Source organism: Alteromonas sp. KC3, assembly GCF_016756315.1.
Classification (GTDB): Bacteria; Pseudomonadota; Gammaproteobacteria; order Enterobacterales; family Alteromonadaceae; genus Alteromonas.
In genome coordinates this window covers 1787817-2018502 of sequence record NZ_AP024235.1, presented here as the reverse complement: position 1 = coordinate 2018502, position 230686 = coordinate 1787817, and the positions used below count along the sequence as shown (strand labels likewise).

The window sequence follows — 230686 nt, the reverse complement described above, 5'->3', positions numbered from 1 at the left end:
CGTTATCAACAATGAGGCTAAATAACCCTTTATCGACAATTTCAACCTTCATGATATGCGTAAAACTCTTCTTCTGATATGGCAGTAAATTTCACTGTATCGCCAGCTTTAAGCAACGCCGTACTTTCATTTTCGCGATGGTTCACCATACTTAGTGGCGTCAGTCCCAATAGGTTCCAACCACCTGGTGAGTCACTGGGATACACCGCTGTTTGTCTATCTGCGATTGCAACTGCACCTTTTGGCACGCGTTTTCTTGGCGTACTTAAACGCGAACATGCCATAACCTCGGGCAATTCTCCCATGTAGGCGAAACCAGGTGCAAAACCAACGGCGTAAACAGTAAATGTGCAGCCTGTGTGCAGCGCGATAATCTCATCAATACTTAATGATGTTTTCTTACTCACCACACTTAAATCACTAGCACTCGGAGCGCCATACCACACAGGTATTGTTTTAGTGGCACTGTGTGGTAACGCTGAAACATTTTGATTTGCCACGCCTTCATTTTCTGCCTGACGAGTTGAAAGCGCCCTCAACCACGCATAAACACCATGGGTGTCGATGTCTTCAATATTAAAAACAAGCAACAGGCTGTCGTAAGATGGCACACATTCTTTTAACCAAAGTGGTGAGTCGATTGAGCTTTGAACAGCGCTATCAATCATTGCCAGCCACCTTTGACATGCGGCATTCGCTTTATCTAATGTATCGCCTTTAAAGTAGAGTATGACGGCGTCAACACCCACCGGCGTTAGCCGCTTTATGTCGCCAAACAATTGCATGTACTTTCCTTGATAAATGTGTTCTTAATGAGGCAATGATATTAATTTGTAGAGTTATTTTAGCCAATTGCTTTAATTTGGCGCGCTATTTCTACCGCCCCGGGGGTATCACCGTGGACACAAAGGCTATCAGCTTCAATTTCCAAGGTTTTTCCTGATACGGTAGTCACGGTATTGTGTTTTATCATTTGCTCTGCCTGGGCCAGTGCGTCTTGCTCTTTTAACACCGCCCCGTCCATAGTCCGCGGTGTCAGTAACCCCTCATCGGTATATCGTCTATCCGAAAACGCCTCGAACAATAACGGTAAATCAAAAGCACTGGCTTCATGACGAAGCACATCATTGTGACGAGTAGCTTGAACCATTAGCGCTAATTCGCCTTTACCCATTTCAGCCACACTCTTCATTACTGCGTGGCGAATAGTGGTATCTTTCATCATATCGTTGTAAAGCGCACCGTGGGGTTTGACGTAAGCCACATTGGTGCCGCAAAGTGCCGCCATGCCGCTTAGCGCGCTTACTTGGTATTGAATCATGGCAATTAATTCGTCGCTTGGAATTATCATGCTCCGTCGACCAAAGCCTTGCAAATCTGGGTATGATGGATGTGCACCAACAGTCACATCATGTGAGGCAGCCAAGCTTAACGATGATTTCATCACTTGTGGGTCTCCTGCATGAAAACCACACGCAATGTTTGCTTGGTCAATAAGAGCCATAATGTCACTTTCAACAGGCATTGACCATGCACCGAAACTTTCACCTAGATCGCAATTTAACTTCATAATGGTTTAGCTCTTACCCTCAATCCAGTATCATGTTACCTGTTCTTTTTAAAAAGTCAGTTCTAATGATAAATATTGGAAAAATTAATACATTGCAGGTCGTGGGCCAATACCCTTTTGGCTACGCTTTAGCACCTATTGTCACCAACGTTGGTGCACAAGACAACGTTTATAATGCTGAGCAAGACGAGCAGCAAACGGTGACGCTCAGTCTTGATGAAGTTGAAGGGGAACTAGCAGAGGGTCATGAATTATCGGTGTTCGTCGCTACCGATCAACGTGGCGAACTGTATGCAACGCTTAAAACACCTAAAATTCAGGTAGGCGAAACAAAAATATTAAAAGCGGTTTCTGCCACCAACTTCGGTGCGTTTTTCGACTGGGGGCTTGATAACGACCTTCTCGTGCCCAACGATTATCAAGCGCAACCAATAAGTGCGGGCATGTATTACGTCGTACACACCTTTTTTGATGATAAAACCCAACGTATATTGGGTGCAACTAAGCTGCACTACTTCTTAAAAGAAAGTAGTGCGTACCTCAATGAGGGCGACGTCGTATCTTGTTTGGTCTACGCCAAAACGGAATTAGGCTTTAAAGTAGTTATTAACGAGCAAAGCCTTGGACTAATTTTCCATAGCGATGCATTTAAACCACTAAAGGTTGGGCAAGCAACCGAGGGTGTTATTAAGACTATTCGTGAAGATGGAAAAGTGGACGTGGCCTTACAGCGCGTAGACAAAAGTGGCCGTGACGCACTTCAGCAAGCCATTCTAGAGGACTTAGAGGCTCATGGTGGTATTTCAACCCTAACGGATAAAAGTGCCCCTGAGGCTATTTACTCTCATTTTAATGTAAGTAAAGCGGCCTATAAAAAAGCGCTTGGTGCTTTATATAAGCAGAAAAAAATTACTCTTAGCCCTGATGCTATTCGATTAAACAATACAAACGATTAGGACATACAATGAAAGCGCATGTTTCTTGGGATAAAGACCTTACTTTCACTGGCACCACTGACAGTGGTTATAAAACAGTTATGGACGGCAGCGGCAAGGCGATTTCCCCTATGGAGTCGGTATTGGTTGCTGTAGGTGCATGTTCAAGCGTTGACGTGGTAGATATAATCAAAAAAGGACGTTTTGATATTACCTCATGCGAGTGTGAATTAGAGGCTGTTCGCGCTGACGAGCCACCGCGTGTATTTACAAAAATTCATGCGCATTACACCGTTTCGGGTGAAGGCATAAGCGAAAAAGCCCTTGCACGCGCAGTGCAGCTCTCAGCGGAAAAATATTGTTCTGTAATGCTAATGCTAACCGGTAACGTGGATATAACCACCAGCTATACTTTAGTGTAATGAACTTAAACATAGTCAATCTCGCTATCGCTTAGTGAAAAAAGCCAACCTTTTGGGTTGGCTTTTTTATTGAAACCCTTTGTTACACATGTATCCTATTGATTATTAAGCTTTTTAACATTAGTTAACATCTTTGGCATGTTAGCTGCTGTAAACGGTCATTATTATATAACGACTACAACGTTAGGGCTTTTGACCATGGATACTACACAACGTACAACACCTGTTTTCGCTACTCACACTTTCCGCACTCTTGTTTTAGGCACAACTTTAGCTGCCCTGTCACTGTCGATGACAGCGTGTTCAGACGCTGATGCAGTAGACAGTAGCGCGACTCCTGAAGTGGTAGAAGAAACCGTTTTTGCTATTCCTGTTGAAACACAAAGCATTCGCACTGGCGATATTACGTCGACCTATGACACGACGGCGATTTTAGAAGCACGTGAAGAAGCTTTTGTGGTTGCAAGGGCTTCTGGGATCATCGAAGACATTTTCGTGGAAGAAGGCGACTATGTAGAAAAAGGTCAAGTGTTAGCACAACTTGATAAACGTCGTTATGAGTTAAACTTAGCCAAAGCGAACGCTGACTTGACGGGTATTGAAAGCGAACTTGATAAAGTAAACAAAGTTTACTCTAAAAAGCTTATCAGTGACGATACTTACGACAAGCTTAAGGCTCAGTACGAATCGGCAAAAGCCTCTGTTCGCTTAGCAGAACTTGATTTAAAAGAAACGACGATAACCGCGCCTATCAGTGGTTATGTTGCTTCGCGCAATGCCAAAGTAGGCAACCTAACCGAATCGTTCCAACGTGAACGCATGTTTCATATCGTGCAACTGCGCAACTTACAAGGCGTGGTTTACCTACCTGAAAACGAACTACCAAATGTCACGGTAGGACAAGGTGCCACGCTTACTGTTGCGGCATTGGGTAATCACGCTATTCACGCAAACATTGAACGCATTAGCCCAGTTATCGACGCGGCAACTGGCACATTTAAGGTGACACTTAAAGTACCAAATGAAGACAATCGCTTAAAAGCAGGTATGTTTACTGACGTATCGCTTGAGTATGCAACACACGCAAATGCCACTTTGCTACCACGCCGAGCACTTGTCACTATAGACAACAGCCATAGTGTATTTGTTGTTGATAACGGCAAAGTAAAAAAAGTGAACGTTTCGACTGGTTTTGAAAATAACGAAGTGGTTGAAGTTATCAGTGGCCTAGAAGGCAACGAAGAAGTGGTAACAGCCGGTCACCAGAACTTGAAAGACAGTGCTCCTGTTGAAGTAGTTAACAGCTAAACTGGCGAATCGAGGAGTTACTATCATGCGTATTGTTGATATCGCCGTAAAACGTCCCGTAGCAGTCAGTATGTTTACTTTTGCTGTACTGCTATTTGGAATGGTCTCGCTAGGCAGATTGTCGGTTAACTTACTTCCAGATTTGTCATACCCAACCCTTACTATACGCACCGACTACGACGGTGCCGCACCAGGTGAAGTAGAACAGTTAGTTTCAAAACCTATTGAAGAAGCAATCGGTGTGGTTAAAGGTGTAAGAAAAGTCACCTCTACCTCCCGCGCAGGACAATCTGATGTCGTACTTTCTTTTGCTTGGGGCACAGACATGGACTTTGCCAGCCTTGAAGTACGAGAGAAGCTTGATGTACTGCAGTTGCCTTTGGACATTGAAAAGCCTCGGTTACTGCGTTTTAACCCGAGCCTTGACCCGGTTATTAAATTGGGGCTAACCGCTCAAACAGACAATGCCAGTTTAACAGTTGAGCAAATGAAGCGGCTTCGCTTATACGCAGAGCAACAAGTAAAACGCTCGCTAGAATCAGTAGAAGGCGTTGCTGCCGTGCGTGTAGGTGGTGGCTTAGAGAATGAGATCCACATTCTTATCGATCAACAAAAAGCCAGTCAGCTTTCGATTCCTATCACGACTATTATTGACCGCGTAAGCACTGAAAACATTAATGCTGCGGGCGGTCGCATCGATAATGCAGCGCAGGCATTCTTAGTGCGTACCCTCAATCAATTCGAAAACCTAGATGATATTAAGAATCTCTATATTGGCCGTTTTGAAGGCAAAAATATTCAGTTAAAAGATGTAGCTACTGTGGAAAGTGCCTACAAAGACCGCGACGTTGTTACTCGCTTTAACGGGAGCGAGGGTGTTGAGATTGCGATCTACAAAGAAGGTGATGCGAATGCAGTTAATGTGGCTCAAAAAGTAGCAAATCGTTTAAATGAGGTTAACCAAAACCTTCCCACAGACTATACATTGGCACAAATATACGACCAAAGTGTGTTTATCAAACAAGCGATAGACAACGTAAAGTCGGCAGCCATTATTGGTGGCGTGCTGGCTATGTTAGTCCTTTATCTGTTCCTTAAAGACTTTTGGGCTACAGTAATTATCTCTGTGTCTATTCCAGTATCCGTAATTGCCACGTTTAACCTGATGTATGCCAACGACATAAGCTTAAATATGATGAGTCTTGGTGGTATCGCCTTAGCTGTTGGCTTACTTGTTGATAACAGTATCGTGGTACTTGAAAATATCGATCGTCACAAAAAGCACAAAAATGCGTTGGGCGATAATAACGCTGAAGCGCTCGCCGCCAGTGAAGGTACAAAAGAAGTATCTGGCGCCATTGTGGCCTCAACACTAACCACCATGGCAGTGTTTGTGCCACTCATTTTTGTTGAGGGTATTGCTGGTCAATTGTTTAGAGACCAAGCATTAACCGTATCGTTTGCACTTGCTGCTTCACTTGTCGTTGCCCTTACGCTTATTCCTGCAATGGCGCATAAGAAGAAAAAGCAACAGCTAGATCATGAAGACACCTTTACAAGTGCACCAGCCCCCTTTCCCACATCACTACTTGGGAAAATAGGGTACTACATTACGCTTCCTGTGCGCTTAGTATTAAAGCTAGTTTCATTGCTGCTAGCGGCAATAGTCACAGTCGCGATAGGCACTTGGCAAATCATTAGCAAGCTGCTTGGTTTTGCGTTTACGCCGCTTATCTTTATTTTCAACAAGAGCTTCGATGTCCTTGCCTCAGGTTACGAAAAACTACTGAAGATTAGTTTGCGTGCAAGAGTATTTGTCCTTTTCACTGCCTTCGCACTTGCTGCAGGCGCGGTTACCTTAGTGCCGAAACTAGGCATGGAGCTTATCCCTACGCTTTCCCAAGGTGAATTTTCGGTTGAAGTAACGCTACCCGCGGGTTCACCACTTACTCGTACCGACGAAGTAATGAACGAGTTGGCTCAAGTGGCTGTTCAACCTGTTTCGGGTGCATCTTCTGACCAGAGCATGGTGCTGCGCACTTATGCCATGTCAGGTACAGGTAGCTTGATAAATGCGGCGCCAAACCAAGGCGGTGATCATTGGGGTCGTCTTAACATTGTGATGAAACCTAACGCGACAGAGCAAGACATGCTTGCTGTTAAACAACAACTTCGCGACCACCTTGGACTTATGCCTCAGGTCCAAGCCACGTTTTCTGAGCCTGAACTCTTTAGCTTTGCCTCGCCTATCCAAATTGAAGTTGCCGGTTATGATTTAAACCAACTTCAACAGTATGGCGATGCAATTGCGACAAAGTTAGCCAGCTATCCAAATTTTGCTGATGTAACCACCAGTATCCGCGATGGCAACCCTGAACTAAAAATTGCATTTCACCACGCTAAACTTGCACGTTTGGAACTTGATGCTGCAACTGTTTCCGAGCTAATTGCAGCGAAAGTGGGCGGTCGTGTTGCCACACAATACAGTGTTGAAGACAGAAAAGTAGATGTGCTAGTACGTACGTTTGAAAACCAACGTAATGACATCGCTAGTGTGCGCGCTATTGTAGTAAATCCTGGCGCATCCCAGCCTATTCCACTCAGTGCCGTCGCTGACGTATTCATGAGTGTGGGACCCAGTGAAATCACTCGTGTAGGTCAACAACGTGTTGCGCTTGTGTCTGCAAACCTTGCGCAAGGTAAGTTAGATGAAGCGGTAGCAATTGCCAATAAGGTGTTAGATGAAACACAACTGCCTTTATCACTAAGTGCACAGGTTACGGGTCAAAGTGAAGATATGCAAAACAGCTTCCGTTCGCTGCAATTCGCGCTAGCGCTGGCAGTATTTATGGTATATCTGGTGATGGCATCACAGTTCGAGTCGCTGTTACACCCTTTGCTGATATTGTTTGCTGTACCACTGGCGGGCGCCGGTTCAGTATATGGACTGTGGCTAACGGGTACGCCGCTTAACGTTGTTGTGTTTATAGGACTTATCATGTTGTGCGGTATTGTGGTGAATAACGCTATTGTTCTTGTCGATCGCATTAACCAACTACGCCGTCAAGGTATGGAAAAGCAATCGGCTATTATCGATGCTGCTAAAACACGTTTGCGCCCTATTGTAATGACCACGCTGACCACCATTTTAGGTTTACTGCCCATGGCCTTTGGATTGGGCGAAGGCGCTGAAATTCGCACGCCAATGGCCATCACCGTCATTTACGGCCTGTTGTTTGCCAGTTTGCTAACCTTAATCCTTCTACCGGTGCTATACAGCTTGTTCGATACCAAAAAGGTGCTGGCTCCGGTGAGCAGCGACGAACCTAACGCACAACACGATGCTGTACAAAAAGGAGGGGTGTTATGAGCACACCATCTCAAAACCAGCGTGACGCTAACACGCCACCGCTAGGCAAAATAGCGGGAATTGGTGCAGCATTAGCACGATTTGCACTGAATAAGCCCGTTACTATTGGCATGTTGTTCTTGTCGATGTTGTTGTTTGGTTTGGTATCGGGTCGACTGTTGCCGTTAGAGAAGTTTCCCGGTATCGATATTCCAGAAATGGTCGTTCAAATTCCCTACCCTGATGCAACACCGGTAGAAATTGAAACTATGATCACACGCCCCGTCGAGGAAGCCATAGCCACAATGTCAGGGATAAAGCGGCTTCGAGCGCGCTCATATGACAATATGGCCGAAGTTATTGTTGAATTTGATTGGGATGAAAACTTAAAAGCAAAAAGTATTGAAGCGCGAGAAAAGGTCGACGCTATTCGCCATGAGTTGCCCGACGATATTGAGCGCATTATGGTGTACAAGTTCAACACTAATGATATGCCCATCTTCCAGTTGCGCGTATCAAGTGACAGAGACCTATCAAACGCGTACGACTTACTCGATCGCAACTTAAAGCGCCCATTAGAACGTGTCCCTGGCGTGTCGAAAGTAGAATTATACGGCACTATGAAGCGACAAATTACTATTCGCCTCGATCCAAAGAAAATGACGACCTATCAGATTGATAGTGCGCGTTTGCAGCAACTTTTACAGGGCGCAAACTTCTCATTAACTGCAGGCTATATGTATAACAACGGTGAAAAAATTCTGGTTAACCCAACCGGTGAATTTACCGACGTGAACGATTTTAAAAACATGTGGGTTACACGCAATGTGCGCTTATCGGATATAGCGACTGTGACTTACGAGTTACCAGAACGCAACGAAGGTCGACACCTTGATCGTACGTTTGCTGTAGGCTTTAACGTATTTCGTGAGTCGGGCAGCAATTTAGTTGAGGTCTCTGACGCAGTGATGAAAGTTATCGAAGCGGCTAAAGAAGATCCTGAATTCAACGGTATTAGCTTGTTTGTAATGGATGACACTGCCAAAAGTGTTACGTCTTCACTTAGCGACTTGCTTAACGCGGGACTACTTGGCGCTTTGCTTTCAGTGATTGTGCTTTACTTATTCTTGCGACAGCTTACCACCACGCTAATTGTTGTGCTTTCGGTACCTTTCTCTATCTGCATCACGTTAGGTGTAATGTATTTGTTAGGTTATACCCTAAACATATTGTCGTTAATGGGACTCATGCTGGCCGTAGGGATGCTGGTCGATAACGCAGTGGTAATTACCGAAAGCGTATTTCAAGAGCGTCAACAAGATAACAATATTGCCCGTGCCACGCAGATTGGCGTGAATAAAGTCAGCCTTGCGGTTATTGCAGGCACCGCCACCACGGCTATTGTGTTTTTGCCCAACATTATTGGTGTCAAAATTGATGTCACCATATTTCTTGAGCACGTTGCCGTTGCTATTTGCCTTTCACTTTTTGCATCGCTATTTATTGCTAAAACGCTAATACCTCTGCTCACCACTAAAGTTGCTATTCCTGTGGTGAAAACACCTACAACGCCAAAATACATCAGTGGTTATGGTAAAGCGTTAAGCTGGATGTTAAAAAATCAGGGTAAAACCTGTCTTATCGCCTTACTTATTCTAGGCTCCACAGTAATTCCTATGGGTGCAGTAACAGGTGACGATGAAGGTAATAATAACCAAGAGCGTGTTTGGCTTAACTACCATATAACGCAGAATTTCACCTTGGATGAAGTGGAAAAAACCGTTGATAAGATGGAAGCCTATTTATATGAAAACCAAGAGCGCTTTCACATCAAACAGGTCTACACCTATTTTACAGCGGGACACGCGGTAAGTGGTATTACACTGAACGACGAATTGCCTGTACCAGTGAGTAAAATAAAAGAAGATATACGCGAAAATATGCCGTCATTTGTACGCGCCCGCCCTTCTTTTCAGTGGGACAGCGGTAATGGCGGTGGCGTTCGCGTAACATTACTTGGCGAATCCTCAGAAACCCTACTATCAATATCAGAGCAAATTATTCCTATCCTTGCCAATATTGATGGGTTGGAAGATGTAAAAGCAGATACGGGCTCTACCCGCGATGAAGTGCAAATTCGCGTTGATAGAGAAAAAGCCAATCGCTTTGGTATTCAGGTCGACACTGTCGCGAATTTGGTTGCTACCGCCCTACGCGGTAATAACCTTAGAACATTTCGCTACGGTGATGCCGGTGAGGTGGATGTGCAATTAAAGTTTGGTAGCGATGTTCAAGCTTCCCTCAGCGAACTTAAAAACATCAATATTGGCTTTGCTCAGGGACAGTCTATCAACCTGAATATGATTGCTGACTTTACGGTTAAACCTCAGTTATCACAAATAAACCGCAATTACCGCCAAACCGCGTTGGCTATTGGGGCAAATTTAGAGGGTGAAACCACCACTGAACAGGCCCGCGCACGTATTGAACAAGTTCTGTCTAACATCGAATTGCCTACAGGTTATAAGTGGACCCTAGATGGAAGCTTCTCGCGTCAAGACGAAGCGTTTGCAGTAATGCAAATGAACATGTTGTTGGCGCTTTGCATGATATACGTGGTAATGGCCGCGCTGTTTGAATCGCTTGTTTTACCCACATCAGTGATTACATCGTTACTGTTCTCATTTACGGGCGTATTTTGGGCGTTTATGGTAACCGGTACTCCCATGTCCGTAATGGGGCTAATTGGTATGCTGATACTAATGGGCATAGTCGTCAACAATGGTATCGTGCTTGTAGATCGTATTAATCAACTGGTCAATGAGGGCTTGTCGCTCTATGACGCAGTACTAGAAGGTTGTATGACACGTATTCGACCTATCTTGATGACAGTTGCCACTACGGTTCTTGGACTCATTCCACTGGCAATGGGTAGCACGCGCATTGGTGGTGATGGCCCACCCTATTCCCCAATGGCTATCGCTATTATTGGTGGCTTAGTATTTTCCACAGTAACGAGTTTATTCTTAGTTCCATTGGCTTATGTTCTGCTGCTAAAACTGCGCTTTAAAACACAGCGTCTCTTTAACGCTAGCAAAGCGCGCGTTGAACGCTTGGTAAAGGTGTGAATCAATAGAGCTTACTAATAGAAGCGGGTTGGCATGACATACACACTAGGTGTTTGTTCTGCTAACCCGCTTTTTTATGGCTGGTGGGGTTTAACACTACCACCCGCTTAACTGCGCGACGTTAGATATTCATAAACCGCATTGGCATCGCGTTCAACTGAAAACTCAATTAGACTGCTGCCATTACAGGTTAATCCTTCTTCTGATGTTACCATGCGCAACACCTCGCGTTGACTTGCACCAATGCGACCTACGTTACGTGATAAACTGGAGCGAAGTACTTTAATATCGTCATTAACGATTGCTTTGCAGAACCCTGCAAATTGTGTCTCCCCCACAAAACGTACATCTTTTTGCGGTGCTGCTGCGCTGACACTGAATGTAATTGCTGAACTCACCAATAACGCTGAAAGGGTTATGAGTGTTTTCGACCGTTTTTCGATTTTGTGTTTCATAGTGCTGTCCTATTTCATTAATAAAGCTGAATATCGAGGCTGAATATCAAATTAGTACCGTAATCGTGAATAGCAGTGCGCTAAACACACTTACTTTATGCACCAATAACTCGAATTTTGCTGTTGAAAGAATGTGGCAGGACAGTAAAAATTCAGTAAAACAGTATGTTACAAACATTTTAAAAGCATAACCCATTGAAATAGCTAACTATAATTTAAACTTATATACCTATTTGCTATTTCACTGAGAGGGGTAATTCGAAACTAATATAATGAAACCAATAAAAAAGGCCTCTTATGAGACCTTTTTTTGTAATTTTAACAAAATTATTAAGGATAATTGTTAATAGGCACCGTAATCGCCACACAAACTCTGTAATTAAATTACTTTATTACTCGTATTTTCGCTCGCGTTTGGTTTCAATTGCATCAATGTATGCGTGCCAAGATGCATAACCAATCAATGGCATTAGAATAATAAACCCAACAAAGCCGGTCACGAATCCAATAGCAACGGCGCTGAATATAATGGCACCCCATATTAGCATTGGTACTTTATTTAACCATACCGCATTGACACTGGTTAACACTGCTGTGCCTAAATCCACTTTTCGCTCCATCAAAATTGGCTGAGTGAACGCGGTTATAAATAGCATTGCAAGCGTAAAGACCGCACCCACAATTGTGCCCAACATCAAAAACGGCAACAAACTCTCGAGGTCATTCTCAATGTATGGTGGATAAAGTGCATGAATAAGCGATGCAACGCGCAACCAAAAGATCATCATTACCATAAGTAAAATGGCAAATCCCCATTCGTTGAAAGCGTTTCGACGCATAGCGCGAAGTGAATGACGAAGTGTAGGTTTATGCCCTTTCTCCATTTCCCAACTCACATCATAGAGGCCTGCAGCTAAGAATGGTCCAATCAGCATAAAACATACAATGGCGGGCAGAATAACTAAATGCCACCCTGTCATTTGCACAAGGTACATAATACTCCATGGAATTACGGCGAAAAGCACGCCATAAAAAAAGGTTAATCCTGGCGCGCGCATGGCATCCCGCAATCCAAGAGATAACCACTTAATTGGATCGCCAACGTCTAATTCCTTACAAGGAATAACGCGAGCAATACCACTTTGTGTAATGGCGTTCTCTGGGGTCTCTTTAAAATGATGCGACATATATTTATCACCTCTAGTTGTGAACCTAGTACTGGCGTATTTTTACACGCCTTATTACTACGATAGGCTCAGATTAAAAAGTTCACAAGCTATTAACAATAAATTTATTAATAAATTACAAAAGAGATATTTATCCTACTATCTGTGCAATAAATAGCCTCTCAATCAATAAACACTCTACTTATAGTAACTATAGGTGAGAATACCGTCGCATAGTTGGTAAGTTTGCGATAATCTCAGGGTATGTAAATCAACCAGATAGACCATGAAAACTGTATCTCGCTCACATAAATTAGATAACGTTTGTTACGACATCAGAGGCCCTATTGCTGCACAAGCAAGAAAAATGGAAGATGAAGGCCACCGCATTCTTAAACTTAATATCGGCAACCCTGCCCCATTTGGTTTCGAAGCCCCTGACGATATCGTAAAAGACGTGATCCACAACCTGCCTACGTCTCAAGGATATTCAGACTCAACAGGAATTTATGCTGCCCGCGTGGCCGTAATGCAGTACTACCAACAGCGCAATATCAAAGACATTCGTGTTGATGATGTTTATATCGGTAATGGTGTGTCAGAGCTAATTATGATGGCAATGCAAGCATTGCTTAACCATGGCGATGAAGTACTTATTCCAAGTCCCGACTATCCTTTGTGGACCGCTGCGGTAAGCTTATCGTCTGGCTCACCTGTGCATTATCGTTGTGACGAGCAAGCAGGTTGGTTTCCAGACTTAGATGATATTAAAAGCAAGATCACAAGCAAAACTCGCGCTATCGTGCTAATCAACCCTAATAACCCCACTGGCGCAGTTTATGATGAAGCACTTCTGCAAGAAGTAGTGGAAATTGCAAGACAGCATGGACTTGTCGTTTTCAGCGACGAGATTTACGACAAAATTCTTTATGACGACGCAAAGCATACCAGCATTGCCTCGCTTGCTGATGATGTGTTCTTTGTAACTTTTGGCGGGCTAAGTAAGAACTATCGCGTGGCTGGCTTTCGTTCGGGATGGCTAGTGGTGAGCGGAAACAAACGTCTTGCGACTGACTATATTGAGGGGCTCAATATTTTGTCTTCTATGCGAATGTGTGCCAATGTGCCCTGCCAAAGTGCGATACAAACGGCGCTAGGTGGATACCAGAGCATTGATGATTTAGTAAAAGAGAATGGCCGTTTACGTATTCAACGAGATGTAACTACAGACATGCTAAATGGCATTGACGGCATTCATTGCATTAAACCTAAAGGCGCCATGTACTGTTTTGCTCGCGTTGATGAAAAGAAATTCAACATCAAAAACGACGAACAAATGGTACTGGACTTATTGAGTTCAGAAAAAATACTTTTAGTACACGGCCGTGCTTTCAATCTAAATGAAGGCGTGTATTTCAGACTCGTGTTTTTACCGCATAGCGATGTTCTAGTGCCAGCGCTGCATCGTATTGGCAACTTCTTTAGAACTTACAAACAAGGGGCCTGATGTGTCTGATAAAAGCCACTTTTTTGCTCATCTGGCGCGTTTAAAACTGATTAATCGCTGGCCGTTAATGCACAATGTGCGAACAGAAAATGTTCAAGAGCATAGTTTGCAAGTTGCTATGGTGGCGCATGCGCTAGCCCTCATAAAAAACAAGTTCTTTGGTGGCACCCTAAACCCTGACCGCATTGCCACTGTTGCAATGTTTCATGATGTTTCCGAGGTATTAACCGGCGATTTACCCACGCCGGTAAAGTACTTTAATCCAGCAATTAAAGAAGAATATAAAAAGATAGAAAAAATTGCTGAAAATAAGCTAATCGAAATGGCCCCCGAAGCGTTTCGTGAAGATTATGCTGCACTTATCGATCACCACCATCACAGTGAAGAAGAAGCCTTTATCGTAAAAGCAGCCGATGTGTTGTGCGCCTACCTCAAAACGCTGGAAGAACTTGCTGCGGGCAACCAAGAGTTTAAACTCGCCAAGAAGCGATTAGATAAGATACTCAAAGAGTATCACTCTGAAGAAGTGGACTACTTTTTAACGCGATATGTACCAAGCTTCTCATTGAGTTTAGATGAGATCACGCAAGACGAAATGTAGCTACCGAGGGACAGTGTTGTGACAGGAGTATATTGGGAGCAAGCATTACACGAACGACGCCTACCCAGAAGTGTGAGTCGCGATGGCGATCATCGCAATCCGTATCAACGCGACAAAGCCCGTGTGCTTCACAGTGCAGCATTTAGGCGTTTGCAAGCCAAAACCCAAGTACTTGGAGTTGGCTTAAGTGACTTCTATCGCACTCGTCTTACCCATTCACTTGAAGCGGCACAAATTGGAACCGGTATAACAGCGCAACTATGTGGAAAATTTCCTGATATCGCTGACACGCTCGCTCTTGATGCAACGCTTATTGAAACCTTGTGTTTAGCGCACGACATTGGCCACCCGCCCTTTGGACACGGTGGCGAAATAGCGCTTAATTACATGATGCACGAGCACGGCGGCTTTGAAGGAAATGGCCAGACATTTCGTATTATCTCCAAACTCGAACCTTATACCGCTGAGCACGGTATGAATTTATGCCGCCGAAGCGTTTTAGGGTTAGTGAAATACCCTAATTTTATTGACACGCTTCACAGTCAAAGCACCTTGCCTGAACGTCCCACATCGTTGCGCAGGGTTAAAGCTGAAGACTGGCATCCACCTAAAGGGCTCTTTCGCTGTGATGAACCATTATTTGATTGGCTGATTGACCCTTTTAGCAAAACTGACAAAGACCACTTGATGCAGTTTTCAACAAGAGAAAGCGGTCACAGCAAAACGCAATTTAAGTCATTTGACTGCTCGATAATGGAATTATCTGATGATATTGCTTATGGCATTCATGACCTTGAAGATGCCATTGTGATGGATATGGTGCACAAGCACCACTTTATTGAGGATGTAACCCTTCCCTTAATAGCCTTAGACGTACCTTGGCTTTCGAACAACATTGAGACACTAACCCACAAGCTTTTTAGCGCACAGCACCACGAAAGAAAGAATGCCATTGGTGCCTTGGTTAACAGTTTCATTACTGCAATTGAAATACAAGGCGTTGAGGGCTTCACACATCCCTTATTGGCGTTTAACGCCACTATGCCTCACGTCTTTGCCGAGGCGCTAGAACTGTTTAAGCGCTTTGTGTTTAGAAAAGTAATACGTCGCCCAGATGTACAACTGCTCGAGTACAAGGGGCAATTGGTCGTTATGGAGCTCTTTGAAGCATTTGCGTCTGACCCCACGCGCCTTCTCCCAGAGAACACGCAAGTTCGCTGGCGCAAAGAGCAAGAAGCAGGCAATGGCATGCGCGTACTTTCAGATTATATTTCTGGCATGACAGATGAATTTGCTTCGCGCCTTTATGGCAGTATATTTTCTCCCAAGCAAGGCGGTATTCAAGACAGTTTTCATATGTAATGCTTAGTCATTTCGGATGAAAAACTAGCTCAGGCTCCCTCAAGAGCACTTTCTAGCCAAGGAATGTATTCTACTTCAATGTAGCTATACACCCGGTCTTTAAGTGATGCCGCTGGAATAATGCCGTCTTTCTCTAACTGTTTCATTACTTTTTTCGTAGCGCGTTCACGTGTATAAGCACTCGTCTGATTATACGCCACGGCTAGGTTGCGAAGAAGTAACTCGATATCGATTCGCTCATCCAGTACGCCCTCTGGTGAACGCTTATGAAAGTCGGCAATCGAGCGATATATCTGCGTCATCAACACTGTTTCTCGTGACACAAGGCCATACATTTTGGCAGAGAGAGACAATGTAGCCTTATCCGTTTTGCTAAATCGCGTTTCATGGATTTGCTTAAAAAAGTTGTTTTCAGCACCTATTAAGGAATCAATGGCTTTTAATGTCACCTCAAGTTTTTGCTTACCGAATAACGTACAACTTAAAAATTCACGTCGCTTTATTTTGTCTTGGGAGTAGCGATTTTTAGTTTTATCGTAAAGTCTCGTTATTGCATCTAGCGTCTTACCAGATGCACGGCGGTGTGAGTTTTCAGTCAAATATTGTAAAGCCAGAGTAGCAACTACCATATCGGCTAATTGTACCTGGGGTGCAGATAAAACGTCTTCAACAGTGGCTAGTGTTACGTCTTCATCATCGTTGGCGCTACCCGAAATTAAAGAATGATACAAAGAAAAACTTGTAGCAGAAGCGCGATCAATAAACACAAATGCATAGCGACTTGTTATATCGTCACTGCGGGCCACTGACACTTCAAGAGTCAAGGCTAAGCAAAGCAAAATAAATATTCTCACCGCGTAGTTCATCCTTAAAACGCGCGACACATCCTATGAAACGTAGATTTACACTACTGCTTGGCGTCTACTAAGTCAAAAGTGTTAATTAATTTTTGAAATAAAACGGGCATGACTTGGGTCTTAGTTAACGTATGTTTGAAACCAAATCGTATCGTTCTCGTACTAATGGATAAATAAAAAACCAACTATTCCATACGCAAAAACGGTATTTAAGCAGTCAGATTCGTAAGAAGCCGACTCTGTTAACAAAATAAAGGTGAAGTAATGCCCAAACCATTTAAACCATCAGTACAACTTAAAGAAAATGACGTTACCGATGAAAGGGTTTATATGAATCGACGTTCATTACTTAAATCCATGGGGTTCATTGGTGCATCAACACTGTTGGCAAAGTCAGCAGGTGCTGCTGGGTGGTTTTGGGAAGATGATGAAGAAAAGGTCCCTTTTAAAGCAGAACCCTTAGAGTTTAGCCAACCACCTAAATTTCAGATATCAGAAACCAGAACGCCTGAAAACAAGGTCACTTCATACAACAATTTTTATGAGTTTGGTACAGCAAAAGACGCGCCTGCGAAAAATGCAACCGAGTTTCAAACAAACCCTTGGACACTGACAATTGACGGACTGGTAAAGAAACCGATTACGTTAGACTACAGTGCATTAACTACTCGATTTCCGCTTGAAGAGCGGATATATCGCTTACGCTGTGTAGAAGCTTGGTCGATGGTCATACCTTGGGTTGGCTTTGAGTTAGCCGCACTTATAAAACAGGCTGACCCATTAATGTCAGCAAAATATGTGGCATTCGAAACACTTTATGACCCAGACCAAATGCCCGGGCAACGTAGTCGTTTTATGGGGGGCGGTATCGACTATCCGTATATTGAAGGCCTACGTCTAGACGAGGCCATGCACCCTCTCACCATGATGGCGGTTGGTTTGTACGGTAAAACGCTGCCACCGCAAAATGGTGCGCCAATACGACTAGTAGTGCCATGGAAATACGGTTTTAAAAGTATTAAGTCTATCGTTCGGATCCGATTAACTGATAAAGAGCCACCAACAACCTGGAACAGGCTTGCTGCAAATGAGTACGGATTCTATGCAAACGTAAATCCTAATGTGGCTCACCCGCGTTGGAGTCAGGCCAGCGAAAGACGCATTACAACAGGCGGTCTACTGACAAGAAACCGAATAGATACGCAACTATTCAACGGTTATACAGAGGTCGCACCTATGTACAAAGATATGAACCTATCTCGTTATTACTAGGCGTTGCTGGATATTATGCCATTGAGAAAAAAGCCGCTACGCCTCAGCCTACTTCAGCGCCGTTTAATAAAAGCGTCATTGCATTTAACGTTACTTGGTTATTTGTTTTGGCTTTTTTATGCAGGAGTAAATGATAATTTAGGCCCAGATCCCGTTAATACACTTATTAACGAAACGGGTATTTGGGCTATACATCTGCTCTTAACAACCTTGTTATTAAGCCCGTTAGCGCAGTGGCTACCGAGCCCTGAACCATTGCAATTTAGGCGTATGATCGGTGTTTACAGCTTCGTTTATGCATTTGCTCACCTGTTTACCTATGTGTTTTTTGAAATCCAATTAGATATGGCGTTAGTCGCAAGTGAAATAGTGAGCAGACCTTACATCGTCGTTGGTATGACTGCATTACTTTTACTTTTGGCCCTAACCGCAACGTCTTTTAAACGCGTTCAGCGCAAAATGGGAAAGCGCTGGCAGAAGCTTCATAACACGATTTATCTCATTTTGCCGCTGACACTACTTCACTTTAGTTGGTCTCAAAAGACCTTTTGGCAAGAGCCAGTTTGGTATTGGCTAATAGGTATTGGCGTGTTAACGCCGCGTTTTAAGAAATGGATTAATCAGTACAAGCAGAAGCAAGTTAGGAAAAAGCGAACAACGTTAGCTTAAAATATATAGCAGTACGGCATAACGCGCGGTCTTACAAAAGGCAACGCAAAAAAGAAAAAATACAAAATGCGTTCGTAGTGTGCCTGCAACCAAAGTGATTGGGTCTCCGATAACTGGGACCCACGCTAATAACAGGCTCCATTTCCCCCACTTCATATAGATATCGCTCGCGCGCTCAAAAGTACTTTCTTTTATCCGTAACCATTTAATGGCTATTACCTTTCCGTATTTTAGCCCCAACACATAATTAACCAAAGAGCCAAGCACATTACCCAGCGACGCAACTATAAGTAAATTAAGCGCCGATAGCCCGGAAGAATAAAGCGTACCAAGTACCACTTCTGAGCTTAACGGTAATATTGTTGCCGCTAAAAACGCTGACAAAAATAGTCCCACATACCCTAAGCTTGATAAACCAGCCACCAGTCCTCCCCAGTACCTAGCACTAACATTATTGTGCGAGTTATACCAAACATACCGTTTCTAGTCACAGTAAATATCCATAAATTATAAACACTTATGATCAAACGTTCGGTTTGAGCAAAAAAAATACAACTTAACACTTGCAAACCATACTAATTAAAACTACTGTATACACATACACACTGTACATAAAAACAGCTAACTAGATTTTATTAGGAAGAGTTATGAATATTTCATCAGTTTCTCGTTTCAACATGTTGCGTACTTCTGTTTCAAATGTTGTACAACTTCCTCTTCCCTTCGAAGGTTTTCCTGGAGAAGGCAGAAGTAACAATCCAAAGGGCTGGAATTATTTGCTTGCTAGTTCAGTCTCATTTTCAAAGGATGTTGATCATGCAATTCGCATTCAAAAACCAGATAGAGAAAAAATGCCTGAATGGATAAGCAAGCTAATAACAGGTGGCCAATGTAAAACACTGTATGTAGAAAACATCGATCTTGATTTACAACCCACCGACAGTGAAATGATTAGGAAACTGTGTGAGCTTTACTCTGTGAGTTTGGTTAACGTGCGTGTAGACAGTTCTAACGAGCAACAAAACCTGGCCGTAGGACCTTGGTAGTCTCATCATTTACTAAGCAACTCGTTCATTGTAGATATGGTGGTGCTTTTGTGCCTATTTAATCTTGTTGCTAAGGAAAATTACTGAAACGGCTACGTATCGGATATATAATGGCTCGCTAATTTAAGATTTTAACGGCCTTTCCTATGCGCTGCTTTTGCTGCTCTTCTAATTCTTTTAAGAATTGTTGCGAACCTTTTTTATCAGGCTCTGTAACGCCTGCTTTTGCAGAACAACTAATGCGCTCACGTTTCACCGCTTACGCGCTTAATAAGTTCGACTATGTATTAAATACCTACACCGAAGAAAAACGAAACAACCTTAGCGTTAATGAACTGGCGGATAGCGCAACGGGTGCTACATGGTTTGCCCTTGTAATCAATAAATCATCACAATTACAGTTAGAGTCTGAACGTTTGACGCTGACGCAAGACACGGTGGAATTCACTGCCTATTATTTTGAGAATAAACATGTATATCAGCTGCATGAAACATCCAACTTTGTCAAAGAAGACGGACTGTGGCGCTATCATGATGGCCTATTGCATGATGACTGTGGCAAAGTAAAGTTGGGGCGTAACTTACCTTGCCCATGCGGCAGCAACAGAAAATTCAAGCAGTGTTGTGCATCTAAAGCTCGATAAGCAATATTTTGATGACATTGTATTGCGTTATTACTAAATTCAAATTCATCCTAATTGCTAATAACGCAAGCCATGCCAGCTAAGTCATTTTAAAGTACACTGTTGAGCTAATATCAGGAGATATGATAAATGTGTTGTACTCTGGCTCATTTCTTCGCCATTTGAGGTAGTGGCTTTGTCACTCTTTAAAATAAGGTGAAGTACTGCTAGTAGAGGTTTTAAGTATGATTCGCTTCTTGTTAATCATCGCAGTTTATTTAGCGAGCGTTAAAGCATACGCTACCCCCATCAAACTTACACTTGCCATTAATTCGCCAGGTACTCCCCCACATTTGTACTTCGACGCTGCCCAAAAGCACTACGTAGGAGTGATTCCCGACATTTTGACCACCGCAGAAAATGACAATGCGATAGAAGTGGCTTATGTTGACTCTCATAGAAGCAGAAGTGAAACGTTTGTTGCTGAAGGTCAGCTAGATATGTTTTATTCAAGCCTTGAATGGTTAGATGAACCCGAGCGTTTTATTGCGACTGACCCCATTTTTTTACATAAAAGCTACCTTTATTCCCACAAACCTTTGCCAACAGGTTTTGGGGCAAACGCTCACACCCACGCTCGAATATGCACAAGACGAGGGTTTCACTACCCCGGCCTTCAACCTTGGTTTGATGAAGGAAACCTTGTTCGAATCGATTCGTCTAACCATGAGACCATGCTTAAAATGGTGTTACTTGGAAGATGTGACGCTGCCGAGCTAAATGTGAAAAATATGAGGGCATTGCAGCTACAAGATATGTTTAAAGGGATACCGTTTCACCGCTCTGAGACTCCAACAAGTGTTGTGGCGGCAAGATTAATAATGCATCCGTCTCAGGTTGAAGCGAGAAATGTGCTCAATAACTACATAAGGGAGTTTTTAGCGCAGGACTTGTACGAGGAATCTCTTAAACGGCATATCAATAATACACGTTACTCACCTAAGTAATGCCAATCATATTCCATTTGTCGAGCCACGGCCCTAGCAGCATCAAGACCACTCAACGTTGAGACCACATAAAGACTCATATCTATCCCTGCCGAAATGCCACCTGAAGAAATATATTTACCGTGATGTACCCAGCGCTTGTCTCTTACAACATCAAGCTGTGGGAACATTGTCTGTAGCGACTCTTGATCTTCCCAATGTGTGGTGACCGGCATAGCTTTATAAACATCGGCAGCGGCGAGTATAAACGCGCCGGTACAGACACTGCAGGTGATTGAGGTTGTATCGTTGCAATGCCTAAGCCACCTCAGAACACGTTCATTATCTAACATCGCAAAATGTTCACCTCCCACTACGCACAAGATGTCGAGTGGTGGGTGATTGGATATAGAATAATGTGGCACTATCGGCAGGTTTCCACGCGCATAAATCGTATGTTTAGCATCAGATATGGTAAAGATATTCCACGTTTCTTCAACCAACCGCTTAGCAACGCTGAATACTTCAAACGGTCCACCAATATCTAGCACTTCAGCCTTATCATAGATAAAAATACCGATATTCACGTTATCCCCAAACCGTTTCCAAGTACATAGACCGATGCCTGATTTAACACCTCAGGCATCTTACTGTTGTTATTTCTATCAGCCCTTGAAAAACTGAATGCTTAAAGGGTATGGCCACAATTCACCGTTGTTCGCTTTCATCGCTGCAACAATAGCAAAAATAAGGTTGAGTAAACCTAAAATAGCAAAGCCGATAAAGCCGATAAGAATAAAAGCAAGTACCGTACAAATCACAGAGTAAACAAGTAAACTCAAAAGCCAATTTGCGGTAACTCTGCCGTGTTGATTTATTGCCTCATCCTGATCTTTATTCGCAATCCACAGGACAATAGGTAAGATGAGCCCAAGCCCTGGAATAATAAAGCTCGTTAGCTGGCTAAGGTGAATTACCGTGCAGTAAGTACGACTCGTCATTCCCCAATACATTTTTTCTTCCATTGATATCGCTTCCTTTTTTATGAATTTTATAAATCTGACGCTTCTACATGATCTTGTTTTGTGCGTATTATTTATACTTTAATCGACTTCGGAACTAATCACCACATCGATATTTGTATTTGTCTTATCATCACCTCAAAGATCTGTAGCGCGTTTAAGTTGATAAACATGCACCGTTAGTGGCCGAAATCCATTGCACTTGTTATGACCTGCTTTAACGCGTCAATCGGCAAATCATCCTTATCTTTGAAGTTGATGCAACCTGTACCTGTTTTGATCATAGGGTAACATTGCTTAAATTGTTCTAGGTGCTGCGCAGAGCAAGTATATAGCGATACGTAATTTTTTTGATTGGCAATCGCCACCCAGCCAGCGTCTATAGAGAACGTAGGCATTTTATACTTCATTGAAACTTCTGCATTGGGATAGAGCGAGAGAATAAGGTCAGACAGCAACTGAACCTTTTGACGACGGCGTTCCACAAGGCCCTGCATATACTCATTCACTGTCATATATCACCCCACATTGTGAAATTGGGAAAGGTACTTTGCTATGAACTCGTTTTGTTTCGCTTAAGTGGAAATATTCCCAACCAAAACCCAGCTTCGCACAAGAAACCAAGCAAAATGAACAGAAACGCACCCGACTTCATCCCCATGCTGTAGAAGAATAATGCAGCAAACAACAAAACCAATATAAGTGCAAGACGACCAAGCGCTTTCATACGACTTCCTTATTTATCATCACGCGCAAACCTATAGCGCGTTAAACAACGTTATTATAGTCACAACTATGGCGTTTAGGTCTAAAACCAAGGCACTGATACCGCTTAATTTTGTAAGTTTTTGTACAGCAATACACCAAATACACGGTGCGTCTGCTAATTTTGTTTTACAAATCATCGGTGGCGTTTCACAGTGGTTTCGCATGTCTTTGTAAATAAGAACATTTGTACCTTACCGGCACTCTGCGGGCGGAAGCTTTGTACATACTTGTATGCTCAATCGTTCCAACGCACCTATTTCTCCAGTGGTTGTAGCAAACCCTGCATTTTTAACCATACCCGATCAAAGACCATCGCTTATCTCCTGTATTAAATAGTAGTAAACGATGGACCGCTGGATTTTAGTCGAAACAGTAATTTACAAAGGTGGTGTTTTTATTTTCCTAAGCTTCCCGGCTTACTATTGAAAGGTGCTATTGACCGTTTTGCACTGGCATTTTTCCTGAATCACGGTTTTCCCACCCGTGCCCGTTGAACGGATCTACACCTAGCTGCTGCATAATGTAGGGAAAGTCAACGTTAACCCAGTTATCTACAATTTTACCGTCTACCACTTTCCAAAAATCCATATAGCGAATTTCGACTTTTTTACCAGTAGGCTCTATTCCCATAAAGGTCCCAGTGTGAACCGCTTCTTGGCGACCAAACGCAGCGCACCACTCACCTTGTGTGACGCGAGCTTCATCTATACAAACTTTATCAGAAAACGCAGCCTGAAACGGTCGCTGCCAGTTGTCTTGAAACTCTTTTAACCCTTGTTTGAAACCGCAACCTGCATTGCCCATCCAGCGAAAGTTCTCGCTGAAGAAACGGCCCATATTGTCGATATCATGATCATTTAATCCATCGACCATAGCGTCAATGGTATCAATGGTTTCCTGCGTTTTTGACAAGTCGTTGTCTTTTGTAAGAATACCTTGTTCTGGACGTGAACCTTTCATCTCATATCTCCCAAAAAAGTGTTGAGTACTGCATATTAAAAGCTCTGTTAAAAGAATGCGTAATTAGGGTTTTGAAACAGAGCGTAAAGTAGATATTCAGCGCTAAGAACCAAAACTGGGCTCATCACCCTAGTGATTGCCCAGTTTGTTCAGCGTTTAAAATAGCGCACTGCGCTACACGTGTTAGTCGAACTTGTACTGTAAGCTTACGCCATATGTACGCGGGTTATTCCAGTTTGCCTGAATGGAGTTAATAGGCAGCCCATTAAGCACTTGAGACTGAACCACTGCACGAGTAAGCACTTCTTCATCCGTCAGGTTATTTGCAAAGAAATCGACGTTTAAGTTTTCATTTACTTCCCAAGAGATGCGAGCCGTTACCATGGCGTGAGCATCTACTTTTGTTTCAGGAATATTGATATCAAACGCGTAGTGATCATCAACAAAGTTCACATGAAGATAAGGCGTTAAGTAACCGCCATTTGGCAATGAGTACTCATACCTTGCGCTTAGACCCAGCGTATAATCTGGTGACATAGCTGGAGAGTAACCCGCAAAGCTAAACTGGCTATTTGGATCGTTTATATCCTGACGACCATCAACATTGCCTAACCCAAGTAATGGCTGAAGTTGAGAATTACCTACCGCAAAGTCGTCAGCGAACTCGGCGTTAAGAAGCGCCAAGGTTGCATTTAACGTTAACTCGCTTAGTGGGCGCCATTCCAAATCAGCTTCTAACCCGTAGGTATCAACCTGACCACCGTTTTCATAGTATTCAAAGGTTGTACTAACGCCAGTAGAAACGCACTGTGCCACGGTTAAGTCAGTTGTTGTGTCGTTACACGATACTGCAAACAGCTGCGCTTTCACGTCATCGTATTGGTTTGCAAAAGCAGAAACGTTAAACCGAACGGTGTTATCGAATAAAAAGCTCTTCAGGCCAATTTCGTAAGAAATAACTTCTTCATTGTCGTATAGCGGATCGGCACCACGCGCTACCACCCTCGCGTCGTTAGCACCACCAGTACGATAACCTGTTGCTGCACTGGCATAGACCATCATGTCTTTTGCAACATCTAGCTCATAAGCTAACTTCCACAATACCGCTGAGTCGTCCCAATCGGGAATTGAATCGCCTGTAAATGTCTTCTCGTCTTTGTTGTAGCGAAGGCCAACCAATAAGCGGTTGCTGTCGTTAAGTTGATAACGAGCTTGGCCAAATACGGCTACAGAGTCGACTTCATGCGGGTCGTGATTTGGATTTCCCCACGAAGGAACCGTAATAGAATCTGGCTCACCGTTTCCGGTTGTATCCTCACGCCACAGCCATTCCCAATCCGCTTCTTGCGAGAACAAATAAACGCCTGCTATCCAAGAAAACGGGCTATCGCTTTCAACAGATGACAACTGTAGTTCGGTAGAAAACGCTTTTTGATCGTCCTGACGTCCAAAGCCACCAACAAAGTCTAAGCCACCATCGCTATAGTCGTTATCGTAGAATTGCTCGCCTGACAGTTCAGAATAATTGGTGGTCCACTTTGCGTTTGCCCAGTCCATCGCCCAGTCAAGTGTCAAGGTTGCCGACCATGCTTCTTGGTTATCGAAAGACACCGCATTTCTGTATACATCGTATGGGCCTTCATCATCTCGCTCAGCATCAGCAGGCTGATAAATGTGGCCAGGTGTTACCGTAGCAATAGGGTTGTAAACGCCCGACCCCGGTGAGGTTTCAGAAATTTGATAACCCGCAATTTGTTGGTAACCCCAAATCGCTTCTGAGTTTGCGTCTTTCTTACTGTAATCAAGGCGAAGCAATGCAGTAACATCGTCTGAGAATTCGTATTTAGTCGTGTTACGTAAGTAGAATTGGTTCTTTTCGCGTAAATCGTCTGACGAGCCCGGCAAGAAATGGTTTTCGATCATGCCGTCATGACGGTCGTGACTCATGACAAAGCGCGTAGCAGCTTTATCACTTAGCGGCAAGTTTAAAATAGCTTCATAGGCCGAACGGTCATAGCTACCATGAGTAAGTTTCACAGAACCACTGGTATAGCCAAGTTCAGGCTGCTTTGAGATAACGTTGATACTACCTGCAAATGTATTTCTTCCATACAGCGTTCCCTGCGGCCCGCGCAGTACTTCAATGCGCTCAATATCAACGTAAGCCCCTAAGCCACCTGTGGTCGTTGGCACATAAATACCATCTTGGAAAATACCAACAACTTGTTCAGCAATACCTGTACCGGCCACGCCAACTTCGTTGGTACGAGCACCACGCATAGCGGGACGAACTTCACCACCTGAGCTGCCTATTCTTAATCCGGGAACAACGTTTTCAAGACCACTAATATTTTCAATGCCGTTACGCAAAATATCATCTGCACCTAACGCGCTCACAGAAGACGATACTTCCTGCAAATCTTGAGATTGTCGGTTTGCTGTTACTTCAATACGTTCAACGCCCGCTGTTTTAGCTTCGCTGTCAGGGGTTTCTTGTTGGGCGCTAGCGCAAAAACTAACGCTGATAAGAAGTGCACTTTGAATAGCGCGGGAGAGGTATGTTGTATGGTACTTTCGTTGGTCTTGCTTCATCGTGATAGTTCCCGGATTAATAAAACCTTATCTGCAGTAACCTGTTAGTGCCCTGCGTTTATCAAGCCTTTGATGACCCTGCCTGTGACAACATCATACTAGGTTGTTTAATTCTTGGTCTAAACAAACATACAACTCAATTTACTTCGAAGTCAATAAAAATGTTCAAATATTGTTAATTCATGAATTTTAATTTTTTGTTTAAATATACTTTAAACAAATAAACACATGTTATAAAAGGATTTATCTTCAAATAACGAGCGTTAGCAATGATAATAAAAATAAGATTCCGAAGTATAAAGAAAGACTTCAAGTCAAAAATGAATGGTAGGATCTGAATAGAAAAATGGCACTCGAAAGGATAGAAAACGAATGCCGATGCATAAGCTAAGCATTAGTGGAAATAGATAAGAAAGTGCACTTAAGATAGCTTGGGTTATCAGAAAGCCCACCTAGCAAAAACGAGAATTTTGCTAGGTAGCTTCGAGGGAAAATGACGTCAGTCAGTACACCAATTTCAGGTATAAAGCCTTTAGTATTGTTAGCTTAACTGTAGGTGGTAGTGCGCGTTAAGATATCTAATCCTTGCTGTTTTAACCAATAAGGCACATCCATCAACACCCAGTTTTCCAGTAATTTATCCCCTTCGCGATAGTACACATCGACCACTCGCATGTCGGCACGTATACCCGAAGCAGGCATGCCGAACAATCCGCCACCAGCCGTATTCGATAGGTTAGGCCAGCCAAAGAAACAGGCAAAACTGCCTTCACTAAATCGCGCCACATGACCATTAAAAACTTTATCTTTCAGTCCTTTACGAAAAGGAAATTGATGTTGCTGCTGGTAGCGCTCGATAGTAAATGTAGCCCCTATTCCCGCTGGCCCGTACCACACCATATCTTCACTCCAGCATTTGGCGAGAAGCTCTGGAGGACAGTTGTCGTTACCCGATTTGTTCAAAGAATCTAGGTCTCTTACCATTTCTTCAACCAGCTCAATGGTTTTTTTAGACTCCTGAGGATCTTGCTCTTCAAACAGTAAACCGTTGTGATCACATGGCCCTGGATAAACAAACGTATGGCCTGTTTCTACGGGCAAAGGATTAAGCCCAACTTGCTGCATTAGTGCAATTAAGTCGAAGAAAATAGCGTGGCTAACTATCTTATTTTCACATACTTCAAAAAACTCGGCATACCGTAAAAAAGCCAGTTTCCCCGTACTTCTAATACCAAGAAACGGCTTGTCGAACAGTCCAGCAAAGTGACCCATCGACATAACCCACTTGCCTTCGCCGGCGCTGTTATCTCCCGCCATGAATACGTCCTCACGGCGCTTCATACGCGTAAAACTCTGTTTTAACGGCTCCCACAACTCTTTCACTAATTCTGCTGGAGTCGAACATTTATCAAACGGATAGCAGGCATAAATCTTCGCATTTTCATCAACATACGATTTCACTACGCCTTTAACATCACTTGCCTCACCTTTGTCAAAAGCGGCTTGATAGGATCTGACAACGGCTTTTTCACTATTAAAACTCATGACTTACGCCTCTTTGTTTAAAAAATTGTTAATACTGGCCTGAAATAATTAATGACTTCGAAGTCATTATGTATTAGGTTGAATATTATTGTAAATAGAAAGCGCGCTTATTAAGCAGGCAGAGTAAAGAATATGACTGAAAATTTTGGCGTTTTAAACTGGTCTATCTTAGGCGGGTACATCATTGCGAACCTGTTGCTGGGTTTGGTGATTGGTAAAAATATAAAAAATTCCGACGATTTTTATCTCGGTCAAAAACAAACTCCGTGGTGGGCAATCGGTATTTCGGTCATTGCCACATACGTTAGCGCCATGACGTTTCTTGGGGCACCAGCCTGGGCTTATTCAGAGGGGCTATCTGTTATAGCACTTCATTTGAACTACCCTCTCGTCATCATGGCTGTAATCATATTCTTTTTCCCATTCTTCTATAACGCGGGTGTCGCGTCCATTTACGATTACCAAGAACGGCGTTTCGGCAAGCGTGCCCGCGCCATGGTATCTAGCATTTTCATGCTAAGCCAAATCATGAGTTCAGCAGCTATTCTTTATGCTACCTCTCTTGTGTTGTCGTTCATTACTGGCGTACCTGTAGTGTGGTCTATAGTTATAGTTACTGCTATAGCACTTATCTACACCATGATGGGCGGCATTACTGCCGTAATTTGGACTGACGTTATACAGTCAGTGATCTTATTTGTGGGCGCGGGCATTATTATGTACGCCCTGCTTGAAAGCGGCGACACTACGCTATCTTCATCAATGAGCGAGCTTAAAGCTCAGGGTAAATTAAACCCACTTAATTGGGACTTCGACTTTACTGAAGAAACTACAGTGTGGAGCGGCATTATTGCTATGACGCTGTACCACATCACCGTTTACGGCACCAACCAAATGATGGTACAGCGAACGTTGGCTGCCAAGAATATTGGTGACGCCAAAAAGTCTTATTTATTAATGGGTTTCTGCGCGTTCTTCATCTACTTCTTTTTCATTGTACTTGGCGTGTTGTTCTACGACTTTTATCAAGGCAAAACCTTCGAAAACAGCAACACAATCATTTTGCAGTTCGCAACCGATTACGGCTTGCCGGGTTTAATGGGCATTATTGCAGCCGCGGTTATGGCCGCTTCCATGTCTAGCCTAGACTCCTCATTTAACTCGCTATCGACAGTGGCAACTATCGATTTCTACATCAAATACTTCAAGAAAGACGCGTCGGACGCTCATTACCTTAGGGCTTCACGTATTTTCACCTTGTTCTTCGCCGTAGTTATTATTTTTCCAGCAATTGGCTACCACCTATTCAGTGAAGGCTCAATTTTAGAAATTTTGTCTAAAGTAGGCTCCTATTTTGTAGGTGCACAAATGGGCATGTTCTTCTTAGGGTTCTTCTCTAAACAAACAACCGAAAATGGCCTAATCATTGGCACCTTAAGCGGCTTTATTGTTGTGACCTTAGTGGCCTTAAATACAGATATCGCGTGGCCTTGGTACTGCATCATAGGTGCAAGTGCCAACATTGTGGTGTCTATGATTGCTAGTCGCCTTATCGATGGCGTTCAAACCGAATACAACGCTTATACCATTAAAGGGCAGCAGCAACACTTCGCGCGCGAAGGTCTCGATGAGAAAGAGCAAGGATGGTATCGCGTACCCGGCCGCGTAGACCCAATCAACTACATATTGTTTGGGTTCTTCTTACTCACACTCGTGTTCTTATTTTCAATTCAATTTATGTTTTAAAAGCCAAACTCAGCGCTTTTGAGGGAGATTCTATGAGCGAAACATCCATAGCAAAAACGGTGTATTGGCAGCCGCTGCATGACATGCTGGACCCTGCACGAAGTAAAACGCAAACCTTAGCAGGTTTCGATGAAGAGTTTGTCGACTTAGCAGACTATATTTTGCGCATAACCCATCGTATTTGGGAGCAAAAAAACATTGGTGCTTGCTACGATTATTATGCTGACTACTGCCCGGTACATACGCTTGGCGGTTATGCTGACAGTGTTGATGTGGTGGTTCAAAATACGTTAAAAACCATTGCCGCCTTCCCTGACAGGTCGCTTATAGGTGAAGACGTTATTTACCGTGAAGAAGCCAACGATGTGTATTATTCGTCGCACCGTATCACCAGTATTATGACCAATAAAGGCCCCTCTGAATTTGGCGCGCCAACAGGCAAAACCGGGCGTGTTACCACCATTGCAGACTGCATGTGCAGAGACAATAAGATTTTTTACGAATGGCTAATGCGAGACAATAGCTTTCTTATCGCTCAGCTTGGTATTGAGCTAGACGATGCAGCAGCGTTTCAAGCCAAGTTTCCTGTTTCGAGCACGTTTACCCAATGGCTAAATGAAGAGTACGCGCGAACATGTGCTAACGAGGCATCGCGCTGGGAAGCATTGCCAGAGCAAGACAAGCCGTGGGGCGACTTTGCCAAATCATGGGCCGACCAAATCTTCAATAAGCGCATGTTCAATAAGCTCTCTGACTTTTATAAACCTAATGCGTCAGTGCAGTGGCCGGGCGGACGCCAAGCCACTGGCAATGCAGCTATTGGCGGCATGTTCATTAATTACTTGGCCAGTTGCCCAGACGCCAACATGGTAGTAGATCACATTTGCGTTACCCATTACGACGACAATCGCGTGAACATTGCGCTTAGGTGGGGACTGGCAGGTCATTACAATGCTACACAAAGCAAATATGCGCAGTTTAATCAGCAACCCCATTACATTTTAGGTGCAACTCATTTTGAGATTGAAGACGGTGTAATAGCCAAGGAGTTTACGGTGTTTGACGAAGTAGCAGCGTTGGCAAACCTTATTCGCAAACTACCACAAGCGACGGAGGCATACGCATGTTAAGCACAATTCAGCAGTTGCTAGAAAAACAAGACACACAAACACTTACCGCTGCCTTGCTTCATTCAAGCCGCTGGCTTTTAGGAGAAAGACTGCACTACGGGCCAATTCAGCAACGGGGTTTAATGGCTAATTGGCTTGATATTACAACGCATTTTGAGACCGTTGAATTATGCGCAAAGGTGCAAAGTGGTGATGTTGAAGCAGGCGTATTTTGTCTTTCATCAGCATCGACCACCACATACTTTATTGTAGAATGCGAACATCGCAATGGCGCTATCAAGCAATTGCTTCAATGGGTAGACAGTGCTTCACTTGCGGCACACTACAATACAAGAGAAGCCCCTGGCTATGACAACTCGATGTCGCTACCTTTTTGGCCCGAGCCAGACCCATTACAGCTTAGCGAATTTGACCCTCAACTTCATCTTAAGACAACCCATGCGGGCATTAACGATGTGGTTGCAAGTAACACTAGCGATAAGAGCAAGGCGCTACTGTCGCAATGGTGGCAAGTGTGGCAAGGCTTCGACACGGCTGGCATCAAAGTACTATACAGTGACGCTCCCCATATTAGCGTAAATAGCCAAGTGTTAAACAAAGAAGGTTCCCCTTCAGTCTCGTCTTGGCTGACTCAACTTGAGGGAAAATTACACCGCCGTTATTGCCAGCTTGAGCAAGTAATAGCTGATGAAAGTAACGCGCTAGTTAAATGGAGAATAGATGCAGACCTGAAGACTGATAACGGTCTAATACGCGTGCGCCTGCCCATCGCAACTATGCTTACGTTTAAAGAGAATAAGATTACTACTGAGTACTGGGTAGTTGATTCTATCGCGTTTGAAAAACGCTTTGGTGCTCCCCTTCCATTCTAATCACCCTTTTTAAGCTAACGTATCAGCTTCCAGTCACTAAAATTTGATACGTTAGAATTTTGCGCCTCTCCGTGTGTAGAGTCGTTTTTTTTGGCTTTCTATTAGTGGTGATTAGAGGTTGAGGGGTTAGTTTTTTTGTGGGTTCTTTTGTTTTAAGGGGCGGCTGTTGGCAAGGAGCGGAAGTTCAAAGCAGTGAAAAGCAGCGCATTTACTTTAACAGTTTTCGATTGTGGCTAAATATAATGAAGTGAAGGTTTAAGCAGATTCCGGTACATTCAATACAAACTTCATTTTCTATATATGAGTACGCGGAGCGTTATTTTGACACTAGTGGTTGCTAAAAAAAGCGGCAATGATCTTTTCATTGTGGCTGACTCAAAATTAAATGACCCTAAAGCCATTGAACGAAACCCAATGAATTCTATTCTTAAGGTCGCAATTCTGCATCCCTTAATAACAATAGCTTATGCTGGTGTAGTTCATTATGCCGAAAAGGTGGTTAGCGATTTCTACAGCAAAAATATATGCGATCTCAAAGAACTGTTTCCGCTACTGATGAATGCTCATGTGGAGTCCAATCAACAAACTGATTTTATTTTAGCAACAGCATTAGGTGGCCACCCTCAGCTTTTCCTGATTAAAAATGGGAATTTGGAGCACAATATTGAGAATGCATGGATTGGAGAAGCAAAAGCTTTTAGTGTTTATCAGGAAAGTTTTCATTATTTAGATGATGGAGTCGAACTAAAAGAAAGAATGAAGAGTGCCTTAGATTCCGTTTGCACATCTGACTTCGTGGATTCGGTAGGTTGGTATACAACATGCGCACTATTGGATTTTAAAGAGCACACACATCCCATTTTTCTTTACGATATGGAAACAGTAGCTGTAAGCGGAGATAAGTTAACAGTTAAGGCAGGTGAAACAATTGCTTTGTCATATGGTCAAGCAGAAACAGGCTCATATTCCATCTCAACTCTGTTTTCGAGAAGCTTAGCGCGTCCAGCCATAGGTAGATACTTTGAACAAGTACAACTGGGGATCTTGCACTGTCCTAGAATATCCCTGTATCCCATACTATTTCGTAATTGTAGTGGCGAGGAGTTTATTATCCGTGCTTTTAAGGAAAATAGTGTGCCCTTAAAAGGCGTAATATTTGAACAAGGGACAATGTTTAGATTTGTAGATGCCCTAGTTTTAACTTCAAAAAATTAGTGATAATTGCTTCTCCGACAGTCTTGTTCTTAAAGCTCTCTCTAAAATACTGAACGTCGGCTTTACGTACTCTTCTGCCGTTTGATTGCAAATATTTGAACGGCAGCTTTTGGCACACACCTGCCATTCAAATACGCGTAAATAGAAAACGAGACTAGAGTGTTCACTCCATCAAATCATAGGCACTTTAAAAACGGCCAAGTATCTATCACTGCACCTCTACCGAGAAAATTGATACAAGAGCCACACAAAAACTCACAACTTTCAATAAAAAAGGCAGCCAAAAGACTGCCCAATCAAAACAAAAAAGTATAACCCCGTATTTTTACGCCTTATCAAACGTCTCGCGCAGTGCGTTGGCGCCACTTAGCATAAAGCCGTGGTCAGAACCCAATAAGAACAAAGAAACACCTTTTTCTTTCCAGTAGGCCAGCTCTTCTAAATTACCCACGAACATGCCCGTAGCTTTTCCTGCCTTGTGACTTACTTCAACTAAGTGTTCAACCGCTTGTTTAACTTTTGGGGCGTCTGCACTGGTTTCGCCTAGCGCTACGGTTAAATCCATTCGTCCTATAAACAAGCAATCGACACCGTCAACGTGTGCAATGGCTTCTATGTTGTCAATTGCGTCTAAATCTTCAAGCTGTGCAACAATACTAACGTTTTTGCCCGCTTCTAAATTTTCACTCAATGGCTTTGTTGTGTAGCCTGCAAATCGGCTTGAACCTGCATAGCCTCTTCCACCAGCACCGTAGTGACAATGCCTTACGATGGCACTTAGCTGTTCCGCCGTTTTCACATGTGGCACAACTACACCGTCTGCGCCCATATCTAGCACATTTAGCAGTGTTTCTGGGGCATCGTTTGGTGTTCTTACTAGAACAGGCATGTTCCCTGCTCTAGCCGCAAGAATACAGGTGTCTAAATCCTGTCTTGAAAATGGTGCATGCTCAGCATCTAAACACAATACATCCATGCTAGCGTGCGCCAATACTTCAATTACATTGTAATGGGGCGTTTTTATGAACGTACCCAAAAGGCTTTGCTTGTTTTTAAGCGCTTGTTTAAGCATGTGCTGCGCCTCCGAAAAAGTTATACAAATGCAAGTTCACTTGTGCGCTTTGCTCAAGCATTGCGAAATGCCCCGCGTCTTCAATCAGCACCAATTCGCTATTTGCCGCCAGGCTATGCATTCTTTGCTGTTCTGAAGGAGGGCAAAGTACATCGTTGCAACCGCCAATTATCAGCATTGGATGTGCGCAATTAGCTAACAGTTCGCTTGCATCCGGGCGCGTTGCAAGAATTTCGAGCTGGGCTTTATAACTCTCAATTCCTGTATCCTGCGCCATCTGAGCAATTAATTTCATTAATGCTTCATTGGGTTTATGTAGATATACATTGCTAAACTGATCGTGAATAAGCGTTTCTAAACCATGCGAAACGGCATAGTTTAAATGCTCGCTTCTGGCTAATCGCCCTTGAGGTTTGTCTGCATGCGCATTGCTGTCTAGCAATGCTATTTTTTCAATTCGCTCGGGAACGCGCGCTAAAAGTTCAAACGCCACCATACCGCCCATTGAAAAGGCGCAAATGCTGAATGGCTCGCCTTCATCAAAAAGACGTAACGCGTGACTGGCAACATCGCTCAGGTTGTTATGCTGGTCATACTCTAAGGTAATGCACTGATGACCAGCATTGGTTAAGGTCGTTATTTGGTTGGTAAAAACGTTTCCGTTACAAAGGGTTCCGGGTATAAATAATAGTTTACTCATTATCTCTTGGCGCAGCGGCCACTGAGTTTCCTTCAATGAGCTTGCCCGGCCAGTAACGTGTCTCTGGAGGTATATCAGGGCTCTCAATTAAGTTAACCAGGGTTTCTACTGCTGCTTTTGTCATAAAATAGGTTGGCTGACTTACGGTCGTCAGCTGGTAGCTGTGCCATGAAGAAGCACTGATACCATCAAACCCAACAACTGAAATATCTTCAGGTACCCGTAAATTCAGGTTTTCCCGTATTTCGTCAATGGCACCAATTGCCATTGTGTCGTTGGCACAAATAATTGCAGTAGGAAGCGCATTTTTTTCGGCATAAGCACTTAAGCACTCTCTCGCCGAGTCATAGCTGTAGTCGCCATAAACCACGTTAGTGTCGGTAAATCCATGAGATAGTAAGGCATTCCTTGCACCACTTAACCTTGCGCGGGCCACATCAGAATCTTTTGGGCCAGCCATAATTAAGAAGTGCTGATGATGATGGCTAACTAGAATATCCACCAACATGCGAAGGCCTTGGTCATGGTTACAACATACCGAGCTTACACTGTGATCAGGAAGCTCACGGTTATACAACACCACTGGAATATTGTGTTTAGCAAACTGCGTGACACTGTCGGGTTCAAAGTGCGCGGTAAGCGCAACTACACCGTCGACCTGGTACGCTAATATTTGCTCAATAACCGTTTCTAGCTGCTCTGCGTCATCAAGTGTAAATAACAGCACCCGCTTGTTTTTCTCAGCGATGTGTTTATTTAGCTGTGCCAACACTTCGGGGAAGTTCACATTAGCTCGCGATGAAATAATTACCGCAATCATGCCCGTGCTTTGGTTTATCAACATGCGTGCAATGGCGTTAGGTTTGTAGCCTAACTCCTCTGCGGCTTTTAGCACTTTTTCACGGGTTTTCTTAGATACGCTAACGCCCGGGCGATATACCCGAGACACTGCCGACTGAGAGACTCCTGCTGCGTGGGCAACGTCATATGACGTCACCCTATTTTTTTTATTCAATTATTTTTTTTCCGTAACGACGTAATCGAATGTCAGCTTGTTCTTTGTGACCTGCAAAACCTTCAATTGCACATAAACGTGAACAATACTCGCCAACCATCACTGAGGCTTCTTCCGTAACACGCTGGTATGTACAGGTTTTTAAGAATTTACCAACCCATAGACCTCCAGTATAACGACCTGCGCCCTTCGTGGGTAGGGTGTGGTTTGTACCAATACATTTGTCGCCGTAAGACACATTGGTTTCAGGGCCTAAAAACAGTGCACCGAAGTTACGCATGTTCTTTTGAAAGTACGGCACGTCTTTCGTCATAATTTGAACGTGCTCAAATGCCAGGTCGTTAGCGACCTCTAACATTTCATCATAGGTGTCGCATACAATGACTTCACCGTAATCTCGCCATGCGACAGAGGCCACATCTGCAGTAGGTAAAATAGTTAACTGGCGCTCTACTTCGGCCATAGTATCTTTACCCAGTTGCTCGCTGTTGGTAAGCAACACGGCTGGAGAATTAAGCCCATGCTCAGCCTGCCCTAGCAAATCCGCCGCACATAATTCGCCATCAACACTGTCGTCAGCAATAACTAACGTTTCTGTTGGACCCGCAAAAAGATCAATACCGATGCGCCCGAATAATTGGCGTTTTGCTTCGGCCACAAAGGCATTGCCCGGCCCAACAATCATACTTACCGGTTCAATAGTATCAGTGCCCACAGCCATAGCAGCAATCGCCTGTACACCGCCAAAGGTATATATTTCATCCGCACCGGCTAAGTCCATGGCTACAATTACCGCTGGTGCGGGTTTACCCTGAAACGGAGGAGTAGCAGCAATAACCCGTTTCACACCAGCCACCTTTGCCGTAACAATGCTCATGTGTGCTGAAGCCACCAGCGGATACTTACCACCAGGTACATAACAACCCACACTATCTACCGGAATATTTTTGTGGCCAAGCACTACACCGGGCAGTGTTTCAACTTCAACGTCTTTCATTGACTCACGCTGAATGGTCGCAAAGTTTCGAACTTGTTCCTGGGCCCATTTGATATCGCTAATCTCTTGTTCGGTTAACTGCTCATAACATGCGTCAATTTCTTCACGACTCAACCCAAAAGACTCCGGAGTCCATTTATCAAACTGACCAGAATATTGCGAAACAGCTTCGTCTCCGCGTTTTTCAATATCGCTAATTATATTTTCAACTATTCCTTTAACCTTTTGATTATCAATTGCTTTTTCTTCAGCTTGCTTGCCTTGCTTCAAGTACTTGATCACGGTCTATTCCTCTACAAAGGTGAATGAGATGTTACATTGATCGAACAAATATTTATCTTGATCTTCACCAAAAATTACATAAGAATGACTTCGAATGCAATTATTATTTTTGAGGTGACATGTGGCTTTCTCTCATGACCTATTAAAAGGCAAGACAATTTTGGTTACAGGTGCGGGTAAAGGCATTGGTAAAGCGTGTGCTTTATTGGCTGACGCATGTGGTGCAAATGTTATTGCTGTGGCGCGTACCGAAAGTGACCTTGTGGCGCTTAAGAACGAGAGTTCAGAAAGGCTAAGCTTTTGGGTGGGAGATGTTCAAGATAAGGCGCTTTATGAGAAGATCCAAGCACTTCCCCTCCTCCATGGGTTAATCAATAACGCCGGAACGAACCGCGTTGCGCCGATGCAAGAACAGAGCGATGAGAATATTGACGATATTTTGAGTTTGAATATTCGCTCAGCATACAAAGTTGCGCAGGCCGCTATTACGCCAATGATTAAAAGTCAGGCTCCATCCATTGTTCACATGTCATCACAAATGGGCTTTGTGGGCTCTCCTGGCCGCACGCTTTATTGCTTAAGCAAACACGCAATTGAAGGCTTAACGAAAGCCATGGCTGTGGAACTGGCGCCGAATAATATTCGCGTCAATAGCGTAGCGCCAACATTTATTAAAACACCAATGACTGAGCCGATGCTTCAAGAACCAGCGTTTGCTGAAATGGTGATGAACAACATTCCCTTACAACGTTTAGGCGGCGTCGAAGACGTTGCTAACGCGTGCATATTTCTACTTAGTGAATTGTCTATGACCACCACGGGTAGTTGTCTTAAAGTCGATGGCGGTTGGACCGCCCATTAAATACGAGGTATCACTGTGTCAGTATTATCCGAGCGTTTAGTCCGCTATGAAGAATTAATCCCATGCCGCAACGCGTTTATCGATACGCGCTCGCCAGGCAGTGATCAAAAAGAGAACTTCACCATAATTGGCCCAGGTGTCGCCGAAAACCCTGACCAGCATGTTCACATTGCTATTCCGCACGGCTTTAATATTGGCGGAGCTCGTCAGCCTCCCGGCTGCCTTAACTCGCAGCATAGCCACCTAACCGAAGAGGTATTTGTTGTGTCTCAAGGTAGCTGGCACTTTACTACTGGCGTTGAAGGCAACGATGCCGTAGTGCGTATGGAAGAAGGCGACATTATTTCTATTCCTATGGATTTGTTTCGCGGTTTTGAAAATGTAGGCGACGGCACGGGATACCTTTACGCAGTATTGGGACAAGACGATCCAGGTCGTGTACTTTGGGCTCCTCAAGTTTTTGATATGGCCAGCGACTACGGGCTTGTCTTGCTCGAAAACGGTGGTTTAATTGATACTACTCTGGGACAAAAAATTCCTGAAGGCGTTGCGCCTATGCCAAAAACATCGGCAGAACAAATAGCGCAACACCGCGTAATTGATGATGAAGCGTTAGAGCAGTGCGTGGTGCGTTTAGCTGATTTTCCGTTTAGCAACAATACGGCATTAACCCAAGGAACAGAAGTTCTAGAAGCGCCGCTTATCGGCCCTACAAGTGCCGATGAAAAGCTTGGTGAAACAAAGCTAAACTGGTCTCATGGATTCTGCGTTCGCGCCCTTAAATTCAAGCCGGGTGCTCTTATTACTACGCACAAACGCTTCGAGGAAGAAGTAGTATATGTGCAAGACGGCTGCATCAAAATGCTTGTCGACGGCGAAGCGCTCACTCTTAATAAAGGCGATACATTTACCACACCTATTGGCGCAGCCCGCAGTTTTGTCCAGCAAGGTGATGAGGAAGCATTAATTTATGTGACCCGACGTGGTGACACAGCCAAAGCACCAGAATTTATTGATTAGAGGCAAATGCGATGTCTACTTTTTCAAATATAGCACTGAAAAAAGCGTTTCTTCCTTTTCGAGAAGCACAGTACGACTTTGACCTCGAAAAGCTAAAAACGCTGGGCGATACCCTTTTTTCACAGGATGCCGCCATTAAGTTTTGTGTGCCTTTTGATGACATGACAGGCCACCGCGAAATGCTAGATAAGGTGTATGCGCCACTGCTGGAGTCTGTCCCCGATCTTGAGCGCCGCGATACCATAATTATGGTTGGCGAGGACGACAAACAATTGCGCTGGTTAGGTTGCTGTGGTTACTACACTGGGCGCCTTGAAAAGCCTTGGTTAGACATCCCTGCGACTGGCGATCAAATTCATATGCGCTTTCATGAGTTCTATCGTTTTGAAGGCGACACCATAGTGGAAGTTCAAGCCATTTGGGACTTGCCTGAAGTCATGATGCAGGCAAAGTGCTGGCCGTTTAGTCCAAGCTTAGGTACCGAGTGGCATGTGCCGGGGCCAACAACCCAAGACGGAATACACTTGTTTGAAGAAGACAAGTCGCTTACCGCACAGAGCCATCAGCTTGTAGTTGATATGCTAAATAGTTTAGGAAAATTCGCCGAAGGCGGTGTTGCTGCCATGAATCTAGGCAAATACTGGCATCCTAAATCAAACTGGTATGGCCCATCTGGTATTGGTACCGGACGCGGTATTCAAGGCTTTCGCAATACCCATCAGGAAGCGTTTTTAAACGGAATGCCTAACCGCGTGGGGGACCCCGCAAACGGCCATTTGTTCTCCGAAAACAATTATGTGGGGTTCACTGGCTGGCCTGGCATGAGCATGACCATTTCAGGCGATGGCTGGCTTGGTATCGTGCCAAACGATAAGTCTATCACCATGCGCAGCTTAGATTTTTGGCGCAATGAGAACGGCACGATACGCGAGAACTGGGTGCTAATAGACTTACTTCACGTTTACCGCCAACTTGGTGTTGATGTATTCGCCCGAGTTAAACAGTTGACCCGTAACAAGTATCGATAACTCCCGTTAGAGATATATTTCCCCACAGAGATATGTCATCTGTGGGGCTTTTATCTTGGTGCAGAAATAAAGAAAGCCTGTTTAACAAGGCGTCAGCCAGTAAAAAGTTTACTCTATTCTTCTGTGTAAGCATTGCCTCATAACAAGAATATTTCCACCAATATCTCGCGCTTTTACTCATTTATAGCCATGGAGTTTATAGGTATGCGAGTGGGTTGCTAGCAATGGCGTCATTGTCATGAATTGGCATCATAGTGTGTCAATGAGTTTCGTGTAAACCTATAGCGCGTTAAACAACGTTATTGTAGTCACAACTATGGCGTTTAGGTCTAAAACCAAGGCACTGATACCGCTTAATTTTGTAAGTTTTTGTACAGCAATACACCAAATACACGGTGCGTATGCTAATTTTGTTTTACAAATCATCGGTGGCGTTTCACAATGGTTTCGCATGTCTTTGTAAATCACAGCAAAATCACAATAATTAAGGACAGACAATGATCAAGCACAAACGCACGTTGCTGGCCGCTTTAGTTAGCGTGTCATTGTTTGGTTGTGGCGAAAGCACAACACAAACAACCACAACGCCAAGCTTAAGCGCCGCAGACGCAAAAGCATTTCTAGCTCAAGCACAAAGCGATATCGAAAAAATGCAGGTTCCCGCTGCACACGCAGAGTGGAGTTATGCGACCAACATTAACTATGATACCGCTGCTGTTAGCGCCTATTTCAACGAAGTTCTTTCAACAAAAGTGGCCACATTAGCTAAAGAAGCTGCAAAGTTTAATGACGTCGACGTTGATGCTGACACCCGCCGTCAGTTGGACCTGCTAAAAAATGGTCTAACCATGCCACCGCCTTCAGATCCACAAAAAGCTGAGCGCTTGGCGAAAATTGGGTCAGAGCTTAGTGCCATGTATGGCTCTGGCGAATATTGCAACGAAGAAGGTGTTTGCAAAAGTCTCGTGGAAATGAGCGGTGAAATGGCTAGCGTTCGCGATGCAGATCTGCTGTTAGAATATTGGAAAGGCTGGCGCGATGTGTCTAAGCCCATGGCGCCGCTTTATGCAGAGCAAGTTAAAATTGCCAACGAAGGGGCTGCTGAACTGGGGTTTGCTAATGTCAGTGAACTGTGGCGTGGTAAATACGACATGCCAGCGGATGATTTTCCAAAGGAACTTGATCGCCTTTGGTCTCAGGTTGAACCATTCTACGAGTCGCTTCACTGTCACGTACGTGCAAAACTTGGCGAGCATTATGGTGAAGACGTTGTACCTCAAGATAAACCTATACCTGCGCACTTACTCGGCAACATGTGGGCGCAAACATGGGGTAACGTATACGATATCGTTAAACCGCAGCAGGAAATGACGGTACCAGACGTCACTGCGGCACTAAATGCACAAGGTTACGATGAGCTTAGCATGGTCAAGCAAGCAGAGTCGTTTTTCTCGTCGTTAGGCTTTGAAGAGTTACCAGAAACCTTCTGGGAACGCTCAATGTTCCAGAAGCCAGAAGGTAGAGACGTTCAATGTCACGCTTCTGCATGGGATTTGGATGACAAAGATGATCTGCGTATCAAAATGTGCATCCAAAAAACAGGCGAAGAGTTTAACGTCATTCATCACGAATTGGGTCACAACTATTATCAACGTGCCTATAAAAACCAGCCGCTTTTATATCGCGGTTCAGCAAATGACGGCTTCCATGAAGCGATTGGTGACACTATTGCCCTTTCAATTACGCCGAAGTACCTAAAGCAAATTGGCTTAATTGATGAAATTCCTGATGCATCTAATGATATCGGCATGTTGATGCAAGTTGCGTTAGACAAGATTGCCTTCATTCCATTTGGTCTAATGGTAGATCAGTGGCGTTGGAAAGTAATGTCTGGCGAAGTAGCGCCCGAGCAATACAATGACTTGTGGTGGGAACTTCGTGAAAAATACCAGGGTGTAATGGCGCCAGTCGCACGCGGCGAAGATGCGTTCGACCCTGGTGCAAAGTACCACGTTCCGGCGAACGTCCCCTACACACGTTATTTCTTAGCGCACATTCTACAGTTCCAATTCCATAAAGCGTTATGTGATATTGCTGGCGATGAAGGCCCGCTTAACCGCTGTTCAATTTACGGTAGCGAAGAAGCAGGGCAAGCGTTGAATAAGATGCTTGAAATGGGTATGAGTCAGCCTTGGCAGAATGCCCTAGAGACATTGACGGGCTCGCCAGAGATGGATGCGAGCACTATTGCAGCATACTTCGCCCCATTGAAAACGTGGCTAGATGAGCAAAACGCTACGCGCCAATGTGGTTGGTAAGCGTTATTTGCTAAATTGTTGATAACTTATGTCAAAGCCTCGCACCTGCGAGGCTTTTTTATTGGTGCTGTCTTTACACTATTTTCGTAAATTGCTTTCTAACGACCCACTATGTATTTCAGCGCAACAAGTGATCGCATATCTCTGAGCTGACTATAAATCATTGAGTTTATTAAACGCGACATGCAAGGAGGTTTATTTTATGGCTACCGTTCTCGTGATTGGCGCATCAGGCCAAATTGGTAAACAAGCAACCGGAAAGTTGCTTGAAGCAGGACATCGCGTTTTTGCGCCAGTGCGCAGTCCTGACAAACTATCGGACATTCAAAGCGATAGCTTAACCGTTGTTGAACAAGATTTAGAGAAAGACTTTTCAGCGCATTTTGAGGGCGTCGACGTTGTTGTATTTACAGCAGGCTCTGGAGGAAACACTGGCGCTGACAAGACCTTGATGATTGACCTATGGGCTGCTCGTAATGCAGTAAACTATGCCAAAGCAGCTAACGTATCGAAATTTGTCATGGTGAGCTCCATTGGTGCAGGTGATCCCGATGCTGTTGATTCTGCTATCAAGCCCTATCTCGTGGCTAAGCATATGGCTGATGAACATCTTATCAATAGTGGTTTGTCGCATGTTATTCTGCGTCCGGGAACCTTGCTCAATGAGCCGGGTACACACTTAGTTCGCACAGACATGCCAACGAATAAAAGTGATGCTGTAATAGCAAGAGAAGACGTAGCGACAGCTATTGTTGAAAGTGTTTCTCGTGCGAGCAACGAAAATCTTATCACACACCTATTTAAAGGCGATACGCCGATTGCACAAGTACTAGAGTGATGGATTGTTGCTTGTAATCAAAATCTTGCAATTAGAATTACGAAAGCCCCCATATAGGGGCTTTTTTAAGGGATAAGCGACTGGCTCGACCAATTACCGTTTTCATCAAGGTGATGTCGTTCACGATACTGAGGGTTGCCCCTTAAATTTAAATAGTCCACCTCGTAAATAGCCAATAAAATTACGCAAAAGTGCGTTGGTACATCTTCAAAGTGACCGTTTATCGTAAGTGCACGCTCATCATTGCGAACACTACCCGGCTCGCCCCATAGGAATTGTTTCTTTCCAGCATCAGACAGTTTATGCCACTGCGCAGTGACAAGCGTTGTGTCATCTTCAAGCGTGATCACTTTTGATAGCGTTGAGAACCTGTATTGCTCACGTGTCTTAGAAAAATACCAGCACACTTGGGCTTTAGGGTTATCACTGAGTTGCTGATATTTTTCTGAGCGGGTATCCGAAATTACCATCAATTGGTTGTTATCAGTTAATCCACGATACACAACTGTGCGGCAAAATGGCATTCCCGCTTCATCTACAGAAGCAAGCTGAAAATAACGACTTTCAGGCATGCTGCGCGATTGATGCAGACTCTTTGTCAGTCCCTGTCGCCATCGTGGCATACGCTTCTCTCCTTACCTTCAAACGTTAAGCTGATTGCTTACGTGCCAAAGAGAACAATTCATAAAAATTTTGCGTCGTAATCGTTGCTAACTCTTTGACCGTTACTCCTTTTAGATCAGCAATAAATTCTGCAACTTCAACCACATAACCTGGTTGATTTTGCTTACCTCTATGAGGTACCGGTGCAAGCCAAGGTGAATCAGTTTCAATCAGTAAGCGATCAAGTGGAATAGCCTTTACAACGTCACGTAATTCATCAGCAGAATTAAACGTCACAATGCCTGATATCGAAATATAAAACCCAAGCTCCATTGCAGCTTGTGCCATTTCTAGTGATTCAGTAAAGCAATGCAAAACCCCTTTGGTGTGCGGTGCTTTATGTTCGCGAAGCAAATTAATCGTGTCTTCTCGCGCATCTCGGGTATGGATAATCAGCGGCTTATTCGTTTCATTCGCCACTTTGATATGATCAACAAAAGACGTAAGCTGGACCGATTTGCTTTCGGGGCTATAAAAATAGTCTAAGCCCGTCTCGCCTATCGCTACCACCTCATCGCGCTGCGCCTTTTCAAGTAGAACTTCGTAACTACAGGCATCATCCTGATGCAGTGGGTGAACGCCACAAGACACCGATACATCGTCAAACGCTTTTACGGTATCAAGCATGGTTTCATAATCATTAACCGATACACAAACGCATAAAAAGTGCTCCACACCTCTGGTTCGTGCAAAGTTGAGGGTTTCAGCTAACGCTTCTGGACCTTGCTTCAATCTGTCTAAGTGACAGTGAGAATCTACAAACAAACTACACCTTTATAAATTATTAAGTAACGCTACATAATTTTTGCACAGGCAAAGTATGAGCATTACCGTTGAAATTGTTTTAATAAACCAAATAACACCATCGACTTGTTCACCCCTGGATGCTGAAGCGTTTTTACCGCTTCTACACACGCGCTATAGCGCGCATAGTTTTGGGGATGCTGATGTTTCACGTATGACTGATGCGCCTGCAATTGACACCAGTGTGCAACCTGAATTGCATGATCTTGCCATTTATTGGCAAGTATTTGTGGCTGCATTTTGGGGTCGCCAGCTAACAATGCCTGCATGCCATCGGTGTATACGCGATAATTAAAATCATCCTCTGTGCCCAAAGCCGCTTCTAGACGCAAAGGTGCATTTCCGTATGCCGCAAGCAGCGCTTCATCCACATTTTGTACGCCCTGCTCGTTTAAGTAGTTCAAACTTTGCTGCACCGTAGGCAATGGCAATACGTGCTTTTCACAACGACTTAAAATCGTAGGCATAAGCTTATTCACACTGTGCGTTATCAGCACCAAGTATGTGTTATTTGTGGGCTCTTCGAGCGTTTTCAACAATGCATTAGCCGCTGCTTCAGTCATGGTATCGGCTTGCGGTATAAGGAGTACTTTATTCCCGCCCATTTGCGCCGTTCCCGATAACTTTGCGATCCCTTCTCTTATCTTATCAACACCAAGCTGTTTTTCGCTCTCAAGAATATGGAAATCAGGGTGATTGCCGGCTGAGCGCAAGTGACAGCTTTGACATGTTCCACAAGGGCCAGATATTGAGGGCTGCTTACATAACAGTGTAAAACTCAATTGTTCGGCCAAGTGGTATTTTCCAATACCTTTTGCACCAGTAAACAGTAATCCATGATGGAGCTTTCTCGCATGATAACGCGAGATAAGGGATGTGTATAAATCAGAAAACCAGTTGAGCATTAGTTGTTACACGGCGTTGAAGATTTACTGTGAGATTGCTCTTGGATATAGTGCTCAACCACATCTAAAACATCTCTATGAACGTCATTCATAGGCTGCATAGCGCTAACGACATGTATTGCATTATCTTGTTCTGCCAATGCTAGGTAGCGTTCACGGGTGCGCTCGAAAAATGCAAGGCCAGCCTGCTCGATACGATCTAGTTCGCCACGTCCACGAGCACGAGCTAAACCTTCACTAGGTTCTACATCCAGATAAATGGTCAAGTCGGGTTTGAATCCGTTCAGTGCAATAGCACTTATCGCACTCATCGTATTCTCACTTACGCACCTACCTCCGCCTTGATAAGCTTGAGAAGATAAGTCGTGGCGATCGCCCACTACCCAACTGCCTTTCTCTAAAGCAGGTAAAATTTTATTTTTTAAAAGTTGTACACGTGCCGCATACATTAATAGTAGTTCAGTTTCCTCGGCAACATTTTCTTCCCAATCATGCTTTACACACTCTCTAATGGCTTCAGCCATTGGTGTACCGCCAGGCTCTCTGGTTTGCTCAACAACTACACCATGATCGTTAAGCGCGTTTACTATAAGGCCAATAACCGAACTTTTACCCGCACCTTCAAGGCCTTCTACTACTATAAATTTTCCGCGCATATCGTCTTTCTTTATCTCTTGTTACGGGACATGAGGTGGCTATTGCCCTACATGCTATTGCCCGAATTGCTTAAAAGGGCATCACCTATTAGCGTTTAAGCTGGTATTTTCGCACAGCAGCGTTATGTGCTTCCAGTGTTGTCGAAAATTGATGGCTGCCATCGCCTTTTGCGACAAAATATAGCGCATCAGTCGGTTTAGGCTGAAGTGCTGCGTGTATCGCCGCTTTGCCTGCCATTGCTATAGGAGTGGGTGGTAGGCCCTTGATTACGTAAGTGTTATAAGGTGTTGGTGTGCGCAAATGTTTGCGTGTAATGTTACCATCGAAAGTAGGGCCGATTCCGTAGATAACCGTCGGATCAGTTTGTAAACGCATATTGCTATTAAGCCGATTGACAAAAACGCCTGCTATAAGATCACGCTCTTCGGGCACTGCGGTTTCCTTTTCAATAATACTGGCCAAAATAAGCGCTTGATAAGGATCTTCCAACGGTAAATCTAGGGCTCTCGTTTGCCAGGCCTTATCGATATAATCAATAAGGGCGCGATGTGCTCGGCTAAGAATTTCACTCGCTTTTGTGCCTTGTGTAAAAAAATAAGTATCTGCAAGATATAACCCTTCGTTATGTTCAACGTCATTACAACACCATTGGGTCTTGGTTTGGTTTACTGTAGCTGCCAAGGTGGTGTCATCAATATCGAAAATTAATTCTGCGTGCCCACTTAATGTTTCTACCCATTGAGACAGCGTGAGTCCTTCTACTAAGCTTACTGCAAACAGGAATTCATCACCCCGCGTGAAAATATTGAATACATCAACTAAAGACTGCCCTGGACTTATCATATAGGTTCCAGACTTTACCGACGTGTCGCTAGCAAAAAACTTAAGCCACACTTTACCTACCAGTGGCGTTACGTCTGTTGCACCCTGATTTCTAAGTTGCTTCAAAGTGCGATAGGCATTGCTCCCCTTTTCAAGGGTGAACAACGTATCTTGACCAATTGTCAGTGGCGCATTTACCTTACCCGAAATATAAAGCACGCTTGCAGACAAGCAAACAGCGGCCAACAAGACTATTGAAAGACAGATAATTACCACTCGCTTCATGCTTTAACATTCCTAGTGTTAGATAGTAAAAGTGCTGACACGGGTTTCACCTATAAATGTTTACGTAGGTGTCGAGCAAGCTCCTGTTGAGGCTGGCTATCAACCTGATACCGCACAATGCTCGCGTCGGGAAAGGTAATAGCATTAACGGGCATAACCCCCATTAATGCGTTTGTCACTACGACACACTCGGCTTTCCCTAGATCGCTCAGGGCATATTCACCCACATTTAACGCTTGATTGTCGTTGAGTAATGCCTGAATTAAGCACTGCCTTACTACACCATTTACACCACTTCCTTTGAGCGATGGCGTATACCAAGTACTGTTCGCGTAAAAGAAAACGTTACCGATACTGCTTTCAACAACGTGATCTTGTGTATCACACACAATGGCATCATCGGCACCCGATGCTTTAATTTCTCGCTTTATTAAGACTTGTTCTAGTCTATTCATATGCTTCACACCGGCCAATATGGGTTGTATGGCTAGCGCGGTCTCTGCACAAATAAGAGCCATTCCTTGTTCGGCTAACGCTGCATAATGGACAGGGTATGGATGGATAGAAAAGCGCACTTGCGGCACACTTTCATCATCTCTCGCGTAGCCTCGCCCACCGATACCGGCTGAAACATGCACTTTGAGCACTAGCTTGGTGCGCTTAGATTGTGTCGATACATTGTTGGGGACTTGCTTTGTTGCAAAATCAACTATCGCCTGTTCAAGCACTGTTTCATCGAGTGTTATACCAATAGCACTCGCATCGTAGATAAGCCGATTGATATGAAAAGAGAGTAATTGCGGCTTGCTGTTTTCAATACATAAGGTAGTAAATACCCCATCGCCATAATTAAAAGCCCTGTCGCTAGGCTGTATGGGTGTATCGTCGGTGATAATTTGCACTGCGTACTCAGTATGACTCATGGGCATATAATATATGATGAGTATACCAAGTTGTTGTAGTCAAACAAGAAAGGCAGCTATATTGCTGCCTTTCTAATCGATTTTTAACTAAATCACATGTTTGTTAGTTAAATTCGTTTGAATATCAGTGAGCCGTTTGTCCCGCCAAATCCAAATGAATTACACAGCGCGTAGTCCGACGTAAACGCTTTTGCCTTATTGGCAACAAAGTCTAAGTCACAACCTTCACCCGGCTCATCTAAATTGATGGTCGGCGGTGCCATTTTGTCACGCAGTGCCAAAATAGTGAAAATAGCTTCAACTGAACCTGCAGCACCAAGCAAGTGACCTGTCATCGATTTAGTAGAGCTGACTAACAGATTATAGGCGTGGTCGTTAAACACGCGCTTCACCGCTGCTACTTCAGCAATATCACCGGCAGGTGTTGAAGTACCATGGGCATTAACGTAACCAATTTCATTGGCGTTTACGTTAGCATCGTTAATCGCGTTTTGCATGGAAGCCGCCGCGCCTTCACCATCTTCTGGCGGAGACGTCATGTGGTATGCATCACCACTCATCCCGAAACCAACAAGTTCAGCGTAAATGGTAGCACCACGCGCTTTCGCTGATTCGTACTCTTCAAGCATTACGACACCAGCGCCCTCGCCCATCACAAAACCGTCACGGTCTTTGTCCCACGGACGGCTTGCTGCTTGCGGGTTGTCATTACGTGACGACAATGCGCGTGCTGCGGCAAAGCCAGCCATACCAAGCGGCGTAATTGACGCTTCTGCACCGCCTGCCAGCATGGCGTCTGCATCGCCGTAAGCAATTGTTCTTGCGGCAATACCAATATTATGAACACCTGTTGTACAGGCAGTCACAACGTTTATATTCGGTCCTTTCAACCCTTCCATGATAGACAAGAACCCTGAAATCATGTTCGTGATAGTTGAAGGTACAAAGAAAGGAGAAACACGCTTAGGGCCGCTATTTAGCAACTTGATGTGGTTTTGTTCGATTTGTTCTAAACCACCGATTCCTGAACCGATCGCCACACCTACGCGATGCGCATTGTCTGCTGAAATAGATAAGCCAGAATCGACAAGAGCCTGTTTACCCGCGGCAATGCCAAGCTGGATAAAACGGTCCATCTTTTTCGTTTCTTTCTTTTCAATATATTCCTGCGGGTCAAAATCGTTGATCTGACCTGCAAAACGGGTTGAATAATTACTGCAATCAAAATGGGTGATTTCACCGATGCCGCTCTCGCCTGCTAGCAATTTGCGCCATGTGTCTTCGCTATTCAGACCTAATGGTGAAAGCATTCCAAGACCAGTAACCACTACGCGACGTTTTGTCACAAAAAGTCCTCGCTTTGGAACTAAAAAAGGTAGGAGATACAAAAACGGCTCTAGAGTAGAGCCGCTTTTTCGCTACTTAAGACTTAAGCGTCTTTGTTCGCGTTGATGTAATCAATAGCTGATTGAACGGTAGTGATTTTCTCAGCTTCTTCATCAGGAATTTCTGTATCGAATTCTTCTTCTAAAGCCATTACCAGTTCAACTGTGTCAAGTGAATCAGCGCCTAAATCGTCAACGAATGAAGCTTCTGCTTTTACTTCTTCTTCTTTCACGCCAAGTTGTTCAACGATGATTTTCTTAACGCGTTCTTCAATGTTACTCATAATTCTAGGTTTCCCTTAAACGTCACTAGATAATAAAGTTGCCGCTAGTTTATTTTGCAAGGTCAGCCCTTGCAAGCACCAGATTAAACTAATTTTCTGGTCAAACCAGCGACATTCCAAATTCGTAAAATACTATTTTTACATCCAAGTTCGGGTAAATACCACCCCAAACTAAGGAAAATTCGCAATTTTTGCGAATTTACCCCATATACATTCCACCATTTACATGGATAGTTTCGCCTGTAATATAGGCAGCACCGTCGCTCACTAAAAAAGCAACAGTGGCGGCAATTTCATCAGGTTCACCTAAACGGTTCGCCGGAATATCTTTAAAAATGGCTTCTTTTTGGTCGTCACTCAATGCTTTTGTCATGTCTGTGTCGATAAAACCAGGTGCTACTACATTGATAGTAATACCACGAGAAGCCACCTCACGCGCCATAGATTTTGAAAAACCAATAACGCCAGCTTTCGCTGCAGCATAGTTAGCTTGACCCGCATTACCTGCACTACCTACTACCGAACCGATGTTAACAATTCGCCCAAAGCGCTTTTTCATCATACCGCGTAGCACTGCTTTTAACAGGGTAAATATTGAGGTCAAATTGGTATCAATAATGTCTTGCCACTCTGCATCTTTCATGCGCATTAACAGATTATCGCGCGTGATACCGGCATTATTGACTAAAATGTCGATACCACCGTGAGCTTCACTTATCGCTTTGATAGCCGCATCAACACTGTCTTTATCAGTCACGTTGAGTGCAAGCCCCTTACCGCCGAATTCACCAAGGTAGCCAGAAATAGCGTCAGCACCACTGTCGCTAGTTGCCGTTCCAATCACTGTTGCACCTTGCTGCGCAAGTTGCGTCGCAATCGCTTTACCGATACCACGGCTAGCACCTGTGACAAGAGCAATTTTTCCGTCTAATTGACTCATTGCAATTCCTTATTGTTTTAATGCTTCCACACCCTCAGGTGTATTAACTGAAAGAGAATCAAGGCTCTTATTGATGCGTTTATTGAGGCCTGTTAGTACTTTACCCGGACCGACTTCAATAATGCGCTCTACCCCTGCTGCTGCCAGATATTCTACTGTGCGTGTCCATTGAACTGGGCAGTACAATTGACGAACAAGTGCATTTTTAATTGCATCGCCTTGCGTTTCAATCGTTACATCAACATTATTCACGATGTTGATTGCAGGTTCGTGAATGTTTAAAGAAGATAGCGCATCTTCTAACTTATCGGCAGCAGGGCGCATAAGTTCACAATGCGAAGGTACGCTCACCGCTAGTGGCAATGCGCGCTTCGCACCGGCTTCTTTACATGCGTTGGCCGCTTGCTCTGCCGCGTTTTTCTCACCCGCTATAACCACTTGGCCAGGAGAGTTAAAATTCACTGGCGCAACAACGTCGCCTGTTGCGATAGCCGTTTGCTGACAAATATCCGCAATGGCAGCGTCTTCAAGGCCAATGATGGCGTACATAGCTCCCGCGCCTGCTGGCACCGCTTCCTGCATATACTTACCGCGCGCTTCTACTAGTTTAACAGCGTCAGCAAAATCCATCGCGCCGCCACAAACTAATGCTGAGTACTCGCCCAAACTATGTCCAGCAAGATAATCTACAGCCAAGCCTTGTTCGCGTATAACACGCCAAATCGCAACACTGGCTGTTAACAATGCCGGTTGTGTAACGTGCGTTTCATTCAACTTGCCATCTGCGTCGTTTTGAACCAAATCCCACAGGTCATAGCCCAATGCGTCTGACGCTTCTTTGAACGTCGCTTCTACAATTGGAGAGGTTTCTGCCAGTTCTTTTAGCATGCCCACACTTTGCGAGCCCTGCCCGGGAAATACACAGGCTGTTTTTGTCATGTCGATTCCTTATTATTTTTTTACTAGAAACGAGAAAACACTAAAAAAGTGCGATATTAGCAGGACTTAATAGCGAACAAGCGCTGAAGCCCATGCAAAACCACCACCAAATGCTTCTAGTAATAAATGCTGCCCGCGCTGGATGCGTCCATCGCGAATAGCCGTATCTAATGCAGTAGGCACGGTGGCCGCTGACGTATTACCGTATTGCTCTAAGGTAAGCACTACTTGGTCAAGCGACATATTCAGCTTTTTCGCTGTAGCTTTAATAATTCTAAAGTTTGCTTGGTGTGGTACCAACCAGTCAAGATCAGATTTTTCCATACCGTTTGCGGCCAGTGTCTGTTCCACCACTTCTGAAAGCTTAGTCACGGCAACTTTGAATACTTCATTGCCACGCATAACTCCCCAGTTTTCGTGCACAGATTGCTCATCACCACGCGTTGGATTACCCACATACAGCAAATCGCCATGAGATCCCGATGCGTTAATGTGGGTAGATAAGATACCTGGCTCGTCACTGGCTTCAATAATGGTTGCCCCTGCCGCGTCACCAAATAAAATAACCATGGTTCTGTCTTCAGGATTTATAAGGCGACTCAAGCAATCAGTGCCCACTACAAGAATGCGTTTAGCCATTCCCGATTTAATATACTGGTCGGCAACGCTCAATGCATAGCAATATCCCGCACACGCAGCTGCTACGTCGAAGGCGGGAATGCCGTCTATATCGAGAATTCGTTGAATCTCACATGCTGTGCTGGGAAGCGCATATCGACCGCTAGTGGTCGCGCACACAATCATGTCGATAGATTTAGGGTCGATGCCAGCCATTTCAATGGCTTTTTTACTGGCCTCTGCTCCCATGGTAGCAGCGGTTTCATCTGCTCCAATAATACGTCGCTCTTTTATGCCCGTGCGATCAGTGATCCATTCGTCACTGGTGTCTACCATTAATTCTAAATCTGCGTTTGTACGCACTTCGCTGGGATAATAGCTACCTGTTCCTATAAAGCGTGAATATTTGCTCAAAGCTGCTCCAACAATACCGTTTCTATCTTTGTTTTTATCTTTTCAGGTAAATGCATCTTGGCCTCTTTCATTGCTTGTACAATGGCATAATAAAAGGCGTCTTTTTGTGCATTTCCATGACTCTTGATAACAATGCCGCGCAATCCTATCAGACTCGCACCGTTATACTGGTCGGGGTTCACACTGTTATAGATAGATTTCAGTAATGGGAAAGCAATTTTTGCAAGCAAACGCGTATAGAAATTCTTCTGTGATTGGCGTTTTACTTCATTTATCACAAGCTTAGCTAAGCCTTCACTCGACTTAAGCGCTACGTTGCCCGTGAAGCCATCAGTCACCACTACATCAGCGTGATCGGTGAAAATGTCGTCACCTTCAACATAGCCAATGTAGTTAATTCCTGGGGCATCTTTAAATAGTTGGTCGGCGGATTTTACTTGTGCGTTACCTTTTATATCCTCTTCGCCGACGTTGAGTAATGCTACGCGGGGAGATGCTATTCCAGCCACTTCTTGCGCCAACACAGAACCCATAACGCCATACTGAAACAAAATTTCGGGCGTACAGTTAACGTTGGCACCAAGGTCGAGTAAAAAAACATTATGGTGCCCAGTCGTTGGCATCATATTGATAAGCGCTGGCCTATCTATACCCGATAAGGTCTTGAGCAAATAAAAGGAAAGGGTTAATAACGCACCTGTATTTCCTGCGCTTACACATGCATCAGCTTCGCCGCTTTCGACAAGCTCGATAACACGACGCATGGAGGAATCTTTTTTGTGTCTTAATGCTGAGGTTGGCGCCTCGCCCATTTCAACAACTTGAGAACAATGCTTGACAGTAACGCGACTACGCTCAGCGTCGGTTAAACTTTGAATGCCTGCATGAATAATGTTTTCATCGCCACATAACGTAAAATTCACGTTGGGATGAAGTTGGATAGCCTTTACGGCTGCGGGAAGGATAACAGGGGGACCATGATCGCCCCCCATGATATCTAACGCGATGGTTAGTGTAGACAAAATGTAGTCGCCGTATTACGCGCCGATTACTTTCTTGCCTTTGTAATAACCGTCAGCGGTCACGTGGTGACGACGGTGAGTTTCGCCCGACGTTGAATCGACAGACAAAGTCGCGCCTGTCAATGCATCGTGTGAGCGACGCATACCGCGCTTAGAACGCGTTTTACGATTTTGTTGTACTGCCATAACTTACTCCTGGTCTCGCTTAAGTTCTTTCAAAACCGCGAAAGGGTTTTGTCGCTCTTGTTCCGGTTCAATCTTTCCAAACGACATATCGTCTTGCTTCACTGTACACTCCGACTCTGCATGAAGGGGCACAATTGGCAATGATAATAGTAGCTCGTCTTCAAAAATTTGAAGCAGATTAACTTCTCCATGGTCGTTGACCTCTACCGGCTCGTAAGCCTCGGGAATGATGTCATCGTCTTCCTGTTCGTCTCCCTGCACTGGAGTAAAACAGAATTCCGCTTCCACGGGATAATCGAGTTCACCATTACACCTTTGACAGATAAGTGTTACCTGCGTAGCTAAGTGACCGTGAAAGACAGTAAGACCCTGCGCGTCTTTTTCGAACTGTACTTCTGCGTCCACATAGTCATTGCATCGGACAACTGCCTCGCTCAATCGTTCCATATCTTTAGACGCAATCACGCCCCGATAATCGGAACGTTTCATGGCACTTTTAATCGGTTCAACCGAATGAGGGAGTTTCACTTTCTGCATAGGGCGCGCATGATATAGGGTCAACCCCTTTGTGTCAAAGCAAAATTGTGAATTAACGAGGAATAAACCACTATAAATCAACTACCGTTATAAAGTAACATTATAACTTCGTAAACCATGTACAAGATTCCGCTACATCAAGATGTTACCACATAAAGGAAATTCAGTGACTCACCTTGTTCTCGCTTCATCGTCACAGTATCGCAAAATGCTACTCGCCAATATCGGTATACAGGTAGACACCTGCTCTCCTGAAATCGATGAATCACCGCTTCCTAACGAGACAGCCACAGCACTAAGCTTACGTTTAGCACAACAGAAAGCAGAAAAAGTGGCGCAACTGCATAGTGGCACATTTAATGAGAGCATTATTATCGGTAGTGACCAAGTTGCCTTAGTTGAATCACCCTCGGGCCCTAGGTTACTTGGTAAACCCCTCTCTATCGAAAACGCTGTAGACCAGCTTCTTCTTTGCAGAGGTAAACCGTAATTTTTCACACCGCTATTTGTTTACACCGTGCAGCGACCAATACAACCGTTACCGAGGTTGAAAAAACAAAAGTTGTGTTCAGACACAACACTGAAGATGCGCTGCGAGCCTATGTAGAAAAAGAAAGACCGCTAGATTGTGCAGGAAGCTTTAAAAGCGAAGGTATGGGCGTTTTACTCTTTGAGCAGATTGAAAGCCGTGATCCCAACAGTCTTATAGGTTTACCAGTCATGTTGCTTAATGATTTATTAGCGACTCATTTTGACGTAGACCTATTGGCAATGGCAGCGCGTTAACCTAGCAGCGCGTGTTCCAACTCTTTTACCGAATGCACTAACGCAACCGGCGCAAGGGCTTCTAAGTGAACTTGCGCGTGAACCCCGTAAGACACCCCTATTCTGTCCATACCAATGGCTTTAGCCATTTGCATGTCGTAGGTAGTGTCTCCAATCATCACCGCTTCATCAGACGAAAAACCCAACTCATCTAATAACTGTAACAGCATATCGGGGACGGCTTAGATGTGGCATCATCTGCAGTGCGAGAGCCGCTGAAAAACACCGGTTTCAGTTTGAGCCCATGCCCTATCAAGCCCTCGTCTTGCTTTACCTGTCGCAACAGCAAGCGTGCAGCCTGCGGCTTTAAGGCGCTCAAGCATGTGAACTACACCTTCAAACAAAGGGCAAGGATTAGTGTCTTGTGCAACAAACGCATCTTTGTACGCCTGAACCAATCGCTCGGCTAAGGCTTCGTCACTAATAGCAAAAAGCTGCATAATTGCAGGTTTTAAACTAATTCCGATGATATGCCCTACCTCTTCATACGTTGGAATGGGCATGTCACACTGCTTAGCTGCAAACTGCATGCAGTTGACAATTTTATCTGCCGAGTCCATCAAGGTGCCATCCCAATCAAAGATAACCAACTTATAACGCGGGATACGCTGCTCGGCCCTTGTTTTATTTATTTTGTCTGTCTTCATGCTTCTAGCGTTTTTAATGTAGCGCTAAGGACGTCATCAAGGGGTGCAGAAAACGTTACTCGCTCCTCAGTTGCAGGATGAAGTAGTGAAATACTGCGTGCGTGTAGGAAAAGTCTGTTGAGCCTTTTTGTCGCATAGCCGCATCGAACTCGTTATCACCGTATTTTGAATCACACGCAATAGGATGTCCGGCGTGTAAACAGTGGACGCGTATTTGGTGAGTGCGCCCGGTAATAGGCGACGCTTCAACAAGCGTTGCTCCAGCATATTCTTCCAATATGCGATAGCGGGTTTCAGACGGTTTACCATCGTCACTCACGCTAACCATACGTTCGCCCGACTGTAATATATTTTTGCGAAGCGGTGCTTTAACTTTAAATCGATTGCTAGGCCACTGCCCTGCAACTAAAGCATTGTAGCGTTTATCCATTTTACCTGTGCGCAATTGCTCGTGCATATGACGAAGTGCAGATCGTTTTTAGCAATTAAAATGCAACCTGATGTATCGCGGTCAAGTCGATGGACTAACTCCATGAATTTGGCATCTGGACGCAGTGCACGCAATCCTTCAATTAGACCAAAGCTTAATCCGCTGCCACCATGAACTGCCATGCCAGAAGGCTTATTGATAACCAAAATACGGTCATCTTCAAACAGTATGTGCGACTCAAGAGAGGCTATTTTATCTAGCTTTGGAGACGGTGCGGGCGCACCTTCCGATACCCTAACTGGCGGAATTCTGATTACATCGTCAGCCTGCAACTTATATTCTGGCTTTACTCGCCCTTTATTCACGCGCTTCTCCCTTACGCAAGATTCTGTAAATCATGCTCTTTGGGACGCCTTTTAGTTGCGTGCGCAAGAAGTTGTCGATACGTTGACCGGCGAGGTCGGCTTCTATCGTTACAAAACGAACTTTTGAGGTGCTTCATCTTTCATGGCGACATTATACCCCAATGCGCAACCGTCGACATACTGGAAAGTTTGATTTTGCTTAAATTTGTTCTTATCGCCTCTTTTTTAAGCAAGCGATGTATTTTGTTGTATATAAAACCAAATAACCTTGATTTTTCACATGCTATCCTTGCTAAAAACGGCATTTTGGTGCGATAATCACCGACGTTTTTACATGGATAACTTCGCATAATGACAACGGCTGAGAAAAGGTACAAAACCAAATAGCCCACTGTGTGAAACCCTACGTTAAAAACACTAACAAGACCGAAGCAACAACACTCGAAAATACTGTGTGTTGTTTTAACTTGTAAACGAAAAAGCATGGTTTGCGTGTCGGTGGCATCAGCAATGAAAAATAATTTTCATACCGACCCAGCTAGAGAGGCAACGACTACACTGCCGTAGATAAAGCGGAGCCATTGCTTGCGAACATAAAATAAGTTTGCCGTTTAGCTAACAGAATTAAATGACAAACAAGCGAATGCATTAACTTCGCTTGTAACAAAGAATTGAGTAATAAGGGCCAGTCGCTCCCGACATCCTTAAAGCAGTGTGACTACACCTCGGTTACGTGCATGCATTAGGCTTGCACCTCTTTGCGAAGGTTTTGAAAAAGCGTTATTAGACAACGTTAAGTCACCCACCGGGGATAATGCGACGTTACAACAAGGTCCCCGTCCAGCCGTGAGGTTGCGCGGTGAGGGTTTGCACATGTCACTTTAATTTTGTGTCTTAACGGCTGTACTAAAAACAGAGTTAGATACAATGAAAAGAATGTTGATCAATGCAACTCAGCAAGAAGAGTTGCGTGTTGCCCTCGTAGATGGGCAGCGGTTGTACGATTTAGATATTGAAAGTCCGGGACACGAACAAAAGAAAGCAAACATCTATAAAGGTAAAATTACCCGCGTAGAGCCCAGCCTAGAAGCTGCTTTCGTTGACTACGGCGCTGAGCGTCACGGTTTTCCTACCCCTTAAAGAAATTGCCCGCACTTACTTCCCTAAAGGTTATAAATTCGAAGGCCGTCCAAACATCAAAGATGTGATTAAAGAAGGCCGGAAGTTATCATTCAGATCGACAAAGAAGAGCGCGGTCAAAAAGGCGCAGCGCTAACAACGTTTCTATCGCTAGCAGGCAGCTACCTTGTATTGATGCCAAACAATCCTCGTGCTGGCGGTATTTCACGTCGAATTGAAGGTGATGAGCGTACTGAACTTAAGGAATCACTAAGCAAACTTGACCTGCCTGACGGAATGGGACTCATTGTTCGAACTGCAGGTGTAGGTAAGTCTTACGAAGAATTAGAGTGGGATTTAAAAGTACTATTAAAGCACTGGGAAGCCATCTCAGAAGTTGCCCAAGAACGCGAAGCGCCGTTTCTAATTCACCGGGAAAGTAATGTTATTGTTCGTGCTATCCGTGATTATCTGCGTCGCGATATCGGCGAGATCCTTATCGATAAAACGAGCATTTATGAACAGGCTCTTCAGCACATTCAATTGGTCCGCCCTGATTTTGCCAACCGCGTAAAATTGTACCGTGGCGAAGTACCTCTGTTTAGTCATTATCAAATTGAAAGCCAAATTGAGTCAGCGTTCCAACGCGAAGTTCGCTTGCCTTCAGGTGGCTCAATTGTTATCGACCCGACAGAAGCATTAACGTCTATCGATATCAACTCTGCACGAGCAACAAAAGGCGGCGATATTGAAGAAACGGCGCTTAATACCAACTTAGAAGCAGCAGACGAAATTGCGCGTCAATTGCGTTTACGCGACTTAGGCGGCCTCGTCGTTATTGATTTCATCGACATGACCCCTGTTCGCCACCAGCGCGAAGTAGAAAATCGCATGAAAGACGCTGTGCGCAGCGACCGAGCACGAGTGCAATTAGGCCGAATTTCTCGCTTTGGTCTTCTTGAGATGTCACGTCAGCGTTTGCGTCCGTCGCTTGGTGAATCAGCACATCACGTATGTCCACGCTGTTCTGGCCACGGCACTATTCGCGGTACAGAGTCATTGGCACTGTCAATATTGCGTATTCTTGAAGAAGAAAGCATTAAAGAAAATACAGGACAGATTGAAGCACAGTTGCCTGTACCTGTTGCGACTTACCTACTTAATGAAAAGCGTAAATCGATACAGCTACTAGAAAAACGCCACGGTGTTAATCTGTTGCTTATCCCTAATGCAAACCTAGAGACCCCACATTATCAAGTGTTGCGCCGTCGCCCAGATGACGTTGTATCTGATGCCAGCTATGAAGTGGAATTAATGCCTGCAGTTGAAGCAGAAACAGAAACCACGACATCGGCACCTGTAAAACGCGAAGAACCAGCACTTAAAGGTTTGGTTGCGCCAACAGCAGCGCCAGTAGTTGCACCTAAAGACACTCCTGTTGCCGCTAAGTCAGACGACGTGCCATCACTATTTGCACGCATTGGCAAATGGATCAGCGATCTGTTTGGCAGCGAAGAAGAGCAAGAATCGAACAAAGATAAAAAGCAACAGTCTGGAAACAAAGGTAAGCAATCGCGAAACCGCAACAATGACGACCGCCGCCGTAAACCGCGCAATAAGAACAATCGTCGCAACAACCAATCTCAACAAAGTAAAGATGGTGAGCAACAAGACAATCGCAAGTCGCGCAATGAACAGCGTTCAGATCAAGACGACAAGCGCAACAACAAAGGCCGTAAGCAGCAACGTAAACCTCAGCAACAAAGAGACGACCAGCAGAAGCCTAAACAGGACAAGCCAGACGGTGAGCAGCAAGAAAACCAAGCGCAGAAGAAGCGTGAGGTGGCCGAGCGAAGAAAACGTCGTGACAAACGCCGCAGCGTTCGTGTGAAAAAAAGATGAGAATGGCCAAACTGCCAACGAAAATCTAGCCACGCAACAAGCAGTAGCAGAAGAATCGACACAACAAGTTGCACCAGCTGAAAGCAAACCAAAGCAGTCTAAGCCAAAGCAAGACAGACCAGCTAAAGCTGAAAAGCCTGCAGATACGCACAGTCAGCAAAATAACCAGCAAAGTAACGAAGACGTTACTGAAAAACCGGTTGAAGCAGCACAAAAATCTGATGTTGCTAATGCACCAGTTGACACTGTTGAAGAAAAGCAAGCTGTAGATAATGCCGAGTCGAAAGACGCAGCGGGTGAAGACACAGCGCAAAAGCGTGAAGGACGTGGACGTTCAAGACGCTCTCCTCGTCATGTTCGTGCAGCTGGCCAACGCCGCAAAAAGAAGCACAGCAGACTGACGAAGGTTCAGTTGATAGCGCGCCTTCGGTTGATGAAGCTGAAACGCAAGCAAAGCAGCCCGGAAAGCTTGAATCGCAAGCACCTGCCCCTGTTGAACCAACGAGCGTAGCTGACGAGCAGAAGGAAGCTCAAGCGGTGACAGTTGAAGAAACTCAAGCACAAGAGCCTGGTAAGCTTGAACCTGCAGATGCACAACCTGTCACTGAAGACGCGAAACGCGAAGAGGCCAAAACAAAGGTTGAAGCTGTTCAAGACGAACTTCAATTTGAAGCGCCATTAGCCGATGAGCCATCAGTTACAGAGCCTTCAGCGGGTACAGAGCCCTCAGCGGGTGAAGAGCCTTCAGCGGATGCAGAGCCTTCAGCGCCTAAACAGCCGTCAGCGTCTGAACAGCCATCTTCAGATAAAGAAGATACGCACGCGTCTGACACAGCTACTGACAACGCAGAGGAAGCGCCTGCAAAAGACACGGCTGCCACTGCGCCAGTGATTGAAGAAGCACAAACGCCTAAGCAAGTTGAGATTAACCTTGCCGAAGCGTCGACTTCTGAAGTGAGTACTGAGCAAGCGCCAGTCGCTGAAACAGCGCCAGTTAGAGCGGTTAACAATAGTTTAGCCGCAAGTGGTAAAGGCAAGCGCGGTGCTTCGCATCCTATGGCGCTGCCAACTGCAGTTAACGACGTATTTACTGACGTTGCATTAACAGCAAAAGCAGACGACTCACGCCCTGCCCTTGCCGTTTCGGGCAAGGCAGCAGCAATGACACATGTTTCAGCAAGAGCGTCTGCGCCTACAACACTCCCACAGAGCGTTGATGACGCAGCATCGGCCTCTGCCGTTGTTGAAAGTGAAGCTGATGCAGTTGATGATAGTCAGGCACAAGGCGTTTAATATCTTGTGCGATTGACTCCGCAGTTGAAAAAGCCGCTTTTTAGCGGCTTTTTTGTTCTTAATGTAAGCTATGTACTAGTAATTTTAGCGGCAAACTTCACTCGAATTTATGACAGCATCAATAGACAACGCGTTCATTCAGTTTATCGAATCAACCTGCAATGCTCGCTTAAGCGACGTAAAGCTTATCCAGTCGCTATGGAGCGGTTATGGCGCATGTTTTCGTGCTAATCTTCACTATCGTCATGCCTACACGGATAGTCAAAGCAAAACGGCTCCCATTGTTGCCAAGTGTACAGCGCCACCCGCTACGTTAAACCATCCTAGAGGATGGAACGGTAAACCTAGCCACGATAGGAAGTTGGCGTCGTTTGCTGTGGAAAATAGCTTCTATCAACACCTTCAACCCTATACCAACGCACAGTGTAAGGTTCCGTCGTGCATTGCAACTAACCAGACAGGTAACCGAACATTTCTGGTTATGGAAGATTTACGCGCTTTGGGGTTCACTGAAACCGCAGATACCCTAAGCGTATCCCAAGCAGAAACAGTTTTGTCTTGGCTAGGCGCTTTTCACGCTCAATTCCTCGGTGTAAGAGACACCATCAAAAACAAAGGAATTTTGGTTTGGGATGAAGGTAGCTATTGGCATCTTGGCACACGAAAAGATGAATACGATGCAATGGCAGCGGGACCACTGAAAACCCATGCCCATGCTATCGCAGATGCACTTTCAAATGCATCCTACCAAACACTTATTCACGGTGACGCCAAAGTAGCAAACTTTTGCTTTACCAAACAATTTGATAAGTGCGCAGCAGTAGATTTTCAGTACACCGGTTTCGGTGTGGGAGTGAAAGATGTGGCTTATTTTCTCGGCAGTGCGCTCTCAACGCGTGTTCAGCACCAGTCCCACACCCGTTGCCTTGATGCTTATTTTGATGCATTAAGACATGCGTATATTAACCGTTGTAATATGAAATCAGCAGAGAGTCGCCTGTTACCATTATCACACGCTATCGATATTGACGACGTGATTGAACAGTGGCGCGCTTTATATTGCGTCGCGTGCGCCGATTTTCATCGCTTTCTTGCAGGGTGGAGCCCAAGTCATTGGAAGATAGATGATGAATTAGCCTCTCAGACGGAAAAAGCGTTGCACATGTTTAGGACCTGTTGACGTTTTATTGTAGCGGAACGTGTTCCATCTTGAGCTTGTAAACGTATAAAACGATGAAGTCACATAAACAATAATGACAAGTCGTTACCATGTACAAACGCAAGCTATATTTATTTGGGCTGCTCTCTACCTTTATTCTTCTTATTGCGCTAGCAAGTGCCGCTGTTTCAGCACATCTAACGCGTACAAACTTAGCTCAAAGTCAGCTCGCTCAGGCGTTGTTGTCTGAACATCAGCAACTTTCAAGCATCTCTTACCGATTATTTAAACAACTTACCGATGAACTTATTTTTGGTAAAGATGCCAACCAAGCCAAAGTTCGCAATAAACAACAACTTATTAATCAGTCAATATTACGCATAAAGCAGCTGGAACTAGAGCAACGTGAAGCACTAGGCGAAGCTATTACCCAAGGCAGCGTTGAAGACACAGATGCACTGGAACAACTCATTCAAAGCATTGTCGATGAATTTAGGGCAATTTCACTAAGTAACGACAGTGCACCATTATATCAACAGCAACGTTTGCAAAACCTGCTTGAGATAACCATTGATAATCAATTTCGCGAGGCGATTAACTCTGCGGTAATACGTCAAACACGTGTAGTTTCAGACATAAATGCACGCATTGAAACGCTTAATTCAAGCATTGTATGGTTCACTATTAGTTTGGGGCTTATTACCTGCCCTTTCATACTTCTGGGGTGCTATTGGCTCTTCAACGCGCTATACCAACCGCTCACTATCATACGCACGGGCACTGACGCTATCGCGTCGGGAAATTACCAGTATCGACTACCAGAGACTCTCGACGATGAGTTTACCGATTTAGTGAAAGCATTAAACTCTATGATTGCCAGATTATCGGAACATGAAGATAAAGCCGCAGCGTATCGCAAGCAATTGGAGTTTGAAGTAGAAACTCGCACCCGCGCCTTGAAAGAAGCGAACAGTAAACTTACACAAATCGATGCTAAACGTCGTCAGTTTATGGCCGATGTAAGCCACGAACTACGAACACCACTCACGATTATTCGAGGCGAAGCACAAGTCACTCTGCGCCAGCACAGTGCTGACAATGATGTTTACAAGGAAACTCTGCAAACCATACTAGAGCAAGCGGTTAACTTAAGTAAACTTGTAGATGATCTCTTGCTACTTGCCCGTGCTGAAATGCATGAGTTTACACTCGACTTTTCGAAACACGATTTGCACGCCTTGCTTGAACAACAAGTTAGACTTTGGCAGAAAGTCACCAAGTCCCGTGAATTTATCTTAAACTGGACACTGTCTCAGCCCGTTGATGTCTTTATTGACGAGGGACGAATAATTCAAGCTCTCACCATATTGGTTGAAAACGCCCATAAATATTCTCGAGAACAAGAACCTATTGCGATAAACGTCAGCGCTTGTGAAAGCATGGTTTGTATCCATGTTGTTGATATTGGTGACGGAATATCGTCGAGCGATCTAGACCATATTTTTGAGCGCTTTGTTCGCCTAAAGAGAAAAGGTGACGGTATGGGCTTAGGACTTTCTATTGCAAAAGCAATTGCTGAAGCACATGGCGGGAAGCTAGAAGCCAAATCAACATTGGGTGAAGGCTCGACGTTTACTTTAATGTTACCGGCCGATTACAGTGGTGATGCGTGAGCATTGTATTTAGCTACAAGGAATTGGGACGAACGAGAGAGTAATGTGAAATGAAAATTTTAATTGCGGATGATGAAGCACCGTTGTTACGCTTTTTATCTCGCGGCCTAACGGCCGAGGGATACGAATGTGTAGAGGAAAGCACGTTACACAATCTTGTTACTCGCATTCGACAAGAATCGCCTGCTATCGCTGTTTTAGACCGAATGTTTGGCGATGAAGACAGCGTGGAGTTACTCAGTACCATTAAAGCAATGCCCAATGCGCCTATGGTGTTACTACTCACAGCCGTTGATGATGTAAAAGAGCGGGTAAACGGGCTAAAACTTGGTGCAGACGACTATCTATGTAAACCATTTGATTTTGATGAACTGTTAGCCAGAATAACTGCACTTAGCCGCAGAGCGTCAGCCCCGCAAGACAGAAAACATCGCGGGGTCGGCCCGCTCATTATTGATGAAGAGTCCAGAATTGCCACGTTAGAGGGTCAAGAATTATCCCTTACTAAGTTAGAATACGACACGCTCTATTACTTTGTTGAAAATGCCGGCAAGGTCCTTTCCAGAGAACGTATTTTAAGCCGCGTGTGGCGAAGCCATAGCGACCCGCTTACCAACGTTGTAGATGTCTACATAAGTCGCCTACGCCAAAAGCTTGCCCAATGTGAATCCCTTCACATTGAAACATTAAGAGGCAACGGATACCGACTATCGCAAAAACAATAGCCTACCTTTTTGTACTAACAAAGTAGTTAAAAAGCGGCACACTTGTGTGTAAAGTGGAGGTTTCGAAGATCAACACGGATGTATTATGCCAGAACGCCTTCACCAACTAAGTACACCATCCTCGGCTACTGACGACACCTTAGAAAGTGAACCAAAGCAACATGTAGAAACAAAAGATATTGTTACGCCATATGCCTTTGGCGTGTCTGATTCACTACTTGGTACTCGATTAGCTACCCCTTTTCAACGTGGTGTAGCACAAGGTATCGACTTGTTTTTAGTTGTGGTACTGAGCTCTCTTAATGCATTTTTTCTAGCGGTTATCGCTACAGCCACATTTTATAAGGCTAGTAATAATTTGGCGCATAATCCAAAGCGCGCAACCACGCGAGCGTTACTAAGAGTTGGTGGCGCTATCATGTTGTTATGGACAGTGCTACTTGCACTTGATTTCGCATTTGAGGAGCCTGCTTATCAAGTAGATAATGAGTATTCACACTACGACGATAACACTGCAGATTCAATGGAAATTGAAAATGAGGAAGCCATTGTTGGAAGTACACCCTCTGCGACTTCAACCTACAGTATCATTGAATGGATAAAGGGGTTCATATCAGACCTCGGACTGGGTTTCGGCTGGGCAGCACTGTATTACAGTGTGTTTACTGCATGGTTTAATGGAAAAACGCCCGGCAAACGCATGATGAACATTCGTGTGCTTAAGCTTGATGGTAGCGGGCTCTCATTATGGGAAAGCTTCGGACGCTACGGCGGCTATGGTGCTGGATTAGCAACTGGCTTACTAGGCTTTATGCAAATATATTGGGACCCTAATCGACAAGCCATTCAGGATAAAATATCTGAGACCTTAGTTATAAGCGCATCAAAATAAAAAATAGCCCAGTACACACTACTGGGCTAAGTGCTACCCTGAAGGCTTGGGAGTACCTGTTAAGGGCGCTAGGTGACCACATGTTTGAGGTCAAGGAGAACACACTGATGAATACTTTCGCATCCACACCGTTATAGTACTGCAGCCTCCTTTCGTTATCATTGGCGCAACATTAATAGAAGATTAATAGCGCATTAACCGATTCTGTGTCGCACAGTTCCCGCTAACGTCACCACTGCAATGTCACGTTGAATTGAACCTAAATGTTCGGCACACGTAAGCAATCTATTAACTATACTTTGCATTACGTAATTGCCATCTAAAGCGCACTGTTCTTTATTGTGTGCTTTTTTACTACCTCGATTAGTAGCCGCCGACTAATCACAAACAAAGCAATGTTTGTCGCAGTCTGACAAAAAAGCCCGGAGACATTATGAAGATTTCGATGCGCGTAAATAATAATGAGCGCGAACTTGAAGTAGACGGACAAACGCCGCTGCTTTGGGTTTTGCGCGATGAACTTAACATGACAGGCACAAAATATGGTTGTGGGAAAGCGCAATGCGGAGCCTGTACTGTTCATCTAAATGGTAATGCTGTTCGCTCTTGTGTCACGCCAATCAGTGCCGTTAACAACAGTTCTGTCACTACTATTGAAGGTATAGATAACAAAACAGCTGCTGCCGTAATGAAAGCATGGAAATCTTTGGATGTGCCGCAATGCGGTTTTTGTCAATCTGGGCAAGTAATGAGCGCTGTAGACTTACTAACGAAAAAGCCAAATCCAACAGATGAAGATATTGACGCGGGTATGGCAGGCAACCTTTGCAGGTGCGCCACTTATGTGCGCATACGTCAAGCCATTAAAAATGCTGCAGCTGAATTGGAGGCCTAAGAATGCATATGCCACAGGAAAAAACCGCTTTTAACCGCCGCCAGTTCTTAAAGGCAAGTGTCGGTATTGCCACAGGTCTGATAGTAGGCTTGTACCTTCCTCTTCGTAACCGAGCCGTTGCCAGTCAAGATACGCCCATGCAACCCAATGCATATATTCACCTGAAACCCGACAACACCATTACGGTTTTGGTAAAACACATAGAAATTGGGCAAGGTGCATTTACCGGCATGACTACCTTAATTGCTGATGAAATGGATGCAGATTGGTCACAAATGAAAGCTCAACATGCACCCGCGAATGCTGAATTGTATAAAAACTTGGCATTTGGCATACAAGGTGTTGGTGGTTCAACAGGGCTTGCAAACAGTTACATGCAGATGCGCAAAGCGGGTGCCATGATGCGCGATAGCCTGGTAAGAGCCGCTGCAGATAAATGGAATGTGAGCCCTGACAGTATTGAGGTAACAAAAGGCGTTATACATCACAAAGCCTCTGGCAAAAGTGCTGTTTTTGGAGAGTTAGCAGAGGCCGCATCAAAAATTGAACCCAACCAAAATCCCGCTCTAAAGTCTCCTGAATCATTTATTTACATTGGTAAGCCAGTGCCAAAAATTGATACTACCGTTAAAACCAACGGCACAGCGCAATTTACTCAGGATGTTCAACTACCTGATATGCGCTATGCGGCCGTTGCTCATCCTAGTCATTTTGGCGCAACGATCAAAGAGGTTGATGACTCAAAAGCTATGAAGGTTGCCGGTGTTCTAGGCGTGCATAAAATCAGTAGCGGTGTTGCGGTAGTTGCGACTTCCACTTATGCGGCAATAAAAGGTAGAGACACGCTTAAACTCACCTGGGATACAACGAAAGCGGAAACGCGTTCTACTGATGATATAACGCAAGAGTATGTGGATAAAACCACAACCACAGGAATAAAAGCTGCAAGTCACGGAGATACAACGTCTGCACTTAAAAACGCACAAAGCACGTTTGAAGCCGTTTACACCTTTCCTTACCTTGCCCATACCCCTATGGAAACGCTGGATGCGGTAGTAAGAGCGAATAAAGATGGAACGGTTGAGGTTTGGATGGGTAGCCAAATGCAAACTGTTGACCAAGGAACGGTAGCATCTGTATTTGGCGTGAAGCCTGAATATGTTTCAATAAACACGCAATTAGGGGGTGGTACATTTGGTCGACGCGCCCAACCTACCAGTGGTTTTGCAAAAGAAGCTGCTGAAATAGCTAAAACGCAACCTAAAGGTACCCCAGTGAAACTAATGTGGACCAGAGAAAATGACGTACAAGGGGGGCGCTATAGACCACTCACCGTTCATCGCGTGGTTACGGGAACCGACAACAAAGGCAATATCAGCGCATGGCAGCATGTTATTGCCACTCAGTCTATTGTAGCGGGCTCGCCGTTTGAGCAAATGATTAAGGATGGTATTGACCCAACATCAGTGGAAGGTGCAAGTGATTTCCCCTACACCATCGCAAATCGTGATGTTTCATTGCATACCATGAGTAATCCTATCCCTGTGTTGTGGTGGCGTTCGGTGGGGCATACTCACACGGCATACGTGGTCGAAACAGCCCTTGACCACGCCCTTTCTAGAACAGAAACCGATCCTATTGAAGGACGCCGTGCACTGCTGAAAGATTCGCCGCGAGATTTAGGCGTATTAAATGCGGTGGTTAAACTTGCTGATAGTGCCGGAAAAGCACCTGTGGGCCATGCCCGCGGCATTGCCGTGCATAAATCGTTTGGCACTTATGTTGCGCAAATTGCTGAAGTTACCAAAACTGATGACGGCTTGGTGAAAGTAACGCGCGTTTGGTGTGCGGTAGATTGTGGACTGGCAGTAAACCCCGACATTGTGCGGGCACAAATGGAAGGTGGCATAGGGTTTGGTTTAGGCGCTATTCTCGAAGAAGAAATTACGCTAGGCAAAGGTGGTATGGTTGAGCAAAGTAACTATGACTCCTATCACCCATTGCGCATGCCATCTATGCCAGAAGTCGAGGTGGTTATCGTTCCATCAGGAGAATCTCCCACAGGTGTCGGAGAACCAGGCGTACCACCGATTGGTCCTGCTGTGGCCAACGCATGGCGTTCGCTAACGGGTCAAATGATCACCAACCTCCCGATGAACAAAGCGATCCGACGCGCCCAGGAGGCATCATGAACCCTATTAAAGTAACGCTGCTATTTATCACAATTACGCTGTTGGGTGCGACTTTGCTTGACCGAGTACACGCTCACAACCATAGTGCAGATGATGCCAGTTCATTAAAAGCACCTGAGGATTTTAAGCATTTATCTTCAGAGGAAGCATATTCCAAAGCCGTATTCAAGGAACTGGGCAAAGTTATTCAGCATCCAAGATGTATTAACTGCCATGTTGAAGATGTACTATTGCAAGGTGACGACCAAAAACCACACATGCCACCTGTCGAGCGGGGCGTAGCGGATATTGGCGTACCGGGTATGATGTGCAGTACATGTCATGGCGCTCACAATGTGGATGTGAAAGAAGACTGGTCAATGCCCGGTCACGCACCTTGGAAAGCCGCACCCATCAAGCAAAAATGGCTGGGCAAATCGCTTAGCGAGATTTGTGCACAATTGAAGGATCCTGAACGCAATGGCGGAAAGTCGCTTGATGCCGTGGTTAAGCACATAGCCGAAGATGACCTAGTGGGCTGGGGTTTTCACCCCGGTAAAGGTCGAGAAAAAGCGCCAGGAACGCAGGAAGAAGCTGGCGCATTAGCAAAGGCCTGGGTGAAATCAGGTGCGCATTGCCCGTCTCAAAGCATGTAGTTTAGCTATATAACACAACACTGAAGGTCAGCTTACTATGGTTTAACCGTTTTGAGCTGACCTTATCATGTCGATATGCGGTATATCATCCTCGAGGTACATGTCAGACGTCGCCACAAAACCAAAGCTCTCGTAAAAGCCTTTTAAGTATTCTTGCGCACCTATTTCAATATCTTGACCTGGCCATAAGTTCTCACAATGCGCTATAGCACTTTGCATTAGCAGTTTACCTGCGCCCTTCCCTCTAAATGATTGACGCGTAGCCACACGCCCAATGCTTATAGACGGGTAACTTAATCCGGCTGGTAAAAGTCGTGCGCATGCCACTAACTCTTCGTCTTTAAAGCCCATTAAGTGGTGAGTTTCGCTGTGGCGGTCTTTTTCATCTAGTTCCGGATAAGGGCAATTTTGCTCCACAACAAACACGTCTACGCGTAACTTGAGTAACTCGAATAATTGATTATTGCTCAGTTCGTCAAAAGTAAGTGCTTTCCATGTAACTGTTTTATCCGTAGCTTTTACCCCAGGATCTACTGTCCCCATAACTATATGACCTCACGCGTATTTTAGTAATCTTTTATACCTTGATGATGCCTTACCCACTTAAATATTCAAGACACATTTTCCATAAGTGAAAAGCAAACGCGCTAAGTCTATTTTGAAAGGTAAAGCGTCTGCTTTAGCACTTAAAGCTCGCTATTAAGCGCGATAAACTTATCAGCTAATTCATCAAGGGTTTCTTTGTATAATGGATCAGGTTTTACGACGTCTATTGGGCAGACTGCCACACAGGTTGGCGCATCATAATGACCTACACACTCGGTACAGCGAACAGGGTCAATTTCAAACACTTTTTTCCCCATACTAATGGCTTTATTCGGACATTCCGGCTCGCACATATCACAATTTATACAAGTCTCTAAAATTTTAAGCGCCACCTGTTACCCCTTTGCATACTGCTTGTCTTGTTTAAACGGATTGCGTGTATCAACGCCTTCGCTTAAGTTCCTTAACAATAATGCGTATGACAGGTCGACTTCAGATGGCACGGGTATTTTTACTTGATGACCTGAGCCTTTGGCATCGTCAATGGCATGGCCATTTTTGTCTAGCATGCTGTCCAGTATGAAATGCAAATTACCTTGTGGTGTCATCAACTCAAGTGAATGCCCCACACAAAACTTATTTTTTACGTCAACAATGGCAAAGCCGGTGGTTTCGCATCGCGATACCACTTCGCCCACAAACTGCTGCTTGTCACTTACCGAATGGCCATATTCGTAATTCTGGTACGCGTGATGAGCATGACGGCGAAGAAATCCTTCGGTGTATCCACGATGCGCGAGGGTCTCTAAACTGGCCATTAAGTTTATATCAAACGGCTTTCCCGCCACCGCATCGTCAATGGCCTTGCGATACACCTGTGCCGTTCTAGCGCAGTAATAATGTGATTTAGTTCGACCTTCTATTTTTAAACTGTGTACTCCCATTTGGGTAAGTCGCTCAACATGCTGAACTGCGCGCAGATCTTTTGAATTCATGATGTAGGTGCCATGCTCATCTTCAAATGCAGGCATGAGGTCACCAGGCTTTTCTTTTTCCTCAAGCATGAACACGTTAGAGCTCGGCTCGCCGTCACCAAGCGTAGGAATGACAGCGTTTGGATCTACTTGAGTAACCCCTGCTTGAACAATCTCTCCCGTTTCATTCTCTTGTGCACCTTTCACGTCATACGACCATCTGCACGCATTGGTGCAAGTCCCCTGATTGGGATCCCTTTTATTCATGTATCCCGATAGAAGACAGCGACCAGAGTAAGCCATACAAAGCGCGCCATGCACAAAGACTTCAAGCTCCATGTCAGGGACTTGCTCTCGAATTACCTCAATTTCTTCAAGCGACAATTCGCGCGACAAGATCACGCGCTCGATACCTTGTGTTTGCCAAAATTTTACCGTTGCATAGTTCACGGCATTTGCTTGAACGCTTAAGTGTATGGGCATTTCAGGATATGCTTCACGCACCAACATAATAAGCCCAGGGTCCGACATAATTAACGCATCTGGTTTCATTGCGATTACAGGGGCAATATCTTTAAGGTAGGTGTTAATTTTACTGTTATGAGGCGCAATATTACTGACCACGTAAAACTTTTTGCCCTTCGAGTGGGCCTCTTTTATACCAACTGCCAAATTTTCTAAGCTGAATTCGTTGTTCCTTACACGCAACGAATAGCGAGGCTGACCTGCATAGACAGCATCTGCACCATAGGCAAACGCATAACGCATATTGCGCAAGCTGCCTGCTGGGGCCAACAATTCGGGAACAGCTACAGGTGAAAGTGCTGATGAAGGTGAATTAACATTAGGTGTTTCAATTGACATAGGTAAACCGCTACTAGACGCTTTAAGTAAAAGCGGCGGATTCTATTGAGCGCTAGCACATTCAGCAATCGCTAGATAAGACGGACTTGATGGAGATCAATAAAATAGTCGCACAACTAGTTTTTTGCGTTTAAGTAGGTGTTTTCTGCCAGTGCATTTTTTATATAGGTAATAAAAAGTTTTACTTTTTCTTGATTGTGACGTCCCTCAAGACTAACGGCTTGAATAGGCAATACCGTGTCTTCAAAGGTATCCAATACTTTTACCAACTCCCCACTTGCGAGCTCCTCTGCCACTTGATACGACATGCATCGCGTTACGCCAAATCCGCGCTTAACCGCGTTAATTGCGCTTCTATTTTGATTACACTGATACCGCGGTTTTAGCTTTACGGTTATCGGTTTTTCGTTCTTGTGGTAAGTCCACACGGCGGGCTCATTAAAACGGGTGGGATACACAATAGTATGCTGTTTCAAATCTTCAGGCGTAATTATAGGGCTATTCTCTTGCAAATAGTGAGGCGAAGCGCAGGTCACTCGGCCAACAAAACCCACTGTTGTTGCATATAATGACGAATCTTTAGGCTTACCGATGCGAATGGCCACATCGATATTATGCTCTATCAAATCCACGATATTGTCATACATAAATCCATTAACCGACACATCGGGAAAATCCTGTAAAAACGAGGCAATTATGGGCGTTACATAGCGCTCGCCAAATAAAATAGGCGCAGTAACGTTCAGTACGCCACTGGGTTTTATTTGAATACCCGCCACTTGTGCTTCTATATGATCGATGTCTTCAAGGATCCGCTTTGCGTGAGTGAGATACTGCCCTCCCGCTTCGGTTAAACGAATTCGCCGTGTCGTTCGATGAAACAGCTTCGTATTCAGCGATTGTTCAAGCCAAGACACAGCTCGAGTTGCCGCTGGTGCAGAAATTGTCAGGGCTTCAGCCGCTAACACAAAACTATTGTGTGCTTCGACAGTAACAAACACTCTCATTGCAAATAGCTTGTCCATCGTTCTCTCCCGTCACTTTTCGTCACTCACAAATCAACTATTACAAATAATGAAATAATAACTTTCAAAAATACACAATTATTTTCCAATGAATTAGCAATATTCTTATTACATGAACCTAGCAATACCCGTTACGCCAATAAGGAGTTAACAATGCGACCACCGCTTCCACCATTCTCTGATGGCAGTGCTGCTGAAAAAGTACGTCTTGCTGAAAACGCATGGAATTCTAAAGAGCCTGTCACTGTTGCGAATGCTTACACGTTTGACTGTGAGTGGCGCAATAGAGCTGAATTCATAACTGGCAGAGCCCAGATTGTGAGTTTTCTCACCCGCAAATGGAACCGAGAGTTGGACTACAAGCTTGTAAAAGAGCTTTGGGCTTACAAAGAAAATCGCATTGCTGTGCGCTTTGCTTATGAATATCGCAATGACTCAAACCAGTGGTTTCGCGCCTACGGGAACGAAAATTGGCAATTTAACGCCGAAGGCCTTATGGAAAAACGTATTGCAAGTATTAACGAACATCCTATTTCAGCCGATTCCCGCCGTCTAACCTGGGAAGGTGCTACGCGCCCAGATGACTTTCCAAACTTAACTGAACTTGAATTTTAACCCGTAAACGAGGAAGAACTTATGTCTACTAATATAGTTTCACCTATCACCCTTTATCAAAATATCAAATCTGGACACTGCCATAAGGTGTCTTTATTTATGCACCTCATCGATGTGCCTTTTACTACCGTAGAGCCCGATATGGCCAGCGGCGAACACAAAGGTGATGCATTTTTAGCAATGAACCCATTTGGTCAAGTCCCTGTTATTCAAGATGGTGGCATTACGCTATCAGACTCCAACGCCATTCTTAGTTACTTAGCAAGCGCACATACTTCAGAGCCTTCAAAGTGGTTAGGAGAAACTCCACAAGAAATCGCAGCCATTCAGCGTTGGTTTTCAGTTTCTGCAGGTGAACTCGCACGCGGGCCAGCAGCAGCACGACTAGAGTATGTATTTGGTGCAACTATTGATGTTGAACGTGTACTCGCCACTTCGGCTTCATTGTTGACGACTATGGAGCGTCATTTGGCAGAGCAAAACGAAAAGTACTTGGTAAGTAATCGACTAACTGCAGCAGATATCGCGATGTACAGTTATATTGCTCACGCTCCAGAAGGTGGTGTTTCATTGGTTAACTACCCCAATATCAATGCGTGGATTGGCAACATTCAAGCTTTACCTGGCTTTGTTGCTATGCCGAGTTCAGAAATTGCAGAAGCTCGAGTATAAATTATGAAAACGCCTCATTCTTCAGACAGTTTAGTACCCGTGTTTCACGAGGGCGAAGTGTTTGCGCAAGATACGTTAGGGATCTCCAAAACGATAGCGCAACGAACACAAGGCTTTATTCGCCCCTTTATGCCAGCCCAGCACAGAGCATTTTTTGAATCCGGACCATTAATGATGGTAGGACTACTCGACCAATCTGGTCACCCGGTAGCGTTACCTGTTTGGGGAGATGAGGGGTTCGTTCGCTCACCTTCTGAAACGCGCTTGCAACTTGGCTTGTCTCAGGGCGCCTTTGCGTTAATCGATACGCTACTGGGTCTTGATGTAAACACTGGCAGTAAAATAGGCATACTTGGTTTAGAGCTCGCGACCCGAAGACGTAATAGGCTCAATGGCGTAATAAGCCATTTAAAGGGGAGTGATATTCATGTATCTGTTGAGCAGAGTTTTGGTAACTGCCCACAGTATATTCATACCAGAGACACGCAAAAAGTCAGTAACTCAGGCGCTTTGCAGAAAGTAACTCACAAAAATGTTCAACGGTACAACGGCCTCACTACTCATCTGCAACAGGTGGTGTCAACGGCTGAAACCTTTTATATTGCATCGCGTCACGCCACGCTCGGGCATAATTCAAATGAAGGTATAGACGTGTCTCATCGCGGTGGAAAATCAGGTTTTATTAACGTTGAGGCTAATTCATTGCTCATACCTGATTTTAGCGGAAACAAGTTTTTCAACACCATTGGCAATATTGTACTAGATGGACGTGTGGGGTTATGCTTTTTTGAAAATACGACGGGTACGCTTCACTTTATACAAGGTAATGCCACTGTCATTTGGGAAACGGACACGCTGCCTGCCTTTGACGGCGCTGAACGCTTTATTCACATCACTGTTGAAAACGCAATAAGCATAGATAAGGTCTACCCTTTCCGACACGAGGTCATCACACGCTCACCTGCCGTTGATAGCACTGGCGTGTGGTAAATGACTGCATTCTTTATACTCAATGAAGTGGGGCTACAAAAAGCCCCTATGTATGTTCAATTTAGCTTGCAATGTTCTGAAAAGTCCCTGCATCAAGTACTTGCTTGCGTGCCTCGAATCTACATATGTAGTTCCAATTCCAACTTTTGTCATACTTATGGCACAGCCCCCAACTCAACCCAGGTGCTTCTGTGGTTTGAATGTCCTCTCTAAAAAGCCCGATAGCTTCAGGCGCACCTTTTATATGTGCCATTATTTCAAAGTTCAGGCCATCATTGGCAAATTGAATCGTATTCTTCTCAGGGCCATCGGTAGTTAGTAGTGTCGCGATGCCACCGTTATAATTCCAAACAACGACTTCGTGGCCACTATTTGAAATCGGGTTTAATTCAGATTTGGTGTACGGTCCAAGCGGTGATTTGGCAATTGCTACGCCATGTTTTATTTCTCGTCCGCCCATATTCATCGACTCCCCCATTGTCTCTCCTTTGTAATAGAGGTAATACTTTCCTTGGAAAGATAGCAGGCATGGGTCATGAACTTTATGGCTATCAAAGCTTCCCTTAGATTTGACGTGGAATCGGTTGTCCTCGTCCCCTATCCACTCACCATCCTTAGCAGGAGAAACAATAGGCTGAGGTGACTTCTGCCATGGCCCAAAGGGACTTTTAGCATGAGCAATGGCGATTTCTTCGTACTGCCTATTTGTATAGGGTGCTTTTACGCTTTGATAGACTAAATAGTAATTATCCCCCTCAACAAAAACCTCTGGAGTAAAAACCGCGCGGTCGTCATAACAACCAGGTGCGCCTCTTGATATCGCTACTCCTTGTTCCTTCCATGTTTCGCCGTCTTCCGAAGTCGCATGCCAAACTTCAGTAAGATCCCAAGGAAATACTTTATCTTCAAGATTTGAAGACCCAAAACCCACAGTCTCACCTTCACCTTTGGTGTACCAACAATGAAATACACCGTCTACTTTAACAATAGATGAAGGGTCTCTACGAATTATCCCTTCTTGATATGCAAAATCGCCTTTTAACGGGTAGACATCAAATTCTGTCATCCATTCGGGACCTTTTTTATCATATCCCCTTTCGATGGCTCTCTTGGTGGCTAAGCTCATTGGCTGAGTCATTACTATTCTCCTTTACCACACTGCTGTTTGATTTCGTTCTTGGCTTTTTCGGTACTCTCTTGCGGTACAATGGCACCGTGATGCTGGACAACTTGCCGTGCCATAGCATCAGCCGCAGCAACTGAGGTTGATACATCTTCACCTTTAAGGCGTGAGGCAAGATAAACACCAGCAAAAGAATCTCCAGCAGCGGTTGTATCCGTTTGCTTTACCGGTTTAAATGCTTGCCGGTAAACACATTCGTAGTCTACGTAAGCAAACATTCCTTGTTTTCCTGCCTTTACTACAAATTCTTTGCAATTTTGAGAGCTTAGGTAATCAACAACATCGTTGACATTTTCATGGTCATATACCGCTTTATGGTCATCAAGACCTGGTAATGCAATATCAGCAAGTTGATATGCTTTATCAAACCAAAGCTTTGCATGTTTATGTCCACTCCACATTGACGGTCGATAGTTTGGATCAAATGCTATCTTCACTCCACTAGACTTACAAACAGAGACGAGCTCTATGAGCTTTTGTTTGTCATCTTCAGACATAATGCTCAGTGCTATACCGCTGAAAAACAGCATATCAACATCTTGAATAACAGTATTGCGAGCTTGATGTAGTGACATCATTACGCGAGCAGCTGATTGCTCTCGCCAATAATCAAAGCTTCTTTCACCATCTTTATCGATTACTATGCTGTATAGACCAATATTTCTATTTCTACTGCGTGCGACATACTCTGTGTCGATCTCGTGCTGCTCAAAAAAAGACAACACTTTACTACTAAAATTGTCCACTCCTACTGCACTATAAAAAGCACATTTCAAAGAAGTGTCCCAACGCTTTGCATAGATAAGTGCGTTGAGTGTATCCCCCGCAAATCCCAATCGGCATAGCTCTTCACTGTGATTAAATGAAGCAAGCTCGACCATGCACTCTCCAATAGCAAGTAATGATTTTCCATGATTATTTTGTGGCATAACTTACAGCCCTTTCGCCAATTGCTTTGAAGCGAAAAAAGCTTCAATTTCTTCAATACTTTTGTTTTTGGTTTCTGGCATTAATTTAAACAACACAATAAATCCAACGACTCCACATACTGTGTAGAACAAGAAAATATCTGCTGCTCCCATATTAGATAACTGCCAAGGAAAGAACTGCTGGACCAAATAACTCACGATACTGGCGATAAGAGCGAAGGCAGGTATCGCAACACCTCGAACTCGGGTAGGGAATATTTCAGAAAAAAGCACCCACATTACGGGCCCTATAGAAAAATGAAATGCGGCAATAAAACTAGAAATACCCACTAGCACCAACATGCCATTCATTGTTGTGCTGGCTTGTAAGATCTCACCTTCAAATTGCTTAGCTACATCAATTCCAACCGTATCTTGAAGCGCATGCTTAAAAGCAATATCCGACTGGTAAACAACGCCTTCAAGTTGGGTTAGTGCAGACAGCTCGGAAAATCGTTTTAATTGCAGTAGTGCTTGCTCGTTTACTTCATAAGTTGCCGAACTGAACCCTAGGTAACATGCAAACAAACTGATTGCTGCCCATGCCAACCCCCAAACTATTAGCGGTCTCCTACCTAGCTTATCTATTAGTAAAATGGCGAGTACAGTAAAAAACACACTAATAGTTCCAACAATAGCAGCTTGGAGAAATGCTGCATCAGAGCCTATTCCCACTTGCTCGAAAACCGTTGGAGCGTAAAACATAATGGCATTAATACCTGTTATTTGCTGAACAATTGCTATTGTCACCCCCACTAATGCAGCTGTTCGTACATGACTAGAAAATAATATTTTAAAAGATTCCTTCACGCTCGCTGACGCACCTCCATCTTTTTGCAGATTCAATCTGACATTGGCTAGTTCTTTACGCGCCAGCTCCATTGGCATCATCGATTGCATTACGAGGAGAGCTTCATCATCACGTCCCTGCATTACCAACCATCTTGGGCTTCTCGGTATTTTAAAGAGCAATATAAACCATATGATGGCCGGCAAGATTTCAACTGCAAGCATCCATCTCCATGTGGCGGTGTCTAAGGCAATTGCGTGAACCCAAGTTAGATCTGACTTGCTCAATTGTACAATGCCATAGTTTGCAAAGTACGCTGCAGATAGCCCTACTACAATGTTAATTTGAATCATAGACACTAACTTTCCCCGCCATTGAGGAGGAGCAACTTCTCCAATATACATAGCCGCCACTGACAACGAGGTAAATGCCAATCCGCCGATAAATCTAGCGGCAACCAATGTCTCGAATGAAAAAGCTATTACAGAAAAAACTGCAGAAAACAAGTAAAGGAAAGAGATAATAAGTAAAGTGGTTCTTCTACCAAAAGCATTGCAAATTTGCCCTGTCACAAGAAGTGCGAAGAGCACTCCAAAACCAGGGGCACTTACTACTGCACCTATTTCTAAATCGCTCAAACCGAATTCCATTGTGATGAACTTAACGGTACCCGATATAAGTGCTGCATCTAATCCAAATATAAACCCACCTAGGGCCACGATAACTGCATTCGCAATAATTTGTCTGGAGTTCATTCTTGATCTTCTTTACCATTGTTAATGGTTAGTTAAAACACCAACCTAATCATGACGAATATCTTAACTCATCACGCCATAATTGTTAACAATAAAATATAAACAATTACATCATACTTAAAGACATTAATGTGTTATTAGCTGTGATATATAAGGTTTTGTAAGTACTATCAAAAGCAACATTTGACGTGACATTTGGAATAGAAATACGACCAACCAACACTAAATTGCTATCGAAAACAAAAAGCCCCCCTGGGCCTGTCGCGAACAACAGTCCATTATTGTGAAAAGCTAAGCCATCAGGAAGACCGCTAGAGTTTTCACCCTCTATGTCTTTATGCTCATGTATAAGTGTTTTCTTCGTAACTGAATTATCGTCGCCCAGCTCAAGCCGATACCATGCTTTATGTTTTTCGTCAGACACCGCTACCACTAAATAGCTTTCATCTAACGCTAGAGCTATCCCATTTGGAAAACTAAGTTCACTTTCTAATAAATAAAGCTGGTCCGCTTTAGTGAATAAAAAGACGCCTTGAAACGGTAGCTCTTTGTCTGGATCATCTATACCTTTGGGTAACCCGTAAGGAGGGTCAGTAAAAAACAAGTCACCTGTTGTGTTAAACACACCATCGTTTGGACTATTCAAGCGCTTTGAATCATAAGAAGTAATTATATTTTCATAAGTAGAGTTCGGCTTATCAACATCTCCTTTCATCAAGCTTACCGTTCGATTTCGAGATTGTAGCAATAACAACTTTCTATCTGGAGACATGATTAGACCATTAGAAAAGCGACTGTCACTTAAAAACTCTGTAACTCCCGACTTTTCACTGTAGTGGTATACTTTACTGGCTGGGATATCAGAAAATAAAAGCCCATTTAACTCGTTTACCCAAACAGGCCCTTCTGTCCATTGGAAGCCACTCTGTAATACACATAATTTACTGTCTTTAGTTACTACACTTAACAACTCCAAATTTGTAGAACTAAGGCGTTCACCTAAAGACTCGCATTCTTTGGCAAGCGCGAGTTTTCCAGACAAAGCAAATATGCCAGCTATACAAAAAATTCTCCATTTGTCTTTACATTCCATAATAATCACTTCTCAAACCTACGTTGATATAACGAGTAGTTGACTTGCTTGACAGATTTAATAAATGGCTTGTATGGAATATCTGCAACTGAGACAAAACCTACGTTGTAGTTTTCTCCATCATAAGCGCGCCCTGCAATTGGAGAGTCAATGTACTGAAACCAGTGAGCCCCTACAAAATAAGGATTATCGATTACAGAGTTCATATAAGTTTCGTACATTTGCCCACGTATTTCTTGTGTATGAGCTCCAATTAAACCTGGGTTGAATAAACCAGAATCCAAGGCTCCCATATGAAACTCTCCGATAATAGAAGGCATATCTAGCTCTTCTAGAAAATGCCAAAATACAGGGTTAATACCCTCTCTGTAGTAGTTATAACTCATTACATCAACATGCTTCGCAGCTGCCCTGCGCAGTTCTGGTGTCATACCCCAGTCCGCAAACCTAGCCCCCATATAGAGATGATTGGGCATGTATTTACCCATCGAATCAGCTACCGTTTTAAAATAGGCTTCCGCATAAAAGGTGAGAAGTTCACTGTAGTCTTGAATTGCCTCCGTTGAATTAAAGTTGATTGCAAAGCCTTCATTTAATTCGTCAAAGCTAACGAAGGATACATCCCAATTTTTGTTTAGAGTCTGGATGTTTTCGTATCTATTTTTTAGCCACTCAACAAAAGCTGTTTTTGCAGGACTATCGCTTGCATTAAGCGCCATCGTACCCGCTATTAGACCGAATTGAGATTCGGGGCTCCCCATAATCCCCCAACTCTTTTCGTTATCGATAAACACTCCTACGCACCAAGGGCTATCTTTAACTTCTAGCGCTATCTGTTTCACTGTAGCGTCAGTTCGTTCAACGAACTTTTTATCAAAAGGGTCGGGAATAGGCGCCCAATAGTCATTGCCTGAGCTTACCGTTTTGAAATCACCAATTATCCAGCCATTAGCAAAATATGGGAAGTTGTCATTGTCGTAAAAACGCGTATCAATCCAGTTACCAAACGAAGTGAAACCCCAGCTTTGCATACGGTTAACCGTATGTGACTCCCACTTATCTAGTACTCCGTCTACCCTCATGTCTCCAAATTTCCTAGACAAATTCGCCATGTAATAACTGTAGGTTTCGCCTTTGTCGATCGTTCCCGTATGCACAGAGCGTCGATAGCCATAAAAGTTACCTAAATCTTCATTATAATCGGGTAAGGAAGTAAACATATTGGCACGTATGGCAGATGCCTCGAAGCGATGCTCCGCTGCTGCATTACTCAGCCTATTGAGGCCCATTGAATCTTCAGGCGTTAAATCAGTACTCGCCCGTGATTTAACATAGGCGTCAGGCACATCAAACCCGGTGATAGTAGATGTATTTGCCATTCGAACATTGGCTATTCCTGTGGAGAAAAACAAATACCCTTCGGGGTCTACAAGGGCCCATTTTCCATCATGCTTTTCAGTGCGAAAATACCCCGTACTTTCTAATTTTGGTCCATTGAGATACCCACCAAATTTGCTCCTATCAGTGGGAACTTGCGCTTGAAGTTCAACGCTTTCTTCTTTGAAATGTTGTCGCAAATCGTCGGTAGAGGTTACTTTGCCTTCAAAATCAATTTTATTGTTTTGGCCAAATTCGTCGACAATGTGCTTCACCGAATCTTGAATAAAAGAGGTTGGGCGTACTGCTCTAATATCTCTTACTGTGATATATTTATCGGCCATTACCCCCATCACTTGGAAGGTAATTGATTTGATTTTACTGACATCTATCTCTTTTGAGCCCGTTCTCCATATTAGCTGAGTATAGTCGGTGTCCCAATGTTTGGGGTTTGAACGCATACCAGTATCCAAGGAAACATTCTCCCCTTTTATCAAAGAATAATAAGATGCAGAAGAATGAGGAGGTATAGCGCTATTGCGATTGTGTTTTTTCCCGTGCACATCAGTTAGGGCTACATGAAGGTGTACAGGCTCACTGCTCGGGTTATCAATATCCATTACTACGGCGACCGTGTCATTCAAACTAAAATCCCACGTCGACTCAGCATTAATAGTTAAAAATGGTTTATTTGCTGATGCTGCGTTAAATTTTATATTGAGTTGCCCTTCTCCATCGTCTGCGGTTGAAATTTGCCAATCTACTGCATTAGCGTTTATCAAGCTTTTAGTGTCTTCATTTAACGTAACCATCGACTCAAGCATGTCGTGTGAAGTATTACTTTCATGTTGCGAAGCCAACTCTTTCGTGTCAGTAATTAAATATGCTTCGCGCTTTGCGCACGCCTGAAGCCCAACCGCAGCCAAAACACACGTGGCAACCACGCCAAACCTGGTTCGAATAGTCATAATAACCCTTGAAAAATATCATTCGTCTTACCAAAAACCTTACTTTCTATAATACAACTGTCAACAACTTTGTTAACATTTTACAAAAAAGCTATTCTTTAAGTAATCTCTTCAATAAATATTAACAACACAATCAACGACATAGAAAAAAATTGTAAATTTAGCGTTGCAATTTTCACCCAATTGTAAATTCACTCTTCCCCACAAATCAAAAGTTTGCTATTAATTGTTAACAATGTACAATTGATGAATATATGTTTTATAAGGATGCGAAAGTGACAGCAATCCCTTTAAGTACAAATCACGTTTCTGCCAGTGGTATCAAAGATGTGGAGGTTAGTTATTACGTTATCCCACTCCCCGAAGTGTTAAGCGACGCAAAACACGGTGACCATACACATTTTGAGTTAATTACGTGCACAGTGACATGCGGAGATGGTACCCAAGGCACTGGCTATACCTATACAGGTGGTAAAGGCGGACAAGCTATATTCAGCCTTTTAAAATATGACTTAGCCAAATTTTTGGTAGGTAAAGATGCTGATTGCGTTGAGTCTATCTGGGAGCAAATGCAATATGCATTGCACTATGTGGGTCGTGGTGGTTTAGTAAGTTTTGCGATATCTGCCGTTGATATTGCCTTGTGGGACATTCGCTGCAAGCGCATCAAACAACCCCTTTGGCGTCTAGCGGGCGGTTTTTCAGATAGGACCCCTTGCTACGCTGGAGGAATAGACCTTAATTTCAATGAAGAAAAGCTTATATCAAACGTAGACGGATATTTGAAAAAAGGGTTCAAGGCAGTAAAAATAAAAGTGGGTAAGCCTGATATAAATGAAGATATTGCCCGTGTCGCAGCAGTTCGAAATCACATCGGAGACAGCGTCGCTTTTATGGTTGACGCCAACTATTCTATGTCTCCTGAACATGCTATTCGATTTGCCAACGCCATTGAAAAATACAATATTCATTGGTTTGAAGAACCGACAATCCCAGACGACTATCAAAGCTATTCACGCATTGCATGTGCTACCAACATCCCTCTAGCAATGGGCGAGAATTTACATACGTTGTATGAGTTTAATTATGCCATCAATCAATCAAAACTCTCGTACCTTCAACCCGATGCATCGAATATTGGCGGGATTACTGGCTGGTTAAAAGTTGCGAGCCTCGCTCATATAAATAACCTGAAAGTTTGTAGTCATGGAATGCAGGAGCTTCACGTATCATTGATGGCTTCCCAACCTAATGCAGGAATGATGGAATACCACTCGTTCCCCATAGATGCTTATACGAAGCACCCGGTCACTTTAGATAAAGACGGCTTTGCCGTTGCGCCAAATGTCATCGGTGTAGGCGTAATTTTTGATAAAGAAAAACTTTCACCGCATAAGGTCATGTAAGGAATAATTATGTTTTCAGCACAGTATATAGGTAACAAGACGTTTAACGTCCAGTCCGGAACGGCTATTCCACCAGGGCCTGGCGAAGTTCGATTGAATGTAGGATATGTGGGTATTTGCGGTACTGACATGCACATTTACCATGGTGTCATGGATGCACGAGTTTCGCCACCTCAAATTATCGGTCACGAAATGTCAGGTGTAGTAGCGGAAATTGGACAAGGAGTTACTAACGTAGCACTGGGCGATAATGTGGTAGTAAGACCGTTGGATTATTGTCTTGAGTGTCCAGCATGTAAAGCCGGACACTCGCACGTTTGTCAAAACTTAAAATTCATGGGGATAGACACTCCTGGAGCCTTCCAGAGCTCTTGGACAGTTAAAGCAAGAACATTACATAAGTTACCAAGTAATGTTTCGTTAAAAATGGGGGCACTGGTAGAGCCTCTTGCTGTTGCATGTCACGATGTTTCACGTGCACGTGTTTCTCAAAATGAAGATGTTATCGTTATTGGCGGTGGCCCTATTGGACAATTAGTGGCTTTAGTTGCTAAAGCTAAAGGCGCTAACGTAATGATTTCTGAAGTAAATGACACGCGCCGAAAATTTGCTGAAAATAACGGTATAAAAACTGTTGACCCTATTAACCAAGATGTCATTGAGCAGGTAAATACATGGACAAATGGCAAGGGCGCTGATGTTGTTTTTGAAGTATCAGGTGTGCAAGCCGCTGTTGATGTAATGACGGAAATTGCGGCAGTAAGGGGGCGTATTTGCATGGTAGCTATTCACTCCCAAAAGCCACAAGTAGATTTGTTTAAGTTTTTCTGGAAAGAGCTCGAGCTTTTAGGTGCTCGCGTATATGAGCACGAAGACTTTGAACACGCAATATCCTTAATTGCAAATGAGTCGTTAGATTTAGCCCCTTTCATTAGCTCAGTAAACCAATTATCAAACATTGGAGATGCGTTTAAGTCGATGGACGGAAACCCTTCGGGTATGAAAGCGCTTGTGTCGCTTATTGAGGAGGTACAATAATGAGCGAACTGTTTAGTTTAGAAGGGAAAACAGCATTGGTGACCGGCTGCAGCAGAGGCATAGGTCAAGCGATGGCAATAGGATTGGCACAAGCTGGCGCTGATATTATAGGAGTTTCAGCCTCACTAACTCATGGTAGTGAAACTGAAAAGGGCGTTGTTGGATCAGGAAAGCGCTTTTCGGCTTATCAGTGTGACTTCAGCAACAGGGGTGACGTTTATAAATTTATTGAAAAAGTGAAAAGCGATCATCCAAAAATAGATATATTAGTGAACAATGCCGGTACTATTCTAAGAGATCCAGCAACGAACCACAGTGATGAATACTGGGATAAGGTTATCGAAGTTAATCTCAATGCTCAATTTATTCTTAGCCGTGAGATAGGCAAAGGTATGGTTGCAAATAAGTCTGGCAAAATCATTTTTACAGCTTCATTATTAACTTTCCAAGGTGGAATAACAGTACCTGGCTATGCCGCGAGCAAAGGAGCAATTGGGCAGTTAACAAAAGCACTTGCTAATGAGTGGGCAGGACAAGGAATAAACGTTAACGCGATAGCACCTGGTTATATTGCCACAGACAATACAGAGGCACTAAGAAATGACCCACAAAGAGCGGCATCTATCCTAAGTCGTATACCTCAAGGACGTTGGGGGGAGCCTACTGACTTTGTGGGCCCAACGGTATTTTTAGCATCTAAGGCATCTGACTACATGAATGGCGCTACTGTGCTCGTTGATGGCGGATGGATGGGAAGATAATTCATGTTTAAATACAATAAAAAGCATTTTATTAATGGCCAATACTGTGAATCAGCTTGCGCTGAGTCTATTCCAGTTTTAAATCCTTCAACAAGCGAAGCAGTGGGTGAAGTGCCGCTAGGCTGTGAAGATGATGCAGAGCAAGCGCTCATTAGTGCACAGCGGGCTCAAAAAGGATGGGCAAAAAAAACGGCGAGAGAAAGAGCAAGCGTGCTACGAAAATTCGCACAGCTCATACGAGATAACTCCCCTTCCCTAGCACCTTTAATCGTTCAGGAGCAGGGCAAACTTATTGGCGTGGCTGAAATGGAAGTGGCTGTAACCGCTAGTTTCATTGATTATGCATGTGACAATGCACTCACCATTAGCGGCGACATTCTGCCCTCAGATAACGAAAACGAAAAAATTTATATTCACAAAGTACCGCGCGGCGTGGTTGTTGGTATTACAGCATGGAATTTTCCGTTAGCGCTGGCTGGCAGAAAGATAGGCCCAGCCCTAGTAACAGGAAACACTATGGTGTTAAAACCTACAGAAGAGACTCCGCTTTCAACACTGATGCTTGGCGAATTGGCCAATCAAGCTGGAATTCCAGCAGGAGTGCTCAACATTATCAACGGTACGGGAAGCTCAGTAGGTCAATACCTGTGCGAAAGCCCTATCACCAAACTTATTACCATGACAGGTAGTACTCGGGCAGGTCAGCACATATATCAATCAGCTGGTAAGCATATGATACCTGTAATGCTCGAATTGGGTGGTAAAGCGCCCTTTATTGTTATGGAAGATGCTGATATAGACAAAGCGGTAAACGACCTAATAGACACCCGTTTTGCTAATTGTGGTCAGGTCTGTACCTGTGCAGAGCGCCTTTATATTCATTCAAATGTGTATGATGAATTTATTGAAAAGCTTACCCCTAAAGTCAGAGCATTAGTGGTAGGCGATCCAATGTCGCCGACAACGCAAATGGGCCCGAAAGTTAATGCTCGAGAGATTGACAATATTTCGTCTCTACTTGGTAAGAGTTTAGAACAAGGCGCAGAAATTATCACAGGTGGCAGTAAAACAAGTATTGACGGCTTTGAGAAGGGTCACTGGTTTGAACCTACATTGGTGGGCAATGTTGCACAAGATAACGTACTTATGCACGAAGAAACGTTTGGCCCTATTTTGCCAATCTGCAAAATTGACACTATAGACCAGGCTATTGCATACACAAATGACAGTGAATACGGACTATCCGCGTACTTATATACTAAATCACTTGCATATATAAACCAGGCCATTGAAGAGATGGAGGTTGGTGAAGTGTATGTCAATAGAGGTATCGGAGAGCAGCATCAAGGTTTCCATAATGGTTGGAAAAAAAGCGGAATGGGCGGCGAGGACGGACAATACGGTCTAGAGCAGTACCTTGATAAAAAAACTATTTATATGAACGAGGCAATTTAGCACGTTATACCTTTTCTTATATGCTCAGTCTCCGATAGTTATCTATCCGTGAAATTGAGCATATAGGAATAGACTAATAAATTACTTATTGCTAAAACAGTGTTTAATTCTGGGTAACCTGAATACTTTGTGACCAACACACTGAATCCTAAAGTGAATTAGTCTCGAATTTTCTATCGTTTCTTTCCACACTTTACGCCTGGCAACTACATTAAACTGAGCGCTTATTATCTGGTTAGTGCGCACTCAATAGTCAATATAGCCTAGTTTTCAACTATCATCTTTTCGCTGATTGAGTGAGAGAGTTTAACGAAGCCCACTAAATTTATCGTTTGGTTGAACTCATTTTCGAGATTTACCTCTATTGGGTTTGGTACCAAACTGCTCATTTCAAAAAGCCGTTGGCGAAAACTGCTTGTATTTATCGAACTCGTTGCCCGAGCATCAGCAAAGACCCAAAGCGACTCCGATATCACTATTTGAAATAGAGTACTAAGAGCAAAATCATAATTCTCTGCGCCTGGCGAGGCTCAACTCATTTATTTGTAATCCTCTTAAAAGCTTATCGATGTTTCATTATTGAAACCAAATTACTTTACAACAGCGTAACATTTGTTTATTTTGTTAACAATTAACTGTGATACAAATTAATATTAGGATAAACCGTTGCGATGAAAGTTTGGCTAGTCGTTTTGCGCTATCTATATTCCGCTTGTTGGGTTGCAAGCATTGGTATCGCGATAGGGATTTCTATGGAAGTACGCGCAGCTGAGCCTCATACAGCTTCATCAAACGCAAGAATAGTGCGCTGGGCGCATGTGTACGAAGCCTCTCATCCCCTTCATAAGTGGGCAGTATGGGCTAGTGAGCGCTTTTACGAAGAAACTAATGGAAGGTACAAGATTCTCGTCTATCCATCTTCTTTATTAGGGAAAGAGGGTCATCTCAATCAGAGTCTTAGTTTAGGTACTGTAGATATTATCTACACTGGTATCAGTTTTGCGGCGCAAACTCACCCTCCGTTGGGCCTCTCTGAATTACCCTACATTTTTGATGACATCTCTCATTGGCAACGTTTTTTTAAGTCCTCAATATTCCTTGATATGTCGGAAGACTACAGCGAGCTTGCTCGTGGAAATCGTATCGCAAGCGTTACTTATTATGGAACCAGACACATGACGGCAAACCGTCAAATAAATACACCCGAAGATATACAGGGGCTAAAAATACGTGTTCCAGGTGCAAAGGTTTACCACATTTTTCCTCTTTCTTTGGGGGCAAAGCCCAGCCCTATTGCCTTTTCAGAGGTGTACTTAGCGCTACAACAAGGGGTAGTAGATGCACAAGAAAACCCGTTGCCGACTATTTCCGCTAAAAAATTATATGAGGTGCAAACCCATATTAATTTAACAGGTCATATACTTGGCTCAATACTCACCATTACCAATAGCCGGTTTTTGAACGAGCTTTCCAAGAAGGACCAGGGCGTTTTATTAGGTCTACTAGAAGAAGCATCAACTCGCGCATCTCGAGATATAAAGCTGGAAGAACTCCAGCTCAAACGTTGGTTTATTGACAACGGAGTGGTAGTCCACACACTTGATACGCAGCCCTTTAAAAGTGCAACGCAACGTTATTTGTCAGATCGCCTTCCACCTAAGAGCCAAGGTATTTATGATAACATCCAATCTCTCTAGTAAGTCGACTCAAAGCACAAAGGAAAAAGTCGAATTAGACGAAAAAATAGCCATTACTTTGTTTTGGTTTTTGGGTTTAACGCTTACTGCACAAGTGTTAAGTCGCTATCTATTGAATGCGCCATTAGGCTGGACAGAAGAAGTCGCCCGATATCAATTGATTCTTCTAACCTTTTTAGGCGCTGCTCAAGGCTTTAGAAAACAAACCCACATTAGTTTTAGTTACTTCCAACTGCGCTTGCCCAGCAAAATTAAATATTGGGTTACTCGATGTGTTTTGGTTGTGAATTCGGTTACTTTGCTTTTCCTCGCTGCCTCTAGTCTTATTATTGCTTTAAAAATACAAAATCATGAGATGAGCGCACTAAACCTTTCATTTAGCTACTTATATAGCTTTATAGCACTGACTTTGCTTGCATGCTTTGTTCGTGCTGCACAGCAACTGTTCTCTTTTTTATTACAGAACACTTTTAATACAAGCGTAAATTAGACTTATGACCATACTACTGCTTTTTATCTCGCTTTTTGCGCTTATATTCATCGGTTTTCCCATAGCAATAGCGCTTATCGTCGCGTCTTTACTTGCTATTTTGTACGAAGGAAGCATACCTTCTGTTGTTGTTCTGCACCAAATGGTAGGTGGCATGGATAGCTTTCCATTACTTTCGATTCCCTTCTTTGTTATGGCAGGCGCATTAATGAACCAAGGTGGCATTACTCATAGAATATTTGACTTTGCCCAAGCACTAGTAGGTTGGTTACGCGGTGGGTTAGGCCACGTAAATGTAGGGGCTTCGGTATTATTTTCCGGAATGTCTGGTGCAGCGGTTGCCGACGCTGGTGGACTCGGAGCCATTGAAATAAATGCCATGAAAGAGAGAGGATATGACACGGACTTTGCCGTTGGGCTTACTGCCGCATCCTCAACAATTGGACCTATAATTCCGCCAAGCTTACCTATGATTATATATGGTGTACTTGCTTCAGAAAGTATAGGTAAGTTATTTGCAGCGGGTTTAGTCCCAGGGCTTTTAATGGCGCTCGCACTATCACTAATGGTCGCCTTTGTCGCTTATAAACGTGGGTATCAAAAAGATGCTGGTTTTGCTTTTTCTACTATTTTAAGCACGTTTAAAAGAGCTGGGCTTTCTTTGATGACGCCCTTCATTATTGTTGGCGGTATAGTGAGCGGCTTTTTTACTGCAACTGAGGCCGCCGTGGTCGCCTGCGTTTACGCCATCATACTTACAGGGTTTGTGTACAAGACTCTTACCTTAAAACGACTCCTTACAGTGTCTTCTGAAACTGTTGAAACTACAAGCATGATAATGTTGATCATTGGCGGTGCAGCCATCTTTTCGTGGGTATTAACCAGTCAAGGTATTGATGCGGTTGTCGCTGACTTTCTAGCACAAACAGGTACAAGTAAAGTGACGCTATATCTGTGTATTACTCTTTTGCTTTTTATTGTGGGTTGCTTTATGGAAACCATTGCTGCTATCACAATTTTAACCCCAATTTTACTTCCAATCGCGATAGCCGCCGGTATAGAGCCGGTTCAATTTGGTATCATTATGCTGCTTAATCTTATGATCGGGCTACTCACCCCTCCTCTGGGTATGGTGCTATTTGTACTTGCTCGAGTTTCTGGTTTAACAGTTGAAAAAACGGCTAAAGCTACTATGCCATTTCTTTTACCGCTGATTATTGTACTAGTGCTAACTATGCTAGTACCAGAGGTCACACTTTGGTTACCCAATTTACTTTACCCTAACACCTAACTAATGAAGATCATATACGCCTTCGCCCGGTCATTGCTTTAGTTATTCTTATAGGAAAGCCGCTAAGCCTACGAGTTTTGGCAGACCCTAGTTTCGACGTTTTATTTGGACTAAATGGAACCGTTTCACCTGTAAATTTTGCGGTTACACAGAGAGGACGAACATTTCTAAAGGCAATAAGGATGATACAACAGCGTAAGTAAAATCTCTGTCGATAGTGATATTATTGAACCTCTCGGCATGCCTACTTTTTCGTTTTTCACAGGTTATCTCCGACCTTTACCAACTGATCAGCGGGCAAATCTTTAATCGTAGTTACTTCTTTATCTCTCCATTGAACACGGACTTCTTCTATAACCTCTTGCGTACCTAGCCCCATATGAACAATATTCAGCAGACTTTGCGAATGATTCGCATTGGGCGAACCAACAAGCGTAAAATGTTGTCCACTAGCGGTTTTTACCCAAACTTTGGCCCCCATGGGATCAATGCCGTTTGGCGAATAACCTATGTGTAGCAGAAGGAAATGGTTTTCTGTGAATGGTGTGACGTTGTGATACATATGCCACTTACCATTATCATCATCACCACTTAAAATATCGAGTTTGCCGTCAAGATTGAAATCAGCCGCGATCCCCCCGTCGCCATGAGAATCCATTCCCACTTCACTTGTAGCGTTATGATGTACTGACTCTTCAAAAATATAACCACCCTGATTCAGTAACATTACATCAACCACCCGGCGTTTGAGCTCACCGAATCGATAAACGAAAAAGTCAGCTAGCCCGTTATTATCAAAGTCACCTGCTGTTACCCCCCAGTTGTTATCACGAGTTGAATTGGGAAGAACATTTGAAATGTCGGTTAATACTCCATCGTCATTGCGTAAAAGCACATCAGGCACAGACAAATCTTGAGGCTGCCATTGCGCCTCATATTTTTCTACTCCAATTACAGACGCTCTTAAATCCCAAGCTAAGTCAGCGGCCATGTTCCACTCAAAGCGCCACTTGTTGTTGCCTAAGTAGCCAATGTACCACCCTGTTTCTTCAACTTTATCGGGAAAGCCTTCAGCTTCTGTTGGTAAAATGGTTACTGGATTGACAGGGGTTGCTATCTGGCGCTTATTTTGCCCAATAAATACAGGCATGCTCTTCAGTAGATTTGCTCGGGGAAAGTGATAAAAGTCTGTCAAGGTAAGTGCATTATCAGCGTGAAGATACATGCCGTCGTGTCCCTTACTCCCCTTATCCCTCAAGTCTAAGCGTTTTCGCTTTTGGTCAAAACTTACGGCGTTATTTGCAATGGTGTAATACAGCTTCCCTCTCGCAAAGTAATAGTCAAGGTCTCCGTCATTATCAATATCAGCCTGCGCTACTGTAATAGTTCCAGGATAGTTCTTACTGTTCTGAGGAAATACCGAAGAAGACGTATTTGTGAACGTTAAATCACCGTTTCCCTTCAATATCGTGCTTTTATCATAGCTAGTAAACGCAATAATGTCGGGTACATTGTCATTGTTATAATCTGTAATAAGCAGACGTTCAGCTTCAATATCTTCGAAACTGGGACTGCGAAAGTAATCGAACTTCCCATTTCCTAGATTTTCAAAAATAATGTTTCGAGGCGTCGACTCATTAAGCATTTTAGCCGCATTGATCTGCAAGAAATCGAGGTCGCCATCATTGTCAAGGTCAACCCAGCGGACGCTTCGCCCCCGGGCCCCCAGCTTTGATACCCCAGCAGCCTCTGTTACATCAGTAAAAGTTCCATGGTCGTTGCGCAGCATTCGTTGAGGAGAAGGGTGCAGACCGTTTCCCCCTCCTACAGATAGCAAAATATCATTGTCGCCATCTAGGTCGTAATCACCCGCAGCAATACCGTGCAGATCAACTTTCGGAAATATTTTTTCATGCTCTACATAGCCGTTAGCAGACGTTGCCATAAACAACTGTACGGGAGTAGTGTCATGGTTTGTTAGAAGTAAATCGTAAAAACCATCTTGGTTTAAGTCGGCGACAGAAGGGCCGCCATACTTCCAATTAGGCTGCGTGATTAAACCTACTTGTTCAGAAACGTCAGAAAACACAACCTTTGTAGTGCCGTCTTGCTCGTGTGTATTGCTACATCCCACTACCACTGCCGCACTTAAACAAGCCGTAACAAGAGCCGAAAATACAATAGCGCAATTCTTTTTGTTCATAAGTGTTCTTTGACCAATGTTTATTTAAACCTGCTTGGCCGGCACACGCAGCTGCCAGCACCACAGAATGATGACAACTGTTAACAATATACATATGAAAACAAGATTTCAACAAATAACTACATTTCGTTTACAGCTAGATGTTGCGAGATTTGAAAAGAATTAAAATGAAGAAAAGGACGGAGTTTTCTTAGCTCCGTCCTCATGACCACACGAAATTAAAGCAAGTCGGCAAGACTTTGGGATGGGTCGGCTAATTTCGACTTATCAATAAAGGCATTTTTGTCAATCGCTCTGCCACCAAGTACATATGATTTAGGTGAGTTAATTGCTTCAACACTTACTAGTTTGTTTTGCACAAAGTGCCAAACAGACAGCGCTTCTTTTGACTCTTGGCGTGTAACCTGACAATCTGCGTTTACAGGAAGGCCTACCATTTGAAGTTTCATGTTGTACTGATCTGACCAAAACCATGGTATTGCTTTATAATTCTGCAGCGGAGCAGCATCACCAGCGTCAGCTACGGATATTTGCTGTATATTTTTTGCCGCAACCTTGGCCTGCTCCAACGCGTTTTGTACTGATTCAATATGGCTGTTTTCACCATACAATGGATGAGTAAAGCTTGTACAATCTCCAATAGCCCAAATATTCTTAATCGAAGTCTGCATGTGCGTGTTGACGCTTATTGCACCTCTATGGAGTGACGTGCCAGCCTCTTGTGCAAGTTCGCTATTCACTCGCACACCGACCCCGAGTAATATAGCGTCGGCGCGATACCGCTCACCATTATCACAAACTATCCATTGAAAACCTTTATCTGTGTCTCGTTCTACCGCGCTTACGTTGCGCTGACATAAAATCGTCGCTCCATTTTCCTGATGTATTCGGGCAACATGATTTGACACAGATTCGCTGGCAACACGAGCGAGAATTCTCTCTTCGCGCTCGATGACAGTAACGCTGGCCCCAGCTTTACGCAATGAAGCGGCTGCCTCGAGGCCGATATACCCTGCCCCTACTATCACAATGTTTAAATTACTTATGTTTTCGCGTTTAGCATGCATTAGTGATTTGAGCGCAAGTGCGTCCTTTGCATTTCGCATCACGAGACAATTTTCTGCGACATTGAGACCAGGTATTGGTGGAATAATTGGCGACGCACCAGTAGCGAAGACCAAATGAGTGTATTTGATAGAGTAACCATTTTCTGCGTTACCTGAGCCACCTTTGTTAAACGAAACTATGTTTTCTTTAGCATCAACTTTCGTAACCATAGCCCCTAGAAATAATTCAATGTCTGCTTGCTCGTAAGCGCTCTTAGCTTTTAACGGTGCCGGGGCGTCATCCAACGGTGTATTAAGAAATGCTTTAGAAAGCGGTGGGCGGTGATAAGGCAAATGCATATCGGCATCAATAAGCACTAACCTTCCACTAAACCCTTGCTTTCTCAATTCAAATGCACAGTTAACTCCAGCATGACTCGCGCCTACAACTATGCACACCGGCTGTGATTGTATTTGTTCAGACACTATGGTTACCATTGCATTAATCTCTTACCACTGTGACGCTTATGCCACTTATTTCGTCAGATAGTGCCACTTGACAGCAAAGACGACTTGTTTCACTAACACCTTCTGCAAGCTCTAACATGTCTTTTTCAATATCGTTTGGCTCTCCTACACGAGCATAATCTTGCTCGGAAACACGAACATGACAGGTGGCACAAGAACAGACTCCACCACAGTCACCATCTATCCCAGGAACGTTATTCGCTACAGCTAGTTCCATTAAAGAACCCGATTCGCCCTGCGTATTGATTGTTTGTCCATCTGCGGTAATAAAAGTTACGTTTATCATTTCTATGTCCTGTACTAAAGTGATGCTTATCTATGAATTAATATTTGGTTAAGCGTAATTTGAAATATTCCTAAAGTATCAACTACAATGCTTCGCACACGGCAGCAGCTACAGCTCATGTAATCGCACATTTAGTGAATGAAAGCCGACTTTGCGCTTAACGTTCCCCCAAATCTCAATGTTCTCTTCATATTGCCCTACTTCAATAGCAGAGACTTTTTGGGTCAGTTGAAGAATCCAAATCCTCAATAGTGCTCGAGCATGAGTGGCACCTAAACAGTTGTGGATCCCGAAGCCAAAAGCAACGTGGGGGTTGGTTTTACGCGTTAAATCCACCAGATTTGGGTTTTCAAATACGGTTTCGTCACGATTAGCAGAAGCCCAACAAAGTGAAATACGAGTATCATCTTCCACTTGATGTCCGTTAACCTCGCCATCTGCCGTAGCCACTCGTCCCATATGTGTCAATGGAGAAAAATAGCGAATTAACTCCTCAACCGCGTTATTTACAAGCTCAGGATGTGTGCGTAAGAGTGCTAAATCATCTTTATTTTCGGAAAAATACGCCAACGTATTAGTTAGCGCATTGATAACCGTGTCTCGGCCGCCTGCAAAAGTAAGGACCATAATGCCTTTTATCTCTTCATCGGTTAGCGCTTTACCTTCCACTTCGGCAGCGAGCAATTGACTGTAAATATCTTTTCCGGGAACTTGTTTTGCTTTGGCTATTTGTTTATCTAAATAGTCATAAAGAACGTTGGCTTTTCCAGCATCAAGAGGATTGTCATCACTTCTAAAAACATGCGTTCCCCAACTAATCCATGTTGCGGCCTCGGTGAATGGTACATTTAATAGCGTCGTTAAAGCCTGTGACTGAATAACTAATGCAATTTCATTCACCGCCTCGGTATACGTATTACTATTAGTTAGTAAACTATCAAGCATGTCGCTTACAATACTATTAAGTCGTGCCTGATAAGAGTCTTCCAAAGGACGTTTAAACCAAGGCTCAAGCAAGGTTCTAAAGCCTTTGTGGGCAGGAGGGTCTACTTCAAAAGGTATTTGCCTTATATCTCTGATGGCCACTTCAGAGGGAACGACAATGCGACCTGGTTTTGCCCCAGATTGAAACAATTTCCAGTTGTGCGCCGCTTTTCTCACCTCTTTTAATCCCAACACCATTGTCACAGGATCACTTTGATCATCAATAGCTAAAACTCCCTCATCACATCGATGCATTGCAAAAGCGTCATTAAAAATACTTACTTTTTTTTCTTTCGATGCAAATGGGCAGCCGCTTTCTGTTTTCGCTTCAATCTTATTAGAATCACAACGCTGTTCAGGCTCCATTGTGCGCACTCCTATTCGTTGCTGTATGGGTTCATAGCCAGATTACTGTAGGAGCATGCTAGCAACATTTTCTTTACATTAGTGACAGGCTACTATTCAGAAATATCAAAAATATGCTCTTTTGAGTTTATTTTGGACGAGGGCAACAAGACAAATAACCAGTTAAAGCTAAAAATTTACTGTTAAAATGTGCTGCATTAATGTGATTTTGAGCACTGCTAAATACCCACTTTCATCTAAAATTCAACCTGAATGTATATGTTCACAATAGAGGATTAGACCTATGAAACGTGTTGCATTAATAACTGGAACATCAACAGGGCTAGACATTTCACTGAGTATAAAATTAGCTAGCAAGGACTTTGTCGTATACGCCACTATTCGCGATACAAATAAAAGAAGTGAGTTAATAGCCACTACTGAAAAGGCCAAATGTAAGGATTAAAAGCCGCTCACTCTGTATTTGTCATTGATGCGCGAAACTGCCTTGGCGTTTTTGAGAACTGCTTCTTAAATTGTGCAATAAAGTGAGATGGACTAGAAAAGTTTAGCTCATAACTTATTTGTGTGATTGACAATGTTGATTGACTGAGTAGCCTTGCTGCGCTGTATAACTTATGACGCAGCGCGTATTCAGAGAAATTAACGCGAAAAATCTGCTTAAACATACGTGAAAAATGAGATGGCGATAAATGACACATATTTGCCGCTTCAATTAAAGAAAGCTCTACTGCTGATTGGCTTCTAAACTGATTAATAACTGGCAACATTTTTTCATAAAGCGGAGAATAGGTTATTGGCTGATTAATACCTCCTAGAGCGGGTTTGGCATACTCTCCAATAGTGAGTATCAACAATTGCAACAGTACTAAACTGCGGGCGCTATTAGGATCTTGCTGGTAACTCTCTAACAACCAGTGAACTTGCTGTTGTATTTCGGTGATGCGAGACTTGGGGAGTCGTAAATGTAAACCGTGTTGGAAAAAGGCATTGGCTTTTGCCATTTTTTCATCGCCCAATACGTGCGGCATAAACTGGACAATAAACCAAGATTTTTCTCGAGCGCTGCAACTGAAGTTATGCGTTTCAAGTGCAGGAGTAAACACGATATCAAAATCGTCTAATTCTGACTCTCCCTGACTGTAAAAGTACTGCCCTTCTATTTTCTCAAAAATAATAAATTCATGAACTTCATGAAAATGCATAAAACAATGATATGGGTCTTTTTCATCGTATTTAACATGATGCACTTCGAAATTTCGTCCCTTTTCTATACAGAATGGTTCACAGTACACTGATTTATTCACTGTCAGACTCCTTGAACTCGATAGTTCACAACCCGTTTAAAAAGCAACTTATTACTGTGTTTAGTAATGCAACAAAAATGACACTAAACAGTGTATTAAGAAATTATTTTGAGCATATTTAGCATATAAATGACATTTAGGATACTTAGCGCTATGCGTTAACAATAGAACAGCTTTTGGCTAAACACGCGCGCTCGTAGAAACAGCAAATTTTTGACATTTAATCACGGCATAATGACAGAAGCCCTTCGAGCACTGTGTTTCAATGATTAACATTCTGTTAATAATTATAAAGTACCAAAATGATCCCATCAAAATCTGTCACATCAGACGGCAACGGCAACATCACTGTAGAAACCATATTTGTAGGACAGCCAAATACGGGGGAAGTACTCGTTAAAGTAGTCGCTGCTGGACTATGTCACACTGACTGGGATTCTATTCAAAACTGGAACAAGCCATTTATTGTCGGTCACGAAGGGGCAGGCATAGTAGAAGCGGTAGGTGACGGCGTGACTCATATAAAGAAGGGTGACAAGGTCATTTTAAACTGGGCAATTCCCTGCGGCGCATGCTTTCAATGTAGAGAAGGAAATTTACACATATGTGAAGTGAACTCCCCTGTGTGTGGTTGCGGGCTTAAGGGACATGCTCATATTGCATCAAGTCAAAAAAATAATATTCCAATTGAGCGTTCTTTTCATTTAGGGACACTCAGTGAATATACTGTAGTAAAACAAGAGGCGGTCGTTGTTGTCGACTCTGCTATTCCCTTCTCGTCGGCGTCTATCGTAGGTTGCGGAGTAGTGACAGGCTGGGGCTCGGTAGTAAACGCAGCTCGCGTCGAGGCAGGCGCATCAGCCTGTATCATTGGTTGCGGCGGTGTAGGACTCAATTGCATACAAGGAGCAAAGCACTCGGGTGCAGCGATCATAATCGCCATTGACATAAACCAAGAGCGACTCAATCAAGCCAAACTGTTTGGCGCAACTCACGGTATCATTGCAGAAAAAGATGACCTTGATTTTCAAAAAGTCGCGCATCAAGTTCGAGAAATTTGTGGCGGCAGAGGTGCGGACTATGCGTTCGAGTGTACAGCCATTCCTGCACTAGGTTCGGCACCACTAGCATTAATAAGAAGTGCGGGCACTGCTGTTCAAGTCAGTGGTATAGAGCAGCGTATTGATTTTAACTGTGAATTATTCGAGTGGGATAAAATATACATAAACCCTCTCTACGGTATGTGCAACCCCGAACGGGATTTTGCTAAATTGCTCAAGCTCTACGAAGCAGGAAACCTAAAGCTTGATGAGTTGGTCACAAAAACTTATACAATTGACGAGATACATACTGGGTTTGATGATTTACTAAACGGTCGAATTGCGAAAGGCGTTGTTATGATGCCTGGTTTTACCAAGGATAGTTACTAATGACAGTTAAAAGACTAGAAGTATCCAACCCTCGCTTCACTTCTGACAACCTTACATTGATTACTGTGCATTCGAGCGCCGTTAACGGGCGGCGAGATATTAGTATTTATAATGCGCACCCTCAATCTAAAGATTTACCTGTTGTGGTTTTACTGCATGGTGTTTATGGTAATCACTGGGTTTGGATGAACCTAGGTGGTGTTCATGAGGTTTACAGACAATTGCATAAAAAAGGGCTTGGTGAATTCGTATTAGTTATGCCATCGGATGGCGCACTATGGGATGGTTCGGGTTACCTCCCATTAAAAGAGCATGGCAATTATGAAACCTGGATAGTCGAAGATGTCAAAGACGCTGTAACTCAAACCATAGACGCGGTAAGTAAGCAAAGCAATTGGTATATATCGGGTCTTTCCATGGGAGGGTTTGGGGCTTTGCGTCTAGGTGCAAAATATCCATCGGTATATAAAGGGATATCGGCTCATTCAGCTATCACCTGCATGGATGATTTTACGCATTTTGTCGACTACCCTATCGAAACCTATTGCTGTGAAAATGAGTATGAAACCGATTTAATGTACTGGCTTAGTAAGAGCAAAAAAGAACTGCCTTCTTTGCGTTTGGACTGCGGTTATCAAGACGTACTCTACGAAAGTAACAAAGTATTGACGAGCCAACTAAGACATGAGGGTATCTCTTTTGATTTTGAGTGGCTTGATGGTGGCCATGAATGGTCATATTGGCACAAAAACGTAGAGAAAACGCTGCGTTTTTTTGATCAGATTCAAAAGCGTTTATGAACTTCAAAAGTTGAAAAACTAACGCAAGAAAGCGCTACTAATTTTTATACTACTTACCGCTCATCGCTATTTTTTGATGAGCGGATTTTTCAATTTAATATCACAAAATATTAAATCAACAAATTTTCACCCGCGTTTTCTTTTGCATAGATAGTGACGGGGTAGCCCGGAAACCGCGGGGATTCGCTATCGGCACTAATATCCACATTAAACCGGTAAGCATCTACTGTGTAGGTCTGCTTTGATACGTCAAACTCAATGGTCCCAAATCCACTGCCTTTTTCATGGGCTTTGACATATCGATTTGGTGACTCCCCTACGTCCGGGTTGGCAACAGCATACACATAAATGTCATTTCCGAAAGCATCTCGATAGTTGCCGGTGTTGGGCATATTATGCTTAGGTCTCTCGACACAAGGCAGTCCCGCGTCTTCCGGTAACCACCAGCGAGGCCAGCCAGCTGCAATAGCGGGGGAGCAGAAAGCCCAATTGCTGTCTCTTGGTTTATGTACCCCGTATTGAGAAAGCGTGGCTAGATGAGTATCGCCGCAAATGTGCAACGCTTTTGCCTTTCTCATGATACTGACCGCACGATTCCTAGCGGAAGCGGGCCAGCCACTGCTATCAAAGTCATATTTAAGGTAACGATCAGGGCGAGGTTGGTGCGTAGCAATACCTGCAAATACGGTTTGACTGAGCACCGCTGCCAACATATTTGTTGGTTTGTTCTCTGCCCACGCTGTCAAAAATGCTTCTTGTTTTTCTCCTAATAAATGAAGATTTTCGCTATCGAACGCAGGATTGAAATAAGTAGGTGCCTCGTCTTGCCCTGTTTCGCCCACAACAATATCCATTACATCGGGAGCACTTTTCCACTGTCTATCAGCTAAAATCGCAAAACTGACGCCAGCGTAATTCAACGTTGTGTAGTAAGTACCAATACCGTAATCTCCCAAGGTATCGTCTATAGGCGCAGGCAAGTGCGATACACAGGTTCGATGTATCGCGTTCACCACATTTGCCGGTTCAGCATACCCTCCAAGAATAGACGCCGTTACATCTTCGTCTAGGTTATCCATGGGCTTTCCCCCCTCCCCCCATAGATTACCTTGCAATACGTCGTGATCATCAGGTAAACAAACCACTGGTGTGTGACGCATAGTTTCACGAAACGCCCAGCCAAACTGATAATACTTACGCAGGTAATTTAACATCGCACGTTTTTCAGGTTTACGAACAATTCCGTAGCCACCATGATGTTCGTAGAGTTGGTCTCCAGAAAAAAATAAAAGATCAGCGTCGTAACGCAAGACATTATCTACCACAGGCTGATAAGGAAACGCATAGTCGTTTTGACACGTAAGCGACGCCATTCTCAAAGGTCTATCAACTGGTTCAGCCTTTATGGCGCCCTCATAATCATACTCATTCTTGCCACTTTTCTTAACGTTTCGATAGATGAGTTTGTAGCGGGTGTGTAAATTACCATTCCAATCTGGGATGTGAAACGAGGCAGAACAAGAGAGCTCGTCAATTGTTGCCGTTGCAGACTCAATCCACTTTCCGTTTTGATAGAATGCTAAAATTAACTGATTATTATCCTGTGTACCGAGCGGAGCCATTACAGCGGTCAAATTTAGCTCGTGTCGATTTACGTCACCTTTTGCTTGATCCCCGTCTGAGATGCGATTCACCGTGTACATTGCCCACATAATTGGTCCAAAGATCCTTCTCTTATCATAGCTTATGCCTGCACCTTCAAGAGTCCAGTTACTAAATGAAAAGCGACTTCCAGCATGATGTTCAGGTTCTTCAGAATTGGGCATATCTTCAAAATCCGTATTCGCGGCAATCGCAATGTTGCCTTTCACCAGCTCTTTTGACTCCAATTTTTCAATACTTGCTATGAGAGCTTTTGTTCTAGGGTGATAAGCAGAGAGTGTTAACTTCACTGCGTTGCCTTGCTTTTCCCCAACGAGTTTTAAGAGAATTGATGGTTGCACTGCTATCGGAACCGCTTTTGAACCAATAAATAGCAAGTTTTGACGGATCCCTGCTTTTATTCCTCCTTGAGCGAAACAGTTACTGCGATATTCATCTATCTCGCTTCGTAGCCCCAAATTAAAACCTGCGCCGCCATTAAAGAATGGCGTATCGTCAGTCTCTACTACTACCTGTGTGATAAAGCCTTGCTCTGGCTGAATAATAGAATGAGTGAGCAAATGCACATTCCGACAGCCTTTTTTACTGCTGCAGTAAGCTCTACCACGCTTTATTTCCCAGTCTTCCATGGGGTTAGCCCATACATTCTCCCCCAAAAACGGGCCGTCAAAGCGCTCGTCCCAGTCTGCTTTAAAAGGTTTATTAAAAGAACTATATGTTAGGTTTTCATCTTGTGAGTCAGCATAACGTGTTACACAGCCTAACGAAGTCGTTACTGCGGAAGCAAGAGCGAGTTTTAGTGTTCTTCGCTTTAATAAATCAGGGCGTTCAGACATAGTAAACTCCTAAATACAAAGGCCTTAAAACAGGCCTTTTTTGTCAAACAAAAATGTGTCTAGCTACTTAAAGCGTCTTGAGTACATATTGCCGTTTATCTCCCGCGCAGCCTCCACCATGGGAGCATAAGGGGTGTCGGTTACGTTAACGAAGCCCACGTTGTAGTTTTCGCCGTCATAAGCACGGCCTGAAATTGGTGAATCCATATACTGGAACCAATGGGCGCCAACAAAATAAGGATTATCGATAACGGAATGCATATAGTCTTTGTACATTTCTGCTCGGTCTTGCTGTGTAGCTGCCTGGATCAAACCGGGGTGAAATAGCCCATTGTCTCGGGCACCAAAGTGAAACTCGCCAATAATACTAGGCATGTCTATTTCTTCTAAAAATGCCCATGACTGCGGGTGTATACCTTCTTTATAAACATTGTAAGACATTACATCAACGTGCTTAGCAGCAGCTTTTACGATCTCCATCGGTTTACCCCAGTCAGGGAATCGCGCGCCCAAGTACATGTGATTAGGCATATGCTTATCTAATGCAGTGTTCACTATTTTGAAATACTGCTCACCATAGTGATACAACATTGCGCTATAGTCTTCTAATTGAGCCTCGTTTCTTATCGACGAGTCAATTCCTTGATCAAACGCCTCCCATGAAGCGATGTCGGTTCCCCATACTTCATTAAGCGAATTTATATTCGAATATTTCGCTTTCATAAGTTCAGTGAAAGCTGCTTTTGTAGGTACATCTTTACCATTTCGCTTTAGCGTATGGAGAACAATTCCGTATCGTGTTTCATTGCTTTCACTTCTACCGAAACTTTTTTCATTATCAATAAATACGCCCACACACCAAGGGTTATTCTGAACTTGGTTGGCAATAGTAGCAGCAGTAATATCAGCACGACGGGCAAACTCAGGGTCAAACACATCGGGTAATGGAGCCCAAAAGTCGTTACCGCTAGACACCGTTTTAAAGTCACCAATTATCCAGCCATTGGCAAAAAACGGAACTTCATTATTTTGATAGAAGCGCGGATCGGTCCAATTTCCTAACGAAGAGAAGCCCCAGTATTTCATGCGCTTAATGGTCACTTGTTCCCATGCTTCCAACGGGTCTTCACTTCCGTATTTGCGTTCCAGATTGGCTGCATAAAAACTAAATGTTTCACCTTTTTTCACTGGGCCAGAATGAGCGCTTCCACGGTAACCAAACCACTTCCCAAGTGGTTCATCGTAAGACGGCAACCATTCAAACAAGTTAGCACGTACTTCAGATACAACATGTCTACTTGGAATAGCTTCATCATTTACCCGGTTAAGCCCCTTCGAATCTTCTGGTGTAACGCCGTCACCTCCCAAATCAACTAGGCTTTCATCAAAACCGTACCCGGTCATTGTTGAAGTGTTTGATAAACGAATAATGTCTAAACCCGTTGCGAAGTAAAGATACCCTTCAGGATCAACAAGTGCCCATTTCCCATCTATTTTTTCTGTTCTAAAATAGCCTGTAGCTGCGAGTTTAGGACCATCTTTATACCCCCCGAAGCGCGAACGATCCGGCATCAGTTTGTTATCTAGCTTTTTCGCTTCTGCGTCTCTTGCAGCTTCAATTTCTTGCTGGGAATGAATTTTTCCTGAAAATTCAACATTTGCATTCTGACCAAACTCATCAACTATTTGAGTAAGAAAGTTCTCATTCATTTCTGGATTCGGTCGTAATCTAATATTGCCCAACGCTATAGATTTATCGAATAAGTTACTTTGTACTGATATGCTTATTTCAGTAATACCCTTGAGGTTAAGATTTTTCTTGCCCCACATCGAAATAAACTGCACATCATCTGAATCCCACGTTTCAGGATTGGAACGAAAACCAGATAAAAAGTTTAGTTCCTGATTTACATTACCATCTGGAGTCGCCAAATCATGGCCGCGCATTTTTGCGTAATACGTGGTTGTGTCCCCTCTTGGTACTGCAACACTTCGCGTATACGTTGCCCCATCAACGTCAGAAATATTTAAGAAAAGTTGAACGGGATGTTCTCCAGTATTTTTAATATCCATCGCTAGGTTAAAGTCATCTAAGTGACTCATATCCCAAGGCGTATCAGGCTTAATTGAGATGCCTGCGTAAGGATTGTCTTTACCCAGAAAGGTTATATCTAAACGGCCCTCATTGGCTTGCGCTGTTGCATTAGTCAGGCTTACATTACTGTCTAATGACGACTCAGAAAAGGCGATGAGCGTCTTTTCTTGCTGAAGAAGTGCGCTATGAACGTCACTTTTACCCTGTGAAACAATGTCAGTCTTATCACTACTTTTTGTCTGTTGACAACCCAAAAGGCTCAAAGAAAGTGCCAACGCGATGGCTGTTCTTTTCATTTCTTTTCTCACAATTTATTAACAATCACCATCTAGTATAACCACATCAAAGACAACATTAAACTGTTAACAATGAGATTTGTAACTTTTTTGTAGTACGCTTAGCCAAAATTTTATTCGACGCTTAATATTTAGGGCAGGTTTGCTGGCTGTGCTTTTAAAAATCTGGACATTTCACAAAATAAAGTTAACAATTTATCGATGATTAAATTCTAAAATAATGAAGAGTCTTATGAAGCCTAAAATACTCTCAGTGCGTGATCAGATAGCAGATGTTTTACGCTCAGACATTATATCCGGTGAGCTTGCGCCAAACACAAAGTTAAACGAGATACAGCTTGCAGAGCGCTTCGGTGTTTCAAGAGGTCCCATTCGAGATGTGATACTCAAACTGACAAAAGAAGGCCTTTTAATTAGTAAAAATAACGTTGGTGCGTCGGTAAACAACCCACTGCCAGCGGCCCTTCAAAAACTCAGTATTGATATGCGAAAAAAGATTGAGGAGTTTGCTGCCAAAGAAATTATTGGCCTTATATCCAAAGAGCAACTTGCAGAAATGGATAAGCTTATTGCCATTATGCAAGAACATTTTGAGAAACAAGAATATACTGAGCTCACTAAGGCTGACATAGCTTTTCACCAGTACTTTGTAGAGCTTGCTGGTGGAGAAGACCTACTTAATTTATGGTACCCCATCGTTATCCGTATGCGCATGAACTATCAGCGTATCAAAACCTCAGATAAGCTCGTTGAAGAGCATAGAGATATCGTTGATGCGTTTAAGAATGGAGACGTAAAACAAGCTGTCGCGGCAATTCGGAAAAATATCAAATAACGCTACGCTTACTCCTTTAAAGTCATGAATCTAAAGTGTCGTTTTAGGCACTTTAGTTCGCCCAACTCATGTCTCTATATATATCAGTCTTTCTTTTCCTTATCCTTTTTTGTAACACTTGACATTTTGTTAACAATTAACGTAAAACAATAATGCCGTTTTGGCACCTGCTTAACTGCGTTTTCTTGTTTCCGCGGGCCTTATGAGTTTTTAAATTGAAGGTACTTCTATGAAAAAACTGTTTATTTGGATACATTTTGCATTCTGCCTAAGTGTTTCATCCTTTTGTTTAGCCCAAGAAATACAACCAAATATTCTACTCATTGTTTCTGATGATGCTGGCTATAGTGATTTAGGAAGCTTTGGCGGCGAAATAGAAACCCCAAATTTAGATGCACTAGCAGCTAACGGCCTAAAGCTTTCGCGGTTTTACAGTAACGCAAGATGCAGTCCAACTAGGGCATCACTCCTAACGGGTGTAGAAGCAGCTCACGTGGGTTTCGGCGGTGGCGTTGTCGGGGACTGGGAACGGGAGTTACCTTTTCCAGCACACCGCGCACGCTTAAAGTATGAACAACCTTTAATATCAGAGCTACTTCTTGATTCCGACTATCAAACAATGATGGTAGGTAAATGGCATTTAGGTGGAAGCTACATTAAACAGCACCAAGAAGAAATGGTACCTAAGTGGAAAGCTGTCCACCCTCCACAAATGGCACTAACCGCTCAAGAAATGGAATTAGACTATTTGGCACTGCCGCCACAACGAGGGTTTGAAAAAAGCTTTGTATTTCACGGTGCACAAGGAAATCTATTTTATCAGCCTGGCCTTCCACATCCCTATTACCACAACAACGAACCAGCCGAGCTCAAATACAAACAGCAATATGATATGCGATGCTATAGCGACACCGACTATGGCAGGAAGCATTACTCAGCCTGTGATGGCAAGAAAGGTATAGCATTTTATGCAACCGATGGCATTACGGATGAGGCTATCTCGATGCTAAAGCAAACAACAATAAAAGATAAACCGTTTTTCATGTACGTTGCTTACCGAGCACCACATAAACCGCTTCAAGCACCAAAAGAACTTGTCGATAAGTACAAGAAAAAATACTCGGATCTGACCAGTATCGCTAAAGGCCGACACAAGCGACTTGTTTCTCTTGGATTGTTTCCCAAAGACGCAGAAGCGAGAGATACAAATGCATTTTACAATAATATGCCAGCAGAGAAATATAAACAGTATGTTGAAAAAGCGTCTTTCCACGCAGCTATGATGGAAAAATTAGATGACAACGTGGGGCGACTTGTTTCCCAACTAGAGGAAGCGGGTCAGTTGGATAAAACGTTAATTGTTTACCTTTCAGACAACGGCGCAGCTTCTCACATAGGCGACCTTATGAATCAGCCCTATGCTGGAGTAAAAGCGCTGCTTTGGGAAGGTGGGGCGAGAACTCACGCCATATTACATTGGACCAACACAATACAGCCAGGCTCATTGTCTCACGACACAGTATGGGTAGGCGATCTATTCTCTACCTTTATTGAGCTTAGCGGGGCGGAGTTTCCTCAAATATTTCGCGGCAATACTCCTCGCCCGCCCGATGGACGAAGTATCGTCCCTCTACTTAAAGGTAAGCAATTACCCCCTCCTATTGAGTTATATAACAATGATAAGGGACAGCAAAGTGTACTGTATAAAGGTAAGTGGAAGCTTCTTATTGAGCCCGGTTGGTATTTACAAACGCTCGCAAAACCAGGTGTAGCTATTGAGCTATATGATATTGAGAACGACCCTGGGGAGGTGAACAATGTTGCGGACATGCACCCTGAATTAGTGAAGCGCTTAACAACAATGGCTGAAGAATGGAAGAGCAGAAACAAGATTATAGATTACAGGCACATTATCAAAATTAAGCCTAATGACCCGTATTAAACCTCTAACTTAAAGGTACTAAGACATGCGAGTAGCCTACTTGTTACCCTTTTTTTTCGTACATTCCGTCTCAGCTAAGGATTGGGATGCTTACCCAGTACCAGTGGATGCAGGTGAAGGAATGAAATGGCAACTTCATCCGTTATCAGATGACTTTAACTATGACGCACCCGCTGAAAACAAAGGACATAGCTTCGCTGAGCGCTGGTATGAAGGATTTATCAATAGCTGGAAAGGACCTAGTCGTACAGAATGGCATCCACACCAGTCTTTTGTAAAGGACGGTAAATTGCAACTTTCTGCCAGTCGAAAACGTTTATCGCAGAAAATAATGATGGGAAGTATCACATCTCATGATTCGCTAACTTACCCACTCTATGTTGAAGTAAAAGCTAAGATAATGAATCAAGTATTAGCGTCAGACTTTTGGCTTTTGAGTAAGGACTCCACCCAAGAAATTGATATTCTTGAAGCATATGGTGGAGATCAGCCGGACAATAAGTGGTTTGCAGAACGACTTCACTTAAGCCATCACGTTTTCATAAGAGAGCCGTTTGCAGATTACCAGCCAAAGTCCGAAGACACATGGTATTACAACGGCACTACGTTTAGAGATGAGTTTGTCAGAGTTGGAGTGTATTGGCGCGATCCTTGGCACCTAGAGTATTTCGTTAATGGCAAAAAAGTAAAGGTCTCGTCTGGTAAAGATGTTATCGATCCGCACAACTATACAGACGGCAAAGGACTGAATAAACCTATGCAAGCCATCTTTAATTTGGAGGACCAGGACTGGCGAACGTCACAAGGATTAACACCGACGAACAAGGAACTGGACGACAAAACTCGCGGTAACTATCTTGTCGATTGGGTGCGTTTTTACAAGCCTGTTCCCGCTGAATAATCTAAATGAGCGGTAATCTAAAATTGAATCTGGCACCGTTATCCAAATAGGAAGGGTCACCTGTGCTAGCTCAGTCTCGCTATGCAATTAACACCCTATCCCTTCAGGAAGGGCAGACAATCTAATATCACCAAGAACAATTTCCATTTTTCCCTCTGTCGACAGCTGCATTATTGAGGTGATTTTACTAAAGTTGACACTTCCACCATTAAAACATTTGAGTGGAATTGGTACAGTAACCCATTCTTTTTTAGGAAGCTTTTTTAAAACATTCTTTAAAGGAAATGACGCTCTCTGCTTCCAGTTCCATTCACTTTCTATCGTCCAATCCACCAGCTCTTTAGGCGGGCTCAATACCATAATGTCTAACGCGATTGCAGCATTCTCTTTTACCGATGATAAATCAATAAATCCACCAGTATTGGTAAGGGTAGCAGTGAGAATATTCTTATCTATTCCACCCCATTCGGTTTTAATATCTTTCGGTTTCCATTTTAACTGAATCGCATCATTTCCATTTTTTCCCTCCACGGCCCTTAACACTAAGCTATTTCTAACTGTAGACGCGTAACCGTTCTCATCAATGCTGTTTTTCCCATAGTTTAAACTTAATTCCCAAGGCGATCTCACTAGACCTTCATGAAAGTAATGGATGTTAGGGTCCGTTTCATTTTGCTTTCCAAATGCACTATTGGAAACCAACAGGACAACTACTAAAGAACACCAACGTGTCAACATTTTACTGCTTCCTTATCTAATTTATTACTTGAAACTTTTCGCGGATTATTAGAATATCTCAAACTAATTTTGTTAACAATATACAGATATTATGTTAACACGAAATCTATTATTAAAAATATGAAGAGTTCTATGAACACAAGTGTGATGAAGGTAACGATATTAGGCGGAGGAACCGCAGGTTGGATGGCCGCTGCCCTCCTTTCTAAAACATTCCGTAGTATCGAAATTACCCTAGTGGAATCAGAAGACATAGGTACCATTGGTGTAGGTGAAGCAACTATCCCCAGCCTTCACTTCTTCAATGATATTATGCATATACGGTCTACCGAGTTTGCCAAGGCAACAGCGGGGACATTTAAACTCGGCATACAGTTTGAGAATTGGAAAGCAAAGGGTGAACACTATTTTCACGGATTCGGCACTACCGGCGCTGGTATGTGGGCGGCTGGCTTTCACGAGTATTGGAAGCGTGGGCTTTCATTGGGAATTAGTCAACCTTTCGGCGCTTATAATTTAGAAGGCGTAGCAGCTAAACAAGGCAAGTTTGCTCATGTACAAGGGGGGCCCAATTTTGCCTACCATCTTGATGCAGGCCTTTTTGCTCAAAAACTACGAATAGAGGCACAAAAGCTAGGTGTTAGACGCATTGAAGGTAAAGTCTCAAGTGTTGCAAAAAGCGAAGAAAATGGATATTTAACACATCTGGTATTAGAGACAGGAGAGCTTATTAGTGGTGATTTGTTCATTGATTGCTCTGGCTTTGCAGGATTACTAATTAAAGGCGCACTGGATACGCCTTATGTTGATTGGTCTCATTACCTCCCGATGAATAGAGCAATACCACTCCAAACTAGCCTTACTTCGCCTCCTGCCCCCTACACTCGCGCAATAGCACATGAAGCAGGGTGGCAATGGCGAATTCCCTTACAGCAAAGAATGGGTAATGGAATTGTGTATTGTGATGATTACTTATCAGACGATGAAGCACTCAAACGATTGATTAATGATGTTGAGGGCGAAATATTAACAGAGCCCCGTGTAATAAAGTTTGTAACTGGACATCGGGAAAAACTTTGGACTAAAAATTGTATAGCGCTAGGCCTAGCTGGGGGATTCATCGAGCCTCTAGAGTCTACCGCTATTCACCTCATTCAGCAGGGATTGATGCAACTGATTAAGTATTTTCCAGCTAATGGGGTCAACCCATTGGAGGTTGATTTATACAATGACTACATGCTGAACGATTATCGCGACATTCGTGATTTTATCGTTCTACATTACTGTCAAACCGAGCGTGATGACTCGGATTTCTGGCGTTACTGTAAAAACCTCACTCTGCCTGAGTCGCTTTCACACAGGATGAAGTTGTTTTCAGAGACAGGGCGATTTGTACAGCGAAAAGAGGAAATATTTTCCGACTCGTGGCTACAAGTAATGATCGGACAGGGACTTATTCCCCTACAACACCACCCTCTTGCAGATGAAATGAGCGAGCAAGATTTAGCTCAGTTTCTCAAGGCTACTGAATCGACCATTATGGAACAAGTGAACAAATTGCCTTCCCACGAAGAATACATTCGCCGTTTTTGCTTATATCAATACTAAAAAATTCCCGCGACAATTGCTCGCGGGAATCTATTCAATATTGCTAATTCACTGGCTTTTTCAAACCACTGCACCCAAACTATATCTAACACTTTTCCAATTTCTCTATCCATCGCCAACGTCATCGCTGCTAATGTTTGTCGACGTGGCGGTAATTGTTGAAATTTTGCTAAGTCTTCAGGCTCTGCTTCCATGGGAGTGTGAACCGCGGTTAATTAGAGCATAAGAAAAAACGGGCCTTGCTGCCGATTAATGACTCATACAGCTTGGAATATAATTTTCTTCATAACTTGAACGCTGCTGGTATTTTCCCGTGTATAAGCCGGCTCGCGATGGGCCACATACAGCCGCCGTTGTATATGCCTGAGTAAACTTCATTCCTTGAGCTGCTAATTTATCTAAGTTAGGGGTTTTCATTTGGGTGCTGCCTTGAAAACCAAAATCAGCATACCCTGCGTCATCTGCGAGAATAAATAGAATATTGGGCTTTTTGTTCGAATCCTGGCCCGCAGCGCTGAAAATAGACCAAAAAGCTAACAATAAAAAAAATAGCTGTATTTCATAATAAAGTGCCAAATTTTGCGTGATTAAAGCTCCTAAAAAAAACTCCAGCTAATTGCTGGAGTTTTAAAGAACGAGTAATCGAAACGTTAAGGAATGCGAACAACCGTCAAGTTATCAATAATGTATTGTGCATTATCGCCATTTATCATGACGTGCATCATGACGTTTTCACTATCCCAATCGGTCACAGTGCCAAAGCCCTCAAAATGAGATGACTCATCAGCAATGCTGTGTACAGTACCATATTCCGGACCGTTCCATACCGTACTGAATTTTGAGAACTCTAGCTCATTGTCCGAATTTTCAAAGACAAACTCAAAGGTATAAGCGCCAGCATCATTGATATTGGAATCCGCACCTGAAGCCTGGTTTTCAGCGTAATTAAGATATTGCACATCATAAGATATGCGATATTTAGCGCCCGATGTTAACGCACCTTTAGAGACAGGAAAGCTTAGAGTTACCCCTTGCGCTGCATCCGTCGTATCGACGTAAAGCACATGGTTATCAGGATTATTTTCGTCAACACGTACTTCGACAACTCCTCCACCGCTCGTGTTGACCACGTAATCATTGTCTTCGAAATTACCAGGGCTATTTGATAGGACATCGACACCCTCTATGTTGTCATAACGAGTAAAATTAAAGTCGTCGAACACGGGCATGCCGTCATTACCTAACCATGCGCTCATCACAAATAGACGAAGCTGGTCAGCAATGTCTATGGGCGTTTCGCCATCACCATTTGGCGTTGCCAAATAGCCAGACTCAGTGTCGAATTCAACTAACAAAGGTCGCCACGACCCATCTGCTGGATGTTCAGGACGTACTCCCCCCCAGAAATTATGAGAACCATTGGGGTCGTTGTTTATAACAATATAAGGCGATGCCTCACCAGCTCCTACGAAAGCGTTGTAACTCAAATAATACTTCGCACCAACCTCTAAATCTGGAAACGATGCAGCTGTTACAGCGTAATAACAGGGAGCTCCCATCATTTGAAACGATGCATCTCCATTTGCAACAATTGAGGTAGTTATTGCTGCTCCAGGGTCACACCATGTCACTTCAAAACCTGCACCACCATTTTCAAAGCCTACATCCATTCCATTCTTTGCAAGTAGGTTAGACTCTACGCCATTTACACGAATAGCCAATTCCCTCTCACCATCAGAAACATTTCCTTTATCGTCAGAAACTTTCATCGTAAATACGAAGTCTTTGAATCCATTCGGACTTATTTCGTCAAGAAAAGCATTAGGGTTAAAGTAAAGAATGTTATCAATAACACGCCCCTCAAATGAATTCTCGTAGGCCACACCGTCTAACTTGACATCGCTTATAACAATAGCATCACCTTCTCGCTCTTCAATCTCCTTCGCGAGGTCGACTTCGAGCATTCCATCAGTTTCCAAAATATCTTCCGTTAAGAAATAGTTAAGAACCAGTGGCGCACCAGCGATATCTTGTACTCCAAGTACGTTAACATATAACGCTCGTTCCAGATCAAACCTATGATCGCTAACCGTATAAGTATATTTGAACGTAACCTTTTGTCCGTCTGGAATGCTGTCTTCTACGGCAGATATATCAACCTCTATATTAGTACCGTTAATAGTCACAGGTAAATCGTATTCATTCATTGAGTCGGCAACAAGATTACTGATTGTAAGTGGCTCATTGTCTGCGTCAGTAACATCACTTAAGCCATTAATAACTCCTATCCCGGAATCTTTAGTAAAATTAGCCGTTAAATCGTTCGCAATCTCAGGAGCGAAGTCTTCACCCACAAACGTAATTGTTGCTATTCGTGGCGTTTTGTTCTTTCCATCAGAAATATTAAACGTCACTACAGCAATATGTGTTTCCCCTGTATCCAAATTAGGCGCTACAGCAGAGGGGCGAATGCCGAGTTTATTTCCATTTTGCTCAATACCCGCATTCATAATTTCATCAGCTCGAGGTCCTGATACAGAAATAGAAAGATCAGTCACCGTCATGTAGTTTCCATCGGCATCTGTTGCTACTCCCGGACCTGTACGAGACCCAGTAGGCGTTCCTAAAAGCTCGATAAACTGCAAGTCATCTTTCTCATGCACGGTAAGGGCAATATCTCCACCGTGAACAGGGGCTGCTGTATTAACTTGTTCGGGCGGCGTAAAGTCATCATCACTTCCTCCACCGCAACCATATAGCGCTGTCAGTACAGTCAGTCCGATCAAGCTGTAACGTTTTTTAAATGTTTTCATAACCGTTTTACCATTAATCTGTGATATTTCGTGCGGTAGGCTAGACATAAGCAGTAACTACCACACTCTACTCAAACTTAATTACCTATTAGAAACGCACTCTGACACCAAGACGATAAGTTGAACCTACCTTATATTTGGTATAAGTCCGGTGGGTTGGCGCATCCCCGTCAAGTGGATTGCCTTCCTCTAACGCAACGAAATCGTAGCCAGCAGCATTATCTGCAGCTTGTCTAACCACATTTAACGTCCTGCTTGTGAAGTAAGTTCTAAAGGCTTCGTCAGTCAAATTAATCGCTTGGAAGGTAACGGTTACATCTTCGTTAACTTGATAAGAGGCAGAAAGATCTAATGTATTGCGGCCTTCATTCCAAATTGAACCTTGGTTCCAACTGCGTCCATACTGACCGTTCGCCCAGTCTTTGCCGACAAGTGAATCTGTCATTCCTTGGAAGCTTAAGCGTATTTGATGACCTTTATGCTCCCAAAACGCAGTAAAGTTATAGCTATGTTCCGGCGTATCTGCGACGGGATAAGAAGGTAATAAAAGATTAGGGTTTATTGAGGAGTACTCTGACTCATATTCACTTTGTTGATAAGTGTAGTTCGCAGAAACACCGAAACCGCCTACCCACTCTGGTGCATCTAAAAGCTCAGGTAAGAAATCATAAGTCTGCACATACCCAATTTCGATCCCTTCAATTTCAGCATCTTTCGCATTGACGGTTTTTGTTACCGTCATGTTTGCACAGTTATCACGGGGATCACCAGAAAACGTAGTAGGGTCGCCAGGTTGATAGGCAAACTCTGTCGTTGCAATTATAGGGTGACAGTCTGCTAATGCGGAATCATCTCCGGTATCGACTAAAATTAAGTCATCACCACTTTCAGGGGCATTTGCAGGGTCTCTGACGCTGTTAACAAAAGAAAGCGTTGTTTCACGGTCAGTAAAGTTTGACATATCCTTTCTAAAATAAGCCAAACTTAGTAAACCAGTGTCACTAAAATACCACTCTAACGACAAATCTAGGTTATTGGATTCTAGTGGCTCAAGCTGTGTGTTGTACATATCAACTCGACCAACATTAAGATTTCCACTTCCCCAATAACTTCCTTCAGTGACTTTATAACCAGGACGTAATAAATCGATTTCTGGACGTGTCATTGTTTTGGAAACCGAGAAACGACCAATAAGTTCGTCAGAAAACGCATAGTTAACATTTAAACTTGGCAGAATATTTTCGTAGCGGTGAGTTTTGAACGCTGGTGTAGATGCAACTTCTCTGTTCTCGACAGAACCCCATGAATAGTTAGTATTAACACCGTTCTCTTCTCCATTCCATTGAGGCAAATTATCCCATCCATAAGTACGACTAGTACTGACACTGGCGTAACGCCACATGCTTTGCCATAACAAATTATACTCGTTTAATGTAGGAGCTGGTCCCTCCCCCATTCTGAAAGCGTTTAGTGCATCCGCATAATCAGCAAACGCAGTATCATGACAAGGTCCAACATTTTCTATTCTTACCCAAGTAGAAGGGTCTGGCCCTGCACTGGTGTCCCAACCCAAACCATCAACCCGTTGATACTTTAGCTCGTAGTCTTGGGCTATCCCATCAGCACCAAGGTTTAGTGTTGGACACTCGGGAAGTGACCGGTCTGCAAGGTTGCTCAATGTATGGCGGTCAATTTCACGCTGCAAATCTGAGCCATTTTGTTCAAAATAGCGCATACCAGAAAAGCCAGCAGCTTCGACTTCAGTTTCTACGTACCTTACGCCAATATCACCAGTTAACCTGCCATCTAATAAATCGAAGTTTGCTTTCAGGTAGAAAGCTTTAGTATCAAGGTCTGTTTCACGAGAGGCTGTATCGTCCACATTTCGGATAACATCCCCATCACCGAGTACCAGAGCTTTTGCCGCCTCAACATCTATTGGTGTCCAGCCGACTGTCGCCCCTTCTCTGGCATAACCCAAACTTTCCATAAAATCATCGTAGGGAATAGGGTTTCCAGCGATTATATCTCCACGGATATCAATCAACGACCCTCCTAGCTCTACCAACGTTTCACCAGTAACTGGATCTGTGATAACTTCGGACGCTTGGAGAGATTGGAAAGTGTAAGCTTGATCATCGACCTTTTTATTCCGCGAAGTTACTTTTGCACCGAATTCAAGTGTGGTTATCCCAAACTTATCTAAATCGAAATCAAAATCTATTTGTGCGTTTGAGATACTGTCTTCTACAGTTACATCATTTTCACCAATATAGCCAAGGTGGAACGACGTTACGTCTTGCGGATTAAATCCAGTAAAGGCGATGTTGTCTTCTGCTCCTGGCACTCGTGCTCCAGTTTCATCTGTGTATGCATAAAGGTTTTCGCCAAGGTCAACGAAGGTATCTCCGTAAACCATACGACAAGTATTACCTCCTCCAGTACAGTCAACACCGACAGGCTGGATATTTTCACCCGCATCCCATAGCAATCGCGCTGGAACCTGATAAAAATTTTCCATGACAGTATAGGCATTAGGCAAACTATTAGACTTACTTGATGAATGCCCTATTAGTGATTCGACTCTTAAACTGTCAGATAATTCACGTTTGTAGTTTAATGTTGCACTGAAGTTTTCGTTTTCAGTTCCGCCATCATTTCGAACAATATTGCCGTTTCCGTATCGATTTAAGCGTTTCGTCATATCATAAGTAGATGTATCGACTTGTATCCAATCAATTGGATCGCTAGACGGGTTTGGAGGCCTTACAAAACTTGTTGGAGTAACACCTTCGACCCAATTTGGATTGTTTGCAAAACTCTTTGCTTGAATCGCATCAAACGTTCTCACGAGCTCCTGTTTACTATAGGTTGCATCGAACATAAGTTCTGATACATCATCAGGAAGGAATTGTATCCCCAACGACCCACCATAACGGTTGCTTTCATTTTGATGAAGTTCATAACTTGCCAATGAAGGTTCAATTGCTTTTACCCCTGATATGACATTGCCATTCTGATCTATGGCTTGCGCATATTCTTGTGACTCAACGAAATTCCCTGCGTTATATTGATCTTTTCGATAAGCATTAGTTTCATCATAAAGCGTGAGCGCTACGCCTAAATTGTTATCAAAGAATTTTTCAGAAAATGCGAATTGAAGTTTGTGGTTTTCTTCATCAGCAAAGTCGTTATATCTACCTTGTACCGTAAAAGAGCGTACACCTTCAGCTTGATTAAGCGGTCTTACCGTCACTAAATTAACAGATGCACCCAATGAGCCTTCATCGTGATCGGCACTTGGGGTTTTTACCACTTCCAATTTAGATAAAATATCAGCTGAAAAAGAGCTTAAATCCACAGCTTGAGAAAAGTCGGTAGACGTTAATGCCTGACCATTCAGTGTAATCGCATTTTGATTAGCATCAGCACCACGAACGGTTATTTGCGTTCCTTCACCATCGTTGTTTACAACTGTAACACCTGTCACGCGGCCTAGCGCATCAGCGATATTTTGGTCGGTAGATTTACCAATATCTTCTGCATTGATTGTATCCCTAACGCCAGAAGCAAAACGCTTATCATTTAGTGACTTTTTCAAGCTTCCTTTATAGCCAGATACTTCGATAACTTCTACTTGTTCGTCTTTAGACTTTTCTTCGTCTTCACCAGTATTTTCTTGCCCTATGGCGTTGCAACTCAAAGCCGTAAGGACAGCAAGACTAACGCCGCTTAAATGAAATCGTTGTTTTTTGACGGTCATATCCCAGTGCTCCCGCTCAATGAATGTGTGGATTTTAGCTACTTCAAAAATGTTATTATTTTGTAAAGGCAATGACATAATGAACACAATCAATAATCATGTCAATAATAAATTGTTAACAATTTAACAATTTGATACTTATGTATAAAAGATTTAGATGGCGAATGATTTTCATGCAGATTTCATTGATTAAAATAAAAAAACACCTTCAAACTGATGTAGGTTTGAAGGTGTTTTCGACTACTCGATTTTTGCTAAATTTTATTGGTTTTTATCAAATTTTTTCTTGTACAAGTCTTTATTGAATGTAGTCATGGCCTCAATTAATTCTGGGTATGGCACATCAGCTACGGTAACAAGACCAATATTGGCGTTTTCACCATCGTGGGCGCGGCCCGTTATCGGTTCATCAATATACTGGAACCAATGCGCACCAATCATATAGGGTTTGCTAATAACACTTTCCATATACTCCGTGTACATTCTTGCTCTATCTGTTTGGTCGCTCGCGTGCACGATTCCAGGGTTATATAGCCCAGAATCAGTCGCCGTACCTATATGAAATTCACCAATAACTACGGGTAAGTCTATCTCGTCTAAAAATGCCCAAAACTCTGGCTGCATACCCTCTTCATAGATATTGAAGCTCAGTGCGTCAGAGTACTTTAACGATGCTTTGATGATTTCATCGGGCATTCCCCAATTAGCCATTCTTGCGCCCATATAAAGGTGATGAGGCAACACATCTTCTAATGTGTTGTGGACCACTGAAAAGTATTGCTCTCCTAAAAGCTCAAGTAGCATGGAAAGGTCGTTTACTAGGTTTTTTCCGTGAGTGTTAAAATTAACGCCTGTTTCAAAGTACTGCCAATTCGGATAATCCGTTTGCCATGCATTGTTTAAGTTATCAATCGTTTTATATTTATTCTTAAGCGCATTTGAAAAAGCCTGCTTTGCTGGACTATCTTTGCTGCTTTTACTGAGGCCATCAAGAATGACACCATATTTTTGCTGAACACTACCTTCTCGCTCCCCCCAACTTTTCTCGTTATCAATAAAGATACCAGCGCACCAAGGAGAACCACTTACTTCCTCAGCAATTTTCTCTATCGTTATACGCGCACGTTTAGCGAATTCAGGGTCAAAAGGGTCTGGCATCTCTCCCCAGTGATTCACGTGGCCAGAAAGAGTTTTGAATTCGCCAATTATCCACCCATTAGCAAAGTAGGGAATTCTCTCAGAGTCATAAAACATTGGATCAACCCAGTTCCCAAAAGAAGTAAAACCCCATTCGTGCATTCGCTTGAGAGTAATCTCTTCCCATTGACTAAGGTATTCATCACCATATTTCCTTTCCAGATTAGCGCGATAAAAACTAAACGTTTCACCATGTTCAATTGGACCTTTGTGAGATGTCCTTCGATAACTGTAGTGCTTTGCTAACGGATCGTCATAACTAGGCAACCATTCAAACATGTCACGACGCACTTTTGAAACAACTGTGGCAGTTTCTCTAATGGCTTTCGGTACCGATACAATATCAATTGAATCTTCGGGAGTAAGTTCGTCGGAATCAATTTTTCTAAGCTCGCTATTGTTATAATCCATACCAGTATAAGTAGTGGTATTGGCCATTCTTACGTTAGCAGGTCCATGTGAGAAGAACAGATACCCTTCAGGATCCACCATCCACCACTGCCCGTTTACTTTTTGTGTCCTAAAAAAGCCAGTACCCTGTTGTTTTGGCCCTTTTGTCCATCCTCCATACTGGCTGCGGTCATTCCAAACAGCTGCCGATGACAACGCTTCAGCCTCACGTTGAGCGCGCTCTCTTAATTCAGTGTTGGATGTCACTTTGACATTATTGTCTACACGTGTGCTTTGCCCAAACATATCGACTAATTTAGATAGCCAAAGCGGGTTAGTTTCAGGATTTTCTCTAAAGCGTACGTTTGATAGTTCCATGGTTTTCGTTTCTAAATTCCCGATAACGAAAAACCGTAGTTGGTCAAAGCCTTGGTAATCTTCGCCGACCTTCTTCCAAGAGCGCCATATCATCCTCAACTCTTCAGAGTTCCAAGAAGGAGGATCCCCCCAAAAACCAATATCTGCCGCTACTTCTTCGCCACTAAACGGAAAGAATACTGTCCCTTGATAATTCGCAGGTATACTTACCGAATGACGTTGTTTTACCTCTTCCCCATGTAGAATATCCACATACAAATGCAGTGAAGTTTCGTTATAGTTATCTACATCGAATGCGAGATTATTATCGGTGAATTGCTCAATCTCGTTAATTTCACGCACATCAAACGTAATCGAAGGCATATGCACATTTTTAGGGAAAGATAGCTCAAGCCTATTTTTAACGTTTTTTTTATTTTCCTCAGGTTCAATTACAAGAACACCGTCAAGCGAGTGATTTTTGAACACCGAATGCGGTAAGAGATAGTCTGCGTTTTGCCCGGCGCTAACCAACTCAGTAGTCTGTCTGGTAGAAGGCTCTCGTGCATTATTGCTATCACACCCTGCTAAGGAGAGTGCAGCGGTAAGGCATGTTGCCAGACAAGTTAACTTGAATACTTTTGACTGACCTTGTTTCAGACGAAAGCCACGATTATGCGAGAATTTGCTATAACTACCAGTCACGTTAAATTTCCTTTTCATCAACAATATTGTTAACAATCTACAACTCATCTTTAGCAAATGCAACGTTTTAAAACCCGAGAGCTTGATTCAACTTATTGATCGCGTTTAGAAGTGCATCAGTACTTTGCTGCTGTTTTATATCTAATTCATTTTTCCCGCTAATATCGCTTATCATTAAAGCACCTATTTGTTTACCCTCGTGACGCCCAACTAATCCAACTAATTCTTTGACACCGTTAATATGAAGGCTTTCTCTCCAATCAAAATGGGACTTTGACATCGCTGCAATGTCGTTAATAACCTTAGTCCGAGTCGATGTAAGTTCAGATATGCCTTGTAACGCCTCTTTGATAATTAACTCCCTTACTTCATCTTTACTATGTGATAAAAGAAGAAGACCAGGATTAGAGTCGATTGTTGAGAAGCAACTGCCCTCAGCATAACTTAGAGAAACTGCCCCGGGGCTCCTTGCGTTAACTAAAACCATTGTTTTGCTTTGGTATAACACAAAAAGTTGGCACGATAGCTTCGTCTCGACGGCTAAGTTTTCCATGATAGGTAGCGCTTGTTGACGAATTAAGTCTAATGGTGAAATAGAACGAGCCAAGTTATATAGCTTGAGTGAGAGTCGATATTTGCCGGACCTTTCATCCCTAATTAAGTAGTTGTTACGCGTTAAATTTACCAACACTCTAAAAATTTCGTTGGTACTCCTATTAACACCCTTTGAAATTTCACTTTGAGATAGTGGTGCGCCAATCGTGGCTAAATACTCCATTATCTCAAAACACTTATCTAATGCGGGTACTGCATAATTAATGTTGCTTGCCATAACTGCTCCCTTTTTACTGGTGAAAGTAAAAAAAATTCTTTAGCCCTATTACTCGGTTAGTAACCTCGCCAAACTTTTATATTTAAAAGTGGCATTTTTATATAAAATTAACATTGCATTTACTCATCATTTGCTCAATATTGTCAACAATACACAAAAAACAAACAGGGTATTTATTATGGCAAATTTAACTCAACAGCAAATAGATGACTTTGAAAGAGACGGGTATGTAATCGCTCGCAACTATTATAGCGAGGCAGAAATAGCCAAGTTGCAAGATAAAGCATTTAACGATGACTCGTTGTACCAACGAGCTTGGGACAAAAAAGACGCTTCTGGTACAGTTAGCAAAGTCTGCTTGTGGCAAGATTTAGGTGATGATTTTTATTCTATGTTCTCCAGAGGAAGACGACTCGCAGATGCATGTGAAGAGATCCTAAAAGAGCCAGTTTTTCATACTACAACCAAGATCATGATGAAAGAGCCCTTTGTAGGGGGAGCTTGGGAGTGGCACCAAGACTACGGATATTGGGCGACAGACAACTTCCATCTATACCCCAAACTTATTAGCTGTATGATTGCTATAAATCGTGCAACGATTGAGAATGGTTGTCTTCAAGTATTAAAAGGTTCTCATCATATAGGTCGTATTAACCATCAGAAAACAGGAGATCAAAAAGGCGCAGACATGGATTTTGTCAATGAAGCGCTAAAACGTTTAGAGCTTGTTAATGTCGAGCTAGAACCCGGTGATACACTGTTTTTTCATTGTAATCTTTTACATAAATCAAACCAAAATCGCTCTAAAGATCCCCGTTGGGTAATGATTGCAGCCTACTGTGCAGAATCAGCTAAACCATTTAAAGAGAACTCACTGCTATATCGACCTCTGAAAAAAATCGATGACAGTGCTATTCTCGAGTGGAAAGAATCCGCCATAGCCAAATAAAGTTAGGGTTTTATTATAAGAATGCAAAGGTGTTCTCCGTATAAATACTCATAGCCTCAGCAACTTTTGGGGGTGGAGGCCATTTGCGTTCCACTGCGCTAGATATATATTTCCTTTGTCATCACATTCTAACCCGTGACAATGACAAAACGGGCTCCCTTTTCCACTTAATAATTCTCCTTCTAAAGGTAATTCAGCGCCTAATACAGACACCAGAGTATTTGCTTCGTCGAATATACATATGACACCAGAGTTGTCTTCTGCTCTGTTCCGCTCACCTGTCCAACACACAGGTGCGAGCATATGATCATCTAGAAAAATTGGAGCATGAATAAACGCTCCAGGTAGAGTGAGTGACTTTACATACTGACCATCAAGTGTATACCACATCAACGAGTGCTCTGCCCTAGAGCTAACCAACAGAAGACTCTCGTCTCCTCGTTCATCCATCGTAATTCCATGCCCGTTATTGATTCTATGTACCCCATCCTGACCAAATTTTTTCAAAAACTGACCGTGGCGATTAAAATGCAAAATATAGTCGCTGCCGTAGCCGTCAATAACATAGAACTCGCCATTATTTAGTACGACAACATCGGTAGGATTAAACGACATTTCTGCGGCATATGCGCCATATGTTACCGGATGCCCTACGCTAAAAATAACTTGTCCACTCCTCGTTGTTTTCGTAATCGAGCCAGCTTGGGCGATCATTTTGTTGAAGGGAGATGCCCAGTCGTCAACACTCTCGCCATCCCACCTTCTATTTACAACCCATCCGCTGTCAACCAAAAACAGTGACATTTCGTTGTTTTCAACTAAGCCCTTGAGCCCGTGAAGTCCAGGCCACTGCTTGCCCCAGCTATCTACAACGTTTCCTTTATAGTCATACTCAATCACATTATGGTCTGGATGATCCGTCGCCAATACAAGCCTATCTTGCCAAAACATAAGTGCATGCGCGTTGTTAGGTCTTATCTCACTGTTTAGCTGTTTTCCCCAAATAGGGTCTATTTCGAATTTCCAATCATTCTGTCCAAGCATTTGACGTTCCAAACATTTTATTGACAACTGTTAACAATTAGATCAAATAATAAAGAGGTTGAACGGAGAAATCTATGGTTATTGAGCAAATATCAACATTTGTTAAAACACTTGGTTATAGAAACGTACTTTTTGTAAAAGTTACCACTGAATGTGGCCAGTATGGCTGGGGAGAATCTGGACTCTCCAGCAGAGAGTACGCAGTAGCAGGAGCAATTGGCCATTTTAAACAATTTCTGATCGGCAAAAACGCTTTGGACATCGGCGCTTTGTGGCAAGAAATGTATCGCAGCCAATATTTTGAAGGGGGGCGCGTTTTAAGTGCAGCAATATCTGCAATAGACATTGCACTACATGATATTAAAGGTAAGCACTTTAATGTGCCCATTTATCAACTTCTGGGAGGAAAACAAAGAGATAAAATACCGCTTTTTGCGACAGTAACGCACCCCTTAGACGAAACGATAATCTCTCATTGTCAACAACGTATTGATGAAGGTTGGACCCACATTCGGTTGACAACGGGAGAGCACGGTGCCGCCCAGCAGTCTACTGACTATGATACGAGAAAAGCAATTGCAAGGGCTTCATCTGTTTTAGTTGATGTAAGACATGCGCTTGGCCCTCATATCCAACTTGGAATTGACTTTCATCATCGCTTGTCGGTTTCAGAAGCCAAGAGTTTACTGAACCGCATTCCCCCTGGCACGCTTGATTATATTGAAGAACCCATTCGTTCAGAATCTCCTGATAGTTACTACCAATTACGACAATCATGTAGTACGCCTTTTGCTATTGGTGAAGAACTGACTAGCAAATGGGCTTTTTATCCATTTTTGAAACAAAATCTAATAGACCTCGCTCGTATCGATATCTGCAATGCTGGGGGGTTTACGGAATCGATGAAGATTGCCGCAATGTGTGAACTTCTTTATGTTGATATGATGCCGCACAACCCATTAAGCCCTTTATGTTCACTAGCAACAGCGCATTTTTGTGCAGCTATTCCTAATCTGGATAGCCTCGAATGGCTTCCTTATGCTGAAGATATTTCTTCCTATGCTGCGGTCTTCTCGCACATGCCAAAAACGGAGGGACCATTCCTTTTATTGCCAGACGTACCAGGTTTAGGAGTTGATATCTGTGAAGCCTCACTTAAAAAACTGCCATTTTCATATTGGGAGCCGCCAAGGCTAACGAAACCTGATGGAAGCTATACAAACTGGTAAAACGATGAAAACTAAAAACCAAAAACTCGGTGTTCTGCTACTTATTTTTGTGAGTGTGGTCATAAACTACATGGATAGAACTAACCTTTCGATAGCCGCATCGCAGATGAAGGAAGACCTTTCTCTCTCGAGTGTTCAAATTGGTCTTCTTTTCTCTGCTTTTGCCTGGACATACTCATTGCTGCAAATTCCAGGGGGGTTACTTGCTGACCGTATGAAGATAAGAGTTATCTATCCATTGATTATGATTGGCTGGAGCATTGCGACACTAATCCATGGGGTAGTAAGTAGCTTTCTAGCGCTAGTTGGCCTGCGGATGTTGGTCGGCCTATTTGAAGCGCCCTCGTACCCTCTTAACAACAAAATTGTAACGTCTTGGTTTGCAGAACAAGAAAGAGCTAGTGCGATCGCTATTTATACATCTGGCCAATTTATCGGTCTAGCATTCGCCATTCCGTTACTTGCATTCATTTTAGAGTGGCTGGGTTGGCGCGGTCTGTTTGTTGTTTCTGGAGTGATTGGCATCATTTGGGGAGCTATTTGGTACTATGCTTATCCTAAGAAAAGCGAAACGCAAAACTACATATCGACACAAGAACCAAACGTAAAAACCTCATTAGATTTCAAAGCTACGCGCAATCAACTTAAACTCGCTTTTACTAGTAAAAAATTATGGGGTTTGTATATTGGTCAGTTTTGCTTGGGAAGCACGCTCGTGTTTTTCCTAACCTGGTTTCCAACCTATCTAGCTGATTATCGTGGCCTAAGTATTGTCGAATCTGGTTTCTACGCGTCGGTGCCATTTCTCTGTGCGTTTTTTGGCGTACTCATATCAGGAACCTTCAGCGACTGGCTAGTAAAATACGGAGTAAGTAACGAAGTGGCCCGTAAAACCCCAGTTATTGCTGGTCTTCTTTTGTCTAGCAGCGCTGTTGGTGCCAACTTTGTAGAATCCACAGCCATGGTAACAGTGTTTTTGTCGCTGTCTTTCTTTGGTAATGGATTGGCCTCTATAAACTGGATTTTTGTTTCATTGTTAGCGCCTAAATCAATGGTAGGACTCATTGGAGGCTGCTTCAATTTCATTGGTGGTCTGTCGGCTGTAATCATACCCATAGCTATTGGCTACTTAGTGCAAGATGGTAATTTTGAACCTGCATTAATACTCATTTGCTTTCTCGCACTCTTGGGCGTCTGTTCCTTCTTATTTTTAGTCGGAAAAATTGAGCAGCTACCCGAACCAACATCTTAACCTGCATTATTTTAGGAATAACCACATGACTGAATCTCTTGCAAATATCTGTTCATCAAAAGCTATTGCTATCATCCGCGTTAAAGACACTCATTCTATAGCAAGAATAGTCGACTGCCTCGTTGATGGAGGTATCAAAGCACTAGAAATCACAAGCAACACCCCTAACTACTTACAGGCTATAAAAGACTTACGTAAGCGTTACCCGAGTATAAGCATTGGTGCAGGTACAATAACAAATACTTTCTTGGCGTCTGAAGCAATTGATGCAGGAGCGCAATTTTTAGTGACGCCAAATACGTCTAGATCTGTCATAGCAATGGCCAATACAAAAGGCATCCCTATCGTCGTAGGGGCATTTACACCTTCCGAGGTTTATAATGCGTATGAATGGGGCGCTGACCTGGTAAAGCTATTTCCCTCCAACGTGCTTGGCTTAGATTACGTTAAATCACTTGTTTCAGGCCCTTTTAATCAAATTCCAATTTTATCTGTCGGTGCGGTAGATGAAAAAAACGCTGCTGACTGGTTAAAGGTAGGTTGCATAGGCGTTGGCTTTGCGGGAAATTTGACTCAACCAATCCTATCAGAAAACGACTATTCAATTCGAAAGGCAAGAATAAAATCCCTCTTAAATTCAATCAATTGATATTCAGCCTTTTTTTGGCCACTTATTATTGTTGACAATTAACAGTTAATCAAAAATAATGAAAAGAGCTACATATTGTTTACAATTAACAAACATATGGGACACCAAAAATGAAAAAATATGGGTTAACTGCACTATCACTCTCTATAATAAGTGCTCTACATGGCGCGCAAGTCCATGCGCAGCAAGAAGAAAAAGAACTTGAAGTTATTCAAGTTAAGGGAATTCGAGGCGCACTGGCGTCTGCAATGGATGTAAAAAGAAGCTCTTCGGGTGTGGTTGATGCGATTTCTGCTGAAGATATTGGTAAATTCCCCGATACAAACTTAGCTGAGTCTTTACAGAGAATCACTGGTGTCTCCATTGACCGAACAAATAACGAAGGTAACCAGGTCACAGTTCGTGGTTTTGGCCCAAGCTTTAATCTTGTTACGCTCAACAACAGACAAATGCCTAACTCATCTGCACTAGAAACCGCTGGTATTTCTCGCAGTTTCAACTTCAGGGAACTAGCAGCAGAAAGTGTATCAGGTGTTGAAGTTTATAAAACTGGGCGAGCAAATGTAAGCTCCGGTGGTATAGGCGCAACTATCAACATAAACACAGCTCGCCCATTTGCTATGGATGAATTTGTCGCAGTTTGGAGTGCTAAGGCTGTGATGGATACCAGTGTCACCACGGGTGATAGTGTAACGCCTGAAGTATCTGGCATGATCAGTAAAACGTTTGAAGACCGAAAGTTTGGGATTCTGGCATCATACTCTCACGCAGAACGTGACAGTCATGTTGATCGAATAGGCGCATTTAACTGGAGCCGAGGATACCCTGGACAAGCAGACCCAGATACTTCGGCAATTGATACCACACGCAATCCAACACTCGCAACATGGCGAACGCCAACAGTTGATCTCGACGACACGAACTATGAGCGCGAACGCCAAAATGGGCAACTCGTTCTACAGTATAGACCCACAGATTCGCTCACCATGACAGCAGATTACGTTATGTCACGCCTTGAAGAATTCGGAAATCAGCATCGTATGAGCTTCTGGTTCGACAATGTTGAACAAGGCGCAGCTGACGTTAATGGCACAATAATCAATCCATTGCGTACAAACGACGAGCTTAATTTCTGGTCTTGGGAATATAACTTCGAGACTGAGAATGATTCTTATGGCCTTAACTTTGATTGGCAAGCCAATGATGCTCTGCGTTTCAAACTGGACCTACATGACTCGACGTCACATTCAAACCCTGGTGCCCTTCCAGCAGAAAGACTTGCCAACCTCAAAAACCCATTTGGTGCTGCGGCGCCGGTGACAATATCTGCCGACTTCAGCGGCGATATTCCATCCGTTGCCTATGATGATTCCGCGTTACCTGGCGGGGCGTATGCACTTGAAAACATAGAAGGTGATTTGTACCAAGAGCGTGGGTTTGAGGTCGAAAATAATATACAGCAAGTTCAGTTTTCTGGCCGATGGTTGAATCTCTCTGATGGCGCACTGGACGCCATTCATTTCGGCATTGCACACACTAAGTACACAGTTGACTCTGTCAAGATAAACGGCGCTAACTTCGGTTTAGGTAACGGTGCTTTGGATATAAGCGAATTGGACTTGCGTTTCATAGAGGGTGACATAGGCTTTGAGTTCATTCCTGTATACAGTGCTGATCAGTTCATAGAACTTACCAAAGCACAAGGACTCTATATTGAACCAAACAAGAGCTTAAATGGAATTGAAGAAATCACGACCGCTGCATTCTTATCTTTTGATTTCGTAACCGAATTTAATGATATGGAAGTTAGAGCTAACTTCGGTGTTAGGTATGAAGAGTCAGATGTAGAGTCATATTCGATTAATAGACCTGTTGTAGGCTTTAACTGGCTAACACCACTAGAAATGTCGAAAGTCTTTGCTGATGAAGAAGTATTTGAAACGCTAGATGGCTCCTATGAGCATTTCTTACCCAATTTTGATTTTTCACTAAGTATTACTGACGACATTATTGCAAGATTTGCTTATAGCAAGACTATAGCGCGAAGTGATATTACCGCTATGTTTCCGGCTACGAGCCTAGACAACCACCTAGCCACGGGCCCGTTTAGAGCATCGCAAGGCAACCCTAACCTTCTACCCTATGAAGCTGACAACTTCGATCTTTCACTCGAATATTATTACGACGAAGGAAGTTATGTTTCGCTAGGACATTTTCGCAAGCAAGTAGATAACTTCATTGCAATCGGTGAAGAGGAACGTGTTATAGAAGGCCCTAATGGTCCGTTAACAAATCCTGCTGGTGCAGCACGCCCGGGGTGTCCAGGTGGAGCAGCGGATAACCCTCTCCCAGCATGTGTATCACAGCCAGGCGATCCGGTAATCGAGTGGATTGTATCTACGCCGCTCAATTTGGACGAAACTCGAGTTTATGGGTGGGAGTTCAACGTGCAACATTTATTTGGCGAAAGTGGGTTCGGCACTATTGTGAACTACACAATGGTCGACAGCAGCGATAACTACGACGTTTACTCTTTGGAGAATGATTTTGCTCTACCTGGCCTGAGTGATTCTGCAAACCTTGTCGCGTTTTATGAGCAAGATAATTATCAAGTGAGAATTGCATACAACTGGCGTGATGAGTTCCTTCTACAAGGCGGAATTGAACCCCTCTTCACAGAGGAGTATAGCCAGATTGATATCTCCGCAAGTTACGACATAAATGAATCATTGTCACTTTTCTTAGAAGGTATAAATGTGACGAATGAAAAAACAAGACGCCATCAACGCTTCTCAAATCAAATCCGCGATTACGAAGAATACGGCCCGCGCTACAACATCGGTATCCGAGGAAAATTCTAATCACTAGGAGATGCTGGCGGTGTTTGCCGCCAGCAAAAGCATTATGCATAGACAGCCACAATCAAATTCAAATGACATCGTGAACATCACTATTTTAGGTGGTGGAACCGCTGGTTGGATTACTGCTGGCGTAATTGCAGCGCACCACAAAAAACAAAAAACCAACTTGGTAAACATCACGTTAGTTGAATCTCCAACCATTCCTATCGCCGGCGTAGGTGAAGGTACTTGGCCTTCGATGAGACGCACACTTAAAGAGATGGGTATCAGTGAAACCGATTTCCTACTCCAATGCAATGCGACCTTTAAACAGGGTGCAAAGTTCGCGAAATGGGTTAATGGTAGCGATAATGACGCCTATTACCATCCGCTGGTCGAACCTAGCCGATATCATGCGTACAATCTTGCAAACAATTATGTTAACACACCTCATAGCGTACGCTTTGAAAGTATAGTATGTCCCCAAGGGGCCGTATGTGAATTAGACTTAGCCCCCAAAAATTTATCTCAACGTGAATATGAAGGACTGTTGAACTATTCATACCACCTTGATGCCACGGCATTTGCGTCATTTCTTAAAAAACACTGCATTGAGAAATTAGGGGTTAACCATGTGATCGCAGATATCGACCAAGTAGAAGGTACGAGTGAAACCTCTATTACCGCGCTGATTACGGAAAAGGGAGAGAAGATCACAGGTGACTTGTTTATAGATTGCTCGGGATTTAAAAGTAGGCTTCTAGGCAAACATTACGAAACGGAGTATGTTTCGTGTCAAGAGACTTTGTTTTGTGACCGTGCCGCCACTCTCCATGTTGACTATGACGAGGGACAAACAATTCCTCCTTACACAATTTCGACCGCCACGCAAGCAGGTTGGATTTGGGATATAGGGCTTCCTCACAGAAGAGGTATTGGTCACGTTTTCTCTTCACATCACATGAACAATGAAAAAGCAAAACAATGCTTAGCAAAATATATTAGACGAGATATTTCTGACATTGATATCAAATACTTTGATATCAATCCGGGACATAGAAAAGTATTTTGGAAACACAATTGTGTTGCAGTAGGTTTGAGTGCTGGCTTTTTAGAACCGCTTGAGGCTTCTTCGCTTGTACTGGTTGAAATGGCTGCAAAATACATTGCCGAACATCTTCCGAAAACCTCTTGTGTTATGCCAATAGTAGCCAAAAAGTTTAATCAAACGTTTCTCGCTCGTTGGGAACAAATTATCGATTTTCTAAAACTTCATTATGTCCTTAGCGAAAGACCTGAGCCATTTTGGGAAATGCACCGAAACAAAGACACTTGGCCAGATTCTTTGGTGGATAACTTGATGCTTTGGAAATACCAACCACCTTGGCATAGCGACTTTGCTTTTGTCGAGGAAGTATTTCCAAGCGCAAGCTATCAATATGTACTTTACGGTATGCAGCCTAATTTCACATCTTCCAACAATATTGACGCTCTTGAGTGCGAACAACTGATGCGTGAAGAAACAACAAAAAGAAAACAGCAAATACAATACTTCAAAAATCAACTTTACGACCAGAGAACACTTCTCAACAACATTGCCAAATTCGGCTTGCCTTCTCACTAACCTTTTATTCTGCGCAGGTAAACACAAATGCAAAAGCTCGAGCCCTTAACGGTTGAAAATCACCAACACCTCAAAATCACTAAAAATTATACGGGCAAAGCTATTTTTAATCAGAGTACTTTTCCAATTTTGATAACTGAGTTTGAACAAATTCAACGTGAATATCCCATTGCGTTATTTCGCTCGCCATTGGATGGGAAACTTAGCGTTCATGCACTTACAAGTTTAGAAGAAGGTACAAATCAATTTATCAAGAATGAGAAATGGCAAGCCCAGTACATTCCACTTTTTGTGCATTGCCATCCATTTGCTTTGAGTAACTCAAATGGTGCGAAACCGTGTCTAAAAGTAAACTCTCTCCATGTTGCTTTTGAAAATGGTACAGAGCCATTGTTTCACGAAGACGGCACTGACACTGAATTTTTATATGCCATGCGAACATCAATGGTCGACATTCAAAACCACTACCAAATCACCCAAGGATTTTTGGACTTCGTTGAAAAACACAATCTTTCAGAACCTCTCACTATACGATTTGAGGATGAGGAAGGTGCTCTACAGCAAAAAGAAGGGATATTGACTGTACAACTCGTTAAATTCCATCAATTACCGGACGACGTTAAGCTGGCAGCAATAGCTAATGGCTTTTACCAAGCTATTGTTCTCATCAATGCAAGTTTGCACTCTTTTGCTTTGCTCTTAAATAAATAAAAACATAGATCAGAATTATACGTATACAAAAAAGGTGCAACCATGCTAACAATAAAAGACGTTGCAAAGCGAGCGGGTGTATCGCAAGCTACCGTTTCCAGAGTGTTAAACAATACTAAACCTGTAAGGCTGGAAACGCGACGACAAATAGAATCTATAATTCAAGAACTCCATTACACGCCTAATCCCAATGCTGTCAACTTAGGCCGAAAACGCCAGAAAATAATTGGACTTGCGTATTCCTATTCTCAAGAAGAAAGTATTCAAGTTCTGCGAAATACGGAAGCTTTTGCAAGAGAAAAAAACATACCTCTTCAAATCAGAAGTACTCAACCAGATGCACATAGTGAGTTAGAAGCTATATCGTGTTTGATAGCTTTTGGGTGTAATCCTGTATTTGCTCATGTATCGTATCTTGATGATGCAACTCTATCTTCTCTATTAGCTTACTACCCGCAACTTCACTTAATTGATAGGGGTAGTAATACTAACGGTGCTCATTGTGCTTTGTATGATCATAAAAAGGCGGGTGAACTTTTCGCCAGTGCATTAAAACAAAGTGGCACATCTCAAAATCTATGTGTCTTCGCCCTTAAACCAAGTGTCAACGCAACTATTAGAGAAAAGACATTTAGAGATAAATGTGAACATCCCATAAGTGTACAACGGGCCACCAATTCGTTTTCTGCAGGAGAACAAATGATTCATAATTTGATATCATCTGGCCTCATCCCAGAAACTATTGTGACGGATCTAATGGACACGGCACTTGGTATGTTAGTCGCTTTTAATGAAATAGCTCCTAGAAATACTAAACCACCTACCCTAATAACTTTTGGCTTGGAACACTCCGTCCATTCCATTGCCGACAACTTTGTGAATATTAACTACCCTATCCAATTACTTACAAAAAGGATTATTAGCAGTGCGTTTAATCAACATGAGGATACAGAGGCAAAGCGAATAAAATTGATCTTACCCACCATAAAAATAAAAGGACCTAAGCTAAACACGTTTCCGCATGACTCTAAATAAATATAAAGAAAACAGTAAAAATCCCATAGTGACCGGTTCACTCACCGCATGAGTCACGATTGTAAGGTAGCCAATGTCAGCAAATGAAGCGATTGTTGTGTTACTTATCGTGGTAGGAACTGGCCCTAAATAGCCTGTCATGAGATCAGACGCGCCACCAGGCCAACCTTCATCCCAATGGCCGTTTGCGGTACCGGGTCCGCCATCTAATTCCACAGGAACAGAATCAGCACCTGAGTCAAATTCTTGCCGATAGATATCAAGGGCATATTTGCCAGTGTAACGACCTGAGCCCTGTACGTAGACATTCTGCGTGCCAGGAAAGTACCGTCCCGCATCCCACAATGTACCAAAGCCAATGACATGCGCCATTTCATGTACAACAACATCAAATAATAGATTTGCCCGCTCAAGTGCATCAAGGTCGGCTGTATCGAAGCGCATAGTACCGCGCGTGGTGTAAATGATCCCTACGTCAAGCGCCTGTGCGATTGAGCTTGGCCCCGCTGAGCCTAGCACATTACCAACGCCATCGATGTTTTCGCCACTGGCAGAAATAACCAAATTAAGGTTAAACGCGCTTTGCACACCTGGCAGTACGAATTCCCAAAAGTTTACAGCATCATCGAAAATGTCGGCTTGAGAGGACGATAAACCTCCCATATTGTTCACTGTAATGTTAAAGAAACCAGCCATGCTCTGCGTGCTAACAAGCAGCATGGCAAAAAGGAAAGAGCGAATACTCGACATACAAAAGCGCATACTGGCCAGCCTCAGGAAATTCACGGTGAATTGCTTATCTAGTTATAGACAAGATTGTTGGATTGCGAAACTACACGTAGTTAGATTCGAACTAAAGTCGATACCAATTAACGTTATATCTCGATGATGAATCGCGCCACTTTGATATCGCCCACTTCTATGGTTGAATCAAGCACACCACCCACTGATTTGATCATGTTTTGCGATGCGTGATTATCAGAGTAACAATGAACATGTAATTGACTGTTATTGGCGTAGCCAATATGGCGTGATTTTGCTATTTCACATGTCCATCTTAGCAGCAGTGTGCTCAAGCCTTTGCCACGGGCACTTGGTCTTATTCCTAAGCCGATATGACCGCCCACATGGGCTATTTCGGCATTCAGACGCTGTCTAAGATTAGACACACCTAGCAAGGTGTTGCCACGCACTAACCAGAATGTAGCACTGTCTACATACCCTTTAGGGAGATCAACACCTAATCGAAAGGCTTCTAAACGATCAAGATAATTTCTAAAGTCTGACGCATCGAGATCTAGCACAAACGGATAGCGCTCTTCATCGCCTAACTCAGCAATGTATTCACGATAACTAGGTTCAAAGCGCACTGACGGCGTAACCAGTTGATATGTCACACCATCAATACACGACTGTTTTAAGAATTCAGACACGCTCATCGACTCAATCAATTACCACGTAAGATCGTCAGGAATTTCATAGTCTGCGTACCAATCGTCCTCGTCTTCATCTTTACCATCGTTGCCACTCTTATCAAGGTCAGCGCGGTAAATCACAGAACTTGCATCACGCTGGGCAATTTTGTCAGCCACCGGCGTAGGAACAAGTTCATAGGCATCATCAAGTAGGACTACGGTTAAACGCCCTTTTGTTACTTGTTTATGCATTTCTTCACTCACGTACATACGCTTGACCACGTTGTCATGCGTGAAGTTCAACACAGTGTCCCCTTTACGGTCTTGCTTATTAACGGTAATTAATTGGCGAACTTGTGCCGCTATAGAGCGTTTTTCACGCTCTTGCTGCTGAAGCTGGTTTAATTCGCGCGAACGCGCTTTCTTTTCTTCAGCTGCTTGTTGGGCCGCGATAGTGGCTTCATCTACCACGGGCTGCTTTTGTTTGTTCTTTTGCTTCTGCTTTTTGCGTTTGTCTGCGCGTGCTTGCTTTGCTGTCGCTTTATCGGCTAAACCAGCTTTGAGCAATTGGTCTTGTAATGAGGCCATGCTTTTTCTCTACTACGTAAACGTTTTTGGTATTGTACAACGTTTTGGTTACTCGCAAAAAGCCCGAGAAAAACTCGGGCTTTGTAAGAGCGTGTTAACAAGCTAAATGCTTATTTTTTCTTTGCTTTGGGTTTTGCAGCTGGCTTCTTGGCCGCTTGCTCCTGCCACTTACCATCGTCGTACCACGCTGACCAACCTGTTGCTTTGCCATTTTCGTTTTCAGACATAACATACTGTTGTTTGGTTTTTCTGCTATAACGCACGATAGCAGCATTGCCGTCAGGGTCGGTTTTTGGCGCATCTGCCAGATAGTAGAACTTCGGTGAAATTCTATCTCTAAAGCGTGCTAACTCTTTCACTTTTGGCGCGCGTGTCTCACGCGATTTAGGGAAGTTATGTGCAGCTAGGAAAATACCTGAAGCGCCGTCTCGCAACATAAAGTGCGCGTCTGACTTTTCACACGGCAATTCCGGTAAATCAACAGGATCTTCTTTAGGTGGCGCGGCTTCGCCGTTGCGCAGCAATTTACGCGTGTTCTTACATTCTTCGTTAGTACACCCGAAATACTTACCGAATCGACCGTTTTTAAGCTCCATATCGCTGCCGCATTTATCACACTCGATAATGGGCCCGTCATACCCTTTAATTTTAAAGGTGCCGGTTTCAACTAATGTGCCATCACATGTAGGCGTGTTACCACAGACATGAAGCTTACGCGTTTCATCAACAAGGTAGCTGTCCATTGCGGTTCCACACTTAGGGCAACGCTTTTTAGAACGAAGTGCTTCTGTTTCCAGCTCTTCTTCATCATCAACTTTCACCACTTCGTCACCTGGTGTAAGGTTCATCGTATTCGTACAACGCTCCTTAGGCGGCAGATTGTAGCCAGAACAGCCCAGGAATACCCCTGTTGAAGCTGTTCGCACATTCATTTCTCGGCCACACTTGTCACACTCTATGCCCGCAGGTACAGCTTGATTTAAGCGCATACCGCCTTCTTCAGGGTCTTTTTCAGCGTTTAGCAACTTGCCATAAAAACCGCTGTAGAAGTCGTTCAGTACGTCTTTCCAATCTTTATTGCCTTCTGCAATATCATCAAGCTGTTGCTCCATGTTTGCAGTAAAGTCGTAGCTCATCAAATCGTCGAAGTTTTCCATTAGACGATCGTTAACGATTTCACCCATTTTCTCTGCGTAGAAACGTTTATTTTCTAAACGAACGTAACCGCGATCTTGAATAGTTGAAATAATGCTAGCGTAAGTAGAAGGACGCCCGATACCACGCTTTTCCAACTCTTTAACCAACGACGCTTCGTTAAAGCGTGCAACTGGCTTGGTAAAATGCTGTTTAGGATCAAGCGCTTTCAAGTTAAGCACGTCGCCTTTTTGCACATCAGGCAACATTAATTCTTCATCGCCCTTCTTGCGAAGCTGTGGCTGTACACGTGTCCAACCATCAAACTTAAGCACACGGCCTTTTGCAGTTAATTCATAGTCACCTGCAGCAACCTTAATGGTTGTTGCATCATACTTAGCTGGTGTCATTTGACACGCCACAAATTGACGCCAAATCAATTCATATAAACGCTGTGCATCGCGTTCCATGTCACCCAAGCTTGCAGCGCTAATGCTTACATTCGATGGACGAATAGCTTCGTGCGCTTCCTGAGCCCCCTCTTTGCTGCCGTAGCGAATGGGTGAGTCAGGCAAATATTTGTTGCCAAAATTATCTGAGATATAAGCACGTGCACTATCCAGTGCTTCTTGGCTCAAATTAGTCGAATCGGTACGCATATACGTGATGTAGCCAGCTTCATAAAGTCGCTGCGCCATCATCATGGTTTTCTTCACACCAAAGCCTAAACGCGTACTTGCGGCTTGTTGCAATGTCGAGGTAATAAACGGTGCAGAAGGACGGCTTTGTGTAGGCTTCGATTCACGGCTTTCAACGGTATAGTTCGTCCCCTCTAAGGCGGCCAATGCCTTATCAGTTTCGGCCTTATTTTTAGGTTTAAACGCATTCCCTTGGTGCTTGGCAACCAGCATGCGAAGGGCCGCTTTTTCCTTACTTGTTAAGTCGGCATGTACATCCCAGAACTCTTCAGGAACAAAGGCTTTAATCTCGCGCTCGCGTTCAACAACCAAGCGAACAGCAACCGACTGAACGCGTCCAGCGGAAAGGCCGCGCGCAATTTTTTTCCACAGCAGCGGAGACACCATAAAGCCGACAACGCGGTCTAAGAATCGACGAGCTTGTTGGGCGTTAACCCGAGAAATGTTGAGCTCACCTGGGTCTGAAAACGCATCTTGAATGGCATTCTTAGTGATTTCGTTGAATACCACACGCTGATAGGTCTTATCTTTTTTGCCTAGCAACTCTTGCAAGTGCCATGCAATCGCCTCTCCCTCGCGATCCAAATCGGTTGCGAGATAGATAGTGTCAGCATCTTTAGCCAGCTTTTTAAGCTCATTAACGACTTTTTCTTTGCCTTGTAGCACCTGATAGTGTGCTTTCCAGTCTTTCTCTGGATCGACACCCATTCTGTCTACAAGTTTTAAATATTCGTGTCGGCGAAGGTATTCTTGTCTCTCGTCTTCGCTTAAAGTTTTGAGTTCTTTTGCTGGTTTTTTAGGCTCTACTTTGCCTAAAGCCTTCGTTGGAAGATCTCGCACGTGGCCAACCGAACTTTTTACGATAAAATTTTTGCCAAGATATTTATTTATCGTTTTCGCTTTGGCTGGTGACTCGACTATGACCAGTGATTTTGCCATATAATTGAACTAAACCTATTGATTTTAAATGACTTATTACGTCAAATACTGAAAATTGGAGCAACCTTGCACTATATATAGGGTACTCGCTCTTTTTTAACATATATCTACAAAGTGAATGGAAAACAAGATCTTCTTCATACTTATTCTTTCTACTGCTTTAAACGCGCACAAAAACCGTTCAAATTTTAACCGCCTTGATTGGCATTGCCTTTAAAAGCCGTATAATGCCAGCCATTACAACCTAGCATGCGTCAACGCAACCGTGCGCTTTTGCATTGAAGTTTGACACATCTAACCTAAGCCTACTGGGCAATAAAAGTGCATCATTTGTCTTTCCTATCGCCTTAGCAGCATAGAAGCCAAATGAGAAAACACCAAAAATGAGGGAATGTATGAAGCAGTTTGAAGTCAATTTTGATGGCCTTGTTGGCCCTACCCATAACTACGCTGGCTTATCATTTGGTAATGTTGCTTCTTTGAACAATGCAAATGCTGTAAGTAGCCCAAAGCAAGCCGCCAAGCAAGGACTTGCTAAAGCAAAGGCGCTAGCAGATATGGGAATGGTTCAAGGGGTTTTAGCGCCGCAAGAACGCCCAGATATTGCCGCATTGCGCAGATTAGGCTTTACAGGCTCTGATGCACGAGTGCTAGAAAGCGCTGCGAAGCAGTCTCGCGAGATTTTCTTAGCATGTTGCTCTGCTAGTAGTATGTGGACGGCAAATGCTGCTACGGTGTCTCCTAGCGCCGATACTGCCGATGGACGGGTGCACTTTACCCCTGCAAACTTAACAAACAAGTTTCACCGTTCATTAGAGCCACAAGTCACGGGTAATATTCTGCGCGGGACCTTTGCGAACGAAAAGCATTTTGCACATCACCAGCACTTACCTGACAATGAACATTTCGGTGATGAAGGTGCCGCTAACCATACGCGTTTGTGCAGCAACTACGGCCAAGCCGGTGTTGAGCTATTTGTATATGGCCGTCACGCATTTGACACCAGCAAACCTGCACCTAAAAAATTCCCAGCCCGTCAAACACTTGAAGCTTGCCAAGCCGTCGCGCGTTTGCATGGTCTAGATGATGATGGCGTTGTTTACATGCAGCAAAACCCTGATGTTATCGACCAAGGTGTCTTCCACAATGACGTTATTGCGGTGGGTAACCAAAACGTATTGTTTTTCCACGAACAAGCGTTCTATCAAAAAGAAGCGGGCTTAAAAGAGTTACAGGCGAAATTTGGTGATGAGCCACTGCATTTCATTGAAGTCCCCACCGATGAAGTGTCGGTATTGGACGCCGTTAAGACGTATTTATTTAACACACAAATAATTACGCTACCAAGTGGCGAAATGACTATTATTGCGCCGACTGAGTGTGAAGAAAATGACGCGGTTAAGCGTTACTTAGACAAGCTTGTCACACTAGGTACACCCATTACGTCGGTAAATTATTTCGATGTTAAACAAAGTATGCGTAATGGTGGTGGCCCCGCTTGTTTGCGTTTACGCGTTGCGATGAATGACCAAGAGTTAGCAGCGGTTAACCAAAATACGTTAATTAACGACGCACAATTTGCACGATTAAATGCGTGGGTAGACAAACACTATCGCGATCAGCTTAGTGAAGATGACTTGCGTGATCCGCAGTTACTTATTGAGTCACGTACTGCACTTGACGAGCTAACACAGCTATTGAAACTCGGCTCTGTTTACCCATTCCAGCAAGGGTAACAATATAATTAAAAAAGCCCGTCAACGACGGGCTTTTTAGTATTCATTAATATATGACGCTACGGACAAGTACCAACACCAAATGGGTTATCCGCAGGTCTTACGTTTTCATCACTAACATCATCGGCAAGAACAGAAAGCTGGAATGTGGTCGTCGCTTGTGCTTCGCTTCCCGTTGACTGTCCAAATACGGATATTTCAGAAAAATACCATCCGCCATAGTTTTCCGGATAACGATACTCAATCTCAGCATAACCATTTTCGTCCGTTACGCCATTATTAGTAAGCGTCAACGTGCCTACGATACCTGGAGTTAATTGCTCATCACCGTTTGAATCCTCACCAGCATCTAGAATTCCATTTGCGTTGATATCTTCATTTGAACACTCTGTAATATTGGCTTGGACCCAAAGTGAATTAATAGTGTTAAACACCCATTCACCACGCCAATACACTCCGCCTTCGTTAAACTTAACCGGGTTTACTGATGCAGTAAGGTTCACACCACTTACAGGGCGCCCAGCAGAATCTGAAACAAAAACCGCAAAACGTTTTAAATAGGATGTCGTGGTCTCTTGCTCAATTTGATTGCCAGTACCAATTACAATATCAAATGCTCGTGCGCCCACCGTAATTAGAACGTCATCAGAAATGGCTTCATCTTCTGCGACAAACGCAGTTATTACCACATCTTCATTGCTTGAAACCGACCCCGATGTAAACACGGTAGTAGCGATACCTTTACTGTCTGTTGTCGCCTGTGATGGTGAAATAAAGCCGGTTGAAACGTCGGATACGGTAAAGTTAACTACGCTATTTTTCACTAAATTACCATCTGCATCTCTCACAACAGCGCTGATTGTGCTGGTTTGACCGTCTGGACCAAGAACATCAGGAGACGCATCTGCAATAATGGTGGCAGGAGTCGTTGCAATGAACTCAATTTGTACTCGCGCAGAAACAAGCACAGCTCCGCTAGAATCAGTTGCTGTTGCCGTAATAGAGGAAATCCCTGCATTGTCAGAGCTAACATCTATACTAGCCTGACCGTCGGTATTTGTAGTTACAGTTGAACTACCTGCAATTTGCCCACGAGACACGCTAAACGTAATGTCTTCGCCTGCCACTGGATTATTATCTTGTCGCCATTCCACAGTAATGGTTTGAGCAGTACCTAAAGGCACTTCCTCTGTAGGCAAGTTTATAAAGTTAAACTCGTCTTGTTGTACTTGAACGGTAAAGGTTGCATCTGCATTAAGTGCGCTCGCAGTTATCGTATCTTCGCCCGACGTAGATGCCGTGTATGTCACAGTTGCTTGACCATTTGCACCAGTATTCACGGTGGTAGCGCTAAGTGACCCGTTTGCTGCAGTTAACACCACATCTTGGTTCAAAATAGATGTTCCGTCTGAATCCTGTACGCGAATAGTATAGTCAACACTGTCGTTTAGAATTACCGATGATGCACCGTTAATTGTTACCTCAGTGCCGGTAATGGTGATATCAACGGTTTGTGTTAGTGAACCTGCTGAAGCGGTAATAGTGATGGTGCGATTAGACGCATCGTTTTGTGAGGTTAAAATAGCGCGTGCAGTACCATCAGCTTCGGTTTGAGGTTGAGTTAATTGCAACTCTACGCCAGCACCTGACTGAGCAGAGAAACTCACATCAACACCTTCCATCAATACACTTTGATCATTTTTGACTAGCGCAATTAACTCGACTTCGTCGCTGCCGCTAGACGCCAATTGAATACTGTTTGCGTAAAGTTCTAGTGTAGCCGGCTCTTCACTGACCACAGTGCTGCCTGTCGAGCTAAATGTAGTAGAAGCTGTCTCGCCAGATGCCGTTGTAACCGTGACTTGCCCATCACCCGACGCAGTGCCAACTGACATACCTATAGTGGCAACCCCTTCATCACTGGTAAGTGCGGTCGCGGTGTCATTGGAAAACTCGGCTAAGTCGTCGTTGCTAAGTGAAAAGGTTAACAGCAAATCGTTTTGTGGCGCACCCGAGGCATCGGTCACTGTGGCAACGGCTACCAACTCGTTGTTTGACGTTAAATTGTTATCTTCTTCACCTGCGGCATTTTGCAATGTAAGGGTTACAGTAAGTTCGGTTGGTGTAGTCGATATTGCGGTAGCCGAGAACGTTGTACTTCCGGTTTCCCCTGTGCTCAAACTCGCCGTTATCTCACCATCACCTGACGCGGTGCTGGCATTTAGCCCAATACGCGCCACGCCACTATCGTTGGTACGAGCCGTACCCGTGTCGTTGGCGAACTCAGCTAGCGCGGCATTGCTCAATGAAAAACTTAATAGTGCATCTGAGTGCGCATTTCCGTCTTGATCTCTTACCGTTGCAACAACGGTTAAGCTATTGTCTTCAGATAAATTATTGTCGCTATCGCCGGACGCATTTTCCAGAGCAAGAGAAATTGTATAAGTAGGTGTGGTCGTACCACCGCCGCCACCGTTACCCGTGTCGGTATCATCTCGAGAGACTGACGAACCGCCTCCACCACATGCTGTTAGCATAAATATTGCGCTAAATACGCTTAGCGTCTTCGCGAATGTCGACATAATTCGTTCCTGAACCTCTTTTATTGACAATTGCGTCGTTTTTTATGTTTAAAAATCAACTGAATCTGGCACACTACGGGTGATTAAAAATATAAAAAATGCACAGGAAACATTAATGTCTTCATCTGCACACAAATACAGTTTAACCGCTCGCATCTTTATCGGCATGTTTGCCGGTATCTTGATTGGTGTCTTACTTCAATTACTGTTTGATGATAGCGGAGATTTTGCGTTTTCGGTATTCGGTTTCGAGTTCTCAACGTATAACATTCTTGTCGAAGGTATATTTTCTACCTTAGGGCAAATATTTATCGCCAGTTTGAAAATGCTGGTTGTCCCTTTGGTGTTCGTCTCTCTAATATGCGGTACTAGTACACTGTCAGACCCCAGTAAGCTGGGTCGTCTGGGGGTAAAATCTGTCGGTTTGTATATTGTCACAACGGCCATTGCGATAACACTGGCTATGAGTATGGCATTGCTATTCCCTCCAGGTGAAAGTGGAAATCTGAGTACTGACGTCGTTTATCAGGCCAAAGAAGCCCCGAGTTTGTCTGATGTTATTGTGAACATGTTCCCTAGTAACCCCATCAATTCAATGGCACAGGGCAACATGCTTCAAATCATTGTATTTGCTGTGTTATTTGGCATAGCAATGGCTATGACTGGCGATGCAGGAAAGCGTCTTACGGCGGTTTTTGAAGATATCAACACGGTAATTATGCGCTTGGTAACCATTATTATGAACTTGGCGCCATACGGTGTATTTGTGTTAATGGCTAAGTTGTTTGCAACCGTAAGTGCCGAGACCATTTATGATTTAGTTAAATATTTCGGCCTCGTATTTATAGTGTTAATTATTCACGGACTCGCAACCTACTCAATTTTGCTTAAGCTTCTATCCGGCTTAAGCCCAATTATGTTGTTTAGAAAAATGCGTGACGCCGCGCTGTTTGCGTTTAGTACTTCAAGTAGCAGCGCTACCTTACCGGTAACCATGGAAACCGCCAAAAACAAGTTAGGTGTCGGTAACTCTGTATCGTCTTTCACCTTGCCGTTGGGTGCGACTATCAACATGGATGGTACAGCCATAATGCAAGGGGTTGCTACGGTATTTATTGCACAGGTTTATGCTGTCGATCTCACCATGAGTGACTACCTAATGGTTATCCTTACCGCAACGCTTGCGTCTATCGGCACAGCCGGTGTACCAGGTGTAGGGTTGATTATGCTTGCCATGGTACTCCAACAAGTGAACTTGCCAGTGGAAGGCATTGCCTTAATCATTGGTGTAGACCGCTTGCTAGACATGACGCGCACGGCAGTTAACATTACCGGCGATTGTATGGTGTCGTGTATTGTTGCTAAGAGTGAAGGTGATCTTGACGAAAAGGTGTTTAACGACCCGAAAGCAGGGCTTAAAGAAGAAGATGTTGATTTTGAACACTTCGAGAAAAACTCCTAGACATGTACACAGGCAAAAAGGCAGCGTTAACGCTGCCTTTTTTATGCGTGTCTGATTAGGTTATGGCAATCCGCTGAAAGCCTACCCGCTCAAAGTAAGTAAGCTACTATGCGATTTCTAACCGGTTTCTACGCGGTTTCGTATCAATGCAATGCAGAAGATGGGTTTACTTTAGCTGCTTTGTGCGCTGGGTACAGTGTTGCAACCACGCTAAGTATCATCGCCACAACGGCTGTAATAACCACATCTTGCCAATGTAAACTCGACGGCAGAAAGTCAATGAAGTAAATGTCGCCAGACAGCACTTCTACGCCCAAAGCATTTTCAATAGATTTAACAATACTGGACAAATTTGGTGCAACTAATAACGCTGACAATACACCAGCTGTTATACCAATCGCGCCATTAATCAGCCCTTGATATATAAACGCATTGCGGATCAAACCATCTGTCGCTCCCATGGTTTTCAAAATCGCAATTGCAGACTGTTTTTCTCTTACGGCCATTACTAGCGACGACACAATGTTAAAGCAAGCCACAGCAATAACGAGTGTTAGTGCTATATAAACGACAACCTTAACTAATTGGATATCGTTATAAAGGTGTCCTTGTGTTCGTGTCCAGTCAGACATGTACACCGCTTGTGGGAAGCTATAGCCTATATCACGCATTTTTTGGTATGCGATAAAAGGGTCATTAAAAGTAAATCGAATGCCTTGCGCTTCAGCGACAATACCCGCTGCTTCAGACGCAGCTTGAAGATGCATGAGTCCTATTTGATTATCGAGTTCCCCACCAATAGATAACACGCCACTCACCACTAATTTGACACTTTTTGGCGCTTTAAACGTTAAATCTGATGTGGCCTGTGGAATTAGAACCTGCAACGAATCTCCTGGCTTTACGCCCAACGTACTTGCAATCCCCTGCCCCAACAACAAACCAGAGGGTGTGTCGACAAATTGCTGCCAATGCGCCTTAGAAACTTGGTCTTCATAGGGGTTTTCACCTTTAGTGATTGGCACACCCGTTATGCCAATCGCCTTTAACTCGCCCTTGTATTGCAACATGCCAGTGAGTGTTGTGTAAGGCGTCACTTTTGCAATCTGAGGGTCTTGCTGAAAACGATAGAGTTGAGCATCTAAATGTTCAATTCCTCGGCTATCTACACTAAACAATTCGCCGTGAGGTATGACTTTCAAAATTCGGTTAGTAAGCTCTTTTTCAAAGCCATTCATGACACTTAGCAGCACAATAAGTACAAAGCAACCAAGAGCAATACCAACGGTTGATGACATTGAGATAAAGGAAATAAATCGTTGTTGTGCACGCGTTTTTCTAAAGCGGTTGGCCAATTCCAATGTCAGCATTACACTGGCTCCTGAGCGGGTTGGTTACTCACAAGTTGACCATCTTTTATTTTTAATACGCGATCCATTTTACTTGCCAGCGCTATGTCATGTGTTACAACGACAAATGCAGTTTTCTTTTTTTCACTTAATGAGGTAAGTAGCTGATAGATTTGTTCGCCCGTTGAGTCGTCTAGGTTGCCGGTAGGTTCATCGGCCAATACAACAGAAGGTTCGGTAACCAGTGCTCTAGCAATGGCTACACGCTGGCGTTCTCCGCCAGACATTGCCGATGGTAAATGGGCTTGACGGTGGGATAACCCGACTTCGTTTAACAATACTTGTGCTTTCTCTTGCGCTGCTTTAGCAGAAAGCCCGCGGATCCGAAGAGGCATTGCTACATTTTCTAGTGCGCTAAATTCACCAAGTAAGTGATGAAACTGATAAATAAACCCCATTTCATCATTGCGTAATTTAGCCAATGCATTAGGCGACAAGGTATGCAGTTTATGCCCTTTAAACTCTACTTCACCACGGGTGGGCTTATCAAGGCCGCCAAGTATATGCAATAGTGTACTTTTACCCGACCCAGAACTGCCCAGTATGGCTACGTGCTCACCGGCTTTAATAGATAACGATACATCGTGAAGCACTGGTGTAGCAGTACTTCCTTCGTTATAAGTCTTATGTATATTGCGGCAAAGTAGCACATCCTGCATGGGGTAAATCTTCTCGTTCTTTTCAAAAGTAAATGGTATCGCTAAACCCTATCAACACCAATGGAAAAATAAAAGCATGCATAGCATTTTGGTGTGATTGCGCAAAAGACAGACTAAAAATAGGGATAGACGGATTTATATCTGAAAAAGATGTATTTTTGTGAGATGTCTAAAAGGAATTATTTTGAAACGGGAAATTGCCATTTATCTTTAATTTCGGAATGAATGAAACCTAAAAATAAATGGCGGAGCGGACGGGACTCGAACCCGCGACCCCCGGCGTGACAGGCCGGTATTCTAACCAACTGAACTACCGCTCCGCATAATGGGAAGCGCGCTTATTTCGATTAATGGCGGAGCGGACGGGACTCGAACCCGCGACCCCCGGCGTGACAGGCCGGTATTCTAACCAACTGAACTACCGCTCCACATAATCGAGAATGCGCTGTATAACTAAATGGCGGAGCGGACGGGACTCGAACCCGCGACCCCCGGCGTGACAGGCCGGTATTCTAACCAACTGAACTACCGCTCCGCATAATGGGAAGCGCGCTTATTTCGATTAATGGCGGAGCGGACGGGACTCGAACCCGCGACCCCCGGCGTGACAGGCCGGTATTCTAACCAACTGAACTACCGCTCCACATCTTCAATGTTATCAGTCATTTGACTTGGCTGTTGTTGCCCTGTCCCCTGACTGCGGCGCAGATAATACGTATTCCCCCATGTGGAGTCAACGCTTTTTATTAATAAAATTGTCATCTGCGGTTTGTTTGCCTGTAATTTAGACATTGTGACGAAATATAATTCAAAGTGAATAAATTAACGCCACCAAATTCTAAACAATAGTTAGCAGAACCAACCTATTCCTATTTCGCACTCTCTTTTGGCTTTTTCTTAAATATGCCAAAAAGCTTCATCAGTCCTTTAGGTTGGCCTTCCATAGTAAGGTCAGCATCAGTGGTGGGACTTTTCTCATTGTTCACGGGTGCTGCTTTAGCTTTATTACCTTTTTTACGCTTCAGGACAATAACCACAGCAACCACAATGCCCAGTAATAAAATGGAGCCGTTTACTGCCACAAGCAGCAACGTTAACGTAGTTGGATCCATTTCATCTTTTTCTGGCATCTTTTCACTGTCAGCGTTTTGCATGTCAGCAACAAGTGGTTCGCTCCCATCAACGATAGGATCGTTACCATCAATAAGGGGGTCTTCGACTTCGGGTTCTGCTGGGCCTTCAGCTAAGAAGGTGTACTCCGGTACATCTAATATAAAATCCCTTCCATCCGTCGTCGTACCGTAGGCCGTTAACTTTACGCGAAAGATACCTTCTTCATAAGCAACGATAAGATGTTCTCTGGGCTCGCTGCCGCCTTCGGTAAGCGAGAAATTTTGCATATCTGAATTTGGAAAACGTATTTTGCCGTCAACTAACAGCGACTCGATATCAACCAGCTCTCGGTTCACGTCGATAATAATCTTGTGATAACCCGCACCGCCTCCATCAAGCTCAACGTCAATTGAAACTGGGTTTCTGTGCAAGATAACCATTGGGCCTTCTTGCTCTCTGGTGTACATCGGTGTTTTCACCCGAAAAATAGGTTTCCATTCACCAGGAGCCACTTTTAAGTTGAACTGACCTGTAAAAATACCATCCCCCGGGCGCTCATCCATGCCCCGACCATTGTCTTGAAAAGTTGCTATGTTTTGATCGTCAGCGCCAAAATTATCGTAATTGGGATTGTTTGTACTTATAAACTCAATATCTAAATCGACAACATTCCTAAACTGCTTGTTCTCGATAAGCTTGCCGCCGTTAGTTAAATAGGCAGTAGACTTTAATATTTCGCCAGCGAATAAGAGCGTAGGTAATGGATCAGCATGCAATTGCACATCGGATAACACCATCACTTTACTGCCCTTCAACACTTGACCAACAGCTTGCCATGGGCCAGGGACTGGGTTCTTTATTTTGATCATGTCGAAAGTATCGGCGTCGTACCACTCTACTTTCTCTTCATCTACTCGGCTTTGAAACAACTTAGAGCCATCAGGTCGCACTAGTACTACAGGTGCTGAACCATACTCTCTAAAAAACACCATGGTGACTTCTTCTACGTTGTAGTCCACCCTGAAACGATTGCGTAACAGCTCAATAGAGTTAGTGTATTCATCACCTAAATCACTCAACGGTGATAAATTAGTTTGCACTTCTTGTGAGTTTGTATTTTGGTTCTGTGAAGAAGGGCTTTGCGCTGGTGTAGCTTGCACAGCACCGTCGAGCCGTTGGCGCGCCTCATCTTGCTGTGCAGCTTGTGATTGCGCAGCGACGTGTGTGTGCATAAAGGTTAATAAAAAAAGTACACTATAAAACCACACTTTCACGCTTAGCTGCTCCTGCATTCATTTTTTTGAATTGTTGATAGGTAACACTGCCCTACTGGCGAATTTAAGACACGTCTTCAGGCTCGGGACGCCACAAGCATTTGCCCCCTGCATTTTGCACAATGTCTAAACGTGCCTCATGCTGTGTTAATTCATCGGCGCTAGCTTTAATAACCTTTAATTTATTTGCGTTGCGTTGAATACGTCGAATAGCAGTTGAATCTGCATCGCTGCTTCCCGTTGAGGCTAGTTTAAGCTTGGTTTGCCCACCGGTCATTAACAGATATACGTCTGCCAAAATTTCAGCATCGAGCAAAGCGCCGTGCAACGTTCGGTGACTATTATCTATCCCGTAGCGCTTACACAACGCATCTAGATTATTTTTCTGACCAGGGTGCATTTGACGCGCCAATACCAGGGTATCGAGTACGTCGCAGATATTGCTAGTAATAAGCCCTTTCGTGGCAGGCTCCATATTAAACTCATGATCCATAAAGCCAACGTCAAACGGCGCGTTGTGAATAACGAGTTGGGCACCTTTAATGAAGCTCACAAATTCTTGAGCGACTTGAGAAAATGTGGGCTTATCCGCTAGAAATTCATTTGTAATACCGTGAACTTCAATGGCCTCTTGTTCAATATGGCGACCTGGATTGATATAAACATGAAAGTGGTTGCCCGTAAGACGACGGTTCACAACTTCAACACACCCAATCTCGATGATACGGTGGCCTTCTTTTGGCTCAATACCTGTGGTCTCAGTATCTAAAACAATTTGGCGCATGGAACCTCTACTATTATTACGCTTTCATTTTTTGATAGTATATCAACCCCTTTGCAAGACGCTAAGGGAAATGCACCGATTATATCAAGACAGATAAAAAAGTAGCACTGTCTGTAATAGTTATTACAGCAGTAAAAAGGAACCTAATGACGCAAAAAACCTTACACATCTATACCGACGGCTCATGTTTGGGCAACCCTGGTCCTGGCGGGTATGGTGCTGTACTTATCTATAAGCAACACCGCAAAGAGCTAAGTGACGGGTTTGCTCATACCACGAATAACCGTATGGAATTGTTAGCGCCTATTGAAGCACTAAACAGTTTAACTGAGCCGTGTAATGTAGAGATGACCACTGACAGCCAGTACGTTAAAAACGGTATTAATCAATGGATCCACAATTGGCGCAAGAACGGTTGGCGTACTGCAGATAAAAAGCCGGTCAAAAATGCTGACTTGTGGCAGCGCCTTGACGAAGCAGTAAAAAAACACAATGTTAACTGGCATTGGGTGAAAGGCCATTCTGGACATCCAGAAAACGAGCGATGTGATGAACTGGCCCGCAATGCGGCAGAAGCTAAGCCTACCCAAGTAGATGCGGGCTTCACTGGCTAATTAAGTACGGCTTTTAACCTCTACCATGACACCACAATTTTGCCTTGCGTATCGTTGTTCTCTAACCGTACGTGAGGCTTATCAATGTCTTTTATCTCATAATGAGTATCAATGTTTACCTGCAATTCACCGGTACTAAAAGCGTCTAAGCACACACTTGAAAAATCGTGAATTAAATCTGCTTTATACTCATCACTTCGATTGCGCAATGTCGTGCCGACAATGGACGCTCTTTTACCTAATAGCAACGCCATATCAAGATTGTCAGCATAGCGACCTGCCAGCATTGCAAGATACACCACCAAACCGTCTTGCTTGAGTACTTTTAGATTTCGATTGAGGTAGTCGCCCCCAACCATATCAAGCACCATATTGACACCTTGCGGCCATGCTTCTCTTAATACCTCATCAAACGCCTGCGTTTTATAATTTATAAGCTGCTCAGCACCATTTTGACTGCACAATGCAAGTTTATCGCTGCTAGATGCCGTTACTGCGCAATGCACACCCCAGTACTGACATAGTTGCGTGGCCGCTAGACCAACGCCGCTGGCTCCTCCATGAATAAGCGCATATTCGGCCGGTTTAATATGTGCAATGGTTCGCAGACATTGGAACGCAGTTAGAAATACTTCAGCCAAACCTGCGGCTTCATAAAAAGCCATCGCTTTCGGGATACGCATTAAGTGCGCCGGGTTTACAATGACTTCACTGGCGTAGCCTCCTCCAGCGACAAGCCCAAAAACGGCCTCGCCCACGTTGAATTTACTGACGTTATCGCCAACTTCACTGATAACACCAGCAACCTCAAGTCCCAGTATGGCACTTTCTCCAGGTGGCGCAGGATAATGCCCCTGACGCTGTAGCGTGTCGGCGCGATTAATACCAAACGCGCGAACCTCAACTTTCACTTTGTCCAAAGGTGTTGTTAACCCTTTTTGTGATTTAACGGTTAACTTGTCAGGTCCACACCCTTTTTCATAATCAACAAACTGCATTACAATCTCCGTTTCGTTTTCTGTAACACCCTCGACATCTGTGTCTATACTCACACAATACTGTGCGCGTTGACTCATAACAATGCAATGTTAATTGGCATCCACCAACAACCATTTAACGATTTAAGTCTTTTGGGATTTGCGTATAATCGCGCCCTCACAACAGAAACACCATTACACACGAGAAACTACATGTCAGCACACGTCATTTTGCAGCCATCCCGAGACAAATCACTTCGTCGCAAGCATCCATGGGTTTTTGAAAGTGCCGTTGCCGAAGTAAAAGGACGCGCGCGTATGGGCGACACCGTCGACGTATTTGATGCTGAAGGTGATTGGTTAGGACGCGGCGCATTCTCTCCAAACTCTAAAATTCGTGTGCGCATGTGGACATTCAAGAAAGAAGAAAGCATTGATAATGGCTTTTTTCTACGCCGCTTAGAAACGGCATTACAACTGCGCAGACGTCTTTTTGACCCTGCAAAGACGAATGCATTTCGTTGGATAGCGTCTGAAAGTGACGGTCTGCCCGGCATTACTATTGACGTATACGACAATGTAGCGGTTGTACAACTATTAAGTGCTGGTGCTGAAAAACACAGAGACAAAATTGTCTGGGCCATTACGAAACTGATGCCCGACGTTCATGTGTATGAAAGAAGCGATGTTGACGTACGTAAAAAAGAAGGACTTGAGCCAGTCACCGGCGTTCTTCACGGCGAACCACCTATGCAGGTGACGGTGAAAGAAAACGGTATCAATATTGTGGTTGATATAGAGAACGGCCATAAGACAGGCTTTTACCTCGACCAAAGAGACAGCCGTGCTGCCGCCGCGCATTACGCTCAAGATGCGGATGTCTTAAACTGTTTTAGCTATACAGGTACTTTCTCATGTTACGCCCTAGCCGGTGGCGCGAAGTCGGTAACTAACGTTGATGTATCACAGCCCGCACTTGACCTTGCCAAGCACCATGTAGCAATTAACGGATTTGATGAAAACAAAGCCAGTTATGTGAATCAAGATGTATTTAAGGCACTTCGTGAATATCATGACAGCAACACACAATTCGATATGGTGATTTTAGATCCGCCCAAATTCGTTGATAGCAAAGCGTCACTTAATCGTGCTGCGCGAGGGTATAAAGACATCAACCTTTATGGCATCCACGCAGTAAAATCTGGCGGCTTGCTATTAACCTTTAGCTGTTCAGGGCTAATGCCCCAAGATCTTTTCCAAAAAGTGGTCGCAGACGCCGCACTTGATGCTGGGCGCACAATAAAAATTATTGCGCGACTCAATCAAGCATCTGACCACCCAATTATTGGAAGCTACCCTGAAGGATACTACCTTAAAGGCTTGGTTTGCGAAGTCACCGACGATTAGTTGTCCTCACGGTAACGCTTTAGGTAGTGGGCTAGCCACTGTTTTACAGCGTTAGCTTTCTATAGTGTGAACTGAGTGCGAGGTCGAATGGAGGCACGTTTGCTTTGTTGATGCACGTGCCCTCGCTGCTCTAGCTTTTTCCAAACCAACTCGTGAAAATAAAAGGCAATAGTGTTAATTGCCGGCTCAATCAGCGCAACCGCGCCCCCCACTACTGCGCTGCCCGTGAGCAAATACGCCACTGTGAATGCGACACTGAAGTGCAAAATTGCGAATGTTACTGTCTTTTTCATCAAAATAACCCTCTTGTCCACCATGAAGGACCAAATCGTTAATGAGAATTATTATTAAATACGAAAAAAGAAGAAAATGGATTTACTCGAACAGGATGTTCAAGTTTTTAGATTGGCACATAAGACGAGCAACAAAACTCGTCTTGAAGGTGAAACGGCTAGACTGCCGTTTCGGTGCTTATTTCATTTGAGAGATTTCAACGCCGATTACGCAGCTCGATTCAGACTCAGGCTCACAACGTACTACCGTGGCAAGTGCTGCCAAAGACGGTATTTGCGAGCTCGATGACTCAATCGCTACGCTTACTTGGGTACCCACTTCTATAGATGGCTCATCTACTTCAAGCGACATACCTGTTGCGCTGATATCTTTACACATTGCCTGCATGGTGCGGCTCGACTCATCGTCAGTGATCTGCAACTGACAAGGCGAATTTACCATCATCCTGAAAAAATTTCGCTTATCGTCGTATCCCAACATGTCTACTTCTCCCGAAAATTAGCGTAACGCTTACGACTTCATTTGTTGTTATAGGGTGCTGATGATCAGTTGTCAATCAGACTGTTTAATTATTATTCAAATATTCACACAGACCCGGCGTATTTATTAAGTCACTGCCACCAGTGTCGAATTTAACTATAGTCTTTAAATGAAATCATGTCACTTTGCACGCTAGTATTCGTTCAAATAAAGGGTGATGCGTTTTGCGGAAATGGGATAGGCCGTACCAAGCTGCTGAGCAAACAGTGAAACGCGCAATTCCTCAATCATCCACTTCGCGTCTTTAAGGTCTTGTGGCACTTTTCCCTTAGGGTATTTAGCACACACTTTTTCCCATTCTTTTATCGACTTTTCGACGGTTGCCTGATGCATTCTGTCCTTGTTCGGGTCGATTGGCAGTTTTTCAAGGCGACGAGCAAGCCCCTTAATGTAACGGTTCCAATCGTCAAGACGCGCTTCGCCTATCTGTGAAACAAAGCCCGGGAACACCAGGGATGCAAGATGTGCTTTGCAGTCACCAAGTGCATTTATCATTGTTAACGGCACGTTGCCTTTCATTTGTTTCTGACACTGATGCGCAAGTGTTAGACCCTGCTCAACCTGTTTAGCAATTTCTAAAACACGGTTATTTATATCTGCGCGCGCTATTTCTAGGCAAGCCTCAAAATCGGCTTTATTTCGAATATCAGTGTTATTGGACTGACAATAATCGCTTACGATGGCGTCTATACCGGCAAAAATACAATCATCAATAAGCGCCTTAACTTGACCAAAGGGATTGAAATACAGACCCAGTTTCGCTTTATTCGGTAGCTTATTTTGCAGGTAATTGAGTGGAGAAGGCATCGAATTTTTGATAAGTACATTCACGCCTTGCTTGTGCATGGCCTGCGCTTTTTGTGCTTCATCGATAAGTGCGATATCCACTGTATCGCCTTTTTGTACAAGTGCAGGAAATGCCTGTACTTCAAACCCTCCCACTTTTTGCACAAAGGTTTCAGGGAGGCTTTCAAAGTCCCATTGCGAGATATCACTTCTTTCTAGCTCAGGTGTAGCGGCTTTTTCGAAGGTTTGCTTCACCTGCCCTGCACACTGTTGCTTGAGCGCATGTAAATCATCTCCCTTGGCAATATCATCACCGCTGTCACTTACCACGGCAAAGTGCATTTTTAAATGCTTATCAAGCTGCTCAAAGTTCCACTCCTCACCGTCAATCACAACCCCCGTCATTTTGCGTAGCTTATCGCTTATGGCCTCAACAATAGGCACCGGGCGGTTGTTTTTGTCTGTTTCGCTAATATCTGCCAAACACGCTTGTGCAAAGTTGGGCGCTGGTACAAAGTTCCGACGTAGTCGCTTTGGCAAAGTCTTAATCATGCCTACAATTAAATCGTGACGTAAGCCTGGCACTAACCAATCAAATCCTACGTTTTCAACTTGGTTTAACACAGGCAAAGGTATCACTACTGTTACACCATCATCTTCAGCGTTTGGTTCAAAATTGTATCTAAGCGGTAAGGTTATGTTGCCTTGGCGCCATACGTCAGGAAAGGCGTTGGCAACCGACTGTCCAGGCTGCTGACGATATACATCTTCTTCTTTGAATGTAAGCGCGTCGTTGCTGCCATGTTGTTTGAACCACTTTTTAAACGCAGCATCGTTATTAGCTTCTACCGGTATGCGTTTAGCATAAAAGCTCACCAACTCTTCATCATCAACGATAAGATCGCGACGTCTCGTTTTCTGTTCAAACTCATCAGCTTGTTCTAGTAATGCCTGATTTTCTTTTAAGAAGCTGAAGTTTAGCTTGGTGTTACCTTCCACCAATGCTTCACGAATAAAGAGTTCGTGACAAATTGGCGGGTCTATAAGGCTATAGACTTTCGCCCGCTTCATCACAATCGGCAGCCCAAAAAGCGTTACTTTTTCATAAGCGATCACTGCACCACGCTTTTTCGACCAATGTGGCTCAGAATAACTGCGCTGAACCACATGCTCAGCAAGTGGTTCAATCCAGGCAGGGTCAATTTTGGCAACCATGCGGGCAAACAACTTAGATGTTTCAACTAACTCGGCTGCCATTACCCATTTGGGCTGAGATTTGGCCAAGCCAGAGCCGGGAAAAATCATAAACCGCGTGTTGCGTGAGCCCATGTATTCACGTTCTTTATCTTTAAAACCCAAGTGGGATAACAAGCCGCTTGCAATCGCCTGATGAATGGCCTGATAGTCAGCGTCGTGCTTGGTAATGCCCAAGCCTAATTCTGCTATCGACTTCTTGAGCTGACTTACAATATCTTGCCATTCTCGCATTCGTAAATAATTGATGAAATTCTGCTTACACCATTTGCGAAGTTGATTTTGGCTTAGCGCATTTTGCTGTGTTCTAAACGCTGTCCATAGGTTGTATAGGCTTATAAAGTCAGAATCTTTATCGTGATATTCACTGTGCTTTTCATCTGCTTGTTGTCGCTTTTCTTGCGGCCGCTCTCGTGGGTCTTGAATAGATAAACCCGCAGCAATAACCATGACTTCATTCACAGCATTGGTTTTTTCAGCCTCAATCACCATCCGTGCGTAGCGGGGGTCAATGGGTAACTTCGCCACTTGTCGACCGAGCGGTGTCAGCTGCATCTTGCCTTTTCGCTTAACAATGGCCTGAATTTCCTCAAGCAGCCTAAAACCGTCATTAATGTTGCGATTATCTGGTGGCTGAACAAATGGAAATGCTGCTATATCGCCAAGCCCCAACGCCAGCATTTGTAAAATAACAGAAGCTAAGTTGGTACGAAGTATTTCTGGGTCAGTGAACTCTGGGCGCCCCAAATAATCCTCTTCACTGTATAATCGAATGCAAATACCGTCGGAAACTCGCCCGCATCGCCCAGAACGCTGGTTAGCAGAGGCTTGAGAGATTGGCTCGATGGGTAAACGTTGTACTTTGCTGCGCGCACTATAGCGAGAAATACGGGCAAAGCCGGGATCGATAACATATTTGATACCAGGTACGGTAAGCGAGGTTTCGGCCACGTTGGTCGCAAGCACGATACGCCTGCCACTATGCGATTGAAAAATGCGATTCTGTTCAGCGGCTGACAACCTTGCATACAAAGGCACAATCTCTGTATTGCGATAATGTTGCTTGCTTAGCGCATCTTGAGTGTCACGTATTTCACGCTCACCACTTAGGAACACCAGAATGTCACCCGGCGCTTCACGCATAAGTTCATCTACAGCATTCACAATAGCGTCGCTTTGGTCAATATCATCACCCGCATCTTCAGGTGCGTGATAGCGAATTTCTACAGGGTACGTTCTGCCGCTCACTTCAATAATGGGCGCATCATTAAAATGCTTAGAGAAACGCTCAGGATCGATAGTAGCCGAGGTAATGATAAGTTTTAAATCTGGGCGCTTATCGAGCAACTGACGCAGATAGCCCAACAAGAAATCGATGTTCAGACTACGCTCATGGGCTTCATCGATAATTATGGTGTCGTACTGATTTAAAAACCTATCTTGCTGCATTTCAGCAAGCAACATACCGTCAGTCATCAGTTTAACGTAGCTGCGCTCGCTCACCTGATCGCTAAAGCGAATTTTGAAACCGACCTTCTCACCTAAGGGTGTATTCAATTCATCTGCTATACGCGTTGCCACACTACGTGCTGCAAGACGTCGAGGCTGTGTATGGGCAATCATACCGTTAACGCCACGTCCCAACTCTAAACATATCTTGGGGAGCTGCGTCGTTTTACCTGAGCCTGTTTCACCCGCAACAATCACTACCTGATGATTAGCAATAGCGGCCTTTATATCTTCTTTCTTGTCGCTAACGGGTAGAGGTGGATATTCAACATTAGGTAAATTATCTTGACGCCACGTTCGCTTGGCAATTGACGCATCAATGTCTTTTACAAGCTTGTCGTACTGCGCTTGCACGTTGCCTTCATTAGTAGGTATCTTGTCGCCTTTATTATTGCTAGCGCTATTTTTGCTTAGATCTTTGTTTTCTCTATCATTGAGTTTCTGTGAAAGCTGCGTGATACGACGTTTCAGTCGAAACTTATCAGCACTTAAGCATTCGTCGAGTTTGAGGTACAAAGGTTTTATGGCAATGGGTGAAGACAAAATTGCATCCTACAGAATTTCTAAAAACAACAGTCGTTAGGTCCGCTCTCGCACCATTTTATCGGCTCGATTCAAGCTAGCGTCGCCATCACTGAACAGCGTGCGCTAGGCTTCAGATAGTTATTCTGAGCCTTTTGTTTTAAATTTGTCGTTGGACCTGAATGATAATGGGCGATGATCCTAGAAGATACCGCCATAAAAAGCCAGTACAAGGCTGCGAAACACTACGCAGCACCGTACATCAAGCGTTGATACTACGTATTTTCAAGCACTTTGGGTTAATTCGTCGTCTTGCACTTCTTTAAAACGTGGAAACCCAAACCAAATGGCAGCGACACCAAAAACAAAAATGAGCATGGGATACCAGCAGTATGGCGTTATCGCCAATGGCGAAATACCCACAACTGCAGCAGCACTAAGTAATTGCGCTCCATAGGGAACAAGCCCCTGAAAGCTACACGAAAATATATCGAGTAATGACGCTGTACGACGAGGGTCAACGCCATATTTTTCGTTCAAGTCTTTCGCTATTGGACCGGCTGTAACAATAGCGATAGTGTTATTTGCAGTCGTAATATCTAAAAAACTTACAAGGCTTGCGATACTGAATTCTGCCCCTTTTTTCGAGGTTACTTTACGCGTTAAACGCTCAATTAGCCACGTTATACCGCCGTTTGCGTGCATGAGTGCGACAATACCACCAATGGTGATCGCTATCATCGCTAAGTCCTGCATCCACCCCATACCCTTTTGAATACTTTGCATCATTGAAAGCGGTGTAAAACTGCCTTGAACCAACCCCACAACGCATGCGCTGGCTATGCCTACAGCGAGTACACTTATAACGTTAAAGCCGGTAAGTGCGAAGGCGATAATACAAAGGTAAGGAACAATTCGCCAAAAATCGTAGTCTTTACCTTCCACAATTCCCGACGTGTCAACGTCAACCATCAGTAGGAGCGCCATAGTCACAATACAAGCAGGGACCGCGACCATCAGGTTCGCTCGAAACTTGTCTTTAAGCTGTACACCTTGCGTACGTGTTGCCGCAATGGTGGTATCTGAAACGAACGATAGATTATCGCCAAACATGGCGCCACCAACTACAATGCCGAGTGCCATTTCTACCGGAAGCCCAAGGTTTGCCGCAAGGCCTGCACCAATGGGAGATAGCGCCGTTATCGTCCCCATCGACGTGCCCATCGCGAATGATATAAAGCAACAAATAAGGAATAAACCAGGCAAAATTAGCGCCGAAGGTACAAATTGAAGTGCCATATTCACGGTGGCGTCACGCGCACCAATATCAATGGTTACTGCATAAAACGCACCTGCCAATAGAAAAATTAGTACCAGTAAAATAATGTTCTTATCACCACCGCCTTTGCAAAAGGTTTGCACTTTCTGTGCAAAGCTAACCTTTTCTCCTTTAGGATTAAGGCATAGTCCGTAGCCTGCACTGATAAAAAACGCCACAAGAATAGGCATAGCTGTTATGTCATTGGTAGTAATACCGGTTACAACGACAAGGACTACAAACAGCAATATGGGAGTAAGACCTAGTGGGTTTGGCGCTACTGAACTATTTTGATGCACTTAAAACTCTCTGATGAAATTTTGCGTTAACTTAGCTAAAGCAATATTGTGTTGATGCAATAGAAAAATAAGACAGTGAAGAATAAAAGGTTTTGCTTGTATTGCAAAGGGAATTAGCGACGATAAATGGAGTGAGTAGATAGAAAAAGTGAATTTGGGAACATCATCATTGGTATTACCATGCTGACTCAGTTCCCTATCGTAATATTGGCAAAACTGGCTACCTAGCCCGCGCGCTGATAACCATCATTAAGTTGAACATCAATAGCCCGCAATACTTGTGTACGGTTTATACACCCTAACAGTACGCCGTCATCATCCACTACTGGGTACACTCTCGGTTTGTCTTTTAATAGCAACTGCGCTAACTCTATGACCGACATATAAGGCTTTATTGTTATCACTGGTGTTTTCATAATTTCGCCGACGCGGCAAATTTGTTCACGGTAATAACTAGAAGCAATCATTTGCGCTATACAGTCTTGCTCTGATAAAAAACCTACCACCCGCCCTTTAATGTCAAGTACAGGCCCACCACTTTGTCCGCTCGAAAGTAATGCCTCAACCGCCTGCGCCACAGGCATGTCAACATTTAGCTTAACCGGATGGGTATTCATATAATCACTGACTTGCAACGATTCCATTTTCTTTTCTCCAGCCGCGGCGCCTACGGTGACCGATACTGCATTTATTTGGCGTTACGGCACATCAATTATTCTAGACACATGTGAAAGCTTTCCCCCACATACTAAAGACTAGACGTTGAAAGCTCTGCAAGCCAACTTTTTAACATTAAAGTTACAATAAACAAGTGCTTTTTCGTTGACGGTGTCTACTAAGACGGTAAAAGACACCGTCGAACCGGGTTAGTCTTTATATATAGCAACAGTCACCACACCTTCAGTACTAATACTGGCGCGGTACATTCCTTTGGAATTAAATGGCATGGCTATATTACCCAGCTTGTCTATAGCAATTACACCACCGTCACCCTTTGCTTTAACCAACACATCGTTAATAACTGTGTTTGCGGCTTCGTCTAAACTCACGTTTTGGTATTTCATACGAGCGCAAATATCTGCTGCCACATGGTAGCGAATAAAGTATTCGCCATGCCCCGTTGCCGATACTGCACAACTTTCATTGTCTGCGTATGTGCCGGCGCCAATAACAGGCGAGTCGCCAATTCGGCCATAGCGCTTAGCGGTCATGCCACCGGTCGACGTGCCAGAAACCAGGTTACCTTCGCTGTCTAGTACAACCGCGCCCACGGTGCCAAACCGTTCGTTGCCTTGCTGGCTTCCATAACCTGTTGATGCTTGGGCCATACGCGCTTTGGCTTTATCTAATGCTTGCTTGCGAAATTCAGTATCAAATATTTTGTTATCCACCTGCTCTAAGCCGTTTTCAGCAGCGTAAGCTTCTGCGCCCTTGCCCGAAAGCATGACATGGGGAGACTCATTCATAACCAATAATGCCGCCTCAATGGGGCTTTTTATGGTTTTAACGCCTGCAACTGCGCCTGCGTTTTTGGTTCCGCCGTGCATAATAGACGCGTCTAGTTCATGCTCACCGTCAAACGTGTATACCGCTCCAACACCTGCATTAAATAATGGGGAAAGCTCCAATATCTTAATGGTTTCAACAACCGCTTTTTCGCCTTTCACACCTTGCTTAAGTAGTGAATAGCCGTGCTCCACAGCTTCTTTAAGTTTTGCCTTATACGCTGCTTCTTTTTCAGGTGTCATTGAAGACTTCAAAATTGTGCCAGCACCACCGTGAATGGCTATGGCAACATTCGGCGTTGTTGGCTTTTCACCATTTGCGCTCGCTGATAGGCTTGCAAATAGCATCACGAACACAGATGTTAGAAGAATAGAAGCGCGTCTTGAATACGCGGCTATTAGAATAATTGCATCGCGGATTGTTGAGGTGAAAATAGTTAGTGGCAAAGCGCTCTCCTTGGTCATTTGTTATTCTTCTGTTGTACGGGTGAAGCATTTATCAAGCAACCATACTAGATGGAAATCTACGGATTTTCTATGTGTTGTTGATTAAGGTGCAATCTACCTAGCGCGTACTTTTTAACGACACGACTATGCCACGTCCATTATTTTTAAAAACAAAGATAAATCCGCTTCTACCGCAGGTACTTGCTCAAGCGCGTCATGCCATCGCTCAGCCTTAGCGAGTGCCCAAAGCGACTCAAAGTCGCTTTGCAATTGCACCGCGCCAATGTCAGCAGACATGCCTTTTAACTTCAACGTAAGTAATTTCACTTGTTCAGCGTCTTTATGCGCTATGGCTTTTTCTAGCAGCTTCACTTTATCAGGCGCACTGTTAGCAAACATATTACAAACACGAGAGAACAGTGCTTTATCGCCTTTTATTCTTGCTATCGCATTATCTTTATCCCAATAGCGACTCTTAGGTACTGCACTGGACAATCCCTGCACTTCTTCATTGATATTATTAATTAGATTGTCGACCAACGGCGAAACGTTATCGGTATGATAACCCGATCTTTTCATCCGCTCAGCTAACCAGCGCTTCACCTTAGGAATAAGTACTTCAGCCATCACTGGCTTTGTCGTGAAATCATCCATGCCCACTTCAAGACACTTTTCTCGCTCACCTAACATCGCGCTCGCCGTCATGGCTATAATGGGGACGTCAATAAATGTTTTTCCAGCTTCACCATCTCTAATAGCGCGAGTCGCTTCATAGCCATCCATATTAGGCATTTGACAATCCATCAAAATGGCATGGATCTGTTGTTGCTTTTCTTCACATTGCTGTAAAAACGAAATGACCTCTTCACCATCGTTACAGGTAAAGACATTTATTGGTAACCCCTCTAAAACCCCTTTTGCAACTTCACGATTTATCAGATTATCATCGACAATAATAACGTTCGCATTATCAACAGTTTGGGGGTCTTTTGAAGCGGAATAATCAGTGCCGTGTAAGGTTTTTACATTAGAGTGTTGTCCTAAATCATCCAGGTGAATATCTGAACTTATGGGCGCCAATGTTGCGCCGTGGTGCGTTTTAGAAAGCGATGTGAGCGTTGTACTGAATAAAGGCTTGTGCAAATATTGCGGCACGACTTCTGTATACTTATGCTGAGCCGCGTCAATGCGTTGAAGTATATATACCTCAGGCATGCTGTCCTTTTGACTGTTTAGTGCAGCCTGCTTCCATATTTCGTCTAGTGAATACAATAAAGCACTTGATTCGTCTACCAATATGGCGTCATAGCACGTCAATGTTATGTCCATTCCCAATTTATCATCAATAATGTCCACCATTGCGCCGGCATCAAGCAACAGTGAATAAAGGTTTTCTTCCAGTGGTTTGTATGGCGCACTTACGGCCCACTTTTTATGCGGGCATTCACTATTTGTTTTATATTTAACATTGTTGTGAGCGTCTTGATTTACGTGTGAAATGGGATAAGTAACAAAAAACGAAAACGCACTTCCAGCATCTTGCGTTGACCTAAAGGAAATATCGCCCCCCATCAATTGAGATAATTGTTTACAAATAGAAAGCCCTAGCCCAGTTCCACCGTATTTCACGGCGACGTGAGAATCAGCTTGAGTAAACGGCGTGAAGAGTTTCGACTGATTCTCCTTTGCTATCCCCATTCCAGTATCAATAACGCTAAAGTGAAGCTCTTGTTCTTCCCCCTGCCCGCTACAGATTGCCGCACTCAACAGGATATGACCGCTTTCTGTAAATTTTATCGCGTTGTTTAACAGGTTGTTGAGAATTTGACTTATTCGATGAGGATCAGAGTAAACTGTAACGTCTGATAATGCGGTTGTGTCGACGAGTAAATGCAGCCCTTTGTCTGCGGCTTTCACTACAAACACTCTTGCCAATGACTCTATAAGCGATATCGGATTGAAATTCTGGTTATTAATATCCAATTTACCCGCTTCAATTTTTGACAAATCGAGTACGTCATTGATAAGTGTACTTAAACTATTGCAGCTTACTTCCATCATCGACAACAACTGCATCGACTTCTCGTTAAGCGAATGACGTTTTAGTAACGACAGTGATCCAACAATTCCGTTAAGTGGCGTACGCATCTCGTGACTGATATTAGAGATAAATGCACTTTTTATTTCACTGGCCTTCTTGGCCTCTTTAGTTGCCGTAACTAGGTCAATCGTTCGGCGCTGCACTTTCTCTTCAAGCTCCAAATTAATTTTCTCTACCGCGGCTTTGGCGTGGCGTTCGTCAGTAACATCTCTTATCACTACCGCTACACCTGTTAAATTATCCTCATCATTGAGAATTTTCGACGCGGTAATTTGCAGGTATTTTTCATCACATGAATTATCAGAGAAATGTGCTGAAAAGGTAGTTTGTGTCTCAGCTTCGGCAAACGCCATTTCCAAGCCCAACGACGCAAGGGGTTTACATGAAGAATAATGATGACCTATTACTAACTGGCTTGGTACACAAAACATTGTTTCGGCTGCCATATTCCAGCTCTTTACCTTGCCTTTGCTGTCAACGCTAAAAATGGCATCCTTTGAACTAGCGACAATAGCGGCTGACTCTCGTCTGAGCTTAGCTAGCGCTAGACTGCTTTTACTACTTCGGTAGACAAACCATAAGATACATGCCAGAACCGATAGAATTATCAGGACAAAACTATAAACAGCTATGCGCTTGTCACTGATTATGCCATTAACGCTATGTTGATACGTTAACACATGCAAATTAAGCGGCTTGAGTGAACTTGTAGGCGATAAGTTAAAGGATTGCGTTACCGCATAAAACGCTTCATCAGAATTTCGCAGCGGCTGAATAGTAGCGAAACCAGGAGATAAAGGAGAACGGTATTCACTCGACCACTGCACTTCCTTGTTAAGGTCTTTTGAAAACACTTTATTGGAGTCTGGATGCACAATGAAAAAGCCATCGGCATCAGTAACGATGAGTTGTTGAGCACCGAAGAGCGTGTCTTGCATTTTAGTTAGAAGGATCTGCGCGTTAATATTTGCGATTATGAAGCCAAAACGCTCGCCATTTTCGCTGAATAAGGGCAGTGACAAACGCAACACACTCTTATAAGGAAACTCTATTTTTCCGTATTCTCGATTTAGATTAATGTTGGAAATATAAAATTCATTTCTATTTTTGCTAACACTTTCAACATAGTAATCGCGATTACCTTTTTCTTGTAACTCAGATTGGGCAACAATTTCTATACTTTTGCCAACTTGCTCGACCCGAATAAATTCGCTTCCCTTTTCATTGGCAAGTATGATTCGCAGTTGGTCAATTTCCCTATTATTCTCCATAAACACTGCAAACATGCTTTCAACTTGGCGCTTCCATTGCACCGTTGACATTCCCTCTTGAGTATCTGCATTGTCATTCAAACTTGCGTCAACAACCCCTTGCACAGCAGGTGAACTATGCAAAAACCGCACTGTATCCATATAGGTTCGTAAATTCGCATCCACTACGCTCACAACTTCCTGAGCGCTTTCTGTTAGTGCTTCAAACGTCTGTTGTTCGGCAGTTTGACGAATGCGGTTTTCAAAAAAGGCAACTGCAACAACGATGAGGACAATTGAAAGTGCCAAAGCCCACAGCAAAGTACGCTTTGTTTTTAGCAATGATAAGTGATGGAGGTTTGCGGACAAAAGAAGACTATCCAAATTAGCTCTGACTACATAAAAACTAGTCAGTAAACGCCATTTACGCAAGTAAGTGAACGACACATAAGTAGCGTGAACTGCCTGCACGCCTCCCTACAAAGCCTAAATATTGGGCAGCATTTGGTATTCAAAATTACGCAGTGTAAACTGCCTTCAAAATACATATAAAATTCACTTTGGTGATTATGCACACACCTACTTTTCTTTGGCACGATTTTGAAACTTTTGGCACCAGTGCACAAAAAGATCTGCCCTGCCAATTTGCCGCGGTAAGAACAGACCTCTCTCTCAATATCATTGGTAAGCCAATTAACATAATGAGCGCAATCGCCAACGACTATTTGCCACACCCAGAGGCGTGTTTGGTCACTGGCATTACGCCGCAGCAAACGCTGCGCGACGGATCAAACGAAGCCGATTTCGCTGCTCGCATCTTTCAAGAGATGTCGACACCGAATACCTGTAGCGTTGGGTTTAATAGTATACGCTTTGATGATGAAGTGTCGCGCTTCCTGTTTTACCGAAACTTTTACGACCCTTATTCGAGAGAGTGGCGAAACGGCAACAGTCGCTGGGACATTATTGACCTTGCAAGGGCTTGCTATGCACTGCGCCCCGAGGGCATCAATTGGCCTACACGAGACGATGGTGCACCGAGCTTTAAGTTAGAAGCGCTTACCGCAGCAAATGATATCGGACATCAAAATGCCCACGATGCATTAAGTGACGTGTATGCAACGATTGCGCTGGCAAAACTGATTAAAAATAAACAGCCAAGACTTTTCGATTACGCATTCTCACTTAGAAGTAAGCACACCGTAATGCAGCAAATCGATTTATCGAAACCGTCGGTATTACTTCACATATCTTCGAAGTTACCTGCCAAACAAGGTTGTTGTACATGGGTAATGCCAGTGGCTAAACATCCCACCAACAACAATGCGTTTATTACCGTGGATTTGGCTCACGATGTGGAGTCACTTATCTCTGATTCAGCCGAGGAGATAAGAAATGCACTGTATGCTTCAGCGGATGAGTATGACTCACCGTTAGAGCGACCAGGCTTAAAACTGATTCATGCAAACCGCTCACCTTTTATTACAACAGCCAAGGCGATGACGGAAGAAAATGCAGCGCGTTTGGGGCTAGACAGAGAAAAGTGTTTGGATAACTACCGTAAACTTGCGGCGCATCCAGAGTTAGCAGAAAAGCTCGCTCAGGTTTTCACCATTGACGAGCGTGCAGACGAACACGATATCGACCATGCCTTGTATAGTGGAGGGTTTTTAAATGACGAGGATAAGCGTTGGTGCGAGCAAGTTGTATCATCTTCACCGGAAAATCTAGCGACGTTAGCAGAAAAAACACAGCACGAAGGACTCAAAAAGCTACTATTTAGGTATCGTGCTCGCAATTACCCAAACACGCTTACTGCTGATGAAGTAACGCGATGGCAGCATCACCGACAAGCGCGCCTTACCGATCCTAACTCTCATGGTTCGATAACAATCGAGCAATACATGATGCGATTAGAGCAACTGGCACATGAACATCACGATAACCCAGAAAAACAGGCAATATTAAGAGCACTCTTTCAATACGCGGAAAACCTTTGACGGATGTGTGGGATGAGCATAAATTAAAGGATACTAAGTATTTTTTTAATGCCGCCGATAACAAAATTACAAGTGCGCAAGGAAAATAGAAGTGATGAATGGCGTAGTTATTAGTTTCGATGAATCAAGAACCTATATTGAGTTAACACTAAAGCCTGCTGAGTTCGCCTCAGAGGTAAGCATGAGTGACATAATCGATGAATTATCATCAGGAGAAACTAAACGCCTTTACATCTCAGAGAAATCACTTAAATCAGCCTGCGATACCGCAAATCATTACTTTAAAACCGGTGATGATACCGAAGTAAACGAACGCATTGGTGAGCGCAAAAACGCAGAGGTTGAATTTCGAATCCCAGAAGATGCCATGCAAGCGAACCTTGTACTTACCACGCCCTACGGCGGCAAAATGCCTTCACTTAATGCCATCAAATTACTAGCACAGAAAAACAAAATTGTTCGGGGCTTGGGGATTAAGGCAATCGCATCGGTGCTCGAAGAAGCAAAACACGTCGAGCCCGGAACCGTTATTGAAAAAACCGTTGCCAAAGGTCTACCGGCGCGAAACGGCAAGAATTCGAAGTTCATTCCCCTTGTACCTAATGCGTTAGAGCGCGTTTTAAAACCGCAAACCGGCAAGGGCGAACGCGTTGATATGCGCAACTTGGGTGAAGTAATTTGCGTCAAAGTTAATACACCCGTGCTACGCAGAACACAGCCAACACAAGGCCGGACAGGCTTTGACATTAAAGGCAACAAGATTGAAGCAGTGGCTGGTGAGTGGGTAGAGTTTAAAATGGGCGGCGGTACTGTAGTGTCAGATCATGACGCCAACCTGCTAATGTCGTCTATTTCAGGGATGCCAAAGTATCGCGACCAAACCATGCAGGTTGACGACACCTTTATTTGTACCGGTGTCAATGTCGGCTCTGGTCATGTGAACTACGAAGGTGCTGTATTAGTTAACGGCGATGTTACTGAGAAGATGGAAATTAAAGCCGCTGGCGATGTCACGATTAACGGCTTTGTTGAGTCAGCATACATTGAGTCTGGTGGCGATATTATCGTTACCGAAGGTGCAATGGGTAAAGTGAATGATGGCGACAGCGAATTTCATTGTAAGCTCGTGGCAGCAGGTAGCGTGCATGTTCAGCACGGCCAAGGCATTGAGGTGCAGTGCGGCGGCAACATTACCATAGGCAGGCAATTAGCATATAGCAAACTACGCTGTGGTGGCTCAGTAACCGTAGGTCAGATTGACAACCCAATGGGTAATCTTTTTGCCTGCGACATTGTCAGTCAAAATAAAATTGAGGCGGGAACATTAGGTGCGGTATCTGGGAGTACCCTTAAAATCGACTTTAGTCCGGGTTTTAATCTGTTGCTGGAACGAAAGGAATCGTTAGACGAACTTTTAAAGCAAATTCGCGAGAACAACTTAAAGCACAAAGAAAAAATAGAGTTACTACAAAGTAAGAAAGTGCCAAAAGAGTTGCAACGCAAAGTCACTGAAGCTCTAGAACTGTTTAACAACGAAAGTGCGTTATTAGAGTGGATTGAAAATAAGGCCAATGATGTTAAACAGGCCAAAGAGCAATACCAGCAAGATATCAAACTGGTTGCTAATAAACGTTTATATCCTGGTGTTTCAGTTAAGCTAAATAACCGAAATTGGCGTTCAGAAAGAGAGTACGACCGGGCTCAAATTCGCTATGACGCGCATCAATGGCACTACGAGCCTATCGTTTAATCAGCCACAGAGACATTACCATATCCAAGGCGCTTAGATTGATATAGCGCCTTTATTGTACGTTCAAACCACTCGTTGAACTCTTCATCTTCATGAAGTTGTGTCATGCCTACAGCAATCTTAAACGTGTCGTTAAGTAGTTGATGACCTAACATACAATTTAAAAGCCTGTCGGCGAGTTTTTTTGCATGCTCCACTGACGTTTGTGGACACAGCACAATAAACTGCTCATCACTAAAGCGCGATACTACATCGACTTCGCGTACTGTACTTAAGCAACTCGCTGCAACAACTTTAAGCGCATCTTCTTTGGTGTTCGTATCGAAGTTAAACTGCTCATCGTTAATACTCGTTAGCTCAACAACGATAAGTGACGCCGTCGTGTGAAAGCGTTGAAAACGCGAGATCTCTTCTTCAGCCCGCTGAATCATATGATTTCGGTTATACAAGCCTGTGACATTGTCGTGTGAAGACAAAAACGCGAGTGTTCTGTTCTTCTCTAGCAATGCCGCCTGCAAGGTGCCTATTTCTTCATTTTTCTGTTGAATGATGCGTGTAAAGTGCCCCCGGTAACGCTTTCTCGCTATGATAAGAAGCAACACCATAAGTACTACAGCGACTGACAAGAACAGTTTAAGGTAATCGCGACTGTAGCGAACTTGTACGTTATTCCATTGCTTATATATTTCTACTTTGCGATTCTCAGGAATACGTTCAATGGCGTAGTTAATCTTATCTACCAAGTAACCATAAGATTTGTTAACACCAAATGCTAACGAATCGAACGGCTCTGCGTAGCCTACAATGATTAAATCTTTAAGCTTGAGATTGTTGATGTGCATATTCACACTCATCAAGGACCCCACCATAACGTCAAATTCGCCATTCGCTAATTGTTTCAAGCCTTCTTGCTCAGATGCAATAAGCTTTAGCCGCAAACTCGGATAGTGGCGAGAAATATATTCAACTTGGCGATAGCCTTGTACAACGCCTACTGAACGGTTGCCCACGCCGCCATACCCTTGCAGCATAGGTGTACCTGACTTCGCAACCAGTACATTTGGCGCCTCAAAGTATGGCAAGCTAAAATCCAGAAACTGCCTTCGATAATCAGACGTGTTTAACATCGGAATAACGCGGCACTTCCCTTGTTGAACGTATTCAAGGCTTTGTTGCCACGTTTGTGTTGGCACTAGGGTAAATTTAAGATCGGAAAGTTCAGAAACAATATCTAGGTACTGCGCAGAGATACCGATATGAGAACCATTACGGATAGCTTCATAGGGTGCCCAATTTGGATCAATACAGTATGTAACCTCTTCAGGCGCTGAATTATCGTTGCTGTTCGTGTTTTGCAGATATGCGAAGCTTGGAGTAGCTACAACTAACGCTACCCAAAAAAACGCTTGAAAAAAATAACACTTAAACACCCTGCTCAACAGTACCTCTACGACCCAACTATTATTAACATCAACCGCGAAGTATTAACGCTTAAAACGTAAAAAGCAATATTTTCACACTATAAATCAGATATTTGCTTAAACTTAAGGTTTGTACTTTGTTTTTCCTTACATTAGGTAACGGCTTGTTTTTGGCGGAAAATATTTTGCCTATACTCTTGCTTCTTGATAATTTCGGAAAGCTTCTGCACAGCGATTTCAATATCTTTAAAACACAAATATAGCGGCGCAAAACCAATTCGTAGTATGTTGGGCGCCCTAAAGTCTGCAATAACTCCCTTAGCAATCCACGCCTGACATATGGCGTAGGCATCGCTATGTGCAAGCGCAATCTGGCTACCACGATTATCTACATTGGGACTTACCAACGTAAACTCATCCAACACACCTGCACTTTTAGCCTCTGCAATGAAAAATGCCTGAAGCTTTTTTGATTTCTCATCGATAGCTTTTAAAGATACGCCATCAAATACGGTAAGCGACGCTTCAAGTATGCTCATACCTATCACGCCAGGTGTCCCGCAAAGATTTTGCTTAATACTTGGGTCGGGTGTGTAGTCAGGTGAAAACTCAAAGGGGGCACTATGTCCCATCCAACCTGAGAGCGGTTGTTGGTAATCTTTTTGATGACGCTGGGCAACATATACAAAGGCTGGCGCGCCAGGGCCACCGTTAAGGTATTTGTAGGTACACCCCACAGCAAAATCCACATTACAGGCATCAAGGTCTACAGGAAATGCCCCTGCACTGTGGGCAAGATCCCACAATGTCAAAATACCTTTGCTCTGAGCAAATGCTGTCACCTTTTGCATATCGAGCTTTTTGCCCGTGCGAAAATTCACTTGGGTAAGCATAACTACAGCGACGTCTTCATCAAGTTCATTGCAGATGTTGTCTTCATCTATATAGTGAAGACAATATTCGTCGCCAAGTAGGTCTAACAGACCCTGAATCATGTAAATATCAGTGGGGAAATTATCACGGGTAGTAGCAATTACTTTACGTGACGGATTCATTTTCAACGCAGCGCTCAACACTTTAAACAGGTTGATAGAAATAGAATCACAGCAGACTACTTGGCCAGACGCAGCACCAATGAGTTGACCAATACGATCTCCCACTCGTGAAGGCATCGAAATCCATTGATGCTGGTTCCAACTGGTAATTAACCCATCACCCCACTGTCGCTTTACAACATCATGTGCACGCACTTCGGCCGCTTTTGGCAGTGGCCCTAGCGAGTTACCGTCTAAATAGATGGTGTGTTTGGGAAGAGCAAACTCGTCACGTTTTAAGCGCAATGGGTCTTTATCATCTAACTGCTCAGCAGAAAAAACCTTAGTAACCATGCTGATTAATAACCTCTAATAATGCGTGAAATGATGTCGATTCAGGGTGTAACCAATCAAAGTGTCCACCAGACGGAACAATGGTTGATGCAGCCCCTATCAGAGATGCATGGTGCACAGGCACAATGCTATCGCTACTACCGTGAAGCAAATGAAAGGGAATATCACTTTTTGACGAATCTGGCGTGGCTGCAATGTAGGCTGACTCTACCGAACTAGGGTCGCCCCCCATAAATGCCGTTGTAGCTGACTGGCAACTATTTGTGCCCATCGCATATTTTGCTACATCGGTAATTGCAGCTAGGCCAAGTACACTTTGAATCTGAACGTTGGTGTTATTCGCGAGATCACTATTGGCGTTACCACTATTAATCGTGTCTTGCGATAAGGCATCTGGCGACATAGTACCCTGAGATATAGCACCTAGAGAAACAGCACCTAGCGATTGTGCCGCTAACAAAGCAAGATGTCCCCCTGCTGAGTGACCTGCTAGTACAACAGTTTGTTTACTATTATTGCGCGCCACATCATCTAATGAAGCAGTAATGCCCGCCGATACGTCGTGCAAGCTGCCTGGCCAACCACCACCTTCATCGCCAGTTCGCCGGTATTCCACTGCATACGTGGTGATACCTTTCTCAGCAAGTGCGTGGTACAGCCCTTTAGCATGATTTAAGTCGTAGGCGTTTAGCCAACAGCCACCGTGAATGAATACTAGGGCTGTATTAGCTGGTGCGGTTGCGCGCCATACTTCGACGCGCTGCAACGGATCTTCGCCGTAGGTGATTGTGCTATCTGAAGGGCGAGTTTCCAGTGAAAGTAGCTCACCATACCCAACTTGTGTGCGCATTGGTGCAGGCGTTTGAGTTTGAGCATGATTTGGGTCTTGATTCTGATCACTGGCTAATACAGCTGGTTCATCCTCGCTGGCGGGCAACGAAGTACTCGTGAAGATGAATAGTGCTAGCAGTAAGCGCAATGAAACCTTCGTTTTATCCATGTTAAATGTGCTTTTTCGTTTTATTAATTTTTATTTTTAACTTTATTAAAACACAAGTGGCACCCTCATTGGTGCCACTGAAAACATTAAAACTTATTTAGGTTTACATTAAAGCATTTCTACAGCAAGTGCTACACCTTCACCACCGCCAATACACAGTGACGCAATACCTTTTTTACCGCCACGCTGTTTCAGTGCGTGTAGCAAGGTCACAAGAATACGCGCGCCTGATGCGCCAATTGGGTGACCAAGTGCACATGCGCCGCCTTTTACGTTAACTTTTTCAGCGTCTAGGCCCAGTTTCTTTATGGCCAACATGGTAACCATGGCAAACGCTTCGTTAATTTCAAAAAGGTCTACATCTTCTTTTTGCCAACCCGCTTTATCAAGCACTTTTTCCATTGCACCAACAGGAGCAACAGTAAAGTTCTCTGGCTCGATAGAGTGTGTAGCATGAGCAACAACACGGGCTAGTGGTGCTAGGCCAAGCGCATTTGCTTTACGCTCACTCATTACTACCAATGCTGCTGCGCCATCAGAAATTGAGCTTGAGTTGGCCGCAGTTACTGTGCCGTCTTTCTTAAATGCAGGTCGCAGAGTCGGGATTTTTTCTGGGCGCGCTGAGCCTGGGCCCTCATCAGTATCAACTACTACATCACCTTTTCGTGTAGACAGAGTGACAGGCACGATTTCATCGCTAAACGTTCCGCTATTAATCGCTTCGTGTGCTTTAGACAGTGAGCTAAGTGCAAACTCGTCCATTTCGCCGCGGGTAATGCTTTCTTCATCTGCAGTATCTTGTGCAAAACACCCCATGGCTTTGCCATCGTAGGCATTTTCCAAGCCATCAAGCATCATATGGTCTAGCACTTGTCCGTGCCCCATACGGTAACCGGTGCGAGCTTTTGGCAACATATAAGGCGCATTACTCATGCTTTCCATACCACCAGCGACAATGGTTTCTGCACTGCCGGCTTTAATCAAGTCGTGCGCCAGCATGACAGCCTTGAGGCCTGAACCACACACTTTATTGATAGTGGTTACGCCTGCGCTCAGTGGTAATCCAGCACCTAATGACGCTTGACGTGCAGGTGACTGTCCGAGACCTGCAGGTAACACACAGCCCATGATCACTTCGTCAATCGCTGACACATCTAAGTTTTCAACCGCTGATTTAATCGCCACTTCGCCAAGGTGTGTGGCTGACACGCCTGACAAGCTGCCGTTAAAACCACCCATAGGTGTGCGTTTAGCCGCGACTATCACTACTGATTCGTTACTCATAACCATGCCCTTAAATTTCAATAAAATTAATTACTTAACTAGCTAAAGATGTTCCCTTGTATAAAAAAGTAAACACCCTTAAGTGTGACAACTTACCGTCAACACAATGAAAAATTGACGTTAGTAAAATGTTACTTTACCTTAACGTAAATTGTAATTAACGTTAACGTAAACCTGTACTATGACAGTGTCAACAAAACACTACGTATTAGTGCATCACAATTGAATAGCACGTTAGTGCTATAAACGTAGTTACATACCCCACTTTTTAAAAGAAAAGTGAGGTAGCAAGAAAGCGCTTAAAAACAAGGTACATGTAATGAACAAGTACGACGACGAAACGACTTACGCCATTGGCGAGCTTGCTCGCGAATTCGACATAACACCTCGCTCTATTCGTTTTTACGAAGAGCAAGGCTTAATGTCTCCATCGAGAACCGGACAAAACCGCGTTTATCTGAATAAAGATCGAGTGCGACTCAAGCTTATTCTTCGCGGCAAACGCCTTGGTTTTTCACTGGCTGAAGTCAAAACCTTGTTCGACATGTACGACAGCAACCCTAATTCGGCTGTTCAGTTAGAAGCCATGTTGGAAATGACTGAGCAAAAACGTGCCGTGCTGCGTCAACAGCTTGAAGATATTCAAATGCTGATGACGGAACTTGATGATGTAGAAGCACGTTGTCGCGAAGAACTCGCAGAACTCAAACGAGGAAAAATTGCATGAATACCGCTTACCCTACTCTAAACTTTGGCCTTGGCGAAGACATCGACATGTTGCGTGATCAGGTGTATCAGTTTGCGCAAAACGAAATTGCACCATTGGCCGAAAAAGCAGATGCCGACAATCAGTTTCCAAACGAGCTATGGACCAAGCTGGGCGACATGGGTTTGCTTGGCGTCACAGTATCTGAACAATATGGTGGTTCAGACATGGGCTATCTTGCACATACCGTTGCAATGGAAGAAGTTAGTCGTGCCTCAGCGGGCATCGGTCTTAGCTACGGCGCGCACTCTAACCTTTGTGTAAACCAAATTTTCAAAAACGGTAACGACGCCCAGCGCGAGAAGTATTTACCTAAACTGGTATCGGGTGAGCATATCGGTGCGTTGGCAATGAGTGAGCCAAACGCAGGTTCTGACGTTGTTAGCATGAAGCTAAGAGCGGAAAAGCGCGGCGATAAGTATATTTTGAACGGCAACAAAATGTGGATCACAAATGGTCCAGATGCACATACCTTTGTTATTTATGCGAAAACTGACGTAAACGCAGGCCCACGCGGCATTACTGCGTTTATCGTAGAACGTGATTTCCCTGGCTTCACTCGCGCGCAAAAGCTCGACAAGCTTGGTATGCGCTCGTCGAACACTTGCGAACTGGTATTTGAAGATTGTGAAGTACCGGCTGAAAACGTCATCGGCAACGAAGGCGAAGGTGTACGCGTATTAATGAGCGGCCTAGACTACGAGCGTCTTGTGCTTTCTGGTGGCCCGCTAGGTATTATGCAGGCCTGTATGGATGTTGTTGTACCGTACATTCATGATCGTGAACAATTTGGTCAGTCAATTGGTCAATTCCAGCTGGTTCAGGGCAAAGTTGCAGACATGTACACCCAAATGAATGCGGCCCGCGCTTATGTTTATGCGGTAGCGAAATCATGCGATCGCGGTGAAACTACGCGAAAAGACGCCGCAGGCGCTATCCTTTACTCTGCCGAGCTAGCAACCAAAATGGCATTAGACGCTATTCAGCTACTAGGCGGTAACGGCTACATCAACGAATACTCTACTGGTCGCCTATTACGTGACGCTAAGCTTTACGAAATTGGTGCAGGTACATCTGAAATTCGCAGAATGCTTATCGGCCGAGAGCTGTTTAACGAATCAAAATAATAAAACCGTTAATCTCACTTTTAGTACCAAACGACAACACAGCCTCTTAATTTAAGAGGCTGTCACACAAGGAGGGGTCATGCCCGTTCTTCGCTCTACGATTAATGTGAAATCTGAAACCTTTGTTGCCAATAGCGAGGCTATGCAGGCGCAGGTGGACGATCTTCTCGAAAAAATAAATCAAATTACACAAGGTGGTGGTGAAAAAGCCGCCGAGCGCCATGTTTCTCGTGGCAAACTATTACCTCGCGATCGTATTAATGCGCTGATAGATGAAGACACGCCATTTCTTGAAATTGGCCAACTAGCGGCATGGGAAGTGTACGAAGACTATGTACCCTGCGCGGGCGTGGTAGCCGGTATAGGTGTGGTCAATGGCGTTGAGTGTATGATTGTTGCGAACGATGCGACAGTTAAAGGTGGTACCTACTACCCTCTTACTGTTAAAAAGCACCTTCGCGCGCAAACCATCGCCGAACAAAACAATCTACCTTGTATCTACTTGGTAGACTCAGGCGGTGCTAACCTGCCTCGCCAAGACGATGTATTTCCTGACCGTGAGCACTTTGGCCGCATTTTCTTTAATCAAGCCAATATGTCAGCCAAAAACATTCCGCAAATAGCGGTCGTTATGGGGTCGTGCACCGCAGGTGGCGCCTATGTGCCAGCCATGGCAGATGAAAGCATTATTGTTAAAGAGCAAGCCACTATTTTCCTTGGTGGTCCACCTTTAGTAAAAGCAGCCACAGGTGAAGTGGTTACTGCTGAAGAGCTTGGTGGGGGCGATGTTCACACACGTATTTCAGGTGTAGCTGATCACTTAGCCAATAACGACCATCACGCACTGTCGCTAGCGCGCAATGCCATTGGTAGATTAAATCGCAAGAAGCCTGAAACGGTAGACGTGGCGGACATCAAGCCACCACGTTACGACAGCAAAGAGATTTACGGCATTGTTCCTGCTGATAGTAAGCAGACCTTTGACGTTCGTGAAATCATTGCTCGTATCGTCGATGACTCTGATTTCGACGAATTCAAGCCGCTTTACGGCACAACGCTGGTGTGTGGCTTTGCACGCATCTTCGGCTACCCGGTGGGCATTGTTGCCAATAACGGTATTTTGTTTGGCGAAAGTGCATTGAAAGGCGCTCACTTTGTTGAGCTATGTGCTATGCGCAAAATTCCTCTTGTGTTTTTACAAAATATTACCGGCTTTATGGTAGGTAAACAGTACGAACATGGCGGTATTGCAAAGCACGGTGCAAAAATGGTGACAGCAGTCGCCTGTGCCAATGTACCAAAACTTACCGTATTGATTGGCGGTAGCTTTGGTGCCGGTAACTACGGCATGTGCGGCCGCGCTTACGATCCACGCTTCCTGTTTATGTGGCCAAATGCACGTATCTCGGTAATGGGTGGCGAACAAGCCGCTGGTGTACTTGCACAAGTAAAACGCGACCAAAAAGAGCGTGCAGGCGAAAGCTGGAGCGACGAAGAAGAAAAAGCGTTTAAGCAACCGGTTATCGATACTTACGAAAAGCAAGGCCACCCGTACTACGCGTCTGCGCGCTTGTGGGATGACGGGGTTATCGACCCTGCCGATACACGTCTTGTATTGGGTCTGTCTTTATCCGCCGCACTTAACAAGCCAATTGAAGACACTCAATTCGGCATCTTCAGAATGTAGGAGCGATGAATATGGAACAAGCTGTAACCTACGTTGTTGATGAGCGTGATGTCGCCATCGTAACGTTGAATCGCCCAGAAAAGCACAATGCTTTTGACGATGAAATGATTGCCGAATTAACCCGCTTGTTTAAGCAAGCGGGTGAAGATACCAGAGTGCGTGCCCTTGTACTGCAAGCTAAGGGCAAAAGCTTTAGTGCAGGCGCTGATCTTAACTGGATGAAAAAAATGGCAAGCTACACCCAAGCGCAAAACGAAAGTGATGCGATGGGGCTGGCTACCATGCTGCAAACACTGTACGCATTGCCCAAACCAACTATTGCACGTGTACAAGGCGCTGCGTTTGGTGGGGCTGTTGGCCTTATTGCCTGCTGTGACATTGCCATTGGCAGCAAGCTAAGCAAGTTTTGCTTAAGCGAAGTGAAAATTGGACTTATTCCAGCCACTATTAGCCCTTATGTTGTTGAAGCAATGGGCGCTCGCGTATGTCGCCGTTATTTCCAAACTGCCGAAGTGTTTTCTGCGCGTCGTGCAAGACGCTTAGGCCTGCTAAGTGAATCGGTAACCGAAGACGAATTAGATAGCACGATTGACGGCATTATCAGCGGTATCGTTAAAAATGGACCACAGGCTGTCGCGCAGTCAAAAGCGTTAGTGCAATGGGTGGCGTCTCAGCCTATTAACGATGCGCTGCTGGGCGAAACCAGTAAACTGATTGCTCAAGTACGCACGTCTGAAGAAGGCCAAGAAGGTTTAGGTGCCTTTTTAGAAAAACGTAGCGCTGCTTGGATAAAGCCAGCCGCACAAGACAACGCGGGGTTGGAGAAATAAAGATGATTAATAAATTACTCATTGCTAACCGTGGCGAAATTGCCTGCCGCGTTATTAAAACAGCCAAACTGTTAGGCGTAAAAACAGTAGCAGTTTATTCAGATGCAGACACCCAAGCACGCCATGTAAAAATGGCCGACGAAGCCGTGTATTTGGGTGCTTCACCATCAAAGGAAAGCTACTTACGCGGCGAACTGATCATTGAAAAAGCAAAGCAGCTAGGCGTAGATGCCATTCACCCTGGCTACGGTTTTTTATCAGAAAATGCCGATTTTGCTAACCTTTGCGCGAGCAACAACATCATTTTTGTTGGTCCTCCTGCTTCGGCTATTGAAGCCATGGGCTCTAAATCTGCGGCAAAGCATATTATGGAGAAAGCCGGTGTACCGCTTGTGCCGGGTTATCACGGTGATGATCAAGATGAAGCCGTGTTGAAGGCTGCCGCTGATGAGATGGGCTATCCTGTACTGCTTAAAGCAGCCGCAGGTGGTGGCGGTAAAGGTATGCGACAGGTATGGAGTGAAAAGGAATTTTCACAAGCCCTTAGCGCCGCTAAGCGCGAGTCGATGGCAAGCTTTGGTGACGACCACATGTTGGTTGAAAAATACCTTACACGACCGCGTCACGTAGAAATTCAAGTGTTCTGTGACACCTTAGGTAATGGCGTTTACTTGTTTGAGCGCGACTGTTCTGTACAGCGTCGCCACCAGAAAATCATTGAAGAAGCCCCTGCCCCAAATATGTCGCAAGATATTCGCGAGAAAATGGGTGAAGCAGCTATTCTTGCCGCGAAAGCGATTAACTATGTTGGCGCAGGTACGGTTGAGTTCTTGCTAGATGAAGACGGCTCATTCTATTTCATGGAAATGAACACTCGTTTGCAGGTAGAGCACCCTGTGACAGAGATGATCACGAATGAAGACCTTGTTCAGTGGCAGCTTTCAATTGCTGAAGGTAAGCCCATTCCTAAGCAGCAAGAAGAGCTTACGCTCACCGGCCATGCGTTTGAAGCACGTATCTATGCCGAAGATCCAAACAATGAGTTTTTACCTTCGACAGGTACATTACACCTTCTACAACCGCCAACAGAAAGCGACGTAGTGCGCGTAGATACCGGTGTAGAACAAGGCGATGAAGTTAGCGTGTACTACGACCCTATGATTGCCAAATTGGTGGTATGGGGCGAGTCACGAGAAGTAGCGCTTAAACGCCTACTTCACGCGCTTGGCAACTATCATATTGAAGGCGTATCAACAAACATTGATTTTCTTAAACGCGTTGCTAGCAACCAAGCGTTTATCGACGCAGAGCTAACCACAACGTTTGTTGAAAAACACAATGACGACTTGTTTGCCCCTGCACCAGAAAACGCCCAATTTAATCGCGTAACGTTACCTGCTATGGCGCTACTTGCCTTGACACACCGCCAGGCGATGCAAACCAAGCGCAACAACGCCAATAACAAACAGCTTTCTGTTTGGGGTTCAGCGGGAGCGTGGCGTGCAAACCTTACTCACAATGAAGTATTGCAGCTACAGGTAAACGGCGACACGCTTGATATCAGCGTAAACCATACTGCTACCCAAGGTGAATTGGTATGGAACCTCACCATTAACGGTTCTACGCATGTGGTTTCAGGTGAATTAACTGCATTAGATGCCAACAGCGCTCAACTTCACGGCGTTATCGACGGTTATAAGACAGTGTACAGTGTGTGCGAAAAAGACGGACACTTCACGCTGTTTAACAACGATACTCACGCTAGCTTTGATGTTGTTTTACCTTCACTAGGTGATGACAGCGATGCAGGTCACGACGCCAACTTTGATGCGCCAATGAACGGCACTATTGTTGCCCTATTGGTAGAGCCAGGCACGAAAGTAGAAAAAGGCCAGCCCATTCTGATCATGGAAGCCATGAAAATGGAGCACAGTATTGTTGCCCCTAAAGATGGCGTGGTTGACAGCTTTTACTTTAACGCCGGTGAACTGGTTGATGGTGGCGCAACGCTACTGGCCTTTACCGCCGATGGCGAAGAGGAGTAAATGCCATGGCATTCCCATCGCACGTTAGTATTGTTGAAGTAGGCCCTCGCGATGGCCTACAAAACGAGAAGCAACTGGTAACCACGGCAGATAAGCTAACGCTAATTAACTTGTTAGGAGACGCGGGATTAACGCGTATCGAGGCAGGAAGTTTTGTATCGCCCAAATGGGTGCCACAAATGGCCGATTCGGGTGATATTTTCAAACAATTAACCCGCAAGCAAGGTGTGCAGTACTCTGCCCTCACCCCTAACATGAAAGGCTTAGACGCTGCCCTTGAAGCGGGTGTTGAAGAAGTCGCCGTGTTTGGTGCGGCCTCTGAATCGTTTTCGCAAAAGAATATCAACTGTTCAATTAGCGAAAGCCTTAGCCGCTTTGAGCCGGTTATTGAGAAGGCCAAAGCTCTCAATATTCCTGTGCGCGGCTATGTGTCATGTGTAATGGGCTGCCCTTACGAGGGCAAAATAGCGCCAAAAGCCGTAGCCGATGTGTCTAAGACCCTGCTTGATATGGGCTGCTATGAAATATCGCTGGGCGACACCATAGGCACTGGTACACCTGGAGCAACGAAAGCCTTGATGGATGAAGTGTTAAACGACATTCCAGTCTCTAAGATTGCGGTGCATTTTCACGACACCTACGGACAAGCTCTGGTTAACCTGTATACCGCAATGGAATATGGCGTAGCAGTGATAGATTCAGCCGTGTCAGGCCTGGGCGGCTGCCCTTACGCCAAAGGCGCCAGTGGCAATGTGGCAACTGAAGATGTGGTGTACATGCTAAATGGTATGGGTATTACCTCTAACGTGGACATGGATAAACTGCTGGATACATCTCGCTTTGTGCAAAGCGTGCTGGGCAGACCGCCAGTATCTAAGGTAGCAACGGCACTGCTTGCCAAATAGGTAAGCAAATGAGTGCGGATGCCAGCCGAATACCCGGCCAATATCCGGCCAGTATCCGCTTTATGCACGCCCGATACCAATATTAGAGCGCAGTATGGTTTTTACCTACTGCGCTTTATTTTTCTTTAGGCAAAATAAAGGTGGTCGCAATTGCCAAGGCAATCATAGCTGCCATCACGTACACCACAGAAAAGGACAATACGGGCGTTAGGGCGGCATACAGGCTACCAAACGCTAACAAAATGAGCCCAATAGAGGTATTTGAGAAACCCACCAGCTCTGTACGCTCCTGCCCTTCCTTAACATCCAAACTGTAGGTCTTTCGCCCCGTTCTGACGCCCGCGTGGGCAATAGACAACACAAAGAACAGCGCGGCTGACAGTACAAGCGATTCTGAATTGCTAACCAGTAACCCAATACACGCAACAAGCGCCATTGCCCCTGCAATTTGAAGGGTAAGCCTTGCGCTTTTATCAGCTACCTTTCCCCACACCAGCGACGATAAGAGCGTCGCTAACGCTTCTGCGCCTATATAAATAGGTAATAGATCGGCTGCGTTTTGTTCCTTCTGCAACATAAAATATGGCGCAACAAGCGCAGAGTGAACAAAGAGCCCCCTCACGAATATAAACTTGTAAACAGTGCTGTCGAATTTAACACTAAAAAGTGAATTTTTATTGTCATTAGTATGGTTATTTTTTGTGTTGCTGTTTTCGCCGTTCTCAACATTTTCAACATCAACATTGGTTTTTATGGGCCACATACACACTAGCGTTAATGCAAATACACTAGCACTAAAACCTAATATACCCATGAGCATATAAGCGTCCAATGTATCGCTGAATACAAACAACGGCAGTGCAATCGCTAGCGTCGCAACTCCGGAAATCGTTGAAGCGGTGCCAATTAAGTTTCCGCGCTCTCCTTTTTTAGCAACATCGGCTTCCATATCTTTAACGGTAAGCGAGCACGCAGAGCGCCCCAAACTAAGCAATGTAAGCGCACCAAGTACAACCATTCCTGCCATCCACCCACTCATAGCACTATTACTCGCAAGGACAAGGGCGCTTAAAATGAGCGCTACAGAGAGCGCTTGCACAGCCATACCCGCGCGCCACACACTATGTCTCTCACTATGATTACGAAGATAAAAACTGAGTAGCGCTTGAGGCAATAATGCCCCTGATTCTCGTATGGGCACTAGCCACCCGATCATCCAAGCAGGAGCACCCATTGATATTAGAAGAGCCGGAAGTGTGGTTTTGGCCGATATTAGTAAATCAGCGAGCTTGTTTAATGACAGGCCCGCAATAAGTCGATGTTTTTTATTCGTTAGCAAGACAGTGGATGCCCAGTGCGTTTTAATTTTCATTTTAAACGCACCATTAGGTGCTATAGATCACATACACTGGGCGTTAGACAAGCGTTGTCCCCACTTTTAACCTTTATTCTCAACGATGGTCTTTAAGTTCTCCAAGCCCATTTCAAAATCGGGTCCAATAAGGTCGTCGATAAATAAAACGAAAAAGCGGTTCACTGGATTATTGTCGACTTCGCCCTCGTCACGCCAAGTCACTTGCGTACCTTCAGCGACTTCCTTCATTTCGACTGTGCCTGTTGACCCCATATCAAACTCAGGAAAATACAACCGATAAAGTACGCGTTTATTGTGCTCTAATTGGGTAATTTCCATCTCACCGTCGCCTTCAGTATCGCTTTTCCACTCTGAGCGCATACCAATAGCCCGGTCTGGGCCCGAATAGTCGAGCTCCATTTGCGGGTCACGCTTAAACCACACGCCCCACTTTTGCCATTCCCTTAAATCCACGATATACGGATATACTTCAGCAGGCTGCGCATCAATAGTGATCCTGCGCTCAACGCTATATTCCTTTGGGATAAAAAAGCTTGTTGCCACAAATAAGACGATAACCACGCCAACAATACCCAACAACTTTTTCAATACACCCATCTGATCCTCCAAAATGAATTACAGCTTAAAATATAACATTTTATTAACAAAAGTCACTGGGCGCTTGACTAAATTCACCACTCAAATAATGAATGACCATATTTCTAACAACATCAGCGTCTACCTCTGCAACCCAAGACACTTCACCTTTAGATGCGTCACTACGACGGGTCTGCCCTGCATTAGGTGTAGTTATTCCTACCTCAATACATCCAGTATCGACCCGACAATGCTTACTGGGCAAAGCCAACATGCACGTTGATAAAATATCCCAAAGAAAATACGTAAACTCATAGGACGGAATAGCGGTAACGGTTGCAGCCCAAAACTGACCGGCCAAATCGGATACGGGGGTTTGAGACGTCGCAAGCTTTTCCAAAAACGACCAACTGACGGGAAGCGAGTTCGTAGCATCAAGGGGCACGAGTAAAACATTGACGCCACTATCGATGAGATCTCTTGTTGCTTTAGGGTGCCAATATGCATTCCACTCTGCAGTACCGTTGTGGTCGTGCATGGCAACATTACCTTTTACGTCAATTGCACCACCCATCCATACAACACGCTCAATATTACTTTTCACACGAGTACCATTTTGCTCGTCAGTTATCGCGGCAGCTAAATTAGTGGCTGGACCTGTCATTAGCACTGTCACTTTTGACGGATGTTTTGAAATGGTTTCTTGCATCCATTCGTGAGCAGGTGCATTACTTACGTTTACGCTATCGCTATTAGTACGCAGCATCACGGGCATAGCGTGACATACCTTGGGCTGTGCCCGCCACTCTGGAGGAAATGGGTTAGGCCCAGATATATTTCCCACACAAATGGGGATATGAGTATTACCCGTTAGGCTGAGAATTTTTTTTGTGCTCAATACAGCGTCATCTGGGTAACAATCTGCAGGCGTAATACTTACGCCAATAACGTCGATATTCGGCAAACGAAGTAATAAAAGCAGCGAAAGTAAGTCATCTATACCACCGTCATGGTCAAATACTACTGCCTGTTTTGCTGACATAATGAAACAATCCTTTAAAAAAATTTACCAAAAAATAACATCGCACAAAAATGAAACTGTCATTCTAAATATTCTTGTGTAATATGAAGTTAGGTTATCACGAAGTCCTTGGGACTGTTGATGTTTGTATTGCATAGTTATCACACTGAATATTCGCAAATCACTGTCAAAGGACACACCACGTGTAGCGCTGTTAATCGCTTACCTTCTCTTTCTTTCAATATTTCTAACGATACACCGTTGTCGCTTTATTACAGGAGTTTTTAGGAAATGGCAGATCAAAGTTCTCGTTACATCAGTAACCTTACACGCGATACCTATGCGCTAATACTCGCAGGTGGAAAAGGTTCCAGATTACACGAACTCACTAACTGGCGTGCCAAGCCAGCACTCTATTTTGGTGGAAAATTTAGAATCATTGATTTCCCCCTGTCTAATTGTGTTAATTCAGGTATTCGCCGCATTGGTGTAGTCACCCAATATAAGTCACATTCACTGATACGCCACCTCGTCAGAGGCTGGGGGCACTTTAAAAAAGAATTGGGTGAGTCAGTTGAAATCCTGCCTGCATCTCAGCGATTTTCAGACAGTTGGTATGAAGGTACCGCCGATGCGGTATTCCAGAATATTGATATTATCCGCGATGAACTGCCAAAGTACGTAATGATTTTATCTGGTGATCATATTTATCGCATGGACTATGGTGATATGCTAGCCAAGCACAAAGAGTCGGGGGCGAAAATGACGGTGTCGTGTATGTCGGTACCGGTTGAGGAAGCCGCTGGCGCGTTCGGTGTCATGTCGGTAGATGAAAGCTATAGAATAAACGGTTTTGAAGAAAAACCCGCCTCCCCCACGCCACTACCCAATGACAGCAGCAAATGTTTGGCATCAATGGGAAATTACGTATTTGATACCGAATTTTTGTTCGAGCAATTGCGCAAAGATGCTGAAAACATGGGCTCTCAGCGAGATTTCGGCAAAGACATTATTCCTTCAATTATTAAAGATCACCCAGTGTACGCCTATCCATTTGAACAAAGTGGCGGCGACAATGCGTATTGGCGTGATGTAGGTACCATTGATTCATTTTGGGAAGCCAATATGGAAATGGTTGCACCGGTACCACAGTTAAACCTGTATGACAGAAAGTGGCCTATTTGGACTTATCAAGAGCAGCTTCCTCCCGCCAAATTTGTATGGGAAGACCATGACAGACGTGGTGAAGCCATTAACTCGGTGGTATCTGGCGGTTGCATTATATCGGGATCAACCCTGCGCTCCTCTATTTGTTTTTCCAATGTACGGGTACATTCGTACGGCCTCATAGAAGACGCAGTTATTCTGCCTGACGTTGAAATTAAGCGTCACTGCAAATTAAAGCGCGTTATCATAGACCGTGGCTGCGTTGTGCCCGAGGGCACCACTATTGGCTATGACCACGAACAAGATAGAGCTCGTGGTTTCCGTGTATCTGAAAAAGGTGTGGTGCTAGTCACGCGCGAAATGTTGGGCCAGCCAGTGGGTGGTCTGAAAAAGTCTACCGTAGCTGAATAGCGATCAGTTTTTAACTTTTACTATTCCACTTGTTCAAGGTAGCAGTTACAAATGCTGCTACCTCTTCAGGATGCTCAAGCGGAAACATATGTCCTCCTCGCATCACCTTGTGCTCAATCTCATTATGTTGCATTAATCGAGCATACATTTGCGGCTTACATACGTTGCTTTTGTCGCCGGTCACTAACACCGCAGGACACTGTAGTTTGCCTTTGTACTTACCCAAATTATGCGGAACATTGCGAAACAACTCTGCCTCCACATCGGCGCGAAATGTTAGTGATATAGCGTCTCCCTTTTGTGCGGTAACCGATTTTACGTAATCGCGTACGCAGCGCTTATCCATATCTCTAAACAGTGCTTTTCCGTGAAAATAGGCTTCCATATCGGTATGCAGCGGCCAACTAGTATTACGTGTTTGCGCCAATTTCGCTGGAGTTAGCTTATTAATTAAGGGCGTATGTTTAGCAAACTTAAAAAAGTGACTTAATGGGCCAACTACCAATGGTGGGTCGAATAATATTAACCCCCGAAAAAGCTCAGGGGCCTCGCAGGCTGCCATGTAGGTAATTACGGCACCGAACGAGTGACCAATACCAAACACGCCTCGCGGATCCTTGTTTTCTTTCTCGATATGGCGAATTAGTTCTTTAACTTGATTACGCCAATTGCCGTTCACTGGCAATTGCGGATCATGCCCAAAGCGTTCTACATGAAGACGGTTAAATTCGCTCGGCATGGCCGAAAACATGGCATTGTAACAACCAGCAGGAAACCCATTGGCATGGGCGAAATGAAAACTCAAATCTGAAGATGACACGTAAACCTCGGAATATAAAAAAGAAAAGGGGCGATGGCCCCTTATTCCAATCTTGCCGACATAGTACTATAAGCCTCTCGCCTCTGCCATTTCCCAATCTTTTACGATTTTTGTGCTTGTCCATAGAAATACCGCAATAGACAATGCATAAGGTATTACAAGATAGATAAGTGACTGTCTTAGTGCTTCGGTTTCACCAAGAGAAGGCACTAGCGCTTGACTGATAATACCGGTGAGTGTTGGGCCACCACCCAATGCGATAATATTGAGAACAAAGAAAAATAACGCAGTCGACATTGCCCGCACATTTACCGGCGCAAGCGTTTGTGCCATAGCAAAGCTAGGCCCTAGGTACGATCCACTGGTAAATAGTAAAAGCGCCATTAGCCCAACGGAGAGCCATAGGTCTTGTACTTGGAGCGATACATAAAACGCAGGTACACCTATAATAAGTGCTATCGCAGGCAACAAAGCATAGGCTTTCTTATTATGTTTTCCCCACCTATCTGCAATATAACCGCCTAACCACACCCCTAGCGCATAGGCCGTACCATTGATAATGCCGAACACAATCAGTAGCTGTGTAATATCAAGCCCAGCAAAAGCACGAACATAATAATCTATGATCCAAGTAGAAATAGCATAGTTTCCGAACGAACCGAACGAAATACCTAACGCCATTCCCCACCACGTAGGCACTTTTAGCAATGTTTTCAATGAAGCTTTTACACTTGGCTTATTGGCTTGCTCTGCGTCACTTTGTACCGTAACAGTGCGCTTGGGTTCCTTAACAGTAAACTTCAATAACAGCGCTAGTAAGATACCGGGAATCCCCACACTGTACATTACTGTGCGCCAATCCGCTGAGCCGCCTTGAAGAAAAAATGCTGATGCAAAAAAGGCCAACATAACCCCAAATGGAATGCCTAACGAATAAACCGCTAAAGCACCTGCACGCTTTTCCTTGGGGAATAAGTCGGAAATTATACTGTGCGATGGTGGACTGCCGCCCGCTTCACCAATCCCTACGCCAATTCTAGCAATGGCCAATTGCATATAATTAGCAGCCAATCCAGACGCAGCAGTAAAGCCACTCCAAAGAGTCAGTGATATGGCAATAATATTAACGCGGCTGTAGCGGTCTGCAAGCCATGCAATGGGGATCCCCATTACCGTATAAAGTAGCGCAAAGTAAATGCCTTTGAGCCAGCCTAGCTGCGCATCATCTAAACCCAAGTCCGCTTTGATAAAGGGAGAAAGAATGCCGATGATCTGCCTGTCTATAAAATTGAAGGCATACACTAAGGTGAGAACGAACAACACATAGTTGCGGTAACTTCTAGATGTTCCAGCTTCGCTTGCAGGAATACCTTCAACGTGAGTCTGAGCCATAACTATCCTTTTCGATAACGATTTCCCAGTCTACGCATTAGGCAAAAAAATGCACAACTAATTGTTACTTATTTGTTAACATAACGAAAATTTCTAAGAGAGTCTTTCTGTTCCCTAGCGCTTGAGGTACGATGTGTGCTCATCAACTCATCAGACCAGACAGACAATTATGACGGTAGACGAACTGTTAACTATTCCCGCATTAACGCAGACTTCTGACAATACATGGAAAGTCGATGGACTTGTTATTCCTAAAACTTGGGGACAAGGGCGTACCGCCTTTGGAGGCATTTCAGCAGGAATGCTTTATAGCGCCGTTAAAACGCAGGTACATGACGACAGAGTGCTACGCTCTTTTACAACTAACTTTGTAGGCCCGCTATCTTTAGAAGCGCCTTTCTCAATTGAAGTAACCCTGCTGCGAACAGGTAAGAACGTGTCTCAATATACAGCACACGCAATACAAGATGGAAAAAGCTGCGTATTTTCACAAGCGTGCTTTGGTGTAGGAAGAACGTCGGCAATTCGCGTTGAGAATACAGAAACGCATTCTATGGCCACGCCAAATAAAGCGAAGTTCATACCTCAAATCCCCAAAGTAACGCCCAAATTTCTGCGATACTTTGACTTATCTATTGATGAAGGCGGTGTGCCGTTCACTCGCAAGAAAACAAGCCATTATCATGGATTTATGCGTTTTAAGCAGCCTCCAGCTGAGATTACTGATGCGCATATCATAACCATGATTGACGCATGGCCACCTACGCTACTGCAAATGATGAAACTGCCTGCACCAGCAAGCACGGTGAGCTGGAATTTAGAGTTTATCCACCCGCACAAACCAGTGTCGCCAACAGACTGGTTTGCTTATCAGGCGCATACACGCCAAGCAGCTGATGGTTATGGGCACACTGAAGCCACTATTTGGGATAAAGACAACGAGGTGATTGCAATTAGCCGTCAAACCGTTGCGATATTTGACTAAGAAATAAAAAACCTGTTTGTTTTTTTAACAAACAGGTTTTTTCTCAATTGTATTTCACGTAAGGACTAGTAAAGCATAAAGGCGTTTGGATTAAACAGTGATATTACCGATATGCACTGTAAATTAGTAATATCCAACGCATCTTCTAAATCTTCGCGATTTAACGATAACGCATCATGCATCTCGGGCTTTAAATTATGATAGCTCGGGTAAACCTCAGGATTTACGTTATCTAACGCCAATACATAAGAAAGCTGAAGTATTCTATCTTCAGGAAATTCACCTTCGTCGTCATGAATACGCTCTATGGGTTTATGGATAGTTTCAGGAATACCCCACTTTTCAATGAGTTTTGCCGACAATGTGTTATAGGTAAATCCAAGCACCCCAAATTGCAACTCTGATGGACTGACACGCGCATTGAACGCCTGACAACGTTTAGCAGCTTCTGGCATTAATGAAACAACAACCAATTCACCAATGTTATGCAACAGGCCCGATACGAACGCGCGTTCAGGTTCGCGAATATTTCGCATATCCGTAAAGTATTTGGCAAGTAGACCACACGACACGCTCTGTTCCCAGAACTTATCAAGGTCAATAATTTGCCCATCTACTTCGCTAAATGCTTGACTGACGCCATAAGCCAGCGCCAAATCGTAAGTAGAACGAGTTCCAACAACTTGGATAGCACGCGTGATAGTGTCTATTTTATTGGGAAAACGATAAAGTGCAGAGTTGGCCACACGCAGAAGCTGTGTAGCCAATGACGGGTCGAAGGCTATAATGTCGCCGATGTCTTCAATACTTGAAGCTTCGTCGTCCATACAGGCTTTCAATCGCGTAACAGAGTCTGGTAAAACAAAAAGGTCTTCTGCTTTTGAAACAAGTTCGTCTAAATTCATTCTTGCACGATCTCCAATGCAACCTTCATTAACATAGAACAAAGGCACGTCCTTTAGCCCGCATCTTTTTATGTATAGGCGTAAAAAATGATTAGGTCAATAAAATATGTGTAGTAAAAAAGTATGATTTTCTTACTATTCATATACTTAAGCATAACTACGAAAAGTATTTCATCCGTGTTTTATCGCTTGTAAATAATCATTCCATTGAAGCACACCGAACTATTATACCAAGCTAACTTAACAATTAAGATAGCTTCTTAAAAAAAGCGCATCATAACTCTCATTGCTTCTATGTTAATATTGCGCTTTGTAATACTTTTTTATTATTTTTACCCTTATCTATTATGAACCTTAGTGCTGTTATTATTGGCTACGTGTGGCCTGAGCCCAACTCTTCCGCTGCTGGCCAAAACATGCTCTCTATCATTAAAAGTATGTGCTCTGCCGGTCACAAAGTAACATTTTTGACTGCCGCTACTGACAGTGAACACAAAACCGACTTAGAAAGTTTAGGTGTTGATAGTCGAGAGATTGCACTTAACTGCAGTAGTTTTGACAGCCTCATTGAAGACCTCGCGCCTGATATTGTTGTTTTTGACCGCTACATGACCGAAGAGCAGTTTTCGTGGCGAGTTAAAGCGTGCTGTCCCAATGCGCTGCGCGTACTAAATACCGAAGACCTCCATAGCTTGCGTCAAGCAAGACACAACGCTGTAAAAATGCACGGTGATGCTAAACTAGCTGACCTCAATACCGAGCTTGCCCAGCGAGAAATAGCGGCAATACTTCGTAGCGATATCACTTTGGTTATTTCAAAGCATGAAATGCAATTACTTGCCGAGCATTATCAAGTACCACGCAGCCAGCTCTTCTACTATCCACTACCTACAGACAAATCAGTGCCTAAATCGCCGCCATTTACTGAGCGCGCACACTTTGTTCATATCGGCAATTTTCGACATGCACCAAATTGGGATGCAGTACTTCAGCTGAAGCAGTTCATTTGGCCTGCAATTCGACAAGCGTTGCCAGACGCTCAGCTTCATATTTATGGTGCCTATCCGCCCAAAAAAGCCACACAACTACATAATGAAAAACAAGGATTTATCGTTAAGGGCTGGGCGAGAAGTGTTGACGACGTAATGCAAAATGCACGTGTGCTACTGGCGCCGTTGCGCTTTGGTGCAGGCGTAAAGGGTAAGTTCTTAGATGCAATGCGTTTTGCCACACCTAGTATTACCACGTGGATTGGCGCAGAAGGTATAGCTGATGATTACAGCTGGCCTGGAGCCGTTTGTGGCGCTGACATAGATCAGGCTAAAACGATTGACGAATTCGCTAAACACGCTGTTGCGCTTTACAGCAACGAAGAAAATTGGACAGCAGCGAGCCAAAAGGCGGTTGAATGCGTAGCGCAATTTTCTCAACAAAAAGACGCCCTTCCCCTTGAGCCTTACTTAACGAACGTAATTGAAAGCATAGCGCACCACCGACAAGGCTTGTTTTTACAAAGTTTATTGTGGCACCAAACATTGACGGCGAGTAAGTACATGAGCCAATGGATTGAAGCAAAAAATAAAAAACCATAGCCAATAGCAAGCTAAACACTCTATTGTATGCAGGTAGAATTAGTCACAAGCACACTGGCAGGGCGAATTTTAGCAAGTAGTTGAAAAGGATTTAAAAATGAAAAATAGCTTTTTTTACCTAGTCGTTTTGGCAATTTGTGGTTGCGCAAACACGCATTCCTCTTATGAAGAAGTTGCAACTAATGAATTTAAAATTACCGCTTCTGGTCCAGCCGATGATGGAAAAGCAGTTCTAGAAAAAGTAATTCTGAAAAAAGCATCTGAATTGTGCAAACATACTGGATTTAAGCTAAAAGCGACTGGACTTGGAGAGGACATCACCTTTTCTGGAATTACAGAACAACCAACAAATGGAAGTTGGCATGGAAATAGCTCTAATACAATTCAAGCCGTTGCCACAGTTATATGTACAAAGCGTTAATGGACTTACTATGTTAGGAAAAATATTTGGTGTTATCTGTTTGGTTATGGGCTTAATTTTAGGTAGTTGGATAGGATACAACCTCTTTATTGAAGCGCTACCGGCAACTGAAGGCAGAAGCCCAGTGCCAGCAATTGGTCTTACTGCAGTCTTCTTTTATGTAGCTTACTCTCGATTAAAACCACAAAAACTGGAAAATTCATGACAATAAGCTGTCTTGATTGTGGATTCTCTGAACTCTATAAGAGAGAGCGTAACACCACTGGAACCTTGTTAGATTTTTTCTTTTAAAGAGCATTACGTGTTTACAAAGTTTATTGAACGGTTTTCTGCAACGCTTTATGTACAAATCTGGGAAAGTCGATTAAAAGTGACCAACGTGACCAATCGCACAGTATTTGATGACTCTCCTACCGTTGTAATACGAACCACAGAAAAAGGCCACAAAGTTATTTCAGGCATTGGTAAAAATGCCGCAAGCACGGTGCAAAAAAATGAAGTTGTCGTAAATCCGTTTTCACATCCTAGAGCACTTCTATGTGATTTTTATGTCGGTGAAAAATTGCTGCAACACGCATTTAAAACGATTTTAAATACTAGTTGGCTTCGCCCACGTCCAAAGGTGATCATTCACCCAATGGAAAAAATAGAAGGTGGCCTTACTGCAATTGAGGAACGTGCATTTACAGAGCTAGCATTAGGCGCTGGGGCTAGCGCTATTGCACTTTATGTTGGCAAGCCTCTTGAGGTACAGCACGTAGATTTCGAGAAATTACAAATAGAACTTAGAACGAGTACTCAAAGTGAACCACCGTCTCAGTCAACCAGCAATGTTGGCGCACTTTTTATTTGGATCGCTATGATTACCTTCGCAATTTGGCATTTTAGTAAATAGAAATCTATCGATGTTGTTGGCTCGTTCACAGTAAACTTGGTATCGTATAAAACGCCGCTACCGAGAGAAAACTGTAAAAATACAATATCGTGATTTCGGGGCTTTGCCCATTATTGAGGATAGAATAATGAATATGAATGCCACTTTAGTTGGCCAACTTGCCTTTGCGTTTGCAATTGTGTGTGCACTTGTTGGTTATTTTTTAGGAAAACGAAAAACCAATCACCCTATACTGCTTGCAATAACTGGCTTCCTTTGTGGCATAGTTCCACCATTCGGCGCGGTATTTATTATGGTGATGGCGCTAAAAAAAGACCGTGTAGATACAAAGGCAGTTTCTAGCAGCCACTGATATACAACGCCAATATGGCCTGCTAACCCAGACCAAAAACGAAGGCAATACTTAACCTACCGTTAGTCGTCGGTTTGTAGACGTTTGATCACTGCTTTTATACCGTTACCCCTAGACTGGCTTAGGTAACGGTCGAGTTGACAAACTTGCAAATACTGCTCGAAATCAAACTGTATTCTCTCCTGTGGAGCAAGGCTATTCGCTTTCTCCAACAGTACAGCCAACACACCGCGTATTATCTTACTTGGAGAGTAACCTTCGAAATGGCCATCTTTATTAAACAGCCACACAGGGCTTTCACAGCCTGGTACAGCTGAGTGCTCATCACGCAGAGACTCATCAAGCGGTGTAAGTCTTTTCCCCGCTAGCATTAGCGTGCGGGTGAATTCATCCCACCCTTTCGCTTTTGCAAGTTCATTTGCTATGGGGGGAAAGTTATTATTTTCTGTCATTTATCAACGAATCGATTACTTATCACGGATAAGGCAGGCCTTATTCACTTAGCGCTGCACTTAAATCTTGTGCGGTCATTACAAGGTTCTCAACATCACTGGTTGTGGGGAACATCACCAACTCTACACCGTTTTTCTCTAGGCCCGGTAGCCAAGTCTGGTTAAATTCATCAAGTGACACATTCACGCTTTGACCATCTACTCCATTGGTAAGTACAAATGCGTTGGCTAAATCGCGATGTGGGAAAACGGGTAGTTGTACGCTTTCACCGTCTTCAAACATGACAAAGCCTTCAGCGCCTTGCACCATCCAAATTTCTTTTGCTTTTAGCACATAAGTTACCACTAGCTCTTGTCGGTCTTCGGCCGAAAGCTTCATTGCTTGCTCTACAACGGTATCGCTCAACTTTTCTGATATTGTTTCTGGAAACACAATTCATACCTGTATTTGATTTTGCGGCAAGTATACCCGCACTATCGAGTGGCGCAATCTACTTCGCGATAAAATGCGTATAACGTATTAAAACCTGATAGCATTACGGCTTGTTATTTAAATAATCAGCCATAGAAAACGTACAAGAATAATTATCATGCACAACATTTTCTCCGCGCTAAAGCAAGGCACACAAGCCAATCACACGACATTAGAAAATACGTACCCCTTTTCGTTATACCACCAAACATCTTCATTTAATGTGACTGTTTATGAAGAGGTACTTTCGGTAATGTATTGGTTTCATAGCGCGGTTGCAGGTGCACTGCAGGAAAGCGCAAAGCGAAATAGCGATCTTTTACCACTGTTAACACACATTAATATTGATAGTGTGCTTGATGCCCTTAACTGCGATTTAGCGCAGCTCAGAGACATCAGCGTATCAAACAGTGTTACGTTAAGTAGTGAGAGTCCAATTCTTGTAGACTTACCGTCATTTTACAGTGATAGCAGTCGTACTATTTCTGCCCTTTATGTATGGTTAGGATCATCCATGGGCGCAAATATCATCGTTAGACGATTAGCGACGATATCTCCTGCTCCACCAACTCATTATTATGCAGCAATGAGTCAGTGTGCTCGTGCATGGGTTACCTTCAAACAACACGTTGAAACCCTCACCCCTTCACTTTCGACAGGAAACCCAAAATTAACACGGCATATTGTTGAAGATGCAAACAGCTGGTTCGCCTATCTCATTGCATTGGGTGAGGCTAAACAATCAACGTCTCTGCCTGTGCAAGCTCAAAAAGCATAAATATACTTAATCTTCGACTCCCTAAAATTGCTTTAAACTTACGCAATTGCATGAATAGCGAATTGGTAATTGCGTTGTTTCTGGTAAACTTGCGCCAAACTTATTAATACAAAAGAACGCATGAAAGTAATCTCATTTAACATTAATGGTATCCGCGCTCGCTTACATCAGCTTCAAGCGTTAATCGATGCCCACCAGCCCGATATTATTGGCTTGCAAGAAATCAAAGTGCATAACGAACAGTTTCCGGTTAAAGACGTAGAGGCTATGGGTTATCACGTATATTTTCACGGCCAAAAAAGTCATTACGGCGTGGCCTTTCTCACTAAAAAAGAGCCAGAGTCAGTAACCATGGGCTTTCCAAGTGACGATGATGATGCACAACGCCGTATGATCATGTTGAAGACAACAGATGACACCGGCAAGCCAGTTACCATTTTAAATGGCTATTTCCCGCAGGGTGAAAATGAAAAGCACGAAACTAAGTACCCTGCTAAGCGCAAGTTCTATCAAGATTTGATGGCTTACCTCAATGGTAATCACACGCCAGATGATCAAGTCATTGTAATGGGTGATGTTAATATCTCACACACTGACTTAGACATTGGTATTGGCGAAGAAAACCGTAAACGCTGGTTGCGTACGGGTAAATGTAGTTTTTTACCTGAAGAGCGCGAGTGGCTAAATACTGTTATCGATTGGGGCTTTGAAGACAGTTTTCGTGCCTTAAACCCGAAAGTAGATGATAAGTTTTCATGGTTTGATTACCGTTCAAAGGGGTTCAATGACAATAGAGGTCTACGTATTGACCTTATTTTGGCGACCAAGCCATTGCACACTAAGTTGACCGAAGCGGGTATCGATTACGTACTTCGAGGCATTGAAAAGCCTTCAGACCACGCGCCAATTTGGGCAGTGTACAGCGACTAGTTAACGTTTAAATTTAACAGGAATTGTAGTGAGCACACTTCAAACCATTGCCCTTTTGGTATACAGCGGCTTTTTAGTTGGTGCACTAAAACACCTTGATGTGGCTCACTTCCTTAAAAGTAAACATCAGCAGCACTTACTATTTGGCAGTGCTGCAAGTTTGTTTGTGCTGTGGCTTTTCAAAGCTGGCATTTACGACGGCTTAGATGTTCATTTTCTTGGTCTGTCTGTTGTAACCCTTATGCTAGGGTTTCGCCTCGCTATAATTACTGCTTTTATTACATTACTGGGTTCAACAGGCGTTGGGTTTAACGCTTGGGAAAATATTGGTGTAAACGGCTTAGTCGGCACTATCCTACCAATAGGTATTACTTACCTGTTTTACATGTTGTCGTTTCATCGTATTACCAGACAATTGTTCGTGTATATTTTTTTATGTGCGTTTTTCCCTGCGGCACTTTCCATAGCGCTAAAAACTCTTACCCTGGGTTTGTTTTACTACACCGAAGGTACTTACCCATGGGATGTCATTTTCGACAACTACGTTTTGCTGATTCCCCTATTGGTATTTCCAGAGGCGCTTTTAAATGGAATGGCGATTACATTACTCGTCATTTATCAGCCAACATGGGTATACACTTTTCACGATAAATTCTATTTAGACAAGTAACGTCTTATCTTTTTGTAAACAACTGCATCCTTCAACGCAACTACAGCAAATTTGAACTAATGTTTAATAAGAAAGTGATAGAAATTTTCCATGCTTTTAGGGGCATTGAAATACTAGTAGGTCTGTATGCAGATAATCACCCACTCTTTAAAACATCATTCAACCGAAGCGCTCAATGTGGAATTAAACCAGCTGTTGAGCACTCACAATTACTCTGTAGTTATCGCCTATAGCAACTGCATACATAATTCAGAGCAACTACAGCAAGTTTTCTGTGCTCATACCACTTCCTTTATGCTGGCCACATCATGTCTTGGCGCTCTGCATTGTAATGCTGAAACGGCAAAAGCAAATGCCGACATCTCCTTATTTTGTATTAATGACAGCCAAGGTGCTTACGGCGTGGGTAGTGCCGCTTTGTACAACGAAGTGACTAATCAAAGTGAGCCTTTCAACGCAGGCGCTCGGGCACTTGAACAAGCCCTTGCGAATGCTGATAGGCCCTATGAAAGTCCAGCATTGATATGGTGCGCGTTACCGCCTGGCGAAGAGGAGCGTATTTTGGAAGGTTTTGCCAGCGTCGTAGGAGAACAAGTGCCCATTTTTGGTGGTTCAACAGCAGACAATACCGTGGAGGGCAATTGGTGCACTGCAACTGCAGATACTTGTGGGGCTAATACAATAGCGGTCTGTGTGTTGTATCCCTCTACTCCACTGGGTTTAAGTTACAGTTCTGGTTACAAACCTACTGAAACTGTGTTTACGGTAACATCAGCACTTGGAAGAAATTTAGCAGCATTAAACGGCCAATCCGCAAGTCAGATTTATAACAGTGCTACCAACAACCTCATTGAAAACGAGCTCAGTGGCGGGCAAATTTTAGGGCTCACGTCATCAGCACCTTTGGGTAAACCCGTCGAGCTGGAAAACGGCGCGTTTAATTATTTGCTTTGCCATCCTGATGAAGTTTGCCTTGATGGCAGTCTTAACGTTTTTTCAGAAGTACACGAAGGTGACGTATTAACCCTCATGGAAGGCAATATTGATAGCCTCACATCTCGGGCAGAACGGGTGATTACTAACGCAATTATGCTTCTTCCGCAAAATAAAACACCTCTGGGTGTGCTTATGATTTACTGCGCAGGTTGTAGGCTTATGGTGGGAGATGCCATTGTACCTATGATTGAAAACCTGCAATTAAAGTTTGACGGTTTGCCCATATGCGGCCCATTCACTTTTGGCGAACAAGGACGATTCCTTGATGGCAAAAACAGGCATGGCAATTTGATGATTTCAGCTGTTGTGTTTTCAAAATGAATAAAGATTACGAAAACGTTTTAGAAGATCTTGCCCTCGTTTATCGACTAAAAGAGCAAGCTGAAGCCCATAAGAAAGAAAGTGATGCCTTGTTAGCGGGTACGCGAGCTTTGCTGACCGCTACCAGCGAACAAGAGCTTTATAAGAAGATGTTTGGAATTTTTAAAAGCCTCTATAACTATGAGGTATGTTTTGTGCTTGAAAACGATAGTAAGGGAAAAATGCGATGCACTAACAGTACTTTTTCGCCGTTGTTAGACTCACTGTGGGACATCGATGAAACATTATCAAAAGCCATAAAGAGCACCCCCGTCGCCCTGTTCAATATCAAAATGCAGCCAACGTGGCAGGCGCACCTTGATACATTCGATATCCCTGTAACCTCGGTGTTGTACTGCCCTTTTAAAGTGCACTCCCAACATGCGGTTATTGTGTTTTGTCACAATACCTTGGGCTATTACACACAGGAATATGTAGATATGGCTAATCGCTATCGTACGTTCACTGAACAAATGGCCATGAGTGTTCAAGCCAAACTCATGGCGCTTGAAACGGTTCGTTTAAAAGAAGAGAAAGCGCAAGTTGAAAAAAGCCTTATTGATTCTGAAAAAATGGCGTCACTGGGGTTGCTCGCGGCGGGTGTTGCGCATGAAATAAATAACCCTATCGCGTTTATTAATAGCAATATACATTTTTTAAAAGACACTTTACCTAGCTTATCGACGATGCAAGATATTGTTGTATCGCTAGCCAAAAGTTCATCAGATCAAGAGCGAGCACAACTAGCTGACCGCGCTACAACTTGGGCGCAACAAAATAAGCTCGACTCGTTAAGTGACGAAATTGCAGATATTTGTGAAGAGTCTGAAGAAGGCCTAATGCGCGTAACCGAAATTATAACCAGTTTGCGATCATTTTCTCACGACGCTGATATTGCAGATGATGAAACAGTTAATGTAGATGACTGTGTAGCACACGCACTGCGCTTGGTGAACAGTGAACTGAAACACAGAATTGAAATATGTCAGTACCTTAATGAACCACCAGCGATTAAAGGTAAAACCGGCAAGTTAAATCAAATATTGGTAAACCTATTTGTAAACGCAGCACAAGCAATGGAAGACGGTGGTACACTTACTATTCGTTCTTGGCACGACAAACAAAATAATACAACGGTTTTGCAAGTCGCAGATACTGGATGTGGAATAGAAAAACATGCGTTACAGAAGCTATTTGAACCCTTCTACACCACAAAACCAACAGGTAAAGGGACTGGGTTGGGACTTTATATCTCTTTTTCTATCGTCGAAGCCATGGGCGGCACAATTTCGGTGGACAGCGAAGTTAACGTTGGCACTACGTTCACCCTCACCTTTCCAACACCTGACTTAATGTAACAGCACCGTATATTGACCGTGAGGTTGACGGCAAAAATAGCCCGCAAACCACTAACTTGTTAGATATAAAAAAGCCCCAGACGAATGTCTGAGGCTTTGATTTTATAGGTAGAGTGCGTACAGCTTACTTTTGAAACAGGATATCCATTACGTCAGCAAGTTCGCCTTTACCTTCGCGAATTTCTTCTTCAGAAAGGCCTGCAATTTCATGTGGAAACACTAACCACTCGTCACTTTCGTTCACGTAGTAGTCTGGTACTAAGTCAGTGGTATTGTTTTGCGGCTTATACCAAGGACACGCAATACGGATGTCTTTTGGCATGTTAAGACGCATAAGTTTATTAATTTGCTTAATAAGTGCTTCTACACTGCGACCTGAGTCGAATACATCATCAACAATAAGCAACTTATCATCTGCGTTTGCGTTCTCTACCAGATAGTGCAAACCGTGAACACGGATCTCTTTAGACTGCTTATTGATACCATAGTACGACGATGTACGCACCGCGATGTGGTCTGTTGACGTGTTCTTGAACTCGAAGAACTCCTGAACCGCGATACCAATTGGAGCACCACCACGCCAGATACCAATAATAAAGTCTGGACGGAAGCCATCTTCATACACCTTTGACGCTAAGCGAAAGGAATCCTGTAGAAGCGATTGCGAGGTGATAAAATTCTTGTTCATGACGTCTCACTGGGCAAAATTTAAAAGACCGCGAGTATAGTGAATTTCAACCAATTTTGCACGGCAAATTCAATGAATTATTCGTTTTGCAGTGCCTGGGACGGCTGAATTTTCATCGCTTTTCTTGCGGGATAGATACTGGCGCTGACACAAAGTAATAGTGATAGCCCAGTTATGCTGACTATCTGGACCATATTCATCTCAATTGGCAAACCACTGCCATCTGCCGATAACGCCAGAGGCGAACCAATAAGTGCCAAAAAATTGTTTAGTTGAAGAGTTACCACTACACCTAACAACAGCCCTATCGCAGCACCTTTTACGCCGTTAAATAGTCCATTTAAAACGAAAATCCACATTATGGTGCTTGGTAGCATGCCCTGTGTTTGCAAAACCGCTATGTCACCTTGCTTTTCGGTTACAACCATTACCAATGCTGACACTATATTAAATGCAGCCACTGCGATAATTAGCAGCAACATCAGCATCATCATATTCTTTTCCATTTTCACGGCATCAAATAATGGCCCTTGACGCTCTCGCCACGTTTTAATTTGCGCGGCGTCTATGTGAAATGATTCGGTTAGCTGTTCAACTACAGCGAGGTAGTTAAATGCATCATCTAAAAACAGACGCTGTGAAATACCTTCTCCTTTAGGGTCACGAAGCAACCTATTTACATCATCAAGATGCATATAAATGACTTTATCGTCCATTTTAGACCCCATATCAAAAATACCCGCCACCGTGACAAGGCGCTGGCTTGGCATTCGACCAAAAGGCGTGTATACGCTGGCACCTGCTACCATTACGCGTATGCGATCTCCTACCCGGGCATCAAGTTTGACCGCAAGTGCTCGTCCAATAACAACATGAAAGCTGCTGGGCGTAATATCTTCGAATCTTCCTTGTTCCAGTTTGTTCGCTACCATGGTATGCATCAGCATTGCGTTTGGTTCAACACCGTGTATCTGTACGCCACGTAAATCCGTACGGCTTTGCACCACGGCTTCTGCTTCGCGAAATGCCATTGAAGCTTTTACACCCACGACTTGGGACTGCGTGTTTAACGGCGTGGCTAACTCAATATGGGGAACAATGCCCAAAATACGTTGCTTCAATTGGCCTTCGAGCCCATTCATTACTGACACGACAATGATTAACGCCATAAGACCAAGCGCAATGCCTGCTACTGAGAAACGGTTAATGAATGAGACAAAGCTGTTCTGGCTAGCTTTATTCGATTTAGCGTAGCGATAAGCAATAAATGCAGAAAGCGGATAGAAAGAAGAAAACATAGCGCCTTGTTTTGAAAGTAATACGGTAATATGCCTCGCCATTCACTATGCTATTAACCATGACGTAAAAAGCTGGCGAGAGTGGATTTATGTTGCAAAGCAGTAAACCCGAAATAGTAAAGTGGTTATACTACGTGTAAGCTACTGGCTGCACAAGAATTAGTGGCAGAGGAATGAAGTGAGCGAGCAAAGCCTAGAACAAAAACAAGCCCAATTCGATGAATATTTTTCAATCACGCATGGTATTAATGTCAATGTACGTGCGCTTGAAAAAGGCGAACCTGTACCCGATGAAGAGGGAATAGAGGAAGCAATGCCCTATGCGTTTCGCATTGCCAGCGAAATGGCGGCAATTGAAGCTCAAGCGCTGCGCCCGTTGCGGAATTTAAGCGAACACGCAGAAACCTTAGCCGATTACCTCAATCATCAATCGCGAAAAATCGACCTTATGATGTCGTTTGTGCTTCATCAACAGGACGAACCTGAATATCGCTTTAAGTCGGTCAAGTTTGGTGGCGGTGGCGTTATTGTCGACATGCAATCGCCACTAAACGTAGGACAGCACGCTGAACTTAAATTATTTCTTGATGCCGAAGCTGCCGCAATTTTTTGTTATGGCGAAGTCATTAGTTGCGAGCAAACTGACACGGGTTATCATACTGCGTTTATATTTACGACTATTCGCGAACCCGATCAGGAATTACTTGTACGGGCAAGTTTGCACATTCAAACATTGCAGCTTAGAAAACGGGCACAGGAAAAACGTTCGGGATCCTAAAAGGTACTTTTAGCAGTATATATCGCCGTATTAATTGGTATTACGTGAATTTTAAAAATAGGAAGTCATGACAGCTAGCTTATTATCGCTGCCTTTACCAGCGCCGAAAAAAGACGCATCATCACAAGATCATAAACAGTGGGGTCAACTACAAGGTAGTAGCGCCGCGCTGTGTATTAGCCAGGCGCTAAATCAGTATAGTGGTCCTATTGTACTTATTACTGCAGATACGCCTTCTGCCATGAAACTGGAAAAGGAAATAGCATTTTTCCTAAAAGGTGGCGTAGGCGATAACAAGCGACTGGCTAATACACCGATTACGTTGTTTCCTGATTGGGAAACACTGCCCTACGATTCATTCTCACCCCACCAAGATATTGTTTCGCAGCGTCTTGAAACCCTATTTCGATTTACCCAACAGGTAGACGGTATTTTCATTGTGCCGGTTAATACGCTGATGCAGCGTTTGGCGCCTACCGATTACCTTGCCAAATATCTGCTAATGCTAAATAAAGGAGATACGCTAGATAGGGATCAATTTAGGCGCAACTTAGAGCAAGCTGGTTATTTGCACGTTAGCCAGGTAATGAGTCATAGCGAATTCTCTGTTCGTGGCAGTATTATTGATTTGTTCCCAATGGGGAGCGACCAACCGTTTCGCATAGATTTATTTGACGACGAAATTGACTCAATTCGCTATTTTGATACCGAGACACAACGTTCGGGTGAAGCGGTTAATGAAATTCGCTTGTTGCCGGCTAGAGAGTTCCCCACAGACAAAGACGCTATTACGTTATTTCGACAAAATTTTCTGGCGAAATTTGATGCTAACAACGCGTCTGAAAGCGTGTTTGCTCAAGTTAGTAAAGGCACCATGCCAAGTGGCGTTGAATATTACCTCCCACTCTTTTTTGAGAAAACCGCCACCTTATTTGACTACTTGCACCCTAAAAGTTTGTTATTGCTACATGGTGACGTGCAAGATGCCAGCGAGTTTTTTTGGGCCGATGTGCAAGAGCGTTACGAGCAATATCGCTATAATTTAGCACGTCCCCTACTCGCCCCTGACGAGCTATTTTTACCAATAAATGAGTTATTTGGTGCCATTAAGCAATGGCCTCGGGCATCGCTTTCCAGCAAAGTATTAGATGAGAAAGCCGGCACCACTAACCTTCAGTGTGAATTGCTTGACGATATCGCCATCAACGCGCAGAAAAAAATACCTGCCGAACGCTTGATGGCAACCGTACAAAGCGCCACCGCAAGTGGCGCTAAAGTGCTATTTTGCGCTGAAACCCAAGGCCGTCGGGAAGGTCTACTTACCGTGTTGGCGAAAGCGGGTATTAAACCTACGCTCGTGGATGACTTTAATACGTTTATCGGTAGTCACGATACCATTGGCATCACCGTTGGCATGGTAGAGCATAGCTTCAGATGGCAAAGCGAGGAAGGTGAACTATTCTTTATCACCGAGACCGAGTTACTAGGTCACAAGGTAAGCCAAAGACGTTTGCGCGATAAAAGAACGGCCACCGATGAAAGTGCCATTATTCGCAATCTAGCAGAGTTATCTATTGGTCAGCCTGTAGTGCATTTAGATCACGGTGTTGGCCGCTATTTGGGGCTACAAACTCTTGATGCAGGCGGCGTTGCCACCGAGTATTTGTGTATTGAATACGCCAAACAGTCAAAGCTTTATGTTCCGGTTGCCTCACTGCACTTGATTTCACGTTACACAGGCGGTGATGCAGACAGTGCGCCGGTTAATGCGCTGGGGTCGGATGCTTGGAGCAAAGCGAAACAAAAAGCAGCAGAAAAAGTGCGCGATGTTGCCGCCGAGCTGCTCGACGTTTATGCCCGCCGTGCAGCGAAGCCCGGATTCGCCTACAAAATAAACTGGGACGACTACCAGTCGTTCGCTGATAGCTTCCCGTTTGAAGAAACCCCTGACCAAGCGCAGGCCATTGCTGCCGTTATGCATGATATGGGCAGCCCATCGGCGATGGACCGCCTTGTATGTGGTGATGTGGGCTTTGGTAAAACGGAAGTTGCAATGCGCGCCGCATTCCTTGCCGCCAATGCCGGTAAGCAAGTTGCCATTTTGGTCCCCACTACGCTGCTTGCACAACAACACTACGAAAACTTCAAAGACCGCTTTGCAGCTTGGCCTTTTGAGATTGAAGTGATGAGCCGATTTGTAAGCGGTAAAGCACAAAAATCGGTAATAGAGCGCATTGGTGAAGGTAAAGTCGACATTGTTGTAGGCACACACAAGCTCCTATCGAGTGACATCAAGTACAAAGACTTAGGTCTAGTGATTATCGATGAAGAGCACAGATTTGGTGTTCGTCAAAAGGAAAAACTGAAGTCGTTAAGAGCCGATGTAGATATTCTTACGCTAACCGCAACGCCTATTCCTCGTACACTTAATATGGCCTTGTCTGGCATGCGTGATCTTTCCATCATTGCCACAGCACCAGCACGACGCCTATCGATTAAAACCTTTGTGCAGCAGCGTAATAAAGCCGTTATTCGCGAAGCGATTATGCGGGAAATTTTACGTGGTGGTCAGGTATATTTCCTTCACAATGAAGTAGATAGTATTGCGCGCACTGCTGAAGAAATTGCCGAAATTGTACCTGAAGCCCGTATTGCCGTGGGCCACGGCCAAATGCGCGAGCGTGAATTAGAAGGCGTTATGAGTGATTTTTACCACCAGCGGTACAATGTACTGGTATGTACCACGATCATAGAAACGGGTATCGATGTCCCCAGTGCAAATACCATTATAATGGACCGAGCGGATCATTTAGGCTTAGCTCAGCTTCACCAATTACGAGGCCGCGTGGGTCGTTCGCATCATCAAGCCTATGCTTATTTGCTTACGCCACACCCTAAACGCATGACAAAAGATGCGGTGAAACGTTTAGATGCCATCTCGCAGCTAGAAGATCTAGGCGCTGGGTTTGCCCTTGCCACTCACGACCTTGAAATACGTGGTGCGGGTGAGTTATTAGGTGACGACCAATCAGGCCAGATTGCCAGTATTGGTTTTAGCCTGTACATGGACATGTTGGATAAAGCGGTCAATGCTCTTAAAGAGGGGCGAGAGCCATCATTAGAAGACGCCACGGCCGGACACACTGAAGTTGAGTTGCGAATACCCGCGTTACTACCGGAAGATTATATCGCTGACGTTAATACGCGTTTATCACTTTATAAGCGTTTAGCAAGTTGTCAGTCGCAAGACGATATCGATGAATTTCAGGTTGAATGTATTGATCGCTTTGGTTTGCTCCCTGAACCGGCTAAAAACCTCATTGAAGTGGCTGAAATTAAAATAAAAGCGCAAGAAATTGGTATTCTTAAAGTAGACTTGTCTGCCCAAGGCGGTACCATAGAATTCAAAGAAACAACAAAGGTCGATCCAGGTTATATCATTAAGCTGGTTCAAACTAAGCCAAATACATTCAAGTTTGAAGGAAGCCAAAAACTTCGCTTAGTAAAACAGACCGATACCGCTAAAGCGCGAATTGCGTTTATTAGCGATATCATTGCCGATTTTGTAAAGGAGTCGCGGTAACATGAAGTTAATTCGCTGGTGTTCGTTGATTGCATCATTTAGTGCACTTTTAGCCAGCTCCGCTCGTGCAGATGAACCATGGTGGTTCGACGTAGAAGTTATCGCGTTTAAAAGAAACGTTGCGCTAAGTGAACTTGAAGAGCAATTCACCTTTGCCGACACGTTACATGCACCTCGCGCTGACGCCGACCTTATTGGCGATGTTATTTCGCCTGATATTAGCTGGCTCAAACAAGGGTTGGCCGTTTGTGACGTTGATACTCAACCCGCATGGCCCGCATTCCCCTCGCTTGATATTCCACGTAGCGATGTGGACTTCTTGTCTTTGCCACCGCATGTTTTAAGCGGCAATGAAACTGACGATATACATGAAGATGAGCATAGCAAAGTCGTAGCGGATCCCTATCCTGTTAACGATAGCGCGCTTGGTTCAGTCTCTTCAGCCACGGCAACGTCTGAGGTGAGTAGCGGTGATACAGATTCTGAACAAGTTGCAACCTTCAACGATGCACAGAATCAAGGGCCCGATGCACTTGAATATGAAAGCGCACTTGAGTATGACAGCGCACTAGCCTATGACGGTGCTCTAGCTCTAGACCAAGAGAAAGCAATCGGCCCAGATGCCTTTGCGATAGCAAAATATTGGTTGTCTTTTTTCGGTGTGAATAAAGGCGACGTTTTTAGTAATGAAAACGAAAATACACCTTCTATCACAGTACCAGAATTCACATACTGTAACGTGCAAAAGCCTTGGCTTAACGTGGAATCACACTATGACTCTGTTACGTGGAAAGTGGACATCCCGAACAACCGCTTACCCGCACCCAGTAGTTTACCCATTATTATCGAAGGTCACGACTGGCCATTAGCATCAAAAGCCCACTTGCTTACGAGTAACCAACAGTCTTTGTCATCAATATCTCGACAAATTCGCAGCAGTCGAGAGCTTGAGCGGCTATTTCATTTGACCTGGCGCCAGCCTGTTTTATTTGGCAAAGACAATGCGTTTGATGTGCGCCTTTACGGTGGAAAGAATTATTCAAGTGAGTTTGAGTTAAGCGGTGAGCAGCGTAATGACGTCACTACCATCGATGAGAATACGGCAGAAATTAGCGCCACTCATGCCTCTATCGATGAGCTGTTTAACAATGGCGTGTTGTCTTCACAAACACAGCCGTTGGAGAATAGTAACGAGCCGACAGTTAGTGCACTTAAAGATATATTCGACGACTTAGAAAAGCGCTTGGCGGCCCCTACTCCTATCGATTACAGCGAGTTTAAGGCGTTAGATGAAACGGTAATGTCTGATGCAAGCGAAGATGAAGCATCGCGAAATGCTCTACGTACACCTATTTGGGAAATTGACGGCACCATGAAGGTGTTTCTCAAGTACATTAACCGCGTGCCCTATTTGCATATTGATAGTGACATGTTTTATCGACAACCCGTACCAGAAACTTACTTAGGCGGCGATGAAAACGAACTATCCCTTGATGAGTCAACAACAGCTCATAACGTAACCTATAGACTTGCCTCAGTACCTTTGGCTGAACAGCGTCGCGTCATTAGCACACAGTTGCATTACTTCGACCACCCTTTGTTTGGTTTTGTTGTTCAGATCCGCCGTTACAAGCGTCCTGAAGATGACAGTAATGCGCAATAATTGAAAGGCAAATATATTTCATGAAAATTTATACACGCACAGGTGATAAGGGTAGTACACAAATTTATGCCGATAAGGCAGTACGTGTGGAAAAAGATGACTTAGTCGTAAAAAGCTACGGCGACATTGATGAGCTAAACAGCCATATTGGCTTATTGGCCGCAACGGTCTCGGTACAACACAAACCCATGCTTCATGATATACAGCGCAATCTTTTTCAGGCTGGATTCGCCATTTCAGCTAGCTCAACGCTAACGGATAAAAACATAGATGCGCTTGAAACACTTATCGACACATTAACGGCGAAAATGCCCTCTAATACTTCTTTCGTGTTGCCCGGTGGTAGCAGAGCAGCAGCCCAAGCTCACGTTTGCAGAGCAGTTTGTAGACGTGCAGAAAGAGCGGTAATTAGCCTAACCAAACATTACGACGTTCCTGAAGTCGTGCATGCTTATCTCAATCGCCTTAGTGACTTTTTGTTTACGTTTGCACGCTTTTTAAATATTGAGGCAGGCGTAGAAGAGGTGCCTGTATAACGTACTTTGTACTTAGCAAAGTGCGTTATACAAGTGTATGAAAGGCAAAATTAGAATCTAAATGTACCTAGTAGCGTTGCAGAGCCTAGGTTGCCATCATCGGTGTCGTAACCCAAGCCAAAGCGAATTGAGGCATGTGGGTTAAACCAATAGTCAGTACCCAGCTCAATAACGTTATCAGACCCAAAGCTGTCGTTGTTTTCGTAAATTGCGCTCACGCCAACGCTCCAGTTTGCCTTAACGTAATAATTGGCATCGATTTCAATTGATAGATCATCGTCAAAGTAAGTACCTCGGGCTTGCACATCCCAACCCGGTGTAAAACTGCGCATTTGTGTACCAAAGCTGCTATATCGTGCGAACACACTTACGCTAAGTTCATCGTCACTTCTTGTAATTTTATCACCTGAGCGGAAGAAGCTTTCTTCATAATCATAGAAATCGAAGCCCGCACCATATTCCCAATGATCATTAGCGAACGTAGATACGTCTAGACCAAATCGGTGCAACGTTTCTTCATAGTTACGTGAATCGTTAGCGACGCTTCCGTAGCGCCCTCTTAGCACCAATGAGTTTGAATAGAACCACTCACCATTCACGTTAATTGCATCGAGGTTATCAATACCAAAGTAATCAACTGAAACATTATTGGTACGCTGTAGATAAGGGCTGATGGTCCAAGGTTGCTCGTCAATATCGACTGACTCAAGATAGTAGCGGTAGCTAACACCAACAAAGTTGTCATCAGCATCTCTGACGTCAGCAAAGCCAACACTCACTTCATGATTAATGGGCACCGACTGTGCAAACGCACATGGTGTAAGTGATAATGCTAATAAAGAGGTAGAAAAAACCCGTAAAAACATAGAACGTCCTTGTAGCAAACGTGTTAGAGATTTAGAAAGCTAGAGTATGGACGTTCTTTTCTGAATGGAAGCTGAACACACGCCGCAACTGGTTAATAAACAAGCAAATATTGCATGCAGATTGCTATAATATAAGTTGCTGAACTATCGTTCATTTAGGCGATTAATTAAATGTATTGCATCGTCATAATCTTGTCTTATACCCAGTTTAAGGGTTCGCCCGTAAAGTGACAAAACTCGCTCACTTTTTTGAATATCTTTGGGCAATTGAGACGACACCCTCGCAACTAAACCATCCAGAATCTGTTCAGCGCCTTTGGGGTTGTTGCAGGCTAAAACCATATCGCACCCCGCATCAAGGGCAGCTTCTGCGCGCTCTAGATAGCCGCCAGCAACACTAGCGCCATGCATCGATAAGTCATCAGAAAATATCGCTTTCTGAAAACCTAGGTTCTCTCTGAGTACCTGCTGCAACCAATAAGGTGAAAACCCCGCAGGTTTATCACAAACCTGAGAGTAGATAACGTGGGCAGGCATTACGCCATCAAGCAAATTGCGTTCAATGAGCCGCTCAAATACAACCATATCTGTTTGCCGTATTTCGTTGTACTCTCGCTCATCCACTGGCAAAGCAATGTGTGAATCAGGAGCGACACTACCGTGCCCTGGGAAATGCTTGCCTATTGCAGGCATATTTGCTGATTTCAACCCTTGAATAAGTGCAGTAGCTAAGCGAATAACGTCATCTGCATCATCGGCAAACGCCCTATCACCTATAACTTGCGACACGCCGTTAACATCGAGCACGGGGGCAAAGCTAAAATCGATATCAAGCGTTTTGAGTTCGTAAGCAAGCGCCAGCCCGCAAGCTTTTGCGTACTTTTCGCTTTCGTCTTGATGTTCAGACTGCCGCATAATATCGCCCATTGCGGGTAGTGCAGTAAAACCATCGCGAAAACGCTGCACTCGTCCTCCCTCATGATCAACGCCTATCAATATAGGGCGTTTGGCATAACGGCGAATATCTTGAATGAGTGCAGCGAGCTGCTTTTTATCATGATAGTTTCGAGCGAATAAAATTAAACCGCCTACCACGGGGTGTGCTAATTTTTCTTTCTCTTCGCTCTGCAATTCTTCAGCATGGCAGTCGAGCATTAAAGGGCCCACGAGCCCCCCTTGTAAGCTGTCATAAAACATCACTTCAAATTTTGTAAATCTCTGGTTAGGATAGAGAAAAAAAGGGAGTATTACACGTGTTAAATTGGATCAAATGGCTTGTAATTGGTTTATTGACCATACTCGCCCTTGCCGTCGTTTCCTTGTACGCTTCTCTTAGCCTAAGTTTGCCCTCACTAGATGGTAACAGTAATACCTATCACGTGAACTCTGTAACAGAACTCAGCCGTGATGCAACCGGATACGCCGTTATAAAAGCTGACGATATTTTTGATGTCGCTTACGCTCTTGGTTTTGCTCATGCTCAAGATCGCTTTTTCCAAATGGATCTTCAACGAAGAGCCGCCTCAGGCAATTTATCTCAATGGGTTGGAAAGGTAGCGCTGGAACGAGACAAAAACATTCGCTTCCATCAATTTGCTCAGCGCGCCCGCGTTGTCTATGAAAACCTTCCCGCTCGACAGCAAGAATTATTAGTGCGTTATGCCCATGGTGTTAATGATGCATTAGCGGAAATGACAGTTCCACCTTTTGAATATTTAGCTGCTGGAGTACAACTAGAGCAATGGCATCCAACCGATAGTATTTTGGTGGTGTACAGCATGTACCTGGACCTACAAGGTAGCCAAATTAGCTTAGACATGGCCCGTACCATGCTTAAAACACTGTACGGTGATGAAATATATAATTTCATTACTCAGCCAAGTCACTACCAAGCTGCGCTAGATGGAAGCGAAACACCGCTGTTTGACCAAGCCATTCCCACCTTTCCTGATAATGCAGCAGATGCCAACGACGATAAAAACGCAAGCGTCGCATACACTGGTACCGAGCTACCGGATATTGGAAGTAATAACTGGGCTGTGACGGGAAAGCTCACCACCACGGGTTCAGGCATGCTGGCCAATGATATGCACCTTGGCCTTCGAGTACCCATTATATGGTATAAGGCACAGCTAAACTATGAAGAAGCGGGTGAGCAAGTTCAGGTAACCGGCGTGTCGTTACCCGGGTTGCCTGGCATTGTCGTAGGTACCAATAATCATATCGCGTGGGGCTTCACAAATGCCAATGTCGATAATGTTGATTGGATAGCGTTAGATGATGATACGCAAACACAACCTTACACTCGACGTATTCCGTTACCGGATGGCGAACATACTTACACTATAGAAGTAAGCCAATTTGGGCCTGTACGTGTGGTAAACCAAAAGCGATACGCGCTCAATTGGGTAGCGCACCAGCCGTTTGCGGTAAACTTGGGTATTATCAATCTGGGGGCAGCTAAAAACCTCACTGAGGCCATGTCGGTGGGTAAAACCATTGCCATTCCTACACAAAACCTCGTTATTGTTGACGAACTCGGCAATGCGGGCTGGATGCCTGGTGGCGCTGTAATGGATCGTGAGAGCGCAAGTTATGTCGCCATTTCAGAACAATCACTAAAAGCTGATAGCCCCAAAAGAGCGACGAATTTGCCGTCGGTCGTGAACCCTGAACACGGTAGAATATGGACGGCAAATGCGCGCGTGATTTCTACACATGATTTACCACGACTAGGCGATGGTGGCTATGCGCTTGGTGCTCGTGGTAGACAAATTCGCGATCGCTTATTTGAAAAAGATAGTTTCACTGAAAATGATTTCTACGCGATTCAACTGGATAATCATGCCCAATTCCTCATGCCATGGCATAACCTTTTATCAGGGTTGTTGCAGGTACAAGATGTTGAATTTAAGCCAGACCTTGCTTATTTGAATACCTGGAACGCATGTGCTTGTGAAGATTCTGTGGGTTATACATTAGTTAAACACTTTCGTAGTGAAGTTATTCAAACGCTTTTCGGACGTATTTTGCAGTCAATAGACCGAAAAGGGGTTAATAGCAGAACGCTACTTCGAGGTATTGAACCGGCTACGTGGCAACTCATCCATGAACAACCCAGCAGTTGGCTACCAAAAGGCACGGACAGCTTCGATGAACTTTTGGTCGACGCCTATCGAAGGGCTAAACACAAACTTCTTGATACCTATTCCCCCGTCGAAGCAGATATGGAAACGCTAAACTGGGGTAACGTAAATAAGCTGCGTGTTTCTCACCCTTTTGCATCTCAAATTCCGTACATTGGACAATACCTGAATATGCAAACCGTTGAGGGCTTCGGTGATACTTATATGCCTGCTGTGCAATCGCCAAATTTTGGCGCATCGCAACGATTGTTTGTAAGCCCCGGCCATCTAGAAGATGCCATTTTAACCTTGCCTGGGGGCCAATCAGGGCATCCGCTTTCACCTTATTACACGTCGGGTTTCAGTGATTATGCAACACACACTGCTACCCCACTGTTGCCAAGTGATATTGAACACACTCGCTTATTTTACAAAAAAGAAAATGAATGACGCCCGCTATAACGCTATTGCAGAAAAAAGGTGTTAAACACCACGTACTCAAGTATGAACATGACACCAACGCTTCCTCTTATGGGCTAGAAGCGGTTGAGAAACTTGAACTGGATGCAAGCACCGTATTTAAAACCTTAGTGGTAAGCACTGACAAAGGGTCGCTTGCCGTTGCAATAGTGCCAGTAAATCGAAAGTTAAGTGAGAAGAAGATGGCAAAAGCCTTGGGGGCCAAAAAAGTCACAATGGCAAAAAGTGAAGACGTCATAACCTCAACAGGGTATGTGCTCGGTGGGGTAAGTCCACTAGGACAAAAGAAAATACTTACTACTGTTATACACGACAGTGCCGAAGCACTGTCAGCCATTTATGTTAGTGCAGGAAAAAGAGGATTGGAACTTTCTCTTTCTCCCACCACACTGGCTATGCTAACGCAGGCAACCTTTGCTGATATTACCGCTTAGCGCGTGCCGAGCTTTGACGCTACTGCATAACGATTTTAGCCTTTCGGCACATCAACAATAGCGCGAATGAGAATAGCGCTAACGCACTAGGCTCTGGCACTGATTGTATTCCCACTCTTGATATAAACGCCCCTGAACTGGGTAGTATAGTAGTTAACACTGTGTGATTATCACTTTCAAAGTTACTGCCATAGAAGCGTATTGACGTTAAAGCATCTGCGCCTGTTTCTGCGAAAAGGTTCACAAAAGCAAAAGGCTCCCACGATGCGTGATAATCATCTCTTGAATCAGGATTTCCCCAAAATGGATTGCCAAAGTGCTCTGGTGTGAGCGCAGGAGAATTCAAAATATCAGAAGTGGTAAATTCTAATGTTTCAGACACTGTGTTTACTGTAAGTTTGTTACCTGCATCGCCAGCACTCCACCAGAACCCGAAATAGCCGACTGGGTTGTTAAATGTGAGCTCTATCGCTCCGCCAGCAGGAATAAACAAATAGTTTCCGTTTCCATCCGCCCCACCCCATTTATTCGCGCCATTTATACGAACGCCGCCTTGTAGCGCTCGGTATACGCCAAAATCAGTGATGATATTATTTGATATTCTTCCCCTTGACTGCCTATCAAAAGTCTCAACGTTCGACGCGCCAGCAGGGCCTACTGCAATATCAGGGTCAGACAGCGTGAAAATGAGCCCTGCAAAAAGAGGGGATGAGAAAAGGCATAAACTTAAGGCAAACAAAGCAACTACGGTTTTCATCTTTAGCTCCAAGGCTGTTAAACACAGAATGTTTACCTTAGATAGCTATAGCCATGCCAAAACCTCAACGCATTGTTTACATTGAATTTATTCCGAAAACAGTACTATTTCGGGCTACTCCCCATATTGTTTTTTGCTTTTTGCGAAGCACTTTGCGACAAAAATGGAATATCTAAAACTGAGTTAATTAGAGCAATATGGCTTAGGCTATTGTTCTAACTTTTCAGCTTGTTCACGCCATTGCTGCTTGGCTTTATTTAGCGAGACGTCGTCTACCGTGTTTGAGCCTGAAAGCGTTTTAGCCATCTGCTCGATAATGGCATCACGCTTTTCGATTAAGGCATCGGTTCTTGGAAATAAGTCTTTTGCTTCTGGGTATTGTTGTTTAAGGCTTTCAACTTCCTCGAGGGAGTAATAGCGGGCTTCAAAAGCTTCGTTGTATAACTGTCGCTTTGCATTAAAGACTACATAGTCTTTTGCCGTTTCTGATTTGAGATAGTCCAAATCTTGCTGAGAAAGATTAGCGGCCTCACCTACATTTACCGCCTGCTCTAGCCACTGTTCAATGGCTTGAGTATTTTTCTCTTTTACCGCAGTTTTCACACCGGCTTGCAAATCGCTCGCATGCAAGATTTCCATTACGGTAATTAAAGGCACTTCTGCCGCTTGTTGATCCCGCTTATCGGCATCTGAAGACAAATAGGCAAACCACGAAAGCGCCGCAACTACTACAGCAACAACAATAACAAGCGCTTTTTTCACACTTACCTCCATAAATACTGCATAAGGAAACCAGCGCGAATGCGCTGCTTTATAAGAAGCAATACAAAAAGAGCGAGAAAGCTCGCTCTTTTATATATTGTAACGACCTAGTGATTACTGGTCGATAGGTGCTGAGTTTTCAACTCGGCTTTTCAGTTTTTGACCCGGGCGGAACGTTACCACTCGGCGTGCTTTGATAGGAATGTCTTCGCCCGTTTTTGGATTACGGCCAGGACGTTCGTTTTTATCACGCAGGTCAAAATTACCAAAACCTGACAGTTTTACTTGCTCACCAGATTCTAGAGCGCTTTTAATTTCTTCAAAGAAAAGCTCTACCAGATCTTTTGCATCGCGTTTATTGATGCCTAATTTCTCGAATAGGTGTTCAGCCATCTCGGCTTTGGTCAATGCCATAGTTTACTCTCTTAACGCGGCCCCAAACTCAGATTCCAGACCTTTAACCACAGTATCCACCGCTTGCTGAATCTCAGCTTCTTCTAAGGTTTTATCCGGATCTTGTAAATGAAGAGACAAAGCAAGGCTCTTGTAACCAGGTTCAATTCCCTTGCCTTTGTACTCATCGAACAAGTTTAGAGCAACTAGTTGATTTACGCCAATTTTTTCTATGTAAGAAAGTACATTTCCTACACGCACTTCATCTTTAACCGTAATAGCAATATCACGGCGGTTTGATGGGAAGCGCGATACCGGTACGGCAGACGGTAGTTTGCGGTCTGTAATGGCATCTACCACTAACTCGAACACAAATACGCGGCCGTTAACACCAAGCAATTTTGTAAACTGCGGGTGTATAGCACCAATATAGCCAACTTCTTCATCATTAAGCAAAATTTTTGCAGTCATACCAGGATGCAACGCACTATGCTCGCCCGTGACGAACTGGAACTCGCCCGCTCTTCCGGTTAATGCAAGCAACGCCTCGACATCAGCCTTGGCATCGAAGAAATCAACTGGGCTATCGCCCAAATCCCAATGTTCTTCGTTACGACGCCCTGCTACTACACCACCAATTACTTGCTGTTGCAATACACCATTTGGCGCATCTTGTTGAGGAATAAAGCGTAATCCTGTTTCAAACAAACGAATTCGCTGTTGTTGACGCTTCTGATTGTACGCAGTTGCACCTAGTAAACCGGGCCACAAACTGACGCGCATTATTGACATATCTGAGGATATTGGGTGTGGTAAAACCATGCCCTTCACATCTGGGAATAATGCGTTTTGAATTTTCGGGTCAACAAACGAATAAGTAATCGCTTCATTATAACCACGGCTAAGTAGCAACGACTTCATTGTATTTAACGGCAACTTAGCTTCTTGTGAAGGCAGCATTGCTAACGTGGCTTTTGGTGCCACGTTTGGAATGTTGTTATAACCGTATACGCGCGCAATCTCTTCAATCAAATCTTCTTCAATTGAAATATCGAAACGATAGCTAGGTGCAACCGCTTCCCAGCCAGCTTCAGTTTGCGTTACGTCTAAACCAAGGCGGTTGAGCATTTCCGTTACTTTTGCATCGTCAATGCTAATACCAAGCACACGAGCCAAACGTTCGCGACGAAGCGTTACTGTTGCTTGCTTAGGCAATTTGTCTTCAGACACGGCTTCAACAACAGGGCCTGCTTCACCACCGCAAATTTCAATTACCAGTGCAGTAGCGCGCTCCATGGCTTTTCGTTGAAGCTGAGGGTCTACACCACGCTCATAGCGGTGCGAGGCATCGGTATGCAAGCCGTATTGGCGTGCTCGACCCATAATGGCATCACGCGCAAAGAATGCACTTTCTAACAAAATATCTTGTGTTTCAGCCGTTACACCTGAATGTAAACCACCGAAAATACCTGCCATCGCTAGCGCTTTGTTATCATCAGCAATTACCAAAGTATTGCTTTGCAACTTAGCCTCGGTCTCATCTAATAATGTCAGCGTTTCGCCTTCATTCGCCATACGCACATTGATGTTGCCTTCAATGCTAGCAAGGTTGAACGCGTGCATTGGCTGACCAAGTTCTAGTAGTACGAAGTTAGTCACGTCAACGATAGGGTCGATGCTGCGAATTCCGCAACGACGTAACTTTTCAACTAGCCACAATGGCGATGCAGCTTTAACGTTAACGCCTTTAACTACACGGCCCAAATAACGTGGGCAGGCATCATCTGCGCTTAGCGTAATTGACAGTTTATCGTCAATCGTTGCGTCTACTGCAACGACTTCAGGCTCGCATACGTCAAGGTTGTTAAGTACGCCAACTTCACGGGCAATACCACGAATACCTAAACAGTCTGCGCGGTTTGGTGTTAGGTCTACTTCAATGGCGTTATCGTCTAGAGCAAGGTAGTCGCGAATGTCTGTACCAATAGGTGCATCCGCTGGAAGCTCAATAATACCGTCGTGGTCTTCGCTAATACCCAGCTCAGAGAAACTACATAGCATGCCGAATGACGGCTCGCCGCGAAGCTTTGCTTTCTTAATTTTAAAATCGCCTGGCAATACGGCACCAACAACAGCAACTGCTACTTTTATGCCCTGACGACAGTTAGGCGCACCACAAACGATATCAAGTAGCTCATCGCCACCAACGTTAATTTTAGTTACGCGAAGTTTATCGGCATTCGGGTGCTGACCACATTCAACAACTTCACCAACCAGCACGCCTTTAAAATCACCTGCTACTGGCTCTACACCGTCTACTTCAAGGCCAGCCATGCTCAACTGTTCAGACAGCTCATGTGCCGACAGCGATGGGGTAACCCACTCTCTTAACCATTTTTCACTGAATTTCATGTTTACTCTCTGCCTTAGTTGAACTGCTTAAGGAAACGAAGGTCGTTTTCAAAGAACGCGCGCAAGTCGTTAACACCGTAACGAAGCATGGTTAAACGTTCTACGCCCATACCGAAGGCAAAGCCCGTATACTCTTCTGGGTCGATACCCACTGCTTTAAGTACATTTGGGTGAACCATGCCGCAGCCCAATACTTCTAGCCACTGACCGTTTTTACCCATAACGTCTACTTCAGCTGAAGGTTCAGTAAACGGGAAGTAAGACGGACGGAAGCGAATTTCTAGCGACTCTTCAAAGAAGTGATGAAGAAAATCGTGAAGAATGCCTTTAAGGTCAGTAAAGCTCACGTTTTTGTCAACCATCAAGCCTTCCACTTGGTGGAACATCGGCGTGTGAGTTTGGTCGTAATCATTACGATATACACGGCCAGGCGAGATTATACGCAGTGGCGGCTTTTCTGCTTCCATTGTGCGAATTTGCACGCCAGAAGTCTGTGTGCGTAGCATCATGTCAGGATTAAAATAGAAGGTGTCGTGGTCTGCACGTGCTGGGTGATTCGCAGGTATATTCAGCGCATCAAAGTTGTGAAAACCGTCTTCAATTTCAGGACCCGTTTTAACCGAAAAGCCAAGTTCGCCAAAGAAAGATTCAATGCGCGCAATAGTGCGGCTAACCGGATGCAAATTACCCGGCTTTTCTGTGCGACCAGGAAGCGTTACATCAACGGCTTCTTCAGCAAGCTTCTTGTTAAGTTCAGCCGTGCGCAGTAACTCGCCTTTTGCTGAAATAGCTTGCTGAATAACCTGCTTAGCTTGGTTAATTTTTTGGCCCGCGGCAGGACGTTCTTCGTTTGATAACTTTCCAAGCCCTTTAAGTAAGTCGGTAAGCTTACCTTTCTTACCCATGAATTCGACCCTAACTTGGTCAAGTGTGGCTGCATCTTCTGCAGCGTCAATCTGGCTCTGTGCCTGATTGATAATAGCGTCAAGCTCCATGTTTTCCTCAATATACATGATGACTGCATGGCCAAAGCATTGTGAGATTAATTCTGTGCGCTAAGGCTTGCCTGAAATAAAGGCAGTAGTTTACACGACAGCAAGACGTTACCGCTACCCTATATGGCTGATAATGGCAGATTTTTGGTTGATAAAAGAGAATGTGAGTTTAGGTTGCACAATTTTTTTAGCAAACGCGACCAACATTGGGGCGATTTCTTTTATATGTAACAGAAAGCACTGAAACTAATAACTCAAATGCCTCAGCGCTGGGAGTACTTCGGCTGAACTAATCTCATTAAGGCATGCATTCTGCTTAGAAAACAAACAACCCATATAGTCGGACAATAAACTTGACCTTTAGAAACGATATAAACGGACTAAGAGCGATTGCAGTTTTATCAGTGGTAATTTTTCACTTTTTTGAAAGTGCATTGCCAGGTGGTTTCGTGGGAGTTGATGTCTTTTTTGTCATATCTGGCTTTTTGATGACTGCCATTATATGCAATAAACTTGAAAAAGACGTTTTCAATTTATGGGAATTTTATTATTCCAGAGCTAACCGAATAATTCCAGCATTGGTCACTCTTTGTTCAGTGTTGATAATATTGGGCTGGCTCTTTCTTTCGCCGTATGAGTATTCTGAGCTTGGCAAACAAGTAGCGTCTTCAGTGACCTTTACATCAAATATTCTCTACTACACACAGTCTGGTTATTTTTCTTCTAACTCTATGGAGAATTGGCTTCTACACACATGGTCATTATCTGTCGAGTGGCAGTTTTACATTTTATATCCTTTGGCCATTTTTATTATTCACCGCTTTGTAGGCCTTAAAGCACTGAGATCTCTCGTGCCAGTTATGGCACTTATAAGTCTTTCGTTGAGCATTTGGCTTACACCTAAAAACCCAAGTCTGGCGTATTTTGTTCTACCAACCCGCGCGTGGGAAATGTTAGCTGGCGGCGTTGTATTCCTTTTTCCAATGAAAATGAACAGTAGGCTCAAACTGGTCGTTACACTACTTGGAATTTTTGCAATTGCTCTGTCATGCTTCATTTTTTCGGAAAATACGCTTTGGCCAGGTTATGCAGCATTATTACCTGCAGTTGGTGCTGCACTAATTATTTGTGCTAACCATCAAAAGAATCTCGTATTGAACAATAGTGCAATGCAATTAATAGGAAGCTGGTCATACTCGATCTATTTATGGCACTGGCCGTTTGTCGTAGCGATTTACACTTATAAGCTTGGAATCGAATATTCCGCCTTAAGCTTTGCCTTATCGATATTGATGGGCTTTCTAAGCTTTAAATTTATTGAAAGTGTTTCTTTCACTAACAAGGGTATCTCGTTAAAAGAAAGACTGACAAACAAATCCGTATTGTCATCGATAACAGTAGCCTTGCTTGGCTTAACTATCTTTGTATCAACCGGCTTTATTCAGCTCGCCCCAGCTCAATATCAAAGTCTTATATCTGACGTTCAACCCAGTCCTTTGAGAAATCGTTGTCACATAGAATCACATCAGCCTCCCGAGAACGCTTGCACATACTTTCATGAAGACAATGCAAAGTGGGCTACATTCGGCGATAGTCATTCAGTAGAGCTTGCCTTCGCATTAGGTACTGAGCTGAAACAATTAAACGAAGGAATAATGCATTTTAGTTTTTCTGATTGTGCGCCAGCCTATGGCATGCCTTATAGCTTCTCTAAGTGTGCAAAATGGTATAACGAGTCAATAGACTACATTTCTACAAATGCGGAAATTGAGAATGTCGTTTTTGTTCACAGGTATTCAAGCCAAATTGTAGGTGGTTCAAACAAAGCCTACCCAAATCAACCAAAAAGTAATCGCACTGATAGAACTGATTTGCTTTTACACAATATTGATAGGGCAATAGCCAAGCTAGCCGCTACAAAACAAAATGTATTTATCATTTACCCTATTCCTGAATTACCACAAAACATCACAAGACTAATCGACAAAGAGCTGGAGGCTAATAATAATTTTGAACACATAGCTGGAACTGAATACGACTGGTACACTAAACGCAACGAAGTCATCATCAAGCACTTTGAAAACGCAAGTTACCCGTCAAATGTCGTCTTTATTGAACCTGCGAAGCAGTTTTGTGGGAATGATTATTGCTTCTCAGTAAAGAATGGACGGTCTTTATATTTCGACGATGACCACCCTTCGCTTTTTGGCGCCGCGCAAATCGTGAAGAGCATTCTTAATTCAATACAAGAAATTAAGTAATGCGAGTATGTTTTTGTCATAAATGATTGGCATCTTCAATCATTATCGAATGGACTGCAGCGCTTTCATTTACAACACGGACTAAATAATGCAGAAAACCTTTTCAGTCGTAATTACGACCCACAATCGCCCTGACTATTTGCAAGAGTCTTTAGCTGCAGTGCTAAAGCAGTCAATCACTCCTAAAGAGGTGTTTGTAATAGACGACGGTTCGTCAGTTAGCTATGAAGAGGTTCTTTCTCAGTTTCCGAGCGAACGATTTACCTATGTCAAAGTTCCAGTAGCGTCAGGAGCAAATGCCGCTAGAAACCTTGGCATTTCGAAATCTACAGCCGACATAATTGCGTTTTTGGATGATGATGATGTGTGGGATGCCAACTACTTAGAAACACATTTAGAAGCGCATGAACACGCAGATGCGGTAACGTGTGGGTACCGTTTTCTAGAAACTCCAGACAAAATTCACATTAACCCTATTGAGGTAATTACTACCGATGTTATCAAGCGGGGAAACAAATTCTGCGGAATGAGCGGTGTTACCTGTAAAACCGAGTTGGCAAAACGCCTGCAGTTTGATGAAGAGCTCAAAAATAGCCAGGACTGGGACTTCTTTGTTCGAATAACATTAGAAAATGCAGCTTTTCACAATATTCCCAAGGATATCTACTTTTATCGCCGGGGGCATGTAAGTATTTCAACAGAAGTAGCAAATATGCCAATAGAAAAAGTATTTCCACGATTAAAGGCATTTAAGAAACACAAAGCATTATTAGGAAAAGAAGCATACAACGATAGAGTTGCTAACCAAATTTTAAGCCAAATTGGTAAAAAGAATAATAAGTTACGCTGGATAGCTCTCTCAGTGCAAGAAGCTGGACTTATTGCCACCGGCAAAGTTATATTGGGAAAAGACAGAATAAAAAGAAAGTTCGCGCGCTAGTCTAATTGTCAAACCAAGTGATTATTTCACAAATCAGCACTGGTGTTTGAGTTAAAAAACCAGTGCTTTTTATTTTCCCCACCTAGACCATCATGACTAAAGTGTATTAATAACCTCTGCATACTGCTTAGCTACACGCTGCCAACTAAAATCAGCTGCTTGTTCGACTGGCTTGCTGCCCCAGTCGTTGGCTATAGCAGTTGACAGAGCTTTGGCATATTCCGCCACATTTGTAACGTCACAAACAATGCCTGCGTCGCCGATAAGCGTTCTTCTCATTGCATCATCTGTTGCCACAACGGGTAGACCACTTGCCATAGCTTCAAGATATACTCGTCCAAACGGTTCATCCTCAGACGGTAAAGTAAATATGTCTGCAGATCGATACACTTCGGGTATATCGGCAAAGTCAACCTTGACTATTTTGAACCTATTAGCACCGAGTGCCGCTTCACACTGTTCAGTAAAGTAACGTAAATCAGGGCCGTCACCACAAATTAATAAAGAGACATCGTTAAGTTGGCTAACCGCCTTTATTGCTAAGTCGAAGCGCTTATGATTTTGACGGTTCAGTGCGCCAACAGCAAGCACCACAGTGCCTGGCAAACCATGCTCAAACGACTCCCCTTGTGTGCTAAATAGTGACAAATCGACACCATTAGGAATAATTTCTACTCGTTGCTGTGGTGCAATAGAGTGTACATAACGCTTCGTTTCTTCGTTGAAAACCACCAAACAATCAGGTTTAAATTTTAGATTTCGTCTCAGCACCTTCCCGCCTGACACCATGCCCGCTCGCTCGGTGTACAAAATGGGGGTATTAAATAATTTCCTGATAACATAGGCTACGGCTAAACCACCATAATCGTTATTCGGGTAAATTACGTCGGCTCTTTTGAACATTAGATAGGGTGTATAAGTCAAAAAGCTTGTTATGGATTCAATCAATAGCGATGGATTTGAGACAAAGCGTGTAAGAAACCAGTCTACTAATTTATTACGTTGAACTTTCTTTACTTTACCGCGAGGAATACAAGGGATAACGACGCTATGTTCACTGCATTTAGAGGCGCTCAATAACTTCACATCAAAAAATGCAGCCAGGTGTTGTGCCATTTCGTATGCACTGAGCTGTGATCCCCCACTTGACGAAAAACCCGCTTCGGGATGAATAACTGCAATTTTTTTCTTCATAAAATATCCATTTATCACTCTTTTTGAGCCTACCCTTACTTGATGACAGCAATATGAAGTGACGCACCATGCTCATCTTACTTGTTATCATCTGTCTTCATAATTGTTTGCAAGACGATCCGCAACCACTAAGAGCAGCAATAACAATGCCATAGTCCTTACAAGCCCTTAAATAACATGTCAGATGACCAATTACTGAACCAAGATGGCTTGCAGCACGTTACCAAAATAACTACCCTTTAAGAGCTATACGTCTTCTCGCTCTACAACGTGCTTTGCAAGCAAGGAATTCTCATGAGCCGCTTTCTTACCAAACCCACTCATAGCCAAGTTGCGCTTATCGCATTAGTGCTTACATGTTTAATCTCATGTACCTCTATTAACACTGTTAGCACACCTGAGGTTAAGGGCCGCCAATCAGGTGAACTGTTGCAGATTTATCTAGCCGAGCATGCTAGCACAGAAACAACGTCAATCATTAGTGCGCTAAAGCGCTACAAAGGACCCGAGCAAGTTGAACTGCTTGTGAAACAATATCAGGCTCACATCGCCTCACTCTACAGTTCGGGGGTTTTACAATATGGATTAAGAGGCGCGAAGTCTGCAAAAAGCGCGGCGCTTTCTTCGCTTACACCTGAGGAAGCAACCGCCATTTTTGCGCTTTATCCTATAGATTCCGCGAAATGGATTAAACTTCTTGCAGCTCACTCACAGCTGACTAAGCACGAAATTGCTGAGTCAGCAATAACCGCTGGTCTCGACCCGTCTAGGGTGTTTACTGCAACAGCTTCAGGCATGCCGAACACTGTTACACCGCTTATACACTCTCTGGGGATTGTGATATACGGTCAAGATGAAACCAGCACAAACACCGTGCGCTTTAAGAGCGCTTCACAATCCACTTGGATTGATGCGCTTCCATTGTCTTGGGAACCTGTATTCGGCAGCTTTGCAGGAAGCATCGTGTACCTGGAACCAAACACGCTATACGACATTGAAGTTACTGTTCATAATAGCGACAACCAAGTGCAAGTATATCGCTTTCAAGAAGCTACTCAACCAAACACTCCACCAATAGATCCCAACAAAATATATTTTCTTTCTGACATTTACGATGGTGGTCAACTTGATTTAGAGGCGCTCAACATACAAGGCAGCCCTATTGGTTATGCCAAAATTATTGGTGACGGCCCCGTAATTGATGCTGGTAATGAGTTTACATCGGCGGTTCATCTAGGCTCACAGTCTTATGTGGTTCTTGAAAACCTAACCGTTAGAGGCGGGCTTCGCTATGGTATTCATGCAAAAAAAGCACACCATATTTGGATAAGTGGCTGTGATGTTGCAGAATTTGGACGCGTTGCAGGCGATATTAGAGACAATATTGCCTATAGTAGTCCTACTGCAAACTCTCCCATAAATTACGACTCAGGTATTTACTTAGAACGCAGTGGTATTGCAGTTATAGAAGAGTGTGACATACACAGCCCCAACCTAGGCTCAAATCACTGGGGCGACGGTCACCCGAAAGGTGCAAATGCGCTTCAAGTTTGGGCATATCACGATGATGAATCTCTACGGGGGCAAATGATTGTCAGAAACAATCGTTTCTACGGTACACATGAGCACCGATTTAATGACGTTGTAGAAGGAAGATTGAATTTCGAAAGACGTGGGGGCTTCGTAAGAGACTCTGCTATTTACGGCAACTATTTTGCCTATGCCAACGACGATTTAATCGAGATAGATGGTGGTCAACAGAACGTATTGGTATATGACAATGAGATGGAGCAAGGCTATGCAGGTATTAGCATTGCGCCCAACATGCTGGGACCTAGTTTCATCTTTCACAATACTGTTCGCAATCTCGGTGATGAACGGGGCAAGCAATGGACAGCGATAAAAGCTGGCGGTCTGATATCGAAGCCTGCAGGACAAACCTTAATATTTGAGAACTTCATTAGCGGCGTTAGAAATGGAATTGCTGGCTCCAAAGTAAATGATGACACGACATTTTGGATAACTTCGAAAAATAATGTTTATTTGACTGAAAATACCGGGTATTCGGTTGGCTACTGCATTTTCGATCAAGAAAAATATTACTTAAGCTCAAGTACCAATGACCTGTGCTTCAATAATACAACCATGGATATTAGATACGAATTTAACTTCGACCGTATTATTGCGCACCCCCTGTCAACAGATAGTACATACAGCGAGTTTATTCGTCAGGCTGGTTTTGAGTCTTTCGACATCGATGAGTCGTTTAAAATACCCAACATTAGCGATGGGCCACATACGTCACCATTAACGTCACCTTCTCCAACAGAATGGCGTTTAGAGACCACTTTAGACAACATTTCTGCTTTGCCAACGCAATATGAATACGGCTCAGTTTTAATGGACGGCCAGCGCACAATCACGCTTACCGGCAATAACTGGCAGGCTATTCCAGTAAATCAAACCATTAGTCCTACAACAATGCTTGAACTTGAACTCTCACTAGAGGGAGAACCCGAAATTGTGGGGATTGGCTTTGAAACAGAACTTGATGTGGACAGCGCTAGTGTCGTCAGGTTTTCTGGGTCGCAAGTTTGGGGAATCGATGGGACATCAACGTTTGATGAAACAAGTCAGAATATATCGTTCCCTATTGGACGCTTCGTCACAGGTAACATTCAATACATTATCCTTGTGCTCGATAATGATAAGGCCCAACCCTCTGACAACGATAACGCTGTAACGTTTAGCAATATAACGCTTAAAAACGAATAGACGACGTCTATTACTTATACCTTGGGAACAAACTCAGTAAAAAAGGAGGCTAATGCCTCCTTTTTTAAAAATTAAATCATCTTTTTTCTACGAGATGAATAAAGGACCATTAACGCCATAGCAAGCAAACCTAAATGAGTTGGCTCAGGAATTGGTGTGCTACCAAAATCCAATGTCTGGCATACAAGTGCATTATCACAAACTTGAACGTTTGAAAACGAAACGAAAGAACCTGACTGGTTTTTGTCGTTATCTAAAACAAATACCATTCTGTCAAACAATCCAGTGATGTAATTGCCTACATCAATCGTAAAATCAACCGCGCCGTCACCACTAGCATAGCTGCCAAAAGCTGTCAGCGGATTCTCACGAGTAATCTTCGCTATCTGTGTTCCACCAACAAATACGAAGTTATCGATGCTGCCATACGTGTATGTATCATCTGTTTCAAAGCCAATACCATAAAGCTCTGCATTAAGTCCTGTCGCTTCTATTGTGAATTTTAAAATTGATGAGCTAGTTAACGTCACTCCATGAAGAATATCAACCCACCTGTTACCGCTAATTGTAACTGTACTACCGTTGTCGCTAACAACTTGTGTACCGGTCTTGGTTTGGTTACCCCAGCTTGAAAATGTGTAATCATCAAAATTAACGAAGGACGCATTTGCTACACTGCTAAAACATAGTGCCGCTGTGATCAGAGCTTGCTTGATAAACTTCATTACTACTTCCTTTGACTAATACTTAAGGTCAAATACTTCTACTACACTGAATCCAGCAAATATGATGCCAAATAAATAAAACCCTTTAAATTCAGACAGCTAGAAATATGAAAAAGTGGTCATGTAAAATAATTTGACGCTACCTGTTGGAGCTATGAAGCCGTGCGATCATTGATGCCGCTCTGTCTTTCTCGTTTTTCACTGCTTTTGAAACGGCACCCTTGACGGCTTCCTGCTTTTCTAAAGAGTCTAACACTTTGTCTGCAAGTTCACCATTAATTAGCTGCTCCAAAGGTATGCCAAATTCAGATAAACCGAGTTGGTTCATAATTCCTTCAGATTTATGCTCATAATTGAGCGCAAACGCGGGTGTGCCGAAATTCATAGAGATAATGGCACTGTGAAGACGAGTACCTATAGTGATTAAACATTCACTAAGGACCGTTCCCAGCTCTATATCATTAAACTCATCCATTACTACTTTGAATTTGCTCCTATCTTCTATCTGCTTTAGTACTCTGTAAGCAACCATCCGATCATCTTTCTGATACCCGTCTATACCCGTACATGTGGAGCAGGCTAAAATTTGAAATCCCTTTGCAATGAGAGTATTACATAGATCAGCGAACGCCCTTTCATAGTTCTCTTGTTTTATTCCGAGCCTTTTATCAAATGGCTTAAGCTCACGCAATGTAATTGCGACGGTATTACCATTTGAAAGAAATGTTTTTATTGCGCTGTTTTCAATAGCGACTTTGCTTGGCCTTACTAACCACGCAGTATCAGCACCCTCCACGTAAGAGGCAGGCAAAGAAAACTTATCTTCCAATAGTTTTTTGCTCACGGACTCTCTAAGACCTAACACTTTTGTTTTGCTAAATACTAACTCTGCAACTTCACAGAACTTTTGGTTTTCAAATGGGCCAACCGAGTGTCCCATAAAATAAAGTGGCTTGTTCGCTGCTAGTACACATAACGAGTGATGAAACTGCCCTGTTCCGTATAAATCAACAAAAAACGAACCACCAACTTGTACGACACAATCGTATTGCTTTATTTCTTCTATATATGCCTTGAACTCAGGGGGTAACCTGTCGTGCACTTCTGTATTTTTAGCTGACGAAATTAACCTTTCTAATAACGCTGGCTTATGAAGCTTATTTTTGACTTTGGCAACAATGCCACCTGAATATTTTTGGTATTTGTAAAGCCAATCTTTAACAAATGGACGTGATAACAAAAACTCAGAACTGGTAGGAAAGCGAGAGACAAGTGTCAGATCAACGTTGGGTATCTGGCTTTCTAGCTCTTGAATAAGCCCTCTCAAAATTGCGCCATCGCCCCTATTGCCACATGTGTGATTTCCAATAATTAAAATTTTCATATTTGTATATCCGTTTTACTTGAGTACATGTGAGACTAATTGATCAGTGAGCAAGCTAGCATTAAAGTCCTGCTCGACCTTTTCCCTTGCGTTTTTTCTAATGACGTCAAGATTGTTATTTACTGATATTTCTTTAATTTTTGCTGCTATTGCTTCTACGTTACGTTCTGGAACTAAAAAGCCCGAATAGCCATCTTCAATTAACTCTGGAATACCACTGTGAATTGTTGACAAAACGATAACGCCGCTAGCCATTGCCTCCATCAAAGACACGGGTATTCCCTCTTTATCACCTTTACTGTCTTCTACAGATGGCAAAAGAAAAAGATCCGTTGATTTAAGTTCTGCAGCAACGGCCTCAGGAGGACACGCACCTTTAAAATTCACTCTATGCGCATTTGGGTGCCCGCATACAATGGCCTTAAGACTTGGTAGTAGCTGACCGTCTCCGATAATTGAATAGCGACAGTCGATATCACAACTAAGTACCGCTTTAATTGCGTACTCCAAACCTTTTTTCTCTGTTGCTCGCGCGACCGAAAGTATTTGAAGAGGCGTATCAAGGTTTCTGTTTTGAAATGAGAACGTGTTTATATTGACTCCCATGTGAACGACATCAATGCATTTTTCTTTTGCACCAAGGGAAACTAGTGATGCCTTCCAATGTTCACTGATTGGCAAAAGCGTGCCCGTTATACGGCCGTACTCCTCACCCCAAATGGATAATTGGTCATAGCGACTTATTTCATAACCGTGAAAAATAGTGAGCAATTTCTTGCATTCTAAAAGGCCTGCCCGTCTTAAATGGTCAATTACTACTCCATTATTTCCAAAGTGAGCGATGCAGACATCCATATTAATTTTTTGGTTTTTCAGGAACCAAGCGAGACAGAACAGATCTTTTGCCAAAAAGAAATTCTTTTTAGACAAAAAGCCGTAGGCAAGTTTGATTAAATTATGTCGTTTGCCTGACATGGCGCAATAGAGTGCTCCAAGTAACATGAACAAATAAGAACGCTTCGAGTGAGTTCGAGGGAAAATAGACGTCACCTTATGGCGAGATTCGTCGCCAAATAACGACTTGACCGCTTCATTGTCATAATCGACTGGGTTTACAGCTAAGACATGCACGTCCAAGCCTGCCATCTTAAGATCTCGAACCTGATTAAGTACAAAAGTCTGTGACAAAACAGGAAACGTCCTTACAAAAAAATACACTTTGTTGGAAGGAGACATTTAAAATCCTTTTACTCTGATTAAAGATTGCTTGGGTCCTTTGGTATAAAGGAAGACAGCGAAAGCAACAATACCCGACACGCAAGCGACAGCGGCCTCTTGCACAAGAAAGATTTCGGGAATCATCGGAATTGCAAAATATTTAAAAATAATGAGAGGCAGCGCAAAAAGAACGACAATCCAGGCCATATTTTTCGCAGAGTAGATAAAAGGAACGTTAGCGATATGAGCAATAAAATAGTAGCTAACAAAAGGAAATAAAATCAACTGAAACACTGCCATCGACGCCACCAATGATAAAACGCCAAATTGTGATGATGTATAAATGACTATTGTATTTGGTATCAAAAGCGCGATGTTCCACATAAAGTTACGCTTCGTCATTCCAGTGGCCTGTACAAGCGGGCCAACAAGGTTTGAACTTGCCACGCGCACAAACCAAAACGCTGCCAGGCATGACAAAACCCACGAGTATTCCCCGTAAGATTCACCAAACACGAGAACCAACACTAAGTCAGAAAAGATAATAATCGGTACGTAGATCAGCGCTAAAATAAAAAGCTGCAGAATATAGAAATCTTGATAAACACGCTGTAGGGTTTGTTTTACCTGCTTTACTTCGGCAAATGCTGGCAACGCCACCTTGCCTACAACTGGCTGTAGTGCCTGGGCTGGGCGGCTCGCTAGTTGTTTCACCACATGATAAACCCCCATTTGGGCAGCGGGTAAGGTGATGGCTAAAATCATTACGTCGAGTTGTTTTCGGACAATATTGAGTGACTGAGAGCCAAAATCAAAGATACCGTAACTAAAGGCTTCTCTGTAAACGCTAGTATCAACGTGATGTGAGAGCTTTACATGCTTTCCGAGAAATATGATAAACCCAATTAAACGTAAAACCTGATAAACGACCACCGCTCCCACTAAGCATAATAGCTCTAACTCTGCGTTGGTTATTGCAAAAATAAAGGATCCAATCTTTGCAGCAATATCAATTTGAGCGATGGTTTGGTGTTCAAAGTGCTTCATCCCTACGGCTTGATATTGAGAAGATAGTGAAGAAATAACAAGTAAAATGGTGGCTAGTCGGAGTTCTTGGACAATAGCGCCATAGCCAAATTGCGTCGCAATAAATGGCGCTAAGATATATAACAACCCGCTAAAGATAGCCCCTATAGCAAGGGCAAGAAAATAAATTGCGTTAGACGTTTTTTCGTCCACATCACTTTTATAGATTAGAAAGTTTGAAATTCCACCGAGGGCAAAAGCGACAAATATTTCGAGAATTAAGTTTACTACTGCAAACTGACCAAAAACACTTGGCGCAAGAATTCTAACCAATATTGCTAATTGCAGCATGGTTAAAGATAGATTTACTATCGTAGAAATGGAAGTCCACGATGTCGCCTTAATAAGTCTACTCACAAAATATCCTAATATCCTTGTCAGATCTTACTTTGAGAATGTTCTAATTCTCTTGAATTGGTTTAGTTCACCGCACAGATAACTTGATTTACATAAACGACAGACAGTCAAATTCGATATAGCTGCTGCCATCCAAGTCGCGTAAATTTTAAGTTAAGGCTTTTATTCACACCTTGGGTCGGCGTTTAAAAATGCTACGCTTTCAAGCCATCTACATAGCCGAATGTGACATCTGAAATACTTTCCCAGTCGTACTTTTCTAAATAATCGCTGCGATTTAGTGTGAGGTTGAGCTCATCAAGACCAGAGAGCTTTTTTGACAGCTCGTAAACATTGCCTACGGGAAAGTAGCAATCTTTTGGCGCTTCAATATCGATATTAGGTGAAATATCACTTAGCAAAACAGGGCACCCTGCGCTGATTGCCTCAAGCGCTACGATAGGCAAACCCTCGTGATAAGAAGGCAAGACAAAAACCTTTGCATGCTGATAAAGGGCTTTTAATTCATCTCCACCCCGACGGTTAGCAAAAATCACATTGTCGGTTGCAGCTTCCCTCAACTTGTTGGAATAAGTGCTATGGTGGTCAGTATCACCCACTATCACCAGCTTTAATTCACTGTTTGATTGAACAAATGCATCGACTAAGTCATGAAAGCCCTTTTCTGGCACCAGTCTTCCTACCGTAAGAATATAGTGTTGCGGCGTAAGCTCTAGTTCACTTGGAAGGTGATTACTTGAAATTTCACCTGTAAAACGCGGCAACATACCATTTGGCACAAAGCTTATTTTCTCGGCGTACGATGGATATTCCTCTCTTAAGGCACTAGTTAGCGTGCGACCTACTACCAATACTCTATTGGCAAATGTTACAGCCATTTTTTCGCCGAATTTCAAAACCTTCTTAGCGAATGGGCTCCATTTCTGACGGTTGTAATCAGCACCATGGTGAGTCACCATCACTTTCATGCCCAATAGTCGTGCAAGGGGTGAGAATAACGCAGGTCCTATTGCATGCAGATGCACAATGTCTGGCCTTACAAAAATCCTTGCATAGAGGATTGCAAAAAATGTGTGGACAAACGTTTCTAATAGCGTGTGCTGAATTGCCCACAAACTAATTACCTTAACGCCTTGGTATTCGTACTTTTTACCCTCAACATAAGGGGACCGTGCAATGACTGTCACATCAGCACCATTTTTTACCATCTTTGGATATAACTGTTGACAGTGAGACTCTATGCCTCCCATTACATCAGGGATACCTCGCAAACCAATTGCACAAATCTTCATAAACCTATTCCGTGGGAGTGGATACTGATAATTTAACTGAGTGAACTCGAGACGGCACATTAGTAGAAAGCGCCAATGTCACGCCGATTAAAATTGCGAAAAATATTAAGCCTTCAATGTTCCATAGCGGCATAGTTGCTAGGTTCATTGTTAAAAATCCTATGAGTGATAAAGGTAAAATCTTGGCTAACCGTTTGTCCGAAACAGTGAGTGTGATTAGCAGCGAAAATATACACAAATAAGCGAAGGTGACTAACCCAAGATAACCATATTCATAAAGGTATGAAACGTACGTATTGTGCGCATACACATCAAAAACACCTCGCCATGACTCTGGCCCAAAGCCAACCAACTGTCTCACCATATCTGAATTAATGAGTGCATCGATATACTGACTCCAGATATAAACGCGTGCGGACATTATGTCCTTCTCAGCTTCACTGAAATACATGGGAGATTTAAAAATGAGATCTAGATTAGAAGCCAGTGTACCCACATCAGCAAACCGCTCTTGCATTGACACTGACAGAGCGACAAACACCAGTACTAATACCATTGTAACTATCGTTAAAACTGGCGCTTTCTGTGATGGTTTTAGGCGTTGTTCAACCAGCGAGTAATAGAATATTGCTGCTATAGGTAAAATAGTAAGTATGGCTGTTCGATAATTTACTAACACAAGCAATACAACAGAAAGTGTAAATAGTGATGTGCGAAACTTAATGGCATTTCTTTGAGTAAGACCAACTAAAAACACGAAGCTCACAATAATCATGGAAAAAGCCGCTTCGTGATTGTAGCCGCCGATGTAACTTGCCGACCCATCATTTTCGGTAGCTTTCACTTCACCTAAAAGAATGGACAATATTTGAAGTGTCACTGGCATGAAGAAGGCAACTAGCAATTTCTTGAAGGTTTCGGATTGTCCCTGAGCGCGCACCGAAAGAAAGATAGCGCCCGCGAGAACCAGAAAATAACACCACTTCACCAACACATTGATTGTGCCCGGTATTTTAAGGTTAACAAACCCGCTTATTGCGATTGCTAAAAATAGAAAATAAAAAGGCAGCAACTTGCGAAGCGTAAACACTTTGGTGGGAATGAGTAATAAACCGAGGCCCGCTACTGATATACTAGAGAGCGCATTAATAGAAAAGCCGGCGATGAGTGAAGGGTACGTGATGGTATGAAATGCAGATAAAAAGAAGCGCAACCATATTGCACAAATCGCAAAGGCCAAATATTTATTGCAGTTACCGGTAATAGTTCGGTAAACCAAGATAAGGCTTACCAACCCAACTATTACTTTCATTCCTTCAAACATATCTATTGTGTTACCTGATCAATAATGGCAATAACTTTTTCTCGAAAAGCCGGGTACGAAAACGTTTCAGCGCACGCTGAACTTTTCACTTCATAAGCATTAAGCAGTTTCGGTTCTGCGAGCTGGTGCATGGCATCTACAATGCCCTGCTTGTTGTTCAATTGACATAGGATACCGTTTTTTTCTTGGCTTGCGCCGTTAACCTGGTATGGATATTTTTCTGCAATAATTTCCGCTGGACCTGACTCACAATTCGTTGCGATTACAGCCTTTCCTAGACACATTGCTTCAACAATCGCATTGGGAAACCCTTCTGCGTTTGAAGTGCTTACAAAGTACTTTGCGTGGGCAACATAGGGATAAGGGTTCTTTTTAAAGCCCAAAAAGCAGACTTTATCCTCTAAGCCTCGCTGTTTCACCAAAGCCTCGAGTGATTCTCTCTCATCACCGACACCCAAGATCACCAGCGATTCATCTATACCAGCATCGGCATAAGCATCTATTAACAGCGAAAAGTTTTTGTTCTTAACCAATCTACCAACGCCAATGATATATGGCTTTGTCGGTAAATCGCTGACATCTTCTTTTGCAGATGTTTTGAGTAACTCGATATCGTATGGGTTATACAAAACTGAAATGTTGCTATCAAGCACTGCATAGTTTTCTACTAGGTCTGCTTTAACACCTTCTGATACAGCGACTACACGTGCTGCACGTTTGTAAGACAATTTTACCAGCAATCGACTAACAGTGTCTTTCAGGCCACCCGAAAAATGGCTAGATGTATTCACCCGCTCACTAATTATCGCTTCAAAACCGAGTTTGCGAGCCAGCGCTATATTTAAAAAATTGCTTCGTGTTAGAAAACTAAAACAATAAGTAGGCTGAAGTGCTTTTAACAAAGGCTTTAACAGTTTGTAGCCCTCCAACAAGCTACCATTAGAATTCAGCACCGTTTTGTTCACATAATTTGGGCACACTTGTGACTCAGGTAAGTCGTCAAGCAGAACCAAATGGACTGGAATGTT

General features: G+C 43.7%; 191 protein-coding genes, 4 tRNA genes and 3 pseudogenes (2 of these 198 only partly in view). 90 read left to right on the top strand and 108 right to left on the bottom strand.

The features are described from left to right. The 3 genes in view from JN178_RS09015 to JN178_RS09005 are tightly spaced (at most 59 nt apart) and all read right to left on the bottom strand, a layout consistent with a single transcriptional unit that may run on beyond the window. On the bottom strand, positions 1 to 52 hold the 5' end (the start) of the coding sequence (locus JN178_RS09015; protein ID WP_202265421.1) for a biotin-dependent carboxyltransferase family protein. It extends 899 nt beyond the left edge of the window; the window shows 52 of its 951 coding nt (coding positions 1-52); its start codon is at positions 50 to 52; its stop codon lies off the left edge, out of view. After that, positions 42 to 785, bottom strand: a complete 744-nt coding sequence (locus tag JN178_RS09010; protein ID WP_202265419.1) for a 5-oxoprolinase subunit B family protein — start codon at positions 783 to 785, stop codon at positions 42 to 44. Before JN178_RS09010 ends, JN178_RS09015 begins: the two co-directional genes overlap by 11 nt. Before the next feature lie 59 nt (positions 786 to 844). Beyond that, positions 845 to 1570 carry a 5-oxoprolinase subunit PxpA gene (locus JN178_RS09005; protein WP_202265418.1) on the bottom strand — a complete coding sequence of 242 codons (726 nt, stop codon included), beginning with the start codon at positions 1568 to 1570 and terminating at the stop codon, positions 845 to 847. Positions 1571 to 1635: 65 nt separating this feature from the next. Here JN178_RS09005 and JN178_RS09000 point away from each other — a divergent pair, with 65 nt between their 5' ends. From JN178_RS09000 to JN178_RS08980, 5 genes are all read left to right on the top strand, one after another. Then, the gene (locus tag JN178_RS09000; RefSeq protein ID WP_202265416.1) at positions 1636 to 2526 is read left to right on the top strand and encodes a CvfB family protein; all 891 of its coding nucleotides are present in this window, start codon (positions 1636 to 1638) and stop codon (positions 2524 to 2526) included. A gap of 8 nt (positions 2527 to 2534) precedes the next feature. Beyond that, positions 2535 to 2927, top strand: a complete 393-nt coding sequence (locus tag JN178_RS08995) for an OsmC family protein (protein WP_159624888.1) — start codon at positions 2535 to 2537, stop codon at positions 2925 to 2927. Positions 2928 to 3125: 198 nt separating this feature from the next. Then, a complete protein-coding gene (locus JN178_RS08990; protein WP_159624890.1) occupies positions 3126 to 4235 on the top strand; it encodes an efflux RND transporter periplasmic adaptor subunit in 1110 nt (369 codons plus the stop codon). A gap of 25 nt (positions 4236 to 4260) precedes the next feature. Beyond that, positions 4261 to 7605, top strand: coding sequence for an efflux RND transporter permease subunit (locus JN178_RS08985; protein ID WP_202265412.1), 3345 nt, complete (start codon positions 4261 to 4263; stop codon positions 7603 to 7605). Continuing rightward, entirely contained in the window at positions 7602 to 10712 is a 3111-nt protein-coding gene (locus JN178_RS08980) for an efflux RND transporter permease subunit (RefSeq protein WP_232369737.1), read from the top strand. Before JN178_RS08985 ends, JN178_RS08980 begins: the two co-directional genes overlap by 4 nt. A 107-nt stretch (positions 10713 to 10819) precedes the next feature. On the opposite strand, the gene JN178_RS08975 is transcribed toward JN178_RS08980, so the two are convergent. Continuing rightward, positions 10820 to 11167 carry a DUF3718 domain-containing protein gene (locus tag JN178_RS08975; RefSeq protein WP_159624894.1) on the bottom strand — a complete coding sequence of 116 codons (348 nt, stop codon included), beginning with the start codon at positions 11165 to 11167 and terminating at the stop codon, positions 10820 to 10822. 392 nt (positions 11168 to 11559) lie between these two features. Beyond that, positions 11560 to 12354 (bottom strand): DUF2189 domain-containing protein, encoded by a 795-nt coding sequence (locus tag JN178_RS08970; protein ID WP_159624896.1) that lies wholly within the window; start codon positions 12352 to 12354, stop codon positions 11560 to 11562. Positions 12355 to 12619: 265 nt separating this feature from the next. Between JN178_RS08970 and JN178_RS08965 the strand changes: the two genes are divergently transcribed. The 3 genes from JN178_RS08965 to JN178_RS08955 are packed head-to-tail and all read left to right on the top strand — an operon-like array spanning position 12620 to position 15803. Further along, complete coding sequence (locus JN178_RS08965; protein ID WP_202265410.1) at positions 12620 to 13840, top strand: pyridoxal phosphate-dependent aminotransferase; 1221 nt, start codon at positions 12620 to 12622, stop codon at positions 13838 to 13840. 1 nt (position 13841) lies between these two features. Then, positions 13842 to 14441, top strand: coding sequence for a 5'-deoxynucleotidase (gene yfbR / locus JN178_RS08960; RefSeq protein ID WP_159624900.1), 600 nt, complete (start codon positions 13842 to 13844; stop codon positions 14439 to 14441). An 18-nt stretch (positions 14442 to 14459) separates the two neighbouring features. Then, a complete protein-coding gene (locus JN178_RS08955; RefSeq protein WP_202265409.1) occupies positions 14460 to 15803 on the top strand; it encodes an anti-phage deoxyguanosine triphosphatase in 1344 nt (447 codons plus the stop codon). A 29-nt stretch (positions 15804 to 15832) separates the two neighbouring features. Here JN178_RS08955 and JN178_RS08950 read toward each other — a convergent pair whose 3' ends face one another. Beyond that, entirely contained in the window at positions 15833 to 16657 is an 825-nt protein-coding gene (locus tag JN178_RS08950) for a hypothetical protein (RefSeq protein WP_232369736.1), read from the bottom strand. 267 nt (positions 16658 to 16924) lie between these two features. Between JN178_RS08950 and msrP the strand changes: the two genes are divergently transcribed. Both msrP and JN178_RS08940 read left to right on the top strand, forming a co-directional pair. Next, positions 16925 to 17932, top strand: a complete 1008-nt coding sequence (msrP, locus tag JN178_RS08945) for a protein-methionine-sulfoxide reductase catalytic subunit MsrP (RefSeq protein WP_202265405.1) — start codon at positions 16925 to 16927, stop codon at positions 17930 to 17932. A 15-nt stretch (positions 17933 to 17947) separates the two neighbouring features. Beyond that, positions 17948 to 18601, top strand: a complete 654-nt coding sequence (locus tag JN178_RS08940; RefSeq protein ID WP_202265403.1) for a sulfite oxidase heme-binding subunit YedZ — start codon at positions 17948 to 17950, stop codon at positions 18599 to 18601. Here JN178_RS08940 and JN178_RS08935 read toward each other — a convergent pair. Then, positions 18593 to 19024, bottom strand: coding sequence for a YqaA family protein (locus tag JN178_RS08935; RefSeq protein ID WP_226433135.1), 432 nt, complete (start codon positions 19022 to 19024; stop codon positions 18593 to 18595). The two genes, JN178_RS08940 and JN178_RS08935, sit on opposite strands and share 9 nt — an antisense overlap. A 224-nt stretch (positions 19025 to 19248) precedes the next feature. On the opposite strand from JN178_RS08935, the gene JN178_RS08930 reads away from it, so the two are divergent. From JN178_RS08930 to JN178_RS08920, 3 genes are all read left to right on the top strand, one after another. Further along, complete coding sequence (locus tag JN178_RS08930) at positions 19249 to 19647, top strand: deoxyguanosinetriphosphate triphosphohydrolase (RefSeq protein WP_202265401.1); 399 nt, start codon at positions 19249 to 19251, stop codon at positions 19645 to 19647. Positions 19648 to 19886: 239 nt separating this feature from the next. Then, positions 19887 to 20291, top strand: a complete 405-nt coding sequence (locus JN178_RS08925) for a YchJ family protein (protein WP_232369735.1) — start codon at positions 19887 to 19889, stop codon at positions 20289 to 20291. 224 nt (positions 20292 to 20515) lie between these two features. Then, the gene (locus tag JN178_RS08920; protein WP_202265397.1) at positions 20516 to 21277 is read left to right on the top strand and encodes a hypothetical protein; all 762 of its coding nucleotides are present in this window, start codon (positions 20516 to 20518) and stop codon (positions 21275 to 21277) included. On the opposite strand, the gene JN178_RS08915 is transcribed toward JN178_RS08920, so the two are convergent. From JN178_RS08915 to JN178_RS08885, 7 genes are all read right to left on the bottom strand, one after another. Beyond that, positions 21262 to 21843 carry a DJ-1/PfpI family protein gene (locus JN178_RS08915; RefSeq protein ID WP_202265395.1) on the bottom strand — a complete coding sequence of 194 codons (582 nt, stop codon included), beginning with the start codon at positions 21841 to 21843 and terminating at the stop codon, positions 21262 to 21264. The genes JN178_RS08920 and JN178_RS08915 overlap by 16 nt on opposite strands. Before the next feature lie 78 nt (positions 21844 to 21921). After that, on the bottom strand, positions 21922 to 22281 hold the full coding sequence (locus JN178_RS08910) for a DUF4870 domain-containing protein (RefSeq protein ID WP_442859680.1): 360 nt from the start codon (positions 22279 to 22281) through the stop codon (positions 21922 to 21924). Positions 22282 to 22457: 176 nt separating this feature from the next. After that, positions 22458 to 22793, bottom strand: a complete 336-nt coding sequence (locus JN178_RS08905; protein ID WP_202265393.1) for an iron chaperone — start codon at positions 22791 to 22793, stop codon at positions 22458 to 22460. Positions 22794 to 22831: 38 nt separating this feature from the next. Continuing rightward, on the bottom strand, positions 22832 to 23005 hold the full coding sequence (locus JN178_RS08900) for a hypothetical protein (RefSeq protein WP_201283836.1): 174 nt from the start codon (positions 23003 to 23005) through the stop codon (positions 22832 to 22834). Positions 23006 to 23478: 473 nt separating this feature from the next. Further along, positions 23479 to 24006 (bottom strand): ester cyclase, encoded by a 528-nt coding sequence (locus JN178_RS08895; protein WP_202265391.1) that lies wholly within the window; start codon positions 24004 to 24006, stop codon positions 23479 to 23481. Between the two features lie 183 nt (positions 24007 to 24189). Further along, on the bottom strand, positions 24190 to 26598 hold the full coding sequence (locus JN178_RS08890) for a TonB-dependent receptor (protein WP_202265389.1): 2409 nt from the start codon (positions 26596 to 26598) through the stop codon (positions 24190 to 24192). Positions 26599 to 27144: 546 nt separating this feature from the next. Further along, the gene (locus JN178_RS08885) at positions 27145 to 28143 is read right to left on the bottom strand and encodes an ester cyclase (protein ID WP_202265387.1); all 999 of its coding nucleotides are present in this window, start codon (positions 28141 to 28143) and stop codon (positions 27145 to 27147) included. A gap of 132 nt (positions 28144 to 28275) precedes the next feature. On the opposite strand from JN178_RS08885, the gene JN178_RS08880 reads away from it, so the two are divergent. From JN178_RS08880 to JN178_RS08865, 4 genes are all read left to right on the top strand, one after another. Beyond that, complete coding sequence (locus JN178_RS08880; RefSeq protein ID WP_202265385.1) at positions 28276 to 29889, top strand: sodium:solute symporter; 1614 nt, start codon at positions 28276 to 28278, stop codon at positions 29887 to 29889. A 32-nt stretch (positions 29890 to 29921) separates the two neighbouring features. Next, the gene (locus tag JN178_RS08875; RefSeq protein WP_202265383.1) at positions 29922 to 31019 is read left to right on the top strand and encodes a nuclear transport factor 2 family protein; all 1098 of its coding nucleotides are present in this window, start codon (positions 29922 to 29924) and stop codon (positions 31017 to 31019) included. Next, on the top strand, positions 31013 to 31891 hold the full coding sequence (locus JN178_RS08870) for a nuclear transport factor 2 family protein (protein WP_202265381.1): 879 nt from the start codon (positions 31013 to 31015) through the stop codon (positions 31889 to 31891). Before JN178_RS08875 ends, JN178_RS08870 begins: the two co-directional genes overlap by 7 nt. 321 nt (positions 31892 to 32212) lie before the next feature. Continuing rightward, positions 32213 to 33106: a hypothetical protein gene (locus JN178_RS08865; protein ID WP_202265379.1), complete on the top strand. Its 894-nt coding sequence runs from the start codon at positions 32213 to 32215 to the stop codon at positions 33104 to 33106. Positions 33107 to 33431: 325 nt separating this feature from the next. Here JN178_RS08865 and JN178_RS08860 read toward each other — a convergent pair whose 3' ends face one another. From JN178_RS08860 to hisD, 4 genes are read right to left on the bottom strand one after another with little or no spacing between them, the layout of a single operon-like run. Beyond that, positions 33432 to 34178: an HpcH/HpaI aldolase family protein gene (locus JN178_RS08860; RefSeq protein ID WP_202265377.1), complete on the bottom strand. Its 747-nt coding sequence runs from the start codon at positions 34176 to 34178 to the stop codon at positions 33432 to 33434. Continuing rightward, positions 34171 to 34878, bottom strand: coding sequence for an alpha/beta fold hydrolase (locus JN178_RS08855; protein WP_202265375.1), 708 nt, complete (start codon positions 34876 to 34878; stop codon positions 34171 to 34173). The genes JN178_RS08860 and JN178_RS08855 overlap by 8 nt, the downstream gene beginning before the upstream one ends. Continuing rightward, positions 34871 to 35893, bottom strand: a complete 1023-nt coding sequence (locus JN178_RS08850) for a LacI family DNA-binding transcriptional regulator (RefSeq protein WP_131137345.1) — start codon at positions 35891 to 35893, stop codon at positions 34871 to 34873. Before JN178_RS08850 ends, JN178_RS08855 begins: the two co-directional genes overlap by 8 nt. Beyond that, complete coding sequence (hisD, locus tag JN178_RS08845) at positions 35886 to 37172, bottom strand: histidinol dehydrogenase (RefSeq protein ID WP_202265373.1); 1287 nt, start codon at positions 37170 to 37172, stop codon at positions 35886 to 35888. Before hisD ends, JN178_RS08850 begins: the two co-directional genes overlap by 8 nt. A gap of 121 nt (positions 37173 to 37293) precedes the next feature. Here hisD and JN178_RS08840 point away from each other — a divergent pair, with 121 nt between their 5' ends. The 5 genes from JN178_RS08840 (at position 37294) to JN178_RS08820 (ending at position 43238) form a co-directional block, all read left to right on the top strand. Continuing rightward, positions 37294 to 38034, top strand: a complete 741-nt coding sequence (locus tag JN178_RS08840; protein ID WP_202265371.1) for an SDR family NAD(P)-dependent oxidoreductase — start codon at positions 37294 to 37296, stop codon at positions 38032 to 38034. Between the two features lie 15 nt (positions 38035 to 38049). Continuing rightward, complete coding sequence (locus JN178_RS08835; protein ID WP_202265369.1) at positions 38050 to 39054, top strand: cupin domain-containing protein; 1005 nt, start codon at positions 38050 to 38052, stop codon at positions 39052 to 39054. A gap of 11 nt (positions 39055 to 39065) precedes the next feature. Next, on the top strand, positions 39066 to 40082 hold the full coding sequence (locus tag JN178_RS08830; RefSeq protein ID WP_202265367.1) for an ester cyclase: 1017 nt from the start codon (positions 39066 to 39068) through the stop codon (positions 40080 to 40082). Between the two features lie 497 nt (positions 40083 to 40579). After that, the gene (locus JN178_RS08825; RefSeq protein WP_202265365.1) at positions 40580 to 42400 is read left to right on the top strand and encodes a M2 family metallopeptidase; all 1821 of its coding nucleotides are present in this window, start codon (positions 40580 to 40582) and stop codon (positions 42398 to 42400) included. Positions 42401 to 42602: 202 nt separating this feature from the next. After that, positions 42603 to 43238 carry an SDR family oxidoreductase gene (locus JN178_RS08820; RefSeq protein ID WP_202265363.1) on the top strand — a complete coding sequence of 212 codons (636 nt, stop codon included), beginning with the start codon at positions 42603 to 42605 and terminating at the stop codon, positions 43236 to 43238. A 65-nt stretch (positions 43239 to 43303) separates the two neighbouring features. Here the strand turns inward: JN178_RS08820 and JN178_RS08815 are convergent, their stop codons facing one another. From JN178_RS08815 to yceD, 14 genes are all read right to left on the bottom strand, one after another. Continuing rightward, on the bottom strand, positions 43304 to 43861 hold the full coding sequence (locus tag JN178_RS08815) for a pyridoxamine 5'-phosphate oxidase family protein (protein WP_159624925.1): 558 nt from the start codon (positions 43859 to 43861) through the stop codon (positions 43304 to 43306). A 25-nt stretch (positions 43862 to 43886) separates the two neighbouring features. Continuing rightward, complete coding sequence (locus JN178_RS08810; protein ID WP_202265361.1) at positions 43887 to 44666, bottom strand: TatD family hydrolase; 780 nt, start codon at positions 44664 to 44666, stop codon at positions 43887 to 43889. Between the two features lie 62 nt (positions 44667 to 44728). After that, entirely contained in the window at positions 44729 to 45610 is an 882-nt protein-coding gene (gene holB / locus JN178_RS08805; RefSeq protein ID WP_202265359.1) for a DNA polymerase III subunit delta', read from the bottom strand. After that, a complete protein-coding gene (gene tmk / locus JN178_RS08800) occupies positions 45610 to 46266 on the bottom strand; it encodes a dTMP kinase (protein ID WP_202265357.1) in 657 nt (218 codons plus the stop codon). Before tmk ends, holB begins: the two co-directional genes overlap by 1 nt. A gap of 88 nt (positions 46267 to 46354) precedes the next feature. After that, positions 46355 to 47374 carry an endolytic transglycosylase MltG gene (gene mltG, locus JN178_RS08795; protein WP_202265355.1) on the bottom strand — a complete coding sequence of 340 codons (1020 nt, stop codon included), beginning with the start codon at positions 47372 to 47374 and terminating at the stop codon, positions 46355 to 46357. A 50-nt stretch (positions 47375 to 47424) separates the two neighbouring features. Then, complete coding sequence (pabC, locus tag JN178_RS08790) at positions 47425 to 48276, bottom strand: aminodeoxychorismate lyase (RefSeq protein WP_202265353.1); 852 nt, start codon at positions 48274 to 48276, stop codon at positions 47425 to 47427. A 128-nt stretch (positions 48277 to 48404) separates the two neighbouring features. Continuing rightward, positions 48405 to 49643: a beta-ketoacyl-ACP synthase II gene (gene fabF / locus JN178_RS08785; RefSeq protein WP_159624936.1), complete on the bottom strand. Its 1239-nt coding sequence runs from the start codon at positions 49641 to 49643 to the stop codon at positions 48405 to 48407. 83 nt (positions 49644 to 49726) lie between these two features. Next, positions 49727 to 49966 (bottom strand): acyl carrier protein, encoded by a 240-nt coding sequence (gene acpP, locus JN178_RS08780; RefSeq protein ID WP_012518211.1) that lies wholly within the window; start codon positions 49964 to 49966, stop codon positions 49727 to 49729. 199 nt (positions 49967 to 50165) lie between these two features. Beyond that, complete coding sequence (fabG, locus tag JN178_RS08775; protein WP_202265351.1) at positions 50166 to 50906, bottom strand: 3-oxoacyl-ACP reductase FabG; 741 nt, start codon at positions 50904 to 50906, stop codon at positions 50166 to 50168. A 9-nt stretch (positions 50907 to 50915) separates the two neighbouring features. Next, positions 50916 to 51845, bottom strand: coding sequence for an ACP S-malonyltransferase (gene fabD / locus JN178_RS08770; RefSeq protein WP_202265349.1), 930 nt, complete (start codon positions 51843 to 51845; stop codon positions 50916 to 50918). 66 nt (positions 51846 to 51911) lie between these two features. Then, the gene (locus tag JN178_RS08765; RefSeq protein WP_159624942.1) at positions 51912 to 52877 is read right to left on the bottom strand and encodes a beta-ketoacyl-ACP synthase III; all 966 of its coding nucleotides are present in this window, start codon (positions 52875 to 52877) and stop codon (positions 51912 to 51914) included. Continuing rightward, positions 52874 to 53869 carry a phosphate acyltransferase PlsX gene (gene plsX / locus JN178_RS08760; RefSeq protein ID WP_442859756.1) on the bottom strand — a complete coding sequence of 332 codons (996 nt, stop codon included), beginning with the start codon at positions 53867 to 53869 and terminating at the stop codon, positions 52874 to 52876. The genes JN178_RS08765 and plsX overlap by 4 nt, the downstream gene beginning before the upstream one ends. Before the next feature lie 45 nt (positions 53870 to 53914). Then, on the bottom strand, positions 53915 to 54085 hold the full coding sequence (gene rpmF, locus JN178_RS08755; RefSeq protein WP_012518206.1) for a 50S ribosomal protein L32: 171 nt from the start codon (positions 54083 to 54085) through the stop codon (positions 53915 to 53917). Between the two features lie 3 nt (positions 54086 to 54088). Continuing rightward, complete coding sequence (gene yceD, locus JN178_RS08750) at positions 54089 to 54622, bottom strand: 23S rRNA accumulation protein YceD (RefSeq protein ID WP_159625001.1); 534 nt, start codon at positions 54620 to 54622, stop codon at positions 54089 to 54091. A 166-nt stretch (positions 54623 to 54788) separates the two neighbouring features. Between yceD and JN178_RS20250 the strand changes: the two genes are divergently transcribed. Both JN178_RS20250 and JN178_RS20245 read left to right on the top strand, forming a co-directional pair. Next, complete coding sequence (locus JN178_RS20250; RefSeq protein WP_269752178.1) at positions 54789 to 55112, top strand: Maf family protein; 324 nt, start codon at positions 54789 to 54791, stop codon at positions 55110 to 55112. Further along, positions 55112 to 55408: a Maf family protein gene (locus JN178_RS20245; protein ID WP_332460855.1), complete on the top strand. Its 297-nt coding sequence runs from the start codon at positions 55112 to 55114 to the stop codon at positions 55406 to 55408. Before JN178_RS20250 ends, JN178_RS20245 begins: the two co-directional genes overlap by 1 nt. Here the strand turns inward: JN178_RS20245 and JN178_RS08740 are convergent. Both JN178_RS08740 and rluC read right to left on the bottom strand, forming a co-directional pair. Next, positions 55405 to 56094: pseudogene (locus JN178_RS08740) on the bottom strand (HAD family hydrolase). The gene JN178_RS20245 and the pseudogene JN178_RS08740 overlap by 4 nt on opposite strands. Beyond that, positions 56091 to 57033, bottom strand: a pseudogene (rluC, locus tag JN178_RS08735) (23S rRNA pseudouridine(955/2504/2580) synthase RluC). The pseudogenes JN178_RS08740 and rluC overlap by 4 nt, the downstream one beginning before the upstream one ends. 783 nt (positions 57034 to 57816) lie before the next feature. On the opposite strand from rluC, the pseudogene rne reads away from it, so the two are divergent. From rne to JN178_RS08695, 8 genes and pseudogenes are all read left to right on the top strand, one after another. Next, positions 57817 to 61203: pseudogene (gene rne, locus JN178_RS08730) on the top strand (ribonuclease E). A gap of 109 nt (positions 61204 to 61312) precedes the next feature. Continuing rightward, entirely contained in the window at positions 61313 to 62383 is a 1071-nt protein-coding gene (locus JN178_RS08725; RefSeq protein WP_202265345.1) for a phosphotransferase, read from the top strand. An 89-nt stretch (positions 62384 to 62472) separates the two neighbouring features. Further along, the gene (locus tag JN178_RS08720) at positions 62473 to 64035 is read left to right on the top strand and encodes a sensor histidine kinase (protein ID WP_202265343.1); all 1563 of its coding nucleotides are present in this window, start codon (positions 62473 to 62475) and stop codon (positions 64033 to 64035) included. Between the two features lie 50 nt (positions 64036 to 64085). Further along, complete coding sequence (locus tag JN178_RS08715) at positions 64086 to 64760, top strand: response regulator transcription factor (RefSeq protein WP_202265341.1); 675 nt, start codon at positions 64086 to 64088, stop codon at positions 64758 to 64760. An 85-nt stretch (positions 64761 to 64845) separates the two neighbouring features. Further along, positions 64846 to 65652, top strand: coding sequence for an RDD family protein (locus JN178_RS08710; protein ID WP_202265339.1), 807 nt, complete (start codon positions 64846 to 64848; stop codon positions 65650 to 65652). Positions 65653 to 66085: 433 nt separating this feature from the next. Further along, a complete protein-coding gene (locus tag JN178_RS08705; RefSeq protein ID WP_202265338.1) occupies positions 66086 to 66547 on the top strand; it encodes a (2Fe-2S)-binding protein in 462 nt (153 codons plus the stop codon). 2 nt (positions 66548 to 66549) lie between these two features. Further along, positions 66550 to 68739 carry a xanthine dehydrogenase family protein molybdopterin-binding subunit gene (locus JN178_RS08700; RefSeq protein ID WP_202265336.1) on the top strand — a complete coding sequence of 730 codons (2190 nt, stop codon included), beginning with the start codon at positions 66550 to 66552 and terminating at the stop codon, positions 68737 to 68739. Beyond that, the gene (locus JN178_RS08695) at positions 68736 to 69374 is read left to right on the top strand and encodes an Isoquinoline 1-oxidoreductase subunit (protein WP_202265334.1); all 639 of its coding nucleotides are present in this window, start codon (positions 68736 to 68738) and stop codon (positions 69372 to 69374) included. The genes JN178_RS08700 and JN178_RS08695 overlap by 4 nt, the downstream gene beginning before the upstream one ends. 42 nt (positions 69375 to 69416) lie before the next feature. Here the strand turns inward: JN178_RS08695 and JN178_RS08690 are convergent, their stop codons facing one another. The 4 genes from JN178_RS08690 to JN178_RS08675 all read right to left on the bottom strand — a co-directional run bounded on the left by JN178_RS08690 (position 69417) and on the right by JN178_RS08675 (position 72783). Continuing rightward, complete coding sequence (locus tag JN178_RS08690) at positions 69417 to 69917, bottom strand: GNAT family N-acetyltransferase (protein WP_202265332.1); 501 nt, start codon at positions 69915 to 69917, stop codon at positions 69417 to 69419. A 143-nt stretch (positions 69918 to 70060) separates the two neighbouring features. Beyond that, a complete protein-coding gene (locus JN178_RS08685) occupies positions 70061 to 70312 on the bottom strand; it encodes a YfhL family 4Fe-4S dicluster ferredoxin (RefSeq protein WP_202265330.1) in 252 nt (83 codons plus the stop codon). 3 nt (positions 70313 to 70315) lie between these two features. Next, positions 70316 to 71758, bottom strand: coding sequence for a prephenate-dependent tRNA uridine(34) hydroxylase TrhP (trhP, locus tag JN178_RS08680; RefSeq protein ID WP_202265328.1), 1443 nt, complete (start codon positions 71756 to 71758; stop codon positions 70316 to 70318). Positions 71759 to 71874: 116 nt separating this feature from the next. Continuing rightward, entirely contained in the window at positions 71875 to 72783 is a 909-nt protein-coding gene (locus JN178_RS08675) for a LysR family transcriptional regulator (RefSeq protein ID WP_202265326.1), read from the bottom strand. Between the two features lie 153 nt (positions 72784 to 72936). Here JN178_RS08675 and JN178_RS08670 point away from each other — a divergent pair, with 153 nt between their 5' ends. From JN178_RS08670 to JN178_RS08660, 3 genes are read left to right on the top strand one after another with little or no spacing between them, the layout of a single operon-like run. Then, complete coding sequence (locus tag JN178_RS08670) at positions 72937 to 73398, top strand: nuclear transport factor 2 family protein (RefSeq protein WP_202265324.1); 462 nt, start codon at positions 72937 to 72939, stop codon at positions 73396 to 73398. Positions 73399 to 73419: 21 nt separating this feature from the next. Then, positions 73420 to 74070 carry a glutathione S-transferase family protein gene (locus tag JN178_RS08665; protein WP_202265322.1) on the top strand — a complete coding sequence of 217 codons (651 nt, stop codon included), beginning with the start codon at positions 73420 to 73422 and terminating at the stop codon, positions 74068 to 74070. Between the two features lie 3 nt (positions 74071 to 74073). Further along, positions 74074 to 75060 carry a pyridoxamine 5'-phosphate oxidase family protein gene (locus JN178_RS08660; protein WP_202265320.1) on the top strand — a complete coding sequence of 329 codons (987 nt, stop codon included), beginning with the start codon at positions 74074 to 74076 and terminating at the stop codon, positions 75058 to 75060. A 61-nt stretch (positions 75061 to 75121) separates the two neighbouring features. On the opposite strand, the gene JN178_RS08655 is transcribed toward JN178_RS08660, so the two are convergent. The 5 genes from JN178_RS08655 to JN178_RS08635 form a co-directional block, all read right to left on the bottom strand. After that, positions 75122 to 76198 (bottom strand): glycoside hydrolase family 117 protein, encoded by a 1077-nt coding sequence (locus tag JN178_RS08655; protein ID WP_202265318.1) that lies wholly within the window; start codon positions 76196 to 76198, stop codon positions 75122 to 75124. Between the two features lie 2 nt (positions 76199 to 76200). Continuing rightward, positions 76201 to 77172 (bottom strand): sugar kinase, encoded by a 972-nt coding sequence (locus JN178_RS08650; RefSeq protein ID WP_202265317.1) that lies wholly within the window; start codon positions 77170 to 77172, stop codon positions 76201 to 76203. 3 nt (positions 77173 to 77175) lie between these two features. Then, positions 77176 to 78756 (bottom strand): MFS transporter, encoded by a 1581-nt coding sequence (locus JN178_RS08645; RefSeq protein ID WP_202265315.1) that lies wholly within the window; start codon positions 78754 to 78756, stop codon positions 77176 to 77178. A gap of 106 nt (positions 78757 to 78862) precedes the next feature. After that, positions 78863 to 79849, bottom strand: a complete 987-nt coding sequence (locus tag JN178_RS08640; RefSeq protein ID WP_202265314.1) for an SMP-30/gluconolactonase/LRE family protein — start codon at positions 79847 to 79849, stop codon at positions 78863 to 78865. A gap of 5 nt (positions 79850 to 79854) precedes the next feature. Beyond that, positions 79855 to 82194 (bottom strand): beta-galactosidase, encoded by a 2340-nt coding sequence (locus JN178_RS08635; protein WP_202265312.1) that lies wholly within the window; start codon positions 82192 to 82194, stop codon positions 79855 to 79857. 254 nt (positions 82195 to 82448) lie between these two features. Between JN178_RS08635 and JN178_RS08630 the strand changes: the two genes are divergently transcribed. From JN178_RS08630 to JN178_RS08600, 7 genes are all read left to right on the top strand, one after another. Continuing rightward, complete coding sequence (locus tag JN178_RS08630) at positions 82449 to 83600, top strand: mandelate racemase/muconate lactonizing enzyme family protein (RefSeq protein WP_202265311.1); 1152 nt, start codon at positions 82449 to 82451, stop codon at positions 83598 to 83600. Between the two features lie 9 nt (positions 83601 to 83609). Then, a complete protein-coding gene (locus JN178_RS08625) occupies positions 83610 to 84638 on the top strand; it encodes a zinc-dependent alcohol dehydrogenase (protein WP_202265309.1) in 1029 nt (342 codons plus the stop codon). Beyond that, positions 84638 to 85399: an SDR family oxidoreductase gene (locus JN178_RS08620; RefSeq protein ID WP_202265307.1), complete on the top strand. Its 762-nt coding sequence runs from the start codon at positions 84638 to 84640 to the stop codon at positions 85397 to 85399. Before JN178_RS08625 ends, JN178_RS08620 begins: the two co-directional genes overlap by 1 nt. Positions 85400 to 85402: 3 nt before the next feature. Continuing rightward, positions 85403 to 86854 (top strand): aldehyde dehydrogenase, encoded by a 1452-nt coding sequence (aldA, locus tag JN178_RS08615; protein WP_202265305.1) that lies wholly within the window; start codon positions 85403 to 85405, stop codon positions 86852 to 86854. Positions 86855 to 87525: 671 nt separating this feature from the next. Further along, the gene (locus tag JN178_RS08610; protein ID WP_202265303.1) at positions 87526 to 88551 is read left to right on the top strand and encodes a sialic acid TRAP transporter substrate-binding protein SiaP; all 1026 of its coding nucleotides are present in this window, start codon (positions 87526 to 87528) and stop codon (positions 88549 to 88551) included. Further along, positions 88529 to 89041 carry a TRAP transporter small permease gene (locus tag JN178_RS08605; protein ID WP_202265301.1) on the top strand — a complete coding sequence of 171 codons (513 nt, stop codon included), beginning with the start codon at positions 88529 to 88531 and terminating at the stop codon, positions 89039 to 89041. The genes JN178_RS08610 and JN178_RS08605 overlap by 23 nt, the downstream gene beginning before the upstream one ends. A 4-nt stretch (positions 89042 to 89045) precedes the next feature. After that, positions 89046 to 90332 carry a TRAP transporter large permease gene (locus JN178_RS08600; protein WP_202265299.1) on the top strand — a complete coding sequence of 429 codons (1287 nt, stop codon included), beginning with the start codon at positions 89046 to 89048 and terminating at the stop codon, positions 90330 to 90332. 259 nt (positions 90333 to 90591) lie between these two features. On the opposite strand, the gene JN178_RS08595 is transcribed toward JN178_RS08600, so the two are convergent. From JN178_RS08595 to JN178_RS08575, 5 genes are all read right to left on the bottom strand, one after another. Next, positions 90592 to 92535 (bottom strand): CRTAC1 family protein, encoded by a 1944-nt coding sequence (locus JN178_RS08595; protein WP_202265297.1) that lies wholly within the window; start codon positions 92533 to 92535, stop codon positions 90592 to 90594. Positions 92536 to 92753: 218 nt separating this feature from the next. Further along, positions 92754 to 94067, bottom strand: a complete 1314-nt coding sequence (locus JN178_RS08590) for an NAD(P)/FAD-dependent oxidoreductase (RefSeq protein ID WP_202265295.1) — start codon at positions 94065 to 94067, stop codon at positions 92754 to 92756. Between the two features lie 16 nt (positions 94068 to 94083). Continuing rightward, on the bottom strand, positions 94084 to 94395 hold the full coding sequence (locus JN178_RS08585; RefSeq protein WP_202265293.1) for a 2Fe-2S iron-sulfur cluster-binding protein: 312 nt from the start codon (positions 94393 to 94395) through the stop codon (positions 94084 to 94086). Positions 94396 to 94503: 108 nt separating this feature from the next. After that, entirely contained in the window at positions 94504 to 95634 is a 1131-nt protein-coding gene (locus JN178_RS08580; protein ID WP_202266003.1) for a cytochrome P450, read from the bottom strand. Positions 95635 to 96197: 563 nt separating this feature from the next. Beyond that, complete coding sequence (locus JN178_RS08575) at positions 96198 to 97052, bottom strand: helix-turn-helix domain-containing protein (RefSeq protein WP_232369733.1); 855 nt, start codon at positions 97050 to 97052, stop codon at positions 96198 to 96200. Between the two features lie 302 nt (positions 97053 to 97354). Between JN178_RS08575 and JN178_RS08570 the strand changes: the two genes are divergently transcribed. Together JN178_RS08570 and JN178_RS08565 are read left to right on the top strand one after the other, a co-directional pair. Continuing rightward, a complete protein-coding gene (locus tag JN178_RS08570) occupies positions 97355 to 98482 on the top strand; it encodes an alcohol dehydrogenase catalytic domain-containing protein (RefSeq protein WP_202265291.1) in 1128 nt (375 codons plus the stop codon). After that, entirely contained in the window at positions 98482 to 99282 is an 801-nt protein-coding gene (locus tag JN178_RS08565; RefSeq protein ID WP_202265289.1) for an alpha/beta hydrolase, read from the top strand. Before JN178_RS08570 ends, JN178_RS08565 begins: the two co-directional genes overlap by 1 nt. A 110-nt stretch (positions 99283 to 99392) precedes the next feature. Here the strand turns inward: JN178_RS08565 and JN178_RS08560 are convergent, their stop codons facing one another. Both JN178_RS08560 and JN178_RS08555 read right to left on the bottom strand, forming a co-directional pair. Further along, on the bottom strand, positions 99393 to 101780 hold the full coding sequence (locus JN178_RS08560) for an alkaline phosphatase D family protein (RefSeq protein WP_202265287.1): 2388 nt from the start codon (positions 101778 to 101780) through the stop codon (positions 99393 to 99395). 63 nt (positions 101781 to 101843) lie between these two features. After that, positions 101844 to 104171 (bottom strand): beta-galactosidase, encoded by a 2328-nt coding sequence (locus JN178_RS08555; RefSeq protein WP_202265285.1) that lies wholly within the window; start codon positions 104169 to 104171, stop codon positions 101844 to 101846. A 232-nt stretch (positions 104172 to 104403) separates the two neighbouring features. Here JN178_RS08555 and JN178_RS08550 point away from each other — a divergent pair, with 232 nt between their 5' ends. The 3 genes from JN178_RS08550 (at position 104404) to JN178_RS08540 (ending at position 107849) form a co-directional block, all read left to right on the top strand. Next, entirely contained in the window at positions 104404 to 105006 is a 603-nt protein-coding gene (locus JN178_RS08550; RefSeq protein WP_232369732.1) for a GntR family transcriptional regulator, read from the top strand. A gap of 229 nt (positions 105007 to 105235) precedes the next feature. After that, positions 105236 to 106948: a sulfatase-like hydrolase/transferase gene (locus JN178_RS08545; protein WP_202265283.1), complete on the top strand. Its 1713-nt coding sequence runs from the start codon at positions 105236 to 105238 to the stop codon at positions 106946 to 106948. 25 nt (positions 106949 to 106973) lie between these two features. Further along, the gene (locus JN178_RS08540; RefSeq protein WP_202265281.1) at positions 106974 to 107849 is read left to right on the top strand and encodes a beta-agarase; all 876 of its coding nucleotides are present in this window, start codon (positions 106974 to 106976) and stop codon (positions 107847 to 107849) included. Between the two features lie 87 nt (positions 107850 to 107936). Here the strand turns inward: JN178_RS08540 and JN178_RS08535 are convergent, their stop codons facing one another. Continuing rightward, on the bottom strand, positions 107937 to 108587 hold the full coding sequence (locus JN178_RS08535) for a putative glycoside hydrolase (RefSeq protein WP_202265279.1): 651 nt from the start codon (positions 108585 to 108587) through the stop codon (positions 107937 to 107939). A 132-nt stretch (positions 108588 to 108719) separates the two neighbouring features. On the opposite strand from JN178_RS08535, the gene JN178_RS08530 reads away from it, so the two are divergent. After that, positions 108720 to 110195 carry a tryptophan halogenase family protein gene (locus JN178_RS08530; protein ID WP_202265277.1) on the top strand — a complete coding sequence of 492 codons (1476 nt, stop codon included), beginning with the start codon at positions 108720 to 108722 and terminating at the stop codon, positions 110193 to 110195. Here JN178_RS08530 and JN178_RS20285 read toward each other — a convergent pair. From JN178_RS20285 to JN178_RS08505, 6 genes are all read right to left on the bottom strand, one after another. Further along, complete coding sequence (locus JN178_RS20285; protein WP_332460853.1) at positions 110192 to 110389, bottom strand: hypothetical protein; 198 nt, start codon at positions 110387 to 110389, stop codon at positions 110192 to 110194. The genes JN178_RS08530 and JN178_RS20285 overlap by 4 nt on opposite strands. Positions 110390 to 110444: 55 nt before the next feature. Then, complete coding sequence (locus tag JN178_RS20280) at positions 110445 to 110771, bottom strand: sulfatase family protein (RefSeq protein WP_332460852.1); 327 nt, start codon at positions 110769 to 110771, stop codon at positions 110445 to 110447. A 74-nt stretch (positions 110772 to 110845) separates the two neighbouring features. After that, on the bottom strand, positions 110846 to 113008 hold the full coding sequence (locus JN178_RS08520) for a hypothetical protein (protein ID WP_202265275.1): 2163 nt from the start codon (positions 113006 to 113008) through the stop codon (positions 110846 to 110848). An 88-nt stretch (positions 113009 to 113096) separates the two neighbouring features. Then, positions 113097 to 116771 (bottom strand): TonB-dependent receptor, encoded by a 3675-nt coding sequence (locus tag JN178_RS08515; protein WP_202265273.1) that lies wholly within the window; start codon positions 116769 to 116771, stop codon positions 113097 to 113099. Between the two features lie 261 nt (positions 116772 to 117032). Beyond that, positions 117033 to 119420, bottom strand: a complete 2388-nt coding sequence (locus JN178_RS08510) for a beta-galactosidase (RefSeq protein WP_232369731.1) — start codon at positions 119418 to 119420, stop codon at positions 117033 to 117035. Between the two features lie 67 nt (positions 119421 to 119487). Beyond that, on the bottom strand, positions 119488 to 120252 hold the full coding sequence (locus JN178_RS08505; RefSeq protein WP_202265269.1) for an IclR family transcriptional regulator: 765 nt from the start codon (positions 120250 to 120252) through the stop codon (positions 119488 to 119490). Between the two features lie 178 nt (positions 120253 to 120430). Here JN178_RS08505 and JN178_RS08500 point away from each other — a divergent pair, with 178 nt between their 5' ends. Continuing rightward, entirely contained in the window at positions 120431 to 121201 is a 771-nt protein-coding gene (locus JN178_RS08500; protein WP_202265267.1) for a phytanoyl-CoA dioxygenase family protein, read from the top strand. Between the two features lie 48 nt (positions 121202 to 121249). Here the strand turns inward: JN178_RS08500 and JN178_RS08495 are convergent, their stop codons facing one another. Beyond that, positions 121250 to 122245, bottom strand: coding sequence for a 6-bladed beta-propeller (locus JN178_RS08495; RefSeq protein ID WP_202265265.1), 996 nt, complete (start codon positions 122243 to 122245; stop codon positions 121250 to 121252). Positions 122246 to 122319: 74 nt separating this feature from the next. Here JN178_RS08495 and JN178_RS08490 point away from each other — a divergent pair, with 74 nt between their 5' ends. The 7 genes from JN178_RS08490 (at position 122320) to JN178_RS08460 (ending at position 131585) form a co-directional block, all read left to right on the top strand. Then, a complete protein-coding gene (locus JN178_RS08490; RefSeq protein WP_202265263.1) occupies positions 122320 to 123474 on the top strand; it encodes a mandelate racemase/muconate lactonizing enzyme family protein in 1155 nt (384 codons plus the stop codon). Between the two features lie 4 nt (positions 123475 to 123478). Next, entirely contained in the window at positions 123479 to 124726 is a 1248-nt protein-coding gene (locus JN178_RS08485) for an MFS transporter (protein ID WP_232369730.1), read from the top strand. 25 nt (positions 124727 to 124751) lie between these two features. Beyond that, on the top strand, positions 124752 to 125375 hold the full coding sequence (locus JN178_RS08480; protein WP_202265260.1) for a bifunctional 4-hydroxy-2-oxoglutarate aldolase/2-dehydro-3-deoxy-phosphogluconate aldolase: 624 nt from the start codon (positions 124752 to 124754) through the stop codon (positions 125373 to 125375). 110 nt (positions 125376 to 125485) lie between these two features. After that, entirely contained in the window at positions 125486 to 128236 is a 2751-nt protein-coding gene (locus tag JN178_RS08475) for a TonB-dependent receptor (protein ID WP_202265258.1), read from the top strand. A gap of 43 nt (positions 128237 to 128279) precedes the next feature. After that, positions 128280 to 129839, top strand: a complete 1560-nt coding sequence (locus tag JN178_RS08470) for a tryptophan halogenase family protein (RefSeq protein WP_202265256.1) — start codon at positions 128280 to 128282, stop codon at positions 129837 to 129839. A gap of 27 nt (positions 129840 to 129866) precedes the next feature. After that, a complete protein-coding gene (locus tag JN178_RS08465; protein ID WP_202265254.1) occupies positions 129867 to 130550 on the top strand; it encodes a SapC family protein in 684 nt (227 codons plus the stop codon). Positions 130551 to 130592: 42 nt separating this feature from the next. Next, the gene (locus JN178_RS08460; RefSeq protein ID WP_202265252.1) at positions 130593 to 131585 is read left to right on the top strand and encodes a LacI family DNA-binding transcriptional regulator; all 993 of its coding nucleotides are present in this window, start codon (positions 130593 to 130595) and stop codon (positions 131583 to 131585) included. On the opposite strand, the gene JN178_RS08455 is transcribed toward JN178_RS08460, so the two are convergent. The 4 genes from JN178_RS08455 to topA all read right to left on the bottom strand — a co-directional run bounded on the left by JN178_RS08455 (position 131556) and on the right by topA (position 136359). Beyond that, positions 131556 to 132335, bottom strand: a complete 780-nt coding sequence (locus JN178_RS08455; protein ID WP_202265250.1) for a leishmanolysin-related zinc metalloendopeptidase — start codon at positions 132333 to 132335, stop codon at positions 131556 to 131558. The genes JN178_RS08460 and JN178_RS08455 overlap by 30 nt on opposite strands. A 125-nt stretch (positions 132336 to 132460) precedes the next feature. Next, entirely contained in the window at positions 132461 to 133024 is a 564-nt protein-coding gene (locus JN178_RS08450; RefSeq protein WP_202265248.1) for a GNAT family N-acetyltransferase, read from the bottom strand. 12 nt (positions 133025 to 133036) lie between these two features. After that, positions 133037 to 133588 (bottom strand): DUF2058 domain-containing protein, encoded by a 552-nt coding sequence (locus JN178_RS08445; protein WP_202265247.1) that lies wholly within the window; start codon positions 133586 to 133588, stop codon positions 133037 to 133039. A gap of 110 nt (positions 133589 to 133698) precedes the next feature. Continuing rightward, positions 133699 to 136359: a type I DNA topoisomerase gene (gene topA / locus JN178_RS08440; protein WP_202265245.1), complete on the bottom strand. Its 2661-nt coding sequence runs from the start codon at positions 136357 to 136359 to the stop codon at positions 133699 to 133701. Between the two features lie 395 nt (positions 136360 to 136754). On the opposite strand from topA, the gene astB reads away from it, so the two are divergent. Next, a complete protein-coding gene (gene astB, locus JN178_RS08435) occupies positions 136755 to 138095 on the top strand; it encodes an N-succinylarginine dihydrolase (RefSeq protein ID WP_159624984.1) in 1341 nt (446 codons plus the stop codon). Between the two features lie 59 nt (positions 138096 to 138154). Here astB and JN178_RS08430 read toward each other — a convergent pair whose 3' ends face one another. Continuing rightward, entirely contained in the window at positions 138155 to 140677 is a 2523-nt protein-coding gene (locus JN178_RS08430) for a beta strand repeat-containing protein (protein WP_202265243.1), read from the bottom strand. Positions 140678 to 140792: 115 nt separating this feature from the next. Between JN178_RS08430 and JN178_RS08425 the strand changes: the two genes are divergently transcribed. Then, positions 140793 to 142139 carry a dicarboxylate/amino acid:cation symporter gene (locus JN178_RS08425; protein ID WP_202265241.1) on the top strand — a complete coding sequence of 449 codons (1347 nt, stop codon included), beginning with the start codon at positions 140793 to 140795 and terminating at the stop codon, positions 142137 to 142139. A gap of 143 nt (positions 142140 to 142282) precedes the next feature. Here JN178_RS08425 and JN178_RS08420 read toward each other — a convergent pair whose 3' ends face one another. From JN178_RS08420 to dnaQ, 8 genes are all read right to left on the bottom strand, one after another. After that, positions 142283 to 143509 carry a lipoprotein-releasing ABC transporter permease subunit gene (locus JN178_RS08420; protein ID WP_202265239.1) on the bottom strand — a complete coding sequence of 409 codons (1227 nt, stop codon included), beginning with the start codon at positions 143507 to 143509 and terminating at the stop codon, positions 142283 to 142285. After that, positions 143509 to 144207, bottom strand: a complete 699-nt coding sequence (gene lolD / locus JN178_RS08415) for a lipoprotein-releasing ABC transporter ATP-binding protein LolD (RefSeq protein ID WP_202265237.1) — start codon at positions 144205 to 144207, stop codon at positions 143509 to 143511. The genes JN178_RS08420 and lolD overlap by 1 nt, the downstream gene beginning before the upstream one ends. Before the next feature lie 243 nt (positions 144208 to 144450). Further along, positions 144451 to 144527, bottom strand: a tRNA-Asp gene (locus JN178_RS08410). A 31-nt stretch (positions 144528 to 144558) separates the two neighbouring features. After that, positions 144559 to 144635, bottom strand: a tRNA-Asp gene (locus JN178_RS08405). A 30-nt stretch (positions 144636 to 144665) separates the two neighbouring features. Beyond that, positions 144666 to 144742, bottom strand: a tRNA-Asp gene (locus tag JN178_RS08400). Between the two features lie 31 nt (positions 144743 to 144773). Further along, positions 144774 to 144850, bottom strand: a tRNA-Asp gene (locus tag JN178_RS08395). 226 nt (positions 144851 to 145076) lie between these two features. Beyond that, positions 145077 to 146552 carry a TIGR03503 family protein gene (locus JN178_RS08390; RefSeq protein ID WP_232369729.1) on the bottom strand — a complete coding sequence of 492 codons (1476 nt, stop codon included), beginning with the start codon at positions 146550 to 146552 and terminating at the stop codon, positions 145077 to 145079. Positions 146553 to 146658: 106 nt separating this feature from the next. After that, entirely contained in the window at positions 146659 to 147378 is a 720-nt protein-coding gene (dnaQ, locus tag JN178_RS08385) for a DNA polymerase III subunit epsilon (protein ID WP_202265233.1), read from the bottom strand. 146 nt (positions 147379 to 147524) lie between these two features. Between dnaQ and rnhA the strand changes: the two genes are divergently transcribed. Further along, complete coding sequence (rnhA, locus tag JN178_RS08380; protein WP_202265231.1) at positions 147525 to 147992, top strand: ribonuclease HI; 468 nt, start codon at positions 147525 to 147527, stop codon at positions 147990 to 147992. Between the two features lie 20 nt (positions 147993 to 148012). Here rnhA and JN178_RS08375 read toward each other — a convergent pair whose 3' ends face one another. Beyond that, positions 148013 to 148990: an NAD(P)H-quinone oxidoreductase gene (locus JN178_RS08375; RefSeq protein WP_202265999.1), complete on the bottom strand. Its 978-nt coding sequence runs from the start codon at positions 148988 to 148990 to the stop codon at positions 148013 to 148015. A 192-nt stretch (positions 148991 to 149182) separates the two neighbouring features. Between JN178_RS08375 and JN178_RS08370 the strand changes: the two genes are divergently transcribed. Further along, entirely contained in the window at positions 149183 to 150376 is a 1194-nt protein-coding gene (locus JN178_RS08370) for a class I SAM-dependent rRNA methyltransferase (protein ID WP_202265229.1), read from the top strand. Positions 150377 to 150435: 59 nt separating this feature from the next. Here the strand turns inward: JN178_RS08370 and JN178_RS08365 are convergent, their stop codons facing one another. The 7 genes from JN178_RS08365 to JN178_RS08335 all read right to left on the bottom strand — a co-directional run bounded on the left by JN178_RS08365 (position 150436) and on the right by JN178_RS08335 (position 162672). After that, positions 150436 to 150669, bottom strand: a complete 234-nt coding sequence (locus tag JN178_RS08365) for a DUF2061 domain-containing protein (RefSeq protein ID WP_202265227.1) — start codon at positions 150667 to 150669, stop codon at positions 150436 to 150438. A gap of 178 nt (positions 150670 to 150847) precedes the next feature. Next, the gene (locus JN178_RS08360; protein WP_159625017.1) at positions 150848 to 151150 is read right to left on the bottom strand and encodes a PilZ domain-containing protein; all 303 of its coding nucleotides are present in this window, start codon (positions 151148 to 151150) and stop codon (positions 150848 to 150850) included. A 192-nt stretch (positions 151151 to 151342) separates the two neighbouring features. Beyond that, positions 151343 to 155302: an ATP-dependent RNA helicase HrpA gene (hrpA, locus tag JN178_RS08355; protein ID WP_202265225.1), complete on the bottom strand. Its 3960-nt coding sequence runs from the start codon at positions 155300 to 155302 to the stop codon at positions 151343 to 151345. A gap of 264 nt (positions 155303 to 155566) precedes the next feature. Then, complete coding sequence (locus JN178_RS08350) at positions 155567 to 156898, bottom strand: Na+/H+ antiporter NhaC family protein (RefSeq protein ID WP_202265223.1); 1332 nt, start codon at positions 156896 to 156898, stop codon at positions 155567 to 155569. 224 nt (positions 156899 to 157122) lie between these two features. Then, positions 157123 to 157542 (bottom strand): CBS domain-containing protein, encoded by a 420-nt coding sequence (locus JN178_RS08345; protein ID WP_159625033.1) that lies wholly within the window; start codon positions 157540 to 157542, stop codon positions 157123 to 157125. A 222-nt stretch (positions 157543 to 157764) separates the two neighbouring features. Further along, a complete protein-coding gene (locus JN178_RS08340) occupies positions 157765 to 158751 on the bottom strand; it encodes an isoaspartyl peptidase/L-asparaginase family protein (RefSeq protein ID WP_202265997.1) in 987 nt (328 codons plus the stop codon). 243 nt (positions 158752 to 158994) lie between these two features. Continuing rightward, positions 158995 to 162672 carry an ATP-binding protein gene (locus JN178_RS08335; protein ID WP_232369728.1) on the bottom strand — a complete coding sequence of 1226 codons (3678 nt, stop codon included), beginning with the start codon at positions 162670 to 162672 and terminating at the stop codon, positions 158995 to 158997. Positions 162673 to 162770: 98 nt separating this feature from the next. Between JN178_RS08335 and sbcB the strand changes: the two genes are divergently transcribed. Both sbcB and JN178_RS08325 read left to right on the top strand, forming a co-directional pair. Continuing rightward, positions 162771 to 164201, top strand: coding sequence for an exodeoxyribonuclease I (sbcB, locus tag JN178_RS08330; RefSeq protein WP_202265221.1), 1431 nt, complete (start codon positions 162771 to 162773; stop codon positions 164199 to 164201). 94 nt (positions 164202 to 164295) lie between these two features. Next, positions 164296 to 165951 (top strand): DUF342 domain-containing protein, encoded by a 1656-nt coding sequence (locus JN178_RS08325; RefSeq protein ID WP_202265993.1) that lies wholly within the window; start codon positions 164296 to 164298, stop codon positions 165949 to 165951. Here the strand turns inward: JN178_RS08325 and JN178_RS08320 are convergent. From JN178_RS08320 to JN178_RS08305, 4 genes are all read right to left on the bottom strand, one after another. Next, positions 165948 to 167381, bottom strand: coding sequence for a diguanylate cyclase (locus tag JN178_RS08320; RefSeq protein ID WP_232369727.1), 1434 nt, complete (start codon positions 167379 to 167381; stop codon positions 165948 to 165950). The genes JN178_RS08325 and JN178_RS08320 overlap by 4 nt on opposite strands. 143 nt (positions 167382 to 167524) lie before the next feature. Continuing rightward, on the bottom strand, positions 167525 to 168760 hold the full coding sequence (kynU, locus tag JN178_RS08315) for a kynureninase (RefSeq protein ID WP_202265219.1): 1236 nt from the start codon (positions 168758 to 168760) through the stop codon (positions 167525 to 167527). After that, complete coding sequence (locus tag JN178_RS08310; RefSeq protein WP_202265217.1) at positions 168750 to 169760, bottom strand: alpha/beta hydrolase; 1011 nt, start codon at positions 169758 to 169760, stop codon at positions 168750 to 168752. Before JN178_RS08310 ends, kynU begins: the two co-directional genes overlap by 11 nt. Before the next feature lie 108 nt (positions 169761 to 169868). Beyond that, positions 169869 to 171044: a thiolase family protein gene (locus JN178_RS08305; protein ID WP_202265215.1), complete on the bottom strand. Its 1176-nt coding sequence runs from the start codon at positions 171042 to 171044 to the stop codon at positions 169869 to 169871. 319 nt (positions 171045 to 171363) lie between these two features. Here JN178_RS08305 and JN178_RS08300 point away from each other — a divergent pair, with 319 nt between their 5' ends. The 6 genes from JN178_RS08300 to JN178_RS08275 all read left to right on the top strand — a co-directional run bounded on the left by JN178_RS08300 (position 171364) and on the right by JN178_RS08275 (position 178404). Next, the gene (locus JN178_RS08300; RefSeq protein WP_159625046.1) at positions 171364 to 171771 is read left to right on the top strand and encodes a MerR family transcriptional regulator; all 408 of its coding nucleotides are present in this window, start codon (positions 171364 to 171366) and stop codon (positions 171769 to 171771) included. After that, complete coding sequence (locus tag JN178_RS08295) at positions 171768 to 172937, top strand: isovaleryl-CoA dehydrogenase (protein ID WP_159625048.1); 1170 nt, start codon at positions 171768 to 171770, stop codon at positions 172935 to 172937. The genes JN178_RS08300 and JN178_RS08295 overlap by 4 nt, the downstream gene beginning before the upstream one ends. Positions 172938 to 173016: 79 nt before the next feature. Then, complete coding sequence (locus JN178_RS08290; RefSeq protein ID WP_202265213.1) at positions 173017 to 174624, top strand: carboxyl transferase domain-containing protein; 1608 nt, start codon at positions 173017 to 173019, stop codon at positions 174622 to 174624. An 11-nt stretch (positions 174625 to 174635) separates the two neighbouring features. Then, complete coding sequence (locus JN178_RS08285) at positions 174636 to 175454, top strand: enoyl-CoA hydratase/isomerase family protein (RefSeq protein ID WP_202265211.1); 819 nt, start codon at positions 174636 to 174638, stop codon at positions 175452 to 175454. Between the two features lie 2 nt (positions 175455 to 175456). Then, entirely contained in the window at positions 175457 to 177499 is a 2043-nt protein-coding gene (locus tag JN178_RS08280) for an acetyl/propionyl/methylcrotonyl-CoA carboxylase subunit alpha (RefSeq protein WP_202265209.1), read from the top strand. A 5-nt stretch (positions 177500 to 177504) separates the two neighbouring features. Then, a complete protein-coding gene (locus tag JN178_RS08275; protein WP_202265207.1) occupies positions 177505 to 178404 on the top strand; it encodes a hydroxymethylglutaryl-CoA lyase in 900 nt (299 codons plus the stop codon). Between the two features lie 115 nt (positions 178405 to 178519). Here the strand turns inward: JN178_RS08275 and JN178_RS08270 are convergent, their stop codons facing one another. The 3 genes from JN178_RS08270 to JN178_RS08260 form a co-directional block, all read right to left on the bottom strand. Beyond that, positions 178520 to 179776 (bottom strand): MFS transporter, encoded by a 1257-nt coding sequence (locus JN178_RS08270; RefSeq protein WP_202265205.1) that lies wholly within the window; start codon positions 179774 to 179776, stop codon positions 178520 to 178522. Between the two features lie 66 nt (positions 179777 to 179842). Continuing rightward, complete coding sequence (locus tag JN178_RS08265) at positions 179843 to 180376, bottom strand: SRPBCC family protein (RefSeq protein WP_159625059.1); 534 nt, start codon at positions 180374 to 180376, stop codon at positions 179843 to 179845. Between the two features lie 43 nt (positions 180377 to 180419). Continuing rightward, positions 180420 to 181397 (bottom strand): nucleoside hydrolase, encoded by a 978-nt coding sequence (locus JN178_RS08260; RefSeq protein ID WP_202265203.1) that lies wholly within the window; start codon positions 181395 to 181397, stop codon positions 180420 to 180422. Positions 181398 to 181667: 270 nt separating this feature from the next. Here JN178_RS08260 and glgC point away from each other — a divergent pair, with 270 nt between their 5' ends. Beyond that, positions 181668 to 182954, top strand: a complete 1287-nt coding sequence (gene glgC / locus JN178_RS08255; RefSeq protein ID WP_202265201.1) for a glucose-1-phosphate adenylyltransferase — start codon at positions 181668 to 181670, stop codon at positions 182952 to 182954. Between the two features lie 10 nt (positions 182955 to 182964). On the opposite strand, the gene JN178_RS08250 is transcribed toward glgC, so the two are convergent. Together JN178_RS08250 and JN178_RS08245 are read right to left on the bottom strand one after the other, a co-directional pair. After that, on the bottom strand, positions 182965 to 183774 hold the full coding sequence (locus JN178_RS08250) for an alpha/beta fold hydrolase (RefSeq protein ID WP_202265199.1): 810 nt from the start codon (positions 183772 to 183774) through the stop codon (positions 182965 to 182967). Between the two features lie 66 nt (positions 183775 to 183840). Then, entirely contained in the window at positions 183841 to 185166 is a 1326-nt protein-coding gene (locus JN178_RS08245; protein ID WP_202265197.1) for a spinster family MFS transporter, read from the bottom strand. Positions 185167 to 185335: 169 nt separating this feature from the next. Between JN178_RS08245 and JN178_RS08240 the strand changes: the two genes are divergently transcribed. After that, positions 185336 to 186151: an acyl-CoA thioesterase gene (locus JN178_RS08240; protein ID WP_202265195.1), complete on the top strand. Its 816-nt coding sequence runs from the start codon at positions 185336 to 185338 to the stop codon at positions 186149 to 186151. Positions 186152 to 186216: 65 nt separating this feature from the next. Here JN178_RS08240 and JN178_RS08235 read toward each other — a convergent pair whose 3' ends face one another. After that, positions 186217 to 187056, bottom strand: a complete 840-nt coding sequence (locus JN178_RS08235) for an HDOD domain-containing protein (protein ID WP_202265193.1) — start codon at positions 187054 to 187056, stop codon at positions 186217 to 186219. A gap of 347 nt (positions 187057 to 187403) precedes the next feature. Here JN178_RS08235 and JN178_RS08230 point away from each other — a divergent pair, with 347 nt between their 5' ends. The 6 genes from JN178_RS08230 (at position 187404) to JN178_RS08205 (ending at position 190316) form a co-directional block, all read left to right on the top strand. Then, positions 187404 to 188648 carry a glycosyltransferase family 4 protein gene (locus JN178_RS08230; protein WP_202265191.1) on the top strand — a complete coding sequence of 415 codons (1245 nt, stop codon included), beginning with the start codon at positions 187404 to 187406 and terminating at the stop codon, positions 188646 to 188648. A gap of 97 nt (positions 188649 to 188745) precedes the next feature. After that, positions 188746 to 189069 (top strand): hypothetical protein, encoded by a 324-nt coding sequence (locus tag JN178_RS08225; protein ID WP_202265189.1) that lies wholly within the window; start codon positions 188746 to 188748, stop codon positions 189067 to 189069. A gap of 10 nt (positions 189070 to 189079) precedes the next feature. Beyond that, entirely contained in the window at positions 189080 to 189274 is a 195-nt protein-coding gene (locus JN178_RS08220; protein ID WP_202265187.1) for a hypothetical protein, read from the top strand. Then, positions 189271 to 189360 (top strand): zinc ribbon domain-containing protein, encoded by a 90-nt coding sequence (locus JN178_RS20310; RefSeq protein WP_202265185.1) that lies wholly within the window; start codon positions 189271 to 189273, stop codon positions 189358 to 189360. The genes JN178_RS08220 and JN178_RS20310 overlap by 4 nt, the downstream gene beginning before the upstream one ends. A 10-nt stretch (positions 189361 to 189370) precedes the next feature. Further along, positions 189371 to 189964: a rod shape-determining protein gene (locus JN178_RS08210; protein ID WP_202265183.1), complete on the top strand. Its 594-nt coding sequence runs from the start codon at positions 189371 to 189373 to the stop codon at positions 189962 to 189964. A 127-nt stretch (positions 189965 to 190091) separates the two neighbouring features. Further along, positions 190092 to 190316, top strand: a complete 225-nt coding sequence (locus JN178_RS08205) for a hypothetical protein (protein WP_202265181.1) — start codon at positions 190092 to 190094, stop codon at positions 190314 to 190316. A 62-nt stretch (positions 190317 to 190378) separates the two neighbouring features. On the opposite strand, the gene JN178_RS08200 is transcribed toward JN178_RS08205, so the two are convergent. Together JN178_RS08200 and JN178_RS08195 are read right to left on the bottom strand one after the other, a co-directional pair. Next, a complete protein-coding gene (locus JN178_RS08200) occupies positions 190379 to 190768 on the bottom strand; it encodes a SufE family protein (protein WP_159625079.1) in 390 nt (129 codons plus the stop codon). Between the two features lie 40 nt (positions 190769 to 190808). Next, complete coding sequence (locus JN178_RS08195; RefSeq protein ID WP_159625081.1) at positions 190809 to 191201, bottom strand: DUF2750 domain-containing protein; 393 nt, start codon at positions 191199 to 191201, stop codon at positions 190809 to 190811. A gap of 157 nt (positions 191202 to 191358) precedes the next feature. Here JN178_RS08195 and JN178_RS08190 point away from each other — a divergent pair, with 157 nt between their 5' ends. From JN178_RS08190 to JN178_RS08170, 5 genes are all read left to right on the top strand, one after another. Further along, entirely contained in the window at positions 191359 to 192018 is a 660-nt protein-coding gene (locus JN178_RS08190) for a biliverdin-producing heme oxygenase (protein ID WP_202265179.1), read from the top strand. A gap of 120 nt (positions 192019 to 192138) precedes the next feature. Next, entirely contained in the window at positions 192139 to 192948 is an 810-nt protein-coding gene (gene xthA, locus JN178_RS08185) for an exodeoxyribonuclease III (RefSeq protein ID WP_202265177.1), read from the top strand. 28 nt (positions 192949 to 192976) lie between these two features. After that, entirely contained in the window at positions 192977 to 193618 is a 642-nt protein-coding gene (locus JN178_RS08180; protein ID WP_159625087.1) for an energy-coupling factor ABC transporter permease, read from the top strand. Positions 193619 to 193744: 126 nt separating this feature from the next. After that, entirely contained in the window at positions 193745 to 194935 is a 1191-nt protein-coding gene (locus JN178_RS08175; protein WP_202265175.1) for an FIST signal transduction protein, read from the top strand. Further along, on the top strand, positions 194932 to 196332 hold the full coding sequence (locus tag JN178_RS08170; protein ID WP_202265172.1) for a GAF domain-containing sensor histidine kinase: 1401 nt from the start codon (positions 194932 to 194934) through the stop codon (positions 196330 to 196332). The genes JN178_RS08175 and JN178_RS08170 overlap by 4 nt, the downstream gene beginning before the upstream one ends. Before the next feature lie 124 nt (positions 196333 to 196456). Here the strand turns inward: JN178_RS08170 and JN178_RS08165 are convergent, their stop codons facing one another. Together JN178_RS08165 and JN178_RS08160 are read right to left on the bottom strand one after the other, a co-directional pair. Further along, a complete protein-coding gene (locus tag JN178_RS08165) occupies positions 196457 to 197020 on the bottom strand; it encodes a phosphoribosyltransferase (RefSeq protein ID WP_202265170.1) in 564 nt (187 codons plus the stop codon). A gap of 77 nt (positions 197021 to 197097) precedes the next feature. Then, positions 197098 to 198360, bottom strand: a complete 1263-nt coding sequence (locus JN178_RS08160; protein WP_232369726.1) for a lipoprotein-releasing ABC transporter permease subunit — start codon at positions 198358 to 198360, stop codon at positions 197098 to 197100. A 136-nt stretch (positions 198361 to 198496) separates the two neighbouring features. On the opposite strand from JN178_RS08160, the gene JN178_RS08155 reads away from it, so the two are divergent. The 4 genes from JN178_RS08155 (at position 198497) to JN178_RS08140 (ending at position 204878) form a co-directional block, all read left to right on the top strand. Beyond that, positions 198497 to 199096: a PilZ domain-containing protein gene (locus JN178_RS08155; RefSeq protein WP_159625097.1), complete on the top strand. Its 600-nt coding sequence runs from the start codon at positions 198497 to 198499 to the stop codon at positions 199094 to 199096. Between the two features lie 67 nt (positions 199097 to 199163). Continuing rightward, positions 199164 to 202679: a transcription-repair coupling factor gene (gene mfd, locus JN178_RS08150; protein WP_202265168.1), complete on the top strand. Its 3516-nt coding sequence runs from the start codon at positions 199164 to 199166 to the stop codon at positions 202677 to 202679. A 1-nt stretch (position 202680) separates the two neighbouring features. Next, entirely contained in the window at positions 202681 to 204342 is a 1662-nt protein-coding gene (locus tag JN178_RS08145; protein ID WP_202265166.1) for a CsiV family protein, read from the top strand. A gap of 20 nt (positions 204343 to 204362) precedes the next feature. Further along, positions 204363 to 204878, top strand: a complete 516-nt coding sequence (locus tag JN178_RS08140) for a cob(I)yrinic acid a,c-diamide adenosyltransferase (RefSeq protein WP_202265164.1) — start codon at positions 204363 to 204365, stop codon at positions 204876 to 204878. 50 nt (positions 204879 to 204928) lie between these two features. Here the strand turns inward: JN178_RS08140 and JN178_RS08135 are convergent, their stop codons facing one another. After that, on the bottom strand, positions 204929 to 205744 hold the full coding sequence (locus tag JN178_RS08135) for a putative porin (protein WP_202265162.1): 816 nt from the start codon (positions 205742 to 205744) through the stop codon (positions 204929 to 204931). A gap of 144 nt (positions 205745 to 205888) precedes the next feature. Then, positions 205889 to 206899 carry a beta-N-acetylhexosaminidase gene (nagZ, locus tag JN178_RS08130; RefSeq protein WP_202265986.1) on the bottom strand — a complete coding sequence of 337 codons (1011 nt, stop codon included), beginning with the start codon at positions 206897 to 206899 and terminating at the stop codon, positions 205889 to 205891. Between the two features lie 98 nt (positions 206900 to 206997). Here nagZ and JN178_RS08125 point away from each other — a divergent pair, with 98 nt between their 5' ends. Further along, complete coding sequence (locus JN178_RS08125; RefSeq protein WP_202265160.1) at positions 206998 to 209319, top strand: penicillin acylase family protein; 2322 nt, start codon at positions 206998 to 207000, stop codon at positions 209317 to 209319. After that, on the top strand, positions 209316 to 209783 hold the full coding sequence (gene ybaK / locus JN178_RS08120; RefSeq protein ID WP_202265158.1) for a Cys-tRNA(Pro) deacylase: 468 nt from the start codon (positions 209316 to 209318) through the stop codon (positions 209781 to 209783). The genes JN178_RS08125 and ybaK overlap by 4 nt, the downstream gene beginning before the upstream one ends. A gap of 19 nt (positions 209784 to 209802) precedes the next feature. On the opposite strand, the gene JN178_RS08115 is transcribed toward ybaK, so the two are convergent. From JN178_RS08115 to pheS, 5 genes are all read right to left on the bottom strand, one after another. Next, complete coding sequence (locus JN178_RS08115) at positions 209803 to 210540, bottom strand: Npun_F0296 family exosortase-dependent surface protein (RefSeq protein ID WP_202265148.1); 738 nt, start codon at positions 210538 to 210540, stop codon at positions 209803 to 209805. 207 nt (positions 210541 to 210747) lie between these two features. After that, positions 210748 to 211302 carry a hypothetical protein gene (locus JN178_RS08110; RefSeq protein ID WP_202265146.1) on the bottom strand — a complete coding sequence of 185 codons (555 nt, stop codon included), beginning with the start codon at positions 211300 to 211302 and terminating at the stop codon, positions 210748 to 210750. A gap of 114 nt (positions 211303 to 211416) precedes the next feature. Continuing rightward, positions 211417 to 211716, bottom strand: a complete 300-nt coding sequence (gene ihfA / locus JN178_RS08105) for an integration host factor subunit alpha (RefSeq protein WP_131094149.1) — start codon at positions 211714 to 211716, stop codon at positions 211417 to 211419. A gap of 3 nt (positions 211717 to 211719) precedes the next feature. Continuing rightward, positions 211720 to 214107, bottom strand: coding sequence for a phenylalanine--tRNA ligase subunit beta (pheT, locus tag JN178_RS08100; protein WP_202265144.1), 2388 nt, complete (start codon positions 214105 to 214107; stop codon positions 211720 to 211722). 14 nt (positions 214108 to 214121) lie between these two features. Beyond that, a complete protein-coding gene (gene pheS, locus JN178_RS08095; RefSeq protein ID WP_159625253.1) occupies positions 214122 to 215102 on the bottom strand; it encodes a phenylalanine--tRNA ligase subunit alpha in 981 nt (326 codons plus the stop codon). Between the two features lie 353 nt (positions 215103 to 215455). Here pheS and JN178_RS08090 point away from each other — a divergent pair, with 353 nt between their 5' ends. Both JN178_RS08090 and JN178_RS08085 read left to right on the top strand, forming a co-directional pair. Next, positions 215456 to 217363, top strand: coding sequence for an acyltransferase family protein (locus JN178_RS08090; protein WP_202265142.1), 1908 nt, complete (start codon positions 215456 to 215458; stop codon positions 217361 to 217363). A gap of 88 nt (positions 217364 to 217451) precedes the next feature. Continuing rightward, the gene (locus JN178_RS08085) at positions 217452 to 218303 is read left to right on the top strand and encodes a glycosyltransferase family 2 protein (RefSeq protein WP_202265140.1); all 852 of its coding nucleotides are present in this window, start codon (positions 217452 to 217454) and stop codon (positions 218301 to 218303) included. Between the two features lie 96 nt (positions 218304 to 218399). Here JN178_RS08085 and JN178_RS08080 read toward each other — a convergent pair whose 3' ends face one another. Next, positions 218400 to 219497, bottom strand: coding sequence for a glycosyltransferase (locus tag JN178_RS08080; protein WP_202265138.1), 1098 nt, complete (start codon positions 219495 to 219497; stop codon positions 218400 to 218402). A gap of 294 nt (positions 219498 to 219791) precedes the next feature. Here JN178_RS08080 and JN178_RS08075 point away from each other — a divergent pair, with 294 nt between their 5' ends. Next, a complete protein-coding gene (locus JN178_RS08075; protein ID WP_202265136.1) occupies positions 219792 to 222272 on the top strand; it encodes a right-handed parallel beta-helix repeat-containing protein in 2481 nt (826 codons plus the stop codon). A gap of 71 nt (positions 222273 to 222343) precedes the next feature. On the opposite strand, the gene JN178_RS08070 is transcribed toward JN178_RS08075, so the two are convergent. From JN178_RS08070 to JN178_RS08040, 7 genes are all read right to left on the bottom strand, one after another. After that, entirely contained in the window at positions 222344 to 222997 is a 654-nt protein-coding gene (locus tag JN178_RS08070) for a PEP-CTERM sorting domain-containing protein (RefSeq protein ID WP_202265134.1), read from the bottom strand. A 139-nt stretch (positions 222998 to 223136) separates the two neighbouring features. Further along, entirely contained in the window at positions 223137 to 224381 is a 1245-nt protein-coding gene (gene wcaK / locus JN178_RS08065; protein WP_202265132.1) for a colanic acid biosynthesis pyruvyl transferase WcaK, read from the bottom strand. A 15-nt stretch (positions 224382 to 224396) separates the two neighbouring features. After that, positions 224397 to 225569, bottom strand: coding sequence for a glycosyltransferase (locus tag JN178_RS08060; protein ID WP_202265130.1), 1173 nt, complete (start codon positions 225567 to 225569; stop codon positions 224397 to 224399). A 48-nt stretch (positions 225570 to 225617) separates the two neighbouring features. Beyond that, positions 225618 to 227042: an oligosaccharide flippase family protein gene (locus JN178_RS08055; protein ID WP_202265128.1), complete on the bottom strand. Its 1425-nt coding sequence runs from the start codon at positions 227040 to 227042 to the stop codon at positions 225618 to 225620. 194 nt (positions 227043 to 227236) lie between these two features. Further along, on the bottom strand, positions 227237 to 228334 hold the full coding sequence (locus tag JN178_RS08050; RefSeq protein ID WP_202265126.1) for a glycosyltransferase family 4 protein: 1098 nt from the start codon (positions 228332 to 228334) through the stop codon (positions 227237 to 227239). Between the two features lie 4 nt (positions 228335 to 228338). Next, positions 228339 to 229658, bottom strand: a complete 1320-nt coding sequence (locus JN178_RS08045) for an O-antigen ligase family protein (protein WP_202265124.1) — start codon at positions 229656 to 229658, stop codon at positions 228339 to 228341. A 2-nt stretch (positions 229659 to 229660) separates the two neighbouring features. After that, positions 229661 to 230686 carry the 3' portion of a glycosyltransferase gene (locus tag JN178_RS08040; RefSeq protein WP_202265122.1) on the bottom strand. 114 nt of this gene lie beyond the right edge of the window, so only the last 1026 of its 1140 coding nucleotides appear in the window; its start codon lies off the right edge, out of view; its stop codon occupies positions 229661 to 229663.

Bases quoted from the DNA above. Each gene is read 5' to 3' on its own strand.
- JN178_RS09010 (WP_202265419.1), bottom strand. From the start codon at position 785: ATGCAATTGTTTGGCGACATAAAGCGGCTAACGCCGGTGGGTGTTGAC.
- JN178_RS09005 (WP_202265418.1), bottom strand. From the start codon at position 1,570: ATGAAGTTAAATTGCGATCTAGGTGAAAGTTTCGGTGCATGGTCAATG.
- JN178_RS09000 (WP_202265416.1), top strand. From the start codon at position 1,636: ATGATAAATATTGGAAAAATTAATACATTGCAGGTCGTGGGCCAATAC.
- JN178_RS08995 (WP_159624888.1), top strand. From the start codon at position 2,535: ATGAAAGCGCATGTTTCTTGGGATAAAGACCTTACTTTCACTGGCACC.
- JN178_RS08990 (WP_159624890.1), top strand. From the start codon at position 3,126: ATGGATACTACACAACGTACAACACCTGTTTTCGCTACTCACACTTTC.
- JN178_RS08985 (WP_202265412.1), top strand. From the start codon at position 4,261: ATGCGTATTGTTGATATCGCCGTAAAACGTCCCGTAGCAGTCAGTATG.
- JN178_RS08980 (WP_232369737.1), top strand. From the start codon at position 7,602: ATGAGCACACCATCTCAAAACCAGCGTGACGCTAACACGCCACCGCTA.
- JN178_RS08975 (WP_159624894.1), bottom strand. From the start codon at position 11,167: ATGAAACACAAAATCGAAAAACGGTCGAAAACACTCATAACCCTTTCA.
- JN178_RS08970 (WP_159624896.1), bottom strand. From the start codon at position 12,354: ATGTCGCATCATTTTAAAGAGACCCCAGAGAACGCCATTACACAAAGT.
- JN178_RS08965 (WP_202265410.1), top strand. From the start codon at position 12,620: ATGAAAACTGTATCTCGCTCACATAAATTAGATAACGTTTGTTACGAC.
- msrP (WP_202265405.1), top strand. From the start codon at position 16,925: ATGCCCAAACCATTTAAACCATCAGTACAACTTAAAGAAAATGACGTT.
- JN178_RS08940 (WP_202265403.1), top strand. From the start codon at position 17,948: ATGCCATTGAGAAAAAAGCCGCTACGCCTCAGCCTACTTCAGCGCCGT.
- JN178_RS08930 (WP_202265401.1), top strand. From the start codon at position 19,249: ATGAATATTTCATCAGTTTCTCGTTTCAACATGTTGCGTACTTCTGTT.
- JN178_RS08925 (WP_232369735.1), top strand. From the start codon at position 19,887: ATGCGCTCACGTTTCACCGCTTACGCGCTTAATAAGTTCGACTATGTA.
- JN178_RS08920 (WP_202265397.1), top strand. From the start codon at position 20,516: ATGATTCGCTTCTTGTTAATCATCGCAGTTTATTTAGCGAGCGTTAAA.
- JN178_RS08910 (WP_442859680.1), bottom strand. From the start codon at position 22,281: ATGGAAGAAAAAATGTATTGGGGAATGACGAGTCGTACTTACTGCACG.
- JN178_RS08905 (WP_202265393.1), bottom strand. From the start codon at position 22,793: ATGACAGTGAATGAGTATATGCAGGGCCTTGTGGAACGCCGTCGTCAA.
- JN178_RS08900 (WP_201283836.1), bottom strand. From the start codon at position 23,005: ATGAAAGCGCTTGGTCGTCTTGCACTTATATTGGTTTTGTTGTTTGCT.
- JN178_RS08895 (WP_202265391.1), bottom strand. From the start codon at position 24,006: ATGAAAGGTTCACGTCCAGAACAAGGTATTCTTACAAAAGACAACGAC.
- JN178_RS08890 (WP_202265389.1), bottom strand. From the start codon at position 26,598: ATGAAGCAAGACCAACGAAAGTACCATACAACATACCTCTCCCGCGCT.
- JN178_RS08885 (WP_202265387.1), bottom strand. From the start codon at position 28,143: ATGAGTTTTAATAGTGAAAAAGCCGTTGTCAGATCCTATCAAGCCGCT.
- JN178_RS08880 (WP_202265385.1), top strand. From the start codon at position 28,276: ATGACTGAAAATTTTGGCGTTTTAAACTGGTCTATCTTAGGCGGGTAC.
- JN178_RS08875 (WP_202265383.1), top strand. From the start codon at position 29,922: ATGAGCGAAACATCCATAGCAAAAACGGTGTATTGGCAGCCGCTGCAT.
- JN178_RS08870 (WP_202265381.1), top strand. From the start codon at position 31,013: ATGTTAAGCACAATTCAGCAGTTGCTAGAAAAACAAGACACACAAACA.
- JN178_RS08860 (WP_202265377.1), bottom strand. From the start codon at position 34,178: ATGCTTAAACAAGCGCTTAAAAACAAGCAAAGCCTTTTGGGTACGTTC.
- JN178_RS08855 (WP_202265375.1), bottom strand. From the start codon at position 34,878: ATGAGTAAACTATTATTTATACCCGGAACCCTTTGTAACGGAAACGTT.
- JN178_RS08830 (WP_202265367.1), top strand. From the start codon at position 39,066: ATGTCTACTTTTTCAAATATAGCACTGAAAAAAGCGTTTCTTCCTTTT.
- JN178_RS08825 (WP_202265365.1), top strand. From the start codon at position 40,580: ATGATCAAGCACAAACGCACGTTGCTGGCCGCTTTAGTTAGCGTGTCA.
- JN178_RS08820 (WP_202265363.1), top strand. From the start codon at position 42,603: ATGGCTACCGTTCTCGTGATTGGCGCATCAGGCCAAATTGGTAAACAA.
- JN178_RS08815 (WP_159624925.1), bottom strand. From the start codon at position 43,861: ATGCCACGATGGCGACAGGGACTGACAAAGAGTCTGCATCAATCGCGC.
- holB (WP_202265359.1), bottom strand. From the start codon at position 45,610: ATGCTCAACTGGTTTTCTGATTTATACACATCCCTTATCTCGCGTTAT.
- tmk (WP_202265357.1), bottom strand. From the start codon at position 46,266: ATGCGCGGAAAATTTATAGTAGTAGAAGGCCTTGAAGGTGCGGGTAAA.
- mltG (WP_202265355.1), bottom strand. From the start codon at position 47,374: ATGAAGCGAGTGGTAATTATCTGTCTTTCAATAGTCTTGTTGGCCGCT.
- acpP (WP_012518211.1), bottom strand. From the start codon at position 49,966: ATGAGTAACATTGAAGAACGCGTTAAGAAAATCATCGTTGAACAACTT.
- fabG (WP_202265351.1), bottom strand. From the start codon at position 50,906: ATGAGTCAATTAGACGGAAAAATTGCTCTTGTCACAGGTGCTAGCCGT.
- fabD (WP_202265349.1), bottom strand. From the start codon at position 51,845: ATGACAAAAACAGCCTGTGTATTTCCCGGGCAGGGCTCGCAAAGTGTG.
- plsX (WP_442859756.1), bottom strand. From the start codon at position 53,869: ATGGGGGGCGATCATGGTCCCCCTGTTATCCTTCCCGCAGCCGTAAAG.
- rpmF (WP_012518206.1), bottom strand. From the start codon at position 54,085: ATGGCAGTACAACAAAATCGTAAAACGCGTTCTAAGCGCGGTATGCGT.
- yceD (WP_159625001.1), bottom strand. From the start codon at position 54,622: ATGCAGAAAGTGAAACTCCCTCATTCGGTTGAACCGATTAAAAGTGCC.
- JN178_RS08725 (WP_202265345.1), top strand. From the start codon at position 61,313: ATGACAGCATCAATAGACAACGCGTTCATTCAGTTTATCGAATCAACC.
- JN178_RS08720 (WP_202265343.1), top strand. From the start codon at position 62,473: ATGTACAAACGCAAGCTATATTTATTTGGGCTGCTCTCTACCTTTATT.
- JN178_RS08715 (WP_202265341.1), top strand. From the start codon at position 64,086: ATGAAAATTTTAATTGCGGATGATGAAGCACCGTTGTTACGCTTTTTA.
- JN178_RS08710 (WP_202265339.1), top strand. From the start codon at position 64,846: ATGCCAGAACGCCTTCACCAACTAAGTACACCATCCTCGGCTACTGAC.
- JN178_RS08705 (WP_202265338.1), top strand. From the start codon at position 66,086: ATGAAGATTTCGATGCGCGTAAATAATAATGAGCGCGAACTTGAAGTA.
- JN178_RS08700 (WP_202265336.1), top strand. From the start codon at position 66,550: ATGCATATGCCACAGGAAAAAACCGCTTTTAACCGCCGCCAGTTCTTA.
- JN178_RS08695 (WP_202265334.1), top strand. From the start codon at position 68,736: ATGAACCCTATTAAAGTAACGCTGCTATTTATCACAATTACGCTGTTG.
- JN178_RS08690 (WP_202265332.1), bottom strand. From the start codon at position 69,917: ATGGGGACAGTAGATCCTGGGGTAAAAGCTACGGATAAAACAGTTACA.
- trhP (WP_202265328.1), bottom strand. From the start codon at position 71,758: ATGTCAATTGAAACACCTAATGTTAATTCACCTTCATCAGCACTTTCA.
- JN178_RS08675 (WP_202265326.1), bottom strand. From the start codon at position 72,783: ATGGACAAGCTATTTGCAATGAGAGTGTTTGTTACTGTCGAAGCACAC.
- JN178_RS08670 (WP_202265324.1), top strand. From the start codon at position 72,937: ATGCGACCACCGCTTCCACCATTCTCTGATGGCAGTGCTGCTGAAAAA.
- JN178_RS08665 (WP_202265322.1), top strand. From the start codon at position 73,420: ATGTCTACTAATATAGTTTCACCTATCACCCTTTATCAAAATATCAAA.
- JN178_RS08660 (WP_202265320.1), top strand. From the start codon at position 74,074: ATGAAAACGCCTCATTCTTCAGACAGTTTAGTACCCGTGTTTCACGAG.
- JN178_RS08655 (WP_202265318.1), bottom strand. From the start codon at position 76,198: ATGACTCAGCCAATGAGCTTAGCCACCAAGAGAGCCATCGAAAGGGGA.
- JN178_RS08650 (WP_202265317.1), bottom strand. From the start codon at position 77,172: ATGCCACAAAATAATCATGGAAAATCATTACTTGCTATTGGAGAGTGC.
- JN178_RS08645 (WP_202265315.1), bottom strand. From the start codon at position 78,756: ATGAACTCCAGACAAATTATTGCGAATGCAGTTATCGTGGCCCTAGGT.
- JN178_RS08640 (WP_202265314.1), bottom strand. From the start codon at position 79,849: ATGGAATGTAAAGACAAATGGAGAATTTTTTGTATAGCTGGCATATTT.
- JN178_RS08635 (WP_202265312.1), bottom strand. From the start codon at position 82,194: ATGACTATTCGAACCAGGTTTGGCGTGGTTGCCACGTGTGTTTTGGCT.
- JN178_RS08630 (WP_202265311.1), top strand. From the start codon at position 82,449: ATGTTTTATAAGGATGCGAAAGTGACAGCAATCCCTTTAAGTACAAAT.
- JN178_RS08625 (WP_202265309.1), top strand. From the start codon at position 83,610: ATGTTTTCAGCACAGTATATAGGTAACAAGACGTTTAACGTCCAGTCC.
- JN178_RS08620 (WP_202265307.1), top strand. From the start codon at position 84,638: ATGAGCGAACTGTTTAGTTTAGAAGGGAAAACAGCATTGGTGACCGGC.
- aldA (WP_202265305.1), top strand. From the start codon at position 85,403: ATGTTTAAATACAATAAAAAGCATTTTATTAATGGCCAATACTGTGAA.
- JN178_RS08610 (WP_202265303.1), top strand. From the start codon at position 87,526: ATGAAAGTTTGGCTAGTCGTTTTGCGCTATCTATATTCCGCTTGTTGG.
- JN178_RS08605 (WP_202265301.1), top strand. From the start codon at position 88,529: ATGATAACATCCAATCTCTCTAGTAAGTCGACTCAAAGCACAAAGGAA.
- JN178_RS08600 (WP_202265299.1), top strand. From the start codon at position 89,046: ATGACCATACTACTGCTTTTTATCTCGCTTTTTGCGCTTATATTCATC.
- JN178_RS08595 (WP_202265297.1), bottom strand. From the start codon at position 92,535: ATGAACAAAAAGAATTGCGCTATTGTATTTTCGGCTCTTGTTACGGCT.
- JN178_RS08585 (WP_202265293.1), bottom strand. From the start codon at position 94,395: ATGATAAACGTAACTTTTATTACCGCAGATGGACAAACAATCAATACG.
- JN178_RS08580 (WP_202266003.1), bottom strand. From the start codon at position 95,634: ATGCATCGATGTGATGAGGGAGTTTTAGCTATTGATGATCAAAGTGAT.
- JN178_RS08570 (WP_202265291.1), top strand. From the start codon at position 97,355: ATGATCCCATCAAAATCTGTCACATCAGACGGCAACGGCAACATCACT.
- JN178_RS08565 (WP_202265289.1), top strand. From the start codon at position 98,482: ATGACAGTTAAAAGACTAGAAGTATCCAACCCTCGCTTCACTTCTGAC.
- JN178_RS08560 (WP_202265287.1), bottom strand. From the start codon at position 101,780: ATGTCTGAACGCCCTGATTTATTAAAGCGAAGAACACTAAAACTCGCT.
- JN178_RS08555 (WP_202265285.1), bottom strand. From the start codon at position 104,171: ATGAAAAGAACAGCCATCGCGTTGGCACTTTCTTTGAGCCTTTTGGGT.
- JN178_RS08550 (WP_232369732.1), top strand. From the start codon at position 104,404: ATGAAGCCTAAAATACTCTCAGTGCGTGATCAGATAGCAGATGTTTTA.
- JN178_RS08545 (WP_202265283.1), top strand. From the start codon at position 105,236: ATGAAAAAACTGTTTATTTGGATACATTTTGCATTCTGCCTAAGTGTT.
- JN178_RS08540 (WP_202265281.1), top strand. From the start codon at position 106,974: ATGCGAGTAGCCTACTTGTTACCCTTTTTTTTCGTACATTCCGTCTCA.
- JN178_RS08535 (WP_202265279.1), bottom strand. From the start codon at position 108,587: ATGTTGACACGTTGGTGTTCTTTAGTAGTTGTCCTGTTGGTTTCCAAT.
- JN178_RS08530 (WP_202265277.1), top strand. From the start codon at position 108,720: ATGAACACAAGTGTGATGAAGGTAACGATATTAGGCGGAGGAACCGCA.
- JN178_RS20285 (WP_332460853.1), bottom strand. From the start codon at position 110,389: ATGGAAGCAGAGCCTGAAGACTTAGCAAAATTTCAACAATTACCGCCA.
- JN178_RS08520 (WP_202265275.1), bottom strand. From the start codon at position 113,008: ATGAAAACATTTAAAAAACGTTACAGCTTGATCGGACTGACTGTACTG.
- JN178_RS08515 (WP_202265273.1), bottom strand. From the start codon at position 116,771: ATGACCGTCAAAAAACAACGATTTCATTTAAGCGGCGTTAGTCTTGCT.
- JN178_RS08505 (WP_202265269.1), bottom strand. From the start codon at position 120,252: ATGGCAAGCAACATTAATTATGCAGTACCCGCATTAGATAAGTGTTTT.
- JN178_RS08500 (WP_202265267.1), top strand. From the start codon at position 120,431: ATGGCAAATTTAACTCAACAGCAAATAGATGACTTTGAAAGAGACGGG.
- JN178_RS08495 (WP_202265265.1), bottom strand. From the start codon at position 122,245: ATGCTTGGACAGAATGATTGGAAATTCGAAATAGACCCTATTTGGGGA.
- JN178_RS08490 (WP_202265263.1), top strand. From the start codon at position 122,320: ATGGTTATTGAGCAAATATCAACATTTGTTAAAACACTTGGTTATAGA.
- JN178_RS08485 (WP_232369730.1), top strand. From the start codon at position 123,479: ATGAAAACTAAAAACCAAAAACTCGGTGTTCTGCTACTTATTTTTGTG.
- JN178_RS08480 (WP_202265260.1), top strand. From the start codon at position 124,752: ATGACTGAATCTCTTGCAAATATCTGTTCATCAAAAGCTATTGCTATC.
- JN178_RS08475 (WP_202265258.1), top strand. From the start codon at position 125,486: ATGAAAAAATATGGGTTAACTGCACTATCACTCTCTATAATAAGTGCT.
- JN178_RS08470 (WP_202265256.1), top strand. From the start codon at position 128,280: ATGCATAGACAGCCACAATCAAATTCAAATGACATCGTGAACATCACT.
- JN178_RS08465 (WP_202265254.1), top strand. From the start codon at position 129,867: ATGCAAAAGCTCGAGCCCTTAACGGTTGAAAATCACCAACACCTCAAA.
- JN178_RS08460 (WP_202265252.1), top strand. From the start codon at position 130,593: ATGCTAACAATAAAAGACGTTGCAAAGCGAGCGGGTGTATCGCAAGCT.
- JN178_RS08455 (WP_202265250.1), bottom strand. From the start codon at position 132,335: ATGTCGAGTATTCGCTCTTTCCTTTTTGCCATGCTGCTTGTTAGCACG.
- JN178_RS08450 (WP_202265248.1), bottom strand. From the start codon at position 133,024: ATGAGCGTGTCTGAATTCTTAAAACAGTCGTGTATTGATGGTGTGACA.
- JN178_RS08445 (WP_202265247.1), bottom strand. From the start codon at position 133,588: ATGGCCTCATTACAAGACCAATTGCTCAAAGCTGGTTTAGCCGATAAA.
- topA (WP_202265245.1), bottom strand. From the start codon at position 136,359: ATGGCAAAATCACTGGTCATAGTCGAGTCACCAGCCAAAGCGAAAACG.
- astB (WP_159624984.1), top strand. From the start codon at position 136,755: ATGAAGCAGTTTGAAGTCAATTTTGATGGCCTTGTTGGCCCTACCCAT.
- JN178_RS08430 (WP_202265243.1), bottom strand. From the start codon at position 140,677: ATGTCGACATTCGCGAAGACGCTAAGCGTATTTAGCGCAATATTTATG.
- JN178_RS08425 (WP_202265241.1), top strand. From the start codon at position 140,793: ATGTCTTCATCTGCACACAAATACAGTTTAACCGCTCGCATCTTTATC.
- JN178_RS08420 (WP_202265239.1), bottom strand. From the start codon at position 143,509: ATGCTGACATTGGAATTGGCCAACCGCTTTAGAAAAACGCGTGCACAA.
- lolD (WP_202265237.1), bottom strand. From the start codon at position 144,207: ATGCAGGATGTGCTACTTTGCCGCAATATACATAAGACTTATAACGAA.
- JN178_RS08390 (WP_232369729.1), bottom strand. From the start codon at position 146,552: ATGCACACACACGTCGCTGCGCAATCACAAGCTGCACAGCAAGATGAG.
- dnaQ (WP_202265233.1), bottom strand. From the start codon at position 147,378: ATGCGCCAAATTGTTTTAGATACTGAGACCACAGGTATTGAGCCAAAA.
- rnhA (WP_202265231.1), top strand. From the start codon at position 147,525: ATGACGCAAAAAACCTTACACATCTATACCGACGGCTCATGTTTGGGC.
- JN178_RS08375 (WP_202265999.1), bottom strand. From the start codon at position 148,990: ATGCAGTTTGTTGATTATGAAAAAGGGTGTGGACCTGACAAGTTAACC.
- JN178_RS08370 (WP_202265229.1), top strand. From the start codon at position 149,183: ATGTCAGCACACGTCATTTTGCAGCCATCCCGAGACAAATCACTTCGT.
- JN178_RS08365 (WP_202265227.1), bottom strand. From the start codon at position 150,669: ATGAAAAAGACAGTAACATTCGCAATTTTGCACTTCAGTGTCGCATTC.
- JN178_RS08360 (WP_159625017.1), bottom strand. From the start codon at position 151,150: ATGTTGGGATACGACGATAAGCGAAATTTTTTCAGGATGATGGTAAAT.
- JN178_RS08345 (WP_159625033.1), bottom strand. From the start codon at position 157,542: ATGGAATCGTTGCAAGTCAGTGATTATATGAATACCCATCCGGTTAAG.
- JN178_RS08340 (WP_202265997.1), bottom strand. From the start codon at position 158,751: ATGCTATTTGCAAGCCTATCAGCGAGCGCAAATGGTGAAAAGCCAACA.
- sbcB (WP_202265221.1), top strand. From the start codon at position 162,771: ATGCACACACCTACTTTTCTTTGGCACGATTTTGAAACTTTTGGCACC.
- JN178_RS08325 (WP_202265993.1), top strand. From the start codon at position 164,296: ATGAATGGCGTAGTTATTAGTTTCGATGAATCAAGAACCTATATTGAG.
- kynU (WP_202265219.1), bottom strand. From the start codon at position 168,760: ATGGTTACTAAGGTTTTTTCTGCTGAGCAGTTAGATGATAAAGACCCA.
- JN178_RS08310 (WP_202265217.1), bottom strand. From the start codon at position 169,760: ATGGATAAAACGAAGGTTTCATTGCGCTTACTGCTAGCACTATTCATC.
- JN178_RS08305 (WP_202265215.1), bottom strand. From the start codon at position 171,044: ATGAGTAACGAATCAGTAGTGATAGTCGCGGCTAAACGCACACCTATG.
- JN178_RS08300 (WP_159625046.1), top strand. From the start codon at position 171,364: ATGAACAAGTACGACGACGAAACGACTTACGCCATTGGCGAGCTTGCT.
- JN178_RS08295 (WP_159625048.1), top strand. From the start codon at position 171,768: ATGAATACCGCTTACCCTACTCTAAACTTTGGCCTTGGCGAAGACATC.
- JN178_RS08290 (WP_202265213.1), top strand. From the start codon at position 173,017: ATGCCCGTTCTTCGCTCTACGATTAATGTGAAATCTGAAACCTTTGTT.
- JN178_RS08285 (WP_202265211.1), top strand. From the start codon at position 174,636: ATGGAACAAGCTGTAACCTACGTTGTTGATGAGCGTGATGTCGCCATC.
- JN178_RS08280 (WP_202265209.1), top strand. From the start codon at position 175,457: ATGATTAATAAATTACTCATTGCTAACCGTGGCGAAATTGCCTGCCGC.
- JN178_RS08275 (WP_202265207.1), top strand. From the start codon at position 177,505: ATGGCATTCCCATCGCACGTTAGTATTGTTGAAGTAGGCCCTCGCGAT.
- JN178_RS08270 (WP_202265205.1), bottom strand. From the start codon at position 179,776: ATGAAAATTAAAACGCACTGGGCATCCACTGTCTTGCTAACGAATAAA.
- JN178_RS08265 (WP_159625059.1), bottom strand. From the start codon at position 180,376: ATGGGTGTATTGAAAAAGTTGTTGGGTATTGTTGGCGTGGTTATCGTC.
- JN178_RS08260 (WP_202265203.1), bottom strand. From the start codon at position 181,397: ATGTCAGCAAAACAGGCAGTAGTATTTGACCATGACGGTGGTATAGAT.
- glgC (WP_202265201.1), top strand. From the start codon at position 181,668: ATGGCAGATCAAAGTTCTCGTTACATCAGTAACCTTACACGCGATACC.
- JN178_RS08245 (WP_202265197.1), bottom strand. From the start codon at position 185,166: ATGGCTCAGACTCACGTTGAAGGTATTCCTGCAAGCGAAGCTGGAACA.
- JN178_RS08240 (WP_202265195.1), top strand. From the start codon at position 185,336: ATGACGGTAGACGAACTGTTAACTATTCCCGCATTAACGCAGACTTCT.
- JN178_RS08235 (WP_202265193.1), bottom strand. From the start codon at position 187,056: ATGAATTTAGACGAACTTGTTTCAAAAGCAGAAGACCTTTTTGTTTTA.
- JN178_RS08230 (WP_202265191.1), top strand. From the start codon at position 187,404: ATGAACCTTAGTGCTGTTATTATTGGCTACGTGTGGCCTGAGCCCAAC.
- JN178_RS08225 (WP_202265189.1), top strand. From the start codon at position 188,746: ATGAAAAATAGCTTTTTTTACCTAGTCGTTTTGGCAATTTGTGGTTGC.
- JN178_RS08220 (WP_202265187.1), top strand. From the start codon at position 189,080: ATGTTAGGAAAAATATTTGGTGTTATCTGTTTGGTTATGGGCTTAATT.
- JN178_RS20310 (WP_202265185.1), top strand. From the start codon at position 189,271: ATGACAATAAGCTGTCTTGATTGTGGATTCTCTGAACTCTATAAGAGA.
- JN178_RS08205 (WP_202265181.1), top strand. From the start codon at position 190,092: ATGAATATGAATGCCACTTTAGTTGGCCAACTTGCCTTTGCGTTTGCA.
- JN178_RS08200 (WP_159625079.1), bottom strand. From the start codon at position 190,768: ATGACAGAAAATAATAACTTTCCCCCCATAGCAAATGAACTTGCAAAA.
- JN178_RS08190 (WP_202265179.1), top strand. From the start codon at position 191,359: ATGCACAACATTTTCTCCGCGCTAAAGCAAGGCACACAAGCCAATCAC.
- xthA (WP_202265177.1), top strand. From the start codon at position 192,139: ATGAAAGTAATCTCATTTAACATTAATGGTATCCGCGCTCGCTTACAT.
- JN178_RS08175 (WP_202265175.1), top strand. From the start codon at position 193,745: ATGCAGATAATCACCCACTCTTTAAAACATCATTCAACCGAAGCGCTC.
- JN178_RS08170 (WP_202265172.1), top strand. From the start codon at position 194,932: ATGAATAAAGATTACGAAAACGTTTTAGAAGATCTTGCCCTCGTTTAT.
- JN178_RS08165 (WP_202265170.1), bottom strand. From the start codon at position 197,020: ATGAACAAGAATTTTATCACCTCGCAATCGCTTCTACAGGATTCCTTT.
- JN178_RS08160 (WP_232369726.1), bottom strand. From the start codon at position 198,360: ATGGCGAGGCATATTACCGTATTACTTTCAAAACAAGGCGCTATGTTT.
- mfd (WP_202265168.1), top strand. From the start codon at position 199,164: ATGACAGCTAGCTTATTATCGCTGCCTTTACCAGCGCCGAAAAAAGAC.
- JN178_RS08145 (WP_202265166.1), top strand. From the start codon at position 202,681: ATGAAGTTAATTCGCTGGTGTTCGTTGATTGCATCATTTAGTGCACTT.
- JN178_RS08140 (WP_202265164.1), top strand. From the start codon at position 204,363: ATGAAAATTTATACACGCACAGGTGATAAGGGTAGTACACAAATTTAT.
- JN178_RS08135 (WP_202265162.1), bottom strand. From the start codon at position 205,744: ATGTTTTTACGGGTTTTTTCTACCTCTTTATTAGCATTATCACTTACA.
- nagZ (WP_202265986.1), bottom strand. From the start codon at position 206,899: ATGCTCGACTGCCATGCTGAAGAATTGCAGAGCGAAGAGAAAGAAAAA.
- ybaK (WP_202265158.1), top strand. From the start codon at position 209,316: ATGACGCCCGCTATAACGCTATTGCAGAAAAAAGGTGTTAAACACCAC.
- JN178_RS08115 (WP_202265148.1), bottom strand. From the start codon at position 210,540: ATGAAAACCGTAGTTGCTTTGTTTGCCTTAAGTTTATGCCTTTTCTCA.
- ihfA (WP_131094149.1), bottom strand. From the start codon at position 211,716: ATGGCATTGACCAAAGCCGAGATGGCTGAACACCTATTCGAGAAATTA.
- pheT (WP_202265144.1), bottom strand. From the start codon at position 214,107: ATGAAATTCAGTGAAAAATGGTTAAGAGAGTGGGTTACCCCATCGCTG.
- pheS (WP_159625253.1), bottom strand. From the start codon at position 215,102: ATGGAGCTTGACGCTATTATCAATCAGGCACAGAGCCAGATTGACGCT.
- JN178_RS08085 (WP_202265140.1), top strand. From the start codon at position 217,452: ATGCAGAAAACCTTTTCAGTCGTAATTACGACCCACAATCGCCCTGAC.
- JN178_RS08080 (WP_202265138.1), bottom strand. From the start codon at position 219,497: ATGAAGAAAAAAATTGCAGTTATTCATCCCGAAGCGGGTTTTTCGTCA.
- JN178_RS08075 (WP_202265136.1), top strand. From the start codon at position 219,792: ATGAGCCGCTTTCTTACCAAACCCACTCATAGCCAAGTTGCGCTTATC.
- JN178_RS08070 (WP_202265134.1), bottom strand. From the start codon at position 222,997: ATGAAGTTTATCAAGCAAGCTCTGATCACAGCGGCACTATGTTTTAGC.
- wcaK (WP_202265132.1), bottom strand. From the start codon at position 224,381: ATGAAAATTTTAATTATTGGAAATCACACATGTGGCAATAGGGGCGAT.
- JN178_RS08050 (WP_202265126.1), bottom strand. From the start codon at position 228,334: ATGAAGATTTGTGCAATTGGTTTGCGAGGTATCCCTGATGTAATGGGA.
- JN178_RS08045 (WP_202265124.1), bottom strand. From the start codon at position 229,658: ATGTTTGAAGGAATGAAAGTAATAGTTGGGTTGGTAAGCCTTATCTTG.